The organism is Thalassospira indica (assembly GCF_003403095.1).
GTDB classification, from domain to species: Bacteria; Pseudomonadota; Alphaproteobacteria; order Rhodospirillales; family Thalassospiraceae; genus Thalassospira; species Thalassospira indica.
In genome coordinates this window covers 3,050,002-3,280,687 of the sequence record NZ_CP031555.1, presented here as the reverse complement: position 1 = coordinate 3,280,687, position 230,686 = coordinate 3,050,002, and the positions used below count along the sequence as shown (strand labels likewise).

Here is a 230,686-nt window from a genome sequence, read left to right as displayed (position 1 = left end):
TGCCAACCGCCGTGCCCGCATCGGCGAACAGGTCGGCCTTAAGGTCAATGACGGCTGGGTGTTTGACCGCATGTCGGGTGAGGCCGCCTGATGTCAGCCCGTATGCGTGTACTTTCCGGTCTTGGTGAAAAGGGACCGGCCTGTCTCAGACTGGAATTCTTTAACCGGCGCTGGCTGCTTGATTGCGGGGTTGGGCCGGAAAGTGATCAGGGATTTGATCCGGCGTGGCTTAATAAAGTTAACGCTGTTTTCATTACCCATGACCATATCGACCATATCGGGGCGGCGGGTGAAATCATTGAGGCCGGCTTGCCGATCTATTGCACCGAAGTGACCGCGCGCTCCCTGCCCAAGGGGGCCAATGTCGTTCCCTTGCCACCTTACGGCGAAATTCAGGTCGATGGTGTGACCGTCACCACCGGGCGCACTGGCCATTCCTTTGGTGGGGTGTGGCTGCATTTCGAACTGGGCGGCGGGGTGCTGTATTCCGGGGATTTTTGTCAGGAATCGGAGTATTTCCTTTATGATGCGCCGCCCGGTGCCGCAACCGTGTTGCTTGATGCATCTTACGGCATGGAACAGCTGACCCAGCAGGTCCGGATTGACAGCCTTTTGACCACCATGACGAAGCTGGATGGTCAAATCCTGTTTCCCGTGCCGCCCAGTGGCCGGGCCGCGGAAATGGCGCTTCTGTTTGAACGCCATGGTCTGACCGACTGGTCGATGGATGATCGCTGTTACGGGCAGGTCAAACAAGTACTTGATGCCGATGGATCGGATTACGTCGCAAGTGACGCGATCCGCCAGTTGCGCAGCCTCAAGGACAAGGCAAAGCATTTCAATCCGAATGCACGCTTGCTGCTATGTCATGCGCCATGCGCGACCTTTGGGAAGGCGCGCGAACTGATTGATCAATGGCGGGATGCTGGCCGCATGGGGGCAAGTGCGCATGTGATCTTTACCGGTTTCATGCCGATTGAGGCCCGCAAGATGGTCGAAAAGGGCCATGCCCATTTCAGGCGCTGGAATGTACACCCCTTGGCAAGCCACGTGATTGACCTTGCCAATCAGTGCCATGCCATGCAGGTCGTGCCATTATTCACCAGCCGGCCAGAGGATTTTGGGCTTGTCGACGGGTTTGACGGGCGGCTACAGCTTGCAGATCGGTTCTATTTGTAATGCATAATAAAGGTAATGCCCGGTCATGATCTATGCCGCTGAAAAGTTCGATTTTCCCAAACTGCCGTTTGTTTTCATCCGGCACGGGGAAACCGATGCCAACCGGGCGGGGATCATTGCCGGGTCAAACGAACCTCCGCTGAATGAAACCGGTCGCGCACAGGCGCTGGCGATTGCGCCCCTAATGGCGATGGCGAAATGGCGGGCGGTTTATGTCAGTCCGCAGGACCGGGCACGCACGACGGCCAATCTGGTGCTGCCGGGTTATGACGCCAGGGTGCTTGATGGCCTGCGGGAACGTCATTGGGGCGATCTGGAAGGCAGGCCGATCTCCGAACTTTGCCCGCGCTTTGACACCCCGCCCAATGGCGAGGGGTTTGATGCCATGTGTCAACGGGTGTCCTTTGCCATGCAACAGGCCCTGGCCGAGGTCAGTGATGACCTGACCGTGATCGTTGCCCATTCCGGGGTGGCGCGCTGCATTCTTTACATGACCGGGTTTGAGGCCGATGGCCCGCGCGTGCCCAACGCCACCCCGATCCTGTTCCGCCCGATGGAAATCGGCTGGGAGTATGAAAATTTGACCGAAAACCTGATCAAGGAGATTTCTGCGTGACTGAACCCAAAGCCCGTGATGCGCGTGATGCCGTCGTGTTCGATATGGATGGCACGCTGGCGCATTTTGATGCCGATGCTTTGGGGCATCTGGTTCATGGTGTGGAAAAACAGTGGGATGCGTTCTTTGACGCCATGGATCACGCCAAGCCGATTGAAAATATCGAGAAATTGCTGCGCATCCTGCATGCATCGGGCCATGCGATCCTGATCTGTTCGGGCCGTCCGGCGGGCTGGCAACACCGATCAGAATCCTGGCTGCGCGCCCATGACATCCCGTTTGATGGTATGTATCTGCGCCCCGAGGATGCCGATCATCGCAGTGATGAAGAGGTCAAGGAAGACCTGCTGGCCAAGATCATCGAGGATGGCTTCAACCCGTGGCTTGTCGTCGATGACCGCAGGCGGGTGGTCGATAAATGGCGCGATATGGGATTGACTTGCCTGCAATGTGCGCCGGGTGAATTCTAGGGCTGATTTTTAATCCTCATACAAATACAAACGCACAAAAAAGACCGGACATGATCCCTCATGCACCGGTCTTTTTATTCTTCACTTATTTTGAATAATCGACGCTATTATTCAAAAATTTTTATGTACTCTCCATACCCTTCGGCCTCAAGATCCTCTATCGGGATGAAGCGCAGCGACGCCGAATTGATGCAATAGCGCAACCCGCCGCGATCCTGCGGCCCATCGGGAAAGACGTGACCCAAATGGCTGTCGCCATGTTTGGATCGGACTTCAATCCGGCGCATGCCGTGCGTGTTGTCTTCCTTGGCAACGATATGTTCGGACTGAACGGGCTTCACAAAGCTAGGCCAGCCACAGCCGGAATCAAACTTGTCGCGCGAGGTAAAAAGCGGCTCGCCCGAGACGATATCGACATAAAGCCCGTCTTCCTTGTGATCCCAAAAATCATTGCGAAACGGCGGTTCGGTGCCGCTTTCCTGTGTCACGTAATACTGTTCAGGCGACAGGTCGCGGATGGCATCCGGGTCTTTGTGATATTTGCTCATATTTCGTCACTCAAGCCTTTCTGGTCTTCGGTCGGGCGATTTCCTGTTTGCAAAGATGGTTGGAATATCGCCGTTGTCCAGTGACTTCACACCGAAGTGACATCAAAGGCTGATCTGATTAGCCTTGGCACCAGGGCTGACGTTTGGTTTTGCCGTCATAGGGCCTCGCAAGCCCCTGATTGATCAATTCAAGGTCAAGCGGGCTGCCGTCAATGCGCACCGACGCCACCACACGCCCGCCATAGCGGCCCCATTCGGGTTCGCAGAATTGAACCGATTTTGCGGATTTCAGGCGTTGGCGGGCATAGTCGCGGGCCATTTGGGCGAGTTGCTTTTCGCTTTCGCATTTGCCGCGCATTTCCGGGGTGTCGACGCCGCGCACGCGTACCGACATATTGGCGATTTCTTCGGGCAGGCCGGGAATGGCGACATATATGGTATCGCCGTCATAGGCGTAATTGCCGCGATAATCGCGCAGCGGCCAGTCATAGCAAGCTGAAATGGCCGGAAGGCTGCCGGTCAGCAGAGTAACCGCGGCCGTGCAGGCGATGACGGCGCGTTTGGCAAAGCGGGATGTGGGTTGGTTTGGCATCATCTTGGGGCGTTTATCTTAGAGTTTGAGGCGGGCAAGGATCTGGGCGGCGCGCTGTTCGACCGGGCCTTTGCGAATTTCGACCAGTTCATAGCCGCATTCATGATAGGTCCGGCACAGCACGACATATGTTCTGACGGCCTCGGAGAAGCTTTGTGTCCGCGCCGCATCGGTTTTGTAGATTTCCGACCAGGGCGGCAGGACAAAGGCCACCCGGTGATAGCGGTAGGTCTTGATCGCGCGGATCAGATCCGGATTTTCCGGAAGGCCCGAAAGCCTTCGGTGGGCCAATGTATCGGGCAGGCCCCGGTCACAGAAAACCGTGTGGGGATGGGATTGAATGGCTTCCTGCCAGGTGCGGATGGAGCGTCTGAACATCAGACCGGCATAGGCATCATTATCATCCCAGGGCAGGGCGGTGCCGCCGCGCTCCATCTGGTCTTCGATGATGGCACGCGCCACCTCGGGACTTGTTTCAAAGCCCCGGTCATTCAGGTGATTGATCAATGTGGTTTTGCCCGTACCGGGACCGCCGGTCAGGACAACAAGGTTGGACGTTATCGGTGTTTGCATTCGTGTTCGTGTCTCCGCAAGCACGCCGTTCTGGTCGGGCTTTGCGGCAAGGGGATGGCAATATTGTTGTTGGTTTTGGGTAGTGGCGAGATCTGTATGATCTGCGTAAGACGCGCTTTTACCGGCTTGGCATGGCAAGTCAACGGCAAAGAAAATGCGTTGCTGGTCGCGGATCAGGGATTAGACGCAACCTTCGATCAAAGTGATGGCGTCGCTGCCGGCATGGATGGCGATGACGGTGCCGTATTCGTCAATCTCAAACCGGATGCCGTGCGTTTTGGCGTCATCCTGCCACCAGGTGACATAGCGCCCGTCCGGGCCAAGATATTCGTTTTCTTCCTCGATCAGGGTTTGACCGGCAAAGGCGGTATACACATCTTCCTTGGTCGACCCGATGGAAAGGCCATTGCGGGTGCGCACAAGGCTGGTGGCAACATCATGCTCGTCGCCATAAAGTGACACGCGGGCAAGTTTGCCATCAAGGACCATGTACCCCAGCCCGGACGGATCAAGATCGCGTTGCAGATAGGTGCAGCTTTCATCATCGCCGGCAATAAAGGTATCAAGGTTCGGGCCGATGACGTCGCGCAGTTCATCATCGCTCATGCCGATTTTGGCCGGGCCATAGCCCTGTTCAGACAGATTGGCAATGCCCGTGGCAATGGCATCGGTAATGACAAGGTCAATGATCGCCGTGCTGCCATCATGGCGGATTTTGCGTGGTGTGACGGTCTGGTGCAGATGGACTTGGGGCCAGCCATTGCCGGCAATCCAGTCATCGGGGAAAAGCAGGTTGCTTTGCGGTTGCAGGCACAGAAGGTCGGCCTTTTTCAAAACATCCTTGTGGCGCGCCTTAAGCACGAGCGGAATATCCATGCAGATGGTTTGCGGGATATCTTCCATCCAACTGACCGGGACGCCCGGACCATCGCAATTCTCGGGATCGGGGCGGAGTTCGCAATAGGACGGAACGATATTGTCCATGACAAAATCAAGTCGCATCGGACCTTTGCCCGCAGAAAACACAAGCGTTTCAAGTGCCTCTTCGTTCGGGTCCCGCCACTGAAAATGATTGATCGCCCATGCGGTGGTGGCACGCATATCCATGACCGCAAAGGCGGCCGGGCGGTCCATATCGGACATTTCCGCCGTGCTGTCATCGGTCGCGGCCGCGTGTGCACCCGTTGCGATCAGGGGCGAAACGGCGACGAGCAGGGCGCTGAGATATCGAAGGCTTGCGGGCATGTTTTACTCTCGGTCACAACATGTCTTGTTTTGTCTCAGAAGCTTACGCCAGTTTTGAGGCGCTTCACAGTGGAAACAATTGCATGACGATCAGCCTAGCCATGCGGTTTTTCGATGCGTGCAAGAATATGATCGGAAACCAGTTGTGCCGAGGGTGAAAGTCGATGACCACGCGCGGTGATCAGACTATAGGGTTTGATTTCAATCACGCCATCAAAGGGCAGTTCGGTAATCAGCCCGCCACTGGTCAGAAGGGTTGTGACTTCCTCGGCCATCGGGGCGATGGCATTGGTGTCCGAAAGGGTCGCCAGCGTCACCAGAAGGGACGCGGAATTCAAACTCGAATGCGGCAAGGGCAAATGACGTGAAATAAACACATCCTCGATCGTGCGACGCATCAGGTTGCCGGGGGGCGGCAAAATCCATTCGAACTGGGCAAGACGGGCGAGTGTGATCGGCTTGTTAATCTCAAGCAGCGGATGACCGGTCCGCACCATCAGGCGGATTTTCTCGCTTCGGATTTCGCGGATGTTAAACAGGCGGGGGTCCATATCCTCGGGCACGCGGCCAATGACAAAGTCATGATCACCGGCCAGCAAGTCCTTGATCAGCAAATGCGACGGTCCAACCCCGACATGGGCCTCAAGCAACGAGTTGACGGCCTGAACACTGCGGATGGCAGGCACGACCAGTTCAACCGCCGCCGCCGTCACAGCCCCGATGAAGACGGTGCCGCCACCATGTTTGATATCCTCGATCTCGCGTTCGGCCTCGCGGATTTCAATCAGCATGCTGCGCGCCCGCCTGGCAAGGGCGCGTCCGGCATTGGTCATCTCGATCCCGCGCGCACTTCGGACACATAAACGCGCCTCAAGGATGTTTTCCATCTCAGACAATAGTCTAGAGGCAGCCGGTTGGGATGTCTTGAGCATGTCAGCCGCCAGACTGATCTGACCGGTCTCTTCCATCGCGACAATCATGCGCAGGTGACTAAGCTTAAGCCCCCTCTGAAACAGGTTTCCAGAGCGGAAAAGCAGGGATTTCGCAGAACTGAGCGGGAGCAGATTGGATGTCTTGGCCATAATGGATTCCTCCGGTATGGCGTGATTTTAGTATATCAATTTTGATATGCAAGTTTCGAAAATGTTTATTTGATTGTTATGTAGGGCCTCTGAATAATGGCGCCGTGTCCTTTGGGAAAACAGGATGCAATATCAATTGAAAACAAAGACACGACGTATGCAGGTCACGAATGCCTGTGAAAGTCGGGCGTAAAGAATAATGGCATGTATGCCGTGTCTTTTAGGGAGGATAGCTATGAAACGTCTCGGTGCCGTAATGGCAGGGGTCGCCTTTGGCGCGGCCGCAATGATGAGCCCGATGATCTCCGGCGGTTACGCACATGCCGATGAAAAGGGCTATGTCGGTATCGCAATGCCGACCAAATCTTCGGCACGTTGGATTTCCGATGGTAATTCCATGGTCGAGCAGTTTGAAGCTGCCGGCTACAAAACCGATCTTCAGTATGCAGAAGACGATATCCCGAACCAGCTGTCCCAGATCGAAAACATGATCGTCAAGGGTGTGGATGTTCTTGTGATTGCCGCTATTGACGGCACCACGCTTTCGAACGCGCTGGAAAACGCAGCAGCAGCAGGCATCAAGGTCTTTGCCTATGACCGCCTGATCGTTGAAAGCCCGAATGTCGATTATTATTCCACGTTCGATAACTTCCAGGTCGGCGTCCAGCAGGCCACCTCGCTGGTTGATGGCCTGATTGAATCGGGTGAGCCGCCCTATAATGTTGAGCTGTTCGGCGGTTCGCCGGATGATAACAACGCATATTTCTTCTATAACGGTGCCATGTCGATCCTGCAGCCGCTGATTGACGAGGGAACCATCGTGATCAAATCCGGCCAGATGGGCATGGACACGGTCGGTACCCTGCGTTGGGATGGTGCGGTTGCACAGGCCCGTATGGATAACCTTCTTTCGGCACATTACACCGATGACGAAGTCGATGGTGTTCTGTCGCCGTATGACGGCCTGTCGATTGGTATCCTGTCCTCGCTTAAAGGCGTTGGTTACGGTTCCGGCGATATGAAAATGCCGATCGTGACCGGTCAGGATGCCGAACTGCCGTCGGTCAAGTCGATCCTGGCTGGTGAACAGTATTCCACCATCTTCAAGGATACCCGTGAACTTGCACGTGTAACCGTTTCGATGGTGGACAGTGTCCTTGCAGGCGAAAAGCCGACCATCAACGACACCAGCACTTACGACAACGGTGTGAAGGTTGTTCCTTCCTACCTGCTTGAGCCGATCATGGTTGATAAATCCAACTGGGAAGAAATCCTTATTGGTTCAGGCTATTACACCAAAGACGAAGTGCAATAAGCGCTTAGGCATTGAAGGTCCCGGCGTTTGCGCCGGGGCCGCTTTTCTTAAGGTTTCTAGGGCAGCTCGCCCGACTGGTTTCCAGGAAAACAAAGACCAAAGCAGACGAAGACGCCGTTGCAGTGTCAATGGCAGTGGGAGGACCGGATGGATACCATCCTGGAAATGAAGAACATCACCAAGACCTTTCCGGGTGTGAAGGCACTGGATGATGTCAGCCTCAAAGTTGAACGCGGGGAAATCCACGCGCTTTGTGGCGAAAACGGTGCAGGTAAATCTACCCTGATGAAGGTGCTGAGCGGTGTTTATCCGCACGGAACCTATGAAGGTGACATCCTTTATGATGGCGGGGTGCAGGAATTCAAGGATATCCGCGACAGTGAAGAACGCGGGATCATCATTATTCACCAGGAACTGGCACTTGTGCCGTTGCTGTCGATTGCCGAAAACATTTTTCTGGGCAACGAAATCAGCGAAAATGGCGTGATCAACTGGCCGGCGACCTTTGCGCGCACCGGTGAGTTGTTGTCAAAAGTCGGTTTGAAAGAAAACCCGGCGACGTTGGTCACCAATATCGGGGTTGGCAAACAGCAACTGGTTGAGATTGCCAAGGCGCTTTCGAAAAAAGTGAAGCTGCTGATCCTTGATGAGCCGACCGCAAGTCTTCAGGAAAATGACAGCCAAAAGCTGCTCGACCTGTTGCTGGAATTCAAGGCGCAGGGCATCACCTCGATCCTGATTTCGCACAAGCTCAATGAAATCAACCGGGTTGCAGACCGCATCACGGTTATCCGCGATGGCCAGGCGATCTCGACCCTTGATGCACGTGGCGGGAACATCACCGAAGACCATATCGTCAAGGACATGGTCGGGCGCGATATGGCGCACCGCTATCCGGATCGCACCCCCAATATCAGCAGCGAGAAACTGATGGAAGTCCGCAACTGGTCGGCAACCCATCCGCTGCATCCCGAACGCAAGGTCGTCGACAATGTCAGCATTGATGTTGCGGCCGGTGAAGTTGTGGGCATTGCGGGCCTGATGGGCGCCGGTCGGACCGAACTTGCCATGAGCATCTTTGGTCAGTCCTATGGCACCGATATTTCCGGTGAAGTCCTGATCAATGGCAAGCTGGTCGATGTATCGACCGTGGAAAAGGCGATTGCATCGGGACTGGCCTATGTCACCGAAGACCGCAAGGAAATGGGTCTGATCCTTGAAGAAAGCATCACGACCAACATTACACTGGCCAATTTGCCGGGTGTTTCGGAAAACGGTGTTCTCAATGATGGCGCGGAGCGATCCGTTGCCGAGGAATACCGGGAAAAAATCAACATTCGCACGCCCAATGTCGGACAGAAGGTGATGAACCTTTCGGGCGGTAACCAGCAGAAAGTCGTTTTGTCAAAATGGCTGTTTGCGGCACCCGAGGTGCTCATTCTTGATGAGCCGACGCGCGGCATCGATGTCGGGGCGAAATACGAGATTTATACGATTATCAACCAACTGGCAGCCGACGGTAAGGGGGTCATCATGATCTCGTCGGAAATGCCGGAGCTTCTGGGCATGTGCGATCGCATCTACGTCATGAACGAAGGTGAGATCAAAGGACAGCTTGCGGCGAAAGACGCAAGTCAGGAAGCAATCATGCGCATGATCCTGAAAGCGTGAGGAACAGACAATGACGGATACTGAAACCAAATCAATCGGCTACTATCTGCGCACCCACATTCGTGAATACGGCATGGTTGTTGCGCTGGTTGCCATTCTGGCCTTCTTCCAGGTTCTGACAGACGGCATCATGCTCAAGCCGGTCAACCTGACCAACTTGTTCCTGCAAAACAGCTATATCATCATCATGGCTGTTGGCATGTTGCTGGTGATTGTTGGCGGCAATATTGACCTTTCGGTCGGCTCTGTCGTTGGCTTCATCGGTGCGCTGGCGGCGGTGATGATCGTCAACTGGGATTTGCCAACCGTTCTGGTCGTCCCGGTCTGCCTGATTGCCGGGGCCATCATTGGTGCAGCCCAAGGCTATTGGGTGGCCTATTGGCGTATTCCATCCTTTATTGTGACGCTGGCGGGGATGCTGGTGTTCAAGGGCTTGACGCTAGCACTTCTGGGCGGTGCATCGGTTGGTCCGTTCCCGGACGTATTCCAGGGCATGTCGTCGGGCTTTATCCCCGACTTCTTTGGCGGTCTGATCGAAGGGCGCTTTAATGTGTTCTCGATGACGCTGGGCGTGGCCTTGGCCGCGATCCTGCCGATCATTGGTCTGCGTTCACGTGCCAAGCAGGCGAAGTTTGCCGCGGTCGAAGAACCGATGGCGGTGTTCGTCACCAAGCATGCGGTTGCGGGGATTGCGATCCTGTTTGTGACCTATCTGCTGTCGACCTATCGCGGATTGCCAAACATTCTGGTGATCATGGCGGTTCTGATTGCGATCTTTACCTTCATCACCAACAGCACCACTTTGGGCCGTCGTATCTATGCTCTTGGTGGCAATGAAAAGGCCGCCAAGCTTTCGGGCATCAACACCAAACGCCTGACCTTCTTTACCTTTGCCAATATGGGCATGTTGGCCGCCCTTGCCGGGCTGGTCTTTGCCGCACGTTTGAATACGGCAACCCCCAAGGCCGGTCTTGCGTTTGAGCTTGACGTGATTGCCGCTGTCTTTATTGGTGGCGCGTCGATGTCAGGCGGTGTTGGCAAGGTCATTGGTGCCGTCGTTGGCGCATTGATCATGGGTGTCATGAATAACGGGATGTCGATTATCGGTGTCGGTATTGACTGGCAGCAGGTGATCAAGGGCCTCGTGCTTTTGGCGGCTGTGATCTTCGACGTCTACAACAAAAACAAGGCGTAACAACACGATGGCGCGGAACGATACGCATCGGGGTCACACCAACCGGTTTCACCATAATAGGTTTATGGTGCCGGATGCTGATGCGTGTCGTTCAAAGTCCTGTGTGCGGCCATCCCAACTGCACACCACCGGATCCGTCACGATAATAAGTCAAAAAGGAAAACGGGCATGACGAAGTTCAAACCGGCACCCTGGCCGCGTACCCTCCGCTCGCAAGAGGGATGGTTTGGCGGAACCAGCAAGGACAATATCTATCACCGCAGCTGGATGAAGAACCAGGGCTTGCCATCGGATCTGTTTGACGGACGTCCGGTGATTGGCATTTGTAACACCTGGTCGGAACTGACCCCGTGTAATGCCCATCTGCGCGATTTGGCGGAACGCGTCAAACACGGCATCTACGAGGCCGGTGGTTTGCCGCTTGAGTTCCCGGTGTTTTCAACCGGTGAAAGCACGCTGCGCCCGACCGCAATGATGTTCCGTAATCTGGCCTCGATGGATGTCGAGGAAATGCTGCGCGGAACACCACTTGATGGCGTTGTCCTGATGGTGGGCTGCGATAAAACCACGCCCTCGCTTCTGATGGGGGCGGCCAGTGTTGATATCCCGGCAATCGTCGTTACCGGTGGTCCGATGCTTAATGGCAAATGGCGCGGTGAGGATATCGGATCGGGCACATCACTTTGGCAGCTTTCCGAGGACCGCAAGGCTGGCAAGATCAGCACCGAAGATTTCCTTGAGGCCGAAATTGCCATGTCGCGTTCGCCGGGCTCGTGCAACACCATGGGTACTGCATCCACCATGGCCAGCATGGCCGAGGCGCTTGGCATGGCGCTTTCGGGTAATGCGGCCATCCCGGCAGTGGACAGCCGCCGTCGCGTGATGGCGCACATTACCGGGCGTCGTATCGTGCAGATGGTCAAGGATGACCTTAAACCGTCTGACGTTCTGACCAAGGAAGCGTTCGAAAACGCCATTCGGGTCAACGGCGCAATTGGTGGTTCGACCAATGCGGTTATTCATCTGCTCGCCATTGCCGGACGTGTTGGCATTGATCTGTCGCTTGATGACTGGGATCGGTTGGGGCGTGATATTCCGACGATTGTGAACCTGCAGCCGTCTGGTGATTACCTGATGGAGGAATTCTTCTATTCCGGTGGTTTGCCTGTGGTGATCAAGGCATTGGCCGAGGCGGGCAAGCTTCATAACGATGCGCTCACCGTTTCGGGTGAAACCATGTGGGAACAGGTCAAGGATGTTCGTAACTGGAACGAAGATGTCATTCGCCCGTTCGAAAAGGCCCTGACCGCCAGTGGCGGTATCGCGGTTGTCAAAGGCAACCTGGCCCCGAATGGTGCGGTGCTTAAACCATCGGCTGCGACCCCGGAACTTTTGACCCATCGCGGGCGTGCCGTGGTGTTTGAAGACATCGATGATTACAAGGCCAAGATCTATGACGAGGACCTTGATATCGATGAAACCTGCATCATGGTTCTGAAAAACTGCGGTCCGAAAGGCTATCCGGGTATGGCCGAAGTCGGCAATATGGGCCTGCCGCCCAAGGTGCTGCGCAAGGGGATCACCGACATGGTGCGTATTTCAGATGCGCGCATGAGCGGCACGGCATACGGCACCGTCGTGCTGCATACCTCGCCCGAGGCCGCGGCAGGTGGCCCGTTGGCCGTCGTTAAGAATGGCGACATGATCGAACTTGATGTCCCCAACCGTCGCCTGCATCTCGATATCAGCGATGAAGAGCTGGCCCAGCGCCTGAAAGACTGGAAAAACAGCGTTCCGGTCCCGGAAAGTGGCTATGCCTCGCTGTATTACAAGTCGGTCATTGGTGCCGATCGCGGGGCCGACTTCGACTTCCTCGTTGGTCATCGCGGCAAGGCAATTCCGAAGGACAGTCATTGATTGATCCTGCGGGAGATTGATTTCCCAGATCACATGTCGCGGGGGGCGGCATGTGATCCACGCCAGACCGGCCAGCATTTATGTGCTGGCCGGTTTTGTTTTGTCAGGCGCGATCAGGAATACCGTTTATCGCCGATACAAGGTCGGCGTAGCCGGTCACAACCGCATCCGCGCCAAGGGATTTGGCGCGCGTATCATCGACTTCCATGGCAACCGCAATTGCATGGATGCTTGCGGCGCGGGCCGCACTTACATCATTGGCGTGATCGCCGACCATGATTGCGGTGTCAGTGTTTCGATCAAAACCAAGTTGTTCCAGCACAAATTCAAGAAAGCGACCATCGGGCTTTTTGACCTCAAAGCTGTCCCCGCCAGCGATGACGCTGAACAGATCCGCGACACCAAGCTTGGTCAGGATTGCCTTGCAGGGGGCTTCGGGTTTGTTTGATGCCAGTGCAATGGTCCAGCCTTCTGATTTCAGCTGGCGCAGAACAGTTTCGGCATTTTCAAACAGGCGGGTATAGGCATAGTCGGTTTCGACATAGCGCGCGTTAAAATCGATATTAAGCTCGTCCAGCATCGCATCCGTGGGCTCCGATCCGCGTGCGGCAAAGGCACGTTTGGTCAGCATCCATGTGCCATCGCCCAGCATCGCCTCGATGTCATGGCGGACCAGAGGTTCATGCCCATGGGCGGCCAGCAAATCATTCATCGCAAACAGGATGTCATCAACCCCGTCAATCAGGGTGCCATCAAGGTCGAACAGAATGAATTTGGCCATCAGGTGGGGCTCCTTGCGGTGGCTTGATTGTTGTTGGGGCGGGCTTGGCATCCTTTATAGGAACTTAACCGATATCGTGCCATTAACAATCGGTAACATCTGCTAACAGCCGGTAACAAAACGTGATTCTTTATGGGCTTTTGCTGCCTGAGAATATGTTCTAAGACTTGCTGCGAACGGGAATATTTGCATCACACTCATTGTGATGGTGCCTTTTAGGGGATGCTGCGGAACGGCGCAGCCAACAGGATTATAAATGTCGCTTGAACTAAGTGTTGTTGTTTTGGCCGCCGGGATGGGCACGCGCATGAAAAGTGCGATGCCCAAAGTCATGCACAAGGTTGCGGGCAAACCGATGGTGGGTCACGTGATTGGTACCGCCGCCCACCTGAAGGCTGCAACGACCATGGTCGTTGTTGGCCCGGATATGCCGGACCTGATCAAGGCCGTTGCCCCGCACCCGACGTTTGAGCAGACCGATCGTCTTGGCACTGCGCACGCCGTTCTTGCTGCCAAAGATGGCTTGAAGGGCCTAACGGGCAATGTTCTGGTGCTCTATGCCGACAGCCCGCTTTTCACCGCCGAAACACTGGCGCGCCTTGTTGCTGCGCGCGAGGAAAATGATCATGCGGTGGCGGTTCTGGGTTTCCGCCCGGAAGACCCCACCGGATATGGTCGCCTTGTGACGGATGCCATGACTGGTGCCCTGACCGCGATTGTCGAAGACAAGGAATGCGACGATGCGCAACGTCGGATCAATTTCTGCAATTCCGGTGTGATGTGTTTCCGGGCTGAGGACATGATCGCAACCCTTGAGGCGATTGATAACGCCAATGCCAAGGGTGAATATTACCTGACCGATGCGGTCGAAGTGGCGCAGAAAAATGGTCAGAGCTGCGTCGCAGTCGAAGTTGACGAGGCAGAAACGCTTGGTGTCAATTCCCGCACCCAGTTGGCCGTGGCCGAAGCCATCCTGCAAAATCGCCTGCGCGAAGCGGCGATGGCCGACGGCGCGACGCTGGTTGATCCGGGGTCTGTGTTTTTCAGTGCCGATACCAAGCTTGGCCGCGATGTCATTGTTGAGCCGAATGTTGTTTTCGGACCCGGCGTGACCGTTGGCGACAATGTCGTGATCAAGGCGTTCAGCCATCTTGAAAGTTGTGTGGTTGGTAATGGTGCCGATATTGGGCCTTATGCCCGCTTGCGGCCGGGGGCAGAAATCGGCGCCGGGGCGCGGGTTGGCAACTTTGTCGAAATCAAGAAGGCCGTGGTCGAAGACGGGGCCAAGGTCAATCACCTGAGCTATATCGGCGATGCCCGTGTCGGTGCCAAGGCCAATATCGGGGCCGGGACGATCACATGTAACTATGACGGCTTCCGCAAACAGCATACCGACATCGGGGCAGGGGCGTTTATTGGCTCCAACTCGTCGCTTGTCGCGCCTGTCGAGATTGGCGATGGCGCAATTGTTGGCGCGGGCAGCACGATCACCGGCAAGGTCGAAGCGGATGCATTGACCCTGACCCGGGCCGAGCGGATCGAAAAAAAGGGCTGGGCGGCCAAGTTTCGCGAAAAAATGCGCGAACTGACCGGCAAGAAATAGCCCAGAATAAAGATTTTGAGATTGCCACTCGCCATCCGGGTGGCCAGACGACACGCGATATAAAGCAGGAAGAAAACCAATATGTGCGGCATTATCGGGATTATCGGCAAAGACAGCGTCAGCGAACGTATTCTGGAAGGGCTCAAACGCCTTGAATATCGTGGCTATGACAGTGCCGGCATTGCAACGCTGGTCAATGGCGATATCGAACGCCGCCGCGCCGAAGGCAAGCTGATTAATCTGGCCAAGCGTCTGGATGAAAGCCCGCTTGCGGGCGACGTTGGCATTGGCCACACCCGCTGGGCGACCCATGGCGTGCCAACCGAAAACAACGCCCATCCGCATACCGACGGTAAGGTCGCCGTGGTGCATAACGGCATCATCGAAAACTTCCAGGAAATCAAGGCAGAGCTTTCTGCCAAGGGCCGTGTGTTTGCCACCGATACCGACACCGAAGTGGTCGTGCATCTGGTGTCTGACTTCCTTGATCAGGGCAAAAGTCCGCGTGACGCGGTTGCCGCCACCTTGCATCGCATCGAAGGCGCCTTTGCGCTGGTGATCATGATTGCCGGTCAGCATGACGTGATCTTTGGTGCGCGCCGTGGTACGCCGCTGGCCGTTGGTCTGGGCGAGGGCGAGATGTATCTCGGTTCCGATGCCATGGCGCTGTCGCACCTGACGAACAAGCTGATTTATCTGGAAGAAGGCGACTGGGTCGAAATGACCCGTGACAGCGTTCAGGTCCGCGATGAAAATGACGAGGATGTCACCCGCGAAACCAAGCTTTCGGCGGTTTCGGGTGCCATGATGGGCAAGGGCAACTACAATCACTTCATGCAGAAGGAAATCTTCGAACAGCCTGCGGTAATTGGCGATACCCTGCATGCCTTCATCAACCCGGCGACCCAGACCATCAAACTGCCGGACATGCCGTTTTCCTTTGCCGATGCAACGCGTTTGACGATTGTCGCCTGCGGCACGTCGTTCTATGCCGGTCTGGTCGCCAAGCACTGGATCGAACGCTATGCCGGTCTGGGTGTGGATGTCGACGTCGCATCCGAGTTCCGCTATCGCTGCCCGCCACTGCCGAAAGGCGGTGTTGCCCTGTTCATCTCGCAGTCGGGCGAGACGCTTGATACCCTGGCAGCCCTTCGGTATGCAAAGTCCAAGGGCCAGAAGATCGTATCGATCGTCAACGTACCCGAAAGCACGATTGCGCGCGAAAGTGACGTGGTACTTCTGACCTATGCCGGACCTGAAATCGGGGTGGCCTCGACCAAGGCCTTTACGACCCAGCTCACAGTTCTCGCCTGTCTTGCGGTGACCATCGGTCGTGAAAACGGAACTCTCGCCAAGGACGAAGAGGCTGCCATCGTCAGTGCGCTGACCGAAGTGCCGAAACATGCTGCCGAAATCCTGCATCATGACGAAGCACTTAAACAGCTTGCGCTTGAGGTCGCCGATGCGCGTGACGTGCTCTATCTCGGTCGTGGTCTTGGTTATCCGATTGCGATGGAAGGGGCGCTCAAGCTCAAGGAAATTTCCTATATCCACGCCGAAGGCTATGCAGCCGGTGAAATGAAGCACGGCCCGATTGCCCTGATTGATCAGTCGGTTCCGATCATCGTCATTGCCCCGTCTGATGAACTGTTTGAAAAAACCGCCTCAAACATGCAGGAAGCTGCCGCACGTGGGGGCCGGGTGATCTTTATTTCCGACGCGCCGGGCCTAGCCAAACTGGGCGATATGGCATCGGCCACGATCGAGCTTCCCAAGGTCGCCGACTTCGTCGCACCGATCCTCTACACCATCCCGGTACAGATGCTGGCCTATCACGTTGCGGTTCACAAAGGCACCGATGTTGATCAGCCACGCAACCTTGCGAAGTCAGTTACGGTCGAATAGTGCCGATCACCCTGTTCGCGGAAAGGTGAATTCGGGTTTGGGCGCGGTCAGGTTACCATGTCGCCGTTCGAGACTATAATTGCCCCATCGCATGATGAAGGCTGTTCATCAGATGGAAGGTTTTGCATGACCATACCGCGCTTTTTGTTTGCCGCACTTGCTGTTTCCTTGGGCGCCTTGTCGGGATGTGCCGGTTTGACGCCTGATACGGTTAACCTTGAGTCGATGTCGTGCGAAGATCGACTATCCTATGTCGATGCGGTGGTGAGCGATAACGCGGTACAAAGTGCGTCGGCATCCCCGGTTGTGGGGTATCCTTTCCTGCGGGCCAACCGAAATTCTGTCTTGATGGCGCGGCAGCTTGATGCGGATGGGGGTGGCAAAGTTGATCGCACTGATCAATGGGACGCGCTGATTCTGCAAATGCGTGGCCTTGACCGGGCGGCGCGGCAAAGTGAAATCGCCAATCTTCCGGCATCATCGGGCATTTCGTATGAGACGGTGGAAAACTGTGCCAACGCCATGGCTGAATCCCTGACACCCGATCAGTATCAGACACTTTTATCCGCTGTCTTCGTGCCCGATGATTACCTTGATTTTCAACGTATCGCGGGTCTTTATCCCTTAACCGCCTTTCCGGCCTATTTCGGCTATGAGGGTTGGAAGCAGGAGAATTTCGCAAGCTTTTCAGCCAGCGGTAATAACCTGATCCATTCTGGGGCATGGCGTGAATATACGGTGACGTCATCTGAGCCAGGCCGTTTCGATGTTGCGGATATTGACCAGGATGCCTTTGGTCAATGGCGGCCAAGCGAAGATGAACTTGAAAATCTGGCGCAGGCCTATGCCCCGGTATTTCGTGTGCGGGCGGGAAGTGACAGTGACAAGGTCGGGCGAGCAACCCTGCTGGCACGGGGGGCCCTGGCGACGATCGATACTGATAATCCGACGGTTTATTACCGGCTGAGCCACACCTATTTTGCCGGACGTTGGCGGCCACAAATCGTTTATGAAATCTGGTTCCCGGAACGCCCGGCCAGCAGCCCATTTGATATCCTGGCAGGGCATTTGGACGCGCTGATCTGGCGGGTAACACTGGATGACGATGGTTCGCCGTTGATTGCCGATACGATCCATGGCTGCGGCTGTTACCACATGTTTTTCCCAAGCAACGGTTTGCAGCGTATTAGCGCCCCAGAGGATCACGACATTCGCGAAACAGCGGAAATGCCCGCCGGTTACCTCGCGTCATCCATATTGAACGGCCCCGTGCTTTGGATTGACAAGACCAGCCATTATCTGCTGGACGTCACTGGTGCGGCGACGGGTCAATCGGATGCGGATATTGCCAGACAAACCGCAGTGCTGCGCCCCGCGCAGGAACTTGGCCACTTACTGCTGCTAAACGGGCAGGGGACTGCAGGTCTGTATAGTGAAGACGGATTTGTACCGGGTACGGAGCGGTTGGAACGCTTTATCCTGTGGCCGATGGGTGTGGATAAACCTGGTGCGATGCGCCAGTGGGGACACCACGCCACGGCATTTGTCGGAAGACGGCATTTTGACGAAGCCAAACTGATGGATCGCTATTTCATCAAACGCTGAGAGAAGCGGGCAACCTGCGTGCAATTTTGATTTGAAATCTTGGCCGGTTTTGGCAAGGGGGCTTCAGGAGAACGTCTTCTTTGCAATAAGTTAACCGAAGGTTCGACACTATCGTTTGCGCAATGTAATCTCGTAGTGACGACGTCGGTTCCAAGCCACAAATTTTCCATGAGAGCAAAATGAAAGTTATCGTGACGGGCGGTGCAGGTTTTATCGGGTCTGCTGTTTGTCGGCTGATGACCGGGTTGAAGGGCTATGAAGTCCTTAATATCGATAAACTGACCTATGCGGGTGACCTGCGGACGTTGGCGTCGATTTCTGCACGCGATAACTACCATTTTGCCCATCAGGATATCTGCAACCGGGACGCCATAGTTAAAATTTTTGATGACTTTCAGCCCGATGCGGTGATGCATCTGGCGGCGGAAAGTCATGTTGATCGTTCGATCGACGGACCGGCTGATTTTATTCAGACCAATGTGGTTGGTACGTTTAACTTGCTTGACGTTGCGCGTGCGTATTTCGATAAGCTGCCGGCGGATAAACGTTCACAATTTCGATTCCACCATATCTCGACGGATGAGGTTTATGGTTCGCTTGGCAGCGAAGGGCTGTTCACCGAAGAGACCGCGTATGCCCCGACCTCACCTTATTCTGCCAGCAAGGCGAGTTCGGATCATCTGGTGCAGGCTTGGCACCATACTTATGGATTGCCTATTGTCATCAGTAATTGTTCCAACAATTACGGTCCCTATCAGTTCCCGGAAAAACTCATTCCACTGATGGCGCTCAACCTGCTGCATGGCAAGAAGCTTCCTGTCTACGGCGAGGGTTTGAATACACGCGACTGGCTGCATGTTGAGGATCATGCAGAGGCACTGGTCAAGATCCTGACCGAGGGCCGCATTGGCGAGAAATACAATGTTGGCGGTTGTAACGAGCTGACCAACATCGACGTCGTCAAACGCATATTTGATACGGTGCAAGAGATCGTGCCCGACATCTCGTTCGAGAATTTTGATGAAGCGGTTACGTACGTTAAAGACCGCCCCGGCCACGATTGGCGCTATGCCATCGATCCAACCAAAATGCAGAATGAGTTGGGTTGGAAGCCGAAATACGATTTCGAAACCGGCCTTCGGCAAACCATTGAGTGGTATGTGAATAATCGCGAATGGTGGGAGCCGATTTTAAAAAGTAAATATGCAGGCGAACGTCTGGGAAGTGCCAAGGGGCAGGCCGATGCCTAAAATACTGGTGTTTGGCAAAAATGGTCAGCTTGCCAGGTGTCTGGCTGCTTCCGCGCATGAATTTCCCGACGCGCAACTGGTCTTTGTTGGTCGGGAAGAATGTGACCTTGAGGATGCTTCCCAAATCGAACCCGTTATCGACCGCTTGCAACCGGATATTGTTGTCAATGCAGCGGCATACACCGCCGTGGATTTGGCCGAGCAGCACGAAGACATCGCGTTCAAGGTTAACGGCGATGCAGTTCGCGCAATGGCAGAAGCCCTCGCCAAACGCGCCATCCCGCTGATCCATGTCTCGACGGATTATGTTTTCGACGGGAAGGGAACAAAGCCTTATCGCGAGGAAGATAAGGTCTCGCCCCTGGGTGTTTACGGTAACAGCAAGCTTGCGGGTGAGGTTGCTGTTCGCGAGGCGCATCAAAAGCACCTTATATTGAGGACATCCTGGGTCTACAGCCAGTTTGGCAAAAACTTCGTCAAAACGATGTTCAATCTCATGGCGCAAAGGGATGAGGTTCGAATTGTCGATGATCAGACCGGGTGTCCCACAAGCGCCCATGATTTGGCACATGCTATTTTGGAGCTTTGCGGTGCGGCGACCTCTGCCGAGTTTGATAAATTCGGCACCTATCACCTGACGTCAGATCAAGAAATGACGTGGTTTGAGTTTGGCAAGAGCATTCACAAGATCGCTTTGCAGGAATGGGGTGAGGATTGGAAAGGCAAAGACTGTGTGGTTTTGCCAATCAAGTCCTCGGAATTTCCAACTGCTGCAAAAAGGCCGGAATACTCTGTGCTGTCTTGCAGGCTTATCAATGATACGTTTGGTATCAAGTTGCCAAATGTTGAGGACAGCCTGACGGCTGTTATCAGAGGGCGTGGGAAGGAAAATGCGGATGCGTAAAGGGATCATACTGGCAGGCGGGACAGGATCACGGTTGCACCCTTCGACACTGGTTGTCTCCAAGCAGTTGCAGCCTGTCTATGACAAGCCGATGATCTATTATCCGCTGACTACGCTGATGCTGGCGGGTATCACAGACATCCTGATTATCAGCACGCCCCGCGATGTTCCGCTGTTCAAAGACCTGCTTGGTGATGGTTCGAAATGGGGCATCCGCCTTCAATATGCGGTTCAGCCTGAACCCCGCGGCCTTGCAGATGCGTTTATTGTTGGTGCGGATTTTGTCGGTAACGACCCGTGCTGTTTGATTTTGGGCGACAACATCTATTTTGGTCACAACCTGACCGAATTGTTGGGCAATGCAATGGCCCAATCCGATGGGGCAACGGTGTTTGCCTATTACGTTCAGGACCCTGAGCGGTATGGCGTGGTTGAGTTTGACCGCGATGGTGTGGCCCTGGATATTGAGGAAAAACCCGCCAATCCCAAATCGAACTTCGCCGTGACGGGGTTGTATTTTTACGATTCAGATGTCGTCGACATCGCCAAATCGATCAAACCGTCCAAACGTGGTGAGCTCGAAATTACCGACGTAAACAAGGCTTACCTTAAACGCGGCACACTGAAGGTCGAGAAGATGGGCAGGGGCTATGCCTGGCTCGATACCGGAACGCACGCGGCGATGCTTGATGCCGCCAATTTTGTCCGTACCGTCGAGAGCCGCCAAAGCCTCAAGATTGCCTGTCCCGAAGAAATCGCGCTGAGAAAGGGCATGATCTCGGTCGAGCAGTTTGAAAAGCTGATAAGCGAGTTTGGCGCAAGCTCTTACAAGGTATATCTCCAGACGGTTCTAAAAACCTACGATATCCTTTAAGTGGGACTAGAATACCGGGTTCTCGCGATAGCTTGCAAAACTTATGGCTTTCTCGTCTTTTGCCGACAGCGTGACCTGGCTTTTGCCAAACGGCCAGTCGATGCCAAGGTCCGGATCATTCCACATTATCGCGCGTTCGCTTTCCGGAGCATAAGGTGCTGATACCTTGTAGTTCACTTCCGTATCTGGCTCGAGCGTGACAAAGCCGTGGGCAAAACCGGCGGGAATGAATATCTGATTCCAGTCTTCTGCACTGATTTCAGTTGAAACCCATTTCCCGAACGTCTTTGACTTGGCGCGAATGTCGACTGCGACATCCAGAATGCGGCCTCTGATGACCCGAACCAGCTTGTCTTGGGCAAAGGGCGGACATTGAAAATGCAGTCCTCGCAGTACGCCGACATTGCTCGATAAAGAATGATTGTCCTGCACGAACTGCTGATCAATGCCAGCTTTGGCAAAGGCTTCCAGATTATAGGTCTCAGAGAAAAAACCCCGCTCGTCGCCAAATTTTTTTGGGAAGATCAACTTAACATCGGGAATTTCCAGCTCTTCAAATTGCATCCGTGCTGCCTTGTGCAGGGTAAATTAATTCGTCCAGACTATGGATAGCAGATGCTTGGCCTTCGTGCATATGCGCATTTTTATAAAATTCCGAGCGTTGCAATTGAATGGGTGGTCGGCTCTATCAAGGTTGTGGCGTCCGTCGTTACGTTTATTGATTCTGAGCCTTGCGAAATGGATCCGTTTGCGCGACGAGAGCAGAGAATTTTGGGTATACGGATTTAATGGTTGATGGGGCACCTTCACCCCATCAATCTGATACCACCCTCAGATGGTTGATAGATCGACTCCGTAGTTGAGTTCCTCTGCGAAGTCCGGCAGTCCGTAACCGATGGTTTTCTTGTAGAAAGGAGAGACCTTCGCAGTCGGTGCCTTCTTCTTGTGCTTCGTGGTGTAGAGCATTCGTGCCCGCATCACCTCGAAGGAGTAACCGCGCCCTTCACGGTTCTTGTCCTTGGCCAGTCGGTTGATGGACTCCGTGTAAGCGTTGGTGACGGGCATGTCCGTCTCGAAGTAGGTCATGGTCTCTTCGCGCCAGTTTCCCACTGCCCTGACCAGATCGCTCCAGACTTCCTTTTGGCCCTTCGGGATGGTGGCTATCCACTCGTCCAGGGCGGCTTCTGCCTGGAGCCGTGTGGTGGCGTCCCAGATGCCGTAGAAGCGCTCCTTGTGCTCGTAGGCGGCCAGCAGTTGCGGGAACGCGCCTGTCCAGGTCTCCATGATGAGGCGCTCCCGGTCTGAGACTTCGTGAGCGCGTTTCAGCAGGATTTTCCGGTCTCCCTTGAGAGTCCGGCTCTGGGACGGTTTCAGCTCCTTTCTGAGGCCCTTGCGCACTCTCTCTAGGGCATCGTTGGCCATGCGCACCACATGGAACTTATCGACCACGATACGGGCCTGGGGCAGCACAGCCTTGACCGCTGCCCGGTAGGGGTTCCACATGTCCATGCTGACGATCTCGACCTTCTGCCGGTCTTTCAGCTTCATCAGGTAGTTGGTCACCACGTCCTGGCGGCGGGTGGCCAGCAGGTCGAGCAGGGTTCGCTCCTCAATGTTGGTCAGAATGCAGCGGTAGCGCTTGTTCAGGTATAGCTCGTCAATGCCCAGGATGCGGGGCGTCTCGAAGCGGTGCCAGCGCCCCAGGAACTCGGCGCGGGCGTTGAAGATGTCGCGCACCGTCTTCTCGTCCAGGCCGGTCTGTGCCGCCACAAAGGTGTAGGGGTGGTTGAAGGATTCCTTCTCCACGTACTCATGCAGCCGCAGTGTCATACGGAATCCGTCCACCATCTCCGGTAGCTGGGGCCTGAATGTTGTCTTGCAGGCCCGGCAGGTGTATCGGCGGCGGACCACCCAGAGAGTGACCCGCTTGCCGTGGATGGGCAGATCACGATAGGGAACGTCACGCTTGCCGAACCGTACGAACTCACCCTGCACGCCGCATTCCTCGCAGGCGATGGGATCGGGCACGTCCACCTGGAAGTGCATTTCGTCGTCGGTTGATTTGCAGCCCAGTACTTGGTATTGCGGCAGGTGAAGGATGTTGTCGGGAAGTTCGGTCATGGTGTTGTATAGGCGTAGGTGTCAGTCAGATCCATCCGGCTCGGCATTGGTGTTTGCTTTTTTACCCAACAAGCTGCTGGAAACGAAAAGTAAGGCACCGAGGACAATTGCAATATCAGCCAGGTTGAAGGCCGGCCAATGCCAGTCTCGCCAATAGAAATCAAAGGAATCCACAACATAGCCGCGAAAGACCCGGTCAATCAGGTTGCCCATGGCGCCACCGAGGATAAGACTGTAAGCGATGGCTTCTCCTTTATGACGATTTTCAAGGATCAGCTTGATCAGAAAAATCGAGACCACTACCGCGATTCCGATAAAAAAGTAGCGCTGCCAGCCTCCACCATTCGCAAAAAGACTGAATGCGGCACCGGTGTTCCATAGGTGCACCCAGTTAAAGAACGGGGTCACCGAAACATACTCGCCATAGGCCATTGATTGCTGCACCAGCCACTTTACAGCCTGATCAGACGCTGCCAGCAGGCCCGATATGAACAATAGGGCATACGGCGAGAGCTTTTTGCCAATAATGAGCATTATTTAACCCTTCAACGCCAAAATGCGTCTGGCACCGTTAAGTACAATGCCCCCCGCGATGGTGCCGATAATCAGATCCGGATAATTGGAACCGGTCCACGCGACCAGGGCGCCGGCGGTGATGACCCCCAGGTTGATCACCACGTCGTTGGCCGAGAATATCCAGCTTGCCTTCATGTGCGCCCCGCCTTCCCGATGTTTGGATATGAGCAGCAGACAACTGGTATTGGCAATCAATGCGACGAATGCGATAGCCATCATCACCAGCGATTCAGGCTCACTACCGAATACAAAGCGTCTCACCACCTCTACGAGCACGCCCACAGCCAAGATCAGTTGCAGTACACCAGCAAGATGCGCGGCACGTACCTGCATTTTCACGCTATGTCCAACCGCATAAAGGGCAAGCCCGTACACCGCCGCATCGGCAAAATTGTCCAGGGATTCTCCAATCAGGCCGGTGGACTGGGCGATCAGACCGGCAGTCATTTCCACCACGAACAGAAGTGCATTGATGCCGAGCAACCAGCGCAGGGTCCCGGATTCTTGCTTAGCAGAAGCTGCCGAAAACTCGGCGGCCTTGATGGTCTCCGGATTTGCAGCGACGGTTTCCTGAAGCGAGGCGCCTAGCCCCAAGGTCTTCAGTTTCGAGGTGACGGGCTCGACCTCGCCGTCATGCACGACCTTCAGCCGGCGGTTCGACAAGTCGAAGGACAGCGCCCGAATCTCCTCAAAGCCGTTCAGGGCTAGGCGAATCATTCGTTCTTCTGATGGACAGTCCATCTTCGGCACGGCATAAACACTGACCCATCTCCCTGGCGCCTCGGAGGAGGCCTGTATATCGGTATCCGCTGCGGACGTTGCATCACCGCCACAGGCGCCACCACAGGATTTGCTCATGATACGACTCCACTTGAACAATGTTGTGGTACCATTTAAAACTATAAAGCTACTATAAGGTCAATAGAGTAAAGAATCCGTTGGGGAGGAGGCTGATGCGCATTGGTCAGTTGGCGCAGTTGGTAGGGGTCGAAACACAGACGATCCGCTTCTATGAACAGCAGGGCTTGTTGCCGCCGCCTGATCGGCAGGACAACGGTTACCGTGTCTATACCGAGAAGCATGGTGAGGGGCTGGCCTTCATCCGTCGCTGCAGAATCCTGGGCCTGTCACTGGCTGAGATTCACGAACTACAGAGCTATCAGGACGACCCTCATCAGCCTTGTACCGCCGTCAACGCCTTGCTCGATGATCACATCTCTCATGTGCGGTCGCAGATAACCGCTCTGCAAGCGCTTGAGAAACAACTCGTTTCACTGAGAGCGAGTTGCAACGATGACCGGGAAGTTGAGGCGTGTGGGGTTCTTGCTGGAATTAGCGAAGGAAACATGCACCAGCAGTAGGTGAAGCATCAACCAGATAATCCGATGAGATGCCGGTCTGTCTCACTCTCATGCAAAGGTAAGATCAACCATTTAATCCGCTTACCCAGAATTTTTTCATGAAGGGTTCGAATTCCGCACCGAGATAATGATAAAGCGGCAGGACCGAAATCGTCTCCTCGATTACCGGTGCTGGTGTGTCGGCCAGAATGCCCTGTGTCAGCATGTCGTCGATATTGCTATCTGCTGACAGAAAACGCGTGATGCGGCCTTCGGCATAGGCTTGGTGCTTTTCCGTATTAAACATCATCGGCTTGTGCGTGATGCCGGTTTTGGCCGTATCCGCATGGACGTACTTCTCCTGCCATATCACGCCCAGCGTAAAGGCAATTGGCGTTGATGGGGCTTGATCGTTCGGATTGCGCCAAAGCCGGTTTGCAATTTCGCGGAGAGCAACCGATGATCTTACAAACGCGCGGGAATAGTTCTTTTCGCCCGGGATTGCGCGGTATAACTCGCCATCCACGAGGCCTTGGTTGAAATGTAACAGCCCCCGACGCCCTGGCAGTTTGACGGCCTGAAGCGGGCAGCCGAGATCCGCATAGAGTTTCTGCAAGATCACAATCGACTTCTGCGACATCGGGTCATTTTCGACATAGGCGATCTTTTTCGGGCATTCGACATCAGCCTCATCGGCCCAAGACTCAGTGCTAATTGTTTGCGAAGAAAACAAACCGACAAGGGCAAATAACAGAAAAGCGGGTGCGATCAGCTCCTGCCGTTTGGCTGAAGGCCCGGACGTCGGGGGCGATGAATTTTTACTGCACGACATTTTTTGCAATCCGGGTGTTTGCGCGGTCATTGGATGTTATTTGCGTTCTTTGGCTGGAGCTTAGACGTGAAGTCCGCTTTTTCATAGGTGTTTGAACCATGCATCTTCGTCGCCTGAACCGAACCTGCCAAACAGCCCTTTGACAAAAGCAAGTGTGACAGCCCGATATATATTCTTCTGCGGCGTGGTGTCGGGGCTTGTTTCCGAGGCATGAAAATGTTTTGATCAGCCCGCTTTGAAACGGGGGCGGATTTTTGCTGCGCTCCGTACGCGGAAAACGCCAAAAATCGTGACATTTCTGCGTCTTTTTACATCTCCCTATTGACTTTGAACTGGTACTCCAATAAATGCTGTTAGCACTCGCCGGGGGTGAGTGCTAATACGGGCTCATCCCGGTTAGTCTTAGTTATTAACGAGCCTTAGCTTAAACACGGAGTTGTCTAAAATGAAGTTCCGTCCGCTGCATGATCGAGTACTGGTACGTCGTGTCGAATCCGACACCAAAACTGCCGGTGGCATCATTATTCCGGATACCGCCAAAGAAAAACCGCAGGAAGGCGAAGTCATCGCTGTTGGTTCTGGCGTTCGTAAAGAAGATGGCTCGGTCGTAGCCCTCGACGTCAAAGCAGGTGACAAAGTCCTGTTTGGCAAATGGTCGGGCACCGAAGTCAAGGTCGACGGCGAAGAGCTGTTGATCATGAAAGAATCCGACATCATGGGCATCATGGACTAATTCAGCCCGTTTGGGTGATTTATCCACGTTCATCCGTCTCATAGAGAGGAAAGAATATTATGGCTGCTAAAGAAGTAAAATTCTCCACTGACGCACGCGCCAAAATGCTGCGTGGTGTCGACATCCTGGCAGACGCTGTCAAGGTGACCCTCGGCCCGAAAGGTCGTAACGTTGTTATCGAAAAGTCCTTTGGCGCACCGCGCGTGACCAAGGACGGTGTTTCGGTCGCCAAAGAAATCGAACTGACCGACAAGTTCGAAAACATGGGCGCACAGATGGTTCGCGAAGTCGCTTCGAAAACCGCCGATCTGGCGGGTGACGGCACCACGACCGCAACCGTTCTGGCACAGGCCATTGTTCGTGAAGGCAACAAGTCTGTTGCTGCCGGCATGAACCCGATGGACCTGAAGCGCGGTATCGACCTTGCGACCACCAAAGTGATCGAATCCATCCAGAGCCGTGCACGTAAAGTTGCCGGTCGCGACGAGATCGCACAGGTTGGTAACATTTCGGCAAACGGTGACCGTGAAGTCGGCGACATGATCGCAGAAGCCATGGAAAAAGTTGGCAACGAAGGCGTTATCACCGTTGAGGAAGCCAAAGGCCTGCACACCGAACTCGACGTTGTCGAAGGCATGCAGTTCGACCGTGGTTACCTGTCTCCGTACTTCGTAACCAACCCGGAGAAAATGGTCGCAGAAATGGATGCTCCGTACATCCTGCTGTTCGACAAGAAAATCTCCTCGCTTCAGCCGATCCTTCCGCTGCTTGAGTCGGTCGTTCAGTCCGGCAAGCCGCTTCTGATCATTGCTGAAGACATCGAAGGCGAAGCACTGGCAACCCTGGTTGTCAACAAGCTGCGCGGTGGTCTGAAAATCGCTGCTGTTAAAGCACCGGGCTTCGGCGATCGTCGTAAAGCCATGCTCGAAGACATCGCCATCCTTACCGGTGGTCAGGTTGTTTCCGAAGATCTCGGCATCAAACTGGAAAGCGTTACGCTTGATATGCTCGGTACCGCGAAATCGGTTACTATCACCAAAGAAGAAACCACCATCATTGATGGTGCTGGTGAGAAAGCACAGATCGAAGCACGCGTTGGCCAGATCCGCGCCCAGATCGAAGAAACCACCTCTGACTACGATCGTGAAAAACTGCAGGAACGTCTTGCGAAACTCGCAGGCGGTGTTGCAGTGATCAAAATCGGTGGCGCTTCGGAAATCGAAGTGAAAGAACGCAAAGACCGCGTTGACGATGCCCTGCACGCAACCCGCGCTGCTGTTGAAGAAGGCATTGTTGCTGGTGGTGGTACGGCTCTGCTGTACTCCGTCAAGGCGCTCGAAGGCCTTGAAGGTGAAAACCACGACCAGACCATCGGTGTTGACATCGTTCGCCGTGCCCTGCAGGCACCGGTTCGCCAGATCGCACAGAACGCTGGCGTAGACGGCGCTGTTGTTGCTGGTAAACTGCTTGAGCAGGACGATGTAGAGTTCGGTTACGACGCTCAGAAGGGCGAATACACCAACCTCGTCAAAGCTGGCATCATCGACCCGGCCAAAGTTGTTCGTACTGCTCTGCAGGACGCAGCATCGGTCGCTGGTCTGCTGATCACCACCGAATGCATGATCGCCGAGAAAGCCGAAGACAAACCGGCTGGCGGTGCGCCTGACATGGGCGGCATGGGTGGTATGGGCGGCATGGGTGGTATGGGCTTCTAAGCCTTACCCAACCGACCTATCGCATAACGGAAGGGGCTCGCCACTGGCGGGCCCCTTTTCTTTGTCTAAGCGGCAATAAAAAAGAGCCCGCACACGGGCGGGCTCTTTGCTGAATTCAAAAGGTGTCAACCAAACAGCTTTTTAAGCGTCCGGGGCTGGCAGCGCAGATATTGTGGGGCGGCCTTGACCTCGGCCCCCAGCGTTGCGGCGGCATGCCACGGCCAGCGCGGGTCATACAGAATGCCGCGCGCAAGGGCGATGGCATCGGCCTGACCGGTAAAGGTGATGGCTTCTGCCTGTTCGGCCTCGGTGATCAGGCCGACCGCAATTGTGGTCATGCCGGTTTCGGCCTTGATGCGGGCGGCAAACGGCACCTGATAATTGGGGCCGAGCGGGATTTGCTGATCGATATGAAGGCCGCCCGATGAAACGTCGATAAAATCGCATCCACGGTCTTTGAGGATTTTGGCCAGCGCGACGCTTTGATCAATATCCCAGCCGCCTTCGACCCAGTCGGTTGCCGAAATACGGATGCCGAGCGGATAGTCCGTGCCAACGGCCTTGCGGATGGCGTCATAGATTTCGATCACGATGCGGGTGCGGTTTTCAAACGAGCCGCCATATTCATCATCGCGCTTGTTGGCATGCGGCGACAGGAATTGATGGAGCAAATAGCCATGCGCGCCATGAATTTCAATCGCGTCAAAGCCCAACCGGACCGAGCGTTCAGCAGCCTCCACAAAGGCCTGAATGACGTCTGCAATGCGTGATTTTGTCATTGCCTCGGGGATTGGATCGCCGTCACGGAACGGTACGGCAGAGGGGGCCGAAACCTGCCAGCCATTTTCATGGTCCGGGGAAAGGGCATGGCCACCAAGCCACGGTTTTTCACAGGATGCCTTGCGCCCGGCATGGGCCAGTTGGATGGCAATCGGCATGTCGGAATGGCTACGGACAGCCGCGAGTGTTTTCCCAAGTGCAGCCTCGGTTTCGTCATCCCACAGGCCGACATCGCCATAGGTAATGCGACCTTCGGGTTCGACGGCGGTGGCTTCGATAATCAGAAGGCCGGCACCTGATTGCGCCAGATTGCCCAGATGCATGTCATGCCAATGGGTGACCTTGCCGTTATCGGCGGAATATTGGCACATCGGTGCAATGATAATGCGGTTATCAAGGGATAGCGTACCCAGTGAAAGCGGGGTGAAAAGAGTGCTCATATGCGTTCCTTTAACTCGGACGGTGGCGCGCGTGCGCCAATCAATGGGATGAAGCTAATCCGGGGGCGGGGCGGGCGCCAGCGTCATGTTGAATTTTTCCAGGGAATGGAATGCCAGCAGGGAGTTTTCCAAGCAGGCGATCAGAAAAAATCAAAAATTCGCAAAAAAATGCATCGACCCACTTGCAGAAATTTTCACCCGATCTATCTCAAGATCGGAAAGGGGCATGGTGCCCCGATGCGCGTCAAGGTTGCAGCTTGGTCTGGACTGATGGCGCAAGAATACTCGTCTGTAATGGAGGGTACTACAATGACTGGTCTTCAGACTCTTAATGGATCCCGTCGTCCGTCTTCTGCACCGACTTACGGTGATCCTTTCACTCTTATTTCCCGTGACGTTGACCGCATGATCGGTTCGATCTTTGGTCACCGTGCTGCCCCGTCGGCACAGGTATCTTCCGAAGAAGGCGAGGCGACCCAGCCGTTGCTGAGCCCGCGGATCGACATCTATGACGGCGAAGATCATTTTGAACTTTCTGCCGAACTCCCGGGCGTTGAACAGGATGACGTCAATGTCGAAGTGCTTGACGGTGTTCTGACCATCACCGGCGAGAAGAAATTCAGCCGTGAAAGCAAGGATGGCGCCCATGTTGTCGAGCGCAGCTATGGCAGCTTCAAGCGGTCCTTCCGCCTGAATGATACCATTGATGCCGACAATATTACCGCATCCTTCAAGAACGGTGTTCTGTTGCTTACTCTTCCAAAGGTAGCAGAACAGAAGCCCGAACCGCGCAAGATTGCGGTGACCGGCTAAGGACTGTCTCTCCTCCCTGAGAAGCTTCCCCTGATAAGACTGACGGGCGGTTTAACCGCCCGTCTTTTTTTGTGTTCGCAGATTGGTGAAGCTTAGGTTGCTTAACGCCCGGCATAGCCGCTGCAATGATCAAGCGGCATGTCAAAGAGGCCTGTTTCATCAAAGCGGTCGAGTGCATCTGTCCACGGGGTCAGGTCGATATTCTGTGCCTTGAGCCAGTCGGGATTGTAATAGGTGTCGCAATAACGATCCCCACCGTCACACAGCAAGGTCACGACCGACCCGGTTTGGCCGGCCTTCTTCATTTCCGAGATCAGCGACAGGGTCGCGATCAGGTTGGTGCCCGTCGATCCGCCGCAGCGCCGACCAAGATGCTTTTTCAGGTAATAAAGGGCCGCAAAGCTTGCCGCATCGGGGATGCGATACATGCGATCGACCACGGTCGGGTTGAAGCTGGGTTCAACCCGCGGGCGACCGATGCCTTCGACGCGCGATCCCTTGCTGTTAGTGACAGAACAGTCGCCGGTTTCATACCCGTCATAGAAAACCGAGTTTTCCGGGTCGGCCACACAAAGCTCGCAACCCTGACCAAGGCTTCGGCCATAACGGATATAACGCCCGATGGTCGATGATGTGCCGCCCGTTCCCGCGCCAACAATGATCCAGCGTGGAATGGGGTGGGGTTCGCGTTTGAGCTGATCAAAGATGCTTTCGGCGATGTTGTTGTTGCCGCGCCAGTCGGTCGCGCGTTCGGCATAGGTGAATTGGTCCATGTAATGGCCACCCAGTTCGCGTGCCAGACGTTGCGATTCCTCATAAATCTGACCACTGTGATCGACCAGATGGCTTTCGCCGCCATAAAAGGCGATCTGATCGATTTTCTGCTGCGATGTGGATTTCGGCATCACCGCAATAAAGCGCAGGCCAAGAAGGCGGGCAAAATAGGCCTCTGATACGGCGGTGGAGCCACTTGATGCCTCGATGATCGGGGTGTCCTTGTTGATCCAGCCATTGCACAGACCATAGAGAAACAGCGACCGGGCCAGACGATGTTTGAGGCTGCCGGATGGATGGGTCGACTCATCCTTAAGGTAAAGCCCAATGTCACCAAGCTTTGGCAGATCAAGGCGGATCAGATGGGTATCGGCAGACCGGTTGAAATCGGCTTCAATCGTGCTGATGGCATCTGCCACCCATTGGCGGTCATAAGGCATGAAACATCCTGACGTCTGGTTGGATCACTTTTGGGCCAAGTTTGGCCCGGAATCGTCATCTGTTTAGGGCAATATAATACAAAAAACGACAGTAAAATTGTGCCGATACATTTTCGGAACTGATCAGCAATCGTCGATTTTATCAGATTGGGCTTGCTAACACTTTTTTCAAAGCTCACCTTTAAGATACAAGCTTCACGATTCTTTCGGTTTGACGGGATGGCGCGAAATCATGGCTGACGACGATAAGGACCCGTTTAGCGTACGTATGGGGGCCTCCGACATTGGGGCGGCCTATGATGTACCTGTGCGTGTGTCAACGGTGATTGGCAAAAGCCAGATCCAGGTCGCGCAATTGATGCGCCTGACCCGCGGTGCCGTGCTTGAGCTGGACCGCCGCGTGGGGGAGCCGGTTGATATTTACGTCAATAACCGCCTTGTTGCCCGCGGCGAACTGGTTGTCGTTGATGAAAATCTGGGTGTGACCATTACCGAGGTTGTCAAAAGCGGCATGGTCATCGAAACCCACCACTAATTGCGAACGCACTGCAATCAACGCATCCCACCGGCTCATGGCTGACGGTGGGATTTTTTTGTCCTCGGTGGAACTTGCAAGGTTTTCAGGCGCTTGTGGATAAAACCCCTTTGAAGACTCAAGTTCCGGTCCACTGTCTTTGATGACGGTTGGCGACCTCATTTAGCCGAGGGTTACCCCATGATTAATCTAGTGACATCAGGCCTTCTGGCTTTGATCGGTCTTGCACTTGCTGTTGGTGGTGTATGGCTGATTACAGTCGGCGGGAGCTTCTATTACGCGCTTGCCGGGTTGGCCTTCCTGTTTGCAAGTTATCTGGCCTTTTCACGCAAGCCTGTTCTGTTGCCGTTTTATGGCGCCTTTACACTCGCAAGTCTGGTCTGGGCTGTGTGGGAGGTCGGGTTTGACTGGTGGCAACTGGCACCGCGCGGCGGCCTGATCATTGTTGTCGGGCTTTGGCTGATGACGCCTGTTTTCCGCAAAACGCTGGTCCGGACGTCGCAGGATGAGGATGGTGCACGCGAGAATACGACACCGGCTCGGTCCTTTGTGCTTGAAGGCAGCGTCGTTATCGCCGTGATCGTTACGGTCTATTCGATGATGAACAATCCCAACGCAATTGAAGGCACCTTGCCAACCAGTACGGTTGTCGAAAACCCGCAATATGGGGGCTCCGTGCCGAATGGCGATTGGCATCATTATGGTCGAACGACCTATGGGCAGCGCTATTCACCGCTTGATCAGATCAATACCGATAATGTTGCATCGCTTGAACAGGCCTGGGTCTATCAGACCGGTGATCTGAAACGCGAAAGTGACGTGCCTGAAACCACTTATCAGGTCACACCGCTTAAGATCGGCGAGACGCTGTATCTTTGTACGCCACACAGCTGGGCGATTGCGATTGATGCCAAAACCGGACAGGAAAAGTGGAAATTTGATCCGGGCATTCCGCAAAATCCGGACCGTCAGCATCAGACATGCCGGGGTGTGACCTATTACAAGGACGCGGCCACCAACGAAACCGGCCCGTGCACCGAACGTGTGTTCCTGCCGACATCCGACGCACGCCTGATCGCCCTTGATGCGGCAACGGGTGAAGTTTGCCCGTCATTCGGGGACGAGGGCACGGTGCATTTGGAAGCCAACATGCCCTACAATCCGGCGGGCTATTATTATTCAACGTCGCCGCCGGTGGCCGCAGATGGCAAGATCATCATCGGCGGGGCGGTGAATGACAACTATTCCACCAAATCGCAGTCGGGCGTCATTCGCGCCTATGACATTAATACTGGCGAGCTGATCTGGAACTGGGATTCCGGTAATCCGGAACAAACTGAACCGATCCCCGATGATCAGACCTATACCGCCAACTCGCCCAACAGCTGGTCGGTTTCCAGTGCGGACGAGGCGCTTGGCATGATCTATGTGCCGTTGGGCAACAAGGTCCCTGATCAGTTGGGCATGAACCGCGATGAAAATGTGGAAACTTATTCCTCGTCGATCGTGGCACTCAGCCTTGAGACCGGGCAGGTCCAGTGGGTGCGTCAGACGGTGCATCATGACCTTTGGGATATGGATGTGCCGGCACAGCCAGCATTGTTTATATTACATTTAATATAGTTCGTTATTATTCAGATCTCTGATTTAAAAGAGTAAATACAAGTATATTATTATTTTTGTTCATACAAAAACTGTTCAGTCAAATTGTATAGGCGGTTAGAAGATAAATGCATCAACACTGACTCGATGAAAATAGATTGGCCAATTGATGATGATCGCATGTATGTAACCCTACAATGTAAATATACAGGATTGCATCTATCAGTGCGTAAACTCGAAATTATGGGTAAGCGGATTAAATGGTTGATCTTACCTTTGCATGAGAGTGAGACAGACCGGCATCTCATCGGATTATCTGGTTGATGCTTCACCTACTGCTGGTGCATGTTTCCTTCGCTAATTCCAGCAAGAACCCCACACGCCTCAACTTCCCGGTCATCGTTGCAACTCGCTCTCAGTGAAACGAGTTGTTTCTCAAGCGCTTGCAGAGCGGTTATCTGCGACCGCACATGAGAGATGTGATCATCGAGCAAGGCGTTGACGGCGGTACAAGGCTGATGAGGGTCGTCCTGATAGCTCTGTAGTTCGTGAATCTCAGCCAGTGACAGGCCCAGGATTCTGCAGCGACGGATGAAGGCCAGCCCCTCACCATGCTTCTCGGTATAGACACGGTAACCGTTGTCCTGCCGATCAGGCGGCGGCAACAAGCCCTGCTGTTCATAGAAGCGGATCGTCTGTGTTTCGACCCCTACCAACTGCGCCAACTGACCAATGCGCATCAGCCTCCTCCCCAACGGATTCTTTACTCTATTGACCTTATAGTAGCTTTATAGTTTTAAATGGTACCACAACATTGTTCAAGTGGAGTCGTATCATGAGCAAATCCTGTGGTGGCGCCTGTGGCGGTGATGCAACGTCCGCAGCGGATACCGATATACAGGCCTCCTCCGAGGCGCCAGGGAGATGGGTCAGTGTTTATGCCGTGCCGAAGATGGACTGTCCATCAGAAGAACGAATGATTCGCCTAGCCCTGAACGGCTTTGAGGAGATTCGGGCGCTGTCCTTCGACTTGTCGAACCGCCGGCTGAAGGTCGTGCATGACGGCGAGGTCGAGCCCGTCACCTCGAAACTGAAGACCTTGGGGCTAGGCGCCTCGCTTCAGGAAACCGTCGCTGCAAATCCGGAGACCATCAAGGCCGCCGAGTTTTCGGCAGCTTCTGCTAAGCAAGAATCCGGGACCCTGCGCTGGTTGCTCGGCATCAATGCACTTCTGTTCGTGGTGGAAATGACTGCCGGTCTGATCGCCCAGTCCACCGGCCTGATTGGAGAATCCCTGGACAATTTTGCCGATGCGGCGGTGTACGGGCTTGCCCTTTATGCGGTTGGACATAGCGTGAAAATGCAGGTACGTGCCGCGCATCTTGCTGGTGTACTGCAACTGATCTTGGCTGTGGGCGTGCTCGTAGAGGTGGTGAGACGCTTTGTATTCGGTAGTGAGCCTGAATCGCTGGTGATGATGGCTATCGCATTCGTCGCATTGATTGCCAATACCAGTTGTCTGCTGCTCATATCCAAACATCGGGAAGGCGGGGCGCACATGAAGGCAAGCTGGATATTCTCGGCCAACGACGTGGTGATCAACCTGGGGGTCATCACCGCCGGCGCCCTGGTCGCGTGGACCGGTTCCAATTATCCGGATCTGATTATCGGCACCATCGCGGGGGGCATTGTACTTAACGGTGCCAGACGCATTTTGGCGTTGAAGGGTTAAATAATGCTCATTATTGGCAAAAAGCTCTCGCCGTATGCCCTATTGTTCATATCGGGCCTGCTGGCAGCGTCTGATCAGGCTGTAAAGTGGCTGGTGCAGCAATCAATGGCCTATGGCGAGTATGTTTCGGTGACCCCGTTCTTTAACTGGGTGCACCTATGGAACACCGGTGCCGCATTCAGTCTTTTTGCGAATGGTGGAGGCTGGCAGCGCTACTTTTTTATCGGAATCGCGGTAGTGGTCTCGATTTTTCTGATCAAGCTGATCCTTGAAAATCGTCATAAAGGAGAAGCCATCGCTTACAGTCTTATCCTCGGTGGCGCCATGGGCAACCTGATTGACCGGGTCTTTCGCGGCTATGTTGTGGATTCCTTTGATTTCTATTGGCGAGACTGGCATTGGCCGGCCTTCAACCTGGCTGATATTGCAATTGTCCTCGGTGCCTTACTTTTCGTTTCCAGCAGCTTGTTGGGTAAAAAAGCAAACACCAATGCCGAGCCGGATGGATCTGACTGACACCTACGCCTATACAACACCATGACCGAACTTCCCGACAACATCCTTCACCTGCCGCAATACCAAGTACTGGGCTGCAAATCAACCGACGACGAAATGCACTTCCAGGTGGACGTGCCCGATCCCATCGCCTGCGAGGAATGCGGCGTGCAGGGTGAGTTCGTACGGTTCGGCAAGCGTGACGTTCCCTATCGTGATCTGCCCATCCACGGCAAGCGGGTCACTCTCTGGGTGGTCCGCCGCCGATACACCTGCCGGGCCTGCAAGACAACATTCAGGCCCCAGCTACCGGAGATGGTGGACGGATTCCGTATGACACTGCGGCTGCATGAGTACGTGGAGAAGGAATCCTTCAACCACCCCTACACCTTTGTGGCGGCACAGACCGGCCTGGACGAGAAGACGGTGCGCGACATCTTCAACGCCCGCGCCGAGTTCCTGGGGCGCTGGCACCGCTTCGAGACGCCCCGCATCCTGGGCATTGACGAGCTATACCTGAACAAGCGCTACCGCTGCATTCTGACCAACATTGAGGAGCGAACCCTGCTCGACCTGCTGGCCACCCGCCGCCAGGACGTGGTGACCAACTACCTGATGAAGCTGAAAGACCGGCAGAAGGTCGAGATCGTCAGCATGGACATGTGGAACCCCTACCGGGCAGCGGTCAAGGCTGTGCTGCCCCAGGCCCGTATCGTGGTCGATAAGTTCCATGTGGTGCGCATGGCCAACGATGCCCTAGAGAGAGTGCGCAAGGGCCTCAGAAAGGAGCTGAAACCGTCCCAGAGCCGGACTCTCAAGGGAGACCGGAAAATCCTGCTGAAACGCGCTCACGAAGTCTCAGACCGGGAGCGCCTCATCATGGAGACCTGGACAGGCGCGTTCCCGCAACTGCTGGCCGCCTACGAGCACAAGGAGCGCTTCTACGGCATCTGGGACGCCACCACACGGCTCCAGGCAGAAGCCGCCCTGGACGAGTGGATAGCCACCATCCCGAAGGGCCAAAAGGAAGTCTGGAGCGATCTGGTCAGGGCAGTGGGAAACTGGCGCGAAGAGACCATGACCTACTTCGAGACGGACATGCCCGTCACCAACGCTTACACGGAGTCCATCAACCGACTGGCCAAGGACAAGAACCGTGAAGGGCGCGGTTACTCCTTCGAGGTGATGCGGGCACGAATGCTCTACACCACGAAGCACAAGAAGAAGGCACCGACTGCGAAGGTCTCTCCTTTCTACAAGAAAACCATCGGTTACGGACTGCCGGACTTCGCAGAGGAACTCAACTACGGAGTCGATCTATCAACCATCTGAGGGTGGTATCAGATTGATGGGGTGAAGGTGCCCCATCAACCATTAAATCCGTATACCCGAAATTATCAAGGTGAAAATAGATTTCTGGCTACCAAGTGTAAAAAGCCGACAGATGAATTTTGGGAACGGATCAGAAGAGATTTAAAGTTCTGAGTGCTGGCTGGTATGTCATTTAAAATGGGCGAGGGGTGAACTGTCTTGTATTAAAGTCAGCCTTGTCTGGTTCACCCCTCGCCCAATCAGTCAATATTGGGATGCTAGTAACTTGCTCGACGTAACCTCAGTGCATTCGCAATGACTGATACCGAGGATAAGCTCATGGCTGCAGCTGCAAACATTGGTGAGATGAGAATGCCAAAGAACGGATAGAGCAGACCCGCAGCAACAGGCACACCGGCTGCGTTATAGACCATCGCAAAGAAGAGGTTTTGCCGGATATTGCGCATCGTTGCTTCCGAGAGTTCTCGGGCTCTAACAATCCCGCTCAAGTCACCTTTGACGAGGGTGAAACCAGCACTTTCAATTGCAACATCAGCGCCCGTACCCATCGCAATTCCGACGTCGGCCTGCGCAAGTGCGGGGGCATCGTTAACACCGTCACCCGCCATCGCGACTTGATGACCTTTATCTTTTAGCTCTTTGATTAAATTGGCCTTATCTTCCGGTGAGACATCGGCCCGGATATCGGTAATCGAGAGTTTACTGCCAACAGCTTTTGCTGTTCGTTGATTGTCGCCAGTAGCCATGACAATTTTGAAGCCCTGCTTTTTCAATGCGGCCAGGGCATCCGATGTTGTTTGCTTTATCGGATCGGCAACGGAAATGAGCCCAGCGATCTTTCCATCAATAACGACATGCATTACCGTCTCCCCCATATCTCGCCGATCATTTGCTATTTTATCAACAGCAGAATGATCGATATTGAGAGTCTGAAGGAGTTTGCTATTACCTAGGGCAACCGACTTGCCACCCACCTTTCCGGTGACGCCCTGACCGGTTACAGCTTCAAATTCCTCTGCCTTATCAAGGGACAATCCGCGCTCCTGAGCAGCACTGACAATGGCGTCAGCCAATGGATGTTCGGATCCCTTTTCCAGCGCCGCAGCGACAGAAAGAACTTCCTCCTCCTGAAAATCTGGTTGGGCGATTACACCTGCAAGTTTTGGTTTACCCTCTGTCAAAGTCCCGGTTTTATCGACAATGAGCACATCGATCTTCGCAAATCGCTCCAAGGCCTCTGCATTTTTAATGAGCACACCAATTTGTGCACCACGGCCGGTCGCTGTCATGATTGACATCGGCGTTGCCAAACCAAGGGCGCAGGGACACGCAATGATCAGAACAGCAACCGCTGCGACAAGCCCGTATGACAATGACGGATCGGGCCCCCAGATGGCCCAAGCGACGAAGGCGATCAAAGCAACCAGGATAACAGCAGGCACAAACTTGCCTGCAACCGTGTCTGCAACCTTTTGGATTGGCGCTTTGCTTCGCTGAGCATGGGAGACCATATCAACGATTTGGCTCAAGACAGTATCTTTGCCAACCCGTTTGGCCAGGATGATCAGGCTGCCATTTCCGTTGATTGTTGCTCCGGTGACATCGTCATCTGGATTTTTTTCAATTGGAACGGGTTCACCCGAAATCATGGATTCATCAACTGACGACCGTCCTTCAACGACAACGCCATCGACAGGTATCTTGTCGCCTGGGCGAACCCTCAAACGCATTCCGACGGTTACATCCTCAAGAGGAACTTCTCGTTCAGAACCATCATCTTCAATAATGCGGGCTGTTTTCGCAGCAAGACCCAATAACGCTTTGATTGCCGAGCCGGTTCGTTCCCGAGCCCCCAATTCCATTAGTTGGCCAAGAAGCACAAGGACAACGATGACAGCTGCAGCTTCGAAATACACACCGACATGTCCCTGTGCGTCTCTGAAGCCATCAGGAAAAATACCCGGAGAAATCACTGCGACGACGCTAAATATATAAGCTGCGCTAACGCCCATCCCGATCAAGGTGAACATGTTGAGAGAACGGTTCACCACAGAATGCCATCCACGAACCATGAATGGGAAGCCGGACCACAGGACAACAGGCGTTCCGAGAACCAACTCCACCCAAAGAGTAACGCGTTCTCCAATCATTTCCCGGATGAAACCCAAACCAACAAACGGCCCCATCGTTAGGACAATCAGCGGCACCGTAAGAGCTGCGCCTAACCAGAATCTCTTTTTGAAGTCTTGAATCTCGGGGTTTGGTTCCTCATTTTCTGTTGGTATATCCATCGGTTCCAGTGCCATTCCGCAGATCGGACAGGAACCAGGTTCGGATCGTATGATCTCCGGATGCATCGGGCAGGTGTAGCGGCGAGAAGCGGATGACGAAGCGCTGTTTGCAGCAGATGTCTCTTCCTTTGCGGATAATACGCTTTCAGGAGAGCTATCGAACTTGCTCTTACATTTCTGGGAACAGAAGTAATATGTCTCATCGCCGTACGGTGAGCGTGGTGTATCGGAATCCAGCGTGACCGACATGCTGCAAACAGGATCGGTTGCATGTTCTGCTTGATCCGACGTTCTGTGATTATGCTGGTGCTTTTTATGATGATGCTCAGACATGGTCTGCTTCCTGCTGTTATGCCTCAATGTCACTGCGGTTTATCAATGTCCTGAGTGATCGTGACTGTGCGCCTTGGCCGATTGGTTTATCCGGTTTGACAGGAACCAACGTTCAAAAATGAACACAGCAACAATCATCAAGGTTGCAATGAGAACAATGGATGGGTCGCTTTGCAATTTCATGCCGGCGAAAACGAGCAATACGATGATGTCAAAGACAATCGCTGTAATCATAACAAAGCCGCGTGCACCTATTTCCTGCCGTAGATACTTAAAACATCCCCAGTGGATGAGCACATCCATGACGAGATAGAAAAACACTCCAAGTGAAGCGATCCGGCTTAAATCAAAAAAGATTGTCAACAGCGCTGCCACGACAACCGTGTAAACAAGCGTGTGGTCTTTGATTGAACCGGACATTCCAAAATGACTGTGTGGGATCATCTCCATATCAGTCAGCATCGCGAGCATTCTTGAGACAGCAAACACGCTTGCAAGTAAACCGGAGGCCGTCGCAACGACTGCGAGCAGCACAGTCAGATAAAATCCGGTAGGGCCCAATGCAGGCGCTGCGGCTTCGGCAAGGGCATAGTCTTTGGCTTTTATCAGTTCATCCAAGCCAAGACTTGAGCCAACAGCGAGCGCCACGAGAATATATACGACAACGCAAATCAGGATTGAGAACGTGATCGCACGGCCAACATTCTTGTGAGGGTTCACGATTTCAGCGCCGCTATTCGTGATCGTAGTGAATCCTTTGAAGGCTAGAATTGAAAGAGCAATTGATGCTACAAAACCGGCTAGAGGAAAACTCGCGCCGTCAGTTGATGACGGCTCGAACGAATATCCACCAGCCCACAGAGCTGCAATTGCAAACAAAGCAATTCCACCGATCTTCAGTGTGGCCATGACCATTGAAAACACACCAACCGATTTGTTCCCAGCTCTGTTGACAGCGTATGCAAAAATGATCAGGCAGACACCCAAGACCGGTATAAGAACTTCAAGCTCTGTCAAGTCAAATGCGCGCAAGACATAGGTTCCGAATGTTCTTGCCACCAAACTCTCGTTGATAACCATCGAAAAGGCCATCAGTAATGCTGCGCCACCTGCTATGGCTCCTGACCCGTATGCTTTTTGAAGGATCATTCCGATCCCACCCGCGGACGGGAAAGCATTTGACATCTTTATATATGTATATGCGCTAAAAGCAGTGACAAGTGCGCCAAATAGGAACGACAACGGGAACCACTTTCCTGCAAGTTCGGCAATTTGTCCCGTTAAAGCAAAAATTCCTGCCCCGATCATAACACCGGTGCCCATGGATATCGCGCCAACGAGCGAGATACTGTTTTTCTTGTATTCTGATTGATGATCCATCCCTGCCTCACATTTGGTGTTTTTGGTACGCGATGCCGTTTGCTTCCTGTAGCTCACGTACGTAACGAATGATCCGTGATACCTGTTCCGAACTGACCTGAGGCTGGGCTGGCATATCGCCGAAGGGCCAGTGATGTTGTTTCGCCCCGTTTCCAACAGCAAGGTAGAATGCGCGGTCTGAATGATGACCCGGATTGTAGATCCGGTGTATCAGCGGCGGACCTTGTTCTGTGCCGCTTGCATTGCGTCCGTGGCAGACAACACAGTTCATATCGAAAAGCTGCTTTCCTACCATTGCTTCCTTGCTGAAACTGGGTAATGCAATCCCACTATCAGTCAGCTCAATATCTTTGATGTCATCTTTCCCGGGCAGAAACGAATTCAGGGTCATGGCGATGATCCCTACTGCGAAAAAACCGATGACCAGGTACTTTAACCAATTGATTTCTTTTTTCATTTCCTTCTGGCCTTTGTTTTATGCGTATACATCGAGTAGTCGAAGAAACGTCAGACAATGCGAACTAAGCAACCTTGGTCAGGTTGCTGCTGCCTATGATTTCGCTGAACTAGCCTTGCGATACATGAGTTTTTCGGGTGATTGCGCTGCCACCGACATAATTGTCTGGTGACGCTTCAAATGCTGAACGGCAGGTGTCTGAACAGAAGTAAAATACGTCGCCGCTATGAATGGTTGTTTTGGCGATGCGCGGGTCGACAGTTTTATGACAAACCGGGTCAACGGCGGAATGAGGGTGCTCCCATCGGATTGCCTCAGCATGACCGTCCGCTTGTTTCTTATTGTGGGTGTGCTTTTTGTGGCCAAACATGTGAGCACCGCAACCAAAGCGCATCATCAATATGATGAAGGCTCCCCAAAGCAACCAACTGAGAATATTTTCCATTTCTCTTTGCCATCCCATAAATACCTTTAAGTCCGACTGTTCTGAATGAAAACAGCATGGTGCCGAATACCGACGCGCAATCTTCACGCAAGCCATCGGCACGCGCAGAAACCAGAACAGTTATTCGCTATTTGTTTGGGAGGATCAGAATATGGGAGGTTGGAAAATCCATGACCGAGATACCGGTTGAAGGGACATTTCTTCTATCCCGTTCTGTACAGGAGAAAACTCGGAAATCGGTAGGATAATCTCGGTAAGGACCGCTGATGTGGAGTGACAAGAAACCTGAGGGCAGCACGAAGTCAGATCATGTTGGTGATCAATGTCGAAATCACTGATTTCTGCAGAATGCGCAGGAAAGGAGCCACTGGACGCGACTGCAATATGGGGAGCAAGCATTATAGCACTGATCCCGACAAGCAGGATCAGTACGGCGCGTATAAGTGCTTGCTGTGCATTCATTGATCAAATCCCCTCTGGGCAGAAGGTAACACATATGCCCCTGAATATCGAGTTACGTTGACCTACCTCAACTATGGGTAAGTCTTTTTTTACCCTGCTTCAGATAGAACCGTTACATCTGCAAACTGATTGTCCGTAATCTCGATTTCCTTGGAGATGTAAGGTTTGATTTCGGAGTATCTGACATGAGCATCGGCTTGCGCCTGATAGTAACGAAAGAGCTCTTTGAGCGGAGCGCCCATGTCTTTGTATGCAGTTAATACTGCGATTAGTGCTCCGAGCGTGAGGTCGCCCTTTATCACCAGATACCCCCCTATTGTGTAAAAGAAGAATGGCGTCATCTGAGATATAAAGTTGTTTAAAGACTTCATGGCGAACTTGTTTTTGTGGATAGAAAGACGAAGATCATGAAGTCGTTTGTATGACCCGTAAATATCCCGAGCACTTGGCTGGTGGTCGTTTGAGATATTCCCGATCTTCTCCCCGAGAACCCTGACTTCTTTCAGCCGCGTTCGAGACAAAGCATTAATTTTCTTTTGAAATCTGGGAATGACAAAAATCTGAAGCGGCAACAGTGCTGTTGCGGCGATGCCCAAGACCAAATCTTGCACGAGCATGAAAGCCAGAATAGTCAGGAACGTGCCACCTTGTAACAAAGGTAATACAATGGACTCCGATGCATACCCAGCTACGGGCTCTACCTCCTGAACAATAACCGGAATTAATTCCCCGCCTCTGGGGGACGGCTTTCGAAAGCTGAATTTTGAGATATCGAGCCGCAGGCGGCGTGACATGTGTTCTGCCAATGCACCGGATTGCAAATTGACCTGGTATTTCAATCCACCATGTAAGCCAATAGCCAAGAGGAACAGCATGCATAGTGCAAGCAACGTCTGCGTCTGTGACAGTTCTATACCCATATACATGATTGGGAAGTGTCCGGACTCTATGGCATTGTTGATGATTAGCTTCGGTAGTTCGAGACTCATGTAAAGTGCCGGTAGTGACGTTATTGCCAGCAGGCCCAGTTTTAGCTGTCGTTTCCATGATGCTCTGAATATGTACTGCAGGAGCGGTGTTCCGTTCTTTGAGAAGGACTTTTGAGCTTGCCACGCAAGAACAGATTTGCGGCGTTTTAAAAGCCTGTATCCCGTTGCACTGAGAATAATAATAAGTGCAACCGGAACCCCAAACACAACCAAATGGAAGACAAAATGAACCCACCAGTGTGCATCGCTTGATATGTAGTGCGTTAAACGGTGCCCCATATCGTGGACGATTTCCATCATCTGTGTCAGGTTCCTTCAAAAGGTTCGATAAAAACAGACAGGGAGGAAAATCCTCCCTGTCAGATGAAGCTTAGAAAAGAAGGCGGAGACCGGTCACGAGGTAAGTTGCTTCGTAATCCTCGCCGTCGTCTTTTGCAAAGTCTGCGGTTTTGCCAAGTTTGCGTTCATAGGCAACCCCAATGTACGGTGCAACGGCTCGGTCGATTAGATCATAGCTAAGCCGCAGTCCGATTTCTGCGCTTGAAAACCCGCGCCCGACCTCTATTTCGCGATCCTCAGAGAATGCTGCATTCAGCTCAAGCGAAGGTGTGAGGATTAAACGATTGGTCAACAAGCCTTCATACTCAACATCAAGCCGCGCACTGCCGTCTCCGGTCTCGCTGACAAACAGATCAGCGTCGACTTCAAACCATTGAGGAGCAAGCCCCATGATACCAACCGTTCCATACCAACGATCTGTTGTGCTTGGCGTATCCAGACGAATACCGGCCTTGGCATCAAAGAAGTCACTGATTGGTGTTTGCAGGACCAGCCTGTTCTCGAAGTTTTCGTAAAGGTCGTTTTTGAGATCACGCTCGCCTTCGCCTTGCCAGCGCAGCTTCAACTCATCGGTTCCGACAAATGCGTCACCATCCCAAACAAAGAGATTTTCGTCTTCATCACCTGATCGGTATTCAAACTGCTCCATTTGAATGCCATAGAAGATGTGATTGTCTGCTTTGGCAGTGAACGAGAAGGACAGGATCGTGGCAAGAACACCACCACCAATCGCGGCCAGTGTTAGGGTTTTCATTGTTATTGAACTCCATTCTCAAGTGCTGCGACGGCTGGACCGCCCTCAACAATCACTTTGCGGAACATTCCAGAAGCCATGTGATAGCTCAAATGACAATGGAACGCCCATTGCCCTGGTTCATCAACTTCGGTTTCCGAATAAACAGTCATGCCTGGATTGATATTGATGGTGTGCTTTACCGGATCCCATTTACCGTTACCGGTATCGAGGATTGACCACATCCCGTGCAAATGCATCGGGTGTGACATCATGGTCTCATTGACGAACTTGAACCGTACCCGTTCGCCATATTTCAAGCGGATAGGTTCTGCATCTTCGTATTTGACGCCATTGATCGACCAAGTATAGCGCTCCATGTTTCCCGTAAGACGCAGTTCAATTTCACGCGTTGCCGGCCGCTCCGGATACAAGGGCTTCTGTGCTTTCAAGTCGGCATAAGACAAGAACTTGCCGCCATTCGCTGCTTTTGGTGTCAAACCACTGCCAGCGGCATAGAAAGGATCATCTTTGGACATCGCCATCTGAGAGTGATCCATCCCGGCCATATTCGAATGGTCCATTCCAGCCATGCTGTTCTCGTTACCACTGCTCATTGAGGAATGGTCCATCCCGGGCATGTTCCCGTGATCCATCCCCATATCAGCCATTGTCAACAACGGAGCGTCCATGCGTCTGGCTGGCATTTCAGCTTTCAGCCCTTCTTGCGGCGACAGCGACCCGAATGCATAACCCGAGCGCCCCATCGATTCCGCCATGATTGCGTAAGGTTTATCTGCGGTCGGCTGAACAATCACATCGTAGGTTTCTGCAACCGAAATGCGGAATTCATCAACCTTGACCGGTTGAACGTTGTTGCCGTCGGCCTGCACAACAGTCATTTCAAGTCCCGGAATGCGGACGTCGAAGTAAGTCATGGCAGATGCATTGATGAAGCGCAGGCGCACACGTTCATTGGCCTTGAACAGGCCTGTCCAGTTCTGCTCTGGTGACTTTCCGTTGATCAGACCGACAAATCCGTGAACATCTTCGATGTCGGTCGGCATCATGCGCATGCTGCCCCAGTCACCACGTTCCGACAACGTCGCACCGAAGCCATTTTCAGAGACATCACTGATGAAATCGCCAAGGGTGCGTTGGTTGCGATTATAATAATCGGGCATCATTTTGAGGTTGCGCAAAATACGTGCGCCGGAATGCGGGTGCTTGTCTTTCAGGACAACCACATACTCCCGGTCGAACTTGAACGGTTCTCGCTTTTTGGGTTCGATAATGATCGAACCATACGCTCCGTCCGGCTCCTGAAAACCGGAATGGCTGTGGAACCAGTAGGTACCGCTTTGCGAGACTGGAATGCGATATGTGAATGTTTCACCAGGAGCAATTCCCGGAAAACTGATCTCAGGTACGCCATCCATCTGATAGGGGAGGATCAAACCATGCCAGTGAATGGACGTGCTTTCATCAAGATTATTAGTCACATTGATAACGGCCTCTTCACCTTCTCTCAGGCGCAAGGTCGGGCCGGGCGAAGATCCGTTATAGCCAATTGCTTTTGTTTTCATTTCCCCTGTGTCGATTGTTACGTAGTCGACTGACAGGTCATATGTTGCTGCGTTCGCTACTGATGACACAGCAATAACGCTTAGCGCACCGAGAAGGGCACTACCAAGAAACTTGTTCATTTTTTGATATCCTTTGAGCCGGGTGCGCCAGAGGGGATAGGTAGGGTTTCCCTCTGGCACAAGCCCCAAAAGCAGTGATTACTGCAGGCGTACTTTCCCAACCATGCCACTTTCATAATGGCCTGGCACGTTGCATGCGTACTCAAGTTCCGCATCTTTGGGGAAAGTCCAGATCACCTCTGCAGAATCACCCGGCTCCAAAAGCACACTATTCGGGTCGTTGTGCTTCATGGTTTTACCGTTCCCCATGTCCATTTCCATCATGTCCATGTTGATTTTGTCTACTTCAAGGGCTCCGTGTTCCATCATCATCATCATTTCTTCCTGATGATCTGCATGCATTGCTGTAGTTCCAATGTTGAATTCATGAACGAATTCACCCTTGTTTTCGATCAGAAAACGAACTGTTTCGCCACCTCGGACGATAATTTTCTCTTTGTCGTAAAAATTGTCTTCCATCGTGATTCTGATGGTGCGCCGCACATCAGATATCTCGCCTGGTGCCCCGATTTCCGATGCACCGTCATTATGACCGCCACTATGACCCGCACCCGCAAAGGCAGGTGACTGAAGACCGACAAGCGCGCCAAGAATAAAGGTTGAAACGCTAACGCGACGCATAAGGGAATTCTTGAAGTTGGGCATGTATATGCTCCTAATAGATATTCAGTAAGAAGGCCCTCGTCCCATGTTCAATCACGACAACAGTCTGCGCTGCTGTAATTCAGGCAAAACGCTGTTTCATTCGAGGAACAGTGATTGAACCAGGCAAAGGGATGTTCGGAAAATCTGAAATATCTCAGGAACGCGGAGGCTTGGCTCTAACGTCCAAACCTGCGGAAGTCAAAGTCAGGTCCTGATACCAGTATGTTACCGCAAGCACCGTTGGGCTGGAAGACAGAACACCTTCTACTTCTTTAACGAACGGGCCGCAAACCGCCATACCGCAAAGATCCGCATGCATGTCACGTCGATCATGTTGCGAGCTATCAGAAACATCGATCATGACGCCGTGATGATTGTCATGGCCATGTCCCGAACCTGCTTGCACACCCTCAACCCCCGACAGCAGAACTGTCATGGCTATCGCGATTGCAAGAAAGCAGGAAAGGATGCGCACGGAATGTTCCTTAGTGATGCATTGCAACATACGCAATATCGGGCTCCCCCGGTTTCGTCAAGTGGCAATATTGTGGCAAAGCCAGACCATTTCACGAATTTACATCTGCTGCTTGAGCCATCAATCTGGTTCGGGCTATTTGTCAATCAGGCAGACTGGGCAAAGGCATGAACTTGGGGAGGCGCCTCTCTGCTGATCTGCGGAAGTGATCTGTCGTAAGTGGGATGATTTATGGAAGATGGGAGACATGTGCATTAGGAGAGGCTTGGCGTAGACACCACGATTGATGTAAAAGGCTTGTTAAGAGTCTTCCTGTGTTGTGGAAGGCCCATTACGTATCAGAACCTTCTGCTTGTGTCATACGTACTGCCTGACGAATTCTTGAAGCCGTTTGTCGTTCCATCTCGCGCATTTGAAGCAGCATTGCTGCCATCAGGTCTCTCGCCGTCCCAGTTTCCTGTTTTAATTTGGCGATTTCCTGACGCAGACTCATGATCTCATTTTGTTTTGATGATTTTGCTGTTGCCTCAAATGATTTCAGTCGTTCGAGCACTTTGGGATATTTGTAAAGCGTTGTCCGGCTATGCCCCGCTTCGCGTGCTACCATGCTTTTGCTGATTCTGGGTGTATCACTGGTATTGGCTTTCTGAGCATGACGCGCGAGGAGCCGATCAATCGCCATCATGAATGCGGCTTCAACAGATGTGGTGGACATGGTTTCATTACCCGGGATTGCTGTTTTCTGCAGCTGCAGTTTCGGTGGTTTCAAGCTTGTTCAGCACCATAATGCATTGTTCGAGACGTTGTTTGCAGAGTTGTGCGAGAGCAAAGTCATCATTGGTCGTTGCCGTTTTCAGATCATCTTGCAATTTGACCCGGCGGTCTTTCCAGAAGGGCAAATGAGTTTCGTCAAGGACAAGGTTTTGACATTCCCAACACAAATCGGGGCGGGCGGCCGACCATAGCGGCGCACTGATCACCCATCGGGCTGAACAGCCAACCGTGCAATTTCCGGTTCCCTGTCGAAAGAGACAGGTGCCGAGGGATGTCTCTCCCCAGCGAATATCATGTGCCCGTATACCCGAGGTACGAACCAGTTCTTCAATATCGCGTCGGCGGTCATCTTCGGGACGGTTGTCCAGAGATCTTCCGAGTTGATTCGCAGTCTCTTTCAGTTTTCCACTGAGGGCCCCCGTGACGTTTTTTCTGCCGGCAATCATTTCGCCAATGAGAGAGACCGTTGACTGAACCGCAGCATCATCAAGGATCTGTTTCAGTTCTGGATCCGCATTTATATATCCCTGTTCGGTCATCGCCATACTGATGTGTTTGAAATGCTCCTGAAGCACCGGGAGCATGCGGCTGTCGCTTCGGATGACATATTGGGCGAAGGATTTGCGCCATTGATGAGAAGTAACAGTCCAATCCTTTACACCGCTTCTGACAAAGAACCTTCTCTGGCAGCGATTGACCCAACTTAAAGTATGGGCTTTCACATCTTTGGTCAGGCTTTTTGTTCGGCTAAAACCGACAATCAGTTCGTTGATGTTTCTTCGAGTGCGCCAGGGGGCGTACAACCTTTCGATGACAGATATTGCCTTGACCGGAACAGGAAGGTGATCACTCCCGACCGGGCGCAGTCCGGTGACCCAGGTGGCCGGGCGAGGCGTTTTCGTCGTCTTGTAGATATGACCGGAAAGATAAAATATCTCATGAAGACCGCTGGCCGACGGTTCAATTTTTATGCAATCGGGCAAGGCATTTTGTGCCAGTGGCGTATCAGAGGCTTGCAGTCCCAGCAATTCACTCACTCTGATACCCGACAATCCCTGGATGAGGATCAGGCACGCGTCAGTCAGAGAGTTCATGCGATCGCGTAAATGCTTCCTGTCTGGTGCATGTTTTTCGGCAACCTGCAGGTCTTTGGTGTCCGCGAAATGCCGAGCCTGTAAAATAATATCCTCTGCCGCGTCAAGCATGCACAAGGCGCTGGTCATTATGTGCAAAAATATGGGGTCGGGGACTGGCGGGACGTATCCCTGTTCCCTGCCTGCCAACTGTTTCGCGACCTCGAACGCTGTCATGCCATGCCAGGGGGCGCTGCCCGGTACAGGAATTCCCGCCTTTGCCAGAACAGGGGCCTGATATCCCAGAGAAACAGGCAATGCGAGATGTTCCATAAGATACACGGCGTTGAGATTGGCTTTATTCTGCTTGTCGATGAGCAGGTTGTCGAGATACTGGTCAAAAGCACAGGTATCAAGCGCGCCGAAATGAGCGTAGCCGGATTTGCCCATCCAGCGAGCAAGATAAAGAACCCGTCGGGAGAGTTTGCCCATTGAGCCCGGCTTGTATCTATGCCGCTGTCTTGGGTCGACAATCAGTGACCAGACCAGTCGACGATGTGCGTCGAGCAATATCGCCCATTTCGGGTCTACGAATTTACTGCCGTCCGGCATGATGAAATCCCAGCGTATGGTGCTGGCTGTAGCGTCGTGACCTGGCGTCAGATTGTCGAAGAACCATCTGTCATCATACCAGCGGGAATGGCGGTTGATCCTCGTTTCCCGCAGATCTTCCGCTGCCATGAGATGATATGCTGTAGCGGTTTGTATAGGGTTCATGTCATTCGATCAGAATGGCGTGGGTTCTTTGAATGTTTTTGGCCTCATGCCAAACACTCCTGGCCGGGAACTTGCTGAGCCAATTGTCCAGGCCCTTTTGTACCGTTGACCAATATAGCCAGCGACCTGGCGGTAAATCGTGACGTGCTTTCTCAATGGCATTGTGGAGATGAAGCAGTTGTGCCAAAGCGTGTGAATTGTCGGGGATCACGGCGGCGCGAGGACATAGCGGACACTCTCCCCAGGCGGTGCAGAGTTGTCCTGTGGACTGGGATGCGAGAGGAGAATCATAGGGGTCGGTGCATTCAAACCCCGGCGTTGCGGCGCGACCTGTATTGTTTGGAAGATTGATACGGTCATCGGACTTTCCAGATGTCCGGATATATCGTTCCCGTCGGTTCAAAAGATTGCCCAATGTTTCCCGTCTGCGGTGCCGGGCCGCTTCCGACACATAATGCGTTTCCGTTGTCTCTGTGTGCCAATGATTGAGAATTGCCTGTTGTGCCTTGATATCCCCGTTACTCAGTTGATTGACAATCTCCGAGATGGTGGGGCGAATGTTCGACAAGCTGAAATCAGGGAGTTGATTATCTTTTCTGAAAGCAGAAAGTGCGTTAGGGAAGGTGCAGGTTGCATTGAGATAATGATGAGCCCTTCCGTAATTTCTGCCCTGAAATATGAAGAGCATATCATGGTCGGGATCGTGCTCGGCATTTGGGAGGCGACGGGTCAGCTTTCCGACATTGTTGAAAATGGAAATCGGGCTATCAATCTCTGTGCTATCCTGAGGATAGGTTCGAACCTGATCGCCTCGCGCGCGTTTCTTCCCGCCGACCACCCGATATCTCGGCGCCAGTTCGGCACTTCCTTTAAGTAACGAGCTCTCCCGAAGGGCGGATTTTCGTAAAGCCAGTATGGTTTCCGGATTGAAGGCCGTCCTGATTGCCATCATCACGACAAACGGGACCAGAGAGCGCTTTGTTGCATACAGCCACGGAGCAATACCCTTGATCCCTCCGAAAAACTCGATTTGTCGTCGCCGGCCATCGCCGTCAGCAAAGAATTGTTTGCTGTTCGTCACATAGCCACCATAGCGGTCTTCAATGATTGCCAGCAATGTTTCAAGTCTATGCTCGGTGGGTGAAGCACCCGCCTGCAGGCGTTCTCTACCTGATTTAATAAAGTCGTTTCCTTCTTCCCATTTGCGCATCCATGTCTGCATTTCTTTGATGCAGGCGCGCTCAATCGTTACAAGATCGGTGATAGCCAAAATTGGTCGATGAGCAATTTGCTCGTTTATTCCAGGCCAGGGATTTGGCTGGATATAAGCATCCCCAGGGACTTCGCTTGTATATTGTGGATTTTGTTTAAGATAGTGCAATACAACACGGAGTGGGGAGATTAACCCGGCTTTCGTTTTGCTTGTAAGCTGTTGGGTGTCGAGCCAGAAAATGTACTCATTAAAAAGAGTTGTGGTCAGATCCGACAGTTTAAAATGTGCTTTTCCCTGTTCGCACATAAAAGCAAAGAAGCGATTGAGAGCTTGAACCTTGTTGACCTGGGTAGAGGGACCAAACTTGCGAATATGCGAGAAAATGGCCGTAGCAAACGGAACAGACAGATGTTCGGCTTTCAGCCAATCGTCGCTGACATTGATCTGGGCACTGCCGCGGTTGGATTTTGCGGTACGGGGACAGTTTAGCGTGAGTTGACACAGTTTTCCGTCAGGTGACAGCTTTTGGATAACCCCGTATTCTCTCTCTTCCTTTTCCGGACGGGCCAGGTTGTTCCTGTCGAAGGCAGGTGCCGCACCCGGGCGATACGTGAGAAAAGATCTGTCCATGCGCTTTCTAGCCATCGCGTAGGGCCTTGAGATACGTATTCAGGGTATCTGTCATGAGTGCTTCCCGAATTTGTACACTCCGCAAATATGTATTGATTGTTGTCGTTATGTGACTATGGCCAAGCAATGTTCGCAGGCTGAGCCAGGGTTCTGCTTTGCCCGCGCGAACCAGTTCAAAATACATGGTAACCGCAAAGGTATGACGGAGGTGATGAAAGCTGTGCAGGGCTTCAGGTCTGTCTAAGGGGCTGGTTGTGCCGTTTTTATGGGAAGGGCATACAAGACCGGCTTTCAGAACCGCGCGCTGAAAGTGGCGCCAGATGGAATGAGCTGTCATTGCTTCACCCGGATTTCTTTTGGCATGGGCGTGATTGACAAAAAGAGCCTCGACAGATGTTTTCGCGCGTCGAACCGCACGGGCCCGTTCTGTTTTTACGTAATGTCGCAGATCATCATGGATTATGCCCGGTACGACAACTGTGCGCGGCTTCAGGCCTTTGGTTTTATACAGAGGCAATGCGACGTTGCTGTAGCTACCATCTTTCTTGAGATTCTTGTATTGCGACAGAGTGAGGTTGGCGCATTCGTCAAGTCGCATTCCTGTGGCGACAGCAAGGCTGGCAATGAGCCGGTCTCTGCATGGACGACGATCAGCTTTGTCTCCGGGGATCGAACCAAGTTCGGCGAGCACTCGTTGAAGAGCTTCGGGAGAAAATGCCTCAGCCGTTTCACTGTTATAGGTTCTCGGAAGCAGTTTACTCGTTTTGACCGTATTGTCGCCGGATTGGACATGCGCCATCCGGGTAATTGCATAATTTCGGGGTTTGATACGTTCTTCGTAAAACTCTTTCGCATCAAGTTCAATCAAGCCTTGCCTGGTCGCCCATTCATAGAAGTCAACGATGGTGCCGAGCCTGCGGCGTACTGTTGCAACAGCATATCGTTTACCGGTTTTAGGTGATTTGCTGCATAAAAGCTTGTCGCGATATAGTTCGATGTCATCGAAACAAGCCGCGTCCCAATCCCTATGAATCAAGCCTAGATATGTGAACCACTCATACAGGTCATAGGTTAAAGCTGTTTGTGTGTTTCCTACCGAGGGAATTCTCGCGGACCGGACGCATTTGTCATGGAGATAGAATAAGACCGGCTCAACAATTCTGCATTCGTCATAGACAAGATAGTGGAAACCGGTAGGGAGACTGTGGCTCTTCACTTGATCCCACTCGGTATCGCGGATGATCGTTGCAGGTCGAACGACATCCGCTGCTTTGGCAACCGTGTAGTAGGGAACTGTCCGCATGCTTCCCTCATTCCAAATGTCGGGCACCGGGTTTTGTTTGTCATCTTGAGGCTGTGATATCAGACCTTACCTGCACCGCCAGCATGCTGGCGGTGCAGGTAAGGTCTGTAGGCACAGTGGCAGCTAAACAGTCATGTTAGCAAGGAAGTTTGTGTATGTGAACAATGTTAGTAATGTCATATAACGCTGCTTGATATCACCAATGCCGATGGGGAAACTGTTCCGGCGCTGGTCGGACCGACCAAACAGGGTGATATCTATGTTCTGGATCGCCGCACCGGTGAGCCGATCATTCCGGTGACCGAGGTGCCCGCACCCGGTGGTGCGATCCCCGAGGATCATACCGCCCCGACCCAACCGGTTTCAGACCTGACCTTCATGCCAGAGCCGCTGGCTGGCAAGGATATGTGGGGCATTACCCTGTTTGATCAGATGGCGTGCCGTATTGCGTTCCATCTGTTGAAATATGAAGGTCGCTATACGCCGCCGTCTCTGGAAGGGACGCTGGTTTATCCCGGCAACTTCGGGACGTTCAACTGGGGCAGTGTTGCGGTTGATCCGGAACGCCAGATCATGTTTGGCATGCCGACCTATCTTGCCTTTACCTCGCGTCTGATCCCGCGCGCCGAGGTGCCGCCGCGTGGCAGTGAAAAGGCCAGTGAAATGGGGATTAACCGGAACGAAGGTGCGCCTTATGCCGTTGAAATGGGACCGTTCCTGTCGCCGCTTGGCATTCCGTGTCAGGCCCCGCCATGGGGGTATGTTGCCGGTGCCGACCTGCGTACGGGCGAGATTGCCTATATGCATAAAAACGGTACGGTCGAAGACATGACCCCGTTGCCATTGCCATTCGAACTTGGTGTCCCGGGCATTGGTGGCCCGATCCTGACCAAGGGTGGCGTGGCGTTCCTTGGGGCGGCGGTCGATAACTATTTCCGCGCCTATGATGCCACGACCGGCGAGAAGATTTGGGAAGCACGTCTTCCGGCCGGTGGTCAATCAACGCCGATGACCTATGAAACCGATGACGGGACGCAATATGTGCTGATCGTCGCCGGCGGTCATGGATCGATTGGCACCAAGCCGGGCGATTATGTGATTGCCTATAAGCTTGCCGAGTAGGACCGGCCGAAACGGACCTTAAAGCGCACGGGCATCTGAAAGAAATCAGGTGCCCGTGTTGTATCTGGCGTTTGCGACCCTATCCCGTTGCATCAAGGGCAAGGCGTTTTTCAACCCGCTGAATTTCCTCGGGCCGGAGCCTTGGTTCCAGCGCGTCCAGTGCAGTCTTCGGGTTCAGTGGTTCTGCCTCGTTGGCCCCTTCGGGAAAGGTGATCGGGCCGCGTGCAGCACGCCTTAGCCAGTAATAGGCGTCGGCATAATTCTGTTTCACGCCCCATCCACGTTCAAGCAAGGCACCGAACATGAATTGTGCGGCGTGCATGTTTTCGTTTGCGGCAATTTCAAAGTAATGGGCGGCCTCGACAAAGTTCTGGCGAACCCCGCGGCCATGGAAATACTGCGCGCCGATCATATAGGCGGCATTGGCATTGTGCGGATCAATGCGCAGCGCACGCTTGAAGTATTTCGTGGCCTGAAAATGGTCGTAGGGCAGGCCAAATCCGTTGAAATGCATCAGGCCAAGATAATAGGTCGCCCCGCCGTGGTTGGTCTTTGCAGCCTTGCCAAACCACTCGGCCGCCATTTCGTATTCAGGCGCACCCAGATCACCGCGGAAATACAGCAGACCCAGCGCATATTGCGCATACGGGTCGTTTTCCTGTGCTGCCAGATGCCAGAAGGACTGCGCGCGCACGTAATCCCCAGCCTGATAGGCGTAGTAGCCTGTCTGGTATTCCTTGCTCATGCCTGCTGTATGGGCCGCTGTTGGCAACAGCAGGCAGGCCAGCACGGCAAGCGCGAATAAGGGGTGTCGGCCCGAAAGGCTGGCCGATGAGGGGCTGGTCACGTGTGGGAACCGTCAGGAGTTTGTTTTAAACAGGGGCACGACCTTGCGGGCGCGTTTTTCGATGGCTTCAAGCACATTGACGATTTCAGCGCTCTGTTTGATGCGCTCACCGCTATGCAGGGCAACATATTGTCCGGCATTTTTGTGCTCGTTACCGAGCTTGATGACCGTGAAAAGAGGGGTTTCGTGGGTTGAACGGAAAATCGAAAACATCGCCATCCCGTCCAGATGATCGATGGCATAATCCTTCCAGGCGCCGCTGGCAACCTGTCGGGAGTATGTGTTCATGAGTTTCATCAGTTCAGCCCGGTCAAAATGAACAAAGCTTTTGGCTTTGCGGTATTTGGCCAAATCGAACAATGTTCCCATGTGGTACTCCGGCAGCGTGTGTTCGGGGTTGTCCTTTGCCACAACGGGAAAATGACAGCCTGATGACACGGTAGCGCGGATTGACCGATGCCTCAAGTTTCAATGGATGAAAAACAGACCGGATTTTAGAGGCTGCGCGAACGGGTTGGCGGCCAATCAACGGTTTGCGATCCGGTGTTATAGGGATCTGGCGTGCGATAGCAACTGACCGCTGCAAGCGAGCGATAGCAATAAAGCGGCGGTTCAGGCACCGGTTCCTTTTTGCAATAGGACTTGCCGTCAATCTTGCGGATGGTTGAGCAATCCTGACCGGTCGATAGCGAAACCGCATGGTCAATCAGGGTTTTGTCGGAATTGATGATGCTGACCACGTCAAAGGCAATATACCATTCCCCGCCAGTGAACAGGCTGGTGCCGACAACATCGGACATCGTTGTTCCACAGCCCGATACAGTGGACCCCATCAAGGCTGCAAACAGCCCGGCAAGAATACGCTGTCGGATAAGGCGCCGTTTTGCGGGCTTGGTATGTGCAGTCTCGCGACGTTTCATTGTGGTCTCCGTCCGCTCACCGGGCAAATATGACCGATGACAAGTTCAAATCTGTTCCCTTGGCATTTACCAAAGCAAGCCCTGTGCCGAACTGTGTCTTTGCGCCCGATAAAACGACATGTGGCACTGATCGTGGGCGTTTTCAGCCCTGTGCATCACCGTCAAAAAGCATCCGGGTGCGGTGATGGTGGCGTTCAAACATTTCAAAGCCGTTTAAAACCGGCGATGTCGCGGGGAAAATGTGTGTCTGGCAGGCAATTCTTTCCCGTTGGGTTTGCTGTGCCCGAATTGGGCCACATGGCGCTGATATCAGCCATGAAACGGTTATTGCGATCCCGCTTAATCCGAGGGCGGGGCAAAATAATCGTAGGAATAACCGTAATGGTGTCGAGCAGACTTGACCCTGTACCCGCTGGCGCGTTAAATCCTTGCCAGAAATTTTTCAGATAAGCGGGCAGGTTGCCCGCTTTATTGTGACCGGATTGGAGCCGTTTTCGTGGTTGATATTTTCCAGGAAGTCGAAGAAGACCTTAAGCGTGAACGCAGCGAAGAGCTGTGGCGCAAATACGGGAAATACGTGATCGGCGTTGCAGCGGCCATCGTGCTGGGTGTTGCCGGTCGTGAAGGCTGGAAAACCTATGAAACCAGCACCAGCATCGAAAACGGTACCCGTCTTGCCAATGCCGTCGAACTGGCACAGGACAGCGCAACCGACGAAGACGCCGCATTGGCCGCCCTTGATGCGATCATCGCCGATGGCAATGCCGATTTTGTCGCGCTTGGTCATTTCCAGAAGGCCGCCGTTTACCTTCGCGCGGATGCGACGCCGTCAGCAATCAGCGAACTCGAAGCAATTGCCGGTAATTCCGACATTGATCAGGTTTATCGCGATCTTGCGGTTGTTCAGATCGCAATGAACAGCGCCAGTGCCGAAAACGCGCAGGACCTGATCGCGCGTCTTCAGCCGATCGCAGTGCCCGAGAATGCGTGGTACTACTCCGCACGTGAAATGATTGCACTTCTGCATATCGCGGGTGGTGAGGTCGAAGCCGCCAAACCGCTTCTGACCGAGATTGCTGATGATAACAGTGCGCCGGCCGGAATGCGCGCACGGGCAAGTGAAATTCTCAAGGCTGTTGGTGCCTGAGGTTCTTCGGGCATCAATGGATCGCAATCTGCGATCCATATGACGTGAGTTTTTTCAGGGGATACGGTTTTGACCACACGCGGTATTAAGTCACTTCTTTGCGTAATGGGCCTGACGGGCCTTTTGGCAGGGTGTTCAAGCTGGCTTGGCGAGGCAGAAGATCCGCCGCTTCCCGGCGAGCGTATTTCGGTCCTTGCCCTGCAAAGCACGGTTCAGCCCGACATTGAACTGACCGACCAGCGCGTGATTTTGCCTGAACCGGAACCCATGGTCGACTGGCCGCAAAATGGCGGCTATCCAAGCCACGCACTCCATCACGTTGCGCTTGATAACGATGTCCTCGAACAGGACTGGTCGATTGATATCGGCGAAGGGTCGATGGATGACAACCTTCTGCTTAATCAGGCGATTGTCGCGCGCGGTGTGATCTTTACCATCGATGCCAGCGCCGAAGTCCGTGCCTTTGCCGCATCTTCGGGCAAGCGGATCTGGTCGCTTGAACTCGCACCTGAGGACGAAGAAGACAGCACGCTTTTGGGCGGCGGTCTGGCCTATGAGGCCGGTGTCATTTATGCCACGACGGGCTTTGCCGAAATCATTGCCATTGATGCGCCAAGTGCCACGATCCTTTGGCGTCAACAGGTTACCGCACCTATGCGTTCTGCGCCGACTGTGCGCGGTGGTCGCGTCTTTGCCATTACCATCGATAACCAGACTGTTGCGTTGAATGCGCGCACCGGTGAAACGCTTTGGAACCATCGTGGTGCGTCCGAGGGCGCGTCCTTTATCGGTGGTGCCAGCCCGGCGGTGGATCAGGGTGTTGTCATTTCGGCCTATTCGACGGGCGAACTTTATGCCCTTCGCGTTGAAAACGGTCAGGTGATCTGGTCGGATGCGCTTGCCGCGGCCGGTCGTACCGATGCGGTGTCGGCGATTGCTGATATTCGCGGCCTGCCGGTGATTGATAATGACCTGGTGATTGCGACAAGCAACTCCGGTTTGACGACCGCGATTGACCTTCGCACCGGGGTTCGTGTCTGGGAACTTGAGGCCGGTGGCATCCAGTCACCATGGGTGGCCGGCGAATATGTATACCTGCTAACCAATACAAATGACTTGATTGCCTTGCGTCGACGCACCGGACAGGTTAAATGGGTGACCGTTCTGCCCCGTTTTACCGATCCCGAGGATCAGGAAGGCCCGATTGTCTGGACAGGGCCGGTACTGGCCGGTGACAGGTTGATCGTTGGTAACGAGCAGGGCGAAGTAATGACTGTTTCCCCTTATAGCGGTGACATTCTTGGTGAGGACGAAGTATCCGGGCCAATTACCCTGCCGCCATCTGTTGCCGGTGACAGCCTTTACTTCCTGACTGCGGATGCCGATCTAATCGCATATCGCTGATCAGGATACAGTTTTAGGCAAGGCGATTTGCCTTGCAGGATTTGCGATGCGCCGTGGGTCAATGTGCCCACGGCGCATAACGCCTTTTATTACGAGAGTCTGAAAATCAGATGTCGCTGAAAGTTGCCATTATCGGTCGCCCCAATGTCGGGAAGTCGACCCTGTTTAACCGTCTGGTCGGCAAAAAGCTGGCGCTTGTGGACGATCAGCCCGGTGTGACCCGTGACCGCCGTTATGGCAAGGCACGCCTTGGCGATATGTCTTTTGACATTATCGACACCGCCGGTCTGGAAGAAGCGTTTGATAATTCCGTCGAAGGCATGATGCGCCAGCAAAGTGAAAAGGCGTTTGAGGAATGCGATGTTGCGCTGTTCCTGATTGATGCCCGTGCCGGTCTGACGCCGCTTGATAACCATTTTGCCGATTGGCTGCGCAAACGCGAGAAGCCGGTCTATGTCATTGCCAACAAGCACGAAGGCCGTGATCAGGATCCGGGCCTTTATGAGGCCTATGGGCTTGGTCTTGGCGATGTCGCGCCGATCTCGGCCGAGCATGGCCTTGGGATCGAGTTGCTCTATGACATGCTTGAGCCGCACTGGAAAGAATGGAAAGACCGCGAACGGGTTGCCAGACAGCATGCGCGCGAAGCAGCACAGGAAGCGTTGAATGAGGCCCGTGCGGATAGCCTTGCAGATGAAGATTTCGACGATGAGGACGGTTTTGCCGATGACGAAGGTGAAGTCTTCCCGTCCTACGAGATCGAATTCAGCGAGGACGACGAAGACGAAGATGGCGAGCTGATTGTCGAAGGCGCACGTGACAATTCGAAAATCCAGTTGGCAATTGTTGGTCGTCCGAACGCCGGTAAATCAACCCTTCTGAACCAGCTTTTGGGCGAAGAGCGCGTCATGACCGGGCCGCAGGCCGGGCTCACCCGTGACTCGATCGCGGTCGACTGGTCCTATGAAGGCCGTCCGATCCGTCTGGTCGATACCGCCGGTATGCGCCGCAAGAAGAAGATCGATGACCGCGTTGAAAAGCTGTCGGTTGCCGATACGCTGCGCGTGATCCGCTATGCGCAGGTCGTGGTCCTGATGATTGATGCGACCAATACGCTTGATAAGCAGGACCTGACGATTGCGCGTATGGTGCTTGAAGAAGGCCGTGCGCTGATCATTGCGGTTAACAAGTGGGATGCGATCATCGACAAAAAGGGCGTCATGCAGGAACTGCGTGACAAGCTTGATACGTCCTTTGCCCAGGCCAAGGGTATTCCGGTTCTGACCTTCTCGGCCCTGACCGGGCGTGGCACGGATCGCCTGATGCCGACCGTTCTTGATATCCACGATATCTGGAGCCGTCGCATCCCGACCTCGCAGCTCAACCGCTGGCTTGAAGCAACCACCGAACGCCATTTGCCACCGGTCATTTCCGGGCGTCGTATTCGCCTGCGCTATATGACCCAGGCGAAATCGCGTCCGCCAAGCTTCTTTATCAACTGCTCCAAGGCGGCGGAACTGCCCGAAAGCTATACGCGCTATCTGATCAATGGCCTGCGCGAGGATTTCGACATGCCGGGCGTTCCGATCCGCATCTATTTGCGTAGCAGCGACAACCCCTTTGCCAACAAGAAAAAGAAACGCTAGTTTCGATTTGTAGCCAAACACAACGAAGCCGCCCGTCGGAAACGAGGGCGGCTTTTGTGTGTCTTGGGTGTTCCGGGCGCTTTAATCGATGGCAGTCGACGGACCGTTATCAATGATTTCCTTGATATGGTCGGGAAGGTCCTGTTCGGTGAAGCCTTCCTGAATTTCACGGCTTTGAACAAAGGCGAAAATATCGGCGATGTCCTGACCGGAAAAATCGATCTGATAGCCAAGATCGGCCTGCTGCAGGGCCAGCATCTGCGGCGCGCCGCGCCACATGCGGGCAAAGAATTCAAACGGCTCACGCGCGATATTCATGTTTGATGCATCAAGACTGGTCGCAGTGTTGCTACCGACATTGTTGACCGAATGACAGATGACGCAGCCACGTTCGGCAAACAGGGTTTTTCCCCGCTCTGCATCCATTTCGGCCTTTGCCGGGGCGCTCGGAAGGATAAGTATGCCAAGGATGGCGGCGGTGATCAGTGCGACGGCTTTGTTCTGTCGGAAGGTCTGTCGCATCTTGGTTCCCTCTGCGCTTGCAATCTCTTTATCGGCGTGTTGCGGGCATGGTAACGGTGCGGTGGGCAGTTTGGCAATCAATTGATTGCCAAGGCAAAACAGCAATATTTCGCCCGTCCTATTCCATGATGTCGAGTTCTTCGACAATTGCATCAAGCGTATCGGCACGCTGTTTGACCGACTCCGGGTTCTTTCCGGCATAGGCAATGCCCATCAGGCGCAGCATGGATAGCAGCGTCGCATGTGTTGGCAATAGTCCATAGCTTGCAACATGGCAGGGCAGGACCACGTCGGAAAAGCGCGCGGCCTGTTTTTCATAGCTGTGATCAGTCAGGGTGACGACGCGCATGCGCGATGTGCGGGCATAATTGATGATCGGGCGCATCACCTTGGGGCGGGTGTCGAGCGTGAGTAAAATCAGGACATCTCGCGGGCCAACCATGGCCAGATCGCTTGACCAGTCTTGGCCGACTCCCGAAATGTAATGAACGCCATGACGCAGGCGTGAAAACATCGCCCGACCGGTGCGTGCAACACCATCCTCGGCCCCGAAACCAAGAAACCAGACACTGGGTGCTGAAGCAACAATATCAATTGTTTCCATCAGTTTGTAGGAACTGAGTTCCTCGAAACTGCGCGTCAGGTTTTGAAGTTCCAGTTCCAGATGGTCGCCAATGGAACGGCCCAGTGAAACGGCCGTTTCTGAAACAATGGTCTGACGATACGGCTGTTTCTGGTTGCGTTCTTCACGGGCCTGCAGGCGAACTTCCTCAAAATCGGCATATCCAAGGGTACGAAAAAATCGTGCGGCCGTGGCCTTTGATACGCCGGATAGATTGGCGATCTCGGTTGCCGTATGAGTTTCGATAATATCCTGATTTTCAAGGATAGTTTTCGCAATTTTCTTTTCGCCGCTTGTCAGGCGGGCCTGTTTTTCCTGGATGCGTAAGATCAGTCGAGAGGCCATTTTCGACCCTTGTACCTAGAGGTGAGCCAAGAAACATCTTGACGAATGAAACAGGTGTTTCTTATTTTTGAAACAGTGAAACGCATAATTATGAAACGACGCAGGATTGCATCATGTCAACCTCCAAGGTGGTTCGCGAACGAATTTGGTCAAAGCTTCACGACGTGGCAAAGCCCGATACACGTTTCCATTTGAACTTTGCTGAAGTCATTCCTGACTTTGACGGCTCCGAACAGGCGGTCGACAAGATCGTTGAAACCGAAGCTTATCAGAAATCCGAGTTTGCCTTTATCACCCCGGATAACTGCCTTGCCGATCTTCGTCGTCGGATGATCGAGGATGGCAAAACGTTTGTCATGTCGACCTATGGCATCTATCGCGGTTTTTTGCTTCTTGAGCCTTCCATGGTTCCCGATGGGGCCGCGCTTTATGCATCCTGGCTGGATGGTATGGAGCATTTCGGCCGCCCGATCACCCTTGAAGAAATCGCCAAACGTGGTCGCTTTGACTACATGGTCACCGGTGCGTCGGCCGTGTCGATGAACGGGGTGCGGTTTGGCAAGGGACACGGGTTCTTTGACCTTGAATGGGGCATGTTCACCGATCTTGGTCTGGTCGATGAAACCACCCCGGTTGTGGCCGTTGTTCATGATGTTCAGGTGGTCGCAGAGATGCTTCAACCATCGGAAACCGACATCCTTGTGGATCAGATCATGACACCCACCCGCGTGCTTGATGTCGGGCGCCGGGCAAAACGTCCAAGTGGTGTGAAATGGCCGCTTCTGGACCCAAAACAAATCGAGGAAACGCCCCCGCTTCAAGAACTTCAACGTATTCAGGGGCTGGCATAAGCGCAAAAAATGCGCAGGCCGACCACCGAAATTCATCAGGGAGATTAAGCTATGGATATGAAACTGAGTCGTCGCCGTTTTCTTGGCGCAGCTGCCGCAGGCGCCGCCGCATCCGCCATGCCGTTCGGATCGTTCCGTGCAATGGCCGCATCGCCGTTTGCCATGCAGGCATCCTGGATCAATGACGCGGAATTCGCGGGTTATTTTCTGGGGCTCGACAAGGGCTATTACGCCGACGAAGGCCTTGATATGAGCTATGCGTCGGGGGGGCCGGATGTCATTCCCGAAAGCACAATCATCACCGGGCGTGCCGATTTGACCCTGACCACACCAGACACCACCATCAAGGCGATTTCAGAACAGGGCGCACCGTTCAAGATCATCGGCACCCAATATCAGAAAAACCCGATCGGCATCGTTTCATTGAAATCCAACCCGATCAACAAACCCGAAGATCTTGTCGGCAAGACTCTTGCCGTGCCGCCGGTCAATGTCATTTCGGTTGAAGCGATGCTGAAACTGAACGGTATCGACAAGGCCGATGTTAACATCGTTCCGTATGCATATGATCCGACCCCGCTGATCAAGGGTGAAATTGACGCCAGCCTTGATTTCACCACCAATGTTCCGTTCACAATTTCCCAGCAGGGGGCAGAGGCAACCTCGTTCCTGCTTTATGATTTCGGCTTTACCATCTTTAACGATACAGTTGTGGTGACCGAAGAAACGCTTAAAACCAAGCGCAAGGAACTGGTTGGCTGGTTGCGCGCATCGCGTCGCGGCTGGGAAGAAAACTTTGTTGATCCGACGGTCTGGCCGCCGAAATGGGCCGATAGCTGGTTCAAGGGAACGGGCCGGACCATCGAAAACGAAATCTACTTCAACAAGGCGCAGCAGCCGCTCGTTGAAAGCCCGAACGGCATCTTCTCAATGGCTGAAGATGACATCGAAGCCTGCCTGACTGCCCTTGGCCAAATTGGCATAAATGGCAGCCGCGACATGTTCGATACCACGCTGCTTGAGGAGATCTAGGATGCCCTCTGGGGGGATCACATTCCACGGTGTCTGCAAGACCTTCAGCGGGCGCGGAAAAACCATCGAGGCGCTCAGGGATATGTCCCTGAGTTGTCCTTCGGGGTCGTTTACCGCGATCATCGGCCCGTCAGGCTGTGGCAAGTCCACAGCCATGCGAATTGCGCTGGGTCTTGAAGATGCCGACAAGGGCGCGGTGCTGATCGAGGATCGCGAACCACAGGATGCGACGCGGGCCGGTCTGACCGGTGTTGCCTTTCAGGATGCGGCACTTCTGCCCTGGCGGTCTGTGCGCCAGAATGTCGAAGTGCCCTTGGAAGTCCTCAGAAAGAACATTCGGGACTTTGCCCCGGATGTTCAACATTTGATCGAACTGGTTGGCCTGAAAGGTTATGAAAATGCCCTGCCGGGCGAACTTTCCGGCGGAATGCGCCAGCGTGTGGCAATTGCCCGCGCGCTGGTGACCCGTCCGCGCGTGCTTTTTATGGATGAACCTTTTGGCGCACTCGATCAAATCTTGCGGCGTCAGATGAATCTTGAACTGCAACGCATCTGGCAGGAAAGTCAGGCCACGGCATTTCTCGTCACCCACGGCATTGACGAGGCCGTCTTCCTTGCGGACCGGATTGCAGTGATGTCGGCCAATCCGGGGCGTCTTTCGGTGGTGATTGATGTTCCGTTCGAACGCCCGCGCAAACCCGAGCTGTTTTCCGATCCTGCCTTCCATGCCCTGTGCGACAAGGTTGCCGAGGTACTTCATGGCGGGCAATAAACAATGGGCCGCTCCACTGCGCAATGTTGTCGCACTGCTTCTTGTCTGGGAAGTGGTCGGCAGACTTGACTTGATTGCCGATGGCGCATTGCCAGGCGTCAGCGAGATCCTGATCGGGCTTTGGAACGACCGATCCGACTATCCGCTCCATGTTTGGGAAACGCTCAAGGCATCCGGACTTGGGTTTGTGATCGGCAATCTGCTTGGTGTGGTGGCCGGTATTTTCTTTGTTTTGATCCCGGTGTCATTGCGCGTCTTTCGCGGCTTGAACATTGCGATCTTTGCCCTGCCGCCCATTGCCATTGCACCGATCCTGTCGCTGACGCTGTCGGGTTTGACCCCGCGGGTGGTTCTTGCCGCCCTTGGCTGTTACTTCGTGACCATGACGGCAACCGTGATTGGCCTTTCCCAGTCTGACAGCCGGGCGGCGGACCTGATCAGGGTTTATGGCGGCAGTAACTGGCTGATCATGCGCATGGTTCAGTTCAGAAGCGCCTTGCCATCCATCCTGTCGGGCTTGCGCGTTGCCGCACCCAATGCAGTTCTTGGTGCCATCCTTGCTGAATTTGGTGGTGGCGGTCGCTGGGGGCTTGGCGCGTATCTTCTGGGTTCGCTTGGTCGGGCCGAACCGGAACGTCTTTGGGGAATTGGTGTTGTCGCCACCCTGATTGCCGGTTTGGCCTATGGGGTGTTTGCGCTTATGTCGCATCGCTTCGTCGGTGCAAGCCGGGCGGTCACGATGAACATGTCGGTGCCTGAAAAGGCAGGGGATGAACAAAGCAGACCACTGTCATCAATTCTGGCCGGGGCGATGGCGGTGCTATTGCCGTTCCTGTTTTGGTGGGCATTTATCCGGCTTCTTGACGTGCCGGCAATGATTTCAAAAACCCCGATTGGCGTGGTGGAATATCTGTTCTTTTCACCTGCGGCGCAAAGCGCTCAGGAACGTTTGATTGCTGCCCTTTGGGAAACGCTTCCGATTACTGGTATCGGATTGTTGTGTGGTTTGACCTTTGCCTTTTTGCTGGCCATTTCATCACGGCTGTTTCCGGGATTCTTGCGTGCCTTTATGCCGGTCGCGCTGGTAACCCAGACCATGCCGTTGGTCGCGCTGACGCCCTTGCTGGTTTTGCTGTTGGGGCGGGGCACGTCACTGACACTTTGGGTGACGATATCTGTAACGTTTTTCCCGGCATTCGTGATTTTGGCGCAAGGGATATCGATGGTGCCGCGCGCGACCCGTGAACTGGCCATGGCATATGGGGCCTCTGCGGGGCAGGAATTGCGCATCATCACCATTCCGGCATCCATGCCATATTTGTTTGCGGCAACGCGCCTGACGGTGCCGCGCGCGCTTCTGGGGGTGATGATTGCCGAATGGCTTGCGACGGGTAAGGGGCTTGGCAATTTGTTGAACCAGTCGCGCGGTTATATGGATTACGGCATGATCTGGACCGTGGCGGCCCTGTCCGTCATTTTGGCTGTTGTGTTCTACCAACTGGTCGTTGTCGTTGAGCGCCGAGTCTTGCAGCGCATGGGCATGAGCACGGCGGAGTAGGGGCGCACGTAATCAAACGCAAAACAAAAGGCCTTGCGATACCAGCAAGGCCTTTTGCAATTTTGACTGTGATCCGCGCATCAAACTCAGGAAGCGTTGACCACTTCACCATGTTTGGTGCAGGTGGCTTCTGCCAGATCGACAAACACGTCGGTGATGCTTTCGGGGGTCGGAAGCGTTTCGGGATCTTCGCCCGGATAGGCTTCGGCGCGCATTTTGGTGCGGATGCGGCCCGGATTGATCAGGTTGACCTTGACCTTGGTTTCTTCGAGTTCCTGTGCATAGGACAGAACAAGGCTTTCAAGCGCTGCCTTGGTCGACGCATAAAGGCCCCAGAAGGCGCGACCTTTTGCCGATGCGTTCGAGGTCACGAAGATCGCCCGGCCCGCGTCTGAAAGCTGCAGGAGCTTGTCGGTGGTGCGGATCAGGTGGAAGTTTGCCGTGACGTTGGTGGCATAGGTGTTCTGGAACACCTGCGCATCAATATGGCCCACCGGGGCGATTTCGCCCAGAAGGCCTGCGTTACCAACCACAATATCCAGCTTGCCGAACCGCTCATAGATCGTCGGGCCAAGCATATCGATCTTGTCAAACATGGTCAGATCAAGCGGCAGCAGGGTGATCTTGCCACCGGCATCCGTGACGTCGTCGCTCAGTTCTTCGAGCGCACCGACATTTCGGCCAATCGCAATCACATGCGCGCCCTCGGCCGCAAAGCGCTTGGCAACAGCACATCCGATCCCGTGCGAAGCCCCGGTGATCAGGGCAACGCGACCTTCAAGACGTTTGGTGTCGGTCATGCAGACTGCCTTTCAACCAACTGGCTGAGCTTGCGGTCCTTGTTTTCGGCATTGTGATCGGTGAGCTTGATCGGGTAGTCGCCGGTGAAGCACGCATCACAGAAGGCCGGATTATCGTTGTCACGGCCTTCAAGACCGGTGGCACGATACAGGCCATCAATGGTGACGAAGGCCAGACTGTCGACACCGATGATCTTTGCCATGCTTTCGATGTCGTGATTGGCCGCCATCAGTTTGTCTTTGGACGGGGTATCAACGCCATAGAAGCACGGGTTCATGGTCGGCGGGCTTGTGATGCGCATATGGACTTCGGCTGCACCGGCCTGACGGACCAGATCAACAATCTTGGTCGAGGTCGTGCCACGCACGATCGAGTCATCAACCAGAATAACGCGCTTGCCCTTAAGCTTGCCCGGGTTGGCGTTATGTTTCAGCTTCACGCCAAGGTGGCGGATCTGATCGGTCGGCTCGATAAAGGTACGCCCGACATAGTGGTTGCGGATGATGCCCAGTTCGAACGGGATACCGCTTTCCTCGGCATAGCCAAGGGCGGACGGCACACCGGAATCCGGGATCGGCACGACAACGTCGGCATCAACAGCGGATTCACGGGCCAGTTCGCGACCGATATGCTTGCGCACGTCATAGACGCTTGTGCCTTCGACGATGCTGTCGGGGCGGGCGAAATAGACATGCTCGAAAATGCAGAAGCGCGATTTTTGCGGTTTGAACGGCTTGATCGAACGCAGGCCATCATCGGTGATTTCAACGATTTCACCCGGTTCGACGTCGCGGATGAATTCCGCGCCAACGATATCAAGGCCAACCGTTTCCGATGACAGGATATAGGCATCATTGAGCTTGCCCAGAACCAGCGGACGCACACCCAGCGGATCCCGCACACCGATCAGTTTCTTCTGGGTCATGACGACCAGGGAATAGGCACCTTCAACCTGACGGACCGCATCGATCAAGCGATCGACGATCTTTTCATACAGGCTGGTCGCGATCAGGTGAATGAAGGTCTCGGTATCCGAGGTCGACTGGAAGATCGAGCCGCGTTTGACAAGGCGTTCACGCACCGCAAGCGAGTTGGTCAGGTTGCCGTTATGGGCAATCGCCAGACCACCGAATTCAAAGTCGGCAAAAAGCGGCTGTACGTTGCGAAGGCCCTTGCCGCCCGCCGTCGAGTAGCGGACATGGCCGACCGCACGGTGGCCGGGCAGGCTTTTGATGACATCTTCGGAGCCGAAGATATCGCCAACCTGGCCGGATGCCCGGTGTGCCGGAAAATCTTCGCCGTCATAGGACACAATGCCTGCGGCTTCCTGTCCGCGATGTTGCAGCGCATGCAGGCCAAGGGCCGTTAATGCCGTCGCATCGGGGGAGCCAAAAACGCCAAAGACGCCACATTCTTCACGTAGCTTGTCGTCATCAAATGGATTGGTGGTCAGCATGAGTGGGTTCCGCTCTCTCGCCGGTGGCGCACGGAATTCGTTATTCTTACGAAACCCACACGCCTCACTCGTTAGTGGTCGCCTCAATCAGGCGATCCAAATCATCGCGCGAGGGCCTTGTATACCCGTTTAGGGGCGCGGGTCCAGTCCCTTTTGGTTCCGGACCAAGAAGTTGGCGATAGGTTTTTTCGTTCGCATCGGCCTCACGCTGAGCGCGCTCAAGCTCTTGCGCCGTGGTATCGAAAATTTCGTCAGGTGCCATGCGCATAATGAGGAAGGCACCTTCTTCCAGAACCGGGCGGGTGCGGGCATCACGGACCCAGTCGGGCTGCGAATCTGCTGGCAGCAACCAGGACAGCGCCAGGAAACCGATACAGACAATCAGGGCCCCGCGCAAAAGCCCGAATACAAAGCCAAGCGTGCTATCGAGGCTATCGAGGCCGGAATTCTGAACCGCCCGGCCAATGCGCCCGCTGATAAACGAGAAAATCAAAAACGAAATCAGAAACAGGCCAACCCCGGTTGCCAGATCGGCAATCAGTTCGGACGGGATCAAATCCCGCACATAGGGCCGCGCAACCGGATAGCCATAAAGGGCGACAAGCCCGGCACCGACCCAGCCCATCATCGACAGGGTTTCGTGGATAAAACCGCGGAAAAAGGCAAATATCCCCGATATCAGCAAAATGCCGACAACAATCAGATCAAACACATCACGTGCGCCAAGATCGGGAAGGGCGGAGAAATCCATTTATGTGTAAACCTTGTTCGTCAGTCCGGGTGGCGGGCGAGGTTGCGGTAAAGGCGCTTAATACATCCCTTCGCGCGGACGCACCTTGTCGCGGACATCGTCGCCGAAGAGGTTTACCAAATCCTGAAGATGGCCGATTTCGGTCTGATTGAGGCCCTTGATCGACATCTTCTTCTTGCCCTGGGTGCCATTCTTGGGCGTATAGGCATTGCCAAAGCCAAGTTTGGTGGCTTCTTTCAACCGCGATTCGAGTTGCCCGACCGGGCGAACTTCGCCCGAAAGACCGATTTCCCCGACAATCACCGTCTCGCCCGGAACCGGCGCATCGGCGACCGCTGAAATCAGTGCTGCCGCAACCGCCATGTCGGCCGCGGGTTCACCAACCCGCAAACCACCGGCGACGTTAAGGTAAACATCAAACTGGCTGAGCGGCAGGCCACAGCGGGCATCGAGCACCGCCAATATCATGTTCATGCGCGCAGAGTCCCAGCCAACGACCGCACGACGCGGGGTGGCAAGGGCCGATTGCGCCACAAGCGCCTGAATTTCAACCAGCATCGGGCGTGTGCCTTCAAGCCCGGCAAATACCGCGGTGCCACTGACCGGGGAATCACGATCTGCCAGAAACAGCGCGGAGGGGTTGGGGACTTCGACCAGACCCGCATCACCCATTTCAAACACACCGATTTCATCGGTCGCACCGAAACGGTTTTTGACTGCACGCAGGATGCGGAACTGATGACCGCGTTCGCCTTCGAAATACAGAACCGTATCGACCATATGTTCCAGCACACGCGGACCGGCAATCTGGCCTTCCTTGGTGACGTGACCGACAAGCAAGACGGCAAAGCCCTTACGCTTGGCAAGGCGGATGAGTTCCAGCGCGCAGGCGCGGACCTGTGACACCGTGCCCGGCGCACTATCAAGGGTGTCGGCATACATGGTCTGGATCGAGTCAATCACCACCACGTCATGGCTGCTGGCTTCAAGGGTGGTGATGATGTCGCGCAGGCTGGTCGCGGCGGCAAAGTCGACCTTCGATTTTTCAAGGCCAAGGCGGGCTGCGCGCATGCGCACCTGATCAACTGCTTCCTCGCCCGAGATATAGGCGCATTTATGTTTGGCGGCCATGGCCCCGACGGCCTGCAACAGAATGGTTGATTTACCAATCCCAGGATCGCCGCCGACCAGAAGGGCCGACCCCGGTACAAGCCCGCCTCCGCAGGCGCGATCGAGTTCGGTGATACCGCTTATGATGCGTTTGGGGCTAGCACTTTCGCCTTCAAGGGCGACGAATTCGATGGTCTTGCCCTTGGCGCCCCCGGCAATGCCGCCGGTGGCCTTGGGGCCGCTTTCAACACGTTCTTCCTCGATGCTGTTCCATTCGCCGCAGGCATCGCAACGCCCGGTCCATTTGCGGTACTCGGCACCACAGTTCTGGCAGATGAAACGGCTTTGGGTTTTGGCCACAGAATGCTCCGCAGATCAAAGAAGTGGTATCGGCGATTAGGCCGCGTTCAGAGATGCTTGAGATCAAGTTCAAGCGGGCCTTCGATATCACCGGCAACGAATTGTTGCAAATATGGGTTATCGGACGTGTCGATATCGGCAACCGGCCCATCCCAGATGATCTTGCCCTGATACAGCATGGCAACGCGGTCGGCGATCTTGCGTGCACTGGCCATATCATGGGTGATGGTCATCGCACTGGCACCAAGTTCGCGGGTGCATTTGACGATCAGATCATTGATGACATCGCCCATGATCGGATCAATGCCGGTGGTCGGTTCGTCAAAGAACAGGATTTCCGGCTCGGTCGCGATGGCGCGCGCGAGGCCAACACGTTTTTGCATGCCGCCTGAAAGCGATGCCGGGGACATGTTGGCGATATCAGCCGCCAGACCGACATCCTCAAGCCGGGCAATCGCAAGATCGCGGGCCTTGGCCGGTTTCATGCCCTGACCTTCGATCAGGCCAAAGGCAACATTTTCCCAAACGGTCAGTGAGTCAAAAAGGGCCGCCCCCTGAAACAGCATGCCGGTCTTTGCCAGCATGGCATCGCGTTCGGCCTGTGATGCGGTGGTCATTTCGACCCCGTCCACCTTGATCGAACCCTGATCCGGGGTAAGAAGGCCCAGAACGCATTTCAGCGTGACCGACTTGCCGGTGCCCGAGCCGCCAATGATGGCAACCGACTCACCCGGTGCGACATCAAGGTCAACACCCTGAAGCACCTTTTTCGGGCCAAAGCCCTTGTGAACGTTGCGAAGCGATATCTTGGCTGTGTTGCTCATGATCCTGTCAACCGGCCCTTATCGCGTGAAGAACAATTCGGTGACGATATAGTTCGAAATCAGGATCAGGATGGAACTTGAAACAACCGCATTGGTGGTTGCCTGACCAACGCCCTGCGCACCGCCCCGTGAATGATACCCGTGATAGCAACCCATCAATGTGATGATAAAGCCAAACACAGCCGCCTTCACAAGACCCGACACCACATCAAGCTGTTCAAGATACTGGAAGGTGTTGCGGATATAGGATCCGTCATTAAAGCCAAGCTTGTTCACGCCCACCAGATAGCCGCCCATCACCCCGATAATATCGCCGATCAGAACCAGAACGGGCAGAGTGATCAAACCGGCAATCACACGCGGCACAACCAGATATTTGAACGGATTGGTCGAAAGGGTCACCAGGGCGTCGATCTGTTCGGTCACACGCATGGTGCCAATTTCGGCGGCAATGGCGGCACCCACACGGCCCGCAACCATTAGGCCCGCCAGAACCGGGCCCAATTCGCGGGTCATGGAAATGACAACCACCGTCGCAACCGCACTTTCGGCTGAAAAGCGTGAAAACCCCGAATAGGATTGCAGGGCCAGAACCATCCCGGCAAACAGGGTGGTCATGGCGACAACCGGCAACGAGAAATAGCCGATTTCACGCATCTGTTTGAAAATCAGGCGGAAATAGATCGGCGGTGTGACCATGTGGCCGATGGTGCGACCCGCAAATACCGTGACGCGACCGACAAGGGCCAAAAAGGTCAGAAACATATGGCCAACCGGCGCAAAGATCGGCATCTGTACTTCGAAGTCCCCTGTTATCGACCTGCCGGAATTGTCTGGCTGGCTATTATGATTTAGCTCTCTGTATAAACCCGCCGGTAGCGATGTCCAAGAGAAGTTAGAATTTCATAACCGATTGTACCAGCAGCAGATGCAACGTCGTCAACCGTCATCTTGTCATCAAGAAGCGACACCATATCCCCGGCCTTAAGCGTTTTGCCCGGAAGGTCGGTGATATCAACCGTAATCGCATCCATCGAAACACGCCCGACATAGGGAACTTCGTGCCCCTTGATGATCAGCTTGCCGGAATTGGAAAGCGAACGCAGCCAGCCATCAGCATACCCGACTGCAAGGGTGGCGATTTTCGATTTGCGTTTTGCCTGCCAGGTGCCGCCATAACCAACTGTCTGAGGTTCATCGATTTCGCGGACCTGAAGGACTTTGACCTTAAGGTTCACGACAGAACGCATCGGGTTGGTGGTTTCCGGCGTCGGGTTTCCACCCCAAAGGGCGATGCCCGGACGGCAGAATTCAAGATGGTAGTCATCGTTGCGGAAAATCGCCGACGAGTTACAGAACCCGCGCGGGGCCGGCGGCAGGCGACGATACCATTTCATGAACAGGTCGTACTGTTCCTTGGTGACCGGGTTTCCTGCCTCATCAGCCGCAACCGGGTGGGTCATGTAACCGGCCTTTTCAAACCCGTAGAGCAGGGATGAATAGCGATCGACAAGGTTGCTGACATCAAGTGGCGTCAGGCCAAGGCGGCTCATACCGGTATCAAGATGGATAAAGGCCGGGGCCGGACGTTCGTATTCACGGCACAGGTTTGACCAACGTTCGATCTGCTCAAGATCATTCAGAACCGGGATGACGTCATTTTCAATGAAGAACGCCTCGTCACCGGGCAGAACACCGTTCAGAACCGCAATCCGCCCGCCGCCCCGCAGAAGCGGGAACAGTTCGGCTGCTTCGTTGGCATGTGCCACGAAGAACAGGCGGCAGCCCTGCTTTTTGAGGACCGGGACGATTGTCTGGGCGCCAAGACCATAGGCATTCGCCTTTACCACAGCCGCACAGGTGCGCCCGGTATAGCGTTTGGTCAGAGTTTTATAGTTGTCGGCAACTGCTTTCAGATTGATTTGCAGTTCCGCGCACTCGGCAGCACGGCCGACGGCGGGAAGAACGGTCATTCGTAATACCCCGTGGAATCCGTTGTTGGATGGGTGGATGCCCTATCCTCTATTCATATTCTTCTTCAGTGTGATCAAGATCACCAAACTTGGTGTAGTTCCCGTCAAAGAACAGGCGCACGTTGCCCACCGGGCCGTGACGCTGCTTGGCAACAATAACTTCGGCAGTGTTGTAAACGTGGTTCAGACGTTCCTGCCACTGCGAATAGCGTTCCCCGAATTTGTCGGTGGCTTCTTCCGGGCGCTGGGCCGGTTCGGCACGTTCGAGATAGTATTGTTCGCGATAAATGAACATCACGACGTCGGCGTCCTGCTCGATCGAGCCGGATTCACGAAGGTCGGAAAGCTGCGGGCGTTTGTCTTCGCGCTGTTCGACCGCGCGTGAAAGCTGCGACAGGGCCAGAACAGGAACTTCGAGTTCCTTGGCAATCGCCTTGAGCATACGGGTAATTTCCGAGACTTCCTGAACGCGGCCATCGCCACGGAAGTTGGTCGGTGGTGCCAGAAGCTGCAGGTAATCGACGACGATCATCGCGAGGCCGTGTTGGCGCTTAAGGCGGCGGCAACGTGTGCGAAGGGTTGATACCGGAAGGGCCGGCGTATCATCGATGTAAAGCGGAACGGTATTGAGTTCCTGGGTTGCCAGCAACAGACGTTCGAAATCCTGTTCGTTCAGATCACCACGGCGCATGTTATCGCCAGAAACCTCGGCGGCCTGCGACAAAAGGCGCCCGGCAAGCTGTTCGGCCGCCATCTCAAGCGAGAATACGGCAATCGCCCCGGTTCGGGTTTCATCGCGGGTGTCTTCGCCCGCAGCGCGGTTCTGATGCGATGCGATGGCGGCGTTAAACGCGATGTTCATCGCAAGGGCTGTTTTACCCATCGACGGACGACCGGCAAGGATCAGCAAGTCAGACGGGTGCAAACCACCCAGTTTGCGGTCGATATCGCGCAAGCCCGTGGTCACACCCACAACGCGCCCGGCGTTTTTATAGGCGTGATCAATATTTTCATAGGCCTTGGCAAGGGCAGGGCCAAAGGCGACAAAGCCCGATTCCGCGGAACCGGCTGTTGCCAGAGAAAACAGTTTCTGTTCGGCTCTTTCGATCTGGTTGGTGGCGTCGGTATCAAGTTCGTACTGATAGGCTTCGTTGACGACTTCCTCGCCAAGTTCGATCAGTTCGCGTCGCAGATACAGGTCATAGACCAGCTTGCCATAGTCGCTGGCATTGATCACCGAAACCAGGTTGTTTGACAGTTCGGCCAGATATTGCGCACCACCGATTTCTGCAAGATGTTCATCCTGCTTGAAGTAGGCTTTGAGCGTGACCGGGTTGGCCAGTTGGCCGCGTTCGATCAGCTTGCCGCAGGCTTCAAAGATGCGACCGTGACGCCCATCAGCGAAATGTTCCGGGCGCAGGATATCCGACACGCGCTCGTAGGCGGCGTTGTTATTAAGGATCGCGCCAAGAAGGGCAGCCTCCGCTTCAAAATTGTGCGGCGCCATGCGATCGAGCACCATTTCGGTGTCGGCGCCATGGTCCGGTTCAAGCGGGGCAAAAAGGGCATCTAAATTGGGATCTGTCATGGGCCGAAAAGGTAGCAGGCATCCGCAATACCGCAAAGAGCTAATCGGTATAACTCATAGCCGGTATTCCGCCAGCGCAGAGGTCGCAGATGCTGCAGGCTCCTGAAATGCTTTGAAAAAATCGACGGGCCTTGGCATTAGGGCAAAAGAAAACGGCACATCCCTTCGGATGTGCCGTTTTCAAATCGTTCGAAGAACCTGCGATTAAGCGTTGGTTTCTTCTTCGTCAGCTTCGATTGCTTCTGCAAGGTCAGCCGGAACTTCTTCTTCGAAGAGTTCTTCAGCGGCTTCGAGGGCTTCCTCTTCTTCCGCTTCCATTTCTTCGATGGTGCCAAGAACAGCAGCACCCTTACGGAGCTGTTCAGCGGCATCTTCTTCAGAACGTGCAACGTTGGCGGTTACCTCAATGATAACTTCCGGGTGCAGGTTGATACGGACCTGATGCAGACCAAGGGTCTTGATCGGCTGATCAAGAACGACCTGGGTACGGGCAACAGTGAAGCCTGCTTCGGTTACTGCGTTTGCGATATCGCGGGCAGTGACCGAACCATAAAGCTGGCCAACGTCGGATGCCTGACGAACGACGGTGACTGCGAGTTCACCCATCTTCTCGGAAACAGCTTCTGCTTCCTTACGGCGTTCCAGGTTGTCAGCTTCAAGCTGTGCTTTCTGTGCTTCGAACACAGAGATGTTTGCTTTGGTTGCACGAAGGGCCATGCCCTGCGGCAGCAAGCGGTTGCGGGCGTGGCCCGGCTTGACGGAGACTACGTCACCCATCTGACCGAGTTTTTCTACCCGCTGGAGCAGAATAACTTCCATCACCGATCCTCCTCATTGCTACGGGTCATCGGTTCTTTCCCCCGCAGCCTGATTAAATGCTCAACAATTCCAAGTCCGGTGATCGCGATAAACGACCAGGTGGACAGAACCGCGACGATGTAAAACACCGTCAGAATTACACGTTTTTGCGGCCATCGGGCTGCCTGCCCATGCACCAGCGCCAATCCCTGAAACAGGAACGGCACTGCCAGTACCACCGCGACGTTGCGCGCCACATAAGCCAGCGAACCATCGGCAAAGCCGACCGTAAACCCGGCCAGGGCAAACACAAACAGTGACCAGCCAGGCAAGGCAAAGGTTGCCATACTTGGTGTCGGACGCAGGTTTTTGCCTGCACGCACCAAAATTGCCTGTGCGATTGCGGCATTGGCGAACAGCATCAAAAGCCAGCTCACCGCTGCAATCGCCGGGAAGTAAGTCTGGAACATACCAATCAGACCCTGAACATCGGATGTCATAGGGACACCCATTTCCGAGTACATCTGGCTCAGGAACTTCGCGATGAAGTCCTGAATGTCCACACCTTCCGCCGTCAGTGTTCCGGTAACGAAGATCATTACCGTCGCGACCATGACGGCCATGGCACTTACGACAATTCCGGAAGGCAGAAAGGCAAGATTGCCATTTTGATCTTTCCGGACGACCAGCGCCATGCGGGTCAACAACATCGCCGGTCCGGCAAACACGACCATAAAGACCGTGAAAGGCAGTAATCCCCCCATAAGAATGAGGGCAATACATGCGGCAAATGCCGCAACCAGCAGGCGTTTGGGCCCTTGCCACAATCCCGTAAGGAAAAGCGGCAGATGCCCGAAGTATGAAAGCAAAAGAGCAAACGGATTTCCTGATAGAACCAGCAGGAACAGAACGGCACTGCCAAGTCCGGTCCCAATCGCTATGAGGGTGTCACGTTGCATCATTTACTCCCGGCCCGAGACCTCAAAAGGGTCTCTTGCCGACTGCCTCAGACCTGGTCTGCGTAGGGCAGCAGCGCCAGGAAGCGTGCACGCTTGATGGCTTTCGCCAGTTCGCGCTGCTTCTTGGCCGAAACCGCAGTAATACGGCTCGGAACGATTTTGCCGCGTTCGGAAACGAAACGCTGCAGCAGTTTGACATCTTTGTAGTCAATCTTCGGCGCATCATCACCCGAGAACGGGCAGGTTTTACGACGACGGAAAAACAGACGACGTCCAGCCATGATATTATCTCCTCGCTATCTGTTAGCCGTTCTGACGGGGACCGCCACGGCGATTACCGCCACGACCGCCGCGCTCGTCGCGGTTGCGCAGAATGGCAGACTGTTCTTCTTCGAACTCGTCAACCTTGACAGTCATCTGACGCAGAACGTCTTCGTTCAGGCGCATCTGACGCTCGTATTCCGCGATCGCGTCTTTGTCAGCTTCGATCTGGAAGAGAGTATAGTGGCCTTTGCGGTTCTTTTTGACACGGTATGCCAGGGAACGCAGACCCCAATATTCGGTTTTGGCGATTTTGCCGCCGAGACCTTCGATGGTCTGGGTCAGCTTTTCGTTCAGACTTTCGACCTGTGCGGTCGAGAAGTCCTGACGTGCGATAAACACGCTTTCGTATTTGCTCATAATACTCCTATTACTCCTTTTGGCTTATCTCTTCCTGCATGACCTCGTGCCATGCAGGCATAGCCGGACAATCCCGGCAAGGAGCCGTGAGACGGCGGAATATACACTTTTCGCCCATGAGTGCAACGCCAAATGCAGCTTTTTGCCGATTACGGGATAGCGCGATGACTTTGACAGTATCGGCAGAAACCTGCGTTTTTCTGACTTGGAACTGTCACGGTCTGAGCGTTGCGGTTTCGGGATAACCGACATGCACGCGATTGTGAAGGCGGCGTTTGTCCTTGTATCCAATGTATCTTCGGACTTAAGGCGATAGCAGGCCTTGGTTTTCCATGGGGCGTCGGCGGTGACGGTTGGGGATGTGTGGGGGATGCGTATTGTGCGCTGCGCAACAGCCAGTCCTTCGTAAATGACACAAAATATGCCATAAACGCGCAAATCGGGTGTCAAACCCGAAGTCACACTATTGTTATAGTGTGACCGCGACGTGCAGTTTTGGGAAATAAAAAATCAAACCAACCGCGCCCATCAGGTTTCAGTTCTTGACAGTGCGCTTGCGCACGCTATCAAGGGTGGCTCAATTTCAAGGGGCCGGTTTTCGGCACAGTCTTCGTAGAAGCGGACAAGGGTTTATTTAATATAATGACACGCGCACTCGTTTTCCCCGGACAGGGGTCGCAAGCGGTAGGTATGGGCAAGGAACTGGCAGACGCATTCCCGGTTGCCCGCGAAGTTTTCCAGGAAGTTGATGATGCGCTTTCACAAAAGCTTAGCGCGTTGATGTTCGAAGGTCCGGAAAACGAGCTGACCCTGACCGAAAATGCGCAGCCGGCTTTGATGGCGGTCAGCCTTGCGGTGACCCGTGTTCTGGAAAAAGAAGGCGGCTTTACCCTGACCGACAAGTGCGACCTTGTTGCCGGCCATTCCCTTGGCGAATATTCCGCCCTTGCAGCAGCAGGCACCTTTGCCATTTCCGATGCCGCGCGCCTTTTGAAAATCCGTGGTCAGGCGATGCAGGCCGCCGTTCCGGTCGGTGTTGGCGCGATGGCAGCCCTTCTAGGTCTTGATTATGTCGATGCGGTTGCGGTTGCCGAAGAAGCAGCACAGGGTGAAGTTTGCACCGCCGCCAATGACAATGCCAGCGGGCAGGTTGTTGTTTCCGGTCACAAGGCCGCTGTGGAACGCGCGATTGAGATCGCCAAGGAAAAGGGCGCAAAACGCGCTGTCTTGTTGCCGGTATCGGCACCGTTCCATTGTGCCCTGATGCAGCCGGCAGCCGATCGCATGGAAGAGGCGCTTGGCGCTGTGACCATGAACGCACCGGGCAAGCCGGTCGTTGCCAACGTGACCGCAGAAAAAACTGACGATCCGGAAACCATTCGTAAACTCCTTGTAGAGCAGGTTTGCGGCACCGTGCGCTGGCGTGAGTCGGTTCTTTATATGAAAGAGCAGGGCATCACTGATCTGGTAGAGATCGGCGCAGGCAAAGTTTTGACCGGCATGGTACGTCGTATTGACCGCGATCTGAGCGGTACGGCTGTGAATGGTCCGGCAGATATCGAAGCATTCCTCGGCGCTCTGTAAGAGTGTCCGGAACACGAACGAACCCAAAGGGAACGAAAATTTATGTTTGATCTTGCAGGGAAAACAGCACTCGTAACCGGTGCGACCGGCGGTATCGGTGGCGAAATCGCCAAGGTTCTGGCGGGCGCCGGTGCGAAGGTTGCTCTGTCGGGGACCCGTCAGGAACGCCTCGAAGCGATTGCTGCCGAAATCGGTGACAACGCGGTTGTTGTTCCGGCCAACCTTTCGGATAAAGAATCGGTCGATGGCCTGATCAAAAATGCCGAGGAAGCCCTTGGTGGTCAGCTTGATATTCTGGTCAACAATGCCGGTATTACCCGTGATCAGCTTGCCATGCGCCTTAAGGACGAAGACTGGCAGGCGGTTCTTGATGTGAACCTGACCTCTGCCTTCAAGCTTGCGCGCAATTCGTTGCGCGGCATGATGAAGCGCCGCCACGGCCGTATTATCAACATCACCTCGATCGTTGGTGTGACCGGTAACCCGGGCCAGACCAACTATGCCGCTGCCAAGGCCGGGATGATCGGTTGGTCAAAATCGCTGGCGCAAGAGGTTGCGGCGCGCGGAATTACGGTTAACTGTGTGGCACCGGGCTTTATTACCACGGCCATGACCGAAGAACTCGGAGATGCCCAGAAAGAAAAGCTTTTGGGCGGTATTCCGGCAGGTCGCATGGGCGACAGCAAAGAGATCGCAGCAGCGGTTCTGTATCTTGCAAGTGACGAAGCAGCTTATGTCACAGGACAGACCTTGCATGTGAATGGCGGAATGGCGATGATTTAACCCGTTGCGGGTTGCCTTCTTTTCTGTTTAAAAGAGGCCGCTATACCAAATATTGAAACTGGCGATTGTTCGTTGCCGGTTTCCGGTTCCCGGGAACTCCTTCAATAGGGGGACACAACGGGTACCACGTGTAAACTAACTGACAGAAAACCTATTGAAGGATTTGAGCTATGAGTGATGTCGCAGATCGCGTGAAGAAGATCGTTGTCGAGCACCTCGGTGTTGAAGAAGACAAGGTCACTGAAAACGCAAGCTTCATCGACGATCTGGGCGCAGACAGCCTGGACACCGTTGAGCTGGTTATGGCGTTTGAAGAAGAATTCGGTTGTGAAATTCCGGATGACGCGGCTGAAAAAATTCTGACCGTTAAAGACGCGATCGACTTCATCGAAAAGGCGGACAGCTAAGTTTGCTGTTAGACATGGGCGCCTAGAGGGCATCCTCAGGCGCCCTTTTCGTCTTTGCTGGATTCATAGAATAAAGGCGTAATGCGGGATGAGACGCGTAGTTGTTACCGGTATTGGTGCTGTTACTCCGCTTGCTAGCGGGGCACAGAATACTTGGCAGAAACTGCTGAACAGCCAATCCGGGATCAAAAGCATCGATACGTTTGACGTGTCGGATATCCCTGCCAAAATCGCAGGCCTCGTGCCGCGCGGTGAGGGTGACGGACTTTTCAACGCTGAAGATCATGTCTCGATCAAAGACATGAAGAAAATGGACGATTTCATCGTTTATGGGGTTGCTGCAGCTGATCAGGCGATTGCGGATTCTGGCTGGAAGCCGGAAACCGACGAAGATCAGGAAGCAACCGGCGTTTTGATCGGTTCTGGGATCGGTGGGTTGCCCAAGATTTCCGAGGCAACTGATCTGGTCAATAACGGCAAGACCCGTCGTGTCAGTCCGTTCTTCATTCCGTCTTGTCTGATTAACCTGGTTTCAGGTCAGGTTTCGATCAAACACGGTCTTAAAGGTCCGAACCATGCGGTGGTTACCGCCTGTTCGACCGGTGCACACGCCGTTGGCGACGCATCGCGCATGATTATGCTTGGCGATGCCGATGTCATGGTTGCCGGTGGTGCCGAAGCTGCTGTTTGCCGTCTTGGCATGGCGGGCTTTGCTGCTGCACGTGCGCTTTCGACCAGTTACAACGACACACCGACCGAAGCATCCCGTCCGTGGGATGAAGGCCGTGACGGTTTCGTCATGGGCGAAGGTGCAGGTTGTGTCGTTCTCGAAGAATACGAACACGCCAAGGCGCGTGGGGCGCGGATTTATGCCGAAGTTGCCGGTTACGGCATGTCGGGCGATGCTTATCACATCACCGCACCGGCCGAAGACGGCAATGGCGGCTTCCGTTCGATGCGCAATGCCATTCGCAATGCGGGTCTGAACCCGGAAGATGTTGATTACGTCAACGCGCATGGTACCTCGACTCCGCTGGGTGATGAAATCGAACTGGGTGCGGTCAAGCGCCTGTTCGGTGATCATGCCCAGAAAATGTCGATGTCGTCGACCAAATCGGCAACCGGTCACCTTCTGGGGGCTGCCGGTGCGATTGAAGCAGTGTTCTCGATCCTTGCGATCCACGAAGGCGTTGTTCCGCCGACGTTGAACCTGCGCAATCCTTCCGAGGCATGCAAAGGCATCGATCTGGTTCCTCTTGAAGCCAAACAGCGTAAAGTTAATGTCGCGCTGTCGAACTCGTTCGGCTTTGGCGGCACCAACGCATCGCTTGTTTTCAAGGCCGTTTAAACAGCAGAGCAACCCCCGGGAGCATTCCCTTGAAGCGTTTTCTGCTTTTTATTGGCTTTCTGATCATCACCGCTGCTCTCGCCACAGGTGGGGCGGCGGTGTATGTTTATGTGCAATACACATCGCCGAGCAATTTGGCGCAGGAACGCGACATCATCATTCCCCAGGGGACCGGTGTGCGCGGTATTGCCGAGATTTTCCAGCGTGAAAACATTATCACCGAACCGCTGATCTTCCTTGCCGGGGTTCGCGTCAGTCAGCTTGACCGGTCGCTGCGTGCGGGGGAATATCATTTCCCGGCCCGCGTCAGCCCGAAACAGGCTGCTGAAATTCTGGCCTTTGGGGATACGGTCAAACGTTTTGTCACCATCCCTGAAGGTCTTCGTTCGGGCGAAATCGTCGATCGGATCAATCTGGTTGACGGATTAACCGGCGAGATCGCCGATATTCCGGTCGACGGCACCTTGTTGCCAGAAACTTATCAGTTCTCGTTTGGCGATACGAAGCAAAGCATCATTGATCGCATGCGCGCGGCCCACGATGAAATGGTCAAACAGCTTTGGCCGGGGCGTCAGGAAGGATTGCCGTTCGACACCATTGAAGAGGCTGTCATTCTGGCCTCGATCGTTGAACGCGAAACCGGTGTTGCTGGCGAACGTGCAAGGGTTGCTGGCGTATTCATCAATCGCCTGCGACGCGATATGCGCCTGCAGTCTGATCCTACCGTTGCCTATGCTCTTAGTCCGGACAAGCGTCTTGAACGTCCTTTGACGCGCAAGGACTGGCGTTTTGAGAGCCCCTATAACACCTATGTTACCAGCGGCTTGCCGCCCGGGCCGATCACCAACCCAGGGCGCGATGCATTCTATGCCGTCCTGCATCCGGCTGCGACCGAAGATCTGTACTTCGTTGCAGACGGGACGGGTGGGCATGCCTTTGCCCGTACCCTTAATGAGCATAACCGCAACGTTGCCAAGTGGCGTCGCATCCGCGACGGGCAGTGATCACGCCAAAGAGTTCGAACCAAATGATAAAGGCGGCATCGGATTGATGCCGCCTTTTTTGCTTCCTAGTGTTCGCCGTGGCTATCGGGCGATGACGTTTTCTTCGGGATCCGGGATGCGGCAAGATCCATCAACCATTGCGGTGTCATCTTAAGCATTCCGATGATCAGGTTCATTTGCCACGGGAAGGCAATCATGCCCTTGTTGCGTTCAAGCCCGCGCACGATCTTCTTTGCGGCCTTGTCTGCCTGCATGAAGAAGAGCATCGGGAAATCATTGGAATCGGTGATGCGGCTTTTGACAAAGCCCGGGCAGATGACATTGACCTTTACGCCATCGGGCGCCAATGCACCACGCAATCCTTCGCCGTAAACCCGAACGGTGGCCTTGCTGGCGCAATAGGCCGGGGCAGAGGGCAAACCACGCCAGGATGCCTGGGATGCAACCAATGCGACCTGACCGCGTCTGCGCGCACGCATAACCGTGATCGCCGGATCAATCGTGTTCAGGACACCGGCAACGTTGGTTGCAAAGATATCGCGAACTTGTTCGGGGCTTTCGCCAAGGCCACCTGTACCGGCCGAAATGCCGGCATTGGCAATAACGAGGCTGAGCTGCGCAATTTCATCGCAATGGGTGACGTAGGCTTCCATGGTTTCGCGCGACGTCACATCGAGAACGTCGGCATAAACATTGGCCCCGGCGGCGCGACAATCATTTTCCACCAGTTGCAAGCGTGTTTGATTGCGACCGCTGATAAAAAGGGTCACGCCGGTGCGCGCGAAATGGCGGGCAAGGGCAGCGCCAATACCCGAACTGGCACCGGTGATCAGAATGGCATCGTACTGAAAGGACATTGTTGCTCGTACTGGGTTTTGAAATAAGGAAATTGATTTTTGCGGAACATGCTGCAGCAATAGGGCAGCATTATGAAATACGGCTTATGTTTACCATATTGTCGTTATCGCGTGATGATCGGTGTTCACCCTTGGCGGGACACGGGCCAATGGTTATAAACGCCCAAACACAAAAGCGAACTGGATGAAAAGATGACCGTTTCAAGCATGACCGGATTTGCGCGCGTTGATGGCGCGGCCGATGGTTTCGGCTGGACCTGGGAACTGCGCAGCGTCAATGGCAAGGGGCTTGATGTTCGTCTGCGCCTGAATGGCGGGTTTGAGCGTCTTGAAGCCAAGGTGCGCGATGCGGTTTCCAAGCGGTTCAAGCGCGGCAATATGGGCGTGACCCTGAATGTTACGCGTTCCGGCGATAGCAATGCTTATTCGGTGAACCGTGAACTGCTTTCCGAACTGGTCCAGATCGCCGAGGAGTTTGATAATACCAGCAGTCTGTCCGCAGGCACGATTGCAGATCTGATGAATGTGCGCGGTGTGCTTGAAGCCTATGAGCCACAGGAAGACGAAGCAACACGGGACGCCAATGATGCCGCCGTGCTGGCAAGCCTGAATGAAGCCATCGATCAGATGGCCGCCCACCGGGCAGAAGAGGGCGAAAAACTTGACGTGATGCTGCGCGGCCATGTCGATAACATCGAGGCAACTGTTACACGTGCTGAAAACTGCGAATCAGCGCGTGCCGACGCTATCAAGGATCGTCTGAAACGTCAGGTCGAAGAATTGATGGATGCGGGCAAGTTCGACCCCGAACGCCTGCATCAGGAAGCGGCGATTTTGGCAACCAAGGCCGACATCCGCGAGGAGATTGATCGTCTCAAAGCCCATATCAGCGCAGCACGCGATATGTTGACCAAGGGGGGCGCAATCGGGCGCAAGCTTGATTTCCTGTGCCAGGAGTTCAATCGCGAAGCCAATACCTTGTGCTCAAAGGCGAATGATATTGAACTGACCAATTGCGGTATGGAGCTTAAAGTGATCATTGATCAGCTCCGCGAGCAGGTTCAGAACGTCGAATAAGCGGCAGGGAAGGAAACATCATGATCGATCCGCATAACCGCCGTGGCGTGATGCTGGTGTTCTGTGCGCCGTCCGGTGCCGGGAAAACGACCATCACCCGTCAGTTGCTTGAAAACGATGACAAGATCTCTTTGTCGGTGTCTGCAACAACGCGTGCGGCCCGCCCCGGTGAAGAAGAAGGTACCCACTACTTTTTCAAATCGGTTGATGAATTCAAACATATGATTGCCGATGACGAACTGCTTGAATGGGCAGAAGTGTTTGGCAACTACTATGGCACGCCGATTGGACCGGTTGAAAAGGCACTGTCGGAAGGCCGCGATGTGTTGTTTGACATCGACTGGCAGGGTGCCCGCCAACTGCGCGACAAGGGCGGCGATGATGTCGTATCGGTCTTTATCCTGCCGCCGTCATCGGGTGAGTTGGAACGCCGCCTGCGTGATCGCGGCCAGGACGCCGATGACGTGATCATGAAACGAATGGCGAAGGCCGGTGCGGAAATCAGCCATTGGGAAGAATTTGACTATGTGCTGATCAATGATGATCTGGATCGCTGCATCGCTGACGTTCAACACATTATCGGTGCTGAACGGATCAAGCGCGAACGCCAGACAGGCTTGCCGGGCTTTGTCAAAAAGCTTCTGACAGACTGATACCAGATAGAAAAATGGCCGCTTTACGAAGCGGCCATTTCATCATGAACCTGTGTCAGGCGGACAAAATCCGCAACACTAAGCTCCTCGGCCCGGACGGTTTCTGTAATCCCGGCCTTTGCAAGCAATTCGCCCACATTGATGTTCAGGGTCTTAAGGCTTGCGCGCAGCATCTTGCGACGTTGACCAAACGCGGCCTGGGTAATTTTGGCAAGGCTATCAAGATTGATGTCTGTGCCGCGATCCGCCTTGGGGCGGAGTTGCACGACAGCAGAGGTCACCTTTGGCGGTGGGGTAAAAGCACTGCGGTGAACATCAAACAAGATATCGCAGTCACACAGGTACTGACACAGGACCGATAGACGCCCATAGGCCTTGCTCTTCGGACGCGCGACAACACGTTCGGCCACTTCCTTTTGAAACATCAAGGTCAGGCTGGCGAACTGATCAATCTGCATCAGCCAGCCCAGCAATAGTTGCGTGCCGACATTATAGGGCAGGTTGGCGACGATCTTGCGCGGGGCAGGGCCGAGTGTTGTGACATCGACGTCAAGCGCATCACCGTCAATGACGTGAAGCGCACCGGGATAATGATTGCTGATTTGCTCCAGAACCGGCTGACAACGGGGATCTCGCTCGATCACGGTCAGGTTCTTTGCACCATTAAACAGCAACGCACGCGTCAGGCCGCCGGGCCCCGGACCGATTTCAATCACGGTGGCATCATCAAGCGGTGCGGCCGCACGGGCAATGCGCCCGGTCAGGTTCAAATCAAACAGGAAGTTCTGGCCGAATTTCTTTTGCGCTGACAGGTCATGGGTCGCAATTACCTCCCGCAGCGGCGGAAGGCCATCATTGGCAAGCTTGCCAGTATTGTCGTTGTCTTCTGACACGTCGGTCAGGCTCCTGTCGCAAGGCGTTTTGTCGCCATTTCTGCTGCCATCTTCAGGGCTGCAATCAGGCTATCAGGGCGCGCGATGCCTTTGCCGGCAATATTAAGTGCTGTGCCATGATCGGGCGATGTTCTGATAAATGGCAACCCCAGCGTGACATTCACACCACCATGGAAATCAAGTGTCTTGACCGGTATCAGGGCCTGATCGTGATAGGGGCAGAGCGCCACATCGTAATTGGCCCGTGCCTCTTCATGGAACATGGTGTCGGCCGGAAGGGGACCGATAACATCCACACCTTCATCACGCAGTTGTTTGATAGCCGGGGCCATGATGGTTTTTTCTTCGGTACCCATCGTGCCATCTTCGCCCGCATGCGGGTTCAGCCCGGCAATGGCAAGGCGCGGCTTGGCGATCCCGAAGGCATTTTGCAGGGACTTATGCGTGATCCGGCAACGCTCGACAATCAGCTCAGTTTTCAGCTGTGTCGGGACATCCTTGAGCGGGATATGGATGGTTAGCGGCACCACGCGTAGTTTGCTGTTGGCCAGCATCATGACGGGTATTGTGCCCGGTCCTGCGAGCTCTGCCAGAAACTCCGTATGGCCGGGATGGCCGAAGCCCGCTTCATACAATGCGCTTTTCTGGATCGGGTTGGTGACGACGGCACTTGCTTTACCCGTGGTCGCCAGTTCGACGGCCTTTGTGATGCTCTCAATCACGACGCTGGCTGTTTTAGGCGATGCTACACCTGAAACGACTTCGGTTGCGCTATCTGTGATTTCCAGAACCGGCAGGGCATCCTTAAAAACGGACGTGGCTTCGTTGATTGTCTGGATCACGCGCACCGGAACATCAGTACCGCTTCGGGCGATTGCTTGAGTGATCATGCTGACAGGCGAGATCAGGCAAAATGGTGCAAGCTCATCCTGCGTACGACGCAGCCATGCCTTGATGGCAAGCTCGGGGCCAATGCCGCCGGGCTCGCCGATCGTCAATGCGATGGGGGCGCGTTCTGTCATCTTGCTATCGGGGTCCTGTCAGCCGGATCAGATCCGGATATCAATAAATGCCTGACGGCGCAGTTCACGAAGTTTGCGGCGTGCCAGAATATCAAGACGTTCCAACCGCAGACGGTTTTCAATGTCCTGACGGCTGGGCAGGTTGCTTTCTTCGGTGATGTTACAAATCATCACCATCAATGCACCGCCATCAACCTGAATAATGTTGGACGGTGTTCCTTCATCAAGATTGGTGACGGCTTGGCGGATCGGGCCAGAAAGTTCGCCGGGCGAAATGCCTTCCATCTTACCGCTCAGATCAGATCCAAGGTCGACAGCGACATTTGCCATCGCATCACAGCTATTTGCCGTTTCACGGGTGTTTTGCAGGACTGCGATTTTGGCGTCAATCTGGTCTTGGGGCATGTCACCGCTAATCGGGACAAACAGTTGATAAAGGTCCAGTCTGGTGTCGGTAACAGCATCGGTGTCACCAACGCGACGGTCCAGCAGTTTAACGATGTAATATCCGCGGACGGTCTGGACCGGCGCACTTACGTCACCGGGTTGCAGCTGGTTGACTGCCTGCTGCAAGTCAGCCGACATTTCACCGGCATACAGCCAACCAAGGTCGCCTCCATTGGCAGCACTCGCACTGGCTGAGAACTGTCGAGCCAGACCTGCGAAATCGGCACCCTTGTTCAGGGCATCGCGGATTTCTTGCGCGGTTTGGTAAACGCGCGTGCTGTCCTGAGGATTATCAACAGGCAGGAAAATTTCCTGAACCCGGTTGCGCGGCTTGTTCTGGTTGCTGATGATGCGCTCAAGCGTGTCGTCGATCTCGGCTTCGGAAATCTGAACTTCACCCCGCATGCTGCCAAGAACTTTTTGCCAGGCGACCTGCGGGCGGATCTGATTTTCAATCGTTCCGGATGCGATTTGCCGTTGCGACAGATACCTGTCGAGCATGCCGTCCGGAAGGCCGGCATTTTGCTCGATCATTGACTTGCCGCGCGCGATGTCTTCATCGGTGACTTCGATGCCACGACGCTCGGCTTCTTGGAGTTGCAGCTTTTCATTGACCAGTTGCTGCAAAATCTGCGGCGCCATCTCGTTGCTGCGCTGAGGTGTCATTTCGATGTTGGAGGACACGGCAACAAGTTTGATACGTTCAACCAGATCAATGACTGAAATCGGGTCATCATTGACCACCGCAGCAACGCCAACGGGCGACTGTGCACGAACTGGTGCGACCATCATCGATAGTGTGACAGCAATCATCACAGCGCAGATTTTTACGGAAGTCGAAATCGAAATATTGAAAATCATTTTTACTTACAATCCGGCTGCAGATGCAAACTCACCCAGGGTCTTGAAAACGAGACGGAAAAGGAATTCGTCAGATTCACCTAGATCCTGATCCCGATAGAATGTCCGTCGGACACGGCCATCGAAGATGAAGCACTCATCTTCATAAACGAAACCGATACCATATTCCAAGGGGTCGGTTTCATCGATGTCGTAGCGCCCATACGCTTGACCCGACCAGTACTGATTAAATTGACGTTGCGCGTGGAAGTAGATTTCCTCACGCTCATTGAATTCTTCGCTACCTGCTTCGTCTGTGAAGTGGAGATACGTTGCATTCAGGCGTAACGTATCGAGTGATCCGACAGTCGCAGTTACCTGATTTCGGCGAGCAGAAAAATCGTCTTTTGAAAGACGGTAGCGATATGTCAGATCAAGATATTGGTTCGGGGCAACAGTCACTCGGCCAACATAATCTGAAAGATGCTCATCTAGTCCAGAGCCTCGGGCAAAAGTATCATTTTCATTTGCGCGGTAGCTTTGGCCAAACATTGCGCTGGTATAGCCTCCTTGGGGACCGTAGATACCCCACTCAAGGCCATAACTTGCCCTGAAACCGTCTTCTGCGCGATCTAGGCCGCCAAACCTGTCATGCGAGAACAGGTTGATATCGTCCAGTTCAAACGACTGCGAGTCCTCATTCGGAATCTCATCAGGATTGCCCCCGTTCGGAGACCAAGCCGCCATGGCGATTGGAGTAATGACCTGTTGGTAGCTGCCTTGGCTGTTTACGAACGGCATTTGCCAATCAATCGCAGCCAATGGCAACAGGCGTCCCGTATATCCACTGTAGTTTTCTCTGTTAGTGCGAGATACGTCTGAGACGAGGTAGTTGTCACTTCGGACGGAGAGACTAAGTTTGGTAACATCACCCATTGTGCCCACGTGAGGGAGCTCCCAACCGGCTTTGGCAGACACACGATGCGAATTGGTACCCTCATCACGGGTCAAGGAGAGGCCATCCAAGTCCAAGGTTGTTATGCTACCGTATTTTGCTGGCGCGGATTGTCCGTGAAACTGCAGATGCGGCAAAACAATGGGGGTCGTGTCCCGGTCATCATCACTCTTTAAGCCTTGGAAGTAGTATGCATCAGCGCGCGTGTAGCTGGCGCCGCGAAACCCCTCGGTAAATAGGTTCGAGGTCAGGACAGAAGGTGAGCCAAAACCATATCGTGAGAGATATGTTTTTTCTGAGGCTTGTTCGGCGTCAAAGCCCCAACGCCACGTCGGATCAATGTCAAACCGTCCTTTGGCGTCAATATGGCCTTGCCAGTCATCCTCTGTGTCTCTGGTAATGCTGTTGACGACGTCGAATTCTCCACTGTCCAGACGCTGTCTGTACTCGGTTGCGAGGACAGGACCTTCATCGGTTGTGTAGGTTGGCGTGAAAGTCATGTCCTTGCTATTGTCGATCGACCAGTAATAGGGTTGGCTGAAGTAGCTTCCAACGTGGCTGGTGCTGCCGAATGATGGCGCAAGCAAGCCGGACTGCCGTTTCACGGTTGGGTCTGGGTGCTGAAAATATGGGGTGTAGAGAACAGGAATACCCGCGACTTCAAGACGAGCGTCTTCATATTCCACCGTTTTACTGTCTGAATCATGCAGCACGCGCGCCGCGCGAATGCGCCAAAGCGGTGTCGAACTGCTGCCATTGTCTTCACAGACTTTGCAGGGGGAATATACGGCTTTGGCAATCTCGGTAAAGTTCCCGCCGCTGCGACGGGCACCAGCGCCGGCAATCCGGGTGTTCTCATCCAACAGGACATAAATATCCTGAACGATTCCTTCCTTGAAATCGCCGCTCAGTTCGACGTAGCTGGCGAATGTGACTTCGCCGGTCGGTTCAGTGATACTGACATTTCCCGAAGCCGTGAGAACATCCTGTGATCGGTCATAGCTCACCGTATCAGCAAGCAATATACGTCCTTCTCGGGAAATTTCGACATTTCCACGCGCAGTAACGGTTTGCAGTTCCTGATTGTAATCGACCTCGTCGGCACTGAACAAAATGGCAGGTTCCGGCGGAGGAACTTCTGAGCCAGTTATTTGAGCCGTGGCTGAGTGCAAACTCGCAATACCGCCACCAACGAAGATCCCACAGCCCAGAATGGTGCTGGTCACAAGTCTTTTTATCATTCCCCCCGCCATGACCATCGGCTAGCCATCCTCAAGATGTAGCAATGTAGTAACCCCGAGCAACAAAGAAATTCCAGCTGGAGCCCACGCCGACAATATCGGTGGAATTCCGCCGGAAACGCCCAAAGCTGAAATCACGTCTGTGCAAAAATATAGAATGAAGCCAGATGCAACACCCCCACCGATAACAAGGGATGCGCGTCGACGTCGAGAAAATTTAAGGCAAAATGCAGCCGCAATCAAAACCATGGCGCATAAAAGTAAAGGTCTCGACAACAGGCTATGAAAATGGATGCGGTGACGAGTGGCATTAAAACCGGCACGTTCAAGCAGTGTGATGAACGGCTTCAGGTCCCAGAATGACATGGTCTCCGGGGACGCGAAGCTGTCTTGTATCTTCCGCGCCGTCAGATTGGTGGGCAGCATCGTTTCTTCTGCAAAGGTGCTGGCCTGTCCGGGGACGAAGGTCCATGAATCATAGAAACGCCAAGTTCCTGGTTCGAGGACTGCCCGACCGGCATCGATCCGCATCGTGAAATCATCCGCATCTTCAAAACGGAAGATTGTGACGTTTCGCAGATCGAGTTGGTCGCCCTGCTGGTTGCTGACCGATCGCGCAAAAATAACCGCCTGACCATCCTGCGTGCCTTGCCGCAACCATAGACCGCTTGATGACAGGTTCATGACGCTTGCATTGTTCTGCAAATAGCGTGCTTCAAGCGTCTCGTATTTCTGAAGCAGGATCGAGGACAACGGATTAAGTGCGCCTACCTGAAGGCTGCCAAGAACGATGGCGCATAAGATAGGTGGTAGCATGAATTGCCATGCAGAGACACCTGCCGCGCGCGTGACTACAAGCTCCTGATTTCCGGTCAGTTTCCAGAATGAAAACATCGACCCGAACAGAACGGCGAAAGGCAGGACTTTCTCAGTCATGAACGGAATGCGACTAGCGGCCATCTGCAAGACAATGCTCACCGTGGCGTCCGGTTTATTGCCTGCACGGCGAAGGAGCTCGATAGTGTCACCGATCAGGATCAGACCGATCAGGAGTGCAAGAATAGACAGGATCGAAATCAGGACATGCTTGCCAAAATACCATGTCAGAAGCGGGGAAATTCTCATGCTTCCGCCTCTTGATTTATTGCGCGCCTTGCCTTGATAACCGGACCACGGAATGTCCAGTAAAGCCCCAGGGCAATTGGTATCATTGCATTCATATACATCAATGGCACAAGCGACGGATTTTTGGCAGCAAGATTTTTCATCGCAATACCGGTTGCTTGAAAAACTACCATGACACCAATTGCAAGCAACAATCTGCCGGTCTGACCCCGTCTGGAGAAGCTGCTTGATACAAGGACAGCTAGTGCAATGCTGGCAAATGCGATGGCATTCAATGGCGAGATCAGGCGGTCATGCCCCTCTGCGCGAAAGGCATTAAGGTCTCTTTCTATTATGTCGGGGGGGACGGCAGTTAAGAGATTTTCAACGCTGCGTTCTCGCGCGTCTTGATAGCGAAGGCCCTCGTCTACAGCGCCTTGCGCAATATCAACCGCATAGCGATCGAAATAGAGGATCGACATGGTGCCGTCGTCGGCATTGACTTCCTGACGGTTGCCATCAAGCAGAACAATGCGTGGACCCTCGTCAGTCCTCAGCAAGGCGCCATGTTTGGCCATCATGGTCGTTTGGGCATCGGGATCACGTGCGTCATGCACCAGAATTCCCAGCAATTCGTTATCCCGGCCGACTTCGCGAACGTAAATGGTCAAGCCGTCAATGTCGGTGAAGCTGCCTTCCTGCAACAGGACCGATGAGAAATCATTGCGGATCGAGAACTGCAATTCCTTGAACTGTGTGTAGCTGTAGGGAAGGTAGAACAGTGTCAGGAAATAACAGACCGCGGTCGACAAAAGTGCGACAATCAGGGCTGGCTTGGCGAGTGCCCACTGGCTCAATCCCGCCGCGCGCATGATGATGAGTTCGCGGTCCTGGATCAGTTTGTTGTAGGTAAAGACAATAACGAAAAACAGTGCAATCGGAATAATGATCGTCAGAAAGCTGGGCAGCAACAGGGATGTCAGCTGCAAAAAGACCGAGATCGACAAGCCCCGATTCACAATCATTTCAACAAAGCGCAAGCTTTGCGACAGCCAGATCACACATAGAAGCCCCAGTGTGACAAAGACCATCATGATCAGCTGCTGTTTGAGCATATATCGGGTTAAGCGATTCATTGGGCGGATTATAGACAAGCAATCAAAAACCGAAACAGGAAATTGTCGTCAAACCCGTTCAAATCTTGCGGGAATTCCGAATATTGGTCGGTTGGTATCGTTAAGATCGGATGGGTTGAATAGGGGCGCCAAATAAGTCGCACCATCGTTTTACATTTGTGGCGATGGTGCGACGTCGTGATGATCAAAAAGCGCGGCAAAATTATGACTGCGGTTAAAGCAATTCCGTTTCCGTGCAATTCCTGATCTGTGTTGCCATGAAAGCGGCCTCTGGCAGGAGTTGAGTGAAAAAGAATATGCAGCTTTTCTTCTTAGCCTTGCGCAGGTCTGCTGGTGTTTCAGTGTTGCTCACTGCGCCAAGCGAGCGCAGCATCAGCCATCCGGAAATGCACAGGGCGGCCTGACGTAAATACGGTGTGGCAAGCACCTGTGCTATATCAGCATCCGCAGCACAGCGTTCCAACACGCAATCCGTTGAATTTTCGAGATCGACGATTGCGTGATCCAGTTCACGGCGTGCCTTGGCGAGGTCGCTTGTTTCATCGATATCTTTCAGGCCGTGGATCGTTTCCTTGATATCTGCAAGCATTGCTGTCAGTGCGGCCGCCTGATCCCTAAGCACTTTGCGTCCGATGAAATCAAGCGCCTGTATGCCGTTGGTGCCCTCATAGATCGGCGCAATGCGGGCGTCACGAAGATGCTGGGCGGCCCCGGTTTCCTCGATAAAGCCCATGCCGCCGTGGATCTGCACGCCAAGGGATGCATTGTCGACGCCAATATCCGTTGCCCAACCTTTGACCAGCGGAATCAAAAGGTCGGCACGCGCCTGTGCTGCCGCACGATCCTGGTTGTCAGGAAGGTGGTGAGCAAGATCAAGCTGGGCGGCGGCATAAAGCGAAAGTGCGCGCGTGGCATCGGTCGAAGACCTTATGCGCATCAACATGCGCTGCACATCACCGTGGATCGAGATCAGCGCCTCTTCGCCGGTTTTGGCATCTCGTCCCTGTTTGCGCGTGTTGGCATACTCAAGGGCCTGCTGATAGGCGCGTTCGGAAATGGCGACACCCTGTTGGCCAACGGCAAGCCTTGCGTTGTTCATCATGGTGAACATATAGGCCAGTCCCTTGCCTTCTTCGCCAACCAAAAAGCCGGTCGCACCGCCCTTGTCGCCAAACTGCAGAACCGCCGTCGGGCTGGCATGAATGCCAAGCTTGTGTTCAAGCGACACACAGGTGACGTCGTTGCGTGCGCCGATTTCACCACTGTCCGAGACCAGATATTTCGGAACGACAAACAGTGAAATGCCTTTGACACCGGGAGGGGCATCGGGCGTTCGGGCCAGAACGAGATGCACGATGTTCTCGGTCATCTCGTGATCGCCATAGGTAATGAAAATCTTTTGACCGGAAATTTTGTAGCTACCATCCTCTTGCAAAACGGCTGTACTGCGCACTTTCGAGAGGTCCGATCCGGCTTGTGGTTCGGTCAGGTTCATGGTGCCGGTCCATTCACCTGATATCATGCGCGAGAGGTAAAGTTCACGCTGTTGGACTGATCCATGGGCAATAAGGGCCTCAATCGCGCCGGATGTCAGCATCGGGCAAAGTGCAAAGGCCATATTGGCCGCCTGCCAGATTTCGGCAACAGCTGCGCCAAGCAAGATTGGCAAGCCCATGCCGCCTTCGCTTTCCGGGGCGGATATGCCTTGCCAGCCACCTTCACAGAATTGCGCATAGGCCTCGTTCCAGCCCGTTGGTGTGCGAACAGTACCGTCCTCAAGAAGTTTTGCGCCTTCCTGGTCGCCGACGCGATTGAGCGGGGCGAGCACGGAGGCTGCAAATTTCCCTGCTTCTTCAAGGATTGCGTCAACCAGATCCGCACTGGTTTCACCATAGGGCGGCAGGTTGGAAACCGTATCCAGCCCAATCACGTCATGGATCAGAAAACGGATATCTGAAATGGGGGGCGTAAAGTCGCTCATGAAAAAAGACGTCTCCCTGAAATGTGAGCCGCCCGCTCGGAACAGTCGGCCTTTTGCCAACCTTGTTTTATTGCCTCGTAGCATAACGACCCGATCCCGCAAGATCGAGTCTGATTCGTCTATTCGGGCGACAGGATGCATTCAACATTGGTTTAAGTCACGCTTTGTGGCTTTCACACTGGCGAAATGACAAAAGACTACCGATATGTTCCCAAGACCCGAGTTCGATACCTTAAACAGGTAAAAGTTGCGTGATCTGGCATCTATTATTTGCCAAGGGGTCGCCAATCGAAAAAAGGCAGGCTAGACTTGTCGTTGTTCAAGGCCACTTGATGTTCAATATGCATTTGGTCAAAAAAATCGAAGGACAGGAGCAAGCTGTTGCTGCGTAAAGGAATATTGCCAATTTTGTTTGCGGTGGTGATTTCGTTCGCCGGGACAAGACTGGTGGCCTGTGCCGGACCGGCATGGCCAAGCGATGAAGAACGCAGATTTCTGGACGCTTACCGCACCAGCGTGACCGCTGGCGCGAGCGAAGAACAGTTTGCCCATGCCGACAAGCTTTATGTCGAAGCACTTCAGGTCTTGTCGGAAACCTATGTCGAGCAAATTGATCGCGTGGCGTTTGTTGATAACAGCATTGCGATGTTGGGCGACCTTGAAACCGATGACACATCGCCGATCGGTGTGGTTGGTGCAGTGCTTGATGACAGTCTGCATGACCTTGATCCGCACAGCGCGTATATGACCGACGATATGTTCCGCCGCCTGCAGGAAAGTACAGAAGGCAGCTTTGCCGGTGTCGGGATCGTCATTGCCCTTGATGATGAAAAGCGCATCCGGATCGTCTCTCCGATTGATGATACACCGGCGGCACGCGCCGGTTTGCGACCGGATGACCGGATTACGCACATTGATGGCTACCAGATGGTCGGCGAACCGATTTCAGAGGCCGTGCGTCGGATGCGTGGCCGGGTCGGGGATCCGGTGACCCTGACCATCCAGCGTGTCGAAGACAGCTTTGATGTCACGGTGAAGCGGGCCCGGATTGAGGTGCCCTCGGTCACAGCAAGCATCATTGATCAGGATATCGGTTATATCCGGGTGTCGCGGTTTGACGCGACCACACTCGACCAAACGCAGGAATATTTGCAGGAACTTGAAGACCGCATTGCATCGCCGCGCGGCATTATTGTCGATTTGCGCCGTAATCCGGGTGGGCTTCTCGACAGTGCGGCAGATATCGCCGATCAGTTTCTGACAGAAGGTCTGATCGTTGCCACCGAAGGACGTGGGGAGCGCAAACTGAGGAGCTACGAAGCCGACCGGTCCGATTTCTTTGAGAAAGTACCTATGGCAATCCTGCTCGATCGTGGTTCGGCATCCGGTGCAGAGCTGATGGCAGCGGCCCTCCGTGAAAACGGCCGCGGCATCATCATCGGGGAGCGGTCCTTTGGCAAAGGGTCAATGCAGCGCATTATGCCGCTGACGTCCGGCGGTGGGCTTAAAATCACCACCGGTTACTACACCACACCTGAAAATCACATTGTACAGGGTCATGGTGTGATCCCGGATATCGAAATTACGCTGGCGGATGCAGAGGAATTCGAACGCGAGATTGATCTTGAGCACGCACTGCCGTCGCGCCGTCGCGATCCGCGTCAGTCATTGGCAACTCTTGAGGCCACCAGCTGCGAACAGGATATCGAGATCGAACGCCTCGGCAAATCGAGCCGCGAGAATCTAGAGGAAAATCTGGCAGAGGGCGAGGGTGAGAAACCGCTTCGCGATTCCGTTCTTGAATGTGCGGTGGGCTATTTCGATAAAGGCCCGCTGGCAAATTACCGTAATCAGATGGAGCCGCTGCTGCGCGCAGGTCTCTGATCGGTATCGCCTGATGTGACATCAAAAAAGCGCGACCTTAACGGGTCGCGCTTTTTGTTTTATCTGTCTGGTAATAGGGGGCGGCTTAACCGCGTGCCAGCAGATCAATCAGGCTTGAGGTGTCCCAACGGTTGCCGCCACGTTCCTGAACCTGGGCATAGAACTGGTCAACCAGGGCCGTAACCGGCAAACGGGCACCATTGCGTTTGGATTCTTCAAGGCAAATGCCCAAATCCTTGCGCATCCAGTCAACGGCAAAGCCGAAATCAAACTTGTTCTCGACCATGGTGCTGCCGCGGTTTTCCATCTGCCAACTTCCAGCCGCACCCTTGGAAATCACATCAAGGACCTTTTCCATATCAAGGCCGGCCTTGACACCGAAATTAACCCCTTCGGAAAGGCCCTGAACCAGACCGGCGATGCAGATCTGATTGACCATTTTGGTCAACTGGCCAGAACCGCTTTCACCCATCAGCTTGCACGATTTGGCAAAGGCATCAATGACCGGGGCGGCGCGATCAAACGCATCCTGATCACCGCCACACATGACGGTCAGAACGCCATTCTCGGCACCAGCCTGACCACCGGAAACCGGGGCATCGATGAAGGAAATTCCCATATCCTTGGCCGCAGCATAAAGTTCGCGCGCGACATCTGCCGATGCGGTGGTGTTGTCGATCAGGACAGATCCCTTGTCCATACCGGCGAACATGCCGCCGTCGCCCAGCATGACGCTGCGCAGATCGTCGTCATTGCCGACACAGGAAAAGACGAATTCCGCACCCTTTGCCGCCTCTGCCGGGGTGGGGGCGGACGATCCGCCAAACTCGGCCACCCATTTTTCTGCTTTGGCTGAAGTACGGTTGTAAACGGTAACGTCGTGACCTGCCTTTTGCAGGTGACCGGCCATCGGATATCCCATGACACCCAGACCGATGAATGCACATTTTGCCATTGTTTGCCTCCCGAAGGTTTATATGCATCCAGTAAAGGTTGCAGCGCGTGCAATGTCAATGAACGCAAATGTTACCGCGACAATGTTTTCACCATCCGGAAGACCAGAGATTGAGCGATTTCGTCAATCCTCATCAAGTTCCTCGGCTACGCTGTGAATGATCCGGCGGTCATATACAAGGATTTCCGGCCGTTTTCCGGGGTATTCAAATTGCGACAGATAGAACCGGATGGCGTTGATGCGCGCACGTTTCTTGTCATCCGACTTCACGATCACCCACGGGCTGTCGGTGGTGGAGGTATGGAAGAACATGTCGCGTTTGGCCTCGGTATAGGAATCCCAAAGGTTCTGGGAGGCCAGATCAACCGGGCTGAGTTTCCATTGTTTAAGTGGATCGCTTTGGCGCTGTTTAAAGCGTCGTGCCTGTTCTTTTTTGCTGACCGAGAAATAGAACTTGGTCATGTGGATGCCGGATCGGATCAGCATGCGTTCAAGTTCGGGGACGGATTGCAAAAACTCGCTGACGTCAAACATGCTGCAAAAGCCCATCACCCGTTCGACCATCGCACGGTTGTACCAGGACCGGTCAAACAGGGCGATCTCGCCGCCGCTGGGCAGATGTTCGATATAGCGTTGGAAATACCATTGCGTCAGTTCGCGGTCGTTGGGTTTGCCAAGGGCGACGATCCGGGCTCCACGCGGATTAAGGTGTTCGGTAAAACGTTTGATCGTGCCGCCCTTGCCAGCGGCATCGCGCCCTTCAAAGATGATCAGCGATTTGAGGTTTTCCGCCTTGATCCAGTTTTGCAGCTTCAAAAGCTCGATATGAAGCGGGGCAATCAGCTCCAGATATTGCTTGCCCTGCATCTTCTTTGCCCGTGCCTTGGGGTTAAGGTCGATATCGGGCGGAAGTTGATCATCTGGAATGTTGCGCAGGTTCTGGCTGGTTGGTTTGTTCGGGCCGGAAGGATGATCATCAATCCGGTCCATGGTCAGGTTTTCGGAGTCCAGCAAGAAATGGTCCTTTGCCTCAGTATCAAGTTTTGAAAGGGCATCTGTGCGGTTGGCCGCAGATCGGCTTTTACCCGTGCGCCGTGTTGCATCACCGAGCACGTCATTGCTGTCCTGCTTCGCTGTTTTCACGGTTTTCTTTGACGTTTTCTTTTCCGAGGTCATGCGCCCGATTCCGCCGGTTGTGGTCAGATGTAACCATAACTTTGCGGGATTATTGAAATCATCGCAATGCAATGGATCAAATTACGACCTGTTGCGCGCTGTATGAATGTGACGCACGAAAAAGCCCGGTCAATGTGAGGGCATTGACCGGGCCAAGGGTGGGTTGTGCGGTGGCACGAAGGGGGGATCTGTCTTGCGCTGTGTTCCTTGGGGGCGGGCGCTTCAGGACAGATCCCTTGCAGGGTTATCGCAGCGGGAAAGACTGCCGGTACTCTTCTTCAGCCTGGGCACGGGTGATCCCGATGTCGGCAAGCTGCTGATCTGACATTCTGAGCAACATCCGACGTTCTTCACGAACCGCAAGCAACCGTGCAAAGCGGTTTGAAAGATCATTGAGGCGGCTAACAAGGGTGGTGATGAACGTACGGATACTTGCTTTGGGCGGGCGCTCCACGGCAGACGGAGCAGGGCTAAGTGAATAAGCCATCATTCTCTCCATGAGTTAATATTGCTAATGCAATGTTTGCTGTTGAAACCATATTGCGTCTATATTTTAAGTGCGACAAACGAGTATTTCTGATCAAACGGATTAGGAATTCTAATTCATGATGTTGGAGTGATATCCATGCGGCTTCCGCCTTTGCAGTCCGTGCGCGCCTTTGATGCCGCTGCCCGCCATCTGAGCTTTACCAAGGCGGCCGAGGAGTTGTTTGTCACCCAGGGCGCCATCAGCCAGCAGGTCCGCCAACTTGAGGAATATCTTGGTTTCAAGCTGTTTCATCGGTTGCCGCGTCAGATCCATCTGACTGAAGAGGGCGCGCAACTGGCCCAGGCAACCACAGCAGGCTTTTCATGCATTGCGGAGGAGATCGAACGCCTGACGACGATTGAGGAAGCCGGTGTGGTAACGGTCAGTGTGTTGCAAAGTTTTGCTGTGAAATGGCTGGTGCCACGTCTCGGGCATTTCCGTGATGCGTATCCTGATATTGATGTCCGCATCCATGCCGATGACCGGCTTGTCAATTTACGGACCGAGGGCATTGATCTCGCCGTTCGGTTCGGCAGTGGCAATTATCCGGGGCTGGTGTGTGAAATGCTGATGCGAGACGAGTCTTTCCCGGTTTGCAGCCCGGCCTATCTTGCCGCCAATCCCGAACTGAAAGAACCGGCCGATGTCGCCGGGCACCAATTGCTTCATGATGCCACCACCTTTATGGATCACCCGCATGCGGCCGATTGGGAATTCTGGCTCAACGGTGTCGGTGCCGAAGGTGTTGATGTCAGTCGCGGTCTTCGATTTAACTCCGGTGATATGGTCATTTGATATGGTCATTCAGGCCGCCCTGATGGGGCAGGGGATTGCCATGGCGCGCACAAGTCTGGCCGCCCTTGATCTGGCGGCGGGAAATCTGGTGCGACCGTTTGCGCAAAGCGTTGCCTCAAGCGGGGCCTATTATCTGGTGTATCCGGAGGAGCACCTGAGACGGCCGCGCGTAAAGGCATTTGTCAGCTGGCTTAAAAATGAAGTGGCTGAGACCTTGCGCGAAATTGATTCCGATGAGGCGGACGCGCCAGTAGAGGACTAAGTTTAGATCAGACCAAGGTCACGTAATTCATCGGCCATGTCATTGGGCAGGGCGTCGGTTCCGCCGCCCTGTTTTTCATCCGGCGGGCATTTGTCGTCGGGGAAATAGCGCCATCCTTGAAACGCACGGTGCGGATAGGGACGGGTGGCGATCAATTCCTCGTCCAGAACGATGCGGCAATATTTCGTGCCTTCTTCATTGACGTATTCTTCAAGATCAATGACCTGCTGGCGGCAGCGCACCGCCCCCTTGATCACCCAGTAAATTGATCCGCCATCAAGAATCTCTGCCTTGCGTTTGGGTGTCATGCGTGTGGTGTGGAAAATGCGCTCGTGCATGGCCTGAAAATAGGTCTGCCATTCCTTCAGGCTTTCGGGGCTTTCTGTACCGACGCTCAGTTTGATGATGTTCAAAGGCATATCAGGAGGGTTTCTTGTGCGGTGGTGTTTAATAACTGATGAGGTAGAACCCGTACGCCTGGCGGTCAATAGTGGATTATTAAAACACAAAAATAAGTGTAATATATGATATTTCACAAAAAAACTTGACCAATAAGGGGTAATCAGCCAAATTCTGGTGCAGAAAAGGTCCGATACAGGACCAAACCCGAGAGATTTACAGGCTGAGAGAACCGAATGTCCCTGCAAGTTGTCACGGCAAACCGTCTGGAAGACGGGTTGGTGGTGTTCCTGACCAGCGATGGCAGCTGGAGCGAAAACATCAACGATGCCCGCATCGCTGACGGCAAAGAAGCCGCAGATGCGCTTTTGGCTGAAGCCAGTGCACCCGAACTCGATATCGTGATTGTCGGGCCGTATCTGATTGATGTCGAACAGCAGGGCGCGGATATCGTGCCGACAAAATACCGTGAAGTTCTGCGCACCAAAGGTCCAAGTGTCCGCGAAGACCTCGGCTATCAGGCGGTATAAGGAGAGCCCCATGTATCGTTATGACGATTTTGACCGCCAGCTTGTCCATGAACGGACTGAACAGTTCCGCGAACAGGTAAAACGCCGCCTTGCCGGTGACATTACCGAGGAACAGTTCCGTCCGCTGCGTCTGATGAACGGTGTGTATCTTCAGCTGCATGCCTATATGCTGCGCGTTGCCGTTCCGTACGGCACGCTGCGCGCTGATCAGCTGCGCCAGCTTGGCATGATTGCGCGGGTCTATGACAAGGGCTATGGCCATTTCACCACCCGCCAGAACATCCAGTATAACTGGCCGAAACTTGATGAAATTCCCGACGCGTTGCTGGACCTTGCCAAGGTCGAAATGCACGCCATCCAGACATCAGGCAACTGCATTCGTAACACCACGACTGACCAGTATGCCGGTGCCGCGGCCGATGAAATCGAAGATCCGCGCCCCTATTGCGAACTGATCCGTCAGTGGTCGACCTTCCATCCGGAATTCACTTATCTGCCGCGCAAGTTCAAGATCGCCGTGACCGGATCGCCAAATGACCGTGCCGCGGTCAAGGTTCATGATATCGGTCTTCGCATGCATCAGAACGATGCGGGTGAAACCGGCTTTGAAGTCATGGTTGGTGGTGGCCTTGGTCGTACGCCGTTTGTCGGCAAGACCATCCGCGAGTTTATCGGCAAGAACGATTTGTTCTCCTATCTCGAAGCCATCCTGCGCGTTTACAACCGCTTTGGCCGCCGTGATAACAAGTACAAGGCGCGTATCAAGATCCTCGTTCATGAAGAAGGCATTGATAATATCCGCGAGCTTGTCGAAGAGGAATGGGCTCAGATCAAGGACGGGTCGCTGCGCGTTGATGATGCGGAAATCGCTCATTACATCGAACAGTTCGCCCCTCCGGCATTTGAAGCCCTTTCTGACGACGATGCCGATTTCGAACGTCACAAGTCGGAAAACCGTCGTTTTGCCAACTGGGTGCGTTCGAACGTCATCGAACACAAACGGCCGGGCTATGCGATTGCCAACGTATCGCTGAAACCGATTGGCGGCATTCCGGGCGATGCAACCGATACCCAGATGGAACTGGTTGCCGATCTCTCGGAAAAATACAGCTTTGGTGATGTGCGTGTGACCCACGAACAGAACCTTGTTCTGCCGCATGTCAAAAAGGCCAACCTGTTCGCAGTTTGGAGCGAACTGGACAAGGCCGACCTTGGTACGGCCAACCTTGGCTATGTCACCGATATCATTTCCTGCCCGGGCCTTGATTATTGCGCCTTGGCAACCGCGCGTTCGATCCCGCTGTCACAGCGGATTTCTGAACGTTTCGGGGATCTCGATCGTCAGCATGACATCGGCGAACTCAAGATCAAGATTTCCGGCTGCATTAATGCCTGCGGGCATCACCATGTTGGTCATATCGGCATTCTTGGCCTCGATAAGCGCGGCAAGGAATTCTATCAGATCACCCTGGGTGGTGACGCCAGCCAGGATGCCTCGATCGGCAAGATCGCCGGTGCCGGTTTCTCCGAAGCCGAAGTGGTCGATGCGATCGAAAGCCTTGTGACCAAATATATTGATATCCGCGAAAGCGGTGAACGTTTCATCGACACCTACCGTCGTGTCGGCATGGATCCGTTCAAGGAGGTGCTTTATGGCGATCGTTAAGAATGACAGCGTGATCGAACAGGAATGGATCACGGTTGACGCCGAAGGCGACCTTCCGGCAAGCGACGAAAACCTGATCGTGCCGCTCGCCCGTTTCAAGGAAGAACGTGACAGCCTTCTGGGCCGCAATGGTGGTCTGGGTGTGCAGTTGAACCCGGGCGATGCGCCCGAAGATCTGGCAGATGATCTTGATCGTCTGTCGATCATCACGGTCAATTTCCCGGCCTACACCGATGGACGCGGATATTCCTATGGCCGGGTGTTGCGTGAACGCATGGGCTTCACCGGCGAGCTTCGCGCGGTTGGTGATGTCCTGCGTGACCAGATCCTTTATATGCACCGCTGTGGCTTTGACGCCTATGACCTTAAGGTTGAAGGCGAAGTCGCCCTGAACAAGGTGCGTGCGGCACTTAAGGAAATGTCGGTCTATTATCAGCCGACCGGTGATGGCCGCGTCACAGCACAATCTTTGCGCGAACGTCGTCGCGCCGCTTTGCAGTAACCGGCGAAAAGCATCCGGCCTTCGACCATTGTCGAATAAGTCTGAGCCATTTAATCAAGGGTCCCCGAACAGGGGGCCCTTTTTCTTTTTCCACATGGCTCAATACACTGGAAAACCTCTAAGAAGAGAGATTATATGATTGATTTCACGATAATCTTTCTCCAAATCAAACGTATATATAAGATTATTCTTAGGTTTTATGCTTATACGCAAGGTGTCCTCACAATGGATAGGCGGATATCACCTAATGCATAGTTACGTAATCACGCGTATATCACGTAATAATTGTAAAAATATAATATGATGAATGAGGTGACAGAGTAATTGGGAGAACCTCGTTTATGTCGGTGTTTAATCGTCTCAAAATTTCAACAAAAGTATATGGCGGCTTTGGCGTTGTACTGGTTTTGCTCGTACTTGCCTCTCTCTGGTCGGAGTTCTCGATCAGCAGTGTCGGGGATGACTTCGTGCGGTATCGCCATATCGCATTGCAGTCCAACCAAGCAGGCAGGGTGCAGGCCAACCTGCTTGAAGCACGCGTTTCGGTTAAACACTATCTGCTGACAGGGGACAGTGCCGCGGCAGACAATGTCGATGAGCGTCTGGCGACAGCAATAAAGTTGAATGACGAACTTGTTGCCCTGCTTGATGAACCGCAAATGATTAAAACGGCGCAATCTGCCGGGGCAAACCTGATCATCTATCGCGATACCTTCGACAAGGTTGCATCACTGCCCGTGGGGGATCCGGCGCGTGATCAACTGGTGGCCGAAACGCTCGATGAAGTTGGTCCGGTGGTTGCCGAAAACCTCGAAGACCTGAAACTGTCGGTCAAGGCGGAACAGGATCAAATCGGTCCGCGGGCGACCAAGGCGGCGTCACAGGCGGTGATCGTTACCGCCATTGTCGGCGGTGTCGCGGTGATCCTTGGTGGTTTTGCCGCATGGATCATCGGTACGGGTATTTCGCGTCCGATCCGTCAGATCACCGAGGTCATGAAGGAACTGGCCGGTGGCAACAAGCAGATTGATATTCCAGGCCAGGACCGCCGCGATGAAATCGGCGATATGTCCAAGGCGGTGCTGGTCTTCAAGGAAAACATGATCCGCGCCGATGAACTGGCCGGACAGGAAGCCGAAGCGGCAAAACGCCGGGAACAGCGCGCCCAGAAAATCAGCGAACTGACCACTGGCTTCGATCAGGAGATTTCCGTCGTTCTGAAAACCCTGGCCTCTGCCGCGACCGAGATGCAGTCAACCGCAACCGGCATGAGCAGCACGGCCGAGGAAACAAGTCGTCAGTCGGGCATCGTTGCGGCCGCCGCTGAACAGGCATCGACCAACGTCCAGACCGTTGCCAGTGCGACCGAACAACTCAGCGCCTCGATTGCTGAAATCACCCAGCAGGTCAGCCAGTCATCGACGGTTGCCAATCGCGCGGTCGAAGATGCCGAGAAAACCAACATCCAGATCCGTGGCCTTGCCGAGGCCGCGCAAAAGATCGGTGATGTGGTCGGTCTGATCAGCGACATTGCCGAACAAACCAACCTGCTGGCCCTGAATGCCACCATCGAGGCGGCGCGTGCGGGCGATGCCGGCAAGGGCTTTGCCGTTGTCGCAGCAGAGGTCAAAAACCTTGCGACCGCGACGTCACGCGCGACCGAGGACATCACCAACCAGATCACTGGTATTCAGAATGAAACCGATGGGGCGGTGACGGCGATTGGCTCGATTTCGTCCACTATTACCGAGATCAGCGAAATATCAGCTGCCATCGCAAGTGCCGTGGAAGAACAGGGTGCCGCCACCCTTGAAATCACCCGCAACGTTCAGGAAGCCTCCGTCGGTACGACCGAGGTAACATCGAACATCGTCAGTGTGAACGAGGCGGCCGGGTCCACCGGGGCAGCTGCCGAACAGGTGCTTAGTGCCGCGTCAGAATTGTCACGTGAATCTGAAAGTCTGCGCCGAAAGGTCGAAGCATTCCTGAGTGCGGTACGCGCGGCCTGATCCTATACATTCGAACATGGCAAATATGTTCTGACTGAGGGGCACTCGTTCGGGTGCCCCTTTTCTGTCTGCATGCTGACAGGAAACTTTAGAAAGTTATTATTTTAGAGTTACTTGAATTGCGCGTTCCGCGAAACTGAGCATCAGCGCAATATTAATCTTTTGTAATATGGATACGTATAGTTTTCGCCAAAAGGGTAGCGTCAGGTCGCAATATCCTGTATGCAATTAATAGCTGTTTATGTTGGTCTTTGAGACAACCTTTAAGGTTTTGGTTGGCTGTTCCTTGCGTGACGATAGCAGCCCGGAAGGGGATATCTGACCGACATCCATACTTTTCGATGTGTGCCATCTTTTGGGCAAAGAAGGTGGCTCTAATCACATACAGCCGTTCTCTTGATCAAGCGAGGTGGCCGGAACCATAGATGACTACTGTATCGGGACTTGCACATGCGGTTGACGGATGCGTGATTACGCGGGATTTCGCCCGCTATGACCGTGCCTATCACGACAAAGTACAAAGATATAACGATCATCTTGGTGCCATGGCGGGGATTCTGCGCCGGTTCAGCGAATATAGCCGCACCATGCTTGCGTCCCAGCAGCTCTATATCTATGCCAAGTGGCTTGCACGTTACACGGCCTATTGGCCGCGGCTCGATGATCTTGTAACGCGCCTTGAAAGCAGTTTTTCCGAGACTGATCAAAGTTACGTTGCGCGCCAATCATCGATCGATGGATCGTGGGGCTGGCAATATACCGAGTTTCATCACAAGTTTGATGCGACCATTGTGCGTCTGCATGAACTTGCAACGGAAAAACGCGCACCGCGCCATCCGCTTCATTTTCTGGAGCCGGTATCAACCATCCCGAAGATGCGCGCCTATCTCGAAGATCTTCTGGTGTCTGATATTGCTGCGACCGGGCGCAACAAGCGCGATGAACTGGGGTCGGTCCTGTGCTGTTTGGCGCAATTGTGCTTTAAGCCGCGCCTGCGCAATTTTGCCAGCGAACATGTGCGCGGGATCGCGCTTGATGATGCCTATATCAAGGCCTTTACCGATTTCCTTGACGACATTCAAAACCCGGAAACCGGTTACTGGGGACCATGGTATTCATCAGATGGTAAAACCCATCGCTATGACGATCTGAGTTTTACGTTCCACATTGTTTCCTATCGCAAAGGGGATGTTCACCATTGGCCAAGCCTGATCCGCACGACCCTTGAGCGGCGGGGTGAAGAATATCCGGTTGGCTGGCGGAGCCGCGGCAATTTCAACAACCACAACAATTATGATGTCGCGAAGATATTTCGTCATGGCTGGTCACATATGACATCAGCCCAGCGTGATTTCGCATCAAGGCAGCTTGACGAGATGTTGGACTGGTGTCTGATGCATTCGATGCGCAGGGATGGCAGTTTTGTCTTTGACGAACATTTCTACAATTCGCTTGAGTCTTGCCACTATTTCGGCGTTTCGTTCCTTGATGAGGTCGGGTATTTCAGGCCGCGCAAACGGTTCTGGACAGACCAGAAATTCCCCGAGGCCAGCCGTGTGCAGCATCATGTGATAGCCCGCTTGAATGAGTTCTGCCCGCAAAATCCAAGCGTCATCGCCGCGAAATGGAAGGCCGGAACGGATATGAACCTTGCGGCGAAACAACCGGTATCGGCGACAGAAACAGAACATCTTTCAAGGCGGCAGCGGCACAAGTTCCTTGTCAGTGCGGATACATCTGCAAGCTCTTTCAAAAACGATTGATGCCTCGCTTTTCCAACCGTGACGGATCAAACAGAAAATGGCGTTGCAGCAGCAGTATTTTATCGGTGGGTCGGTTCTGCGCCATATCCTCGGCATGGCTTCGACAAGCATGCTTGCACTTGTTGCGATGGTGGCTGTCGATGCGCTTGATCTGTTCTTCCTGAGCCTTCTGGGCGATGTCGATATTGTTGCCGCACTTGGCTTTGCCTGGCCCCTGATATTTTTCACGCTGGCGATATCGCTTGGGGTATCGACATCAATGACGGCATTGGTAGCACGGGCCGAAGGTCTAGGCGATCGTGACCGCGCGCGTGTGATGGCAACGCATATTCTGCTTTTCGGTGTCGGTCTTTCGGTTCTGATGACGGCGGTGATTTGGTGGGGCGCGCCAGGTATGCTTGGCTGGCTCGGCGCATCAGGCCGCGTTCATGCGCTTGGTACAAGTTATCTGCAGATCGTCATGCTGTGCCTGCCCATTCTGGTGCTGAGCATGGCATCCGGGGCGCTTTTAAGGGTGATCGGGGCCAAACATCGGTCGATGTGGGCCAAGATCGCAGGGGCGGTTACCAATGGCGTGCTTGATCCGATATTTATCTTTGGTTTTGGCTGGGGTGTGGAAGGCGCCGCCTGGGCCACCGTGATATCACGCGTCGTGATCATGGTGATTGCGTTTTATGGCGTGCGCAATGTGCATAACATGCTTGGCCGTTTTGATCGTGCTATATTCGCGCAAGATGTTCGCGAAATTGCCAGGGTCACCGTGCCGGTCGGTTTGGCCAAAAGCGGCCCGCCAATTGCCAGCGGTTTTATCATGGCATCAATGGCAAAGTTTGGGGCAGACGCCGTCGCGGCGATGGCGATCATCGAACGCATCGCGCCATTTGCCTTTGTCGGTTACATGGCATTGCCGCAGGCTATCGGGCCGATTTTTGGACAGAATTTTTCCGCCAAACGCACGGATCGGGTGCGCGCCATCTGGCATTCGGTCTGGGGGCTGATTGTTGTCTATGGTCTGGTGGTGTCAGCACTGTTGTTTGTTTTGTCTGATCAATTGGCTGAACTGTTTCGCACCACACCGGAAACGGCAAACCTTCTTGGCCTGTTTTGTACGGCGATTGCGCCGCTTTATATGTTCCTGGGCCTGCAGTTTTCGTCCCATACCTTCTTTAACGTCACCGGGCGGCCTAATCTTGCGATGTTTGCCGATCTTGCCAAGGAGTTTCTTGGCGTGATCCCGCTCGTCTGGTTGGGCAGCATCTATTTCGGGGCCGTCGGGGTTTTGTGGGGGCAGGTCGCAGGCATTGTATTGTTCGGTGCCTTGACCGGCATCGTCAGCTACAGGCTGGCGTGCCAAAAACCTCGGTTCGACCAATTGTTGCAATCGGGTCCACATAAGCCCGTGGTTGGCGGCGGGAACGCAGGGTGATTTGCGATCAGAAAGATCAGCTTTGTTTCTGATTGCGGGCATCAAGCGTCATCAAAAGGCACGGGCCCTTGGCGGTTTCATATTCCCGCCCGGCAACAAACCCGATGGCCTCATAGCACCGGATCGCACGTTCGTTTTCCGGATCGGGGTCGATCCCGATCATGGGCGCGCCACGTTCAAACAGCTGGCGTGTCAGCATCTTTAAGAACATCTGGCCATGTCCGCAGCCCATCATGTCGGGCACGCCAATAAAGGCGTCCAGACAGCGGGTATGTTCGGGCAGGGGATCAAAATGCGCCTGTGGCCATTGATGGGCGTCGTAATGCTGGACAAAGGCAAAGGGCCGATTGCGGTACGACACAATCAGGGTCGCCATTTCGGCCAGTTCGACATCTTCGGAAATCAGTTCCAGCTGTTCGGCCGGATCGCCCCACCAGCGGATGACTTCGGGCACATGCAGCCAGCGGCCAATCATCGGCAGATCATTTGGGGTGGCCCGTCTGAAGCTGTATTTTGACGGGCCCATCCATTAGTCCCCGGTCGTTGATCTTTTTGCTGCCAAGGCCAGATTGACCTTCGATGCACTTGATTTTGCTATCTGATCACAAATCCAGCTTCCTGTCTCGGCAAGCTTTTCAAGATCGATACCGGTTTTGATGCCAAGCCCGTTCAGCATATAGACAACATCCTCGGTCGCGACATTGCCACTGGCCCCCTTGGCATAGGGGCAGCCGCCAAGACCGGCGACGGAACTGTCAATTACGGCTACACCCATTTGCAGCACGGCAAGCAAATTCGCCAGTGCCTGACCATAAGTGTCATGGAAGTGTGCGGCGAGTTTTTCGGTCGGCACATGCCTGGTAACAGCGGTGATCATCGCCTGTGCCTTGGTCGGTGTTCCTGTGCCGATGGTGTCACCCAGACTGATTTCGTAACAGCCCATGTCATAAAGCGCCTTTGTGACCTCGGCCACCTTTTCAGGCGCAATGTCGCCTTCATACGGGCATCCCAGAACGCAGGAAACATATCCGCGCACTGCAAGGCCCGAGTTACGCGCCGCGTCGGCCACCGGGCGAAATCGATCAAGGCTTTCAGCAATCGAGCAATTGATGTTCTTTTGCGAGAAGCTTTCCGATGCCGCGCCAAATACCGCAACCTCGGTCGCACCCGCCGCAATCGCGGCCTCAAGGCCCTTCATGTTCGGGGCCAGCACCGGGTATGTCACACCGGGCTTACGGGTTATCTGGGCCATGACATCGGGCGCATCGGCCATTTGTGGCACCCATTTCGGGCTGACAAAGGCGGTGGCCTCAATCACCGATAATCCGGCATCATTCAGGCGATGGATCAGCTCGACCTTGGTTGCGGTCGGGACCATTGCCTTTTCGTTCTGAAGCCCGTCACGCGGACCGACTTCAACGATTTTGACGCGGCTTGGCAGATCGGAAATCAGGGCCATTATTCGGCCTCCTCGATCGCGATCAGTTCTGCGCCATCATCGACCTGATCCCCCACGTCAAAGAACACTTCCTTGATCGTGCCGGTGACGGGGGCGGAAATGGTGTGTTCCATTTTCATGGCTTCCATCACGACAAGCTTGTCACCCGCCGTGACCGATTGACCGGCCTCTGCCATGACGGCGATGATCTTGCCCGGCATCGGCGCGGTCAGGCCACCACCCGTGCCCTCGCTGCCACCGGCTGCGGCCAGCGGATCAAAGATGTCCAGACGGTCCGAACGCCCATCACGGAAAATCATCAGACGATTGCCGTCACGAAGCACCGACGCGCGTTTGCGGACGTTATTCAGGCGCGCAACGATGGCACCATTTTCATCATGCTCGGCACCGGCGATGATAGCGCTACCATCAGGCATATCGATGACATATCCCTGATCACGGTAATGCACCTTGACCAGCAAATCCGATCCGTCATGACGCAGGATCAGGTCATGGTGGTTATCGTCATTCAGCCGGAAACCAGCGGTGCTGTGCCAGGGCGAATAGGGATCGTTGCTTTGCGCTGCATAACGGGCGGCCTCGGCATCGCGGGTCAGCAGGATATCAAGGGCGGCGAATGCCAATGCCTCGTTATCGGGCGTGGTAGGGGCGGGGATCAGATCATCCTGATAGTTCGGGATGAAGCCGGTTTCGACTTCGCCCCGCTCAAAGGCCGGATGGCGGGCGATATTGCCAAGGAAGCCGGTATTGGTGGTCACCCCAACAATCTGCACATCATTTAATGCGGTCGCCATGCGACGCAGGGCCGATGTGCGGTCCACATCCCAGGTGATCAGTTTGGCGATCATCGGGTCATAATGGATGGAAACTTCGCCGCCCTCATAAACGCCGGTATCAACCCGCACATGATCGGTTTCGCGCGGCATGCGCATATGCACAAGCTTGCCGGTTGCGGGCAGGAAGTCATTCTGCGGGTCTTCGGCATAGATGCGGACTTCAAAGGCATGACCGTTGATCGAAAGGTCTTCCTGCGCCTTTGGCAGTTTCTCGCCATCTGCCACCCGCAATTGCCATTCCACAAGGTCTTCGCCGGTGATTTTTTCGGTCACCGGATGTTCGACCTGAAGGCGAGTATTCATTTCCATGAAATAGAACGCACCCGACGCATCCAGAAGGAATTCAACCGTGCCTGCCCCCTGATAGCCAATCGCCTTGGCGGCATCGACGGCGGCCTTGCCCATCTGAGCACGGAGGTCCTCGGTCATGCCTGGTGCCGGGGCCTCTTCAATCACCTTCTGGTGGCGGCGCTGCAAGGAGCAATCGCGTTCAAACAGGTAAACCGCGTTGCCGTGGCTGTCGGCAAATACCTGAATTTCAACGTGGCGCGGTTTGACGATCAGTTTTTCAATCAGGCAATGATCATCGCCAAAGCTGCTGGCGGCTTCGCGTTTGCAGCTGATCAGGGCGTCCTTGAAGTCGGATGCCTTTTCAACCGCACGCATGCCTTTGCCACCGCCTCCGGCGGATGCCTTGATCAATACCGGATAGCCGATCTTGTCGGCCTCAGCCGCCAGAAGGGCAGGGTCCTGATCCTCGCCGTGATAACCCGGCACCAGCGGCACACCGGCCTTGCCCATGATTTTCTTGGCTTCGGATTTCGATCCCATGGCACGGATGGCACTTGCCGGTGGTCCGACAAAGACACAGCCAGCCTTTTCCAGCGCATCGGCAAACCCGGCGTTTTCCGAAAGGAATCCATAGCCCGGATGAACCGCATCTGCACACGATTGCGCGATGACTTCAAGCAGGCGGTCGGTGCGCAGATAGCTGTCCTTGGGGGCGGGCGCGCCAATGTGATAGGCCTCGTCGGCGTGTTTGACATGCAGGGCATTGGCGTCGGCATCGGAATAAACGGCGACCGTGGCAATTCCCATGCGACGGGCGGTCTTGATCACGCGGCAGGCGATCTCACCGCGGTTGGCGATCAGAAGTTTGCGCGGCATGTTATTTCTTGCTCCAGTTCGCGGGACGTTTTTCCAGAAAGGCACCGACACCTTCGCGGCCCTCAGCACTTGAGCGTTGATCGGCAATGCGTTGGGCGGTGTCATCAATCACGGCATCTGAAATCGGCTTGTTGGCGACCGCGTAAATCAGGTTCTTGGCCGCATGCATTGCATCCGGACCGTTGGCCAGCAGAAGCTTCGCCATTTCCTGTCCACGGGCAGCCAGTTCATCTGTTGAGGTGATTTCATGCACCAGCCCGATCTGCTGGGCGGTTTGGGCGTCAAATCGCTCGGCGGTCAGGAAATAACGCCGCGCCTGATTGACCCCGATGGCCTCCACCACATAGGGTGAAATCACCGCCGGGATCAGGCCGAGCTTGACTTCCGACAGGCAGAAACTGGCACGATCAGACGCGATCACGATGTCACAACACGCAGCCAGACCAACCCCGCCGCCAAAGGCAGCCCCGTTGACCAGTGCAATGGTCGGTTTTGATGCAAAATTCAAAACCTTCATCAGTTTGGCGAGTGCACGGGAATCAGCAAGGTTTTCCGCATGGCTATAGCCCGCCATGCGCTTCATCCAGTTAAGATCCGCACCTGCCGAGAAGCTTTTGCCAGCCCCGGTCAGGATGATCACCCGGACCGCCGGATCGGAATCTATGGATTCGATCTTTGCGGTCAGATCGTTGATCAGGGCATCATCAAAGGCATTGTGAATTTCGGGCCGGTTCAAGGTGATGGTCGCAACACCATTGGCGGCGATTTCACACAGGGCGGCATCAGAAATGTTATCGGTGTTTACATTGCTCATGACGGCCTCACATTCTGAACACGCCAAACCGGGTTTCTTCGACCGGTTTGTTAAGTGCGGCAGACAGGCCAAGGCCAAGCACCATGCGGGTATCAGCCGGATCAATCACGCCATCATCCCAAAGGCGGGCGGACGCGTAGTAGGGGTGGCCTTGTTCCTCGTACTGATCGCGGATCGGGGCCTTGAATGCCTCCTGCTCGGCTTCCGGCCAGTTTTCGCCACGCTTTTCGGCAGCATCAGCGCGAATTTGCGTCAAAACGTTCGCTGCCTGTTCGCCGCCCATGACAGAAATGCGGGCATTCGGCCACATCCACAGGAAGCGCGGGCTGTATGCGCGACCACACATGCCATAGTTGCCTGCACCAAAGGACCCACCGATCAGAACGGTGAATTTCGGGACATTGGCGGTGGCAACTGCGGTGACAAGCTTCGCGCCATCCTTGGCAATGCCGCCGCTTTCATATTTGCGGCCAATCATGAAGCCGGTGATGTTTTGCAGGAACACCAGCGGAATGCCGCGTTGTGCACACAGTTCGATGAAATGCGCGCCCTTAAGCGCGCTTTCGGAAAACAGGATCCCGTTATTGGCAATGATGCCGACCGGATAGCCAAAGATGCGGGCAAAGCCGGTGACAAGGGTCGTGCCATACTGTGCCTTGAACTCATCAAAGTCGGAGCCATCAACGATGCGGGCGATGATTTCACGCACGTCATAGGGCTTTTTGGTGTCGGTTGGGACAACGCCGTAAATCTCGCGCGGGTCATAGGCCGGGGCGCGCGGTTCGGTCAGCGTCAGGCCGGGATTTTTCGTCCAGTTCAGGTTTTTGACCACATCACGCGCAATCGACAGCGCGTGGCTGTCATCCTGTGCGTAATGGTCGGTGACACCTGATGTTTTACAGTGAACATCAGCGCCACCCAAATCCTCGGCCGAGACAACTTCACCGGTTGCGGCCTTCACCAGCGGCGGACCACCGAGGAAGATCGTGCCCTGTTTGCGGACAATGATGCTTTCATCTGACATCGCCGGGACATAGGCGCCACCCGCCGTGCAGGACCCCATGACAACCGCGATCTGCGGGATGCCCTTGGATGACATGGTTGCCTGGTTAAAGAAGATGCGGCCGAAATGATCGCGGTCAGGGAAAACATCGTCCTGCCGGGGCAGGTTGGCCCCGCCACTATCGACCAGATAGATGCAGGGAAGGTTGTTTTCCAGTGCGATTTCCTGTGCGCGCAGGTGCTTTTTGACCGTCATCGGGTAATAAGAACCACCCTTGACCGTCGCATCATTGGCGACAATCACGCATTCCACACCTGATACCCGGCCAATACCGGTAATGATACCGGCCGCCGGAACGTCTTCATCGCCATACATGCCATGTGCGGCAAGCTGCGAGAGTTCCAGAAACGGGGAGCCGACATCAAGAAGCTGGCGAATACGTTCACGCGGCAGAAGTTTGCCCCGCCCGGTATGACGATCACGGGCGCGTTCACCGCCGCCCAGTTTGACCGCAGCGATTTGATCGCGCAAATCCGCAACCAGCTTTTCCATATGTTCGGCATTGTTGCGGAATTCTTCGGAACGGGCGTTCACCGCAGATTTCAGTACCGTCATCGTCCGTTTTCACCGTTTTTTTGTTATGGGCAAATCGGCCCGCGTGCAGGGTGTTTATGGCTGTTGTTATCGGTGAAGTTTACGTAAACGTCAATATTAAATCGGTATTTCAGTACCGAAATTAACTATATGCTATCAAATCACCCATAGCGTTTAGCGCATATGGGGTTGTTTGCAGACGACCAGTGGTCGCCATAAAATCTTGGCCGATCCTTATTTTGATCGATCTTGTCTTGGGAATGCGGGCGAAAAAATAATGTCATACCGGACTTTGGTCTGTTTGGTTTTTTGTTCATGTGCTGCTGTGGTTTTCGGACAAAGGCCAGCGCATGCGCAAGACACGCTTCAGGAAATTCATTGGCTTAAGGCCGATGTGCCACCGATTGGTATTGGCAGTGGGCCGTTGGCCGGCAAGGGGCTTCATGGCGGGATCCTTGACATATTGTTCGGTGCGTCGCTTGATCCCGACATGGTGAAGGGACATGCCAATATGGCGCGGTTGTTTGCCTTGATGAAAACGGGAAACTACTGCGTGCCGGGACTGATCCGGACCGCTGAGCGCGAAGAGCTTGTCTATTTTTCCAAGCATCCAAGTGCGGTGCTTGAAAGCAGTCACCTGGTGTATTCGCCAGATAACCGAAAGCTCCGTGAAGCGATTGATGACAAGGTCTCGCTGGCCCAGCTGCTTGACGCGGGCTTTGTCGTCGGAATCGGGGCAGGCATTTCGTATGGCGAAGAAACAGACAGGATCATTCAGCGCTATTCAAACTCAGACAGCGTCATTCGACATCCCACGCCCAATTTCCTGGCGCCGATGTTGTCGATGATTGAAATGAAACGTGTGGACTTTTCGCTGGCGCCACCCTGGGCGTTGACGTGGTTTCTGGTCAATCAGAAGAACGGTCTTGGTGGTGATAGCGCCCCGATGATCGTCACCCACCCATTCCGCGAAGCATCAGAAAAAATCAACTACCACGTGGTTTGCACCAAGAATGCTTGGGGCAAGAAAGCGGTTGCCATGATTGACGAAGTGCTTGCACGCGATGATATCCGCCAAGCTCTTGCACGCAATGCGCAAACCTGGTTGTCGGCCACGAAAGTGCAAGAAAAAGTCGTGAAGTAGAAAGGCTGATCTGCATCTTCCAGAAGAGCTTGTTCTGCATTCAACGGCGACGTTTGACGGTGCTACTGACCGGGGTTGTCTGTTGTGCTGCCAAGTGTAAGCTTGCGCAGTGAAATCCACTGGGCGAGTTGATCAATCCGGTCATTCCCGAAGAAAGGTTCGTCCTCGTAGAAGAAGAAGGGCGATCCAAATGCACCCATCTTGATCGCGTCCTCGGTGATGGCGCGGACATGGTCTTTCCATTTCTGGGATTCGACGGCGGCACGCATTTCGGACACATTGATGGAATGGCGGGTTGCGGCTGCAAAAACATTTTCCGGGTTGGACATATCAAGCCCGTCGGCAAAATAGCCGCGATAGATATCCTTGGCGAACTTGCGCGCCAGCATCGGAGATCGCGATTCCAGCCAGTAATAGGCCCGGGTCGGAACCAGTGCCGCGTAGGGGAAGTTATTGGGGATTTGGAACGGAATGTTTTGCAGGCGTGCGCACCGTTCCATGTCGTGACGGAAATACGGACCGCGGATCGGCTGATCCAGAAGCGGGCTTTGTCCCGTCTGTTTGAAGGCAGCGCCAATCATGAACGGGCGCCAGACGACCGTGACGCCATGGCGTTTTTCGAAGTCTTCCATCCGCTCGGCGGCAAGGTAGCCGTAAGGTGACGAGAAATCGAAGTAGAAGCTGACTTCAGACATGTTCCTGCACCCGTTTTCCGTTTTGTTTTAACCAACAACTTTTCCAGCAGATCTGATGTCTGCTTTTATGGATGCGATTTTGATCTATTAAGTTGTTGCGAATCAACAAAAAAAGAAAATCAGGGAATGACGATGCCGGGACGGACTTTTACTTCTTCCATCACGACATATGTATGAGTCTGACCGACACCCTGAACAGAAGACAGCCGTTCAAGGAACTCGCGATAGGCATACATGTCCTCGACGCGCAGTTTTGCAAGATAGTCAAAACCACCCGCAACCATGTGGCATTCTTCGATTTCAGGGAGCTTTTTGATCGCCGCGGCGAATACGTCAAAGACGTCAGGTGTGGTACGATCAAGAGTGATTTCAACGAAGACCACAAGTGACTGGTTAAGCTTGCGCGGATCCAACGTCGCCATATAGCCGGTGATAAAGCCGTTTTGCTCAAGGCGGCGCACGCGTTCCAGACAGGGTGTCGGGCTCAGATTGACCCGGCGTGATAGCTCCACATTGGACATGCGGCCATCGTTCTGAAGTTCGCGGAGGATCTGTTTGTCGATCTTGTCCAGGCTCTTGTGGTTCTTCTGCATTTTAAGTGTCCAGCCAGTATTTGTGACTATGCGAATGTAAAAATCGTGGATGATATATCGTATTTTAGCCAAAAATGGCAGCACATTTTTCGGATGAAATAATATTGTCTGTCGCCATAGAGGTGCAAAAGGCCCCGAAGCGCCTGAAATAATGTGCGTTCTTCGGGATCGGCAAAGTCCAACATCAGGGAGAGGCTTTTAAACATGTTCCGTACCGAACTGCCGCAACCGAATGAAATCCGCCAGACGATCCGTGACACTTATCGTGCCGATGAAGAGGCCGTTGTTGAACGCCTGATCGAAACAGCGCGCCTTTCCCCGGAACAGACCGCGCGCGTTCAGAACCGGGCCTATCAACTGGTTGCCCGCGTGCGCAGTGCCGACAACGGCAAAAGCGGCATTGATGCCTTGCTGCATGAATACGAGCTTTCGAGCAAGGAAGGTGTCATCCTGATGTGCCTGGCCGAGGCGTTGCTGCGTGTGCCCGATGCTGTGACTGCCGACAAGCTTATTCAGGACAAACTGTTTGATGCCGACTGGCAAAGCCACCTCGGCCATTCCGACAGTTTCTTTGTCAATGCATCGACCTGGGGGCTGATGCTGACCGGGCGGGTGATCAAGTTCGGCAAGGCGGAAAAGGCCGATCCCGGCCGCCTGATCAAACGCATGATCGGCCGTTCGGGGGAGCCGGTCATTCGCAAGGCATTCAATCACGCCATGCGGATCATGGGCCGCCAGTTCGTAATGGGCCGCACGATTGACGAGGCTGCCGAGCGCGCCAAGGCGAATGAAGAAAAAGGCTATCGCTATTCCTATGACATGCTGGGCGAAGCCGCCCGCACGATGAAGGATGCCGATCGCTATTATAAGGCATATGAAACCGCCATTCATGATATCGGACGCGTTGCCAATGGCCGTGGTCCGATTGACAGTCCGGGCATCTCGGTCAAGCTTTCGGCGATCCATCCGCGCTATGACTTTGCCAACTATGATCGCGTGATGAACGAGTTGAGCCCGCGGCTTAAGGAACTGGCACTTCTGGCAAAGAAATACGATATCGGCTTTACCGTCGATGCCGAGGAAGCCAACCGTCTCGACCTGTCGCTTGATGTCATCGGCACTGTCTTTGCCGATCCGGATCTTGATGGTTGGGAAGGCTATGGTTTGGCGGTTCAGGCCTATCAGAAACGTGCCTATCACGTTCTGGAATGGCTGGCCGATCTGTCGGCCAAGGTCGGGCGCAAGATGATGGTCCGCCTTGTAAAAGGTGCCTATTGGGATACCGAAGTCAAATTCAGTCAGGAAAACGGTTTTGATGGTTATCCGGTCTTTACCCGCAAGGCATCGACCGATGTGTCCTATCTGGCGTGTGCGAAATATATGCTGTCGCGTCGCGATGCATTCTATTGCCAGTTTGCCAGCCACAATGCCCACACCGTGGCATCGGTTCTGGAAATGGCCGGCAATGACCGCACCTTTGAATTCCAGCGTCTGCATGGCATGGGCGAAGCACTTTATGAGCAGATCGTCGACAAGAACGGCGAAAACGTTCCGTGCCGTGTCTATGCGCCGGTTGGCACCCATGAAGACCTTCTGGCCTATCTGGTGCGCCGTCTGTTGGAAAACGGTGCAAACACCAGCTTTGTGAACCGTATTCAGGATGAACAACTGCCGATCGAGGAAATGATCGCCGATCCGATCGAAAAGATGGCGGCCCTTCCGCGCAAAGGCCATCCGAAGATCCCGGCACCGATTGACCTTTATGGTGCAAGTCGCGTCAACTCGCGCGGGCTTGATCTGACAGATACGCAAAAGCTGTTGCCGCTCAGTGCCAAGCTTGCCGAGATCAAGAACAAGACCTGGAACGCCGCCCCGCTGATTGATGGCAAACTTGTTTCGGGCACCCCGATTGATGTCATCAACCCGGCCAAGTTTGACGAAAAGGTCGGTGACCTTGTTCAGGCGACCGAGGCCGATATTGACGCCGCCGTCGTGGCTGCCCTCAAGGGCTATGAGACCTGGAACAAAACACCGGCAAGTGAACGCGCGACGGCACTGCGTCGTCTGGGTGATCTGCTTGAAGAAAACATGGACGAGTTCATCGCGCTCTGTCAGCGCGAAGCCGGGAAGCTTTATTCCGATGGCGTTGCCGAGGTGCGTGAGGCCGTCGATTTCTGTCGTTATTATGCCAACCGGGCCGAGGAAACCTTCCGCGAAGGCAGCCCGCTTGAAGGCCGCGGCGTGATTGTTTGCATCAGCCCGTGGAACTTCCCGCTTGCGATCTTCCTCGGTCAGGTGACCGCGGCCCTTGCAGCAGGAAATGCTGTGATTGCCAAACCGGCAGAGCAGACTTCACTGATTGCAGCCCGTGCAGCAGAACTGATCCTTGAATCCGGCGTTCCGGGCTCGGCATTCCAACTGGTTCCGGGGCCGGGGCGTGTGATTGGTAATCAGCTGATCAATGATCCGCGCATTGCCGGTGTCGCCTTTACCGGGTCAACCGAAACCGCACAGGTGATCAACCAGGCGCTGGCAAAACGCCCGGGTGTTCCGTTGCCGCTGATTGCCGAGACCGGTGGTCAGAACGCGATGATTGTGGACTCGACCGCACTGCCCGAACAGGTCGTGCAGGACGCAATCATTTCCGGCTTCCAGTCAGCCGGTCAGCGTTGCTCAGCCCTGCGCGTGCTGTTTGTTCAGGAAGACATTGCCGACAAGCTGTGTGAAATGCTGGTCGGTGCGATGAAGGAACTGCGCGTTGGTGATCCGAAGTTCCTTGATATCGATGTCGGTCCGGTGATTGACGAAAAATCGCGCAAGGTGCTTGAAGCCCATGCAGAACGCATGAAAAAGGAAGCCAAGCTTCTGCATGCCTGTGACATGCTTCCGGAATGCGAAGGGGGTAACTTCTTTGCACCGCATTGCTTCGAAATCCCGTCGATCAATGTGCTTGAACGCGAAGTGTTCGGCCCGGTTGTGCATGTGGTGCGCTATAAGGCGCGCGATCTGCCCAAGATCCTTGATCAGATCAATGCGTCGGGCTATGGCCTGACCCTTGGTATCCATTCCCGTATCGATACCACCGTGCGCGAAATTTCCCAGAAACTGCGGGTTGGCAACTGCTATGTGAACCGTAACCAGATCGGTGCGGTGGTCGGTGTCCAGCCGTTCGGCGGGCAGGGTAAATCGGGGACCGGTCCAAAGGCCGGTGGTCCGCACTATGTCGAACGCTTTGCCAAGCCGATTGCGAAGGCAAATACCATTTCCAATGATGACGTGTCAGACGATCGTGCACCCATCATCGTCAAGGATGTCATTGCGACCAGCGAATATGCCGCGATGCTGTCAGCCCAGGAAGAATGGCAGGCAACCGATGGCAATGCGCGCGTGACCATCCTTGAAAAGCTGTCGGCCAAGATGGATGCATCGGGCAGTGATGCCCTGATGGCGGGGGCCGATCATGTGGCGAACTTTGCTGCCCTTTCGGAAAACGGCTTTGTCGCGCCGACCCGGATGCCCGGGCCGACCGGTGAAACCAACGACCTGTATTGTCAGGGCCGTGGTGTCTACCTGATCCAGGCGGACAAGGATGCGGAGCCAGCAAAAATCATCCGGCATCTCGGTGCCGCGCTTGCCGCGGGCAATGCGGTGATCCTTGCGGGTGATCAGAAATGGCTTGCCGATATTCCGACATTGGCACAGCAGGCAGGCCTTCCGGCCAAGCTGGTCAAGGCGGTTGGCACGAATACCGGTCTGGGTGCGATGTATGATGGTGATATCGCCGGGGTATCGTGCGTGGCATCGCTTGATCGCGTAACGTCGTTCAAGCAGCTTCTGGCCAAGCGCGATGGTGCGATCCTGTCGCTGATTTCCGATAGTGGCGCCGAGGATGACGGCGCACTGCCCGATGAGGCGTTCCTGCATCGCTTTGCCACTGAGAAGACGATCACGATCAACACCACGGCTGCGGGCGGCAACGCATCGCTGATGTCGATGGAAGAAGATTGATCTGCCAAATGGACCTATCAGATGGACCGGGACGAAATTCCCGGTCCATTTTTCTTTCTTTTATTCGTGATCTCTGATGTAGGATGTGCTCGCCTGAACGCAATCGGGCTTTTTTTCGTCAAAATTGGCTGCAATAGCTATTGGTCGGAACAGTAGACGTCCTGCGGCGTTTGAACTGACGCAAGAAGATTGACCCATGTCAGGCAGGCATGAACAAGGAGAACAGGAATGATCAAGGTAAACCGCGGCATCGGCCGTGTTCTGAAAACGGTATCGGTATGTGCGTTGCTGGCTGTGCCGCTGGCGGCCTGCGGACCGCTGCAAATGCCGTTGGAAGACCGCACCGGCAATGACCAGTGGCTTGATACCCAGATCAAATCCGGCATCCTTGGCGAGTTCTCAAAGGTGGATCACACCTATCTGATGGATGTGAATATCGACATCTGGGAACAGAATGTCATGGTCACCGGCATGGTGGACTCCAAGGGCAAGTATTATGACGTCGTGTCGCTGGTCAAACAGGATAACCGTATCAAAACGGTTTATGACCATCTGGTAATTGCCGATCAGGAAACCATTGATGCCTATCACCGGGCCGAAGATGAATACGGCAAGAACGCCGTTCCGACCGATTCGGCGACCCAGTCCGTGTCCGACGTTTGGATCGAAAGCCAGATCAAGGCATTGTTATTGGCCGAAAAAGGTGTGAGTTCCGTCAACTATCGTTGGCAGTCGGTGCAGAATGTCGTCTACATCATGGGCGAAGCACAAAGCGATGCAGAGCTTGAAAAGGTCCTGTCGATCGTGCGCCGGATCAAAGGTGTGACCAAGGTCGTTAGCCACATCGCAAAGGCCTGATCAATTTTATCGCCTTGTTATAAAACAGTTTTTCGAAAATTCCCCGCGGGCGTTCGGCCTTGCGGGGAATTTTTTTGTCCGGGTTTGTTGCAAAAGTGTTTGAAAACCATTCGCATTTATCTTAGAGGTGGCGATACGTAATTAATAACTGATTGCAATCGCACCATGTATGTCTGCATTTGTAATGCGCTCAAGGAAAAAGACGTCCGCCGTGCCGCCGAGCAGGGCGGGGCGACACGTCCGGCGGAAGTTTTCCGTTTCCATGGTTGCGCGCCGCAATGTGGCAAATGCGCCTGCCACATGCGCGCAGAACTGCTTCAGGCCAAGACCTGCGGCAATTGCGATTGCGATGATGCAGCGGCCGTGACGGCAAATATTGAACCGATTGCCGCCGAGTAAGCTACTTCAAGACATTCAGGAAAACGAAAAAGGCGAGGCCACTGGGGCCTCGCCTTTGTTGTTTGTGGCTGATGCTGCTTGATTAGCACGGTTACTTTTTCAGGCCAAAGCGTTCCTCGGCGAGGCGATCGGCGACAAAGCCGGTCGACAGGTTCTGTTGCTTGGCGCGTTCAAAAATCTCGCGCACGGTTTCGCCAATGCCTTGGATATGCATGTTGGTTTCGGCAACCGTTTTGCCTTCGCGGCAATAATAAACTTCGATAACACCGCCGGCATTGATCACGTAATCCGGGGCATACAAAATTCCGGCTTCGCGCAACATCTCGCCATGGCGATCATCTTCAAGCTGGTTATTGGCCGCACCCGCAATCACGCCAACCTTGAGTTCCTCGATAGTACGGTCATTGATCACCCCGCCAAGGGCACAAGGGGCAAGGATATCGGCATCAACCGACAGGATTTTATCAACCGGAACTGCGGTTGCGCCAAATTCCATGGCGGCGGCCTTCATGCTGGCGGCATTCAGGTCCGCAACAATCAGCTTGGCCCCGGCCGCATGCAGCATCCGGCACAAGTGATAGCCGACATGCCCCAGACCCTGCACCGCGACCCGCATGCCCGCAAGGTCGTCGCTGCCATGCTTGAAGCTCACTGCTTCCTTAAGCCCGATGAAAACGCCATAGGCGGTAAAGGGGGATGGATCACCGGTGCGTTCCGGGTCCTTGCCATCATTGATACCACCGACATGTTTGGTCTGGCTTGCGATATGTTCCATGTCTTCGGGGCTGGTGCCGACATCCTCGGCAACGATATAGCGCCCGCCAAGTTGCTCGACAGCGCGACCCATTGCGCGGAAGAATTCTGGCGTCTTCTGGCTTCGGGGATCACCGATGATGACTGACTTGCCGCCGCCAAGCGGAAGGTTGGCGAGGGCGGATTTGTAAGTCATGCCGCGCGACAGACGCAAAACATCATGAATGGCGTCCTGTTCGCTGGCATAGGGCCACATGCGACAGCCGCCAAGTGACGGGCCAAGGTTGGTATTGTGAACCGCGATGATTGTTTTCAGGCCGGTGGTTTTGTCACTGGCAAAGACGACCTGTTCGTGGTCATCAAAGGCGATATCGGAAAAGACGTTCATCCTCTTGCAGCCTCCTGGCAGCATCATTTTTCTGGTGCAGGCTGTTTCCTGCTTATCCCTTTATGTTTGATGCATTCGGCGTTGGATCAATTTCTAATTCCGCGAATGTGCAAAAAAGATCGTTTCGGTTGAGGGGCTGCTTTGGTGTGGAATTATGCGGAGTTTGCCAAAGCTGCATTGTAATTTTATTACGCGTGCTGTGCGCTGCAGCATCTTCGCTGTTTGAAGGCAGGCGGCATTTTCGATCCGACCGAGATTCTTTTGTGGTCGAAATTCGTCGGTTTCAGCCTGGCTTTTATGGTGCAGTGCACTTGCGGCGATTTGTCCTGAATCAGGGCATTCGTCATGCGCCTATGCCAAATTCGCACTTGAAACCGGAGCAATTAATCTGGAAGTATCAATTAACCGGATAATTTACGGCTCGTTAAGGTGCGAAACGTAGACTCACGGTTGGGTATCTTGTGATTGAGATTCCCGGTTCAGGACAGGTTGGCGTCTGGGCGGCGCCAGCGAACAAAATATAAGGAGAGCGGCGGATATGTCTGCATTCACAGGCCATCGCCAAACCGTATATGAAGTTGAACTGCACAATCAGGCTGTGCGCGAATGTGTCAAAGAGAACCGATCCCACGACCTCTTTGATGACCGCTGGGCTGATGTTCAAACTCATGAAGTTGCGGCCAGCGACGAAACCAAGGCCCTTGCCATGATCGAAAATAGCTATCCGTCAGAAGATGGTTTCGTTGTCGATCACGTCAAACGCCTAGGATAACAGTCACCAAACATATTCGAAAAAAAAGCGTGGTCAGCTTTGCTGCCACGCTTTTTTTCTGAGCTGAACCAGTACAACAAAGCAGGTTTCGTCGGGGAGTTTCGGCCTATGACCTCAGCTTGCCCAGCATTTCCCGCCCCTTGGCAACGGCAAATTTCTGTGCCTGCGAGAAGGTCGGGTTCGGTGGCATGATCAGGACGTCAGGGTCAACCGGGACCTGAATGACGGTTGGCTTCTTGCTTGCAAACGCTTGTGACAGCGCGCTTGAAAGTTCCTTGGTGTTTTCCGCACGCAGGCCAAGACAGCCACAGGCCTGGGCGATGGCCGCCATATCCGGGTTTTTAAAGGCGATTGCATGTTCAGGCAGGCCCTTGGCTTCTTGTTCCAGTGCGATGAAGCCAAGCTTGCTGTTGTCAAAAACAACCGCCGTGATCGGCAGACCGTATTCGGCAGCGGTCAAAAGTTCACCCATCAGCATGTTGAATGCGCCGTCACCCGCAATGGCGACGACCTGACGATCAGGATAGGCAAGCTGCGCACCATTGGCCCCGGAAAGGGCAAAGGCCATCGTGCCGAGCCCGGATGACAGGGTAAAACGCTGGTTACGTTTTACCCGCAAATGCCGCGCGGCCCAGGCTGTGGTCGTTCCGGTATCAACTAGGAAAATGGCGTCATCGGCGGTTTGGTCACCGATTGCCGACATGACGGTTGCGGGGTGAAGCGGGCTTTTGTCGGACTTCTCGATCTTTGACCAATCGTCTTGCTGATCCTTGACCTTATCGATCCAGTGTTTGCGCTGCGTTTCTGTGTCTTTGGGCGTGACGCGATCCAGAAGACCTTGCACCGATAGCTTGGCACTGCCGATCAACGGGGCATCAATATCAAGCCGTTTGCCGATCTGGCTGCGATTGCTATCGATCTGGATGGTTTTGGCATCTTTGGGGAAAAATTCCTGATAGGGGAAATCGGCGCCAATGATGCACAGCAAATCGCAATCTTCGACAGAGTCCTGACCCGGTTTGCCTCCCAGAAGGCCCAACCCACCAATGCAAATGGGATCGTCGTCATCAAGCCAGTCTTTGGCGCGCAGGGTTCTGACGATCGGTGCATCAATCCGGTGCGCCAGATCAAAGATCTCCTGGGCTGCCTCGGCACCACCGATACCAGCAAGAATGACGGGCTTCGATGCCTGATCAATCAGTTTGGCAGCGTGATCAAGGTTGTCGCTGGACGGCGAAACTTCACGGGTTGCCAGCAAGGTTGCAATATTGATCGGATCACCGGCGCAATCGGCACTGGCGATATTGTTCGGGATACAGACATGGGCGGGCGCACGATTTTCAATCGCGGCCTTGCAGGCTTCTTTGAGGATACGCGGGGCCTGTGCCGGATCCATGATCGTCTCGGAATAGACGGTCACGTCTTCGAACAGCTTTTTCAGGTCAACTTCCTGATGATACTCGGTGCCGATAAATTCCGAATCAACCTGGCCTGTGATGGCAAGAACCGGGGCATGGTCGTGACGGGCATCATAAAGGCCGTTCAGAAGATGGATGGCACCGCCACCCGCCGTGCCGACACAGCATGAAAGATTGCCAGTCAGTTTTGCCTGTGCGGATGCGGCAAATGCACCACCTTCTTCATGCCGGACAAGGACGAAATCAATTTCATCCTTGTTTTCAAGGGCAAATGTAATGTCATTGATGGCGTCACCTGGGATGCCAAATACATGTTTGACGCCAAGGTCACTCAGTAAATTGATTGCGATATCGGCAACTTTCATGGGGAAACTCCTTGGTTTCAGTCGTGAGAGAGCCGCAAACTACAATCGCATCAACGGCCGGGTTTGATTACGAAAGCCAGAATGCATTCATGGTTTCTGCTACGCGCTTGAACGACGCGAGATTGGCACCATCGCGATAATTGATGATTTTTCCGTCCGGACTGTTTTCGATGCAGTCCTTGTGAATTTTGGACATGATTTCACGAAGGCGTTTGTCGACGTTTTCCGTATCCCAACTCAGACGCTGCGCATTCTGGCTCTGTTCAAGGCCGCTTACGGCAACGCCGCCGGCATTGGATGCTTTGCCAGGGGCATGCGGGATATTGGCGTTGATGAATACTTCCTGTGCCTTTGCCGTCAGCGGCATGTTTGCGCCGTCACAGAGCATCATCACCTTGTTTTCAACAAGCTGCTTGGCGTCTTGTTCATCAAGCTCGTTCTGGGTCGCGCAGGGCAGGGCAATATCGCACTCAAGCCCCCAGGCGTTCTGGTCTTCAAGGAACTCGGAATTCTTGCCGCCGTCAAATTCTGACAGCGATTTGCGTTGGTTGTTTTTCCAGTCATCAACCTGATCAAGAAGGTCGTTTGTCAGGCCATCGGCAAAGTGCATGGTGCCGGAGCTGTCACTCAGACTTATGACCTTGGCTTCAAGTTCTATGGCTTTGCGCGCGGCGTGAAGCGCAACATTTCCTGCGCCACTGATCGCAATGCGTTTGTCTTTGATTTCCTTGTTTTCCTGATCAAGCATGTGACCAAGGAAATAGATGCAGCCATAGCCGGTTGCTTCTGTGCGCCCGGCACTGCCGCCAAAGTGGCATCCTTTACCGGTCAGCGCACCGGTCCACTTTTGCGTCAGCTTGATGTAGTGACCAAAAAGGATGCTGATTTCGCGTCTGCCAACGCCGATGTCCCCGGCAGGCACATCGGTATCTGGCCCGATATGCCGATATAGTTCCTGCATGAATGCCTGACAGAAACGGCCGATTTCCTGCGGCGATTTGTCCTTGGGCGAAAAGTCGGCACCACCTTTTGCCCCGCCCATCGGCAAGCCGGTCAGGCTGTTTTTCAGGGTTTGTTCAAACCCGAGAAACTTGAAGATACTGGTACTTACCGTCGGGGCAAACCGAAGGCCGCCCTTATAGGGGCCCATCGATTGATTGAACTGAATGCGCCAGCCGCGATTGACCTGTATCTGTTGGTCATCGTCTTCCCATGCCACGCGAAACTGCAGCACGCGATCCGGTTCCGTGCAGCGTTCAAGAACCGCATTTTTGCGCATCTCGGTTTGATCAAGATACCAACCGGCAATGGAGCCGACGACTTCCTCCACTGTCTGGTGAAATTCCGGCTCGTTCGGTGTCTTTTCCTCAAGCCGGCTCAGGCAGTCTTTTTGAAAATCAGATGCGCTTTGTGTCATTTAAATGCGGGCTTTTTTACTGTTTCTGCTGCTCTGGTTAACGTGCCAGAGGCGAAAAAGTGTCCGCATAATATTTTGTTTTGGTGGTTTTTAAGGTGCTATGGCGCGCTTGATCAGGGGTTCTGTTGAAGCGTTCGTTCAACAAAATCAAGGCGGTCCTGCCCCCAGAACATCTCGTTGCCGATGAAATAGGTCGGCACACCAAAGATGTTACGATCCCGCGCGGACAGGCAGTTCTCGTCATAGATTTTGGCGATCTCTGGCAGGTCGGCATGTTCGAGATATTCCGTCGAAAGGCCACTCGATATAAGGGCCTCGCGTACGGTCGCGGGCAGCGAAACATCACGTTCACGCAACCAGATATCCCCCATCAGGGTTTCAGTCAAAGTACTGACGTCCTTGCCATCGTCCTGAACGGCGATGATGGTGCGCGCGGCAAGTGTTTCATCGACCGGGAAATGGGTCGGATGCATATTGATCGGAAAGCCGAGATAATCCGACCAGCGTTTCAGTTCAACAAGTCGGTATTCTTGACGCGGTTTCGGGCGTTTTGCCAAGGGCACGCCGCCGCCATGTTCCCAGACATCGGCTGCCCGGCAGGGTTGATGGATAATTTCCACGCCATGTTTTTTGGCTATCTCGACAACGCGGCGAAACCCGAAAAAAGACCACGGTGATTGCACGAAGAAATAGTGGATGATGGGTTCGGACATATGGGCCTCCTGGCGCCGCGATGCAGATTATGTTTTTGAATTGCCGACATTCGACACCCACCACACTGCCCAAACAGGGGTGCTGCGTCAAATGTCCTTGGCGTAATCACGTACAGGTTCGGGTCATATGTTTGTGATGATGGAATGCGAAATGTCTGCGCGGCCTAGTAGTCAAGCCACCAGGAATATTCATCAATACCCGCCATCAGAACACCGTCAAAGCCGAGCTTCATGATGTTGCCAAGATAGCTGTTTTCGCTGCCAAAGATGATGCTTTGCCATTCGCGTGACCAATAATGCACGTGGTTTTCCTGTCCCCAACGTGCCATCAGGTTGCCTTCACTGATGAAATCGGGACTTCCGGCACGCCATCCGCTTTGCCAGTAATAACGATATGTCTCGGCCGTCGCGATATTGAGATACGAAATCAGGTTCCGTGGTGTTCCGGTCTTCTTGTAACGAAGCCGCTTCATATCATCATAGGTCAGCGGAATGGTCCCGCGATGGAACGGATCAATGATCAGCGTGTCATAGTTGGTTGCAACCAGCGCATCGACATAGGCGTCTTTGGTGCCATAGGGCGAACTATCAAGCACCAGGGCAAAGTTCTTTGCCTCGCGGATATTGTCGATCACATGCGGGTTTGCCCCGAAAGGTGTGCTTGGAACCTTTGCCAGGGATGAAAGCTGCATGCCCGGCGGTGGGGCCGCGTAATAAAGGGCATCCAGCCCCCGAAGCTGCGCGCGCGCCTTGTCCATGTCGGATCGATTTTCGGTGTAGTCGACCGCAAGATATTGCAGGCCTTCAAGTTTCAGCCGTTCCAGATAGCCCAGAATATATTTTGTCTCTTCGGCGTTGGTGGATTCGCCGTATTTCTCAAAGCCGTAAAACGGGGCTTCGACCAAAATACCGTCAAGGGCACGCAAGTAGTTTCTGGCCGGTTCCGCAACGCCACGAGTGGCAAACAGGGTTTTTTCAAGAAACTCGGTCAGTTCCAGGCCATTCATCGCAATAATCGAAAAATCACTGCGATAGCTTTTTGCCCAACGGCTGATCGCGATGACGTAATCGCGCATTTCCTCGACGAAGTCTTTTTCGGGCTTGCCGGTGTCGGTTAGTCCGGGGAGACCCTCGGTCAGGCTATTGGGGGCGGGGATAAAAGGTTCTAGTTGCTGTGCAATTGCGCCAAACGGTGTGGATGCCAATAATGCCCCGCCAAATCCCGCCGCGCCGGTGCCAAGGAAATGTCGGCGCGAGATGGATTTGGGCGCGGCATTTCCGCCAGACGCATTTTGCGCCGGTTGTCGGGTCCGCCCTGACGTGCTGTAAGGTTGCTTGGCCATGCCTTTATCCATCGCTGATGATATGGGCGATCTTATGATGCTGCCTTCATTGCGCCTTGCTGTGTGATCAACTCGGTCACCCGGTTGCCGATAGCAAGGGACGCAGTAAGACCCGGTGATTCAATACCATAGAGCATTACAAGACCATTAAGCCCGTACTGATTTTCATCAGCAATCATGAAGTCACGCGCCGCTTCGCCCGGGGCCTGAATTTTCGGGCGCACCCCGGCATAGCCGGTCTGAAGCGCACTTTCATCAAGATCGGGATAGTATTTGCGGATGGCTTCGGCAAAGGCCGCCCGGCGTTCTTCGGGGACGTCGTAGTTTGGTGCATCAACCCATGTCACGTCCGGGCCAAAGCGTGCCTGCCCCCCCATATCAAGGGTCAGGTGAATGCCAAGGCCTGCCTGTTCGGGGGCCGGATAGATAAGGGTGGAAAATGGTGCCTTGCCCGATAGCGTAAAATAACAGCCACGCGCATAATGCTGTGGCGGGACAGATGTCTTTGGCAGGCCGGTAAAGTTCCGCCCCAGTGTCTGGCTATGCAGGCCACCGGCAACGATTAGTTCCGCGCAGGTCAGGCTCATTTCTTCGCCGTCGGCATCGGTGGTGCTGATGGTATAAAGCCCGTTTTCGAAACTGACGGCCGTGACCTTTGTGTTGATCGCAAGTGTTGCGCCGTTGTTCTCCGCCTCACCCAGCAGGGTGACCATCAGCTGGTGGCTATCGACAATACCGGTGGACGGGCTTTCTAGGGCACCGACACAACGAAGGGCTGGTTCGCGTTCAAGGGCCTCTTCGCGGGACAGCCAGACAAGGTCGGTGACACCGTTTTCATATGCCTTGTCCTTGATCCCGGCCAGTGCGGCCATTTGGTCTTCGGCCGTGGCGACAATCAGTTTGCCGGTGCGTTTGTGTTCGATGCCGTTTTCTTCGCAATAACGATACAGCATCTCGCGCCCGGTGACGCAAAGCTCGGCCTTCAGGCTGCCTTTCGGGTAATAGATCCCGGCATGAATGACTTCGCTGTTGCGTGCGCTGGTTTCGGTGCCAATCGCATCATGCTGTTCAATGATCAGGACCTCACGGCCGGTTCGGGCAAGTGAACGGGCACAGGCCAGGCCGACAACGCCGGCCCCGATGACGATGGTTTGGATATCTGCAGTCATGATCACGTATATCTTGGTTAGGGTGGTGGGTTTAGTTTGCCTGGCGGAAATAGACAGCCTGTCCTTGGTTGTCCTTGCCATTACCGGTGACAACAGCCGGGGATTCGCTGGTGTAAATACCGCGCGCAAAGCTGCTGTCGTTACAATAGACATACCAGCTTCCGAACGGAAGCGTATCACTTTGATAGGCACCGCCTTCATGGCGCCAGATGCCCTCGCAATGACGTTGGTCATCATCAAGGATCATTGTGCCTTCGCCAGATGGCTGATCAAAGCGCAGCGTGCCGGTTCCGCGCACCGATTGCCAGTTGGTGATGATATCAATGCCATCAATCGGCGGCGGGGTGGTTTCGCCTTCTGGCTGCTGAAGCGGGGTGTCATCTGCTGGTGCGACAACAGTGGCGGCAATTGCCGAATTTTCCGCAAGCTCAATGTTCAATCGTCCAAAGAATCCGGCGGCGAATTCCTGGGCATCAATCATTGGCAGACCACTGAGCGGCGCACTGCTGCTACGTGTGGCCTGAACCTGTGTCGGGGTGCAGTAATAGCCCAGCAGGCGACTGCCTCGTTGGGCCGGTGTTTGCGGGTCCCATTGCCCGACAAAGGAAACGCATTGCGACCCGTTGCGGGTAAAGGGCGACAGGGCAATCGGGCCATATCGGGTTTCCTGCACGAAGCTTGCACCATTCAGGCTGGTGCGGCCGCGAAGCGCGTCAAACATATCAAGCAACTGCTCGGACGCCATGGCGGTGCTAAACCGAAAACCGGGCGCGGAGGTCGTATAGACGGTCTCAAGGTACAGATCGCTTGCAGCGGCAGGGGATTCGCTTACCGAACGCGGCGCATACCAGCGGCCGACAAAGACCGTACTGTTATCGCGATACTGACGCAGGAAGCTATTCTGACCCTCGATGTCTGAGGCAAAGACAACCGGGCTCTGGTCTTGCGGGATTTGTTCGAACCCGCCGGTTTGCTGTGCGACGGCCATCTGTGGTGTTGCCACCAGAAGGCTTGCAAACATGCTGCCGATCAAAGCCGCCCGATACCTCACATTGCGTCCTTTCTATATGTTTTCAGGCGCATTTTTGTATTGCGCTACCCTTATCTTTACCTTTGTGCATCTAGATTGGCTAGGGGGCAGTCAACCGATGCCTGTTAACGTGATCTCTTTTACCTTGATTTTTGGGTGCAAACGGGCTCATTGGGGAGGTTGGCCTTGGGGACAAAGTCAAAAAGCCTGAAGATACGGAGCATTTTATCATGACGGTGCAACAGACCGGCGCGAACGGGGACAGCGCGGGCCAGCAGACGGCAACGGACAAACAACCGCCGTCCAATCGCGCCCATGTAATCGTGATCGGCAATGAAAAGGGCGGGTCAGGCAAATCGACAACGGCGATGCATCTGATCGTTTCCCTGATGAAGATGGGGTTCAAGGTCGGATCGCTTGATATCGACGCCCGTCAGGGGACGCTGACACGCTATGTCGAAAACCGGAACGCCTTTAACGACCGCAAGGGCCTTAAGCTTCCGGTGCCCGATCATCGGCCGATTTATCGCAGCGAATTGCCTGACGCCAACCAAGCCAAGCTGGACGAGCGCGAACGCTTCACGACCGCACTTGGTGAAATGGTGATCGGATGCAATTTCATCGTCATGGATTGCCCGGGCAGTGACAATTATCTTTCGCGTTTGGCCCATGCCTGTGCCGATACGCTAATTACCCCGATCAATGACAGCTTTATCGACCTTGATATGCTGGCCCGGATTGATCCGGACAGCCTTGATATCAAGGGGCCCAGCATCTATGCCGAGATGGTCTGGGATGCGCGCAAACGTCGGGCGGCGATTGATGGCGGCACGATTGACTGGATCGTCATGCGTAACCGTCTTTCACACCTTGATGCGCGTAACAAACGAGACATTGCCGAAATCGTTGACAAGTTGGCAGATCGCATCCGTTTCCGTCAGGCGCCGGGCTTTGGCGAACGCGTGATTTACCGCGAACTTTTCCTCAAAGGTCTGACGTTGCTTGATCTGCGTGAAAAGGGTGTCGGTATCCCGATGAGCATGTCGCACATGGCCGCCCGTCAGGAAGTCAGATCGCTTCTGGAAGTGATCGGCTTCAAACCGGCCGACGGCGAGGAGTTGCCGATCTGACTGCATCCGGCCTATATCTTGTAGGATGACAAATTGTCCAACCGGAATATGAAGCAGGCAGGTCTCCTTGACGCGCAAAGACATCATTCCAGAGACATCCGACGCCAATGAAGTGGCAGACTTCCTGGGCAAGGCGCGGCAGATGGCGGTACACGCGCCATCATCCGGGCCGGCACAGGGGCGGTTGATTTTTGCCATGGATGCAACCGCCAGCCGCCAGCCAAGCTGGGACAGCGCGGCTGAAATTCAGGCGGAAATGTTCGAAGCGGTCGACGGTGTCGGCGCCCTTGATGTGCAGCTTGTGTTCTTTCGCGGGCTTTCGGAATGCAAATCAAGTGGCTGGTGCCGCAATGCCAAATCATTTCGCGACTATATCACCAAGGTCACCTGCCGTGCCGGGCATACACAGATCGAACGGGTTCTGGCCCATGTCGAACGTGAAGCAGGTGATAAAAAAATCGATGCCTTGATTTATGTCGGCGACTGTATCGAGGAAAATCCAGATCATCTGGCCCCGATTGCCGGGAAACTGGCGCTTAAGGGGGTAAAGGCATTCATGTTTCAGGAAGGCCATGACCGGGATGCGGCATTTGCCTTTGGCGAAATTGCGCGGATAACCGGCGGTGCCTTCATGCAGTTTGATGCCAGTGCAGCAGGCAAGCTCCGTGATTTGCTGGGCGCAGTGGCAAGCTATGCCGTGGGCGGGCAGTCCGGACTTTCGATCTATCAAAAGAAAACCGGGTCCGAGGAAGTACTCAGGCTTGGTCATCAATTGCGAAAGCCGCGTTGATGCAGTGGCTTTTGATCGGAATCGCAGCATTTATCGGGGTTGGCTTCTTCATTCGCTGGATGACAGAGGCCGAGCCCAAAGAAATCCGTAAAATTGTCTTATTTCTGATCATCTTGGTGTTGATCATGCTTGCGGGCTGGTTGTTGCTCACAGGCAAGATTGCCGCGATGGGCGCGGCTTTGGCCGCGACTGTGCCGTTTTTGTTTCGGATGATGAAGCTTGGATTCCTGTGGCCAATCTTTCGCAGGATCTTTGCAGCGTCCCGAAAACGCGCCCAGCCGGGAAGTTTTGGCAACCGCACATCCGGTGCGGGATCAAGTTCGGAAATTCGCACTGAATTTCTGCATATGGTGCTTGATCTTGAAACCGGGCAAATGCGCGGTGGTGTTGTCAGCGGTCCCTTTGCCGGGACCGATCTTGACAGCTTGGGACTTGACGACCTTCAGTCGCTTTATGTTGACTGTTGCAGTGCAACCGACCAAAGCCGGGCGGTTCTGGAATCCTATCTTGAACGCCGTCCCGATTGCGCGGGATGGCAAAGCTGGCGCCAGAAAGATCACGGCGAAGACGGAGCACAAAACGGAGGAAGCGACCGCAACCATAACGAGCAAGGCCAAGGTGGCAAAAGGAGTTCAAGTGCGTCAGGCATGACAGCGAAAGAGGCCCGAGAAATCCTGGGTGTGGCGGATAATGCCACCCGCGAGGAAATCAACCGGGCCTATAAAAAGCAGATCAAGGCGGTCCACCCGGATCATGGTGGATCGGACTATCTGGCCTCAAAGATCAATGCCGCGCGAAGCCTTTTGTTACGGCTATGTAAAGATTAGCGTCAATAATACGTGCGCTTGCTTGATCCGTGTTCTGGAATTGTGGCAGAAGCATATATGCGGGCAATTCCAATACGGACTGGCGTGCAGCGGTTGAAAAAGGAAAGTATTGAATGTCAAAAAGAATCAAGAAGGCAGTTTTTCCGGTCGCAGGCATGGGAACCCGTTTTTTGCCCGCCACCAAGGCAATGCCAAAAGAAATGCTGCCCGTCGTTGACAAGCCGCTTATTCAATACGCTGTCGAAGAAGCCATTGCGGCCGGTATCGAAGAATTCATTTTTGTGACCGGTCGCGGCAAAACTGCGATTGAGGACCATTTTGATCGCTCTGCCGAGCTGGAAGCGATCCTGACCGAGCGCGGCAAGGAAGAAGCATTGTCCAAAGCGCTTGAAATGATCCCGGAAAACGGTCGTGTGACCTATACCCGTCAGGGCAACCCGCTTGGCCTCGGGCACGCTGTTCTGTGCGCCAAGTCGCTGGTCGGTGACGAGCCGTTTGTCGTGTTGCTCGCAGATGACCTTATCCAGTCAAAAGTCCCCTGCATGAAGCAGATGGTCGACAGTTATGGCCGTACGGGCGGTAACATGGTTGCCGTCATGGATGTCCCGCGCGAGGAAGTTCACCGTTATGGTGTGCTGGAAATCGAAGGCACCAATGGCCGCCTTGTCAGTGCATGCGGCATGGTTGAAAAACCAAAACCCGAAGAAGCCCCGTCGACCTTGTCCGCCATCGGGCGTTACATCCTTGATCCCGGCATTTTCGAAGTGCTTGAAAACATCCCGCGCGGCGCTGGTAATGAAATCCAGCTGACCGATGCGCTGGCCGCAATGATTGGCAAGGTGCCGTTCTATGGCTATAATTTCGAAGGCCGTCGTTTTGATTGCGGCAACAAGATCGGCTTCCTGAAAGCCACCATGTCATTTGCCCTTGCCCGTGAAGATATGCGCGACGATGTCCGCAAGCTTATTCACGAATTCGCCGAAGGCGAAGCGGCTCAATAACCATTCATGTCAACAATGTCCGACCGGAATAGCGATGTGATCTGTTCCGGTCGGGATTTACTTACCAGGATAAAACCTCCATGCGCGTAGCTATGATCGGTACCGGATATGTTGGACTTGTCTCCGGTGCCTGCTTTTCCGAGTTCGGTACGGACGTTGTTTGTGTCGATAAGGATGTGGAAAAAATCGCCCGTCTCGAAGACGGTATCATGCCAATCTACGAGCCCGGTCTGGATGTTCTGGTCGAAAATAACGTCAAGGCAGGCCGCCTGACCTTTACCACCGACCTCAAGGAAGGGGTCAAGGATGCGGACGCTGTCTTTATTGCCGTGGGCACACCGACCCGTCGCGGCGATGGGCATGCTGACCTGAGTTACGTTTATGCCGCGGCCGAGGAAATCGCCGAAGCCATGGACGGCTTCACCGTCATCGTTACCAAATCGACGGTTCCGGTCGGAACCGGTCGTGAGGTCGAACGCATCATTCGTGAAAAGCGGCCGGATGCTGAATTTGCAGTGGTCTCCAACCCGGAATTCCTGCGCGAAGGATCGGCGATTGGCGATTTCATGCGCCCGGACCGCGTCGTCATCGGCACCAGTGACGAGCGCGCCCGCGAAGTGATGTCAGATCTGTATCGTCCGCTGTATCTGATCGAAACCCCGATTGTCTTCACCACCCGTGAAACGTCGGAAATGATCAAATATGCGGCCAACACCTTCCTTGCTGCCAAGATCACCTTCATCAATGAAATTGCCGATCTTTGTGAAAAGGTCGGTGCGGATGTCCATGATGTTGCGCGCGGCATCGGTCTTGATGGCCGTATTGGCAAGAAGTTCCTGCATCCCGGTCCGGGCTATGGCGGGTCCTGCTTCCCGAAAGATACCATCGCACTCGTGCGCACCGCACAGGAATATAACAGCCCGCTTCGCATCATCGAGACGGTTGTTGATGTCAACGCCAAGCGTAAAAAGGCGATGGCAGATCGCGTGATCGCGGCATGCGGTGGCTCTGTTGCGGGCAAGACCATCGGGATTCTTGGTCTGGCTTTCAAACCCAATACCGATGACATGCGCGATGCACCGAGCCTTGACATCGTTCCTGCCCTGATCGCGGCAGGGGCGAGTGTCAAGGCCTACGACCCCGAAGCCATGGAAGAAGCCAAGAAGCTTCTTGATGGCATTTCCTATTGCGACAACGCTTACGATACGGTCGAAGGCGCTGATGCAATGGTGGTTCTGACCGAGTGGAACGAATTCCGCGGTATGGACCTTGATCGCATCAAGGACGCGCTGAAACACCCGATCGTCGTTGATCTGCGTAACGTTTACGATCCGAACGAGATGGCTGAAAACGGTTTCAGCTATTCCTGTGTCGGTCGTGCATCTATCGGAGGCAAATCCTAATCATGACAAATTCCGCCGGACACAAGTTTGATAGCTCTGTTTTGCGCGAATATGACGTGCGTGGCGTTGTTGGCGAAACCCTGCATGCGGCAGACGCCAATGCGCTGGGGAAAGCCTTCGGCACCATGGTGCGCAGATCTGGCGGAAAGCGCGTCGCCCTGGGGCGTGATGGTCGTCTGAGTTCGCCGGAACTGGCTGCTGCATTGGCCGAAGGCATTCTGTCGACCGGTTGTGACGTGGTGCGCATTGGTCGCGGGCCGACCCCGATGCTGTATTTCACGGTTTATGATCAAAAAACCGATGCCGGCATCATGGTCACCGGTTCGCATAACCCGTCGAACTATAACGGCTTCAAGATGCTTAATGCTGGCAAGTCGGTATTTGGCGATGCCATTCAGCAACTGGGCAAAATTGCCGCCAGCGGTGATTTCGAAACCGGGCAAGGTACGGCAAGCGACATCGATATCGAGGATCGCTTTGTCGACCGCCTTGTCGCCGAGCTTGACTGCGATGTTCCCAATCCGATGACGATTGTCTGGGATTGCGGCAATGGTTCTGCCGGTGACGTGGTGCGCAAACTGACGGCCAAGCTGCCCGGTACGCATCATCTGTTGTTTGATGATATCGATGGTAATTTCCCCAACCATCATCCTGATCCGACGGTTGAGGCCAACCTTGTGGACCTCAAGGCGGCCGTTGCCAAGAACAACGCCGACTGGGGTGTTGCCTTTGACGGCGACGGAGACCGGATCGGAGTGATTGATGGCAAGGGCAATGTCCTTTGGGGCGATCAGCTGTTGCAGATCTATGCCGCAGACGTTCTGCAGCGTCAGCCAGGCGCTGCGATCATTGCCGATGTCAAGGCCAGCCAGACCCTGTTTGACGAGGTCAACCGGATTGGTGGCAAGGCCATCATGTGGAAGACGGGCCATTCCCTGATCAAAACCAAGATGATCGAGGAAAAGGCACCGATCGCCGGTGAAATGAGCGGCCATATCTTCTTTGCCGAACGTTATTACGGCTATGACGATGCGACCTATGCCGCCGTGCGCCTGTATCGCATTCTGGTTCAAAGTGGCAAAAGCCTTGCCGAATGGCGGGCCGCCATGCCGGTTGCGGTCAATACGCCGGAAACCCGTATCGACTGCCCGGATGATCGCAAGTTCGCGCTGATTGAAGAAGTCCGTGCCCGCCTGGCCGAAGCCGGCGCCGAGGTCAGCGGCATCGATGGCGTGCGTGTCAGCACCGATGATGGCTGGTGGTTGCTGCGTGCATCAAACACCCAGCCTGCCATCGTGGCCCGTTGTGAGGCCGCCGATGATGCCGGGCTGGAACGTTTGAAGGGACAGGTGACCGATCAGCTGGTCAAAAGCGGTCTGACTTCGGATGACTTCTTTGCACCGGGTGGCGGTCATTAATTAAGACGTTCAGCGAAGACAAAATGAAAAAGGCCCGTCAGAAAATCTGACGGGCCTTTTTGTATCTCTGTGCAATTTGGTTTTTAGCCAGCATCACCCGCATTGACCGGGATGCACGCAACATTTTCACGCTTGAGCGCGTCACAGGCAGCGCGTGCTTCGTTCTCGCCATCAAAGCCCAGGAGACGGGCGCGATAGACAACACCTGTGCCACTGGCTTGCTGTTCAACCGCAGCGCGGGTCAGGCGCAGAACATCCGGGGCGGTACGTGCCGCGGCAAGGACTGCTTCCTGTGCCCGGCGCTGATCGCTAAATGCGCCAACCTGAATGCCCCAGCCCGCACCGGTTTCCGGCTTCAGACGGGTGACAACGGTTTGGGTATCAATGCGGCCCGGCTGTTCTGCTTCGCGAAGCGTGCTGCGCTTGGCAATCAGCAACTGGGCATCCGCTGGCAGGATTTTGTCTTCCGGGCTGATGCGCGGACGCGGAACAACGATTTCACCGTCCTTGGTCAGCTTCATATAGGCTTGATCAAGAAGTTTCTTCATCTGGTCATCACGGGTTCGGGCGGTGCGCCCCCCAAACACAACGCCAATTAGGCGTTTACCATTGCGATTGACCGAGGCGACAAGGTTGAAGCCCGATGCGTTGATATAGCCGGTCTTGATCCCGTCGGTACCATAGTAGGACGCCAGAAGGTTGTTGTGGTTGCCATAGGTGCGGTTGCCAAAGCGGAACTTCTGGGTCGCGAAGTAATGATAGTAGCTGCCGTAATTCTTGCGCAGCGCCACAGCCAGTTTGATCATGTCGCGTGCGGTGGTCATCTGCCCGCGGTTGGGAAGGCCGGATGCATTACGGAAGGTGGTACGCGACATGCCAAGGCGGCGCGCCTCGGACGTCATCATCTGGGCAAACTTGATTTCGGTGCCACCAAGATGTTCAGCGACAACAACCGCAATGTCGTTCGCCGATTTGGTGACCAGCGCCAAAATGGCGTCCTTGACGGAAATGGTTTCGCCCGGCTGAAGGCCAAGTTTGGAAGGGGCCTGCCCCCAGGCGCGTTTGGAAACCTTCATCCGAGTCGAAAGCGATACCTTGCCATGTTCCAGCGCGTCAAAGACCATGTAAAGGGTCATGATCTTGGTCAGCGACGCCGGATAGACCTTGTGATCCGCCCGATATTCGTGAAGCGTTTCGCCAGTGTCGCCGTCAATAATCATCGCCGTGTAAGTCCGCGCCTGCGCAGCGGAGGGCGAGAGAACTGTGAATGAAATAGTCGCAACCAGACACAAAAGCACAGCAACAACGCCACGCATGCTCAGCGAGCGCGTCACGGACAGAGCTTTGGCCATTGCAGTTGGCCCGGAAAGGGTCATTAAACGCATTATATCGGGCTCGGCTTTGAGGTTTCCCCAAGAACTAAATAAGTTCACTGTCGCATCACAGCCTTAAACAAATGTTTAAGAGCATCGAATTTCGGTGGTCGTCATTCGGGCCTTGAGATGGCCATTTTTATTCGCGAGACTGTATTTTATATCTCCAGATTAGCAAAAAATCGAGGATCGAATGTCAGAAAAGACGGCTCCAGTTCACACCAATACGGGGACCCGCAGCGCCAGCTGGGCCAAAGCAGGTCTTGCCGCACTGGTGATTGCAGGCCTTGCCGGTTGTACCTTTACCCAAACCAGTGACGTCAGTAATCCGCTTGTCCGCAAGGCATCATGGTTTTCTTATCTTAATGCCGATGATCTTCGTCAGGCTTGTGCAGCAGGCGATGCAGAAGGACAAATTCGCATTATTTATAATGCAGAGTATTACAAGGAAGTCCGCGTCTTTGAATTAACGCCGTATCCCGGCTTTGAGGAATTCAATCTGACCACCCGCGTGTTCGGGCCGATACAGGTCAAGGAAATCAATGTTGAACTGAATACACCGCTTGGTGCCTTTGGGGGCGAAGAGGCCGTTGATCGCATTGACCGCGATTCTTATCTCGCCATCACCGATGCGCTGCAGGCCGAAGGTTTCGGAACGCAAAACCGTGATGGTCTGCGTCTGTATTCCGATGATTTTTATTGGGTCGCCATTGGGTGCTCGTCGGGTGGCATAACGTTGGGTACCTGGGCATCAGGTGTGGATGATTTGCGTGCCCTTAAGTTCCCGGAAGTTCTTGCAAACCTTTCTTCGGTTGAAAAAGATCTTCCTGAGCCGCCTGCCGCAGAAAACGCACGATCGCAATCGGCGGCACAAATGCATCATGTCCAGAACAGCGACTCCGGTGAGTTTTACAGAACCGTGCGCGGAAATATGCTTCGTTAGAGCTCCAATATATTGCAACCGGGCGATGGCGTGACGTGTTCATGTTATTGCCCGGTCTGCTAAATTTATTGCAACGCAGCAAAACTGTGGGCTAATGCCTTGATCAAGTTGCTGTTTTAAAAATTTCTTGGAATTCCGGTGTTTTCCGATGGAAGCGTGCCGGGAAATATGGCGTTTTTGTCACTAAACTGTACTTGACGCGACGGGGTAATTCCATCTAGGGTTATATTGCAATGCAACATTGATCCGGATAGATATTCCGGTGATCAGGAGGTTGAGGCAATGGCTGATGCCAAAAAGAAACTAGCCGGGAAAACTGCAACCAAGCAGGCTTCCGCGTCGTCATCCAAAACTATAGCAGCTTCAGTCCCGTCGGCAGCGCAGTCTGCGCCTGCCAAGCGCAAGGTAATGACATCTTCCGAGATAGAAGCCGCAGCTCAACAGCCGTCGGCGGAAGCGCAAAAGGCATCGCCTTCACCATCGCCCGATACGGCAAAGACGCCGAGTGACGGTGCGTCGACCAAAGCTGCAGGTCAGGCTGCCTCGTCTGCGACGGCTACGAAGGGTGATGCATCTGCTGCCAAAACGCCGGTCAAAGATACCGCGTCGACCAGTGCTTCCGGAAAAAATGCAGAGTCCCCGAAATCTGCCAAGGCTGAGACATCTTCGCCATCTGCGCCTGCATCAAAGCATGCTGAATCTGCCACGAAACCTTCCGTTGCGACTCCCGGGGCCGCGCGACCTGCGGGCGAGGTGACATCGCCAGCAAACAAGTCGACAGCGCCCAAATCCCCCACCAAAAGCGAAAAGGCCAATACTGTGAGCACGAAACCCAAAACTACGGCAACCAGCAAGTCTGCCGCTTCTGCTGCCCCGAAAAAGAAAACCGTGGCCAAGTCGGCGCCGAAAAAGGCTGCTGCTGCACCGGCAAGTACGGCATCGAAATCTGCGCCTGCGCCGAAGGCCGCGGCACCCGCGACGTCTGAGAAATCGGCTGCACCGGCAACCGTGGCGGCAGAGTCTGCTGTCTCCAAGCCTGCGGCAACACCGACCCCGACCCAAATGCCAAGCAAGTCGACTGCAACCGCAAAACCGGTTGAGGCGAAACCGAAGGCCGAACCAAAGCAGGGCGACGTTTTTGGCTTTGGTGCATTGTTCATCGACGGAACGGGGATGGAGCCCTATTTCGAACTTTGGAAGACTCCTGAGGTCGAAGCAATGGTCACTGCTGGCAATGAGGCGTTCGAAGAAAGTGTTTCTGCTGCCAATGAGGCATTTGGCAAGATCTTTGAAACCATGACCGGTCAGGCCGATGTTTTTTCCGGTGCCGGATCGCGGGTTGCTGCTCAGTATGAAGAGCTGCTTGATACCCAGAAGAAAAGCTTCGAGGAAGTTTGGCAGGCAACCATGGCGATGTTTGAAAAGACCGGTGGCATTGGCACCGAGCTTTCGAGCTGGATGCAAAAAGAATTTGAAGCATCGCAGGAAGATCTTGATGAGTTGACCAAGGTTGAAAGCCTTGCAGACCTTCAGGAGTTGCATTCACGCATCGTCAATCGCTGCTATGAAAGCAGTTTGGCCGAAGGTGAAAAGATGCAGGAACTGATGTTTTCGGCCTTTTCGGACGGCTTGAATGCGATCAGCAAGGCAACGAATGTTGCGCTGAAATGAGGCAATGGATGCATGTTGGATATCCCAGCACCTTCCAATCCCAAGCGGGTATGGCTTTTAGCTATGCCCGTTTTTTTATGTGTCTATTCGCGGCCCTGATAATTTTGGAGTGACAATAATCACGAAGTTTGTCGCCTGATCTTGCAGTGCGTTATTCGCAGCCTAAATGAATCGAAGATGGACAACGAACGAAACTCGGATGCACAATAAATTCCTAGTGAGAACCGCGTAGCGGACTTTGAAAGAGTTTGGCAATGACCTATCATGGAGATCATGCAGGAAATAAGGGTTCCGGTAAGTAGACGATGACTGAACAGGATAATGACGGCACTGATCTGCCGAACACGGGGATCGTAACAAAGACACGGCCCAAGACCAAAAAGCCGTCCATGTACAAGGTGCTGTTGCTGAATGACGACTATACTCCGATGGAGTTCGTCGTTCACGTACTGGAACGGTTTTTTGAAAAGGGACGTGAAGAAGCCACCGAGATCATGCTTCAGGTGCACCGCAAGGGTGTCGGAGTGTGCGGTGTATTCACCTACGAAATCGCAGAGACCAAAGTAAACCAGGTCATGGACCTGGCCCGCCAGAACCAGCATCCGCTGCAGTGTACCTTAGAGAAGGAGTGACATATGCTATCGCGCAATCTTGAGGAAAGCCTGCACCGTGCGCTCGCATATGCGTCGGAGCGCAGGCATGAATATGCCACTCTTGAACATCTTCTGTTATCGCTGACCGAAGATCAGGATGCGCTGGCAGTGCTGAAGGCCTGCCGGGTTGATATTGATCGGCTGCGCTCCGATCTGCTGGAGTTCGCCGATAGCGAACTTTCCGGCCTGATCAGTGCGCGTCTGGTAGATCCCAAACCGACCGCCGGTTTCCAGCGCGTGATCCAGCGCGCTGCGATCCACGTCCAGTCTTCTGGCCGCGAGGAAGTGACCGGCGCCAATGTGCTTGTTGCCCTGTTCTCTGAGCGGGAATCGCATGCGGTTTACTATCTGCAACTCCAGGATATGACGCGTCTTGACGCGGTAAACTACATTTCACACGGTATCGCCAAGGCAACCGAACTCAATGAGCGCCGCATCCCGCGCGGTGCCGATGAAGAGCCGGTTGCAGGCATGTCGCCAGAAAGCGATGAAAGCGGCCCGGCCGAGGGCGAGGCGCTTAAAGCCTATTGTGTGAACCTTAATGTCAAGGCGCAGAGCGGCAAGATCGATCCGCTGATCGGTCGCCAGAACGAGATTGACCGCACCATTCAGGTTCTGTGCCGTCGTACCAAGAACAACCCGCTTTATGTCGGTGATCCCGGCGTTGGTAAAACCGCCATTGCCGAAGGGCTGGCACGCCGTATCAATGATGGGGATGTGCCAGAGGTTCTCGAAAACGCGACGATCTTTGCCCTTGATATGGGCGCACTTCTGGCCGGTACGCGCTATCGCGGCGATTTCGAAGAACGCCTGAAGGCCGTGGTCAAGGAACTTGAAGAGTACGAAGGTGCTGTTCTGTTCATTGATGAAATTCACACCGTGATCGGTGCTGGTGCGACGTCGGGCGGAGCAATGGATGCCTCGAACCTTCTGAAGCCGGCACTGGCAAGCGGGTCACTGCGTTGCATCGGCTCAACCACCTACAAGGAATTCCGGGGTCACTTTGAAAAGGACCGCGCCCTTGTGCGTCGTTTCCAGAAAATCGATGTCGAGGAACCGTCAGAAGCCGATACTGTCAAGATCCTCAAGGGTCTCAAGCCCTATTACGAAGAGCACCATCAGGTCAAATACACCAACGAAGCCCTGCGTTCGGCGGTTGAGTTGGCATCGCGCTACATCAGTGACCGCAAGCGGCCCGATAGTGCAATTGACGTGATTGACGAGGTTGGCGCATCGCGCATGCTGGTCGCACCCAGCAAACGCAAGCGTACGGTGAGCAAGCGTGATGTCGAGGAAATCGTCGCCAAGATTGCCCGCATCCCACCAAAATCGGTTTCGACCGATGACCGCAAGGCGCTGGCAAATCTTGAGCGTGACCTGAAAACGGTTGTGTTTGGTCAGGACAAGGCGATCGAAGCAGTTGCCAGTGCGATCAAGTTGGCCCGTGCAGGTCTGCGTGAGCCGGAAAAACCGATTGGCAGTTATCTGTTCTCGGGCCCGACTGGCGTAGGTAAGACCGAGGTCACCAAGCAGTTGGCCACGGTCATGGGGATTGAATTCATCCGCTTTGACATGTCCGAGTATATGGAGCGCCACAGCGTATCACGCCTGATTGGTGCGCCTCCGGGCTATGTCGGGTTTGACCAGGGGGGCTTTTGACCGATGCCGTTGATCAGCATCCGCATGCGGTCGTGCTGCTTGACGAGATCGAAAAAGCCCATCCCGACCTGTTCAATATTCTTCTGCAGGTCATGGATCATGGCAAACTCACCGATAACAATGGCAAGACGGTCGATTTCCGTAATGTCGTTCTGGTCATGACGACCAATGCCGGTGCATCCGACATGGCGAAGCCGCCGATCGGCTTCAAGCGCGAGATGCGTGTTGGCGAAGACGAAGAGGCAATCAAGCGCACCTTCTCGCCGGAATTCCGTAACCGTCTGGATGCGGTTATTCCGTTCGCCAACCTGCAGCCGGAAGTCGTCAAGATGGTTGTCGACAAGTTCATCCTGCAGCTTGAAGCACAGCTGGCGGACCGCAATGTCTCGATCGAGCTGACCGAAGCAGCGCGGGCCTGGATGGCAGAGCGCGGCTACGATGCGGCCTTTGGGGCGCGTCCGTTGGGCCGTGTCATTCAGGAACACGTTAAAAAGCCGCTCGCCGAAGAGTTGCTGTTTGGCAAGCTTTCGAAGGGTGGGGCTGTGCTGGTCGATATCGAAGACGATGCTGTCACCTTCCGTTATCCGGAAGATGAGAATGGCGAGAAACAACAGAAAAAAGATCCGGAAATGGCCGGTTAAAATGGACCTTTTTCGGTTTTCAGGTTGTTGTTAATGATTGGCAGTATAGATTGGTGCCCGGGGATATCGTTCCCCGGGCATAATCATATAAAGAACGCCAGAATATCATGAGCCAAGCTGCACAACGAAAATTTCGGAACGAAGTCGAGGAGTTCCTATCCAGACTTGAGCTGCGTGCGCGAAAGTTGATCGCGCTGGCCAATACGCTTGAAAAGAACGCCGACAAGTCCGACGTCACCGGTTATCGACCGTTTCGTGAGGAAGTCGACAACTTCAAGGCGTTGTCTCTGGTGATTATGGAGCGGATGAACAAGCTCGAATCCCATCCTAAAAAAGAAGAACTGGAAAAACAGTTTCACAAGCTTCAGGTCGTTATGCTCAGGATTGTCATCAAGACGAGCCTGAAATTCTTCTTTGTCATGAGTGCAAAGGAAAACCTGCCGCTTGGTGCGCGCGAAATGTTCCAAAGTGAACTCAGGACCCTTTATGAGGCAGAGCGGATGATCTCCGATCCGCGCTATATCAGTCAGCTCGACGACTCTGCAAAGGACGACCTTGAGATCGCGAAATCCATTCTCGAGGAAATCATCGAGAAGGCGCCAGCGCTCCTGAACTTCAATAATCGGACGAAGAAAAAACGCGCTAAGTAGGTGTATAAGCTTACTGAAAATTATGCCGCTCTAATTCTCTCCGGTATATTTTTGCAAAATGCAAACTTATTAATTCGCATTTTGCAATCTTTGCATTTTGAAATGCAAAGATTATCAGGTAATGTATTTCAGTCATGTGGGATGGCGACCAGAATTTCCCGAAAAACCACGGTTTTTTGAGGGGGTTATAAAGTTGGCACGCATCCTGCTTATGACGGCATGGACAGTTGTTCTTTGCAGGGGCGCGTTTCGCGCCTGGAACAACGTAATCTTCTGCAGTTTGCTCGTGTCCCAACCAAACTCAGCGGCGGTTTTTACCGCCGCTTTTTTCTTGCCTGATTTCTGGCTTCCTCCCAACCGCCATGTCTGCCCGGTCGCATGTTGTTTCTATGCGCGCAATCCACATATAGAAAATGTGGAAGCTCCTCTCGTGCGGTTCCACATCGCTATAGATTCTAAAAAAGGTTGTATTTGTTTTTTGCCTTTTGTATAAGAATCTATACTAAAAGATAGTCTTGATCTGCCATTGGCATAGACTGGGGAGTAAGCGAATGAAATTCAAAAGTGGTGTGGCTTTGGCCGGTATGCTCGCAGCGACAGTTTTTGTTCTGCCACATGCTGCTTTTGCCAAGGCAGAGTTGCCAGGGGACCCCAATGCTCTGATTACGGATGAAGTGATCAGGGATATCCGGGAATGGTTGGCCAATCCGGTTGTTGAGTTGTCCATCAGTTCGCAGAACAGGCTGCGCAAGGACATGACACAGGAACAGATTGATGCGGCCGATCTGCAGTGGCGCGCCGAACGCGAAGCAGAAGATCAGCCTTTGGTTGCCGCAATTCTGACCAATCCGCTGTCGAGCTACCTCACACAAGTTCAGGCACGCTCCGGTGGTATGTTTGCCGAGATCTTTGTGATGGATGCCGTTGGCCTGAATGTCGGTCAAAGCTCCATCACGTCCGACTTCTGGCAGGGGGATGAAGCGAAGTTCCAGAATACCTATCCGAATGGTCCCGACGCTGTGTTTATCGACGAGGCCGAATATAACGAGGGTTCTGACGCCTGGCTTGCCCAGCTCAACATGACCATGAGCAACGCAGATCGTCAGCCGATCGGTGCCGTGACCGTTGAGGTCAATCTCAATGAACTCGCGCGTCGCCGCGGTCTGTAGGGAGAAATGTGATGAAATTCTTCAAGAACCTCTCTATCCCGGCAAAGCTGATGAGCTGCTTTGCTATTATGATTGCCGTAATCCTGATGGTTGCCGTTGCTGGCGTTTTTTCCACCATGCAAGTCAGCAACGCAAATGATCAACGTGATTACCTTTCTAAATTTGAACGTGACTACCGCGACCTTGACCGTGCCTATCTTGTTGCGCGTCAGGAACTTATCTACTTTCTAACCACCGGTGATCGTGCTGGTTTGTCGGGTTATGAAAACTCGCTTGAAGAAATCGACATTCGCACTGACGTCCTGAAGACCTATGCATCAATCAGTCCAGAAGTTGCTGCCCTGATCGAAGAGATGGACGGGGCGATTGACCGCTGGGAAGAAATCGCCGCGCAGCAGGCTGAGCTGATGCATCACTACCTGACGGTTAACCATGCCCGCGCGATTGAAGCGTCCGGCGAGCCGCGCGAACTTTCTGATCAGGTCACCATGATTGCGGGTGAACTTGCCAAAAACATCGATCAGATGATCCTTGATGTTGAGGCAGAGGTTGCCCAAGCGATGCAAATATTCCAGGTCACACTTGGTGTTGGTGTTGTTCTTCTGATTGTGATGGCGGTCTTGTTCGGTGGCACTCTGTCACGGATGATTGCGACGCCAATCCGTAAAATGACCGACGCGATGGGTAAACTGGCTGCGGGGAACCTTGATATCGAAACGCTTGATATGAAGCGTACCGATGAAGTAGGGGCCATGGCCAAGTCGCTTGAGGTCTTCCGGGAAAACGCACGTGAACGTGCCCGCATGGCCGAACAGGAGAAAGTCGAAGCCCAGCGTCAGATTGAACGCACCCAGCGCATGGGAACGCTTACCAAGGGCTTTGACGAAAAAATCCAGGATGTTCTGCATGCGGTGAATGCTGCCCTTAATGATGTCCGTTCGGCATCCGAGACGCTGACATCACACGCACAACGCGCCAACCAGGATGCGCAGGACGTGGCAGAACAGGCCCAGGAATCCTCGACTAATATCGAAACTGTTGCATCTGCAACGGCTCAATTGTCGGCCTCTATCTCCGAGATTTCCTCGCAGATTGCCCGCGTGACCGAAATCACGCAGGAAGCTGTCGGTCAGACGGAGCGCACCAACGAGCGTGTTGAAAAACTCAATGAAGCGGCACAAAGCGTTGGCGAGGTGGTCAACCTGATCAGTGACATCGCCGATCAGACCAACCTGTTGGCCTTGAACGCAACCATCGAGTCCGCACGTGCGGGCGAAGCCGGCAAAGGCTTTGCCGTGGTTGCCGGCGAGGTCAAAAACCTCGCGTCCCAGACGGTCAAGGCAACCGAGCAGATCACAGCCAAGATTGCCGAGATGCAAAGCGAAACCGGCGCTGCTGCCGAGGCTGTGCATGGCTTTGCCGACACCATCAACAAGATTGATGAACTGATGTCGGTTGTCGCCAGTGCGGTGGAAGAGCAGGGCGCTGCAACCGAGGAAATCTCGCGCAGTGTCGAAGGGGCTGCGAACGGTAACGTTGCCATCACCAATGCTGTCAAAAGCGTTGCCAGTGCGACCACCGAAAGTGGTGACCTTTCCAGTGGTCAGCTTGACAGTGTCGGGCGATTGGCGGCCGCCAATGACGAACTTCGCAGTCACGTTAACGGCTTCCTCAATGACGTCCGTACTGTCTGACGCCTAAGGCACATCAATCCAAAAGGCGCGGGAATTTCCCGCGTCTTTTGTGTTTTGGGCATTGGGGGCCGGGTTAAGACGCTGATGGTTCCTTGCGATAGGGGCTGTGTTCGGAAAGGATGTAATCACGGTCCTGACTGATGTGATTGCGTTCCTGGGTCAAGAATTGCGCGACCGCGCGTTTCAGTCCCGGATCAGCAATCAGATGGGCGGAATGGGTTATTACCGGTTCATAGCCGCGCTGGATTTTATGTTCGCCCTGTGCGCCCGCCTCGACGGTTTTAAGGCCATGCTCAATCGCGATATCAATCGCCTGATAGTAACAGGTTTCGAAATGCAGAAGCGGCGTACGGTCGATCGTACCCCAGTTGCGGCCATAAAGGGTTTCAGACCCGATCAAGTTAAGAGCACCAGCCACCATTTCGCCGTCATTGAACGCACAAACCAGCACCGTACGATCACGCATACGGTCATGCAGCAGATCAAAGAAGTCGCGCGTCAGATAGGCCTGTCCCCATTTGCGGTCAGATGTATCGCGATAGAAATTATAAAACCGGTCCCAATGGTCGGCTTTCAGATCATTCCCACGCAGTGCCTTGAAACTGTATCCGGCCTCCAGAACCTGCTTGCGTTCCTTGCGCAGGTTTTTGCGTTTGCGCGAATTCAGTGCGCCCAGAAAATCATCGAAACTCTGATAGTCGCGATTGCGCCAGTGATACTGCATGCCCGTGCGCGCGAGAAAACCTGCCTGTTCCATCAGTTGGCTTTCATCGCCACTGCAAAACGTGACATGCAGGGTCGCCATGCCAAGCTTTTCCGGCAGGATCGTCATGCCGCTGATTAAGGCGTTGCGCACGCTGTCAGGATCGGGATGATCCTTGGCGACAAGCAGCCTCGGGCCCGGCACCGGGGAAAATGGCACAGCCGACTGCAGTTTGGGGTAATACCGCCCACCGGCACGTTCATAGGCCTCTGCCCATGACCAGTCGAAAACATATTCGCCGTAAGAATGGCCTTTGACGTAAAGCGGCACGATGCCGATGACATCACCAGTCTCATCTTCTGCCACAAGGTGAAATGGTTGCCAGCCGGTTTCGGCGGTGGTTGATCCGCTGTCTTCCATTGCGGACAGGAAGGCAAAGCTGACAAACGGGTTGTCAAACCCGGCACACTTGTCCCACTGGGCCTGTCCGATTTGATGAATATCGGTGACGGTTTTGATTTCGACAGCCAAATCTGAATTCCTGCAGATGGTCCCCATGGCGCCCGGTTTAACTCCCGAGGCCTTATTTTTATACGCATTAGCCGGTATATGCGTTCAGAAGATAGGCGCAATGCGCATTTACGCAAGGGAAAGCCTTTGACGGAAGCGCATCTAAGTCCTATTTCATTGTGCCACAGGCCATTTGGAATTGGTCTGAAAACGGCTCGGGGATTTTCCCGTGTCGCCCTCGCGAAGAAAAGGATGGTGCGCCGTGAACAGCAAACTTTCGTTGGAGAAGGACAAGATCAAGGTTGTCCTGCTCGAAGGTATCCATGAAAACGCTGTAAAGATGTTCAAAGAGGCCGGCTACTCAAATGTCGACCATTACCCTGCTGCGCTCGACGCGGACGAATTGAAGTCCGTTGTCTCCGAAGCGCACTTTTTGGGCATTCGTTCCCGTACCAAGCTGACCGAAGACGTTATCGAAGCTGCGTCCAAGCTGACCTCGATCGGCTGTTTCTGCATCGGCACCAACCAGGTTGATCTGCAGGCCGCTGCGATGCGCGGTATCCCGGTGTTTAACGCACCGTATTCCAACACCCGTTCGGTTGCCGAACTGGTGCTGGGCCAGATCATCATGCTGCTGCGTGGTATTCCTAAACGTAACGCAGCCGCCCATGAAGGCGACTGGCTGAAAAATGCCCATGGCTCATACGAGGCACGTGGCAAGACGCTTGGTATCATTGGTTATGGCCATATCGGTTCGCAGCTTTCGGTGCTAGCGGAATCGCTTGGCATGAATGTCATTTATTTTGACGTCATCAATAAGCTTGCCATGGGCAATGCGAATTCCTGTTCGTCGATGGATGAACTGCTTGCCAGATCGGATGTGGTGTCGCTGCATGTTCCGGCCAACGAGCAGACCAAGAACATGATCACGGCGACTGAGCTCGCCAAGATGAAAAAGGGCGCACATCTGATCAATGCGGCACGTGGCAATGTCATCGTGATCGAAGATCTGGCCGCCGCCCTTGAAAGCGGCCATCTGGCAGGTGCGGCGATTGACGTGTTCCCGGTCGAACCGGTTGGCAAGGATGAAAAATTCGAAAGCCCGCTGCGTGGTATGGAAAACGTCATCCTGACCCCGCATATCGGTGGTTCGACCCAGGAAGCCCAGGAAAATATCGGGATCGAGGTTGCTGACAAGCTGATCACCTATTCCGATAACGGCTCGACCCTGGGGGCTGTGAACTTCCCGGAAGTATCGCTTCCGGTCAAGGACCGTACCCACACCCGCTTCATGCACATTCACCGCAACGTGCCGGGCGTGCTGCTTAAGATCAACGATGTGTTTGCCCGTCGCGGCATCAACATCAGCGGCCAGTATCTGCGCTCAGAAGGCGGTGTCGGCTATGTGGTGGTCGAGGTCGACGAGGAAATCAAACCGGGCGAGGGCGTTCGCAAGGAACTCTCGGCGATCGAAGGCACCCTTCGCGTCCGCTTCCTGTTCTGATCGGAACAGATTTTAGAGAACAAAAAGGGCGGGTGCCGATGGTTCCCGCCCTTTTTCTGTCTTGATGTCTGTGTTGCTTACAGCTTGCGATACATAACCAATGCATCAGTTTCGCCCAATGTCGGGTGCATGAAGGCACCGGGCAGGCGACCGACAATCTCAAATCCAAGCTTTGGCCAAAGATGTACCGCGGCGGCGTTACTGGCGATGACGAAATTGAACTGCATCGCGCGGTATCCAAGATCCTTGGCACGGACCAATGAATCTTCACACATGCGCCGCGCAATGCCCCGACCACTTGCCGCAGGGGATGTCATATAGCCGCAATTACAAACATGCGATCCGCCGCCGCCCTGATTTTGGCGGATGTAATAGGTGCCAACGATCTTGCCGTCTTCCTCGGCAACCAGTGTGACCTTGTCCTTTCCCATCCAATAGGAAATGACCTCATCGTCGCTTAGATTGCTATCAATGGCATAGGTATCCCCGGCCCGAAGGATGGGGGCGACAATATCAAGAATGGCGGGAACATCTTGTTCGGTTGCGGGGCGAATTTGCATGGGGTGCTCGTCTTGGCGTGAAGGTCAATCGGTTCGGCGGAACTCAGGACGGCGAGTGTGGCTTACTATCGCCGCCTGTCAGGGTTTCTTCAAGGATTTCGGGATCGACTTCAAACGGAAGGTTGGCGCGCCCCGTCAATGCCTTTGCCAGCTCGTTGCGATACCGTTCGCGCGGGATTTCCTCAACCCCGAACTGTTTGAGGTGGTCATTGACAAACTGCGTATCAAGCAGGCTGTAGCCCCCCTGACGCATCAGTGCGACCAGATGGACGAGGGCGACTTTTGACGCATTTGTCGCGCGTGAAAACATGCTTTCACCAAAGAACGCCTTGCCCAGACTAACGCCATACAAACCACCAACCAGCTCGCCATCTTTCCATGCCTCGATCGAATGCGCGCAGCCCATCTTGTGAAGCGCACAATATGCATCAAGAATGTTGCTGTTGATCCAGGTATCGTCGCGGGTATCGGTGGGCTCCGCACAGGCGCGGATGACATCAGGAAAGGCCCGGTCGACATGGATCTTGTACGTGCCCTTGCGCACAGCCTTGCGCAGGCTGCGCGGGACATGAAACCCGTCAAGCGGCAAGACGCCGCGCCACTCCGGATCAATCCAGTACAGGGTTGGATCGTCGTGGCTTTCGGCCATTGGAAACAGGCCGACGGAATAGGCGCGGATCAAAAGATCAGGTGTCAGCTGGTTTGACATGATCGCAGTGATAATTGCTTTGATCCTGTTTTTCTGGTGGTTGTTTACATATGAGTGACCCGGTCGCATGCGACAAGGTCGTTACTATTTCCAGTTTGAACCGGTCCCTTATAATAGGGAAGCGCGATTAAATTTTTGATTTAAATCTCAAACGAAAAACGGGAACCCGAAGGTTCCCGTTTGAAATCGTCTTAGGCGCTGATCACAACGTTTTATTCATGCCCATGAACTTTTCCAGCCAGTGGATGTCATAATCCCCTTTCTGGATGTCCGGGTTGGCAAGAAGTGTCTGATGCAGCGGAATGGTGGTTTTGATGCCACCAATCGCGTATTCCGCCAGCGCACGGCGCAGACGCATCATGCATTCTTCACGGTCGCGACCATGAACAATCAACTTTGCGATCATGCTGTCATAATAAGGCGGGATCGAATAACCGGTATAAATACCGCTATCGACACGAACGCCCAGTCCGCCAGGTGCATGATATTCCTTGATCTTGCCCGGTGACGGGACAAAGGTCTGCGGGTCTTCGGCGTTGATGCGGCATTCAATAGCGTGACCATGAATTTCAAGGTCTTCCTGCTTGAATGACAGCTCAAGACCAGCTGCAACGCGGATCTGTTCGCGCACAAGGTCAACACCGGAAATCATTTCGGTGACCGGGTGTTCCACCTGAAGGCGGGTGTTCATTTCGATGAAATAGAACTCGCCATTTTCATAGAGGAACTCGATGGTGCCGGCATTGCGATAGCCCATGCCGATCATGGCATTGGCAACCGTGGAACCGATCCGTTCGCGTTCTTCGGGCGTCAGGGTCGGAGAAGGGGCCTCTTCAAGCACCTTCTGGTGGCGGCGCTGCAAGGAGCAATCGCGTTCAAACAGGTGAACGGCGTTGCCGTGCGTATCCCCGATGACCTGCAATTCGATATGGCGCGGTTTGCCAAGGTACTTTTCCATGTAAACGGCGGCATTGCCAAAGTTCTGCAATGCTTCCTTACGGGTCATGGAAAATGCTTCGGCAAGGTCTTCTTCGCGCTCGACCACTTTCATGCCGCGACCGCCGCCGCCGCCTGATGCCTTGATCAGGACCGGGAAGCCGATCTCTTTGGCGCATTTGCGGGCTTCGTCAACGCTGGTGATTTCACCATCAGATCCCGGAACACACGGAATGCCAAGCTTTTCGGCCGTCTGTTTTGCCGTGATCTTGTCACCCATCATGCGGATATGTTCCGGCGTCGGGCCAATGAAGGCAAAGCCGTGCTCTTCGACCATGGAGGCGAAATCGGCGTTTTCCGACAGGAACCCATAGCCCGGATGGATGGCCTCAGCGCCGGTGATTTCAGCAGCCGAAAGAATGGCCGGAATATTCAGATAGCTGTCTTTGGATGCAGCCGGGCCGATGCAGACCGATTCGTCGGCCAGACGCACATGCATGGCGTCCGCATCAGCAGTGGAATGCACCGCGACAGTTTTGATGCCCATTTCGCGGCAGGCGCGCTGAATACGAAGCGCGATTTCGCCACGGTTGGCAATCAGGATTTTGTCGAACATGCGGTTGATACCCCGGCTTATTCAATAATGACTAGCGGCTCGTCATATTCGACCGGATGGCCGTCGGTCGCGATAATCTGGGTAATCTTGCCAGATTTTGGTGCGCGGATCGGGTTGAAGGTCTTCATCGCTTCGATCAGCATCAGGGTCTGGCCTTCGGCAATGCTTGCGCCGACCGAGATGAACGGAGCCGCACCCGGTTCCGGTGCAAAATAGACAACGCCGACCATCGGCGATTTAACCGCACCCGGATGGGAGGCGGCATCAGACGGCGCCGCAACAGCCGGCGCGGACGCAGCCGGAGCCACAGCCGGAGCAGCAGCAACCATGGTGCCCTGACGGGCGACGCGAATACGGTTGTCACCTGCGGCAACTTCAATTTCGGTCAGATTGGTGTCGTCCAGCAGCTCGGCGAGCTGGCGAATGGCGTCATTGTCGATGTTGAACTTGCTCATTTCGATATCTTTATGATGGTGTGTGGATCAATCCGCGCATGGCATCCAGGGCGTTCTTGGTGCTCCGGGAGCCAAAGCCGTAGATCATGCCGTTTGCAGCTTTCGAGACGTTTAAATCGTGTCTGAATGCATTCCGCTTTTGAATATTGGACAGATGAATCCCGAATTTCGCCATGAACAATGCGGCGAAAGCTTCAAGGATCGCAACCGATGTGTGCGTATATGCCTTAGCATTGCCAAGAATGCCAGAGTCTTCTTGTCGGTTTTGCTTAAAACCAGTCAACTCGTTCACTTCCATTCTTGCTTCGAAGCATCCATCGCGCATCAGTCCGCAGGGTGTCTCGACCGTTCAGGAATGCCCGAACCGCGAAGCAATCCGCTTCTGAATGCCCAACATTTGGAGTTGCGTTTATAACACGACCAAAGTCTGACGCAACTTTGCATTGGCCTTTGCAACGCGGCCTTGATGCTTCCGGGGTGTATGATTGGTCAGCAAGGCGAGCTTGCCGGGCCATCAACACCAAAAAGCCATGCAAGACGGCTTGCTTCGGGCGAGCGTGCTGCGCATACTGCGCGGCAATTGTGAATAATTTGATACCACATGGATGAAACGGAAAGATGCGTCTTACGATCAACGGTGAAGACCGCACCATCGAAAATGCTGGAAACGTTGCCGAACTTCTTGGCGAGCTTGGAATCGCCCAGACCAAGGTCGCGGTCGAACGCAATCTGGAAATCGTTCCCAAAACGGCCTACGGCGAAACTCGGCTGGCCGAGGGCGACAAACTTGAAATCGTGCATTTTATCGGCGGTGGGTCACATGAAGCAGGCCTTGCCGCAGCAGATGACGACGGGTTCGTTGTTGCAGGCAAGAAATTCTCGTCCCGTTTGCTGGTGGGGACCGGCAAATACAAGGATTTTGAGGAAACCAAAATCGCGATCGAGGCATCCGGTGCCGAAATCGTCACGGTTGCCGTGCGCCGCGTGAACCTGACCGACCCGAACCAGCCGATGCTGGTCGATTATGTCGATCCGAAAAAATATACCTATCTGCCCAATACGGCCGGCTGTTTTACCGCCGATGATGCTGTGCGCACCTTGCGTCTGGCACGCGAAGCAGGCAGCTGGAATCTGGTGAAACTCGAAGTGCTGGGCGATCAGGCCACACTGTATCCCAATATGCCCGAAACGCTTAAGGCGGCCGAAGCCCTGATCAAGGATGGCTTTGATGTCATGGTGTATTGCAGCGACGATCCGATTCAGGCCAAGATGCTTGAAGATATGGGCTGCTGCGCGATCATGCCGTTGGGATCTTTGATCGGTTCTGGCATGGGGATTTTGAACCCGGTCAATATCGCGCTGATCAAGGAAAACGCCAATGTGCCGGTTCTGGTTGATGCAGGCGTTGGCAGTGCATCCGATGCTGCCGTTGCCATGGAACTGGGCTGTGACGGTGTCTTGATGAATACCGCAATCGCCGGGGCAAAGGACCCGATCCGTATGGCGCGCGCCATGAAACATGCCATCATTGCCGGGCGTGAATCCTTCCTGGCGGGTCGCATGCCCAAAAAGAAATATGCCGATCCGTCCTCGCCACTGGCCGGGATTATCTAGGCGATATCCTTGCGATAAGCTGTAATGAGAAAGGCCGTTTCAGTATCGAAACGGCCTTTTGCTTTTCATTGAGAAGGCGAAACAACAAAACTGCACATGTTGGCGTTTGTGTTTGGTCAGATCGTTTTGATCAGGACGCGTCTTTCAGTCCGGCATCGACCAGCGCATTGACGCGGTCCATATCCGCACCCGAAACCATGGTGCCATTGATCAGGAAGGCCGGGGTGCCTGAAATACCAACGGCGTGCGCCATGCTCGAATACTGTGCCAGCATACCGGTGATTTCGGGCGCCTTCATGTCTTCAAGCATCTGTTCAACGTCGATACCAACACCCGCTGCCAATTCATTGATCCGTTCCTGATCAAGCAGGCCGCGGTTGGTCATGAAGGCTTCGTGCGCTTCCATGTATTTGCCCTGTTTGTCGGCGGCGAGTGCAGCACGAGCGGCAAGGGTGCTTTCCTCGCGCAGGATCGGGAACTCGACAAAGATCGTGCGAACCTTGCCATCACTGTTTTCTGCAATTTCCTTCACGCCGTCAAAGGCTCGCTTGCAATAACCGCAGTGGTAATCAAAAAACTCGATCACGGTTACTGGCGCATCAACCGGACCGACCGAGGGCACGGTACTGTCAGCAACCAGCGCATCCCATACAGGGGTAATAGCCTCTGCCTGTTGACGGGCCTGTGCGGCCGCTTGCCAGGATTGGACATTCTGGATCGCGCGCAAAAGAACATCCGGGTTATCAAGCAGGTATTGTTCAATAACGCCTTCGATTTCGGTTTTCTGTTCAGCGCTCAGGCTATCCTGCGCGAAGGCAGTTGGCGCGCCAAACAGCATGCCGATACCAAGTGCTGTGCCAGCAAGAAAGCGTTTTGCGATATGGGAGTTCATTGGACGTCCTTTTGTCTCTGGCCAGTGTGTAATGCTGTGGTCCTGACCCTGATGAAATGTGATGGTTTTTGATACGTGATCTCGTTGCTAACGTGAAAGTAAAATATGCGTTAGATGTATCACACTATTCTGTGCGGCGATGTAATCATCGCCCGAAACTATGCCAATCCAGACAAGGCGCACCTCGTCGGCCTCGGCATCCGGCCAATATCGACGATAAAGCGTCGCCAGATCGAAATATTCGCGGTGCCATTCACCGTACCGCACTTCATACTGGCCAACGGCGATACGGACTTCCTGATCCATGGTTGGTTTGCCGGAACCAAGGTCGCTTTCTGTCCAGCTTCCCTGTGCCTGCCGTCGGAAACCAAGTACCAGTTCAACATCGCCGACTTGGGCGGCTCTGTTGAATTGCCAATCAAAAGACAAAAAGGGCGAGGCCAGCACGATCACATTTGTCCGCCGACCGATTTCAAATGCCCCCATGCCGGGGCGCGCGGCAAGGGCGATGCGTCCGTCCTTGTCCTCCCAACCAAGCGGGGCCGGGTTCACGTCAGACTTTTGATTGACCTGCCAATAGCGCGGCGGGTTGGACAGTGAAAAGGGCGCATACAGAAGTTTCAGGTCACCACTGACATCCACACCAGCACCGGGCAGGCTGCAACTTGCCATGCCGAGTGACCCCAGCACGACCATTACAGACGCCAAAACCCTTCTGGATGTGAAGGCGCGCGGTGTCCGTGGCCTGGCACGCAGTGCAGTCGAAGACGTCAATTGGCGGCGTCCTTGCCCGGTACACCATCAGGATTGGTCGCCTGAAGAATGTCCTGCGCACGAACCCATGTGGCCGTGCCTTTTTCAAGTTTCCGGTCGGCTTGAACCGCATGATAGCTCGCCGCTTGCCGGTCACCGGTCAGAAGGCTGTACTCAGCCTGCGAAAGGGACGCTTCGCCTTCATTACCCAAACGGTTTTCAACAATCGCACGGAACCGCCATGCCGATGCATTGCCGCGTTCGCGCGACAGTACCCCGATCAGGTTTTCCTTGGCCGGGGCCAGATACGCCTCATCGCCGGTTTCGATCATCGCATGCGCCAGAAGAAGTCGGATCAGCGGCGCACCGTTTGAAAGTTCAGCCGACTTTTGCAGTGGTGGGATGGCATCGCGCGCACGCCCGAATTCCAGAAGAATCTGGCCTTTCAGTTCTTCGAAATAGGGATTGGACGGTTCCTCGGCGATCAGGCCTTCGATAATCTCAAGCGCGGGCTCAAGCTGTGAATCCCGGTAATAGGCGATCGAGCGGGCATAGCGTGCGGCGATGCTCGTATCGCTTTCGGGATAGGTGCGCATCGTATTTTGAATATGATTGGTAAAGGCAAACAGTTTGGCGCGCATGCGGGCATGGCGCTCATACAGATCCGGGCTGACCTTGGCATCCTTGAGCGACGAGTTGGATACATAGTTTTCAAGGAAATCGACACGTTCGACGGTAAGCGGGTGGCTGCGCAGATACGGGTCCTGGCTTGCGGTACTCAGCAATTCCTGACCTTCAAGGGTCTGCATGAATTCCAGCATCCCGCGCGAAGAAATGCCTGCCTCTGTTAAATACTTCACACCGGCCTGATCAGCACTGCTTTCCTGGGTCCGCGAATAGGCAAGGAAGTTACGGGTGGCCACGTTCTGACCGCCCAGAATGGCGGCAGTACCGACGTCGGAGCGCCCCGCAGCAACACCGGCGGCAACACCGGCAATTGTGGAAAGAATCGAGATTGCAGACGCATTGCGCAACTGGTCATGAACGCGTGAAAGATGCCCGCCCGATATGTGGCCAGTCTCGTGGGCAACAACGCCGATAACCTGTTCGGGAGTCTCTGCTTTTAACAACAGCCCAGTATTGATAAAAAGCTTTTGGCCCCCGGCAACAAATGCGTTCAAGCTGTTGTCGGAAACGATATAAATGGACACGCCATTCGGATCGAGGCCCGCTGCCCTGAAAATGGGCGTGGCATACATCCGAAGGGTTTCCTCGATCTCTGTGTCGCGGATAAAAGAACGACCCTGCGCGAAAACCGTGCTAGGCAGGGCAACAAGGAAAATGGCAGTGAGAGTAATAATGCGTCTGAGCAAAATGTGCGTTCCATATTTTCGTTCGACTGATGTCGGTTCCGTGCCGACGCGCAAGCCATCATGGCGGATCGCGGTCGCAATCGCAATGACTGCCGGTCTTGCCGCATGTAGTGCTAATGAAACAGAAAATCTTGGTCAAATAGGGGCAGTGTCCGGTTATTTCGGTGGTGTGGTCGCTGATGAGCCACGTGCCGTCCGGAATGCACGGGATGTTTTGTCGGCCGGTGGCACGGCTGCGGACGCTGCTGTGGCGCTTTACGCCACCATGACCGTGACCAAGCCATCTGTTGCCGGAATTGGCGGTGGCGGGGTTTGTGTTGTGCATGACCGCGCAACGAAAAAGGTTGAAGTCCTTGATTTCTGGCCACGTCCGGGCACACGTACCGGTTCCGATCAGACGCCAACTACCATCCCGACCGTTCCGCGCGGCCTTTATGCTTTGAGCGCACGTTATGGCCGTTTGCAGTGGGGTTCGCTGATCAGTGCGGCCGAACAATATGCCCGCCTTGGCGTGCCGGTATCGCGGTCACTGGTTAAGGATATCGAGGCAAACCGTGCCCGGATTGAAGCCAGCCCGGCATTGCGCGCCACCTTCATGCCAGATGGCAAGATGCTTGAAGTCGGCGACCGTATCCGTGCGGTCAATCTGGCGGCCCTTTTGACGTCACTGCGCGTCAAGGGACCGGGCGAGTTTTATAGCGGTGCGTTGGGGGCTGATATCGCCAACGCTGTCACTGCGGCGGGCGGGACACTTACCGCCGATGACATGCGTACCTATCGCCCGCAGTGGAAAACCGCGACCGAGGTCAAGGTTGGCAATGAAACACTTTATCTGGCCTATCCGCCGCGCTCTAATTCCGGCACTTCGGTGATTGCCGAGGGCGGCGAGCTTGCCGATATCCTCAACCGTTATCTGGCGGATATCGCATCGGGTTCTGAAGCCGCGCAGGCTGGCGCTGGCCGCAGTGGCTTTGTTGTTGTCGACCGTGCGGCCAATGCTGTGGCCTGTGTAACCACCATGAACAAGCCGTTTGGCGCTGGTCTTGGTGCGGATGCGTTTGGCCTTAATCTGGCTGCGGGGGATGCGAACATGATTTCAACCCCGTTGATGGGCCCGGCATTGATGGTGAACCCGTTTGTCTGGGAATACTATTACGGCATTGCCGGCACGGGCACGCCGGCCGGTGCGACCAAACAGATCGCCACCATGGCCGAAGACCTGATTGGTGCTGGTGCTGCATCGGGTATTTCGATGAATTCCGACGGGGCTTCTTCGGTCAATGTCATCAAGTGCCTTGAAGGTACGCCACCCCATCCGGAAAGCTGCCAGTTCCTTGCCGACCCGGCAGGCGGCGGCATGGCCGGAACCCGATAATCAAGAAACCAACCAACAGGGCAGGGCACATCCTGCCCTGTTGCTCTTAAACACATTTCAGGACCCCACAAATGGCATTGAAACAATCCCTTCGTGGTGCAATTTCGCCCTTTATCGTGATGGATGTGATGCGTGCAGCCAATGCGCGCGAAAAGGAAGGCAAGGCTGTCTTTCATCTTGAAGTCGGCCAACCCGGAACCCCGGCACCGCGCAAGGTGCGCGAAGCCGCTGCCAAGGCGCTCGAGTCCGATTTGATCGGCTATACCAACGCCATGGGTATTGATCCGCTGCGCGAAGCCATTGCCGGGCATTACAAAACCAAATTCGGTGTTTCGGTGGATCCGGCACGGGTTTGTGTCGCCAGTGGCTCTTCATCGATCTTTGTGCTGGCGTTTTTGGCGGCCTTTGATGCCGGTGATCGTGTTGCGATGGCGGCCCCCGGTTACCCTGCCTATCACAACATTCTAAGTGCGCTAGGTATTGATACGATCAACCTGCCAGCTGGACCGGAAACCCATTATCAGCCGACGGTTCAGATGCTGCGCGATCTGGATGAACCGGTTGATGGCCTGATCGTTGCCAGCCCGTCAAATCCGGCTGGCAGCATGATCGATGTTGAAACCTACCGGGAACTGGCAACTTATTGCCGCGAAAACGGCATTCGCCTGATCAGTGACGAGATCTATCAAGGCATTTCATTCGGCGATGTTGCCGAATGCACCGCGCTTGAATTCGGTGATGAGGCGATCATCATCAACAGTTTCTCGAAATACTTTTCCATGACCGGCTGGCGTCTGGGTTGGGCGATTGTGCCGCCCGACCTGATGCGCGCAGTCGAATGCCTGCAGCAAAACCTGTTCATCTCGGCACCGGCGTTGTCACAGTTGGCGGCGGTGGCGGCCTTTGAGTGCGAGGACGAGCTACAGGCCAATATCGCGGCCTATGCGCGTAACCGTGAAATCCTGCTGGATGGTCTGCCGAAGGCGGGCTTTACCAAGTTTGCCCCGGCCGATGGCGCGTTTTACCTCTATGCCGACGTGCGCGACCTGACCAATGATAGCGAAGCGTTCTGTAAACAGATGCTTGAAGAAACCGGCGTTGCAACGACACCGGGGACGGATTTCGACCGCATGCGCGGCAAGGGCTATGTCCGCTTCTCGTTCGCGCATAGCGAAGACACGATGATCGGTGCGGTCAAGGCGCTTCAGAACTGGAAACGCTGATCTTTCAATAGATCACCACGAAAAAAGGGCTGCCCGATGGGCAGCCCTTTTTGTTTGTTCAGATGCCCGATCTTAACGACCGAGGCTCCACCAGCCGCGTTTCTTCGGCTTCGGTTTTTCGTCTTTTGCCGGTGCAGGCGCCGGTTCAGCTTTCTCAGCCTTGGCAGGCTCAGCCGCTTTCGGTTCGGTCGGTTTTTCTACAGGCTTCTCGGCAGGTTTTTCTGCCGTTTTTTCGACCGGAGCTTCTGCCTTTGGCGTTTCTTTCTTCGGTGCCGGTGCGCTGACTTCTGCCGGGGCAGATGCCGGTGCGCTTGCGGCTTCCGATTTCGCTTCCGCCTGGGTTTCAGGCTTCGCTTCCGGGGCCGGGCCCGACTGGATCGGGATGTTTTTCACATCACCACGATCTTCATCACCGTCATTGCGATCAGAACGGCTGTTGCGATCACGACGGTTGCGGCGATTGTCATTGCGATCACGACGCGGACGGGCCGGGGCCGGGGCAGTGGTGCTGCGGGTACGACCGGCACGAACGCCTTCCTGATCAAAGCTGTCGGCATCCTGACCTTCGCTGTCGGCGTCGATCACGGTGTTTTCATCCGTGCCGTCCGGTGCTTCGTGATCACGATTGCGACGCGCAGCCGTCAGGGCCGGATCATCAGCCGGTGAACGGGTGCGGTTGCCATCAAAGTCCTGACGACGCGAACGACGGCGACCACCACGTTTGCCACGACGGCGGCGCTTGCGATTGCTTTCGTCATCATCGTCATCATTATTGTTGCCATCTGCATTATCAGATGCGCCATCGCTGTCGTCTGATGCTTCCTGCGGCTGATCATTGTTGCGATCATCGCGGTCATCATTGCGGCCACGGCGGCGACGACGGCGACGACGGCGCTTGCCGCCCTGATCGTCGTCTTCGTTGCGTTCGATTTCGTCGTCTTCTTCTTCGAGATCAACCGGGTTTTCAATCGCGGTCAGCGACACACTGTCGGTATTGAGAACCGCAGAAACCTCTTCGACCTCGTCACCTTTTTTCGCGCGTGTACGCTCGATACGGTGATCCGGTGAAATCAGGCTGTCATCGCCAAATATCATGACGCTGAAGCCATAACGGCTTTCGATCTCGCCAAGCGAGTCACGTTTGCGGTTGAGGATATAAAGCGCGACTTCACTGGCAACATGAACGGTCAGCGCGCCGGAACGGCGACGCATGCCTTCTTCCTCGATCACGCGCAGCAGGTGAAGGGCTGCACTTTCAATCGAACGGACAAGGCCGACACCACGGCAATGGGTGCAAACTTCAAATGCGCTTTCGACCAGCGACGGGCGCAGGCGCTGACGCGACATTTCAAGCAGGCCAAACGGGCTGATACGGCCGATCTGAAGACGCGCACGGTCGTTGCGCATCGCTTCTTTAAGCTTGCGCTCGACAGATGCCTGATTGCGGTGGTCTTCCATGTCGATAAAGTCGACAACGATCAGACCGGCAAGGTCACGCAGGCGCAGTTGGCGTGCGAGCTCTTCGGCCGCTTCAAGGTTGGTCTTGTAAGCGGTTTCTTCGATGTTGCGTTCACGGGTCGAACGGCCGGAGTTAACGTCAACCGCGACCAGTGCCTCGGTCGGGTTGATAACCAGATAACCACCGGATTTAAGCTGCACGACCGGGTTGAGCATCGCATCAAGCTGGCTTTCCACCTGGAAACGGTGGAACAGCGGCACGCCCTGATCCTTGTAGGGCTGCACACGCTTGGCATGCGACGGCATCAGCATCTTCATGAAGTCTTTGGCAACCCGGTAACCATCGTCACCTTCGACCAGAACTTCATCAACATCACGAGCATAAAGGTCACGGATGGAACGCTTGATAAGGTCGGCTTCCTCGTAAATCAGGCACGGGGCCTGGCTCTGAAGGGTGGTTTCGCGGATACGATCCCACAGGCGCATCAGATAATCGAAGTCGCGTTTGATTTCGGCTTTGGTCCGTTCTGAACCAGCGGTACGAACGATCACCGCCATGCCGTCCGGAATCTCAAGCTCGGCCAGAATGGATTTCAGGCGCTTGCGATCCTTGGCATTGGTGATCTTGCGCGAAATGCCGCCACCACGCGGGGTGTTTGGCATCAGAACGCAATAACGACCGGCCAGCGACAGGAAGGTCGAAAGAGCCGCACCCTTGTTGCCGCGTTCTTCCTTAACGACCTGAACTAGAATGATCTGGCGGCGTTTGATCACTTCCTGAATTTTGTAGCGTTTCTGAAGCTGACGGCTGTGTGACTCAACGAACTCGTCACCGTCGTCATCACCACCCATATCCTCAATGTCTTCTTCAACATCGGCGGTCGCGTCAAGCGCGGTTACTTCTTTGGCGTCGTCATCGACATCAACTTCAAGCTCGGCGATTTCCGCAGACATGGCGGCATTGCCACCAGTCGGGGTATCGTCACCGTCCGAGCCGTTGTTGTCGTTGCCGTCGGTGGATGCTTCTGCGTCGGTGCCAGATGCTTCGACATCATCGCTTTTCTTGCGACGATTGCGCGGGCGACGGCGACGCGGCTTGGCTTCTTCTTCCTCGCCAGAACCGGCATTGTCGGTTGCGGCATCTGACGGGGCAGCGGCATCTTCCGATGCGGCGGCGTCAGTGTTTTCTGCCTCAGGCGTGTCGGATGCTTCGTCCTTGCTCTGGGCGCGCGGTTTGCGGCGCGAACGGGAACGCGACGGTTTCTTGTCTTTTTTCGGGCTGTCTTCGGTATCGCCGATATTGTCTTCGACGATTTCGGCGTCCTTGACCTGTGTGTTGCTCTGCTGGGCAAGAGCTTCACGGTCGGCAACCGGAATTTGATAATAGTCGGAATGGATTTCGCTGAACGCAAGGAAACCATGACGGTTTCCGCCATAGTCAACAAAGGCCGCCTGAAGCGACGGTTCTACTCGCGTGACTTTCGCGAGATAGATATTACCCTTGATTTGCTTTTTTGTCGAAGTTTCGACGTCGTATTCTTCTAGGCGATTTCCGTGAATAACAACGACGCGGCTTTCTTCCGCGTGCGTTGCATCGATAAGCATACGTTTGACCATTCGGAACCTGTTCCTGGAGGCCCCGCCAGTTCAATGCTATGGGCGCAATTGCGCTGATATGCAAACAAACCGGCGTGTCCGGAGGCGCCAACCATAAAGGTCGCGATATGTCCTGTATGTATCTGGGTCATCGCGTGTCGGCTGCTCTTCCGGTTGGACCTGGTTTTGGTGTTGAAACAAAAAGAATTAGATTGCGTGTCTTCGAGCGCGCCAAGACAGCCTTTTTAAGGAGGGCTCTATCGGGAGCGGGAATTGCCGCGTCACCGAGACACCGACCGTAAGAACTGCACTCGTCGCGTCCTCAGCCTGGTGGCATTTTGGTTGCTTACCACAAAGCATAGGAATCTCGGGTGCAACATATCCCTTTTATGCGTATGCTACAAACAGTTTTGTTGCGTGATGTGACGACTTTCTGACAGTAACGTGTAAAAACACACAGAAATCCGCGCGATTTTCCTTTGGATGATTTGGTTCGAGCAAATATATGAAAACACACTGTTTTTACAGTTTTGTCCCAGGTCATGCCCATCGCGGAAAGTTGAAAGGTCTGTCATGCAAGTTCTGTTGTTGGTCAATTGCCCGTTAACCAACGCATTGCTATAAGCGCTTAACAGATGCTCTTGCAGGGTAACAGGCGCTGAAACGACAGATGTATTCACAGCACGCGACTTCATTTTCCACGCCTAAAAAAGCACCATCGCGATCGTTGCTGGTTAAAATTGCCAGAACGATGATGGTGGTGTTTGCGCTGTTGTGTGCATCCCAGATCATCGTATCAGGTGCGTCAGCCCAAACGGCCAAGGTGCTTGGTGCGCGGCTCGGGGTTTATCCCGACTACACGCGCTTTGTGATCGATCTCGATCAGGAAGTCGACTTTACCTATTTCCTGCTGCCCGATCCGTACCGCATCATCATTGATATGCCGGAAATTGACTGGAACGCCCCGCCGGGCAAGGTGACTTCGGGTGGTGGGCTTATTTCCGGTCTGCGGTATGGCCTGTTTAAACCGGGCACGTTCCGTGTGGTTCTTGACGTTGCCCAACCATCGTTGGTTTCAAAGATTTTCTCGTTACCGCCCGGTGGCGGGAAGCCCAATCGTCTGGTGGTTGATCTTAAACCGACACAGCGCGATGGGTTTCTGACCGCATCGCGCCAGAGCATGGAAGCCTATTCTGCTCGCAGTCGTAACGATACCAGTGCGACCGAACAAAGTGTCGATGTCGCGGTGCAATCGGGCCGCGGTGGCGAAGAAAAGCCACTGATCGCGATTGATGCCGGGCATGGCGGGGTGGACCCGGGCGCGATCGGGGTTGGCAATGTCTATGAAAAGGACCTGACCCTTGCCGCCGCACGCCAGTTGGCTGAAACCCTGACCGCATCGGGGCGCTATCGCGTTTTGTTGACGCGTGACAAGGATGTGTTCCTGAAACTGCGCCAACGTGTGGACATCGCACGCAAGGCCGGGGCTGATTTGTTCATATCCCTGCATGCAGATTCAATCGGTAATCCCAAGCATCGCGGGGCATCGGTCTATACCCTGTCTGAAAACGCATCGGACAAAGAGGCCGCGGCACTGGCATCCAAGGAAAACAAGGCCGACGTCATTGCCGGTATTGATCTTTCCGATGAAAACACGCTGGTGCAAAGCATTCTGATCGATCTTGCGCAACGCGAAACCATGAACCTGTCGGCGACCCTTGCGGCCAACATGGTCAGTCAGCTTGCCCAAAGCATCGAACTGCAACGTCGCACCCATCGCTTTGCCGGTTTTGCGGTTCTGAAGGCACCGGATATTCCTTCGGCCCTGTTTGAAATGGGATATCTCTCCAATGCGACCGACGCCAAGTTGTTGCAAAGCCCAGCTCATCGCAAAAAGATTGCCGATGCGGTCTTGCGGGCAATTGATATCTATTTCGAGAAACACAAATTCTAATACTCGGGCATGATGCCGATGATTTCGCTGGGGCCGAGACGGGTGGCGAAATTATTGGGTGCGTTGTTTGCGCGAACAAATGCTGTCTGGCGTGGCGGCTGTCACAACCTTGTCATTATTTTGCCGCTATAATGCGGATACATCCGTTTTTTCGGCACAGACAGGCGAAATGTCTGCCTGGACATTGCATTTCCGGTAAGAGTGCATGAATATGCGCCCCTACCGGATCAGGCCAACAAAATGAAAAAGACCTGCTTACATGCGAATTTTACTTAGTATTTTCGGTTTTCTGTTCTTGATGGCGGTTGCGGGCGGCGCCGGTATGCTGGCGATCTTCTGGCACTTTGGCCAAGGACTGCCCGATTACACCCAGCTTGAAAATTACGAGCCCGAGGTCATGACACGTGTTCATGCATCCGACGGCGCGTTGATTGCCGAATATGCGCGTGAAAAGCGTGTTTTTGTGCCGATTTCGGCCATCCCGCCCAAGGTGGTTGATGCCTTTGTCGCGGCCGAGGACAAAAACTTCTTCTCCCACCCGGGGATCGATTTTGCCTCTGTCTTGCGTGCTGCTGTGACCAACGTTGTCAATATGGGTACGGGCAAACGCCCGGTCGGTGCATCTACCATCACCCAGCAGGTCGCCAAGAACTTCCTTTTGACCAACGAAGTTTCCTATGAGCGCAAGATCAAGGAAGCCATTCTGTCCTTCCGGATCGAGCGCGCCTTTTCCAAGGAACACATCCTCGAACTTTATCTGAACGAGATTTACCTTGGCAGTGGCAGCTATGGCGTCGCCGCCGCAGCCTTGCGTTACTTCGACAAGTCTCTTGATGAACTTAATATCGAGGAAGCCGCCTATCTTGCTGCCCTGCCAAAGGCACCCTCGAACTATCACCCGGTCCGTAACCATGACGAAGCCAAGGCGCGTCGTAACTGGGTGATTGGCCGGATGCTGGAAGAAAATTACATCACCGAGGCCGAAGCACAGGCGGCATGGTCGGCTCCGCTTCAGGGCAAAAGCCGTGAATCGGTTGATACCTATCAGGCTGATTTCTTTGCCGAAGAAGTCCGTCGCCAGCTTGTCGATCGTTACGGCGAAGGCATGCTGTATGACGGTGGCCTTTCTGTGCGTTCGACCGTGGTTCCGCGTTTGCAGGATATCGCCGACAAGGCGCTGTTTGACGGTTTGGTCGAATATGACCGCCGCCATGGCTGGCGCGGTCCGATCACCAACATTGATCTGTCTGGCAACTGGCAGCAGGCCCTGCGCGAAGTTGAAACGCCCGCCGATATCCCGTGGGATCGTGCGGTTGTTCTTGATACCGATGCCAACGAGGCAAAACTGGGCCTGATGAATGGTGAGCAGGGCCGCATTCCGCTGCGCTTCCTGACATGGGCGCGCCCGTGGCAAAAGGGCCAGACATTGGGTGCGGTCGTTAACCGACCGTCAGATGTCCTCAAACCCGGCGATGTCATTTACGTCAAACATTTCGCCGAACTTGATGGCGAGACGCTTCCGCCCAATACCTATGGCCTGCGCCAGATCCCGAACGTCAACGGTGGTCTGGTGGCGATGGATCCGCATACCGGTCGCGTACTGGCGATGTCGGGCGGTTTTTCGCATGATCTGTCGAAATTCAACCGTGCGACACAGGCCCGCCGTCAGCCGGGTTCGGCCTTCAAGCCGTTTATTTATCTGGCGGCCCTGGACCAGGGCTTTACCCCGTCCACACTGGTGCTTGATGCGCCGTTTGTGATTGATCAGGGGCCGGGGCTTGGTAAATGGAAACCGGGCAACTATAGCGGCCAGTTCTATGGTCCTTCGACCATGCGCCTTGGTATCGAAAAATCGCGAAACCTGATGACGGTGCGTCTGGCCCAGACCATCGGCATGCCCACGGTTGTCGATTATGCCGAACGGTTTGGCATTGTTGATGAAATGCCAGATGTCCTGTCGATGTCGCTTGGCGCGGCTGAAACGACGGTGATGCGACTGACCGCGGCTTATGCCGAACTGGTCAATGGTGGCAAGAAAATCACCCCGACCCTGATCGACCGTATTCAGGATCGTCGCGGCAATGTGATTTATCGTCGTGACGAACGCGAGTGCACCCTGTGTCAGGATGTGGAATTCCGCAATCAGATGCCGCCTGATCTGCCTGATACCCGTGAACAACTGACCGATCCGGCCAGTGCGTTCCAGATGGTTCACATCATGGAAGGCGTTATTTCACGTGGTACTGGCCGGACAATCGCCGAACTTGGTTATCCGTTGGCTGGTAAAACCGGCACGACCAATGATTCACGTGATGCATGGTTTGTCGGCTTCTCGCCGGATTTGGCCGTTGGCGTTTATGTCGGCTTTGATGACAACCGATCCCTTGGCGACAAGGAGCAGGGCGCAAGTGCTGCTGCCCCGATCTGGAAGGAATTCATGCGCGGTGCGCTTGAAGGCACCAAAGCCATTCCGTTCCGTACACCGCCGGGCATTCGCATGGTGCGTGTTGAATCGCGTACCGGTCTTCCGGCTGGCCCGGGTGCTCAGGACGTGATCTGGGAGGCCTTCAAACCCGGCACCATCCCGGCATCAAATGACAATGTGATTGATGGTGGTTATAGCGGATCGGGCAATTCGGATAACAGCGCTGGCGCTGTGTCCGGGCCGGGTGGCATTTACTAGGCCGCGCGACAACGATGATATAGTGGCGAAATTCGCCGCTTAAATATCAACAAAGCCGGATGTGATCAGCATCCGGCTTTGTTCGTTCAGGGATGTGTTCATCTGAAAGAATTTGTTTTCAAATCAGGCCTTTCGCGATGTTGCGCTGTCATCAAACAATGACAAAACGATCAAACGGGTGACATCGCACTGTCATTTGATTTTGTCATTCTCCTCAAGGTGATTTTCATACCTTGAAGAGGGTTTCGTTATGTCGTTTCGACTTTCCCGCCGCAAATTTCTTGCCACCAGCGCAACAGCAGGTGCTGCATCCGCCATGGGTGGTTTCTTTATGCCATCTATTTCCCGTGCTGCTGATCGCCCGATGATTACCCATGGGGTGCAAAGTGGTGATGTGACCGCCAATACCGCCTGCATCTGGGGGCGTGCGGATCGTGCATCACGCATGATCACTGAAATCGCAACAACCGAAGGCTTCAAAAATTCGGTCCGCATCCCGCATGTCGATGTGCTGCCTGAACGTGATTTTGCCGGCAAGCTTGCACTGGCGGACCTGCCAGCCGGCCAGGATGTTTTTTACAAGATCCATTTTGAAAACCTTGATGACGCACGCGCATCGTCCGAGCCGATTATTGGCCATTTCCGCACTGCACCGGCGGCGAAACGCAATATTCGGTTTGGCTGGTCAGGCGACACGGCCGGGCAGGGCTGGGGCATTGATGAAGATCGTGGCGGGATGAAAACCTATGCCACCATTGCCAAACACAACCCGGATTTCTTCATCCATTCGGGTGATACCATCTATGCCGATGGTCCGTTTGCCGAAACCCAGAAAACCCCGGATGGACAGATTTGGAAAAACATCACCACCGAAGACACCGCAAAGGTTGCCGAAACCATTGACGAGTTTCGCGGCAACTACAAATACAACATGCTTGATCAGCATCTGCGCGAATTCAACCGCCTGATCCCGGTCTATTATCAATGGGATGACCACGAAGTTACCAATAACTGGTATCCGGGCGAGATGCTGCTTGGCGATGATCGATACACTGAAAAATCGGCATCCCTTCTGGCTGCGCGGGCAAACCGTGCATTCCGCGAAATGCTACCAGTGACCGAACACGCATCCGAACCGGGGCGGGTGTATCGCAAGGTGTCCTATGGCCCGTCCTTGGAAATCTTCTTCCTTGATATGCGGACCTATCGCGGCACCAACGATGCCAATAACAGTGCAACACCGACAGACAATACCGACTTCCTTGGTCGTGCACAGATGGAATGGCTCAAACGCGGTCTTTTGAATTCCAAGGCGACCTGGAAAGTCATCGCGGCTGACATGCCGATTGGCATGATTGTCTATGATGACTGGAAAAACAAAAGCACGTTTGAAAACCTTGCCAATGGCGATGGTGCGCCTGCCGGGCGTGAGTTTGAAATTGTTGAACTGCTGCGCTTTATCAAGAATGCCAAAATCAACAATACCGTCTGGCTGACGGCCGATGTGCATTACACCGCAGCCCACTACTATGACCCGAACAAGGCGCAGTTCCAGGACTTCGAACCGTTCTGGGAATTTGTATCCGGTCCGCTGCATGCCGGGACCTTTGGTCCCAGTGACATGGACAACACGTTCGGTCCGCAGGTGAAGTTCACCAAGTACCCAACCAAGGAGCAGGGCGTTAACTTGCCGCCATCTTATGGTTTGCAGTTCTTCGGTCTGGTCGATATCGATGCCGAAACCGAACAATTCCGCGTATCGCTTCGCGATGTTGCCGACGAGGAGCTTTATACCGTAACGCTTGATCCTGTTTTGGGCTGATCCCTTATCAGACCATCTGAGCTTTGTTGCGAAACCCGGCACAAATTCTGTGTCGGGTTTTTGCATGGTTGCAGGGGTTTCAAGCGGGACAAAAACTGTTATAAGCCACGCCGACATTGCGACATCTTTGATGTGGCAAAACAGATTTTCAGACGAATAACGGAGACATCAATGCGCGCCGAAGCACAGGCATTGGTCGATGAAATCAAGCAGTCGATGGCACTGCTGAGGAGGCATCTTTGACTGGGATAACGCTCTTAGACGCCTAGACGAACTGAACGCACTTGCCGAAGACCCGACCCTTTGGGACGATGCGGCAAACGCGCAAAAAGTCATGCGTGAACGTACCCAGCTTGATGACGCCATCAATGGTTATAAAAAGCTCGCCCAGGAGCTTGAAGACAGTGTTGGTCTGATCGAACTCGGCGAAGCCGAAGGCGACAACGAAACCGTCGAAGAGGCCGAAGAGGTTCTGCGCTCGATCCGCGACATCGCGGCGAAACGCGAACTTGAAAGCCTGCTTTCAGGCGAGGCCGATGGCAATGACGCCTATCTTGAAATTCACGCCGGCGCCGGCGGGACCGAGGCCCAGGATTGGGCGTCGATGCTGGCGCGCATGTATTATCGTTGGGCGGAGTCCAAGGGCTACAAGCTTGAGATGCTTGAAGAAAGTGATGGCGAGGAAGCCGGTATCAAATCGGTGACCTACAAAATCACGGGCCATAATGCCTATGGCTGGCTCAAGAACGAGGTGGGTGTGCATCGTCTGGTGCGTATTTCACCCTATGACAGCTCCGCTCGCCGCCATACCAGCTTCTCGTCGGTTTGGGTCTATCCGGTGATTGATGACGATATCGAAATTGAAATCCTTGATAAGGATCTTCGTGTCGATACCTATCGCGCATCGGGTGCCGGTGGTCAGCACGTTAACAGAACCGATTCTGCTGTGCGTATCACCCATATCCCGACCGGCATCGTCGCCCAGTGTCAGAACGACCGTTCGCAGCACAAAAACCGCGACACGGCGATGAAGATGCTCAAAGCCCGCCTGTATGAGGCGGAGCTGCAAAAGCGCGAAGCCGAGGCACAGGCTGTCGAAGACAGCAAAACCGATATCGGTTGGGGTCATCAGATCCGCTCTTACGTCCTGCAGCCTTATCAGATGATCAAGGACCTGCGCACGGGCACGGAAACATCTGATACCCAGGGCGTTCTGAACGGTGATCTTGATGCCTTCATGGCGGCTGCCCTTGCTGCCAAAGTCACCGGATCGGCCGGGGAAATCGAAGACATCGATTGATCGGCTGTCCTGGACCACCTGCATTTGAAAACACCCCGTCCGGATTTGGCGGGGTGTTTTTTGTTTTGTGATGGTCAAACCGGCAGAAAATCGCAAATCGAGCGCAAATATCCTATTTCTGTCACAGAATTGCCGGATAGCTCTGCAACAGTGTGGTCAAGCGCGATCTGTCGCATACAACAAAACACCCGGGTAATACGGGACACGGGCAGGTCGTGCGGAGCAAACATCCATACTCTCACGGGAAGATCCAAATGGCCCATCAGTCCCATGGTCCGGTCGCGGTCGGCGACCAGTTCAAACTCGCTACACCCAACGGTCCGATTTTCGAAGTCATCAAAATCCGCGAAATGGCCCCGGTTGATCATGCGCTGATCACCAAGGTACGGGATCAAAAATCCCCGACGCTGATTGCGATCACCACCTTGCTTGATCGTGATTTCTATATTCCGGTTCCGCCGGAAAGACGCCAGATGCCTGATAATGATGGCATATTGCGCGGTCTTTGATTGTAAAGCGTATCGATAGGCAGTTTAGCGCCTGTTGATATGAAAAACAGGTTGGCTTGGCGGCCCGGACGCGATGAAATGGCAACATTTAGAATCACCGCCATCCGGGACCGCCAACATGACCGATACCAACGCTGATCAGAATATCCTCGCCCGCCTGTTTTCCGTGCTGGAGGACGACATTCTGCCCAAAACCCGTGCCGGCGTATCGGGCGGCAACAAACTGTTTGGTGCGGCGATCCTGCGCAAGGATGACCTTTCGCTGGTCATTGCCGAAACCAACAATGAAACCGAAAATCCGCTGTGGCATGGCGAGGTCCATTGCCTGAAGCGGTTCTATGAAATCCCCGCAGATCAGCGCCCGGCAACATCGGAGCTGATTTTTCTTTCAACGCATGAGCCGTGCTCCATGTGCCTGTCGGCCATCACCTGGGCCGGGTTTGATAATTTCTATTATTTCTTCTCGTATGAAGATTCCCGTGATGCCTTTGCCATTCCCCATGATCTGAAAATCATGGAGGAGGTCTTCACCCTTGAGGACGGCGAATACAACAAATCCAATGCCTTCTGGGATAGCCATTCGATGATGGCCATGGTTGCGGAGCTGCCGGAAGATCAGAAGGCCGCCTATGTGACACGCGCCAAGGCAATTTCAGATGAATATGACCGGTTGTCGTCCCAATATCAGGACAGCAAATCTGATAACGACATCCCGCTGAACTAGGCCCGACGCAAAGCCCTAAACGCACAAAAAACGCGGCCCACCTTTAAGCGGGGCGCGTTTTAGTATTTTCGGGCAGTTTGATCAGGCGGCGCGAACCGTTGCGATGAAACTGTCGACTTCTTTGCCAAGGCGGGCGGCCGATTTTGAAAGCTCTTGCGCGCTGGCCAGGACCTGGGTCGCGGAATGGCTTCCTTCGTTTGCCGCCTTGGTGACATCGCCAATCGCATTGGTCACTTCCTGTGTGCCGTTGGCGGCCAGTGCGATGTTATGGCTAATCTCGTTCGTGGCGGCGTCCTGCTGTTCAACTGCTGCTGAAATCACCGTCGAGCTTTGCTTGTTGTTTTCAATGACATCGCTGATTTCATCAACCGCGGTGACCATTGTGTTGGTAATGCCCTGTACTTTTTCGATCTGGGCGGTGATGTTTTCGGTCGCACGCGCCGTCTGGTTGGCCAGATTTTTGACTTCCTGTGCGACAACGACAAACCCCTTGCCGGCATCCCCTGCGCGTGCTGCCTCAATGGTGGCGTTCAGGGCCAGAAGATTGGTTTGCTCGGCAATGTCCTGAATCAGTTCCACCACGCTGGAAATTTCGCGTACAGCACCCGCAAGCCCGTTTGCCGTTTCGCGGGTGGAGCTTGCCGTTTCTGTGGCCCGGGTGGTTATATTCGTTGCGTTCTGGACCTGCGCGCTGATTTCGCGAATGGATGCGGCCATCTCTTCGCAGGCAGATGCCACCGTTTCGACATTTGTACTGGCAAGGCCAGACGCATTTGACACAGACGTTGCCTGTGCATTGGTCTGTTCCATGATCGCGGTAAGGCCTTGGGCGGTTGCTTCCAGTTCGGTTGCCGCAGATGCCACAACTTTGACAATCGTGCCGACATTGTCCTGAAACGCATCGGCCAACTTGTTCATTTGTTCGCGCTTTTCTTTGGCGGCCTGCACCTTGGCTTGCTCTGCTTCGGCTTCAAGTTCCTTGGCGCGGATCATGTTCTTTTTAAAGACTTCCGTTGCCTTGGCGATATCGCCAATCTCGTCGGGACGATCGGTGCCAAAGACTTCGGTATCAAGTTTGCCATCGGCAAGGGTGCCAAGATTGCCGACAATTTTTTTGATCGGTTGGGTCACCGAACGGGCAAAGAGGATACTCGCCGCGATGCCAAGAACTGCCAAAAGGCCGACAATCACCGCCGCAATCATCAGGGCGCGATAAACAGGGGCAAATGCCTCGGCAGTGTCAATCTCGCCCAGAACAATCCAATCGACGCCATTAAACTGGATCGGCATATAGGCCGAAATGACCGGCACGCCGCGGTAATCAACAATTTCGTGAATGCCACTATTGCCCGCCAATGCATCGCGGGTTGCATCCTCGTTCACACGGGTTTTAAGGATCGTGCTTTCTTCGGAAAACCGGGAGTCACTCCGCATCAATCCGTCTTCACCCACGATATATGTTTCACCACTTTCGCCCATACCAACCGATGCATTCATGATGCTGTTGATGCGTGAAATCGGCATCTGGAAGGCAATCACACCAAGCAATTCCCCTGCTTCAGACCGGACTTGATGGGCGATGAAACTGGCCGGGGCATCAGCACTGGGTGCATAGGGGCTGAAATCGGTAAAGGCGATGTCCTTGGGGGAATTCAGCGCCAGTGTATCGCGAAATACCCGGCCCAGATCGGTCTCCGCCCATTCGCCTGTTTTGACGTTGGTGGCAAAGTCCGCCTCCTTGAAGACGGAATAGACAAGCTCCCCGTCGGCACGGATCAGGAAGATGTCGTAATAGCCTTTGAGTTCAAGAAACTCGCGGAAATGCGGGTGATAGGTCCGGTGGGCCTGGCTCCAGTCCGATCCATCCCCGGCATCGGTCAGCAGATGCTTTTCGCCAAGCGGGTGGCTGTTTTCGGTGATGTAAAGATTTTGCAGGGTGGCCATCGGGTTACCATCCAGCTGTTCCCAGCTTCGGGAAAAAGCGTTTAGTGCATCTCGGGTAAAGCCACTGTCTGCCTCGATGATCAGGTCTTCTTCAATCGATGTCAGGTAGGACTGGATCGACTCTTTGCGTGCATCCGTAAGCGCCAGAAGCTTGTTCTGCACCTCGGTTTTCTGGGTGACCCAAAGTTCAAAGGATAAAATTCCGCCAGCGCTCAGTGCCGTCAGCAGGATCAGGCCTGCAATGATCGTCGGTAGCTTCACCGAAATACGTTTCATGACATTTCCTCTCGCAGTGCCGTTGCCCTGTTCCAGAGTTCTGGTCGGCTTGCACCCGTGGTTTAAAAGCAACAAAATGTGCCGCGGGTTTCTTCATTCGCTTTTTTGACGACGCGAAAATATCCCCATTTGGGGACAATACTTGTTTGTTGAGTATTTAATCATTAAACGCAAAAGTTGAAGTGTGATTAATTGTATTCTCAAAAAGGTTTTAAACGTCTGAGTCCGAATCTGGCGAGTTTTATCGTGCAGTTCTGCTAAACTGCGCGGCATGGAACAGCTCAATAACGATATTTGCTATCAGGCACTCAAAACCCGGGACCGTCGGTTTGACGGGCGGTTTTATACCGCGGTTCGGACCACCGGGATTTTCTGTCGCCCGATTTGCCCGGCGGTCACGCCCAAGCGCGACAATGTGGAATTCTATCCCAGTGCCGAGGCCGCAATTGCCCATGGTTTTCGCCCATGCCTGCGCTGCCGCCCCGAAGCCGCGCCGGGCAGCCCGGCAAGTGCCGGTGTGCATGCCACGGTCGCCCGTGCGGTGCGCCTGATTGATCAGGGCGTGCTTGAAAATGGCTCGATCACCGATCTGGCCGACCGGCTTGGTGTCGGGGACCGGCATTTGCGGCGCATCTTCAAGGAACATACCGGTGTCACGCCGCAAGAACACGCCAAAGCACGCCGTCTGTTGCGGGCGCGGCAGTTGATTGTCGATAGCAACCTGACCATGACCGAAATCGCCGATATCGCCGGTTTTGGCAGTTTGCGGCGTTTCAACGATGCGATGAAACAGGCCTATGGGCAGGCACCGACGGCCTTTCGGCGCGGTGTCAAAACTCTGAGCCCGGAAAAGCCGGGGTCGGATGATCCGTTTGCTGCGCGCAATGATGATTTGATTTTACGTCTGCGTGCCCGCCAACCCTTTGATGCCGACTATCTTCTGGCCTTCTTCCGCGCACGTGCCATTCCGGGCTTGGAAACCGTCCGTGAACGCACCTATGCGCGCGGTTTCAAAATTGATGGCAAGCTCGGATTGATGATCTGTCATTTCAGCGCCGACCAAGCCGGCGTGGATGTCATCCTCCGTGGCCCGGCCCGCGAGGCGGTGCTTGAAATCGGCGCAAGGGTGCGCAGGCTTTTTGATCTTGATGCCGATGTGCCGTCCATCACCGCACAGTTTTCCGACGATGCCTTGCTGGCACCCTTGGTACAAAAACGCCCCGGCCTTCGCGTGCCCGGATGCTGGGAGCGGTTTGAACTGGCCCTTCGGGCTGTTTTGGGCCAACAGGTTTCGGTGGCGGCGGCACGTACCTTGGCCGGGCGGCTTGTGGCCCGGTTTGGCGATGCCTTGCCCGATGATCTGATTGCGGGGACGGGGATCACGCATGTTTTTCCGACACCGCAAAGTCTGATCGGACAGGAACTGATCCCGATTGGGCTGACCACGCGACGGGCGCAGACCCTTGCCGATGTGATTGATCTGTTTGCCAGATCAGATTGTGATCAGATGTCTGGTGAGGGGCTGATTGCTGCCATGACGGCGATCAAGGGCATTGGCCCTTGGACATTGAACTACTTTGGTCTGCGCGGGCTTGGTGACCCGGATGCTTTCCCGGCCGCTGATCTTGGCATCCTTAAGGCATCTGGCATGGGCGGCGGCCCGGACAAGGTGAAGGCACTGGAAAGCATTTCGGAAAACTGGCGGCCATGGCGGGCATATGCCGCGCAATATCTTTGGTCCGCATTGGAAGGAGAATGACGATGTCCACCCAAATCAATGTCGTGCGTTATGCCAGCCCGATCGGGAAACTCTCGCTCGCTTCAATTGACGGTAAGCTGGTGCATCTTGATTTCGAAGACAACGATGATCGCCTTAAAACCATTCAGACACGACGGTTCAAGAACCTTGAATGGAAAGAGGGCGGGGCAGCACCGGCCCCGATCACAGACTGGCTGGATGGCTATTTCGACGGATCCGTCGGCGTGCTGCCGATCAATGCGATCAACTTGGTCGGAACACCATTTCAGAAATCGGTTTGGGATGCCTTGGTCAATATCCCGAGTGGTCAAAGCGTTTCATACGCCGGGCTGGCTGATCAGCTTGGCAACCCAAGGGCGGTTCGGGCGGTGGCGCGGGCCAATGCGTCGAACCCGGTATCGATCATTGTGCCGTGTCATCGGGTGATCGGATCGAACGGCACATTAACCGGCTATGCCGGTGGGCTTGATCGCAAGAAATGGTTGCTCGATCACGAGGCCGCCATGCTGGCCAAGGTGGCCTGAACCCAAAAGAAAAGGCTGCCGGATGGCAGCCTTTTTGACTTTGGCGTGATGTCGCAGTCGATCAGATCGACATGACAATACGACCATCGATCTTGCCATCGCGCATACGATCAAAGATCGAGTTGATGTTTTCCATCGGCTCGGTCGTGAAGTGGGAATGCACCTTGCCGTCACCGGCAAAATCAAGCGCTTCCTGAAGATCGGCACGGGTGCCGACAATCGATCCACGGATGGTTTTGCGTGACAGGACGGTATCGAAAATATCAAGCTCGAACGTTCCCGGGGGCAGGCCACAAAGCGCCATGGTCCCGCCACGGCCCAGCATGCCTACACCCTGTTTGAAGGCCGCGCGCGACACGGCGGTGACAAGCACGCCATTGGCACCGCCCATCTGTTTTTGCACTTCGGAAACAACGTCGGTTTCGGCCGCGTTCAACGTCCAGTCCGCACCAAGATCTTTGGCGAGTTGCAGTTTCTCGTCGGCAATGTCAACAGCGATAACTTTCATGCCCATGGCCTTGGCGTATTGCACGGCCATATGACCCAGTCCGCCGACGCCGGAAATCACGACGGTTTCGCCCGGCTTGCATTCGGTTTCCTTAAGCCCCTTATAGACCGTGACACCAGCACAGAGCACCGGGGCTGCATTGCCAAATTCAAGCGGATCGGGCAGGTGGCCAACATAGTTCGGATCGGCCAGGACATATTCGGCAAAGCCGCCATTCACCGAATAGCCGGTATTAAGCTGCTCGCCACACAATGTTTCCCAGCCGGTAACGCAGTGATGGCAATGCCCGCAGGCTGAATGCAGCCACGGCACACCAACACGGTCGCCTTCCTTGACGGATGTCACGCCTTCGCCCACTTCGGCAACAATGCCGACACCCTCGTGGCCCGGAATAAAGGGCGGGTTCGGCTTGACCGGCCAGTCGCCTTCGGCCGCGTGAAGGTCGGTATGGCAGACTCCGGACGCTTCGATCTTGACCAGGATTTTCCCCGCCGTGACCTTGGGCACGGTGACTTCTTCAATCGACAGCGGCTTGCCAAACGCCCTTACGACGGCGGCTTTCATGGTGGAGGGCATGGTGACATCTCCTTGCTGATGATACGGAAAAGAACGTCTTTTCTTCAAATATCGCGAAGGGGAGTGTCGTTGATTTCAGTTTGCACCACCATGAGGTGTATCAATTTTTTGATGAATTCTTATCAGGCGGGCAATGGCCTTATTCGCCATCACCGTCAATGTCAGGCAATTCAAGGACATAGTCCTGATAATAGTCCGGCGGCATACCTGCTTCATAGCGCGCTTCGTCATTAAACGGCGGCTTGAGCGGCCCACGGAAATGCTTGCGCAGCATATCATGCCATGTGGTGTAATAGGGCAGGTCGCGCTGATCACAGACATATTCGTAATATTTCCGGCCCGCGGCGACATGGGCGATTTCATCATGGGCGATGATTTTAAGGATACGCGCACTTTCCGTATCACCATGCGCGAGAAGCCGTTCGATGGTCGGCGGGGTGGCATCAAGGCCACGCGCCTCAAACACCATCGGCACCACAGCCAGACGTGGCAGGATGTCATAGGCCGTATCCATCGATGTCTGCCAAAGCCCGTCATGGGCGGGCAAATCGCCATAGGCCGCGCCAAGTTCCCCAAGGCGCTTATTGATCATTTTGAAATGGCGGGCTTCGTCATCGGCGACCTGAACCCATGCATCGTGAAAATCGCGCGGCATGTCTGCCTCGGGAAAGCGCACACACAGATCCCATGCCAGGTCGATGGCGTTGAGTTCGATATGGGCCAGGGCATGCAAAAGCCCGATGCGGCCCTGAACGCTGCCTTTCTTGCGCTTGGGCATCTTGTTGGGGGGCAGCAATTCCGGCTTTGCCGGGCGACCAGGACGATCGGGCAGGTCGGTTGAACCCACTTCAGTGATCTCGCCATTGCGCCACATCGCCGCCATTTCGGCAGTGACATCGGCCTTTTCGGTGGCGTCTTCGGTCAGAAGGGCACGTTTGGCAGCATCAGCGAGGGTCAGTTTGGTCATGATCGTCCGAAGTATGGGATTAAGGTTCACGTGCGCTTTGTCTGCCACTTGCCGGCCATCGGGTCAATTGGCAAACAAAAAGGGCGGCCCGCCATCAAGGTTCGGACCGCCCTTTGAAATCGTTTGGCGCATGCGCAATCAGGTGATGTTGAAGCGCGCCAGTGCCTCTGCCAGATCCTCGCCAAAGGCATTGCCCTTGCGGATGATCGCGGTCCGGCACGGCAGATCCTGAAGCGACGGATGGTTCGGCGCATCCGAGGTCAGAACTGCGGTCGGAATGCCGCGCGTTTTCGGCATCGCCTGCAGGGCATTGGCCAGATCTACACCTGTCAGTTCATCAATGGTCTTGGCGACAATGATGAAATCCGGGCGGGTGCGTACGGCAAGTTCGATCGCCTCGAACGATGTCTGGGTGACCGAACTGCGATAACCACAAGCGGCCAGTTCGCGTTCCAGAATGGTTGCCAGGGAGCGTTGCGGAATGACCAGCAAGGCTTCGACATTGGCCTGTTTCAGCCAAGCCGGGTCAATATCAGGGGTCCGTTTGGACGGCAGTTCGCGCACGAATTCGGCGGTGTCGGTCCCGCCAGCCGTCATGTCACCATCAAGCAGGGACTGGATCTTGTCGACAAACGCCTGGATATCTTCAATCGCGCCTTCGTTCAGTTCCTTGCAGGTCGTGACGTAATCCGCAAGACGATGACTGGTCAGGTTGATCAGCGGCGCTGATACTGACTTGCCCTTGTATCGCAGATTGAATATTTCGCGCTGGATGGCGGTCAGATGGGCGGGATCTTTTTTGCCGCGTGCGTTTTGCAGATGAACGTCAATCGAATTGATGATGTCATGTGCTTCGTCGCGAAAATCCGCCAGCATTTGATCGTCGAGATCAACAACATTGTTATTCATTTGATTACCCGCTTTGCCGGCATGCCGGTGAGTTTTCATCGAACAGGTGAGAATTAGACCTCACCCATCACTCCCATATCCGAATTGTTAGCCCGACAAACAAGGGATGGCAACAAAATCAGCAAAACGCAATACGGCCAGCCGTCTGAAAGAAAACGATTTTACCGCCAAAAAATCAAAGGCCCGGCAAGTTTTCGCCGGGCCTTGATACGAGAAAAATCTGAATTCAAAGGGCTTTGACGGCCTCGAGAACCTCGGCAACGTGGCCCTTGACCTTTACCTTGCGCCAGGCATTGCGAATGACGCCGTTGCCATCAATGACAAAGGTCGACCGCTCGATGCCCATGAATTTTTTGCCATACATGCTTTTCTCTTTCCAGACACCGTAATCCTCGCACGTGGTGCCGTTCTCGTCGGATGCGAGAATGAAGTTCAGATCATGCTTGGCCTTGAATTCGTCGTGCCGGTCCGCACTGTCCTTGGAAATGCCGATGATCTGCGCATCGACAGCGCTGAAATCAGGTTCAGCATCGCGGAATTCGCAGGACTCGGTCGTGCAACCCGGCGTCATGTCCTTGGGATAGAAATAGATCACCACCGGTTTGCCTGCCAGATCCGACAGTTTCACGCTGCCATTGCCATCGGTTGGCAGTTCGAAATCCGGGGCCTTGTCACCAACATCAACTGTCATGGTCTATCCTTTTATCTTTTGGGACCGCATAGCGGCATGTTGCAACCGTGAAAATACAAAGCCTTATAAGGATGGCAAGGGGGCTTGGATCATTGCGGCGCATCTGTTGGCGCAATCTTTTCCGCGGGGGCTGCAACCACGCGATCATAGATCTCCTTGATGCGGGTTGCAGTCATTTCCATTTTGTCCTGAAGGCTTGCGAAATCATCACATTTTCCGGCATTTGCCAGCATTTTTTGCAAATCCTCGCTGGCTTTTTCAGGATCAAACGGGCCCTCGGTCGTCAGGCGCAACATCGCCTGCAAGGCCAGCCAGAATGATGCGGAATTGGCCAGAAACTCGGCCTCTTCGCCATCAAGGATCCCCACCGTCGCCAGATTTTTGAAAACCTCGCGGGTTGTCGGTGACAGGACCTCCGGGTGGTCGTGGGCGTGGCGCAGTTGCAGATATTGCGCAATGAATTCCAGATCGACCAACCCGCCACGGCGCATCTTGATTGCCCACGGGTGGTTGTCGCCTTTGCCAGCCTCCATCCGGTTGCGCATATCATAGACTTCGCTCACCAGTTTTTCCGGATCACGTTGTTTGCACAGCACGTCGTTGGTCGTGGCCAAGACCTTGTCACACAGTGCTTTGGGGCCATAAACCGCACGCAGGCGCGTCAGCGCCATGTGCTCCCACGTCCAGGCTTCGTTGTTCTGATAGGTTTCGAAACTTTTGAAATGCGTCGCAAGCGGCCCTTTGGATCCGCTGGGGCGCAGACGAAGGTCCGTTTCAAACAGAACCCCTTCGGCGGTCGGGGCCGACAGGGCGTTGATATAACGCTGGCTGAGCCGGATGAAATAGTGTCCGGGCGACAATGGTTTTTCGCCATCGGACTCTTCGGCATCTTCGGGCACCTCATAGATGAACACCATATCAAGGTCGGACCCGGGGGACAGTTCCTGCCCGCCATGCTTGCCCAGTGCAAACACCGCAAGCCCGCCATCGGCAAACGAGCCATGTTTGGCAGCAAAATCGTCGGCAATACGCGGGAAAAGTGCGCGAATGGCAACATCGGCAACATCGGCCAATGCACGGCCAGCTTCGTGCGGGGTGTGACGGTTCTGGATGGTTTGCACATCAATCTGGAACTTCTGGTCATTGGCCCAGCGCCGCGCGGCATCCAGCCAGTCTTCGACCATGTCTTCGCGCGACAGGCGGGTATCAAGTTCCGCCAGCATTGCATCCGCATCAGGCAGTTCTTCGTGGAAGCCCGACATCAATACGTAATCAAGCACCGCGGCATTACGCCCGATATATTTCGCCATGCGCGGCGCGGTGCCGGCAATCTGGGCGAGTAGTTCAAGCAATTGCGGGTGTGCGGTAAACAGCGAAAACAACTGCACACCGGCCGGCAGACCTTTGAGAAAGTCGTCGAAGGCACGAAATGCCATGTCCGGATTGGTTGTTTTACCAAGTGCTGCCAAAAGGGTCGGCATCAGTTCGGTCAGGATTTCACGCGCCCGGCGTGATCGGGTTGCCCGGTAACGACCATGATGCCAGCCCCGCACCGTGACCGAGACGTTTTCGGCATTCTCAAAGCCCATCTCGCGCAGATTGACCAGGGTTTCCGGATCGTCCTCGGTGCCCGTGAAGACAAGGTTGCCACTGGCACCGGCAAGGGTCGTGTCGTCTTCAAACAATTCGGCATAGTTGTTTTCAACATTGCGCAGATGCAGCAGCAAGTCCGCCTTGAAGGCATCAAGCGTTTCATAGCCAAGGAAGGTCGCCAGTGCCAATAATCCCTGATCGGTATCGGGCAGAGTTTGGGTTTGTTGATCATTGATCATTTGCAGGCGGTGTTCGACCGTGCGCAGAAAATCATAGGCGGCTAGCATTTCATCGCGGACTTGCTCAGATACCTGACCGAACTTGGTCAATGTGCGCAAGGTGTCGCAGGTCGCCTTGCCGCGCAGCGCAATCTCGCGTCCGCCCCAAATCAGTTGTTGGGTCTGGGCAAAAAATTCAATCTCGCGGATGCCGCCACGACCAAGTTTGATATTGTGACCGGGGATATTGATCTTGCTGCCGCCCTTGTGGGCGTTGATCTGGCGCTTGATCGAATGAATGTCCTGAATGGCAATGAAATCAAGATGCTTGCGCCAGACAAAGGGCCGCAGGATTTCAAGGAATTCATTGCCCGAAACGCGGTCGCCGCCGACAATGCGGGCCTTGATCATGGCCGCACGTTCCCAGTTCTGACCGACGGTTTCATAGTATGTTTCAGCCGCAATCATCGACAGGATCGGCGGGGTCGATGCCGGGTCCGGACGCAGGCGCAAATCAGTGCGGAAAACATATCCGTCGCCCGTGCGTTCTTCCATGATCCGGGTGATATCGCGCACCATCCGCACCAAATCCTGATGAATGCGATCGGGGTCGATATAGGTCACCACATCCTGATCATAGAGGAAGATCAGGTCGATATCCGATGAATAGTTCAGCTCCCCGGCGCCGAGTTTCCCCATCCCAATCGCAAAGATCCCGGATCCCTCAAGCGGATTTTCCGGGTTGGGCAGGTCATATTTACGAAGCCGCGCCATGGCGGACAGACAATGCGCCATGGTGAAATCAAGGGTGTATTCTGCCGTTTTACTGATTGCCGATGTGACCTGATCAAGTTTCCAGGCCTTGCAGATATCGGCAATCGCGATAACCAGTGCCGCTCGGCGTTTGGCGTGACGGACAGTCGCCATGGTGGTCGTCTGATCAAGGTCGCTTGCATTCGCACTGACTTTCACGGGCTCAAGCGCGTTGGCAAATGCCTGATCAAGGCCGCTGTCAAACACGTCACAGACCGTATCGGGATCGCGCAGGCACAGATTGGTTAGATAGGGGCTGTTACCAAAAAGCGCTTCAAGAACCGCACGTTTTTGGGGATTGGACGCAATCTCGCCAATTTTGTCTGACAGGCTTTCAAACGCTGGTCGACCCGCCAATGTGTTCCAGCGTTCTAGCGCATTGGTCACACGGTCGGCGTCAAAGGCTTTGGGCAGGTCCTGTGAAATCCAGGAAAGAGACACTTTTTGCGTTCCTTGTATTGCGAAATGGTCACAAACCGCGCTATGCAAAGGATTGAGCCTGATTGCATAATCTCTGCAAGGAGTAGGACGTCCTGATCAACAGGATGACTTATATGTTTCTAGCTTTTCTGTGATCGGACAAAAAGGGGTATAGATCAATAACTGTCTGGTATTTTAGGATCCAATGATCCATCGACAACCATGCCAGACAAGAGAAGTTATTGATATCGCTGCATATGACATCGGGAACACAAGGTAAAATGAGTGCGCCACGTTAAGACCTTTGCCGGATGGCTGGCGCTGACTTTATCAGCCATCGTCCTGTTTGTCGGCGTATTTGCAGCAGTCACGATCTGGCGGCTGTCTCAGGAACCTGTGTCCCTGCATCGTCTGACCCCGTATCTGGTTGATCATCTCAACAAATCGATGGGCAATAACCGTCTGGCAATCGGCGACGTCGTTTTGCGCTGGCGTGGCTGGGACGAAAAGTTCGATGTCGGTTTGCGTGACGTCAGCATTTTTGGCCCTGATGATCAGGAAATGCTTCACGTCCCCGAAGCCGATGTCGTGTTTTCCAGCAAGGCGCTGTTTGAAGGCGTGCTTGCCCTGCGCGAGCTTAATCTGATCGGCCCGCGCATTCGCCTTGAACGGCGGGCCGATGGCACGATTGATGTCGGCTATGTCGCCGAAGAAACCGCCGCAGATGTCACAAACCAGTCGGAAAATACGCGCAGCGATGACGGTGCGGCAACCGGGCAAAGTTATGACAAGGGGCGCGGGGCCTCGGTTACGATTGAGCTCCCCGATGCACCGGGCGTGAATGCCGATCAACTTGCGCCAGAACCTGAAAACACTGCGGATGAGACCGAAACTGTCGAACGTTCCGGCAATACGGTCCTGCAGGATGTGTTTGCCATTCTTTCGGGCGAACGCACAGATATCCCGGCGGCGGCCTATTTCGAAAGTTTCGGGGTGGTGAATGCCGATCTTGAAGTGCGCGATGACAAGATCGGCATTACCTGGGCGGCACCGCAGGCTGATATCCTGTTGTCACGCCGGGCCTTCGGGATCGGTGCGGAAGCCTCGATGCAGGTCAGTGCCGGGGATATATCGACCCAGGTGCGCGTCACCGGCGATTACAGTATCGAAACCGATCAGGTCGACCTTGAAGCTGAAATTGGCGAGGTGCAGCTTGCTGATCTTGTCAGCATCTCGGATCTGTTTGAACAATTGCGCGATGCCTATGTCCCGGTTTCCGGAAAGCTGCGCGCAAGCTTTGATGCGAATGGCGAATTGCTTTCGGCGGCCACGGACCTGTCAGTTGGCAGTGGGGTGATCACCTTCCCCGACGAAATACGGGCGACCTATCGGGTTTCGGACGGACAGATTGTCACAAGCTATGTGCTCGGTCGGTTCAGCATTGATGATGTTGTGCTGAATGTTGGTGATGCATCCGCCAAACTTCAGGGCGTCGTGCTTGACCCGTTCGGGCAGTGGCAGGTCAATCTTGATGCGTCCGCCAAGAACGTCGCAACCAACGATCTGGATCGTCTCTGGCCCGAAGGGGTCGGTGTGGATGCGCGGACCTGGGTTGTTACCAACCTGTCCGAGGGGATTGTTCATCAGGCAACCTTGCACACCGAACTGCGCCAGGACGATGCGGGCGAGTTCATTGTTGATGATCTTGGTGGTCAGATGACGATGTCGGGTGTGACCGTGCATTATCTTGGTGAAATGCCGGAAGTGCATAATTCTGCCGGGCGTGCCGAATTTGATGAAACCAGTTTCAGCATCTATGTGAATACCGGCGAGGCCGATGGCATTCAGGTAACCGATGCCAGCATCATTTTCACCAAACTTGATGAACCGACCCCCTATGCCGATATCGAAATCGTCGCACAGGGCAGTGCGCGCAAGGCACTTGAACTGATCGAGGCAAAACCGCTTGGCTTTGCCACGCGGCTTGGCATCAACCCGGCCCAGATCAGTGGCGAACAGGCAACCCGTGTGCGCCTGCATTTCCCGTTGCTTCGCGATGTGACGTTTGATGATGTTGATGTAGCAGCGGCTTCACGCATTGAAAAGGCCGGGATCGTTGGTGCGTTTCGCGGCATGGATGTCACCGCGGGCAGCTTTGAACTACAGGTCAACACCAAGGGGCTTGAACTTGGCGGCACGGCCACGATTGGCAACGGCAAGACCAACATCAACTGGGTCGAAACCTTTGCGCAAGAGGCTGAGGTCCGAAGCCGCTATAAACTATCGGGCGATCTTGACCTTGCCGTGTTGCCTGATATCGAACTTGATCCCGGCCCCTACCTGAAAGGGATGGCTAAGGGGGATCTTGATATCCGCGTCGGCTCGGATCAGGTCCGTTTGGTCGGTGATGTTGATTTGACCAATTCGGCGATTTCGGTTCCGCTTGAAAAAGTGGGATATCGCAAGGAGCCCGGTGCAAATGCTGCGGCGAAGTTTGATATTGCCGTGCGGTTTGATGGCGGCGGGGTACTTGACAGTTTCGCACTGAGCGCACCCGCCCTTGAGGTAACAGGCCGTGGCAACTGGCGCGGTGATAACGCCATGGCCGACAAATGGTTTGTCGAGCTGCAAGACACCCGTTTTCGCGAAAATATCGATCTTGCTGGCACCATTCGCATGGAAGAAGGCGACAGATTGCTGGTCGATCTGCGGGGTGCGCAATTCGATTTGCGTCCCTTCCTTGAAGATGACGCATCCGGTGAAATGCCCGCGGACGGCGAACCGGATGAACAGAGCTATCTTGTGACGCTTGAAGCTGGCGGTTTCCTGCTTAAGGGGGCTGAGCCATTGCTAAATGATGGCAAGATCACCTTGCGTCAGGAAACCGACAAGCGCGAACTGGAAATCTCGGCACGTCAATTGATCGCGACCCCTTGGATCGTCGGTGACGAACAAAGCAATGATGACGCAGGCAAAGCCGCGTCGGAAACGAATACCGGTGGCATTGGCGAACGTGCCGAACGGACCGGCGGCACCACCGAAGTGTTCCTGAATATCGAACAAATGGTGATGGCCAACGGCGAACTTCTGGCCGACCTGCGCGGATCGATCCATACGGTTGGGCAGGAATGGGACCGCCTTGTTCTGAACGGTGCATTCGGTGACCGTGCCAATGTGTTCGTGCAAGTCGCCCGCGAAGACTCCCGGACCCGCAAGGTCACAATGACCAGCGAGGATGCCGGGCGTTTCCTGCGTGCGGTCGATATGTATGAAAATCTTCTGGGCGGACGCCTGACGATTGAAGGCACTGTCGATGAACGCGATATCGCCCAACCGTTCACCGGTCAGGTCACGGTCAATGAATTCCGTGTGGTCAATGCGCCGATTGCGGCCCGCGTGCTCAGTGCGGCGTCGCTGACCGGGCTTGGCGATGTGTTGCAAGGCAATGGTATCGCCTTTAGCGAAATGAACGGCGACTTCACCTATGTGAATGATGTGCTGTCACTGTCAAAGGTGGCGGCAAACGGCGCAGCCGTCGGGGTCACCGCCAATGGGTCGATTGATTTGGCCAAATCTGAAATCCGACTGGCCGGATCAATTGTGCCGATTTACGCGCTGAATTCCGCACTGGGTGCCATTCCGATCCTGGGCGATATTCTGGTCGGCGAAGAGGGCGGTGGCATATTTGCCCCGACCTACACAGTGGAAGGCGATCTGAACGACCCCAGCATTACGGTCAATCCGCTATCGACCTTTGTGCCTGGCGTGTTCCGCAACCTGATCACCGGTGCCGAGCCGGGCTAAGTCGGCAACCAGTTACGAAAAAAGCCCCGAACGATCACTCGGCGGGGCTTTTTGATTTTATGCTTGGTCTTCTTTGATCAGACCGGCTTGATCAGGACGTGCCGTTTCTTGCCGGCAGATACCTTGATCACGCCATCTGCATTTACCGCATCGGCGGTGATATTGGCGTTTTCATCGCTGACCTTTTCGTCATTAATCTTGGCACCGCCGCCCTTGATCAGACGACGTGCGTCACCGCCCGATTTGGCAAGGTCAGCACGACGGAATAGATCAAAGGCCGGGATACCGGCATCAAGTTCGGCCTTGGCAATTTCCACAGTCGGGAGATCGTCTGCCAGAACACCTTCTTCAAAGGTCTTGCGCGCAGTTTCAGCCGCCGCAAGGGCTGCTTCTTCGCCGCGGCACAGTTTGACCGCCTCGAATGCCAGAACTTTCTTGGCTTCGTTGATCTGCGATCCTTCAAGCTTGGCGTATTCTTCGATCTGATCGAGCGACATCTCGGTGAACAGACGCATAAACTTGATCACGTCGGCATCTTCGGTGTTCCGCCAGAACTGGTAGTAGTCATAAGACGACAGACGTTCTTCATTCAGCCAAACTGCACCGGCCGCAGTCTTGCCCATCTTGGCACCCGATGCCGTGGTCATCAGCGGTGTGGTAAGGCCAAACAGCGATTTCTCATCAACGCGGCGACCAAGCTCAACACCATTGACGATGTTGCCCCACTGGTCCGATCCGCCCATCTGAAGCGTGCAGCCATAGTTGCGGTTCAGTTCGACAAAGTCGTAAGCCTGCAGGATCATGTAGTTGAATTCAAGGAAGCTCAGCGACTGTTCACGTTCCAGACGCAGCTTGACCGAGTCAAAGGCCAGCATCCGGTTGACCGAGAAGTGGCGACCGAAATCACGCAGGAATTCGATGTAGTTCAGCTTGTCCAGCCAGTCGGCATTGTTGACCATGACCGCATCAGTCGGGCCATCGCCAAACGTCAGGAACTGCTGAAACACCTTTTTGATGCCGGCCATGTTGGCTTCGATGATTTCATCGGTCAGAACCGGGCGCGCGTCATCGCGGCCGGTCGGGTCACCAACGCGGGTGGTGCCGCCGCCCATCAGGACGATCGGTTTGTGGCCGGTTTTCTGCAGCCAGCGCAACATCATGATCGACACAAGCGATCCGACATGCAGGCTGTCTGCGGTGCAATCATAACCCACATAGCACACCACCGTATTTTCCGATGCATAGGCATCAAGGCCTTCAAGATCAGTACATTGGTGGATGTAACCGCGGTCATTCATGACGCGGAGAAAATCAGACTTCAGTTCAGTCATGGTTTTTGCGCTATGTTGGTTGTGATAGAAAATTTGATCCGCCAATTGGTGCGGAGGCGATGATCTAGCACAGAAAACATCCGCTCGGCAACGCATCGGCGAACAGATCTGCCATACGGGTAACGAATTCGCGATAATTTCCTTTTAGGCTGCTCAAAACCAACAGCGATCGCGCACGGAGCACGACATGACACACGGCTGGATAACAGCAATCGGCATGATGAGTGGCACCTCTCTTGACGGGGTGGACGCAGCCCTGATTGAAACCGATGGCATCGAAGTACGCCGCACCGGGCAATCGGTTTTTGTGCCTTATGCGCCGGAGTTGCGCGAACGCATGCGGGCATGTTTCGGTAATCGCAGCGCGACCAATACTGAACATGTGGTTGCCGACGATCTGACACAGGTGCATGTTGATGCTGTTAATATGCTGATGGATAAATCCGCTATGTCGGCCGCCGATATTGGCGTGATTGGCTTCCATGGGCAGACCGTGTTTCATGAACCGGCATCGGGCCTGACGCGCCAGATCGGAACACCGCATATGCTGGCGGAAAAAACCGGTATCCCGGTGGTGGCCGATTTCAGATTGGCCGATGTCGCCGTTGGCGGGGAGGGGGCGCCACTGGCACCTGTCTATCACGCTGCCCTGATCAAAAGTGCTGGTGTTGAGTTGCCCGTGGCAGTTCTTAATATCGGCGGGGTTTCCAATGTTACATATATCGACGGCGACGATGCATTGCTGGCCTTTGATTGCGGGCCAGGCAATGCGCGGATTGATGACTGGATGTTGCGCCATACCGGCAATCCGGTTGATCTGAACGGCGCAACGGCGGCTTCGGGCACCGGTGACCCGATGGTCGAGGTCAAATTCCTTGAAGACCCATATTTTGACCGCATCCCGCCCAAATCACTGGACCGCGAAGATATGGCGGCCCGCATTGACGGGCTGGTGGTTGAGGCCAAGCTTAATGTGTCTGACGGGGCGGCAACGCTTGCCAATTGCACGGTGGCGGCCATCGTTGCCGGTGTAAACCATCTGCCGACTGCGCCCAAAGGCTGGTTTGTCTGCGGTGGCGGGCGTCATAACGATTATATCATGGAAACACTCGCAACCCGTCTTGGGGTGCCGGTGCAATCTGTTGACGTGCTTGATTGGGATGGTGATGCGGTGGAGGCCGAATGTTTTGGCTTCCTTGCTGTGCGCCATTTGCGCGACTTGCCGCTCAGCTTCCCGGGAACCACGGGCGTGCCAGAGCCCTGTTGTGGCGGCAAGCTGTATCCAACAAAAAAGGCCGCCTGATCAGGCGGCCCTTTACTTGTGTGTTCAGGCTGCTGGCGGTTTAAGCACCGCGCTTGTCCAGATAAGCAATCGAGTGCTTGATCACTTCGTCTTGCTGTTTGGCAAAATAGTGATCGGCACCGTCAATCGCGCACATATCAACTTCAATGCCTTTCTGGGCATTCAGCTTGTCGGCAAGCTTGTTGACCGAGGCGACCGGAATGTTGGTGTCCTGCGTGCCATGGATCAGGATGCCGGATGACGGGCAGGGGGCAAGGAAGGTGAAGTCTTGTTCACTTGCCGGGGCTGCGACCGAAATAAATCCGTCAATTTCCGGACGGCGCATCAAAAGCTGCATGCCGATCCACGAACCGAACGAATAACCGGCAACCCAGGTTGCGCGCGCATTGGCGTTATAGGTCTGCATCCAGTCAAGCGCGGATGCCGCGTCAGACAGTTCACCGATCCCCTGATCGAATACGCCTTGCGAGCGGCCGACACCACGGAAGTTGAACCGCATGACGGAATAGCCGCGATCCTTGAACATGTTGAACATGTTGAAGCACAACTTGTTATTCATTGTGCCACCCTGTTGCGGGTTCGGATGGAGGATAAGTGCGATGGGCGAATCGTCAGCGCCGTTATGGTGGTAGCGACCTTCAAGGCGACCTTCGGGGCCGTTAAAAATGACCTCAGGCATGGATCAGACTGCTCCTGTCCACGAATGGAAAGATGTGTGTAACAAAAATATCCGAGTGTTTTTGTAAGTTTTTTCGTGTTTGCGCATAAATTGCTTTGGGCAAATACTTGACCAAGTTACTCGGTTATCCTATATTCCGGCTAACCCGATGGTGCCTGTCGAACCCGACAATTGCTTATGTGCAAGGACGGGGCTGGGCGTGGCTGCCGGGAATCGAAGGTACTAATTACACAGTGGACCGCCCCATGTTCAAGCTAATTCGTCAGGAAATTGACGCGATGATCGCCCGTGACCCTGCGGCGCGATCCCGTTGGGAAGTCGTGATCAGCTATCCGGCGTTTCATGCGATCATGGGCTATCGCGGGACACATTGGCTGTGGCAGCGCGGTTTTCGCCTGACGGCACGCTTCCTGTCGCAGATTTTGCGCTGGTTGACCGGTATCGAAATTCACCCGGGTGCGACGATTGGCAAGCGCTTCTTTATTGACCATGGCATGGGTGTCGTGATCGGCGAAACCGCCGAGATTGGCGATGATGTCACACTGTATCAAGGCGTTACCCTTGGTGGGACATCGCCAAGTGTTAACAGCGACGGCCAGCGCGGCCTGAAACGTCACCCGACCCTTGAGGACGGCGTGATTGTCGGGTCCGGCGCCCAAATCCTTGGACCATTTACCGTGCGCAAGAATGCACGTGTTGGCGGCAACGCCGTGGTTCTGGGTGAAGTGCCCGAGGGTGCGACCGTGGTCGGTATCCCGGCCAAGATCGTCCGCCGCGAACAGGATGACCGGTTCTGTGCCTATGGTACGCCGCTTGGCGATCTGCCCGATCCGGTTGCCCGTGCGCTTGAAGAACTTGGCCGTGAGGTCGAAACGTTGCGCAACAAGGTGGTCGCCCTTGAGGGTGAAAAGGCTGCATCTGACGCCACACCGGAAAAGCCGCGTATCGTCGCATCATCGGAATAGAATACGCGCCACCGCGCAACATGAATGAAAAGCCCGCTCGGGGTTAACCCCAAAGCAAGGCAGGAGGACGCACCGTGAAGCTGAGTACCAAAGGCCGCTATGCCGTTATGGCGATGGTCGATCTCGCTGAAAGCAGCAAGGACCGACCGGTCGCGCTGGCAGATATTGCGGACCGCCAGGAAATTTCGCTTTCTTATCTTGAACAGCTGTTTGGCAAATTGCGCAAGGGCGGTCTGGTCCGTTCGGTGCGCGGCCCGGGTGGCGGATATTTGCTGGCACGCAATGCCACTGAAACCCGTGTTGCCGATGTCATTCTGGCGGTTGATGAACCAATCCGTGCAACCCGTTGCAAGTCCGGTTCGCCCAAAGGCTGCAAGACCAACAAGGGCCGTTGTCTGACCCACGAACTGTGGGAAGAACTCGGCAACCAGATTTATCTTTATCTGGCCTCTGTCAGTCTTGCCGATGTGGTGGATCGCAACGTGGCGGGGACGCTTCGGACGTTCCCGGGTAAAACGACCCAGATCGAAGAGCCGTCACAGGTTGCGGCACAGTAGTTGGTCCTCTATATCGAGGGCAGATGCGAATAAGGATGATTTTAAACTGATGACCGACCAGGTTTATCTCGACTACAACGCCAGCGCGCCGCTTTGCGAAGATGCAAAGCAGGCCATGATCGCTGCGATGGATGTTGCAGGTAATCCGTCTTCGGTTCATGCCAGTGGCCGTGCGGCCCGCAAGATCGTTGATCATGCCAGACGCACCATTGCCGATTTGCTGGGCGGTGATTCAGAACGGATCATCTTCACCAGCGGCGGCACCGAGGCCAACAATCTGGCGCTGAACGGGTTGGAAGATGTCACCGTATTTACCAGTGCGGTCGAACATCCTTCGGTCATCGAAGCAAGACCGGACGCCAAACGCATCCCGGTGGATGAAAATGGCGTGATTGACCTGAATGCCCTTGAAGCGATGCTCAAAGACGCATCGGACGCCGGACAAAAGGTTTTGGTTTCGGTCATGCTGGCCAATAACGAAACCGGCGTCATTCAGCCGGTTGCCAAGGTTGGTCTGCTGGCGCGTGAATATGGTGCCAAGGTCCATTGCGACGCTGTTCAGGCGCTGGGCCGGTTGCCGGTCGATATGGGGCGCTTGCTGGTCGATATGGTGTCGATCTCGGCCCACAAGATCGGCGGTCCAAAAGGAATTGGCGCGCTGGCGATTGCGCCGGGCGTGATGCTGGTCCCCCAGATCCGGGGTGGCGGGCAGGAAAAATACCGCCGTGGTGGCACGGAAAACGTTGTCGGGATTGCTGGCTTCGATGCCGCGGCCAAACGTGCCGAGGCCAACATGGCAAGGATGGCGGATATCGCGCAGATGCGTGATCGCCTGGAAACGGAATTGGCATCAGAGGCGCCAGAGCTTCTGATTGCCGCAAAGGGAACGGATCGACTGGTGAATACAAGTTGTCTGATCCTGCCTGGAATGCCCGGGGAAACCCAGGTCATGGCACTGGATCTGGCAGGTGTGGCCATCAGTTCGGGATCTGCCTGTTCATCAGGCAAGGTACGTGAAAGCCACGTACTTAAAGAGATGGGTGTTGACGAGCCAGGCTCGGCCATTCGGGTCAGTCTGGGGCTGGAAAGCACCGACGACGATATTGATACATTTGTCCGAGTTTGGAGCCGGATGAGGGGCAATGCAGCGCGCAAGAAAGCGCGTCACGCTGCCTGACAAGAGAGTGAGTGAGGAAGCCTTTAAAATGAACGAGCTTAAAGCAAAGCCGATCTATCTGGACTACCAGGCAACGACGCCCACCGACCCGCGGGTTGTTGAGGCAATGCTGCCATACTTCACCGAGAAATTCGGTAACCCGCATTCGCGCAACCACAGCTTTGGCTGGGAAGCAGAAGACGCGGTTGAAGTTGCACGTGGCCAGATTGCCAAGATCATTGGCGCATCGGCTAAGGAAATTATCTTTACCTCGGGTGCGACCGAATCAAACAACCTCGCACTCAAGGGCGTGATGAAGTTCTATGGCAAAAAGAAGCCGCACCTCATCACGGTCGTGACCGAGCATAAATGCGTGCTCGACAGTGCCCGCCACCTTGAGCAGGAAGGTTACAAAGTGACCTATCTTGGCGTTAAGGAAAACGGCCTGATCGACCTTGAAGAACTTAAAGCTGCCATCACCGACGAAACTGCACTTGTGTCCGTCATGGGTGTAAACAACGAAATCGGTGTTATTCAGCCGCTTAAGGAAATCGGTGAAATCTGCCGTGAACGCAAAGTCTTCTTCCATACCGACTGTGCGCAGGCGGTTGGCAAGATCGACCTTGATGTTGATGACATGAAAATCGACCTGATGTCGATTTCCGGTCACAAGATTTACGGCCCGAAAGGCATTGGTGCGCTTTATGTTCGCCGTCGCCCGCGTGTACGTGTCATTGCCCAGATCACCGGTGGTGGTCAGGAACGTGGCATGCGTTCGGGTACGCTGCCAACCCCGCTGATTGTGGGTCTTGGTAAGGCGTGTGACATTCTGTCCAACGAAATGGCAGAAGAAAACGCGCGCATCGAAAAGCTGCGTGACTACACCCTGCAGCGTTTCCGTGATCGTCTTGAAGACATCTATGTCAATGGTGACGAGCATGAGCGTGTCAGCGGTAACCTGAACATCTCGTTTGCCTATGTCGAAGGTGAAAGCCTTCTTATGGACATCAAGAACATCGCCGTATCGTCAGGCTCTGCCTGCACCTCGGCGTCGCTGGAACCGTCTTATGTTCTGCGTGCTCTTGGTGTTGATGAGGAATTGGCACATACGTCCCTTCGTATCGGCATTGGTCGCTACACCACCAAGGAAGAGCTCGACGAAGCCGTTGATGCCATCTGCACCGCAGTTGAGCGTCTGCGCGAAATGAGCCCGCTTTGGGAAATGGCGCAAGAAGGCATCGACATCAAGTCGATCGAGTGGGCTGAACACTAAGCACGGCCGAAAACAAACGTTTGACGTAATCAATCTCGTGAGAGAGACACAGGACTTTTAGGAGGATTCCTATCATGGCTTATAGTGAAAAGCTGATCGACCATTACGAAAACCCGCGCAACGTTGGTTCCATGGACAAAAATGAAACGTCTGTTGGTACCGGCCTTGTTGGTGCACCGGCCTGCGGCGACGTCATGAAGCTGCAGATCAAGGTGACCCCGGAAGGCATCATTGAAGATGCAAAGTTCAAGACCTTTGGGTGTGGTTCGGCGATTGCCTCAAGCTCGCTGATCACCGAATGGGTCAAGGGCAAGTCTCTTGATGAGGCCGGTTCGATTGCAAATTCCCAGATCGCGCAGGAACTGGCACTTCCGCCGGTGAAAATTCACTGCTCGATCCTGGCTGAAGATGCCATCAAAGCCGCCATCAGCGACTACAAAACCAAAAACGGCGCAGCGGACGTTGACGCTGCTGAATAAGCAGCGTCACGTTCCCATCGTTTTCGGAATATTGGGAGAATAAAATGGCTCTGCCGTCACCGATTTCTGTCACACCGGTTGCGCTTGATCACATCAAGGCGCTGCTTGATAGCCGTGGGAAACCTTCGCACGGTATCCGGCTTGGCGTGCGCAGCAAGGGGTGTTCGGGCCTGTCTTACACGCTTGAATATGCTGACGATGCCACTGGCTTCGAAGACGTGGTCGAGTTGGAAGACGGCGTGAAGCTCCTGATTGACCCGAAAGCCATCATGTTCGTGCTTGGTACAGAGATGGATTACGAGGTCAACAAGATGGAAGAAGGCTTTGTATTCCGCAATCCCAACGAAAAAGGTCGTTGTGGCTGCGGTGAATCCTTCCACGTCTGATCAGGCCGGGCTTTCCCTGCTTTCTGAATGGTTATGGCCCTGGCGATCTCGCCGGGGCCATCGCCTGAAAAGGGTGATCTGACCAAATTCCGGTCACTTTTTTTACACTGATTTGTTTTTTGTTTTTAATCCTCGGAAGTGCATCGCGTGAGCAATACGGAACATTCCGCACACAAAGCTTGCTGGTCGTGCAAAGGACCGGTTGAAGTCGGCGCACTGTTTTGTGACACCTGCAACGCCATTCAGCCCCCAGGCCAGTTGGATCATTTCACGCGCTTTGGTCTTAAGCGGTCTTTTGATCTCGATATTGACGAGATCGAGGCCACCTATCTGAAGCAGCAGCAAAAACTGCATCCTGATCGCTTTGCTGCGAAATCGGGCCGGGAACAGGCGTTCTCCTCGCAACAGGCTGCCAGTCTGAACGAAGCGTTCGAGACGCTGAAAAATCCTGTGGCCCGGGCCCATTACATGCTGCGTCTCGAAGGCATCGAGCCCGAAGGCGGCGAGGGCCATACCGTCAATGATCCGCAGCTTCTGATGGAAGCCATGGAAATGCGCGAGGCCCTTGATGATGCGGCAGATAAAATCACCATTGATGCGATGATCAAGGATACCCGAAAACAGGCCCGTGCCTGTGAAAAGGAACTGGGCACCGCCTTTGACAACAAATCCTATGACGCGGCCAAGAAACTGGCCACCCGTCTAAGGTATCTCGTGAAAATGACCGAGGAAGCGCGCGCGAAGAAATCGCGCCTTGCCGCTGCCTGATCATACAAAAAGACTGGACGTAAAGATGGCCCTGCTAAAAATCCACGAACCCGGCGAAACACCCCTCCCGCACGAGGAAGAACGTCAGATCGCTGTCGGGATCGACCTTGGCACCACCAACTCGGTGGTTGCGATTTCGAACTCGGAAAAGCCCGAAGTGCTCCGCGATAAATCCGGTGGCAATGCGATTGTCCCGTCTGTCGTCTATTACGGCGATGACACACCGGTGGTTGGCGAAGCCGCACGTGATCAGATCAATACCGATGCCAGCCGCGTGGTTTCATCGGTCAAACGTCTGATGGGCCGTGGTCTGGAAGACGTCAAATCGGTTGCCGGCACGCTGCCTTATCACGTCGAAGTGCCGGAAAAATCTGAAACCGAAAACGGCGAGCCGATGATGGTCCGCCTGAACGTTGGTAATCGTGTTCTGACCCCGGTTGAAGTATCGGCCGATATTCTGCGTGCCTTGCGCGCACGTGCGGAAGAAAGCCTTGATAAGCCGGTCGAAAAGGCCGTGATCACGGTGCCTGCCTATTTTGATGATGGTGCGCGCACCGCGACCAAGGATGCCGCCAAGCTGGCCGGGATCGAAGTCCTGCGTCTGGTCAATGAACCAACCGCAGCTGCCCTTGCCTATGGCCTCGATAACGGGGCAGAGGGGCTTTATGCCGTCTATGACCTTGGTGGCGGGACGTTTGATATCTCGCTGCTTAAAATGCAAAAGGGCGTCTTCCAGGTGAAGGCGACCGGTGGGGATGCCGCCCTTGGTGGCGATGATTTCGATCACGCCATTGCCGAACATCTTCTGGCCGCACGCAAGGATGGTGGTGCAACCGATGACCTTGATGCGTCGGACGCCAAACGCCTGTTGAAAACGGCCCGCACCGTCAAGGAAAGCCTGACCGATCAGGACAGCGTCGAAGTGACCGTTGCACTCAATGGCACGGAAACCAAACACACCGTAACGCGCGATCAGTTCGATGCGATGATCGCCAAACTGGTCGCGCGCACGGCCGCGATCACCGAACAGGTTCTTGATGACGCCGATGTCCTGCCCGAAGACGTCAAGGGTGTCGTTCTGGTCGGTGGCTCCACCCGTGTGCCCGCCGTGCGCAAGGCCGTGGCCGATCTGTTTGAACAGGAACCGCTGTCGGACATCGACCCGGACGAAGTCGTTGCCCTTGGTGCCGCCCTTCAGGCAGAGGCTTTGACAGGCGGCTCGGACAACCTTCTGCTTGATGTGACGCCGCTGTCGCTGGGCTTGGAAACCATGGGCGGGATTGTTGAAAAGGTCATTGACCGCAACACACCGATCCCGGTGTCCAAGGCACAGGAATTTACCACCTATCAGGATGGTCAGTCGGCCATGATGATCCATGTGGTGCAGGGCGAACGCGAAATGGTTGATCAGTGCCGCTCGCTCGCGCGCTTTGCCCTGACCGGTATTCCGTCAATGGCCGCAGGGGCTGCGCGCATTCGCGTTCAGTTCAATGTCGATGCCGATGGTCTTTTGACCGTCTCGGCGCGCGAAGAAACCACGGGTACTGAACAGGAAGTCGCGGTCAAGCCGACCTATGGCATCAATGAGTCTGACATGGCGACCATGCTGCGCGATAGCATGGTTCATGCCCGCGAAGACATGGAAATGCGTGTCCTGACCGAGGCACGCGTCGAAGCACGTCGCAACATCCTGGCGGTCAATGCCGCGATGGAGGCTGACCGTGCGCTTCTGACCAAGGAAGACGAGACCAACATCAAACAGGCCATTGCCAATCTTGAAACGGCCGCCGCAGGCGATAACCGCGATGCGATCAATGACGCCGCCGAGGCGCTTGAAAATGCATCCCGCCCGTTTGCCGAGGCCCGTATGGATAGCCGGATCCGCCAGGCACTTGCCGGGCAAAATGTCGATGAAGTTCACTAGGAAGTGAATTAATCGACACCGGTGGAATTGACAAACCGGCGAACTGCGGCGATTGTCCCCGACAACCGCCAAGGTCAGGCCGGATAAGCGACCCGTATCGCGGGGCGCATAAACAGAGATCGAACGAAAAGTATTACCGAGGAGAAAGGCACAAATGCCTAAGATCGTTTTTGTCGAGCCGGATGGCACCGAAAAGGAATTCGAAGTAGCCGACGGCCTGTCTGTTCTGGAAGCTGCCCACAAGAACGGCATTGACCTTGAAGGTGCTTGCGAAGGTTCGCTGGCATGTTCGACCTGCCACGTCATTCTTGAAGATGACTGGTTTGACAAGCTTGATGAACCGTCCGAAGACGAAGAAGACATGCTTGACCTTGCCTTTGGCCTGACCGAGACCTCGCGTCTTGGCTGCCAGATCATCATGAGCGACGAGCTCGACGGTCTGCGTGTCAAACTTCCGTCCGCGACCCGCAACATGATGGTCGACAAGTAAGTTTCACCTTCTGCTGACCGGGCGCATTGCCGCCCGGTGTCAAAGGAGACGGATATGCGTTGGACAGACATTCAGGACATCGCGATCGAGCTTGAAGAAGCCCATCCGGACAAGGACAACCTCAACCTTCGCTTTACCGACCTGCATAAATGGGTCACCGAGCTTGAAGGTTTTGAAGATGATCCTTCGAAGTCGAACGAGAAGATTCTCGAAGCCATCCAGATGGCCTGGATCGACGAGCGCGACGACTGATTTTGATGAGTGTGATGTGCGCCAACCGGCCTGCACCCTGATCACGAAATACCGGACCGGCCTGCAAAATGCGGGCTGGTCCGTTTTTGTTTGAGCAAACAGAAGAAAAAGGGAAAGCACCATCATGGGTCAACCCGCCACCTTCACCGACATCATCCCGGTCAACAGCCTGTTTGGTAAATTGCGTACCTGCGCGCCCGAATCCTGGCAACGCTATGTCTGTCATGACTTCGTCAAACAGCTTGGCAATGGCACCCTGCCAGAAGCCGCATTCAAGCATTACCTCATTCAGGATTACCTGTTCCTGATCCAGTTTTCGCGCGCCTATGCACTCGCGGTCTATAAGGCCGAAGACCTGCATGCCATGCGCGCATTTTCCGGTACCGTGCATGCCATCCTTGATATGGAAATGAGCCTGCATCTTGATTTCTGCAAAGGATGGGGCCTGTCCGAGGCCGATATCGTCGCCCATCCCGAGGCACGCGCCTGTGTCGCTTATACCCGTTATGTGCTTGATCGTGGCCATCAGGGCGATGTAGTGGACCTTCAGGTTGCCCTGATGCCCTGTATGGTGGGCTATGCCGAAATCGCAAACCGTTTGATGGCAAGTTCTGATACAAGGCTTGAAGGCAATCCATACCGGGCATGGATTGAAATGTACGCGTCCGAAGAATTCCAGGACGTGGCAAAGGCCGAGATCGAGTTGCTTGAACACACCGTGGCCACCCGTGGCGGTCATCGCCGCCTTGAAGGGCTGGTTGAAACCTTTACCATGGCAAGCCGCCTTGAAGCCGATTTCTGGCAGATGGGACTTGATCTGGCAAAATAGGCCAATATCGCCTATATAAGCTCGAAGAATGACGTGCGGGTGGCGGAAATGCCGCCCGTTGCCTTTTTGGATTAACTTCTTGTCGCTGCGGCCTTGACCCGCAGATGGGTGGGAAAAATGAACTCTCTTGGCTTTGATAAAGCCCCGGAAGATACCCGCGTGGTTGTCGCCATGTCGGGCGGGGTGGATAGCTCTGCCGTTGCAGCCCTTCTGAAATCAGAAGGCTATGACGTGGTGGGCATCACGCTTCAGCTTTATGATATGGGGGCCAATGCCCCGACCCGTGCGAAATCCTGTTGTGCCGGGCGCGATATTTATGATGCGCGCAAGGTGGCCGAGGATATCGACATTCCCTATTACGTGCTCGATTACGAATCACGCTTCCGCGAAGAAGTGATCGATGATTTTGCCGACAGCTATATGCGCGGCGAAACCCCGATCCCGTGCGTCAAATGCAATCAGACCGTCAAATTCCGCGATCTGCTTGAAACGTCTTATGACCTTGGGGCGGATTGCATGGCGACCGGCCATTATGTGCAGCGGAAACTGGGCGCCAATGGCCGGGCCGAACTGCACCGCGCAGCCGATCCAAACCGTGATCAAAGCTACTTCCTGTTCACCACCACCCAGGAACAGCTCGATTTCCTGCGCTTCCCGCTGGGCCATTTGACCAGCAAGGCAGAAACCCGCGCGCTTGCCGCCAAATACGGCCTTGAAGTCGCCGACAAGCCCGACAGTCAGGACATCTGCTTTGTCCCGGATGGCAAATATGCCCGTCTGGTCGAAAAACTCCGTCCCGAGGCCGGCGAACCGGGCGAGATCGTTGACCTTGATGGCAATGTACTCGGCGATCATCGCGGCCTGATCCATTACACGGTCGGCCAGCGCCGTGGGCTTAATATCGGGGGCACGGCAGAACCGCTATATGTCGTCAAACTCTCGCCCGAAAAGCGTCAGGTCATTGTTGGTCCGAAGGCGGCCCTTGCCAAGAAACTGGTCTATGTCCGCGAGCTGAACTGGCTTGATGGCGATCAAATCGATGAAAACGGGGTTGAGGTCGAAGTCAAATTGCGCTCGGCCATGCAGCCGACCACGGCAACCATCTTCCCCGAAGCCAGTGGCGAAGCCCGCATTGAACTGCACGATGCCCAGTTTGGCATCGCACCGGGGCAGGCGGGTGTATTCTATCAGGGCGAACGCGTCCTTGGTGGTGGCTGGATCACCCGCGAAGAGCTGATTGGCAACACGGCAAGCGCCGCCTGATCGGGATTGCCCGATGAACGAATAGGACGGGCGAGGGCACATGTTCCTCGCCCGCCAGTTTTACCAGAAGTTTTACTAAGATGTTTTTTGACAAAATCGTCAAAAAGGCGCTTGACGGGGACGGCTCCCTGACTTAAAAACCGCCTCGTTCCAAGCGCACCGGAACACCACAAAATTCCTTGTGGCCGAGTAGCTCAGCTGGTTAGAGCAGCGGAATCATAATCCGCGTGTCGGGGGTTCAAGTCCCTCCTCGGCTACCACAAAATTAAAAAACCGTTGTAAATCAATGATTTGCAGCGGTTTTTCATTTTAGGCCGCTACCAATACTCCTTTTTGCGTAATTTTTCATGTTGATAACACTGCTACAGCAGGTAAGCCGTAGCGGCACTATCTTTACATCTATTGTTCCTGCGCAGTTGCGAAAACAGTTGTAACCATTCGCTTCCCGTAGTTTTGTGCCGCTAGTGCGACAAAAAAATAAATAGCTAGATAGGTCGACGTTGTGAGGGCTTGCTCCTCGACCGTATCCAAAAAATACGCACCAACTGGGACGCTTAACACAAGAAAAATGAGATTTATTGCGGTCAGATCTCTGCAGAAAAGATAGTTCTTGTGGACGCTTTTGACTGATGGCGCATCTCGGACTGATGAGTAGATTCTATACCAAGTGGCGTTTTGATCTTTAGGTTCCACTGGAAACTCTCCCAGTCGAGCCTTCCAAGTTTTTTCTGAAATGCGAGCGTCGTTTTTTATATGCACGCTGAACGCTCGGCACCCGGGGAGGGGGTGCTTTATTCTCCAGAAAACGAAAATGCTTTTCACTTCGGCAGGAATAATGCCCGTTAAAATTGTCGCTGCGATTCCTGACAAAGCCGCAGTTGAAATCGAATGCTTGGAATGCAAGGTCGCGAGCAGGTCACCGGCCCAAATGGGATGAAAATTTGCCCAAGCCGCCATCGTTAGCACGTGTACAATTATCAGCGGCGCCAGAAGCAAGACGTTTTGCTGTTTCAGCGATATTGGCATGCCTAGTCTTCCATGTCGGTCGGGTATGGAACTTGTTCCAGTGCGCTCCATCCAGGTCGCTTAGGTGCATTACCTATCAAAGTTCGAAAACCGTATGAGCCATTCATTGAAATGAACCCCCTCTATGGTGAATAGCTCTGATGACAACATTTCGAGGGTGGTCTTTGTCTTCATCAGAGGCGGAAATCAACGCTGTAAACAGCCGAGGGCTCTCGTCTGGTTGATCGGACAGTTTTGGTCCAACCAATTCGTCGAACAGGTCGGAGTTGATATTCCGTCGTGATCCGTGATGAGGTATCTGAAACTTATCTAAACCCGGTAAAGGGACGCCTATTTCTTTAAGGAAATCAATGGAGTCTGATAATCCCTTCCTACCGGTGTCGGCTGTTAGCAGAACCTTCTTATCCAAAATGTTTGCATATTGCACGACGCTCATCTCGTTCTCAGTTGATGTGTCTTCCTCAGAGAACTTTTCGGCACCCCATCCTGCGGTAACGAATGCAATTATTGATTTAAGTACCTCTCCAAGTTCGTCGGCAACGGACTTGATCCCCTGCATAGACTCAGGGGTTCTCTTCGAATTCACAACGCAATCAATAAAGTGATCATAGGTTGGCGAAGTGACCGTAAAGCTACCAATCTGTGTGCCTTGAAAAGGCTCGGCAATTGGAATGTGTCTTTCTAATGCGATTTCTTCTAGTGCCGCAATATTTGGATACAATGATTTCAAGTGGTTAGTTAACCTTGCGACGTCATTCCGACTTTGAAAATGCTGAATTAGGTCTTGAGTATATTCCCACGGCCTCAGCATCCAAAGAGTACCGATTTCAAACGACTCTAGAATACTCCTTATTCCGCCAGCATGGTCGCCATCAGGATGAGAAACAACTACGTGATCAATTGTTGTTGGTCGACCATAATACTCCCGGATGTTTTCCACCATGCTCTTGCCGGTGTCTTGATAACCAGCATCTACAACATAGATCGTAGTTTGCTCACCAATGCACTCTCGCATGGATATTGCGTCACCACTCTTCTTTGAACCAATATGATGAAAATCGATTTCGCAAAAATCTGCCATCAAAGCACCCTGTAATTTACCTGAGCAATCTTAGGTTATGCTAAAGTTGCTGGATAAAACTCACAAGTTGAAAATTTGTATTGATGTACTGCCGTGTAAACAGTTCGGATAGACATAAGAAAAAGTAGGGTATTGGTAGCGGGGCTGGGTAGCGTTCAAGAAATAAATTCTCGTAAGTCATTGATTAACAAGAAATACATATGAGAATTCGTGGGAGACTGCCTCGTTGGTAGGGGTCCTCGGCTACCAATTAAATAAGCCCTGCACCTGACGGTGCAAGGCTTATTTCATTTGTATCCTTGGATTGGGCTAGCCCCCCAGAAAAGAACAAGGGTTCGCGAGAAAGCGAGGCACGCAGCTTTCGAGAGATATCGCACATCGTGCGATGGTCCGCCGGGCTTCGTCCCAGGATAAAAAGCAGCCCAAAGGCTGATTTTTACAATTCCCTCCTTGGTTATCAATTAATCAAGCCTGCAAAATCAGCTTTGCAAGCTTCAGCTTCCTACTCATCATGCGGCTAAAATGAACTGGGCCCAACTTTCATTTTCAATTTTAAGTGTTGTTAGGTTTATATGATTGATAAGGTTTTATTAGTGTTTCCTTGATGATGAATGGTGGCCTATGGAGTTTTATGAACTTGATAGCTTCATTGATTCAATGAAGAGAATTGAATTGTTTCTGTCGGAACTTGCGGCGCGTGAAGTTGAGTTGAAATATTCTAGTGCGCTTGGGATGCGTGGGTGGGAAAGATACGAAGATATTAAAAAAAAAATCTGGAAGAATTTGAGAATAAACTTTTTGCCGTAATTCGCTTGTCGAAGTTTATTGATCAGAGCATTCATGAGCGAATCAATTCTGTAGTGTCAGAAGGTGACATTTCTAGGGGTATAAGTAAAATCTCTGTTGGATTGCGTGTGATGGATATGAAGAACCAGCGTGATTTAGCATTTAGGAGATTTGCTTTCAGTTTTATTGATACTTTCATGGATACAATAAGGTATCTAATTCCTAATATTTTTTCGAGAAAAGGTGTGTTTATTTTTAACGAAGAAGACGTTTCTTTGTCTTCTTTGCTTGTTGGCATGCACAGATTGATTGCGGCTGTGAGTGATTTGGATGACTTGTATTCAAGAAAATACTTTGGTGGTAATGAATCTTTTAAACCACAAAATATAGATATTGAAAGTGTGCTGAAGAAAATTGATATGTCGATAATACTTGTTTCTGAAGATTATCGCATAAATCAAGATATTAGGGATAGGATTGTTAGTTATTTAGAGGCGACCAAAGTCGATTTATCTTCTGGCACTCCTTCATGGAAAAAGATAATCGGTGCTCTTGTTATCGTTTCAACAATTCTAAGTGGTTTTGCTGATGCCCCTGAGGCTTTGGATAACATTCAGAATGCAATTTCTGAGATTCTCGGAAAATCAATTAATGAACAAAGCCCGAATTTGATACCGAAACATAATCCAATCCCAAAGATTACAAAGACGTGAATTTCAAGAAAAGGGAGCAGTCCCCCTTTTGCCTCAACGGTTAAAGCGCCTTCCGCCCAGCCTCCTCAAGGAAGCTCGAAACCGCGCGCTTGCCGTATTTCGCTTCAATCAAATCAATCAGGTTCGCATCAAGGGTCAGGTTGATCCGGCGCTTTTTCCCCGGAATGGTCGCGGTAATGGCGACAATACCGACGGCACCGTCTTCAAGCTCGACAACCGGCGAGGGGGTCGGGATGTCTTCGCCATCGGCATGCATGCCTTCGATGTGGAAGTTAAGGGCCTCTGTGCCCAACTCCACCAATTCCGTCATTGTATCAGCAGCAGAGACGCAACCAGGGAAATCCGGAAAGGAAATCCCGAAGCCGCTATCATCGTCAGTGTGGACCAAACCCCAATAGGTCTGTTTCATTCTGTTGCAATCCTGTTTTCCTGTGTTCGTCAGGAATCGGAAAGCCATTTACAGCAGCTTTATACCCGATTGCCTTTCAATGCTTTTTACTGTGCCCTTTGGGATATCCCGCTTGGGGTGTGGCACTGTCACGCGCCCCGGTTTTGTCGGGTGCGTTAGCTGATGGTGACTGCCTTTCGTGCGAACGATTTCCCAGCCATCATCTTTCAGCCGTTTGAGTATTTCCCTGCTATCCATGGCCCCCTTTCGTTACTTATATGCGCATTATGCGTATTTGTCGTGGCGGTGTCAATTTATATGCGCATAATGCGCACTATGTGTGATTGTTTTATTACTTTGAACTCCATGAAACGAGCAACTTCATCGGTATGCAGCCTTCCCATCCTACCAGCGTATAGATATAATCAGAGCTACACTCTGTTTGGGAAGCCCACGCCTACCGATGCCTGACGCCGTTCATTTTTTTATTCCCCTATTCCTTGCCATCATTGCCGTTGTTGCGTGGGTCTATGCGGCCCGTTTGCGCAGGCGCGAACGGGCGCGCCAAGACCTTTCTGATGCCGTGATGGCGAAGATTTCCGACGGTATCGTGACGCTTGGCGCGGATGGTTCTGTGCAGCATCTTAACGCAGCCGCCACAGCAATGTTTGGCCGGACGGGGGAAGAGGTTTCAGGGCTTAATCTTGCCGACCTACTGCCGGGCTTTTCCATCAGCGGCGATGCAAAGCCAAAAATCGAATACCGAACCGACGCCGTTCGCGCGGGCGGTTCGACTTTTCCGGTTACGGTGACGCTATTGGCGCTGAGGGACGGACGCGAGACCGTGCTGATCGTGCGTGATCTTTCGCGTATCCGGCCGGGCGCCACCGAGGAAGAGCAACGCTTCAAGCAAAGCCAGTATTTTGCCCGCATCGGGACCTGGGACTGGCGCGTGGATACCGACGAACTTTATTGGTCAGACGCGATTTATGGTATGTTTGGCTATAAACCGGGCGAGGTGACGCCGACCTATTCCCTGTTTTGTGATGCGGTGCATGCCGACGACAAGGAGCGCGTGCGCGCAGGTGAAATCCGCTGCATTGAAACCGGCGAAAACCACGACGAGGAGTACCGCGTGGTTTGGCCGGATGGCACCATCCGCTGGCTGCGTGAAACGGGTAATGTCACCAAAAACAAGGCTGGCAAAACCATCAAAATGATGGGTGTCGTGCGCGACATTACCGAGGAACGCGCCGAAACCGATCAAATCCGTAACCTTGCTTTCCATGACCCACTGACCCGGTTGCCCAACCGGATCATCTTCGAGGACCGGCTGCGCAAGGCAATGGATCGCGCCAAGCGCAACAAAAAGCGGGTTGCGGTGGTGTTTATCGATCTGGATGGCTTCAAACCGATCAATGATAAACTCGGCCATGCTGCGGGTGACAGTATTCTGATCAATACCGGGCAGCGGTTGATCAATTCCGTTCGGGCGTCTGACTCTGTCGCCCGCATCGGGGGGGACGAGTTTACGGTTATTTTGGAGGACCTTGAAACCAATGCCGAGGTCCATGGTATTGCCGACAAGATCCTTGGTGCCATAGGCGCGCCGATGGAATTGGGGGAGGGCAGCTATCGCGTCGGCGCCAGCATTGGTATCGCGATTTATCCCGAACATGCCAGAACACTTGATACCCTGATCCATATTGCCGATCAGGCGATGTATGCCGCCAAGGCAGAGGGCACGAACCTTTATCGCATCGGTTGGGAGATGGCAGATTGAATACCGATAACATCGAAATACGCCCCGCCACCCGTGATGACCGGGATGCCTGGGAAGGTTTGTTTCGCGACTATATGGTGTTTTATGGCTGTGTGGATTCTGAATCCGCACTCGACACCACCTGGGGCTGGATCATTGATCCTGATGGCCCCATGGAATGCTTGTTGGCCGTCAAGGATGGGCAGGTTGTCGGCCTTGCGCAATACCGTGCAGTGCCCGAAACCCTGACCGGCAGCTGGTTCGGCCATCTCGACGACCTTTTCGTCGCCCCCGAGGCCCGCGGCGCGGGCGTGGCAAATAGCCTGATGACAAAGCTCGGCGAGGTCGCCCGTGATCGCGGCTGGTTCAAACTGACCTGGATCACCGCAGAAGACAACGCAACCGCCCGCAGGCTTTATGACCAGATCGCAAACGCCTCAGACTGGGTGGTTTATGAGCAGATGCTCGCGGATTGAGGGCTGAGTGGCTGCTATCCGCTCTTCCTTCGCACCAGTCGCCCATCAATCACCGCCAGTCCAGCACCAATCACGACCATTCCGATCATGTGCTGCCCCAAAAGCACTTCGCCCAGAAAGCCGACCCCCAGCAAAATCGCACTGACCGGGATTAGGAAGGTGACAAGCAGCAGGTTGCTTGCCCCGGCACGCTTGAGGATCGCGAAATAAAGGATATAGGCGAGTGCTGTGCTGAGCGTTGCAAAGCCGAGCACGGCAAGGATGGTGCTGGTGGTGGGAACCGGCAGGTGCCATGGCTGGTCAATCATGATTGACAGCGGCAGGAGCATGAGGCTCGACGCGCTGGTCATGCCGGCTGCGGTCAGGATCGGCGGGGTGGAGGCAAAACGTCTGCCAAACACCCCGGCACAGCCATAGCTGAACGCGGCAAGCAATACGGCACCCGGCGCAAGCAGGCCCAAGCTGTTGGCCGATGTCGGCAGGCCGAAAATCACAATGACGCCGCCAAACCCGATCAGCACACCGATCATTTTGCGCAAGGTGAGCTTCTCGCTGTCTGTCGCGATATGGGCAATCACTAGGGTGAAGAGCGGGGTGGTGGCATTCAGGATCGCGGCAAGGCTGCTGGTGATTTGTGTCTGGCTCCAGACAATCAGGCAAAAGGGTATCAGGTTGTTAAGCCCGCCCATCACGGCAACGCCCGCCCAGAATTTCGGATCACGCGGGATGGCAATATCGCGTAACAATACCACCCACCACAGAACCATGGTCGCAATCGAGACCCGGCAGAGCACAAGCGTCAGGGGCGGCAGATCGCCAAGCGCGATTTCGGTAAAGAAAAACGAGCCGCCCCACAGGATCGATAGTGAGATCAGCATCAACCAGCTGACGCGGTCCATTGGTTGGGTGGGCGGTTGCTTGGGCTGCAAGCCACCTGCGGTAGAGAGGTTTCTTTGGCCATCAATACCGCGATGTTTCGGGCGGGAAGACAGTTCCATATCAAGCGATATCAAACGTGTGGTGTTTTCATGGGGCAGCATCGCAGGCTCCGTCGATCTGTTGGTGACCAACGAAGATTAGGCGGATTGTTTTTTTGCTGCTCGCCAGTTTCGGACCTGAAGGTGGGATCAAAAAAAACGGGGCCCAAGCGGCCCCGTTTTAATCATCAGACAATCAGGTGTCCTATTCCGCCGCGAGGGTTTTATTCCTCATACCAATGAACTTTGGAAGCCGCGCAAAGATCGTGATGTTGCCCAGCAACACCATCGCAAGGCCGGTCGCGCCAATTGGCGTCCAGACATAGCCTTCAAGGAAGGTTGAGACCGTCAGGGCCACAACCGGGAACAGGACGGTGACATAGGCTGCGCGGCCCGCACCAACCCGGTTGACCAGTGCCAGATAGGCGATAAAGGCCACGACCGATCCCGGAATGGCAAGGTACAGCAATCCACCGATATAAAGCGGCTCTGTCGGCATCACCGGCGTCTGGCCGCGCAGCATGGCAAAGATGAACAGCAGGATGGTGCCATAGACCATGCCACGCGCAACCGCATCGCGGTTGGGGATGCCCATGCGGTTGAGCTTGACCGATACCATGTTGCCGCAGCTAAACACCGCTGTACCGCCAAGCGCGAACAGCATGCCAGTGATCGCATCGGCATTATGCGACAGGGCGTAGATCTGATTGGCAAACAAACAGACAATGCCAGCCAGTCCAAACGCCGCACCAATGACAAAGCGCAAACCGGGGCGGTTGCCATAAAAGGCCCAGTTGCCCAGCGCGTTGAAAATGGTCGAGGTGGTGAAGATGACGGCAACAATGCCACTGGCGATATAGCCGGTTGCCGAATACATCAGGATAAAGTTGATGCCAAAAAGCCCGCAGCCCAAAAGCACGATCCATGGATGGGCCTGCCAAGGCACCGGCCGCCATTTGCGGGTCAGCAACAGGAACCCGCACAGCACAGCTGCTGCCAGCGCAAAACGATAGAAGATCGAAATTTCAACCGGGATCGGTCCGATCTGAAGTTTGATTGCATACCAGGTAAATCCCCAGCAGGCGGTGACGATCACGAATAAAAGGGCAGTCATCATCGGGGCTTTCAAAACAGCACGTGCGCAAAGATTTGGTGGCGCGCGGGGACCAATCAGGGGCTTTGGGATATAATGGGGCACATCCGTGCCTGCCAATAGGCCACAACAAGCGCCATCTGGCTTTCACGTTCTTGCGGTGTTTTTCTGATTTTCAGGGAACGTTCGACGCATAAAAAGACGAAGGGCGGATACTGCACCGTATCCGCCCCTGTTTGATATTCTTGGTCAGGAAGACCGTGTCATGGCTGTTGATCGATTGGTCGCCTCGGGGATCAAGCCCTTTGGCGCAAACCGCATCACAATCAACAGGATCGCCCCCATCATCAGATACCGCATATAGGCCGCACCGGCGACCAGATGCTGGGCCAATGCTGAATCATCGCCAAGCGGGGCGGTGATCGTTGACATGAACCAGTTGCCAAACGGCTCTGCCTCGACCCACAGGAACCAGATGATGAACCCACCCAGGATCGAGCCCCAATTGTTGCCCGAGCCACCCAGGATCACCATCACCCAGATCAGGAAGGTATAGCGTAGCGGGATGTAACTGGTCGGTGTCAACTGACCGTCAAGTGTGGTCAGCATCGCACCGGCAATGCCGCACACCGCACAGCCCAGAACAAAGGTCTGCAAATGGCGGCGTTTGACATCCTTGCCCATTGCGGCCGCCGCATCGCGGTTGTCACGGATGGCGCGCATCATACGGCCCCATGGGGACTTCAGTGCACGTTCGGCAAACCACATGATGATCGCCAGCACGACGACAAACAGCACCGCATAGCACAGCTTGACGAACAGGCCGGCGGCATCGGAAACCTCGTTCGCGCCAAAGAAGTGCGCAAGATTGATGAACCATTCGCTTTCGATCAGGTCGACCTCATAGGGCACCGGGCGCGGAATGCCGGTGACGTTTTTAACGCCACGTGACAACCACTCTTCGTATTTGATGATCGCAATGATGATCTCGGAAATGCCAAGCGTTGCAATCGCCAGATAATCTGCCCGAAGGCCAAGCGCGATACGCCCGATCAGCCAGCCCGCACCAGCGGCCACCAGACCGGCAAGCGGCCATGCGACAAGCACGGGCAAACCCGCACCACCAAGATAACCGCTAAGTGCCGGATCGATACTTTCAATCGCATCGGTCGCCGGTCCAAAGAACACCCCGATCAGGAAATAGCCTACGAGCAAAAGAACAAGCGTGACCGGAAGCTTCAATGCCGGGTGCACAAAGCGGCGGGCGTAGATGACCGCAACGATGGTCGCAGCAAGGCTCAGCAAGGACAGGGCAATATCCCCACCGGCAGCGGCCCAAGCTTCGCCCACAGGCGGCATCGAGACCAGAACTGCGGTAAGGCCACCGAGGGCAGTAAAGCCCATGACACCGACATTGAACAGCCCGGCATAGCCCCACTGCATATTAACGCCAAGCGCCATTACGGCCGAGATCACACAAAGATTGAAGATGCCAAAGGCGACGTTCCAGCTTTGAAGAAAGCCGATCGCGATTAACACCAGGCACATCAGGCCATATAGGAGCGCAACTCTCTTCGTCATATTACTTTCCCACGAATAATACCGGTCGGACGGATCAGAAGAACCGCGACCAGAATGATGAAGGAGACCGCAAACTTGTAATCCGTCGACAGCAACTGCACTAGCCCATCCGGTGCCCAGTCAGCCGGGCCGAGATAGGCAAGGAACTTCTTGAACGCATAGGTTACCGTCACCTCGGAAAAGGCAACAATGAACGCGCCAAGGATCGCGCCAACCGGCTGTCCGATGCCGCCCAGAATGGTGGCAGCAAAGATCGGCAGCAAAATCTGCAAGAAGATGAACGGCTTATAGGTCTTATCAAGGCCATAAAGCGTACCGGCGATGGCGGCCAGTGCGGCGGCAATGACCCAGCAGATCATGACAACGCGTTCCGGGTTGATCCCCGAAAGCAGTGCCAGATCCTCATCATCGGAATAGGCGCGCATTGCCTTGCCCGAACGGGTTTTTTGCAAGAACCAGAACAGCCAGGCCACAACGACGGCCGTAACAACCACGGTGATCAACTGGCTTTGTTTGATCGCAATGCCTTCATCAACGCCAAGGGCCTTGCGGCTGTCAAATGCGCCGATGATAAAGCGCTGCCCATCGGCAAAGCTTTGATCAGCCGGGCCAATGACGATACGGATGATACCGGCAATCAGGAACATCACCCCGACCGAAACGATGGCAAACACAATCGGGTTGGAGCGTTGCTTGCGATAGAACCGGAAAACCATCCGATCCATCACAAGGGCCATGCTGATTGTCGCCAGAACACCAATTGGCAGGGCCAAAAGGGCGGTCGGGAACGGGGCGATAGAAACACCCATATTCTGCAGGAACCAGGTGACCAGGATCGTGATCATGGCCCCGAATGACATCAACTCGCCATGTGCGAAGTTGGCAAACCGCAGAATGCCGAAAATAAGTGTGACGCCAAGCGCCCCAAGGGCGAGCTGCGCACCATAGGCAGTCGCTGGAACGACCACAAAATTGGCAAACAGCGCAAGTGCGTTAAGGATTTCCATTCAATACCCCATTTATCCGCCCAGGAAGGACCGGCGGACTTCTTCGTTGGCGAGAAGGGCTTCGCCCGTATCGGTGAACCGGTTGCGTCCCTGTACCAGAACGAAACCGTGATCGGCGATCTCCAGGGCCTGACGGGCATTCTGTTCGACCATCAGGATGGCGACGCCGGTTTTGGCGACTTCCAGAATCTTGTCAAACAGTTCATCCATCACGATCGGCGAGACACCCGCCGTCGGTTCATCAAGCATCAGGAGTTTGGGCCGCGTCATCAGCGCCCTGCCAACGGCAACCTGCTGACGCTGACCACCGGAAAGCTCACCTGCGGGTTGGTTGCGTTTTTCGCCAAGAATTGGAAACAGATCGAAAATCTGTTGCTTGGTTTCCTCAATCCCGTCGTCTTTGCGGATGAAGGCCCCATATCGAGGTTTTCTTCCACCGTCATGGAAACGAAAACGTTGCGGTTCTGCGGAACAAAGCCCATGCCCTCTGGCACGCGTTCCTGCGGGGCAAGGTTGGTAATATCCTTGCCATCCAGAACGACCGACCCTTCACGCAGGTTCAGCATCCCGAACACCGCCTTCATGGCTGTTGATTTGCCCGCACCATTGGGGCCGACAACGACAGCAATCTCGCCTTTTTCGACGGTGATGGTGCAGTCATGCAGGATGTCACTGCCGCCATAGCCGCCGGTCATACCGGTTGCGCTCAGAAAACTCATGACGGTACCTTCCGTTCATGCTTGCGACCTGTGCCGAGATACGCCTCGATGACCTCCTCGTTATTCTTGACCTCTTCGATCGTCCCTTGCGTCAGGAGTTTGCCCTCCGCCATGACGATCACCGGGTCACACAGCCGCGCAATGAAGTCCATGTCATGCTCGATCAAACAAAATGTATAGCCGCGCTCTTCATTAAGGCGCTTGATCGAGGTCGCAATGGTATTGAGCAACGTACGGTTCACGCCCGCACCAACTTCGTCGAGGAAGACAATCTTCGGCTCGACCATCATGGTTCGACCCAGTTCAAGAAGCTTCTTCTGACCACCCGAAAGATTGCCGGCCAACTCATGCTTGATGTGGTCAATCTCAAGGAAATCAATAACTTCAAGCGCGCGCTCGTAGTTTTTGGCCTCGATCTCTTTGACGCGTGAATAGTTAAACCAGCTATGGCGCAGTTGTTCGCCCGGTTGTTCGCCGGGAACCACCATCAGATTATCCAGCACGCTCAGTGTCGAGAATTCGTGCGCAATCTGGAAGGTACGCAAAAGGCCTTTGTGGAAAAGTTCGTGCGGCTCAAGGTGGGTAACATCTTCATTATCAAGGAATATTTTCCCCGATGACGGCGGAAAAACGCCCGCGATAATATTGAAGAGTGTTGTTTTTCCCGCACCGTTCGGCCCGATCAGGCCGGTTATGGAGCCTTTTTCAATGGAGAGCGATACGCCATCGACCGCCTGAATGCCGCCAAAGTTCTTGGCGATGTTTTCAACCCGTATCATTGGGAGTTTTTGACCCCTGTCATTCTATCCGTCCCGGGTGTCTTCGCCGATTGGTATGATGAAGCCCGGTAATAGAGGAACTGCCAGAGACCGAAGTCCCTGACAGTTCCAGCGTCGTTGGTGATCAAAGGATGATCGGCTTAGTGGTACATCTCCGTTTCCCACTTGCCGCCCTTGATTTCCGTTTCACGGAAGCTACCAGCGGACTCGCCCGGCTCAATCAGTTCGAGCGCAGTACCACCGACATAGTCAATGTCACCACCATCAGCGAGAATCTGAAGCGCCTTGGCCAGTTCGCCCGGATAGATTTTCTCACCCGGTGCATTGGCGACTTTCAGAATGTGGTCTTTGTAGACCGCGCTGTCGGTCGAACCTGCGGACTGCATGGCAAGCAGCAGCAGGGCAGAAGAATCATAAGCTTCTGGAACATAGGGGTCATCGCCCTTGAAGCCCTTGCCTGATGCCAGGTCGGCCAGCATGCCTGCGCCCGGGCTATCGGTGCCCGGGTTGGTGCCGATCGAGCCGTCAAGCGCATCGCCGAAGTTATCGGTCAATGCTTCACCGACCATGCCGTCCGGCAGAACGAACTTTTCAAACGCACCGGTATCAAGCGATGCCTGAATGATGCCCTTGCCGCCCTGGTCAAGATAACCGGCAACGATCAGCACTTCACCACCTGCAGATGCCAGCGTACCGATTTCAGCAGAATAGTCGGCTTTGCCGTCTTCATGGGCTGCAACAGCGGTAATCTTGCCGCCTTTTGCTTCGTAGGCAGCCTGAATGGCGTCGGCAAGACCCTTGCCATAATCGTTGTTGGTATAAGTCAGTGCTGCCGACTTGATGCCGCGGCGATCAAGAACATCTGCGATGATCTGGCCCTGACGTGCATCCGACGGTGCAGTACGGAAGAAGTAACCGTCATCCTCGATTGACGACAGTGCCGGCGATGTTGCCGACGGCGAAATCATGACGATGCCGTTTGCGCGGACAACGTTATTAAGGATGGCCGTGGTCGCACCCGAACAGGTCGCACCGTTGATGCCGTGAACACCATCAGAGGTCACCAAACGGTTGGCGGCAGCCGTTGCCGCGGCAGCATCGATACAGGTGCTATCACCGCGTACCGACACAACCTCGCGCCCGCCCAGCAAAAGACCGCTGTCAGATACTTCCTTGATGGCCAGTTCACCGCCCATAGCCATCGGCTTGACGAGCGATTCCGTCGGGCCGGTGAAGCCTTGCAGCATGCCGATCTTTACCTGTTCCTGCGCAGCGGCACCGCCAATGATCGCCGTGGACAATGCAGCCGATAGGAGGAGGGTAGAGAGTTTTCCCATAGTGTAGCCTTCCCTGTTTTATTGGGCCTTTATATTCGTGGGGCAGTATACAGAAAACACAACGCGTTTCCAGTTTCTTAACTTTAAGTTACAAAATCGCTCTTGCATATGGGGCGGGTTGCGGCAGGTTTCGCGATCAAACGGACGGGCGCAGGTGTGGCTGAGTTCACACCTGTGATTGCGTGATGTCACGGTGAGCAATGGCCGCTGGATGTGGGGCACAGCAAGGGGCTTTGATGCCCGGGTGATCAGGCAAACACTCGCATGCCGCGTTCGGAAATCTTGCGGAACCCGGCAACGACATGTTCGGCCAATGCCTCCTCGACCGCGCCATGGCCATCGCGTTTGGCAAGGGTCATGCGGTATTCGCCGATTTCCGGCAGGCCGTGCGCCGGGCCAAGATGCACCAGATCGTCTGAAATCACACTGATCGGTAGCGGCGCAATCGCCAGATCGGCACGCACGGCGGCAATCTGTGCCTGGCAAAACTCGCTGGTATAGGCGATGCGGTAATTTACCCCGGCATCATCAAGCGCCTTCAATGCCATGGTCCGCCAGTAGCAACCCGGTTCGGCCATTGAAACGGGCAGGGGGCGCTTGTCAATCGCACTGCCATGGCGCGCACCCAGCCACACCAACGGTTCGGAATGGATCGGTGCTTGACGATCAAGCTCCGCATCAAAGCTGAAGACCGCGATATCGAGATCACCTTTGTCAATCTGTTGACGCAACGTCCGGGTCGGACCGAGATGGACGTCGATATCCACATGCGGATGGGTTTGTGCAAACCGTCTGAGGATTTCGGGAATGGCGACAATACCGGTGTCATTGGGCACACCCAGCCGCACGGTGCCGGAAAATTCAGGGGTATGGAAATGCGACATCGCCTCGTCATTGAGTTTCAGCAAACGTCGCGCATAGCCCAGCAAAACCTCGCCATCCTCGGTCATGGTGACCTTGCGGGTTTCGCGTTTAAACAATTCGCGTCCGACCATGGTTTCAAGTTTTTTGACCTGAAGGCTGATGGCAGAAGCGCTGCGATGAACCTTTTCAGCCGCACGTGAAAAGTTACCCGTTTCGCAGATCGCGACAAAGGTCCGTGCAAGGTCGAGATCAAGATTATGAATTGCATTGGTCGGGGAATTCATCGCCGGTCTCTTTCCTGTTGGCCGCAAAGCCGGGCGCTAGATATCTATGAGTTTTTCTAATGAATAAGATTAAATCTTCTCGTTTGATTAATTAATGAGGAATCCTCAATCTGAGATCAACATTGATTGGAGATGCTCATTATGAAAACGATGATGTCCTATTCCTATGACCCGATTTCCTGTGTGTCCGATGTATCCAAAGCCGCAGCAAAGCCGCTTGGTCTGTTCGGTCATCTGCGCGCTGCAATTGGTGCCTGGCGTGCAGAGCGCCAAGTCCGGAAGGCAGATGCAGCAGGTCTGACCATTGGTACGAAAGCCACGCGTAAATTGTCGGACCTGACAGCCGCTGAACTGTACGAGGCGCGGTTTGACCGAGGTGATCGATTTGCCCGGTCCAGTTTCACCCAGTCCAGTTTCACCCAATCCGGTTTGCTCAGGGCCGGTGATGTGTTGTCAGGGATGGTTCTGGCTTGGCCGAAACCATCCGACAAAAATCGCTGACAATATCGCCCGTTTCCTGATTTCCGGCCAACTGGATCGCCGGATGACCGCGCTTGCAGCCTTGTTCAAGCCGCTTGATCTTCCCTGCGGTAACACGTTGAAAAACCGGATCGTGAAATCGGCGATATTGGATTCCCTTGGGGGTGGTAGCGGTCATCCAACCGATGCGCAAAAACATCTTTATAGTGCCCGGGCCTTTGGCCGCAGCTCGGGCATTTCCGGTCGCCAGCGCTTTGACGTGTTGCTGTCTTTTCACATTCTTGCGCAAAACAGGGCTGCGTTGCATTTGCATTGCTTTGCAAATTCTGATCGCAATGCGATGATGTCATCTTAAGTTCAGGAACATTAAATGGCAGAGACCGCTTCAGCCTTTCAGCCCAACGGGCGTTATCAGAAGTTTGAAGTCTTCAATCAGTTGATTGGGGATGCAAACCTGTTACGCGCGGGCGACTTTGGCGAAAGCATTTCGGTTGCCCATTGGCGGCGCAATGCCGATGTTCTGACCCGGTATACCGATCCGGATCATCACACCATCAGCCTCTATGTGAATGGCGGGACAGGTATCCAGCGCAAGATCGGTGTTGACCCGATGAGTGGCGGGGGCCCCGGCCGGTGCTGTTTGATGCCAGCGTATCTGACCTCGGACTGGCTGGTTCATGGCGAGGTGGAGCTGTTTCACGTTTATATCCCGCATGCTTCCTGGGACCGTGCGGTGGTCGAGGCCTTTGATATTGAACCCAATGCCGTCGAAGTCCCTGAAAAGACATTCTTCCTTGATCCGCTGATTGAGCAGACCGTCCGGCAGGCGATGCTGCCGCTTGATTGGGATGTGCCGGCGGACCGGATGGCGATGTCGAATGCCGGGCAGCTTTTGATGGGCCATATGTTGCGCAGTTATTCGACGCGCCGGGATCTTGGTTTCAAGGTTCGGGGTGGGTTGTCACCTGCGATCAAGCGTCGGGTCTTTGATTTTGTCGATGCCAACCTTGATCAGCCGCTCACGATCGAGGAACTGGCCGAAGTTGCCGATTTGTCGGCCTACCACTTTGCCCGCATGTTTCGTAAAACCGTGGGCGAGGCACCGCACAAATTCGTTCTGCGCCGCCGGATCGAAACTGCGATGCATATGCTGCGTGTTGGCAGCGCCCCGGTTGCCGAAATTGCGCTTGCGACCGGTTTTTCCAGTCAGGCCCATCTAACCACCCGGTTTAGCCGTTTTACCGGCCTGACCCCTGCGAAATATCGCAGCATCTCCCGCTGACATCATTCCATTGAATTCTTTGGCGCCTGATCAAGTGAATTGATCGGGCTGCATCTTGTTGTTCCGCCCTTGGTTCGGGCGGCCAAAATGATGCCTGCTTGGCCTGTATTCGCCCCAATCTTGTTGCGTGATCTTGTTTTGACCCATGACAAGTTCCCGCAATGGATGGGTGACGAATTTGTTTAATCAATTGAAAATAAACGATTTTACAGGCTTGAGAATTTCGTTGACAAGATAGAGGCGAGATACCTAGAATTTCAAAGGAACTAAAATATCAATTTTGGCAAAAGCCAATCCATCGGGAGGACATCTCTAATGAAGCTCACTATGAAATCACTCGGAATGTGTGCGGTGCTTGCAAGTGCACTGGCCGCAACCATGCCGGCAAATGCGACGACGACCCTTCGGATCGGGACCGTTCTGGCCCCGAATGATCCGATGGGGCAGGGACTTGAAAAATTCAAAACGGACGTGGAAAAGGCCACCAATGGCGAAGTGGAGATCGAGGTCTTCCACAACTCGCAGCTTGGTGACACCACCGAAATGATCGATCAGGCGCGTGCAGGTGCTGCTGTCGGCACTGTGACCGATGTTGCGCGTTTGTCCAGCTTTGTGCCGTCGCTTGCGATCATGTCGGCACCTTTCCTGTTTGATACCTATGAACAGGCCGACAAATTTGCCCTTTCGGACGAATATATTTCCTGGGGCGAGGAACTGCGCGAAAAATCCGGCCTCGTGATGATTGCCTCGAACTGGTATCAGGGCGCGCGTCATGCCCTGACGCAAAAGCCGATTTCAAGCCCGGCTGATCTTTCGGGCGTGCGCATGCGGACCATCGGCGCACCGGTCTGGATTGAAACCATCCGCGCCATGGGTGCAGAACCGACCCCGATTGCATGGGGCGAAGTCTATAGCGCCCTTCAGCTTGGCACCATTGATGCCGCCGAAGCCCAGCCGACCGCGATCTGGAACGCCAAGCTTTATGAAGTCATCAAAAACGTCACCAAAACCGGCCATATCCAGCTTGTCACCGCCCTCGTTGTCGGTGCCGACGCCTGGGATGAAATTTCACCGGAAAACCAGAAAATCGTTCGCGATCTGGCGGTGGAAGATGGTCGTTATGCTTCTGGCCTGACGATTGAACTCGGTGAAAAGGCGCTTGAAGATGTCGCGGCAAGCGGCGTTACCGTCAGCGAAGTCGATCTTGCACCGTTCAAGGAAGCCGTGAAACCGGTTTACCAGATGCTTGATCTCGAAGCAGAAGCTGCTGTTGTTAACAAGGTTCTTGGCCGCTAAGCGCCACTTTCCTTGATCTTGCCTTGCGAAAGTGCGTTGCCTTATATCATGGGCAACGCACTTCAAACTTCACAATGGAAATTGAATTGATGCTCAAGCGGATTGAGTTTGCCTGTGGCGGCATGTTGCTTGTTGCCGTGGTCATTCTTGTGGCGGTGGCCTCTGTGGCGCGCGCCATGGGATCGCCGATCATCTGGTCAGTCGAGATGGCACAACTGATCTTTGCCTGGCTGTGTATGCTGGCTGCTGACATTGCCATGCAGGAAGACCGCCACTTCGGGCTTCAGATCCTGCGTGAAGTCCTGTCTGAACGGGCCAGCCATTGGGTGGAAATCATCAATATTCTGGTGATTATCGGATTTCTTGCGTTCCTTTTGAACTATGCGTGGATCAACATGATCTTGATGCATCCACGCCTTGTTGGGGCTGCGCAGATTAATGCTTCTTATATCCATGCTTCGATGGTTGTCGGTATTCTTCTGATGATCCGCACCATGGTTTCCCAACTTATTCGACGCATTCGCAGCAGGGGGATCAACTGATGCTGTTGTTGATTGCAGGTCTGTTTACAGTATTTCTTGTCTGCGGGATGCCAGTTGCCTTTGCGCTTGGCCTTGCCTCTATCCCGGTCTTTGTCATGACCGGCGCAATGCCGCCGACGGTTGTCATCCAGAAAATGGTCACAGCCACCCAAAGCTTCCCGCTTTTGGCGGTGCCGTTCTTTATTCTGGCCGGTAACTTGATGAATGTGACAGGCATTACCCATCGCCTTGTCAAATTTGCAAGTCTTCTGACCGGATGGATGGCCGGTGGTCTGGCGCAGGTTTCGATTGTGCTCAGCTTCATGATGGGCGGTATTTCGGGATCAGCTGTTGCCGATGCCTCGATGGAGGCACGCCTGCTGGGTCCCAGCATGATCAAAAAAGGTTATTCCAAGGCCAATACGGCTGCGGTTCTGGCCTTTGGCTCGATCATTACCGCAACCATTCCGCCCAGCATTGGTCTGATCCTGTTTGGCTTCGTCAATGAAGTATCCATCGGTCGGTTGTTCCTGGCCGGTGTTTTGCCAGGCATTTTCCTGACCATCGTTTTGATGATCACTTCCTGGTTTGTAGCCAAGAAAAACGGCTACACACCAGATCTTCCGGAATTGCCCAAGGCCAAGGACCTGACCGCAAGCTTCTTTGAAAGCATCTGGGCGTTGGCGTTTCCGGTCATTCTGATCGTTGGTTTCCGGTTCGGCATCTTTACCGCAACCGAGGCCGGGGCATTTTTGGTGTTCTATGCGCTGGGCGTGGGCTTGTTTGTCTATCGCGAACTTGATTTTGCCCGTCTGAAGGAAGCGATCTTTGGGTCAATCTCCGATCTGGGCATGGTGATGCTTTTGATCATTATGGCGGCTGTGCTTGGCTATGCCATGACGATTGAACGCGCACCGCAACAGATCACAGAATTTGTCACCACACTGACTGAAAACAAAACTGCGATTCTGATCCTTGTTGTAGGGGTTCTGGTGGTCAGTGGCATGTTCCTGGAAGGGGCGGCCAATATCCTTCTGGTCACACCGATCGTCATGCCGGTTCTGGTCAATGCCGGGTATGATCCGGTGCATATGGGCATTCTGATCGTGACCCTGATCAACTTTGGTGGTCTGACTCCGCCAGTCGGGGTGATCATGTTTACGGTCTGCGGCATTTTGGGTGTTAAGACTGGGGAATATACACGTGCCTCCATTCCGTTCTTTGTTGCCATGGCGCTGTTCTTCATTCTGCTGGCAGCAATACCTGCTTTGACATTGCTGTTGCCCAATACATTGATGTAATGACATTTGCAGACCAAAAGGGGCATGTGCGCAAATGCCAGGGAGACACAAGAAGATGAACACATCGACGGGGGGACTGATTTCGATGCATGACGGATCGGTGAAGACCAGCATGCATGTTCCGGCATCTGCGCTGGTGTATGAGGAAGTCCGTAACCAGATCGTGTCTTTGTCCCTGGTGCCGGAAACCACGCTTGTGCGGGCAGAACTGGCTGAAAGTTTCAATGTCAGCCAGTCACCCGTCCGCGAGGCCATCTTGCGTCTGGAACAGGATGGTCTGGTGGTGTCCTATCCGCAGTCGCGGACCGTGGTGACCAAGATCGATGTGGCCCGCATCCGCGAGGAACATTTCCTTCGGGTGGCCGCCGAATGTGAAGTGGTCCGGCAATTGGCAGAGGCCAAAGAATCCCCAGCCGTCGTCAAGGCCAAGGGCATTGTGAAAATGCAGGAAGCACTGGTTGGCGATATCGAACAGATCGACCTGTTCAAACAACTTGATGAAACCTTCCACGCGGCCCTTTTTAACGGGGTGAACCAGTCAAACCTGCATTTGCAGATCACCGCACGCAGCGGTCATCTGGCGCGTGTACGAACCCTTGATCTGCCACGTGCGGGCAAAATGGTCTCGGTGCTTGAAGGTCACAAGGCGATTATAGATGCCGTCCAGTCCGGTGATGGCGCATTGGCAAGCTTGGAAATGCGTAGACACCTTTCAGGCACCATGGAACGTCTGCCCCAGATCATCGAAGAAAACAAAACGCTGTTTTCCTGATCTTTGCCTGGCGATGGCGAATAGGGCCGTCCGGCAAGCAGGAACAAGATAAATCAAACGGCGCGCTGCATGATTGCTGCGCGCCGCTTGTGTTGTATCAGGCGCGTTTGGCCACGTCCCAGCTGCCGGTTTTCGCGGCTTCTTCGACGAAGTTGCGCAGGCTGTTGGGCTGACGGCCAAGAATTTCATATACATCGTTGGTCGGTTGGCTGTTGCGGCCATCAAGGACTTCGGAAAACAGATAACGGATCAGGCCACGGACTTCGTCGGGCATGCCGTCTGCTTCAAGTCCGGCATCCAATTCATCAACGGTGATGGCCACGAAATTGACCGTGTGGTTGGTTACACTGGAAATCATCTCAGTCACATCGGCAAACGTGACAGCACTCGGCCCGGAAAGCTCATAGGTCTTGCCGATATGGCCCTGATCAAGCAGGCAGGCAACCGCGCATTCGGCAATGTCATTGGCATCAACAAACGGTTCGGGCGTATCACCCGCGGGCAGGGCCAGGGTGCCTTGCTGGATATAGGACAGGAACAGGTCTTCGTTGAAATTCTGGAAAAACCAGTTGGCACGCAGCACCGTGGCATCCGCCCCGGAATGACGCAGGGCGTCTTCAGCGCGATGGGCGGCTTCTTCGCCGCGGCCAGATAGCATCACAATGCGTTTTGCACCATGCATCAGCGCGCGCTTGGCAAAGCTTGCGATGATGTCATCTGAGCCCGGAACAGCAAGATCGGGCTGGAACGTGACATAGACCGCATCGCGATCACGCAGGGCATCATCCCAGGTTGTCGGATCGGTCCAGTCAAAGGCGGGTGTCGTGCTGCGTGAAACAGCGCGCACATCATGACCAAGGGCAATGAGTTTTTCGGCAACGCGGCGGCCGGTTTTGGCCGTCGCGCCCAGAACAAGAAAGCGGGGATTGGTTGGCATCAAATTGGCTCCTGAATGGGTTTTCAAAATGTGAGGAATCCTCACATTTGCCAAATGTGATAAATCCTCATATTTTGATCGTCAAGAGCTTTGGCCCATCACAAGCCTGTGAAACCCGGACGGATGTGCCGGGGTATTTCGAGGATAAAGGATCTAACGCGTTGTCTGATAACGTGAAAAAAATGCGCCGTGCACCGACTCAAAAAAGAAGCCGCGAACGGGTCGACACCATCCTGAAAGTCGCCTGCGAGCTGATTTCAGCCCAGGGCAGTGATGCCATCAAGATGGGGGAGGTCGCGGAAAAGGCGGGGATTTCCATCGGATCGCTCTATCAGTATTTCCCCGATAAGGCGTCGATCATTCATGCGCTTGCCGATCGCTATAACGCCGAATCCCTGCATTGCATCGAAGAGGCACTGGCGGAAGTGAATTCGCCAGATGCCTTGCTCGCAGCCTTTGACCGGTTGATTGACACCTATTACGAACTGTTTCTGGCCGAACCGGTGATTTGCGATATCTGGACCGGAACGCAAGCCGACAAGACGCTGCGCGACATGGAAATGGAAGTGAGCCGGACAAATGCGGAGCAATTGGCCAAGGCGATCTTGCGGGTTCGTGGCAATGATGGTGATTTCAAAACAATTGCCGCACGGTGTTTGCTGATCATGTATTCCGGCGAAGCCACCATGCGCCTAGCGATCGCTGTCCCGCGCAGTGAGGGCCGCGAGATCGTGGCAAGCTACAAGCGGATGGTCGGTCGCGAATTGGCTGATATGGCCCGGGTTTAGGCCATTTGGGCGTGGTTAGCCTGCCTTGGCGGTAAAGGGGGTTGGGGCAGGGCGGCCAAGAAGGAAGCCCTGCACATAGTCAACATCGTGATCACGCAGGAAATCGAGTTCTTCCTGGCGTTCTATGCCTTCGGCGATCACTTCGATATCAAGCTGTTTGGCAAGCGCGATCAGCTTGCTGACAATTGCCTGTTTGAATTTGTCATGATCGACGTGATCGACCAGTTCGCGGTCGATCTTGATGATATCTGGGCGCAATTCCGGCAACATGTTCAGCGTCGAATAGCCGGATCCGACATCATCAAGCGCAACCCGGAAACCCGAATCACGATAGGACTGAAGAATGGCGCTCAGATGTGCCGTGCTGCGGACCTTTTCGGTTTCAATCACCTCGAACACAACACTGCTGCGATCAAGATTGCACTCCTCAACGACCTCGATGGTCGAGCGCAGGCAAGAATCCGGATCATAGATCGAGCTCGGCGTGAAGTTGATAAACAGGTTGCCTTTCACGCCAGCCTTGTGGGCATTGCGGACATTGGCTGCACGTGCCGCACGATCAAGCTGAAACAGCAGGGTTGCTGACTGGGCCGCATCAAAAAGCTGGCCCGGATTGATCACATCGCCGGTCGCGCTCTCGCCGCGGACAAGGCATTCGTGGGCATAGGGTTTACCAAGGTCATTGATGTCAAAAATCGGCTGGAATACCGAATTCAACCGGTTGTCACGCAACAAATCGCCCAGCCATTCTGCACCGATTGCCGCCCGGATCGCACCAAGGCTTGTAATCTGGGCGATGTCATCGATTTCGGGGTGCTGAACGCCTGGCATGATCAATGCTTTGGTGTCCGACAGTTCTTCGGGAAGGAGACTGCTTGATATGGCATCAATCAGCGCCCGCAGACCCGGACGGGTGTAGTGAATGGAAAGTGTTGCGACAGACGTTGTTTTTTCGACCTCTATGCCGATTGATTTCGCACCGGCCAGGATTTTGCCGGTGGTATGGGCAACTGGCGGCCAGAGAAAGAGTGTCCCGTTTGCAGGTGCGATTTCAGGAACCGCATCACATTTTTCACAATAGGTCACCTCAATCTCCCCGTCTGGTCCTTAGTAGCGCCGTTGGCTTTTCCTGATCGGCAATTCTTCTGATTAACATACTGTAACATATGGTGCGCAGTGACAATAAATCCTGCGTCAATCAATACATTCGTGCGGCACTTTATCCTGTACGGCGATGTTTGCGGCAGGCGATCAATCAAGACGCTGCGCGAAGGGATTTATCATTGCGAAAAGCGCTGATATTGTGTGCCCGTCATTCTGCGAGACCGAGGATCCGATGCAGTACAGCATGCGGCAATACCGCCCCGAAGCACAAAGCCACAGCCACGGCGATTTCCACCAGATCATCATCTCCGAGCTCGGCAAGCTTGAGATGGAGGTCGAAGGGCGCCGGGGGTGAGGTGTGTGGTCGCCAACTGGCCTTTGTCGAGGCGGGTAAAACCCATGCCTATCGCGCCGAGGGACTTAACCGGTTCCTTGTGCTTGATGTCGATGCCGATCTGGCCCATCGCACCGGTCTTGAGGCACTTTGGCATCGCCATGGCAGTGCTGCAACGTATCTTGAAGTGGGGTTGGGGCATCAGAGGGGGCTGGTCGCGCTGTTGCAGGCGATCGAACCACTACGCGATCACGAATCCCAAACTGATATGCTCGATTGTCTGAAGACGCTTTTACTGCGTAGTCGTCAGAGCCGTGGTGGGAATGCCTTTGGCATGGCGGCGCTGCCATCACGGCTCCTTCGTACCATGGCATGGGCGGAGGCCCGGTTGGGCGAAGACATCACGATTAGTGACATGGCGACCATTGCCGCCCAATCGGAGAGCAGCCTGTTTAGCGCCTTCCAGAGAAATATATCGGGACAAGCCCGATGCGCTGGTTGACCGAGCAACGCCTGCAAATGGCCATGGCGCTTTTGCGTGATCCTGAAATTCGCCTTTCGATGTCCGATCTGGCAAATGCGGTCGGGTTTGCCGATCAAAGCGCCTTTTCACGTGCTTTTTCCAGGCGGTTTGGCTGCGCGCCCAGATCGATCCGCCGCGATCCGACGGCCTTCTAGGGCCTATACTTCCCATCAAGTACTTGTGGCGAACTTCCGGAGTTTGGGCAAAGACCGGATCGTCAAACAGGCGCATCTTCCGGTTTGTAAAATCAGCAAACCGGGATGGGTGCGATGGATGAAAAACGCAAGGCAACGCTGATCGGTTCGGTTGCCGTAATTCTTTGGGCTCTGCTTGCCCTGTTCACGACCGAAGTGGCCGACATCCCGCCGTTTCAACTGGTCAGTTTGTGCTTTGGTATCGCCAGCATTTTCAGTGCGCTCTGGATCACGCTCCGCGGGGGTGATGTGGTTCGCGCCTTGCGTCAACCACTTGGTGCCTGGGCGCTTGGTGTGACTGGCCTGTTTGGCTATCACTTTTTCTATTTTGTCGCGCTGGCCAACGCGCCTGCGGTCGAAGCCAGCCTGATTGCCTATCTTTGGCCGCTGCTGATTGTCTTGTTTTCTGCACTTTTGCCGGGCGAACGCCTGAAATGGCAGCATATCGGGGGGGCAGTTCTGGGATTGTCCGGCGCCGTTCTTCTGGTGGGTAAGGGGCAAGCCCTGACCTTTGATCCGGCATTCGCGCTGGGATATGGGGCGGCAATTATCTGTTCATTGCTGTGGTCAGGCTATTCGGTCGTGAACCGGCGCTATCGCAATGTTCCGGTGGGGGCAGTCTGCGGGTTTTGCGCAGGTGCCGCCATTCTCGGCCTTGTTACGCATGGCATGATCGAAGACTGGGTAACGCCGGAGGCCAGACAGTGGCTGGCTATTCTGGGGCTCGGACTGGGCCCGGTCGGGGCCGCATTTTTCGTATGGGACCATGGCACCAAACACGGTGATATTCAGATCCTCGGTGTTCTGGCCTATGGCGCGCCGCTGCTCAGTACCTGCTTGTTGATTGCCTTTGGCAAGGCGATTGCAACGCCAGCCATTATCGTCGGCTGCATCTTGATCGTTGGCGGCGCCGTTCTGGCGTCGACAAATTTCAGTTCACGAAAACAACACCGAAATTCTGTTTCATGACGACAATTTCCGGGTGTGGCAGTTCAGTCACAATTACGTGAACGTCAGTCAGAAAGGTCCAAATTGTGCTTTGCAGTATTATTTAACTGACTTATAGTCGTTACGTACTTGGGGAGGGGGCGTAGAACAAAACATACGCATCCAAGGACAGATGAATGACGCAGTCACAAAAAGACATTGCGCTTGAAATGAAGCAAGCGATGTCTGCCGGGCAGTTTGACCGCGCAGCCGTGATTGGCGCGAAAATGCTGCGTTTTCATTCCAAAAGAACAGATATCCAGATCATGACTGCGGTAAGCGAGCTGCAGGGAGGTTCTGTTGAAAATGCAGTTAGAAGATTGAAAAATCTGTTCAATTCTCTTCCGTTGACGGACCGTTATTTCGCGCCGGTTGCACATAATTTTATGCAATATGCTTATCATTCAAATGACTTTTCTTCATTTGAATCAGCGATCAGGAAGCGGTTGCGTACTGCGACGCAAAAAGACCGGCTCCGCTATATGCTGGCTGACGTCATCTTTCAAAGACAGCTTAGTAAAAGCCCCGGATTGTGTTTTGCCCCTGCGCTGAGCGAAGCAATCGACGTTCTGAATGCGATTCCCGGCACAAGCCAGACATTCGATGAAGCCCAGATGCTGCTTGCGCGTATTTATCTGTATCAGGAAAAATACATACAGACATTTTCTGTTCTGGAAGGAATCGTCGCGCGCAAGCCTGATGGGCTCTCGATACGGATGTTGCTGGCCTCGTCCTATGCAATGGCGGGCGAAGTCGAACGCGCGGTTTCTGAAAGCCTTGAGATCATTCGCAGAAAGCCGTCAGCCAGCGCCCAGCCATACCTGATCATTTCCTTTATGCGTCCGCAATCCATGCCCGACAATGCTGCCGGTTTGCTGGACGCAATGCTTGATAAGCCCGATCTCGCAAAGATGGAGCACTACAAGGCCGCCTTTGCACGGGCAAAGATTGAGGAACTCAAGGGCAATATGAAAGTGGCCTTTGATTTCTATAAGTTGGGTCATCGGGCACACAGGACAGAACGGCCGTTTGATATGCCGCGCGAACTCAGGGAACTTGCGCGTTTGCGTGAAATGGTCCGTTCAGCCCCGGTTTTTGAAGATGTCAGTTCAGAGAGTGAAAATGGCCCGCGTCCGATCTTTATCCTCGGGATGCCGCGATCCGGAACAACCCTGACCGAGCGTATTCTCGGTGCCCATCCCGATGTGCATGCTGCTGGTGAAATCGGCGATTTTACCAAGGCGGTGATTGATGTCGTCGGACCTGACCAGACATCGGAACAATTGGCGCGCATCGATGCCAAGGCAGCGAAAAAAATTCGCCAACAGTATCTTGCCGCACTCAAGGCCTACGCGCCTGACAAACGGTTTGTCACCAACAAGACACCGGCCAATTTCCTGCGTGTTGAGATGATCCGGCGCGTTTTTCCCGATGCACCGATCATTCACACCCATCGTCATCCGCTTGCGACCTGTCTTTCGATTTATACAACGCCATTCTCGATGCCGATGCGCTATTCTGACGATCTTGCAGAATTTGCCGATTACTACCGTGGTTATGTCGATCTGATGAATACTTGCATGGAAGCAGATCAAAATGGCCAGATTTACGATCTTTCATATGAAGATCTGGTATCGGATGCGGAAGCTGTCGCGCAGGATTATCTCGCCCATTGCGGGTTGGACTGGCATCCCGCATGCCTTGAATTTTATAGGGCGGGAAAAGTTGCCGCAACGGCAAGCATGATCCAGGTTCGTCGCCCGATCAATCAGGACTCCGTTGAAAAATGGCAACGGTTTGAGCCGTTTATCGGGCCGTTGGCATCCTTGGGCGATGATCCGGAAATTCAGCAATGGAGTGCTGCGCGCAAATCATCGCGTCGTGCGGTTGCTGCGTGACCAAGCGGGTTGGTTTGGGGTAGAAGGTATCGTTTATGAGATGATGCCGACAAACCCGGAGCGCCGCGATGAACACGATCATTCCAAAGGCAGAACTGCACCTGCATCTTGAAGGGGCGATGACACCAACGCTTGTCCGCAGCTTTGCCAAGCGCAATGGTCTGACATTGCCTGATGATATCTATGATGCTCAGGATCGCTATATCTGGCGTGATTTTCCCGAGTTTCTCAATAGTTTTGACAAGGCGAGTGCCGCCATCCGCACCAAGCAGGATTATTCCGATCTGACCTGTTCGTATCTGGTCGAGCAGGCAAAGGTTGGCACGCTTTATGTCGAGATTTTCTGTTCGCCGACCCATGCGGCCAGTTGCGGATTGTCGTTTGACGCGCATCTTGAGGCAGTCGTTGATGGTATTGACCGTGCCGAAAAGGAAACCGGGATTATCGGCCGGATTATCATGACCTGTGTGCGCCACGTTGGGCCGGATGTAGCAGTCAAGGTCGCGCGTGAAACGGTTGATTGTCGCCACCCGTACATTGTCGGTTTTGGCATGGGCGGCAATGAAAGCATGTTCACACAGGA

The 230,686-nt window shown here is 54.3% G+C and carries 212 protein-coding genes, 1 tRNA gene and 1 pseudogene (2 of these 214 running past the window's edge); 109 read left to right on the top strand and 105 right to left on the bottom strand.

The window, feature by feature from the left end:
• The 4 genes in view from DY252_RS15470 to DY252_RS15455 are tightly spaced (at most 25 nt apart) and all read left to right on the top strand, a layout consistent with a single transcriptional unit that may run on beyond the window.
• A protein-coding gene (locus DY252_RS15470; protein ID WP_064790594.1) for an ABC transporter ATP-binding protein crosses the window boundary here: on the top strand, positions 1-91 show its 3' end. The gene continues 992 nt to the left of window position 1, outside the view; 91 of the gene's 1,083 nt are visible here — the last part of the coding sequence; its start codon lies beyond the left edge, outside the window; it ends in the stop codon at positions 89-91.
• Positions 91-1,179: an MBL fold metallo-hydrolase gene (locus tag DY252_RS15465; RefSeq protein ID WP_064790595.1), complete on the top strand. Its 1,089-nt coding sequence runs from the start codon at positions 91-93 to the stop codon at positions 1,177-1,179. Before DY252_RS15470 ends, DY252_RS15465 begins: the two co-directional genes overlap by 1 nt.
• 25 nt (positions 1,180-1,204) lie before the next feature.
• Positions 1,205-1,795 (top strand): histidine phosphatase family protein, encoded by a 591-nt coding sequence (locus tag DY252_RS15460; RefSeq protein ID WP_064790596.1) that lies wholly within the window; start codon positions 1,205-1,207, stop codon positions 1,793-1,795.
• A complete protein-coding gene (locus DY252_RS15455) occupies positions 1,792-2,265 on the top strand; it encodes a phosphatase domain-containing protein (protein WP_082923622.1) in 474 nt (157 codons plus the stop codon). The genes DY252_RS15460 and DY252_RS15455 overlap by 4 nt, the downstream gene beginning before the upstream one ends.
• Positions 2,266-2,372: 107 nt before the next feature.
• On the opposite strand, the gene msrB is transcribed toward DY252_RS15455, so the two are convergent.
• From msrB to DY252_RS15430, 5 genes are all read right to left on the bottom strand, one after another.
• Positions 2,373-2,813: a peptide-methionine (R)-S-oxide reductase MsrB gene (gene msrB, locus DY252_RS15450; RefSeq protein ID WP_064790597.1), complete on the bottom strand. Its 441-nt coding sequence runs from the start codon at positions 2,811-2,813 to the stop codon at positions 2,373-2,375.
• A gap of 118 nt (positions 2,814-2,931) precedes the next feature.
• Complete coding sequence (locus DY252_RS15445; protein ID WP_082923623.1) at positions 2,932-3,408, bottom strand: thermonuclease family protein; 477 nt, start codon at positions 3,406-3,408, stop codon at positions 2,932-2,934.
• 15 nt (positions 3,409-3,423) lie between these two features.
• Positions 3,424-3,978: an AAA family ATPase gene (locus tag DY252_RS15440; protein ID WP_064790598.1), complete on the bottom strand. Its 555-nt coding sequence runs from the start codon at positions 3,976-3,978 to the stop codon at positions 3,424-3,426.
• 180 nt (positions 3,979-4,158) lie between these two features.
• Complete coding sequence (locus tag DY252_RS15435; RefSeq protein WP_064790599.1) at positions 4,159-5,223, bottom strand: hypothetical protein; 1,065 nt, start codon at positions 5,221-5,223, stop codon at positions 4,159-4,161.
• A gap of 95 nt (positions 5,224-5,318) precedes the next feature.
• Complete coding sequence (locus DY252_RS15430) at positions 5,319-6,305, bottom strand: LysR family transcriptional regulator (protein WP_064790600.1); 987 nt, start codon at positions 6,303-6,305, stop codon at positions 5,319-5,321.
• Positions 6,306-6,540: 235 nt separating this feature from the next.
• On the opposite strand from DY252_RS15430, the gene chvE reads away from it, so the two are divergent.
• From chvE to araD, 4 genes are all read left to right on the top strand, one after another.
• Positions 6,541-7,620 carry a multiple monosaccharide ABC transporter substrate-binding protein gene (gene chvE, locus DY252_RS15425; RefSeq protein ID WP_064790601.1) on the top strand — a complete coding sequence of 360 codons (1,080 nt, stop codon included), beginning with the start codon at positions 6,541-6,543 and terminating at the stop codon, positions 7,618-7,620.
• Positions 7,621-7,767: 147 nt separating this feature from the next.
• Positions 7,768-9,291 carry a multiple monosaccharide ABC transporter ATP-binding protein gene (mmsA, locus tag DY252_RS15420; protein WP_064790602.1) on the top strand — a complete coding sequence of 508 codons (1,524 nt, stop codon included), beginning with the start codon at positions 7,768-7,770 and terminating at the stop codon, positions 9,289-9,291.
• Between the two features lie 10 nt (positions 9,292-9,301).
• Positions 9,302-10,486 (top strand): multiple monosaccharide ABC transporter permease, encoded by a 1,185-nt coding sequence (gene mmsB, locus DY252_RS15415; protein ID WP_064790603.1) that lies wholly within the window; start codon positions 9,302-9,304, stop codon positions 10,484-10,486.
• Positions 10,487-10,654: 168 nt separating this feature from the next.
• Positions 10,655-12,403, top strand: a complete 1,749-nt coding sequence (araD, locus tag DY252_RS15410) for an L-arabinonate dehydratase (RefSeq protein WP_064790604.1) — start codon at positions 10,655-10,657, stop codon at positions 12,401-12,403.
• A 103-nt stretch (positions 12,404-12,506) separates the two neighbouring features.
• Here the strand turns inward: araD and DY252_RS15405 are convergent, their stop codons facing one another.
• Positions 12,507-13,184, bottom strand: a complete 678-nt coding sequence (locus tag DY252_RS15405; protein WP_064790605.1) for an HAD family hydrolase — start codon at positions 13,182-13,184, stop codon at positions 12,507-12,509.
• A 256-nt stretch (positions 13,185-13,440) separates the two neighbouring features.
• Here DY252_RS15405 and glmU point away from each other — a divergent pair, with 256 nt between their 5' ends.
• From glmU to rfbA, 6 genes are all read left to right on the top strand, one after another.
• Entirely contained in the window at positions 13,441-14,787 is a 1,347-nt protein-coding gene (glmU, locus tag DY252_RS15400; RefSeq protein WP_064790606.1) for a bifunctional UDP-N-acetylglucosamine diphosphorylase/glucosamine-1-phosphate N-acetyltransferase GlmU, read from the top strand.
• An 81-nt stretch (positions 14,788-14,868) separates the two neighbouring features.
• Entirely contained in the window at positions 14,869-16,692 is a 1,824-nt protein-coding gene (gene glmS / locus DY252_RS15395) for a glutamine--fructose-6-phosphate transaminase (isomerizing) (RefSeq protein ID WP_064790607.1), read from the top strand.
• Positions 16,693-16,818: 126 nt separating this feature from the next.
• Positions 16,819-18,297: a hypothetical protein gene (locus DY252_RS15390; protein ID WP_064790608.1), complete on the top strand. Its 1,479-nt coding sequence runs from the start codon at positions 16,819-16,821 to the stop codon at positions 18,295-18,297.
• A gap of 179 nt (positions 18,298-18,476) precedes the next feature.
• Positions 18,477-19,547: a dTDP-glucose 4,6-dehydratase gene (gene rfbB / locus DY252_RS15385; protein WP_064790609.1), complete on the top strand. Its 1,071-nt coding sequence runs from the start codon at positions 18,477-18,479 to the stop codon at positions 19,545-19,547.
• Positions 19,540-20,451, top strand: coding sequence for a dTDP-4-dehydrorhamnose reductase (gene rfbD, locus DY252_RS15380; protein ID WP_064790610.1), 912 nt, complete (start codon positions 19,540-19,542; stop codon positions 20,449-20,451). The genes rfbB and rfbD overlap by 8 nt, the downstream gene beginning before the upstream one ends.
• Positions 20,444-21,325, top strand: a complete 882-nt coding sequence (gene rfbA / locus DY252_RS15375) for a glucose-1-phosphate thymidylyltransferase RfbA (protein WP_082923624.1) — start codon at positions 20,444-20,446, stop codon at positions 21,323-21,325. The genes rfbD and rfbA overlap by 8 nt, the downstream gene beginning before the upstream one ends.
• A 6-nt stretch (positions 21,326-21,331) precedes the next feature.
• Here rfbA and rfbC read toward each other — a convergent pair whose 3' ends face one another.
• The 4 genes from rfbC to DY252_RS15350 all read right to left on the bottom strand — a co-directional run bounded on the left by rfbC (position 21,332) and on the right by DY252_RS15350 (position 24,880).
• Positions 21,332-21,889 (bottom strand): dTDP-4-dehydrorhamnose 3,5-epimerase, encoded by a 558-nt coding sequence (rfbC, locus tag DY252_RS15370; protein WP_064790612.1) that lies wholly within the window; start codon positions 21,887-21,889, stop codon positions 21,332-21,334.
• Between the two features lie 267 nt (positions 21,890-22,156).
• On the bottom strand, positions 22,157-23,446 hold the full coding sequence (locus DY252_RS15360; protein WP_004574636.1) for an ISL3-like element ISPpu12 family transposase: 1,290 nt from the start codon (positions 23,444-23,446) through the stop codon (positions 22,157-22,159).
• A gap of 21 nt (positions 23,447-23,467) precedes the next feature.
• Complete coding sequence (lspA, locus tag DY252_RS15355; RefSeq protein ID WP_064790853.1) at positions 23,468-23,980, bottom strand: signal peptidase II; 513 nt, start codon at positions 23,978-23,980, stop codon at positions 23,468-23,470.
• A 3-nt stretch (positions 23,981-23,983) separates the two neighbouring features.
• On the bottom strand, positions 23,984-24,880 hold the full coding sequence (locus DY252_RS15350; protein WP_004574643.1) for a cation efflux transmembrane domain-containing protein: 897 nt from the start codon (positions 24,878-24,880) through the stop codon (positions 23,984-23,986).
• 95 nt (positions 24,881-24,975) lie between these two features.
• Here DY252_RS15350 and cadR (DY252_RS15345) point away from each other — a divergent pair, with 95 nt between their 5' ends.
• The gene (cadR, locus tag DY252_RS15345) at positions 24,976-25,383 is read left to right on the top strand and encodes a Cd(II)/Pb(II)-responsive transcriptional regulator (RefSeq protein ID WP_004364961.1); all 408 of its coding nucleotides are present in this window, start codon (positions 24,976-24,978) and stop codon (positions 25,381-25,383) included.
• Positions 25,384-25,447: 64 nt separating this feature from the next.
• On the opposite strand, the gene DY252_RS15340 is transcribed toward cadR (DY252_RS15345), so the two are convergent.
• A complete protein-coding gene (locus DY252_RS15340) occupies positions 25,448-26,194 on the bottom strand; it encodes a hypothetical protein (RefSeq protein ID WP_129542745.1) in 747 nt (248 codons plus the stop codon).
• A gap of 445 nt (positions 26,195-26,639) precedes the next feature.
• Between DY252_RS15340 and groES the strand changes: the two genes are divergently transcribed.
• Positions 26,640-26,927 carry a co-chaperone GroES gene (groES, locus tag DY252_RS15335; protein ID WP_008890518.1) on the top strand — a complete coding sequence of 96 codons (288 nt, stop codon included), beginning with the start codon at positions 26,640-26,642 and terminating at the stop codon, positions 26,925-26,927.
• A gap of 59 nt (positions 26,928-26,986) precedes the next feature.
• The gene (gene groL, locus DY252_RS15330) at positions 26,987-28,642 is read left to right on the top strand and encodes a chaperonin GroEL (protein ID WP_064790843.1); all 1,656 of its coding nucleotides are present in this window, start codon (positions 26,987-26,989) and stop codon (positions 28,640-28,642) included.
• Between the two features lie 125 nt (positions 28,643-28,767).
• On the opposite strand, the gene DY252_RS15325 is transcribed toward groL, so the two are convergent.
• Positions 28,768-29,862 carry an NADH:flavin oxidoreductase/NADH oxidase gene (locus DY252_RS15325; RefSeq protein WP_064790842.1) on the bottom strand — a complete coding sequence of 365 codons (1,095 nt, stop codon included), beginning with the start codon at positions 29,860-29,862 and terminating at the stop codon, positions 28,768-28,770.
• Positions 29,863-30,171: 309 nt separating this feature from the next.
• Between DY252_RS15325 and DY252_RS15320 the strand changes: the two genes are divergently transcribed.
• Positions 30,172-30,675, top strand: coding sequence for an Hsp20/alpha crystallin family protein (locus DY252_RS15320; RefSeq protein WP_064790846.1), 504 nt, complete (start codon positions 30,172-30,174; stop codon positions 30,673-30,675).
• A 101-nt stretch (positions 30,676-30,776) separates the two neighbouring features.
• On the opposite strand, the gene DY252_RS15315 is transcribed toward DY252_RS15320, so the two are convergent.
• On the bottom strand, positions 30,777-31,889 hold the full coding sequence (locus tag DY252_RS15315; protein WP_064790841.1) for a PLP-dependent cysteine synthase family protein: 1,113 nt from the start codon (positions 31,887-31,889) through the stop codon (positions 30,777-30,779).
• A 232-nt stretch (positions 31,890-32,121) separates the two neighbouring features.
• Between DY252_RS15315 and fliN the strand changes: the two genes are divergently transcribed.
• On the top strand, positions 32,122-32,424 hold the full coding sequence (gene fliN / locus DY252_RS15310) for a flagellar motor switch protein FliN (RefSeq protein ID WP_040823589.1): 303 nt from the start codon (positions 32,122-32,124) through the stop codon (positions 32,422-32,424).
• Positions 32,425-32,604: 180 nt separating this feature from the next.
• Positions 32,605-34,047 (top strand): PQQ-binding-like beta-propeller repeat protein, encoded by a 1,443-nt coding sequence (locus DY252_RS15305; RefSeq protein WP_231959840.1) that lies wholly within the window; start codon positions 32,605-32,607, stop codon positions 34,045-34,047.
• Positions 34,048-34,358: 311 nt separating this feature from the next.
• Here the strand turns inward: DY252_RS15305 and cadR (DY252_RS15300) are convergent, their stop codons facing one another.
• Entirely contained in the window at positions 34,359-34,766 is a 408-nt protein-coding gene (gene cadR, locus DY252_RS15300) for a Cd(II)/Pb(II)-responsive transcriptional regulator (RefSeq protein ID WP_004364961.1), read from the bottom strand.
• A gap of 95 nt (positions 34,767-34,861) precedes the next feature.
• Here cadR (DY252_RS15300) and DY252_RS15295 point away from each other — a divergent pair, with 95 nt between their 5' ends.
• The 3 genes from DY252_RS15295 to DY252_RS15285 are packed head-to-tail and all read left to right on the top strand — an operon-like array spanning position 34,862 to position 37,585.
• Entirely contained in the window at positions 34,862-35,758 is an 897-nt protein-coding gene (locus DY252_RS15295; RefSeq protein WP_004574643.1) for a cation efflux transmembrane domain-containing protein, read from the top strand.
• 3 nt (positions 35,759-35,761) lie between these two features.
• The gene (gene lspA / locus DY252_RS15290; RefSeq protein WP_064790853.1) at positions 35,762-36,274 is read left to right on the top strand and encodes a signal peptidase II; all 513 of its coding nucleotides are present in this window, start codon (positions 35,762-35,764) and stop codon (positions 36,272-36,274) included.
• A 21-nt stretch (positions 36,275-36,295) separates the two neighbouring features.
• Positions 36,296-37,585, top strand: coding sequence for an ISL3-like element ISPpu12 family transposase (locus tag DY252_RS15285; protein WP_004574636.1), 1,290 nt, complete (start codon positions 36,296-36,298; stop codon positions 37,583-37,585).
• Between the two features lie 257 nt (positions 37,586-37,842).
• Here the strand turns inward: DY252_RS15285 and DY252_RS15275 are convergent, their stop codons facing one another.
• The 13 genes from DY252_RS15275 to DY252_RS15215 form a co-directional block, all read right to left on the bottom strand.
• Positions 37,843-40,209, bottom strand: coding sequence for a heavy metal translocating P-type ATPase (locus DY252_RS15275; protein ID WP_082923550.1), 2,367 nt, complete (start codon positions 40,207-40,209; stop codon positions 37,843-37,845).
• Positions 40,210-40,251: 42 nt separating this feature from the next.
• Positions 40,252-41,589: an APC family permease gene (locus DY252_RS15270; protein WP_063093952.1), complete on the bottom strand. Its 1,338-nt coding sequence runs from the start codon at positions 41,587-41,589 to the stop codon at positions 40,252-40,254.
• A 7-nt stretch (positions 41,590-41,596) separates the two neighbouring features.
• Positions 41,597-42,046: a c-type cytochrome gene (locus DY252_RS15265; RefSeq protein WP_064789704.1), complete on the bottom strand. Its 450-nt coding sequence runs from the start codon at positions 42,044-42,046 to the stop codon at positions 41,597-41,599.
• 109 nt (positions 42,047-42,155) lie between these two features.
• Positions 42,156-42,491: a YHS domain-containing protein gene (locus DY252_RS15260; protein ID WP_064789705.1), complete on the bottom strand. Its 336-nt coding sequence runs from the start codon at positions 42,489-42,491 to the stop codon at positions 42,156-42,158.
• Positions 42,492-43,042: 551 nt separating this feature from the next.
• Positions 43,043-44,242, bottom strand: coding sequence for an ABC transporter ATP-binding protein (locus DY252_RS15255; protein WP_022733250.1), 1,200 nt, complete (start codon positions 44,240-44,242; stop codon positions 43,043-43,045).
• 70 nt (positions 44,243-44,312) lie between these two features.
• Complete coding sequence (locus DY252_RS15250) at positions 44,313-45,035, bottom strand: copper resistance protein B (protein WP_022733249.1); 723 nt, start codon at positions 45,033-45,035, stop codon at positions 44,313-44,315.
• Positions 45,036-45,037: 2 nt separating this feature from the next.
• Positions 45,038-46,720 carry a copper resistance system multicopper oxidase gene (locus DY252_RS15245; RefSeq protein ID WP_064789706.1) on the bottom strand — a complete coding sequence of 561 codons (1,683 nt, stop codon included), beginning with the start codon at positions 46,718-46,720 and terminating at the stop codon, positions 45,038-45,040.
• A gap of 78 nt (positions 46,721-46,798) precedes the next feature.
• Complete coding sequence (locus DY252_RS15240) at positions 46,799-47,365, bottom strand: cupredoxin domain-containing protein (protein WP_082923552.1); 567 nt, start codon at positions 47,363-47,365, stop codon at positions 46,799-46,801.
• A 154-nt stretch (positions 47,366-47,519) separates the two neighbouring features.
• Positions 47,520-47,840 carry a hypothetical protein gene (locus DY252_RS15235; protein ID WP_063093938.1) on the bottom strand — a complete coding sequence of 107 codons (321 nt, stop codon included), beginning with the start codon at positions 47,838-47,840 and terminating at the stop codon, positions 47,520-47,522.
• 331 nt (positions 47,841-48,171) lie between these two features.
• Entirely contained in the window at positions 48,172-48,555 is a 384-nt protein-coding gene (locus DY252_RS15230) for a hypothetical protein (RefSeq protein ID WP_064789708.1), read from the bottom strand.
• Between the two features lie 7 nt (positions 48,556-48,562).
• Positions 48,563-50,428, bottom strand: a complete 1,866-nt coding sequence (locus tag DY252_RS15225; RefSeq protein WP_129542744.1) for a hypothetical protein — start codon at positions 50,426-50,428, stop codon at positions 48,563-48,565.
• Positions 50,429-50,465: 37 nt separating this feature from the next.
• Positions 50,466-52,307, bottom strand: a complete 1,842-nt coding sequence (locus tag DY252_RS15220) for a phage integrase SAM-like domain-containing protein (protein WP_129542743.1) — start codon at positions 52,305-52,307, stop codon at positions 50,466-50,468.
• Between the two features lie 7 nt (positions 52,308-52,314).
• Positions 52,315-53,610 carry a tyrosine-type recombinase/integrase gene (locus tag DY252_RS15215; RefSeq protein WP_064789710.1) on the bottom strand — a complete coding sequence of 432 codons (1,296 nt, stop codon included), beginning with the start codon at positions 53,608-53,610 and terminating at the stop codon, positions 52,315-52,317.
• 180 nt (positions 53,611-53,790) lie between these two features.
• Between DY252_RS15215 and DY252_RS15210 the strand changes: the two genes are divergently transcribed.
• Positions 53,791-54,732 carry a PQQ-binding-like beta-propeller repeat protein gene (locus DY252_RS15210; RefSeq protein WP_484417978.1) on the top strand — a complete coding sequence of 314 codons (942 nt, stop codon included), beginning with the start codon at positions 53,791-53,793 and terminating at the stop codon, positions 54,730-54,732.
• A 79-nt stretch (positions 54,733-54,811) separates the two neighbouring features.
• On the opposite strand, the gene DY252_RS15205 is transcribed toward DY252_RS15210, so the two are convergent.
• The 3 genes from DY252_RS15205 to DY252_RS15195 form a co-directional block, all read right to left on the bottom strand.
• The gene (locus tag DY252_RS15205; protein ID WP_231959763.1) at positions 54,812-55,579 is read right to left on the bottom strand and encodes a tetratricopeptide repeat protein; all 768 of its coding nucleotides are present in this window, start codon (positions 55,577-55,579) and stop codon (positions 54,812-54,814) included.
• Between the two features lie 12 nt (positions 55,580-55,591).
• Positions 55,592-55,990 carry a DUF2794 domain-containing protein gene (locus tag DY252_RS15200; RefSeq protein ID WP_231959764.1) on the bottom strand — a complete coding sequence of 133 codons (399 nt, stop codon included), beginning with the start codon at positions 55,988-55,990 and terminating at the stop codon, positions 55,592-55,594.
• An 83-nt stretch (positions 55,991-56,073) separates the two neighbouring features.
• Positions 56,074-56,499, bottom strand: a complete 426-nt coding sequence (locus DY252_RS15195) for a hypothetical protein (RefSeq protein ID WP_008890527.1) — start codon at positions 56,497-56,499, stop codon at positions 56,074-56,076.
• Positions 56,500-56,995: 496 nt separating this feature from the next.
• Here DY252_RS15195 and DY252_RS15190 point away from each other — a divergent pair, with 496 nt between their 5' ends.
• The 3 genes from DY252_RS15190 to der all read left to right on the top strand — a co-directional run bounded on the left by DY252_RS15190 (position 56,996) and on the right by der (position 60,696).
• The gene (locus tag DY252_RS15190) at positions 56,996-57,646 is read left to right on the top strand and encodes a tetratricopeptide repeat protein (protein ID WP_064789712.1); all 651 of its coding nucleotides are present in this window, start codon (positions 56,996-56,998) and stop codon (positions 57,644-57,646) included.
• A gap of 69 nt (positions 57,647-57,715) precedes the next feature.
• On the top strand, positions 57,716-59,050 hold the full coding sequence (locus tag DY252_RS15185) for an outer membrane protein assembly factor BamB family protein (RefSeq protein WP_231959765.1): 1,335 nt from the start codon (positions 57,716-57,718) through the stop codon (positions 59,048-59,050).
• Between the two features lie 110 nt (positions 59,051-59,160).
• A complete protein-coding gene (der, locus tag DY252_RS15180) occupies positions 59,161-60,696 on the top strand; it encodes a ribosome biogenesis GTPase Der (protein WP_064789713.1) in 1,536 nt (511 codons plus the stop codon).
• An 81-nt stretch (positions 60,697-60,777) separates the two neighbouring features.
• Here the strand turns inward: der and DY252_RS15175 are convergent, their stop codons facing one another.
• Together DY252_RS15175 and DY252_RS15170 are read right to left on the bottom strand one after the other, a co-directional pair.
• Complete coding sequence (locus DY252_RS15175; RefSeq protein WP_231959766.1) at positions 60,778-61,218, bottom strand: c-type cytochrome; 441 nt, start codon at positions 61,216-61,218, stop codon at positions 60,778-60,780.
• Between the two features lie 118 nt (positions 61,219-61,336).
• On the bottom strand, positions 61,337-62,185 hold the full coding sequence (locus DY252_RS15170; RefSeq protein WP_062957495.1) for a MurR/RpiR family transcriptional regulator: 849 nt from the start codon (positions 62,183-62,185) through the stop codon (positions 61,337-61,339).
• A 113-nt stretch (positions 62,186-62,298) separates the two neighbouring features.
• On the opposite strand from DY252_RS15170, the gene DY252_RS15165 reads away from it, so the two are divergent.
• Genes DY252_RS15165 through DY252_RS15150 form a run of 4 tightly spaced genes read left to right on the top strand, consistent with a single transcriptional unit; the run spans position 62,299 to position 66,398 of the window.
• Positions 62,299-63,036: a 5-formyltetrahydrofolate cyclo-ligase gene (locus tag DY252_RS15165; RefSeq protein WP_064789714.1), complete on the top strand. Its 738-nt coding sequence runs from the start codon at positions 62,299-62,301 to the stop codon at positions 63,034-63,036.
• A gap of 51 nt (positions 63,037-63,087) precedes the next feature.
• On the top strand, positions 63,088-64,068 hold the full coding sequence (locus DY252_RS15160; protein WP_064789715.1) for an ABC transporter substrate-binding protein: 981 nt from the start codon (positions 63,088-63,090) through the stop codon (positions 64,066-64,068).
• A 1-nt stretch (position 64,069) separates the two neighbouring features.
• Positions 64,070-64,840 carry an ABC transporter ATP-binding protein gene (locus DY252_RS15155; protein WP_062957492.1) on the top strand — a complete coding sequence of 257 codons (771 nt, stop codon included), beginning with the start codon at positions 64,070-64,072 and terminating at the stop codon, positions 64,838-64,840.
• Entirely contained in the window at positions 64,827-66,398 is a 1,572-nt protein-coding gene (locus tag DY252_RS15150) for an ABC transporter permease (protein ID WP_064789716.1), read from the top strand. The genes DY252_RS15155 and DY252_RS15150 overlap by 14 nt, the downstream gene beginning before the upstream one ends.
• An 86-nt stretch (positions 66,399-66,484) precedes the next feature.
• Here the strand turns inward: DY252_RS15150 and DY252_RS15145 are convergent, their stop codons facing one another.
• The 12 genes from DY252_RS15145 to rpsF all read right to left on the bottom strand — a co-directional run bounded on the left by DY252_RS15145 (position 66,485) and on the right by rpsF (position 77,699).
• Positions 66,485-67,198 carry an SDR family NAD(P)-dependent oxidoreductase gene (locus tag DY252_RS15145; protein ID WP_064789717.1) on the bottom strand — a complete coding sequence of 238 codons (714 nt, stop codon included), beginning with the start codon at positions 67,196-67,198 and terminating at the stop codon, positions 66,485-66,487.
• On the bottom strand, positions 67,195-68,655 hold the full coding sequence (gene purF, locus DY252_RS15140; protein WP_063088372.1) for an amidophosphoribosyltransferase: 1,461 nt from the start codon (positions 68,653-68,655) through the stop codon (positions 67,195-67,197). Before purF ends, DY252_RS15145 begins: the two co-directional genes overlap by 4 nt.
• 64 nt (positions 68,656-68,719) lie before the next feature.
• On the bottom strand, positions 68,720-69,406 hold the full coding sequence (locus tag DY252_RS15135) for a CvpA family protein (protein WP_008890535.1): 687 nt from the start codon (positions 69,404-69,406) through the stop codon (positions 68,720-68,722).
• Between the two features lie 57 nt (positions 69,407-69,463).
• Entirely contained in the window at positions 69,464-70,876 is a 1,413-nt protein-coding gene (gene radA / locus DY252_RS15130; protein WP_063088371.1) for a DNA repair protein RadA, read from the bottom strand.
• 47 nt (positions 70,877-70,923) lie between these two features.
• Positions 70,924-71,700, bottom strand: coding sequence for an ABC transporter ATP-binding protein (locus tag DY252_RS15125; RefSeq protein WP_064789718.1), 777 nt, complete (start codon positions 71,698-71,700; stop codon positions 70,924-70,926).
• An 18-nt stretch (positions 71,701-71,718) separates the two neighbouring features.
• Positions 71,719-72,492, bottom strand: coding sequence for an MlaE family ABC transporter permease (locus tag DY252_RS15120; RefSeq protein WP_008890538.1), 774 nt, complete (start codon positions 72,490-72,492; stop codon positions 71,719-71,721).
• A gap of 59 nt (positions 72,493-72,551) precedes the next feature.
• Entirely contained in the window at positions 72,552-73,673 is a 1,122-nt protein-coding gene (alr, locus tag DY252_RS15115; RefSeq protein ID WP_064789719.1) for an alanine racemase, read from the bottom strand.
• 49 nt (positions 73,674-73,722) lie between these two features.
• Positions 73,723-75,261: a replicative DNA helicase gene (locus DY252_RS15110; RefSeq protein ID WP_008890540.1), complete on the bottom strand. Its 1,539-nt coding sequence runs from the start codon at positions 75,259-75,261 to the stop codon at positions 73,723-73,725.
• A gap of 204 nt (positions 75,262-75,465) precedes the next feature.
• On the bottom strand, positions 75,466-76,080 hold the full coding sequence (gene rplI / locus DY252_RS15105; protein ID WP_064789720.1) for a 50S ribosomal protein L9: 615 nt from the start codon (positions 76,078-76,080) through the stop codon (positions 75,466-75,468).
• Positions 76,080-77,021 carry a DUF2232 domain-containing protein gene (locus DY252_RS15100; protein ID WP_245960854.1) on the bottom strand — a complete coding sequence of 314 codons (942 nt, stop codon included), beginning with the start codon at positions 77,019-77,021 and terminating at the stop codon, positions 76,080-76,082. The genes rplI and DY252_RS15100 overlap by 1 nt, the downstream gene beginning before the upstream one ends.
• 44 nt (positions 77,022-77,065) lie before the next feature.
• Positions 77,066-77,299 (bottom strand): 30S ribosomal protein S18, encoded by a 234-nt coding sequence (rpsR, locus tag DY252_RS15095; protein ID WP_008890543.1) that lies wholly within the window; start codon positions 77,297-77,299, stop codon positions 77,066-77,068.
• A gap of 22 nt (positions 77,300-77,321) precedes the next feature.
• Positions 77,322-77,699, bottom strand: coding sequence for a 30S ribosomal protein S6 (gene rpsF, locus DY252_RS15090; protein WP_008890544.1), 378 nt, complete (start codon positions 77,697-77,699; stop codon positions 77,322-77,324).
• Positions 77,700-78,341: 642 nt separating this feature from the next.
• Here rpsF and fabD point away from each other — a divergent pair.
• From fabD to mltG, 5 genes are all read left to right on the top strand, one after another.
• Complete coding sequence (gene fabD / locus DY252_RS15085) at positions 78,342-79,283, top strand: ACP S-malonyltransferase (RefSeq protein WP_064789721.1); 942 nt, start codon at positions 78,342-78,344, stop codon at positions 79,281-79,283.
• A gap of 42 nt (positions 79,284-79,325) precedes the next feature.
• Positions 79,326-80,066: a 3-oxoacyl-[acyl-carrier-protein] reductase gene (gene fabG / locus DY252_RS15080; RefSeq protein ID WP_064789722.1), complete on the top strand. Its 741-nt coding sequence runs from the start codon at positions 79,326-79,328 to the stop codon at positions 80,064-80,066.
• Between the two features lie 170 nt (positions 80,067-80,236).
• Positions 80,237-80,473, top strand: a complete 237-nt coding sequence (locus DY252_RS15075) for an acyl carrier protein (RefSeq protein ID WP_008890547.1) — start codon at positions 80,237-80,239, stop codon at positions 80,471-80,473.
• An 88-nt stretch (positions 80,474-80,561) separates the two neighbouring features.
• Positions 80,562-81,821, top strand: coding sequence for a beta-ketoacyl-ACP synthase II (fabF, locus tag DY252_RS15070; protein WP_064789723.1), 1,260 nt, complete (start codon positions 80,562-80,564; stop codon positions 81,819-81,821).
• Positions 81,822-81,850: 29 nt separating this feature from the next.
• The gene (gene mltG, locus DY252_RS15065) at positions 81,851-82,825 is read left to right on the top strand and encodes an endolytic transglycosylase MltG (protein WP_064789724.1); all 975 of its coding nucleotides are present in this window, start codon (positions 81,851-81,853) and stop codon (positions 82,823-82,825) included.
• Positions 82,826-82,890: 65 nt separating this feature from the next.
• Here the strand turns inward: mltG and DY252_RS15060 are convergent, their stop codons facing one another.
• Entirely contained in the window at positions 82,891-83,682 is a 792-nt protein-coding gene (locus DY252_RS15060) for an SDR family NAD(P)-dependent oxidoreductase (RefSeq protein WP_064789725.1), read from the bottom strand.
• Between the two features lie 192 nt (positions 83,683-83,874).
• Between DY252_RS15060 and DY252_RS15055 the strand changes: the two genes are divergently transcribed.
• Positions 83,875-84,759 carry a YicC/YloC family endoribonuclease gene (locus tag DY252_RS15055; protein ID WP_064789726.1) on the top strand — a complete coding sequence of 295 codons (885 nt, stop codon included), beginning with the start codon at positions 83,875-83,877 and terminating at the stop codon, positions 84,757-84,759.
• A 20-nt stretch (positions 84,760-84,779) separates the two neighbouring features.
• Positions 84,780-85,412, top strand: coding sequence for a guanylate kinase (gene gmk / locus DY252_RS15050; RefSeq protein WP_063088361.1), 633 nt, complete (start codon positions 84,780-84,782; stop codon positions 85,410-85,412).
• Positions 85,413-85,435: 23 nt separating this feature from the next.
• Here the strand turns inward: gmk and rsmA are convergent, their stop codons facing one another.
• From rsmA to DY252_RS15015, 7 genes are all read right to left on the bottom strand, one after another.
• Positions 85,436-86,305, bottom strand: coding sequence for a 16S rRNA (adenine(1518)-N(6)/adenine(1519)-N(6))-dimethyltransferase RsmA (rsmA, locus tag DY252_RS15045; RefSeq protein WP_064789727.1), 870 nt, complete (start codon positions 86,303-86,305; stop codon positions 85,436-85,438).
• A gap of 5 nt (positions 86,306-86,310) precedes the next feature.
• The gene (pdxA, locus tag DY252_RS15040) at positions 86,311-87,327 is read right to left on the bottom strand and encodes a 4-hydroxythreonine-4-phosphate dehydrogenase PdxA (RefSeq protein WP_064789728.1); all 1,017 of its coding nucleotides are present in this window, start codon (positions 87,325-87,327) and stop codon (positions 86,311-86,313) included.
• Positions 87,328-87,354: 27 nt separating this feature from the next.
• Positions 87,355-88,635 (bottom strand): peptidylprolyl isomerase, encoded by a 1,281-nt coding sequence (locus tag DY252_RS15035; RefSeq protein ID WP_064789729.1) that lies wholly within the window; start codon positions 88,633-88,635, stop codon positions 87,355-87,357.
• Positions 88,636-88,641: 6 nt separating this feature from the next.
• Positions 88,642-90,795 carry an LPS-assembly protein LptD gene (locus tag DY252_RS15030; RefSeq protein WP_245960853.1) on the bottom strand — a complete coding sequence of 718 codons (2,154 nt, stop codon included), beginning with the start codon at positions 90,793-90,795 and terminating at the stop codon, positions 88,642-88,644.
• A 36-nt stretch (positions 90,796-90,831) separates the two neighbouring features.
• Complete coding sequence (lptG, locus tag DY252_RS15025) at positions 90,832-91,935, bottom strand: LPS export ABC transporter permease LptG (RefSeq protein WP_064789731.1); 1,104 nt, start codon at positions 91,933-91,935, stop codon at positions 90,832-90,834.
• Positions 91,932-93,050, bottom strand: coding sequence for an LPS export ABC transporter permease LptF (lptF, locus tag DY252_RS15020; protein WP_231959767.1), 1,119 nt, complete (start codon positions 93,048-93,050; stop codon positions 91,932-91,934). Before lptF ends, lptG begins: the two co-directional genes overlap by 4 nt.
• A 214-nt stretch (positions 93,051-93,264) precedes the next feature.
• Entirely contained in the window at positions 93,265-95,031 is a 1,767-nt protein-coding gene (locus DY252_RS15015; RefSeq protein WP_064789733.1) for an acyl-CoA dehydrogenase family protein, read from the bottom strand.
• A gap of 381 nt (positions 95,032-95,412) precedes the next feature.
• On the opposite strand from DY252_RS15015, the gene DY252_RS15010 reads away from it, so the two are divergent.
• On the top strand, positions 95,413-96,915 hold the full coding sequence (locus tag DY252_RS15010) for a S41 family peptidase (RefSeq protein WP_231959768.1): 1,503 nt from the start codon (positions 95,413-95,415) through the stop codon (positions 96,913-96,915).
• An 85-nt stretch (positions 96,916-97,000) separates the two neighbouring features.
• Here the strand turns inward: DY252_RS15010 and DY252_RS15005 are convergent, their stop codons facing one another.
• The 3 genes from DY252_RS15005 to DY252_RS14995 form a co-directional block, all read right to left on the bottom strand.
• The gene (locus DY252_RS15005; RefSeq protein WP_064789735.1) at positions 97,001-97,870 is read right to left on the bottom strand and encodes an NAD(P)-dependent oxidoreductase; all 870 of its coding nucleotides are present in this window, start codon (positions 97,868-97,870) and stop codon (positions 97,001-97,003) included.
• 123 nt (positions 97,871-97,993) lie between these two features.
• Positions 97,994-99,046: a polyphosphate kinase 2 gene (gene ppk2, locus DY252_RS15000; protein ID WP_064789736.1), complete on the bottom strand. Its 1,053-nt coding sequence runs from the start codon at positions 99,044-99,046 to the stop codon at positions 97,994-97,996.
• Between the two features lie 244 nt (positions 99,047-99,290).
• Positions 99,291-99,533, bottom strand: coding sequence for a DUF1127 domain-containing protein (locus DY252_RS14995; RefSeq protein WP_008890563.1), 243 nt, complete (start codon positions 99,531-99,533; stop codon positions 99,291-99,293).
• A gap of 138 nt (positions 99,534-99,671) precedes the next feature.
• On the opposite strand from DY252_RS14995, the gene DY252_RS14990 reads away from it, so the two are divergent.
• Positions 99,672-100,370 carry a LysR substrate-binding domain-containing protein gene (locus DY252_RS14990; protein WP_245960852.1) on the top strand — a complete coding sequence of 233 codons (699 nt, stop codon included), beginning with the start codon at positions 99,672-99,674 and terminating at the stop codon, positions 100,368-100,370.
• Positions 100,324-100,632 (top strand): LysR substrate-binding domain-containing protein, encoded by a 309-nt coding sequence (locus tag DY252_RS22545; RefSeq protein WP_245960851.1) that lies wholly within the window; start codon positions 100,324-100,326, stop codon positions 100,630-100,632. Before DY252_RS14990 ends, DY252_RS22545 begins: the two co-directional genes overlap by 47 nt.
• A gap of 2 nt (positions 100,633-100,634) precedes the next feature.
• Here the strand turns inward: DY252_RS22545 and DY252_RS14985 are convergent, their stop codons facing one another.
• Positions 100,635-101,051 carry a DUF1489 family protein gene (locus DY252_RS14985; RefSeq protein ID WP_064789737.1) on the bottom strand — a complete coding sequence of 139 codons (417 nt, stop codon included), beginning with the start codon at positions 101,049-101,051 and terminating at the stop codon, positions 100,635-100,637.
• A 216-nt stretch (positions 101,052-101,267) separates the two neighbouring features.
• Between DY252_RS14985 and DY252_RS14980 the strand changes: the two genes are divergently transcribed.
• The 6 genes from DY252_RS14980 (at position 101,268) to DY252_RS14955 (ending at position 108,927) form a co-directional block, all read left to right on the top strand.
• Complete coding sequence (locus tag DY252_RS14980) at positions 101,268-101,561, top strand: DUF2849 domain-containing protein (protein WP_008890566.1); 294 nt, start codon at positions 101,268-101,270, stop codon at positions 101,559-101,561.
• 10 nt (positions 101,562-101,571) lie between these two features.
• Complete coding sequence (locus DY252_RS14975) at positions 101,572-103,227, top strand: nitrite/sulfite reductase (protein ID WP_064789738.1); 1,656 nt, start codon at positions 101,572-101,574, stop codon at positions 103,225-103,227.
• Positions 103,214-103,729, top strand: a complete 516-nt coding sequence (locus tag DY252_RS14970; protein WP_008890568.1) for a DUF934 domain-containing protein — start codon at positions 103,214-103,216, stop codon at positions 103,727-103,729. Before DY252_RS14975 ends, DY252_RS14970 begins: the two co-directional genes overlap by 14 nt.
• A 341-nt stretch (positions 103,730-104,070) precedes the next feature.
• Complete coding sequence (locus DY252_RS14965) at positions 104,071-105,738, top strand: methyl-accepting chemotaxis protein (RefSeq protein ID WP_064789739.1); 1,668 nt, start codon at positions 104,071-104,073, stop codon at positions 105,736-105,738.
• Between the two features lie 425 nt (positions 105,739-106,163).
• Positions 106,164-107,501 (top strand): hypothetical protein, encoded by a 1,338-nt coding sequence (locus DY252_RS14960; protein WP_064789740.1) that lies wholly within the window; start codon positions 106,164-106,166, stop codon positions 107,499-107,501.
• 37 nt (positions 107,502-107,538) lie between these two features.
• Positions 107,539-108,927: an MATE family efflux transporter gene (locus DY252_RS14955; RefSeq protein WP_064789741.1), complete on the top strand. Its 1,389-nt coding sequence runs from the start codon at positions 107,539-107,541 to the stop codon at positions 108,925-108,927.
• Between the two features lie 16 nt (positions 108,928-108,943).
• Here DY252_RS14955 and DY252_RS14950 read toward each other — a convergent pair whose 3' ends face one another.
• From DY252_RS14950 to DY252_RS14930, 5 genes are read right to left on the bottom strand one after another with little or no spacing between them, the layout of a single operon-like run.
• Complete coding sequence (locus DY252_RS14950) at positions 108,944-109,453, bottom strand: GNAT family N-acetyltransferase (protein WP_064789742.1); 510 nt, start codon at positions 109,451-109,453, stop codon at positions 108,944-108,946.
• Between the two features lie 3 nt (positions 109,454-109,456).
• Positions 109,457-110,386, bottom strand: coding sequence for a hydroxymethylglutaryl-CoA lyase (locus DY252_RS14945; protein WP_064789743.1), 930 nt, complete (start codon positions 110,384-110,386; stop codon positions 109,457-109,459).
• Positions 110,386-112,389 carry an acetyl/propionyl/methylcrotonyl-CoA carboxylase subunit alpha gene (locus tag DY252_RS14940; protein WP_064789744.1) on the bottom strand — a complete coding sequence of 668 codons (2,004 nt, stop codon included), beginning with the start codon at positions 112,387-112,389 and terminating at the stop codon, positions 110,386-110,388. The genes DY252_RS14945 and DY252_RS14940 overlap by 1 nt, the downstream gene beginning before the upstream one ends.
• A 1-nt stretch (position 112,390) precedes the next feature.
• Positions 112,391-113,203, bottom strand: a complete 813-nt coding sequence (locus DY252_RS14935; RefSeq protein ID WP_064789745.1) for an enoyl-CoA hydratase/isomerase family protein — start codon at positions 113,201-113,203, stop codon at positions 112,391-112,393.
• A gap of 7 nt (positions 113,204-113,210) precedes the next feature.
• The gene (locus DY252_RS14930; protein ID WP_064789746.1) at positions 113,211-114,821 is read right to left on the bottom strand and encodes a carboxyl transferase domain-containing protein; all 1,611 of its coding nucleotides are present in this window, start codon (positions 114,819-114,821) and stop codon (positions 113,211-113,213) included.
• Between the two features lie 304 nt (positions 114,822-115,125).
• On the opposite strand from DY252_RS14930, the gene DY252_RS14925 reads away from it, so the two are divergent.
• Complete coding sequence (locus tag DY252_RS14925) at positions 115,126-115,944, top strand: hypothetical protein (RefSeq protein WP_064789747.1); 819 nt, start codon at positions 115,126-115,128, stop codon at positions 115,942-115,944.
• A 62-nt stretch (positions 115,945-116,006) separates the two neighbouring features.
• On the opposite strand, the gene DY252_RS14920 is transcribed toward DY252_RS14925, so the two are convergent.
• Positions 116,007-116,639 carry a 2-hydroxychromene-2-carboxylate isomerase gene (locus tag DY252_RS14920; protein ID WP_064789748.1) on the bottom strand — a complete coding sequence of 211 codons (633 nt, stop codon included), beginning with the start codon at positions 116,637-116,639 and terminating at the stop codon, positions 116,007-116,009.
• 119 nt (positions 116,640-116,758) lie between these two features.
• A complete protein-coding gene (locus DY252_RS14915) occupies positions 116,759-117,232 on the bottom strand; it encodes an Lrp/AsnC ligand binding domain-containing protein (RefSeq protein WP_008890579.1) in 474 nt (157 codons plus the stop codon).
• 204 nt (positions 117,233-117,436) lie between these two features.
• Here DY252_RS14915 and putA point away from each other — a divergent pair, with 204 nt between their 5' ends.
• From putA to DY252_RS14900, 3 genes are all read left to right on the top strand, one after another.
• Positions 117,437-121,240: a bifunctional proline dehydrogenase/L-glutamate gamma-semialdehyde dehydrogenase PutA gene (putA, locus tag DY252_RS14910; protein WP_064789749.1), complete on the top strand. Its 3,804-nt coding sequence runs from the start codon at positions 117,437-117,439 to the stop codon at positions 121,238-121,240.
• Positions 121,241-121,468: 228 nt separating this feature from the next.
• Positions 121,469-122,098, top strand: a complete 630-nt coding sequence (locus tag DY252_RS14905; protein WP_064789750.1) for a BON domain-containing protein — start codon at positions 121,469-121,471, stop codon at positions 122,096-122,098.
• 165 nt (positions 122,099-122,263) lie between these two features.
• Complete coding sequence (locus tag DY252_RS14900; RefSeq protein ID WP_063088336.1) at positions 122,264-122,497, top strand: (2Fe-2S)-binding protein; 234 nt, start codon at positions 122,264-122,266, stop codon at positions 122,495-122,497.
• 91 nt (positions 122,498-122,588) lie between these two features.
• Here DY252_RS14900 and DY252_RS14895 read toward each other — a convergent pair whose 3' ends face one another.
• The gene (locus DY252_RS14895) at positions 122,589-123,638 is read right to left on the bottom strand and encodes a Glu/Leu/Phe/Val dehydrogenase dimerization domain-containing protein (protein ID WP_064789751.1); all 1,050 of its coding nucleotides are present in this window, start codon (positions 123,636-123,638) and stop codon (positions 122,589-122,591) included.
• A gap of 538 nt (positions 123,639-124,176) precedes the next feature.
• Here DY252_RS14895 and DY252_RS14890 point away from each other — a divergent pair.
• Positions 124,177-124,410: a hypothetical protein gene (locus DY252_RS14890; RefSeq protein ID WP_008890584.1), complete on the top strand. Its 234-nt coding sequence runs from the start codon at positions 124,177-124,179 to the stop codon at positions 124,408-124,410.
• Between the two features lie 106 nt (positions 124,411-124,516).
• Here DY252_RS14890 and DY252_RS14885 read toward each other — a convergent pair whose 3' ends face one another.
• The 6 genes from DY252_RS14885 to DY252_RS14860 all read right to left on the bottom strand — a co-directional run bounded on the left by DY252_RS14885 (position 124,517) and on the right by DY252_RS14860 (position 131,856).
• Complete coding sequence (locus DY252_RS14885; protein WP_064789752.1) at positions 124,517-126,193, bottom strand: thiamine pyrophosphate-binding protein; 1,677 nt, start codon at positions 126,191-126,193, stop codon at positions 124,517-124,519.
• A 67-nt stretch (positions 126,194-126,260) separates the two neighbouring features.
• Complete coding sequence (gdhA, locus tag DY252_RS14880; RefSeq protein ID WP_064789753.1) at positions 126,261-127,610, bottom strand: NADP-specific glutamate dehydrogenase; 1,350 nt, start codon at positions 127,608-127,610, stop codon at positions 126,261-126,263.
• Between the two features lie 113 nt (positions 127,611-127,723).
• Positions 127,724-128,323, bottom strand: a complete 600-nt coding sequence (locus tag DY252_RS14875) for a 2-hydroxychromene-2-carboxylate isomerase (RefSeq protein ID WP_064789754.1) — start codon at positions 128,321-128,323, stop codon at positions 127,724-127,726.
• 164 nt (positions 128,324-128,487) lie between these two features.
• A complete protein-coding gene (locus tag DY252_RS14870) occupies positions 128,488-129,666 on the bottom strand; it encodes an endo alpha-1,4 polygalactosaminidase (RefSeq protein ID WP_064789835.1) in 1,179 nt (392 codons plus the stop codon).
• Positions 129,667-129,698: 32 nt separating this feature from the next.
• A complete protein-coding gene (locus tag DY252_RS14865; protein WP_064789836.1) occupies positions 129,699-130,835 on the bottom strand; it encodes an NAD(P)/FAD-dependent oxidoreductase in 1,137 nt (378 codons plus the stop codon).
• Positions 130,836-130,866: 31 nt separating this feature from the next.
• Positions 130,867-131,856, bottom strand: coding sequence for an MORN repeat-containing protein (locus tag DY252_RS14860; RefSeq protein WP_231959769.1), 990 nt, complete (start codon positions 131,854-131,856; stop codon positions 130,867-130,869).
• Positions 131,857-132,095: 239 nt separating this feature from the next.
• On the opposite strand from DY252_RS14860, the gene DY252_RS14855 reads away from it, so the two are divergent.
• The 6 genes from DY252_RS14855 (at position 132,096) to pgmG (ending at position 138,434) form a co-directional block, all read left to right on the top strand.
• Positions 132,096-132,995: a division plane positioning ATPase MipZ gene (locus DY252_RS14855; protein WP_008890591.1), complete on the top strand. Its 900-nt coding sequence runs from the start codon at positions 132,096-132,098 to the stop codon at positions 132,993-132,995.
• 67 nt (positions 132,996-133,062) lie between these two features.
• Entirely contained in the window at positions 133,063-133,785 is a 723-nt protein-coding gene (locus DY252_RS14850) for a hypothetical protein (protein ID WP_008890592.1), read from the top strand.
• Entirely contained in the window at positions 133,785-134,612 is an 828-nt protein-coding gene (locus tag DY252_RS14845) for a J domain-containing protein (protein ID WP_064789756.1), read from the top strand. The genes DY252_RS14850 and DY252_RS14845 overlap by 1 nt, the downstream gene beginning before the upstream one ends.
• Positions 134,613-134,725: 113 nt before the next feature.
• Positions 134,726-135,613, top strand: coding sequence for a UTP--glucose-1-phosphate uridylyltransferase GalU (gene galU, locus DY252_RS14840; protein WP_064789757.1), 888 nt, complete (start codon positions 134,726-134,728; stop codon positions 135,611-135,613).
• An 80-nt stretch (positions 135,614-135,693) separates the two neighbouring features.
• Positions 135,694-137,016: a UDP-glucose dehydrogenase family protein gene (locus tag DY252_RS14835; protein WP_063088325.1), complete on the top strand. Its 1,323-nt coding sequence runs from the start codon at positions 135,694-135,696 to the stop codon at positions 137,014-137,016.
• Positions 137,017-137,018: 2 nt separating this feature from the next.
• Positions 137,019-138,434 carry a phosphoglucomutase/phosphomannomutase PgmG gene (pgmG, locus tag DY252_RS14830; RefSeq protein WP_064789758.1) on the top strand — a complete coding sequence of 472 codons (1,416 nt, stop codon included), beginning with the start codon at positions 137,019-137,021 and terminating at the stop codon, positions 138,432-138,434.
• Positions 138,435-138,517: 83 nt separating this feature from the next.
• Here pgmG and DY252_RS14825 read toward each other — a convergent pair whose 3' ends face one another.
• The gene (locus DY252_RS14825; RefSeq protein WP_063088323.1) at positions 138,518-139,786 is read right to left on the bottom strand and encodes a D-alanyl-D-alanine carboxypeptidase; all 1,269 of its coding nucleotides are present in this window, start codon (positions 139,784-139,786) and stop codon (positions 138,518-138,520) included.
• Positions 139,787-140,000: 214 nt separating this feature from the next.
• On the opposite strand from DY252_RS14825, the gene DY252_RS14820 reads away from it, so the two are divergent.
• Positions 140,001-140,750 (top strand): hypothetical protein, encoded by a 750-nt coding sequence (locus DY252_RS14820; protein ID WP_064789759.1) that lies wholly within the window; start codon positions 140,001-140,003, stop codon positions 140,748-140,750.
• A gap of 533 nt (positions 140,751-141,283) precedes the next feature.
• On the opposite strand, the gene DY252_RS22185 is transcribed toward DY252_RS14820, so the two are convergent.
• Positions 141,284-141,457: a hypothetical protein gene (locus DY252_RS22185; RefSeq protein ID WP_165374913.1), complete on the bottom strand. Its 174-nt coding sequence runs from the start codon at positions 141,455-141,457 to the stop codon at positions 141,284-141,286.
• Positions 141,458-141,569: 112 nt separating this feature from the next.
• On the opposite strand from DY252_RS22185, the gene DY252_RS22180 reads away from it, so the two are divergent.
• The 6 genes and pseudogenes from DY252_RS22180 (at position 141,570) to DY252_RS14790 (ending at position 148,887) form a co-directional block, all read left to right on the top strand.
• The gene (locus DY252_RS22180) at positions 141,570-142,421 is read left to right on the top strand and encodes a phasin family protein (protein WP_165374912.1); all 852 of its coding nucleotides are present in this window, start codon (positions 141,570-141,572) and stop codon (positions 142,419-142,421) included.
• Positions 142,422-142,726: 305 nt separating this feature from the next.
• Complete coding sequence (clpS, locus tag DY252_RS14810) at positions 142,727-143,053, top strand: ATP-dependent Clp protease adapter ClpS (protein WP_008890601.1); 327 nt, start codon at positions 142,727-142,729, stop codon at positions 143,051-143,053.
• 3 nt (positions 143,054-143,056) lie between these two features.
• Positions 143,057-145,374, top strand: a pseudogene (clpA, locus tag DY252_RS14805) (ATP-dependent Clp protease ATP-binding subunit ClpA).
• A gap of 107 nt (positions 145,375-145,481) precedes the next feature.
• Positions 145,482-146,024, top strand: coding sequence for a hypothetical protein (locus DY252_RS14800; protein WP_064789762.1), 543 nt, complete (start codon positions 145,482-145,484; stop codon positions 146,022-146,024).
• Positions 146,025-146,575: 551 nt separating this feature from the next.
• A complete protein-coding gene (locus DY252_RS14795) occupies positions 146,576-147,193 on the top strand; it encodes a hypothetical protein (protein ID WP_064789763.1) in 618 nt (205 codons plus the stop codon).
• An 11-nt stretch (positions 147,194-147,204) separates the two neighbouring features.
• Positions 147,205-148,887 (top strand): methyl-accepting chemotaxis protein, encoded by a 1,683-nt coding sequence (locus DY252_RS14790; RefSeq protein WP_064789764.1) that lies wholly within the window; start codon positions 147,205-147,207, stop codon positions 148,885-148,887.
• 73 nt (positions 148,888-148,960) lie between these two features.
• Here DY252_RS14790 and DY252_RS14785 read toward each other — a convergent pair whose 3' ends face one another.
• Positions 148,961-150,121 carry a GNAT family N-acetyltransferase gene (locus DY252_RS14785; RefSeq protein ID WP_174713883.1) on the bottom strand — a complete coding sequence of 387 codons (1,161 nt, stop codon included), beginning with the start codon at positions 150,119-150,121 and terminating at the stop codon, positions 148,961-148,963.
• A gap of 241 nt (positions 150,122-150,362) precedes the next feature.
• On the opposite strand from DY252_RS14785, the gene serA reads away from it, so the two are divergent.
• Complete coding sequence (gene serA / locus DY252_RS14780) at positions 150,363-151,604, top strand: phosphoglycerate dehydrogenase (RefSeq protein ID WP_064789766.1); 1,242 nt, start codon at positions 150,363-150,365, stop codon at positions 151,602-151,604.
• A 77-nt stretch (positions 151,605-151,681) separates the two neighbouring features.
• On the opposite strand, the gene DY252_RS14775 is transcribed toward serA, so the two are convergent.
• The 5 genes from DY252_RS14775 to DY252_RS14755 form a co-directional block, all read right to left on the bottom strand.
• A complete protein-coding gene (locus tag DY252_RS14775; protein WP_064789767.1) occupies positions 151,682-152,164 on the bottom strand; it encodes a GNAT family N-acetyltransferase in 483 nt (160 codons plus the stop codon).
• Positions 152,165-152,207: 43 nt separating this feature from the next.
• Positions 152,208-152,873 carry a leucyl/phenylalanyl-tRNA--protein transferase gene (gene aat / locus DY252_RS14770; protein ID WP_064789837.1) on the bottom strand — a complete coding sequence of 222 codons (666 nt, stop codon included), beginning with the start codon at positions 152,871-152,873 and terminating at the stop codon, positions 152,208-152,210.
• 202 nt (positions 152,874-153,075) lie between these two features.
• Entirely contained in the window at positions 153,076-154,425 is a 1,350-nt protein-coding gene (gene accC / locus DY252_RS14765) for an acetyl-CoA carboxylase biotin carboxylase subunit (RefSeq protein WP_008890611.1), read from the bottom strand.
• Between the two features lie 17 nt (positions 154,426-154,442).
• On the bottom strand, positions 154,443-154,880 hold the full coding sequence (locus DY252_RS14760) for an acetyl-CoA carboxylase biotin carboxyl carrier protein (protein ID WP_064789768.1): 438 nt from the start codon (positions 154,878-154,880) through the stop codon (positions 154,443-154,445).
• A 10-nt stretch (positions 154,881-154,890) separates the two neighbouring features.
• Positions 154,891-155,178 carry a type II 3-dehydroquinate dehydratase gene (locus DY252_RS14755; RefSeq protein WP_064789769.1) on the bottom strand — a complete coding sequence of 96 codons (288 nt, stop codon included), beginning with the start codon at positions 155,176-155,178 and terminating at the stop codon, positions 154,891-154,893.
• A 320-nt stretch (positions 155,179-155,498) separates the two neighbouring features.
• Here DY252_RS14755 and thiS point away from each other — a divergent pair, with 320 nt between their 5' ends.
• Positions 155,499-156,494 carry a sulfur carrier protein ThiS gene (thiS, locus tag DY252_RS14750; protein ID WP_064789770.1) on the top strand — a complete coding sequence of 332 codons (996 nt, stop codon included), beginning with the start codon at positions 155,499-155,501 and terminating at the stop codon, positions 156,492-156,494.
• A gap of 130 nt (positions 156,495-156,624) precedes the next feature.
• Here thiS and DY252_RS14745 read toward each other — a convergent pair whose 3' ends face one another.
• From DY252_RS14745 to DY252_RS14735, 3 genes are all read right to left on the bottom strand, one after another.
• A complete protein-coding gene (locus DY252_RS14745; protein ID WP_064789771.1) occupies positions 156,625-157,386 on the bottom strand; it encodes a DsbA family protein in 762 nt (253 codons plus the stop codon).
• Between the two features lie 87 nt (positions 157,387-157,473).
• Positions 157,474-158,094, bottom strand: a complete 621-nt coding sequence (locus DY252_RS14740) for a hypothetical protein (RefSeq protein ID WP_231959770.1) — start codon at positions 158,092-158,094, stop codon at positions 157,474-157,476.
• 62 nt (positions 158,095-158,156) lie between these two features.
• Complete coding sequence (locus DY252_RS14735) at positions 158,157-159,512, bottom strand: M48 family metalloprotease (RefSeq protein ID WP_040823673.1); 1,356 nt, start codon at positions 159,510-159,512, stop codon at positions 158,157-158,159.
• Between DY252_RS14735 and DY252_RS14730 the strand changes: the two genes are divergently transcribed.
• On the top strand, positions 159,499-160,887 hold the full coding sequence (locus DY252_RS14730; RefSeq protein WP_064789773.1) for a gamma-glutamyltransferase: 1,389 nt from the start codon (positions 159,499-159,501) through the stop codon (positions 160,885-160,887). The genes DY252_RS14735 and DY252_RS14730 overlap by 14 nt on opposite strands.
• Positions 160,888-160,958: 71 nt before the next feature.
• Positions 160,959-162,110, top strand: coding sequence for a pyridoxal phosphate-dependent aminotransferase (locus tag DY252_RS14725; protein ID WP_064789774.1), 1,152 nt, complete (start codon positions 160,959-160,961; stop codon positions 162,108-162,110).
• Between the two features lie 72 nt (positions 162,111-162,182).
• On the opposite strand, the gene DY252_RS14720 is transcribed toward DY252_RS14725, so the two are convergent.
• Positions 162,183-165,185 (bottom strand): Rne/Rng family ribonuclease, encoded by a 3,003-nt coding sequence (locus tag DY252_RS14720; RefSeq protein WP_064789775.1) that lies wholly within the window; start codon positions 165,183-165,185, stop codon positions 162,183-162,185.
• 706 nt (positions 165,186-165,891) lie between these two features.
• Between DY252_RS14720 and DY252_RS14715 the strand changes: the two genes are divergently transcribed.
• The 6 genes from DY252_RS14715 to DY252_RS14690 all read left to right on the top strand — a co-directional run bounded on the left by DY252_RS14715 (position 165,892) and on the right by DY252_RS14690 (position 174,156).
• Complete coding sequence (locus DY252_RS14715; protein ID WP_231959771.1) at positions 165,892-167,118, top strand: N-acetylmuramoyl-L-alanine amidase; 1,227 nt, start codon at positions 165,892-165,894, stop codon at positions 167,116-167,118.
• 259 nt (positions 167,119-167,377) lie between these two features.
• Positions 167,378-169,801: a penicillin-binding protein 1A gene (locus DY252_RS14710; protein WP_064789776.1), complete on the top strand. Its 2,424-nt coding sequence runs from the start codon at positions 167,378-167,380 to the stop codon at positions 169,799-169,801.
• Between the two features lie 250 nt (positions 169,802-170,051).
• Positions 170,052-171,623, top strand: coding sequence for an alkaline phosphatase D family protein (locus DY252_RS14705; protein ID WP_064789777.1), 1,572 nt, complete (start codon positions 170,052-170,054; stop codon positions 171,621-171,623).
• Positions 171,624-171,794: 171 nt separating this feature from the next.
• Positions 171,795-172,923 (top strand): peptide chain release factor 2 gene (gene prfB / locus DY252_RS14700; protein WP_120226253.1). Its coding sequence is split into 2 segments (ribosomal slippage): positions 171,795-171,863 and positions 171,865-172,923, totalling 1,128 coding nucleotides; the frame shifts between segments, so codons are not numbered across the junction.
• Positions 172,924-173,177: 254 nt separating this feature from the next.
• Positions 173,178-173,432 carry a hypothetical protein gene (locus DY252_RS14695; RefSeq protein ID WP_008890625.1) on the top strand — a complete coding sequence of 85 codons (255 nt, stop codon included), beginning with the start codon at positions 173,178-173,180 and terminating at the stop codon, positions 173,430-173,432.
• A 118-nt stretch (positions 173,433-173,550) separates the two neighbouring features.
• On the top strand, positions 173,551-174,156 hold the full coding sequence (locus tag DY252_RS14690) for a nucleoside deaminase (protein ID WP_064789839.1): 606 nt from the start codon (positions 173,551-173,553) through the stop codon (positions 174,154-174,156).
• Positions 174,157-174,237: 81 nt separating this feature from the next.
• On the opposite strand, the gene DY252_RS14685 is transcribed toward DY252_RS14690, so the two are convergent.
• Positions 174,238-176,376 carry a methyl-accepting chemotaxis protein gene (locus DY252_RS14685; protein ID WP_064789778.1) on the bottom strand — a complete coding sequence of 713 codons (2,139 nt, stop codon included), beginning with the start codon at positions 176,374-176,376 and terminating at the stop codon, positions 174,238-174,240.
• Between the two features lie 271 nt (positions 176,377-176,647).
• Here DY252_RS14685 and DY252_RS14680 point away from each other — a divergent pair, with 271 nt between their 5' ends.
• Both DY252_RS14680 and DY252_RS14675 read left to right on the top strand, forming a co-directional pair.
• A complete protein-coding gene (locus tag DY252_RS14680) occupies positions 176,648-178,135 on the top strand; it encodes a DNA-3-methyladenine glycosylase 2 family protein (protein ID WP_064789779.1) in 1,488 nt (495 codons plus the stop codon).
• Between the two features lie 2 nt (positions 178,136-178,137).
• Complete coding sequence (locus tag DY252_RS14675; protein WP_231959772.1) at positions 178,138-178,659, top strand: methylated-DNA--[protein]-cysteine S-methyltransferase; 522 nt, start codon at positions 178,138-178,140, stop codon at positions 178,657-178,659.
• Between the two features lie 61 nt (positions 178,660-178,720).
• On the opposite strand, the gene adhP is transcribed toward DY252_RS14675, so the two are convergent.
• The 5 genes from adhP to DY252_RS14650 form a co-directional block, all read right to left on the bottom strand.
• Entirely contained in the window at positions 178,721-179,743 is a 1,023-nt protein-coding gene (adhP, locus tag DY252_RS14670; RefSeq protein WP_064789781.1) for an alcohol dehydrogenase AdhP, read from the bottom strand.
• A gap of 139 nt (positions 179,744-179,882) precedes the next feature.
• Positions 179,883-180,710 carry a ferritin-like domain-containing protein gene (locus DY252_RS14665; RefSeq protein WP_064789782.1) on the bottom strand — a complete coding sequence of 276 codons (828 nt, stop codon included), beginning with the start codon at positions 180,708-180,710 and terminating at the stop codon, positions 179,883-179,885.
• A gap of 138 nt (positions 180,711-180,848) precedes the next feature.
• On the bottom strand, positions 180,849-181,619 hold the full coding sequence (locus DY252_RS14660; RefSeq protein ID WP_008890637.1) for a response regulator: 771 nt from the start codon (positions 181,617-181,619) through the stop codon (positions 180,849-180,851).
• Positions 181,620-181,845: 226 nt separating this feature from the next.
• Complete coding sequence (bcp, locus tag DY252_RS14655) at positions 181,846-182,310, bottom strand: thioredoxin-dependent thiol peroxidase (RefSeq protein WP_064789783.1); 465 nt, start codon at positions 182,308-182,310, stop codon at positions 181,846-181,848.
• 89 nt (positions 182,311-182,399) lie between these two features.
• The gene (locus tag DY252_RS14650; RefSeq protein WP_064789784.1) at positions 182,400-185,375 is read right to left on the bottom strand and encodes a bifunctional [glutamine synthetase] adenylyltransferase/[glutamine synthetase]-adenylyl-L-tyrosine phosphorylase; all 2,976 of its coding nucleotides are present in this window, start codon (positions 185,373-185,375) and stop codon (positions 182,400-182,402) included.
• A gap of 264 nt (positions 185,376-185,639) precedes the next feature.
• Between DY252_RS14650 and DY252_RS14645 the strand changes: the two genes are divergently transcribed.
• Complete coding sequence (locus DY252_RS14645; protein ID WP_064789785.1) at positions 185,640-189,158, top strand: YhdP family protein; 3,519 nt, start codon at positions 185,640-185,642, stop codon at positions 189,156-189,158.
• A 77-nt stretch (positions 189,159-189,235) separates the two neighbouring features.
• Here DY252_RS14645 and tyrS read toward each other — a convergent pair whose 3' ends face one another.
• The gene (gene tyrS / locus DY252_RS14640) at positions 189,236-190,489 is read right to left on the bottom strand and encodes a tyrosine--tRNA ligase (protein ID WP_064789786.1); all 1,254 of its coding nucleotides are present in this window, start codon (positions 190,487-190,489) and stop codon (positions 189,236-189,238) included.
• A 187-nt stretch (positions 190,490-190,676) separates the two neighbouring features.
• Here tyrS and DY252_RS14635 point away from each other — a divergent pair, with 187 nt between their 5' ends.
• Complete coding sequence (locus tag DY252_RS14635) at positions 190,677-191,792, top strand: anhydro-N-acetylmuramic acid kinase (RefSeq protein ID WP_064789787.1); 1,116 nt, start codon at positions 190,677-190,679, stop codon at positions 191,790-191,792.
• A 40-nt stretch (positions 191,793-191,832) separates the two neighbouring features.
• On the opposite strand, the gene DY252_RS14630 is transcribed toward DY252_RS14635, so the two are convergent.
• Entirely contained in the window at positions 191,833-192,471 is a 639-nt protein-coding gene (locus tag DY252_RS14630) for an alpha/beta hydrolase (protein WP_064789788.1), read from the bottom strand.
• Between the two features lie 245 nt (positions 192,472-192,716).
• Here DY252_RS14630 and cysE point away from each other — a divergent pair, with 245 nt between their 5' ends.
• From cysE to DY252_RS14565, 13 genes are all read left to right on the top strand, one after another.
• The gene (gene cysE / locus DY252_RS14625; RefSeq protein WP_081579304.1) at positions 192,717-193,436 is read left to right on the top strand and encodes a serine O-acetyltransferase; all 720 of its coding nucleotides are present in this window, start codon (positions 192,717-192,719) and stop codon (positions 193,434-193,436) included.
• 74 nt (positions 193,437-193,510) lie between these two features.
• The gene (locus DY252_RS14620; RefSeq protein ID WP_008890645.1) at positions 193,511-193,993 is read left to right on the top strand and encodes an Rrf2 family transcriptional regulator; all 483 of its coding nucleotides are present in this window, start codon (positions 193,511-193,513) and stop codon (positions 193,991-193,993) included.
• A gap of 49 nt (positions 193,994-194,042) precedes the next feature.
• Positions 194,043-195,170 (top strand): cysteine desulfurase family protein, encoded by a 1,128-nt coding sequence (locus tag DY252_RS14615; protein WP_064789789.1) that lies wholly within the window; start codon positions 194,043-194,045, stop codon positions 195,168-195,170.
• Between the two features lie 28 nt (positions 195,171-195,198).
• The gene (locus DY252_RS14610) at positions 195,199-196,422 is read left to right on the top strand and encodes an IscS subfamily cysteine desulfurase (protein ID WP_064789790.1); all 1,224 of its coding nucleotides are present in this window, start codon (positions 195,199-195,201) and stop codon (positions 196,420-196,422) included.
• Positions 196,423-196,496: 74 nt separating this feature from the next.
• A complete protein-coding gene (gene iscU, locus DY252_RS14605; protein ID WP_064789791.1) occupies positions 196,497-196,901 on the top strand; it encodes a Fe-S cluster assembly scaffold IscU in 405 nt (134 codons plus the stop codon).
• A 44-nt stretch (positions 196,902-196,945) separates the two neighbouring features.
• A complete protein-coding gene (locus tag DY252_RS14600; protein WP_064789792.1) occupies positions 196,946-197,287 on the top strand; it encodes a HesB/IscA family protein in 342 nt (113 codons plus the stop codon).
• A 147-nt stretch (positions 197,288-197,434) separates the two neighbouring features.
• A complete protein-coding gene (gene hscB, locus DY252_RS14595) occupies positions 197,435-198,055 on the top strand; it encodes a Fe-S protein assembly co-chaperone HscB (protein ID WP_082923554.1) in 621 nt (206 codons plus the stop codon).
• A 25-nt stretch (positions 198,056-198,080) separates the two neighbouring features.
• Positions 198,081-199,979, top strand: coding sequence for a Fe-S protein assembly chaperone HscA (gene hscA, locus DY252_RS14590; RefSeq protein WP_064789793.1), 1,899 nt, complete (start codon positions 198,081-198,083; stop codon positions 199,977-199,979).
• Between the two features lie 154 nt (positions 199,980-200,133).
• Positions 200,134-200,469: a ferredoxin family 2Fe-2S iron-sulfur cluster binding protein gene (locus DY252_RS14585; protein ID WP_008890652.1), complete on the top strand. Its 336-nt coding sequence runs from the start codon at positions 200,134-200,136 to the stop codon at positions 200,467-200,469.
• Positions 200,470-200,523: 54 nt separating this feature from the next.
• Positions 200,524-200,721 (top strand): Fe-S cluster assembly protein IscX, encoded by a 198-nt coding sequence (gene iscX, locus DY252_RS14580; protein WP_008890653.1) that lies wholly within the window; start codon positions 200,524-200,526, stop codon positions 200,719-200,721.
• 124 nt (positions 200,722-200,845) lie between these two features.
• A complete protein-coding gene (tenA, locus tag DY252_RS14575; RefSeq protein WP_064789794.1) occupies positions 200,846-201,550 on the top strand; it encodes a thiaminase II in 705 nt (234 codons plus the stop codon).
• A 117-nt stretch (positions 201,551-201,667) separates the two neighbouring features.
• Complete coding sequence (gene mnmA, locus DY252_RS14570) at positions 201,668-202,813, top strand: tRNA 2-thiouridine(34) synthase MnmA (protein WP_064789795.1); 1,146 nt, start codon at positions 201,668-201,670, stop codon at positions 202,811-202,813.
• A gap of 183 nt (positions 202,814-202,996) precedes the next feature.
• Positions 202,997-203,073: transfer RNA gene (locus DY252_RS14565), tRNA-Met, on the top strand.
• A gap of 139 nt (positions 203,074-203,212) precedes the next feature.
• On the opposite strand, the gene DY252_RS14560 is transcribed toward DY252_RS14565, so the two are convergent.
• Positions 203,213-203,839, bottom strand: a complete 627-nt coding sequence (locus DY252_RS14560) for a hypothetical protein (RefSeq protein WP_064789796.1) — start codon at positions 203,837-203,839, stop codon at positions 203,213-203,215.
• A gap of 103 nt (positions 203,840-203,942) precedes the next feature.
• On the bottom strand, positions 203,943-204,920 hold the full coding sequence (locus DY252_RS14555; RefSeq protein WP_082923555.1) for an MBL fold metallo-hydrolase: 978 nt from the start codon (positions 204,918-204,920) through the stop codon (positions 203,943-203,945).
• Positions 204,921-205,837: 917 nt separating this feature from the next.
• On the opposite strand from DY252_RS14555, the gene DY252_RS14550 reads away from it, so the two are divergent.
• Complete coding sequence (locus tag DY252_RS14550) at positions 205,838-206,419, top strand: hypothetical protein (protein WP_129542742.1); 582 nt, start codon at positions 205,838-205,840, stop codon at positions 206,417-206,419.
• A gap of 40 nt (positions 206,420-206,459) precedes the next feature.
• Here DY252_RS14550 and DY252_RS14545 read toward each other — a convergent pair whose 3' ends face one another.
• Positions 206,460-206,828, bottom strand: a complete 369-nt coding sequence (locus DY252_RS14545) for a type II toxin-antitoxin system HicB family antitoxin (RefSeq protein ID WP_064789799.1) — start codon at positions 206,826-206,828, stop codon at positions 206,460-206,462.
• A 48-nt stretch (positions 206,829-206,876) separates the two neighbouring features.
• On the bottom strand, positions 206,877-207,065 hold the full coding sequence (locus tag DY252_RS14540; protein WP_082923557.1) for a type II toxin-antitoxin system HicA family toxin: 189 nt from the start codon (positions 207,063-207,065) through the stop codon (positions 206,877-206,879).
• A 205-nt stretch (positions 207,066-207,270) separates the two neighbouring features.
• On the opposite strand from DY252_RS14540, the gene DY252_RS14535 reads away from it, so the two are divergent.
• Together DY252_RS14535 and DY252_RS14530 are read left to right on the top strand one after the other, a co-directional pair.
• Complete coding sequence (locus DY252_RS14535; protein ID WP_064789800.1) at positions 207,271-208,590, top strand: diguanylate cyclase domain-containing protein; 1,320 nt, start codon at positions 207,271-207,273, stop codon at positions 208,588-208,590.
• On the top strand, positions 208,587-209,045 hold the full coding sequence (locus DY252_RS14530; protein ID WP_082923558.1) for a GNAT family N-acetyltransferase: 459 nt from the start codon (positions 208,587-208,589) through the stop codon (positions 209,043-209,045). The genes DY252_RS14535 and DY252_RS14530 overlap by 4 nt, the downstream gene beginning before the upstream one ends.
• 14 nt (positions 209,046-209,059) lie before the next feature.
• Here the strand turns inward: DY252_RS14530 and DY252_RS14525 are convergent, their stop codons facing one another.
• From DY252_RS14525 to DY252_RS14490, 9 genes are all read right to left on the bottom strand, one after another.
• A complete protein-coding gene (locus DY252_RS14525; RefSeq protein ID WP_174713882.1) occupies positions 209,060-210,085 on the bottom strand; it encodes a DMT family transporter in 1,026 nt (341 codons plus the stop codon).
• A gap of 142 nt (positions 210,086-210,227) precedes the next feature.
• Positions 210,228-211,139 carry a DMT family transporter gene (locus tag DY252_RS14520; RefSeq protein ID WP_231959773.1) on the bottom strand — a complete coding sequence of 304 codons (912 nt, stop codon included), beginning with the start codon at positions 211,137-211,139 and terminating at the stop codon, positions 210,228-210,230.
• 225 nt (positions 211,140-211,364) lie between these two features.
• Positions 211,365-212,696 carry a branched-chain amino acid ABC transporter permease gene (locus DY252_RS14515; RefSeq protein ID WP_064789801.1) on the bottom strand — a complete coding sequence of 444 codons (1,332 nt, stop codon included), beginning with the start codon at positions 212,694-212,696 and terminating at the stop codon, positions 211,365-211,367.
• Complete coding sequence (locus tag DY252_RS14510; RefSeq protein WP_064789802.1) at positions 212,693-213,703, bottom strand: branched-chain amino acid ABC transporter permease; 1,011 nt, start codon at positions 213,701-213,703, stop codon at positions 212,693-212,695. Before DY252_RS14510 ends, DY252_RS14515 begins: the two co-directional genes overlap by 4 nt.
• Positions 213,704-213,715: 12 nt before the next feature.
• Positions 213,716-214,054, bottom strand: coding sequence for an ATP-binding cassette domain-containing protein (locus tag DY252_RS22535; RefSeq protein ID WP_281269052.1), 339 nt, complete (start codon positions 214,052-214,054; stop codon positions 213,716-213,718).
• Positions 213,973-214,422: an ATP-binding cassette domain-containing protein gene (locus DY252_RS22530; RefSeq protein ID WP_245960849.1), complete on the bottom strand. Its 450-nt coding sequence runs from the start codon at positions 214,420-214,422 to the stop codon at positions 213,973-213,975. Before DY252_RS22530 ends, DY252_RS22535 begins: the two co-directional genes overlap by 82 nt.
• A complete protein-coding gene (locus tag DY252_RS14500) occupies positions 214,419-215,201 on the bottom strand; it encodes an ABC transporter ATP-binding protein (protein ID WP_064789804.1) in 783 nt (260 codons plus the stop codon). Before DY252_RS14500 ends, DY252_RS22530 begins: the two co-directional genes overlap by 4 nt.
• Before the next feature lie 140 nt (positions 215,202-215,341).
• On the bottom strand, positions 215,342-216,538 hold the full coding sequence (locus tag DY252_RS14495; protein ID WP_064789805.1) for an ABC transporter substrate-binding protein: 1,197 nt from the start codon (positions 216,536-216,538) through the stop codon (positions 215,342-215,344).
• 248 nt (positions 216,539-216,786) lie between these two features.
• Positions 216,787-217,686, bottom strand: a complete 900-nt coding sequence (locus DY252_RS14490) for a LysR substrate-binding domain-containing protein (protein ID WP_064789806.1) — start codon at positions 217,684-217,686, stop codon at positions 216,787-216,789.
• Positions 217,687-217,827: 141 nt separating this feature from the next.
• Here DY252_RS14490 and DY252_RS14485 point away from each other — a divergent pair, with 141 nt between their 5' ends.
• The 7 genes from DY252_RS14485 (at position 217,828) to DY252_RS14455 (ending at position 223,338) form a co-directional block, all read left to right on the top strand.
• Positions 217,828-218,187: a hypothetical protein gene (locus DY252_RS14485; protein WP_064789807.1), complete on the top strand. Its 360-nt coding sequence runs from the start codon at positions 217,828-217,830 to the stop codon at positions 218,185-218,187.
• Between the two features lie 43 nt (positions 218,188-218,230).
• Positions 218,231-218,521: a hypothetical protein gene (locus DY252_RS22365; protein WP_064789808.1), complete on the top strand. Its 291-nt coding sequence runs from the start codon at positions 218,231-218,233 to the stop codon at positions 218,519-218,521.
• A 15-nt stretch (positions 218,522-218,536) separates the two neighbouring features.
• Positions 218,537-219,448 (top strand): helix-turn-helix domain-containing protein, encoded by a 912-nt coding sequence (locus tag DY252_RS14475; RefSeq protein ID WP_082923559.1) that lies wholly within the window; start codon positions 218,537-218,539, stop codon positions 219,446-219,448.
• Between the two features lie 315 nt (positions 219,449-219,763).
• A complete protein-coding gene (locus tag DY252_RS14470; RefSeq protein WP_165374911.1) occupies positions 219,764-220,744 on the top strand; it encodes a C4-dicarboxylate TRAP transporter substrate-binding protein in 981 nt (326 codons plus the stop codon).
• Between the two features lie 89 nt (positions 220,745-220,833).
• Positions 220,834-221,286: a TRAP transporter small permease gene (locus DY252_RS14465; protein ID WP_231959774.1), complete on the top strand. Its 453-nt coding sequence runs from the start codon at positions 220,834-220,836 to the stop codon at positions 221,284-221,286.
• Entirely contained in the window at positions 221,286-222,566 is a 1,281-nt protein-coding gene (locus DY252_RS14460; protein ID WP_082923560.1) for a TRAP transporter large permease, read from the top strand. The genes DY252_RS14465 and DY252_RS14460 overlap by 1 nt, the downstream gene beginning before the upstream one ends.
• A gap of 55 nt (positions 222,567-222,621) precedes the next feature.
• Positions 222,622-223,338 (top strand): GntR family transcriptional regulator, encoded by a 717-nt coding sequence (locus DY252_RS14455; protein WP_082923561.1) that lies wholly within the window; start codon positions 222,622-222,624, stop codon positions 223,336-223,338.
• Positions 223,339-223,435: 97 nt separating this feature from the next.
• Here DY252_RS14455 and DY252_RS14450 read toward each other — a convergent pair whose 3' ends face one another.
• Positions 223,436-224,275, bottom strand: a complete 840-nt coding sequence (locus tag DY252_RS14450; protein WP_064789811.1) for an NmrA family NAD(P)-binding protein — start codon at positions 224,273-224,275, stop codon at positions 223,436-223,438.
• A gap of 161 nt (positions 224,276-224,436) precedes the next feature.
• Here DY252_RS14450 and DY252_RS14445 point away from each other — a divergent pair, with 161 nt between their 5' ends.
• Positions 224,437-225,063: a TetR/AcrR family transcriptional regulator gene (locus DY252_RS14445; RefSeq protein ID WP_129542741.1), complete on the top strand. Its 627-nt coding sequence runs from the start codon at positions 224,437-224,439 to the stop codon at positions 225,061-225,063.
• A 15-nt stretch (positions 225,064-225,078) separates the two neighbouring features.
• On the opposite strand, the gene DY252_RS14440 is transcribed toward DY252_RS14445, so the two are convergent.
• Positions 225,079-226,149: an EAL domain-containing protein gene (locus DY252_RS14440; protein ID WP_064789813.1), complete on the bottom strand. Its 1,071-nt coding sequence runs from the start codon at positions 226,147-226,149 to the stop codon at positions 225,079-225,081.
• Between the two features lie 250 nt (positions 226,150-226,399).
• Between DY252_RS14440 and DY252_RS22695 the strand changes: the two genes are divergently transcribed.
• From DY252_RS22695 to DY252_RS14420, 6 genes are all read left to right on the top strand, one after another.
• Positions 226,400-226,522 (top strand): cupin domain-containing protein, encoded by a 123-nt coding sequence (locus DY252_RS22695; RefSeq protein WP_269451531.1) that lies wholly within the window; start codon positions 226,400-226,402, stop codon positions 226,520-226,522.
• 1 nt (position 226,523) lies between these two features.
• Positions 226,524-227,003, top strand: coding sequence for a hypothetical protein (locus DY252_RS22525; protein ID WP_231959775.1), 480 nt, complete (start codon positions 226,524-226,526; stop codon positions 227,001-227,003).
• Positions 226,991-227,179 (top strand): helix-turn-helix domain-containing protein, encoded by a 189-nt coding sequence (locus DY252_RS22520; RefSeq protein ID WP_231959776.1) that lies wholly within the window; start codon positions 226,991-226,993, stop codon positions 227,177-227,179. Before DY252_RS22525 ends, DY252_RS22520 begins: the two co-directional genes overlap by 13 nt.
• Positions 227,180-227,293: 114 nt before the next feature.
• Positions 227,294-228,187, top strand: a complete 894-nt coding sequence (gene yddG / locus DY252_RS14430; protein ID WP_064789847.1) for an aromatic amino acid exporter YddG — start codon at positions 227,294-227,296, stop codon at positions 228,185-228,187.
• A gap of 155 nt (positions 228,188-228,342) precedes the next feature.
• Positions 228,343-230,103, top strand: coding sequence for a tetratricopeptide repeat-containing sulfotransferase family protein (locus DY252_RS14425; RefSeq protein ID WP_064789814.1), 1,761 nt, complete (start codon positions 228,343-228,345; stop codon positions 230,101-230,103).
• Positions 230,104-230,171: 68 nt separating this feature from the next.
• Positions 230,172-230,686: the 5' portion of an adenosine deaminase gene (locus tag DY252_RS14420; RefSeq protein WP_064789815.1), read on the top strand. It continues 460 nt past the right edge of the window; 515 of the gene's 975 nt are visible here — the first part of the coding sequence; the start codon lies at positions 230,172-230,174; the stop codon falls past the right edge of the window.

What these genes read in the sequence shown, in the direction of transcription:
- DY252_RS15250 (WP_022733249.1), bottom strand. Translation starts at nt 45,035, where the DNA reads ATGAAAACCCTAACACTGGCCGCGATTGGTGGTGGTGTTCTTGCCACG.
- DY252_RS14885 (WP_064789752.1), bottom strand. Translation starts at nt 126,193, where the DNA reads ATGAAAGTTGCCGATATCGCAATCAATTTACTGAGTGACCTTGGCGTC.
- putA (WP_064789749.1), top strand. Translation starts at nt 117,437, where the DNA reads ATGTTCCGTACCGAACTGCCGCAACCGAATGAAATCCGCCAGACGATC.
- DY252_RS14865 (WP_064789836.1), bottom strand. Translation starts at nt 130,835, where the DNA reads ATGACTGCAGATATCCAAACCATCGTCATCGGGGCCGGCGTTGTCGGC.
- DY252_RS14790 (WP_064789764.1), top strand. Translation starts at nt 147,205, where the DNA reads ATGAAATTCTTCAAGAACCTCTCTATCCCGGCAAAGCTGATGAGCTGC.
- DY252_RS14745 (WP_064789771.1), bottom strand. Translation starts at nt 157,386, where the DNA reads ATGAACTCCCATATCGCAAAACGCTTTCTTGCTGGCACAGCACTTGGT.
- ppk2 (WP_064789736.1), bottom strand. Translation starts at nt 99,046, where the DNA reads ATGACCTCGGAAAAGAAAACGTCAAAGAAAACCGTGAAAACAGCGAAG.
- der (WP_064789713.1), top strand. Translation starts at nt 59,161, where the DNA reads ATGTCGCTGAAAGTTGCCATTATCGGTCGCCCCAATGTCGGGAAGTCG.
- DY252_RS14470 (WP_165374911.1), top strand. Translation starts at nt 219,764, where the DNA reads ATGAAGCTCACTATGAAATCACTCGGAATGTGTGCGGTGCTTGCAAGT.
- DY252_RS15260 (WP_064789705.1), bottom strand. Translation starts at nt 42,491, where the DNA reads ATGGAAAATATTCTCAGTTGGTTGCTTTGGGGAGCCTTCATCATATTG.
- DY252_RS14690 (WP_064789839.1), top strand. Translation starts at nt 173,551, where the DNA reads ATGACCGATACCAACGCTGATCAGAATATCCTCGCCCGCCTGTTTTCC.
- DY252_RS14860 (WP_231959769.1), bottom strand. Translation starts at nt 131,856, where the DNA reads ATGTTTGCAAGCCTTCTGGTGGCAACACCACAGATGGCCGTCGCACAG.
- pgmG (WP_064789758.1), top strand. Translation starts at nt 137,019, where the DNA reads ATGACAAATTCCGCCGGACACAAGTTTGATAGCTCTGTTTTGCGCGAA.
- DY252_RS14980 (WP_008890566.1), top strand. Translation starts at nt 101,268, where the DNA reads ATGTCCCTGCAAGTTGTCACGGCAAACCGTCTGGAAGACGGGTTGGTG.
- DY252_RS22530 (WP_245960849.1), bottom strand. Translation starts at nt 214,422, where the DNA reads ATGAGTTTTCTGAGCGCAACCGGTATGACCGGCGGCTATGGCGGCAGT.
- DY252_RS14535 (WP_064789800.1), top strand. Translation starts at nt 207,271, where the DNA reads ATGCCTGACGCCGTTCATTTTTTTATTCCCCTATTCCTTGCCATCATT.
- DY252_RS14510 (WP_064789802.1), bottom strand. Translation starts at nt 213,703, where the DNA reads ATGGAAATCCTTAACGCACTTGCGCTGTTTGCCAATTTTGTGGTCGTT.
- DY252_RS14985 (WP_064789737.1), bottom strand. Translation starts at nt 101,051, where the DNA reads ATGCCTTTGAACATCATCAAACTGAGCGTCGGTACAGAAAGCCCCGAA.
- DY252_RS14500 (WP_064789804.1), bottom strand. Translation starts at nt 215,201, where the DNA reads ATGATACGGGTTGAAAACATCGCCAAGAACTTTGGCGGCATTCAGGCG.
- clpS (WP_008890601.1), top strand. Translation starts at nt 142,727, where the DNA reads ATGACTGAACAGGATAATGACGGCACTGATCTGCCGAACACGGGGATC.
- DY252_RS14455 (WP_082923561.1), top strand. Translation starts at nt 222,622, where the DNA reads ATGAACACATCGACGGGGGGACTGATTTCGATGCATGACGGATCGGTG.
- DY252_RS15285 (WP_004574636.1), top strand. Translation starts at nt 36,296, where the DNA reads ATGACCGAACTTCCCGACAACATCCTTCACCTGCCGCAATACCAAGTA.
- DY252_RS15165 (WP_064789714.1), top strand. Translation starts at nt 62,299, where the DNA reads ATGTCAACCTCCAAGGTGGTTCGCGAACGAATTTGGTCAAAGCTTCAC.
- lptF (WP_231959767.1), bottom strand. Translation starts at nt 93,050, where the DNA reads ATGAATCGCTTAACCCGATATATGCTCAAACAGCAGCTGATCATGATG.
- iscX (WP_008890653.1), top strand. Translation starts at nt 200,524, where the DNA reads ATGCGTTGGACAGACATTCAGGACATCGCGATCGAGCTTGAAGAAGCC.
- accC (WP_008890611.1), bottom strand. Translation starts at nt 154,425, where the DNA reads ATGTTCGACAAAATCCTGATTGCCAACCGTGGCGAAATCGCGCTTCGT.
- DY252_RS15150 (WP_064789716.1), top strand. Translation starts at nt 64,827, where the DNA reads ATGGCGGGCAATAAACAATGGGCCGCTCCACTGCGCAATGTTGTCGCA.
- DY252_RS15225 (WP_129542744.1), bottom strand. Translation starts at nt 50,428, where the DNA reads ATGGCAGCGGAAGATCTGCGGGAAACGAGGATCAACCGCCATTCCCGC.
- DY252_RS15320 (WP_064790846.1), top strand. Translation starts at nt 30,172, where the DNA reads ATGACTGGTCTTCAGACTCTTAATGGATCCCGTCGTCCGTCTTCTGCA.
- DY252_RS14730 (WP_064789773.1), top strand. Translation starts at nt 159,499, where the DNA reads ATGCGTCTGAGCAAAATGTGCGTTCCATATTTTCGTTCGACTGATGTC.
- DY252_RS14955 (WP_064789741.1), top strand. Translation starts at nt 107,539, where the DNA reads ATGGCGTTGCAGCAGCAGTATTTTATCGGTGGGTCGGTTCTGCGCCAT.
- DY252_RS14720 (WP_064789775.1), bottom strand. Translation starts at nt 165,185, where the DNA reads ATGGTCAAACGTATGCTTATCGATGCAACGCACGCGGAAGAAAGCCGC.
- DY252_RS15135 (WP_008890535.1), bottom strand. Translation starts at nt 69,406, where the DNA reads ATGGATTTCTCCGCCCTTCCCGATCTTGGCGCACGTGATGTGTTTGAT.
- DY252_RS14930 (WP_064789746.1), bottom strand. Translation starts at nt 114,821, where the DNA reads ATGACGGTACTGAAATCTGCGGTGAACGCCCGTTCCGAAGAATTCCGC.
- groES (WP_008890518.1), top strand. Translation starts at nt 26,640, where the DNA reads ATGAAGTTCCGTCCGCTGCATGATCGAGTACTGGTACGTCGTGTCGAA.
- DY252_RS14890 (WP_008890584.1), top strand. Translation starts at nt 124,177, where the DNA reads ATGTCTGCATTCACAGGCCATCGCCAAACCGTATATGAAGTTGAACTG.
- DY252_RS14825 (WP_063088323.1), bottom strand. Translation starts at nt 139,786, where the DNA reads ATGGCCAAAGCTCTGTCCGTGACGCGCTCGCTGAGCATGCGTGGCGTT.
- DY252_RS14555 (WP_082923555.1), bottom strand. Translation starts at nt 204,920, where the DNA reads ATGGCAGATTTTTGCGAAATCGATTTTCATCATATTGGTTCAAAGAAG.
- DY252_RS14525 (WP_174713882.1), bottom strand. Translation starts at nt 210,085, where the DNA reads ATGCTGCCCCATGAAAACACCACACGTTTGATATCGCTTGATATGGAA.
- thiS (WP_064789770.1), top strand. Translation starts at nt 155,499, where the DNA reads ATGCGTCTTACGATCAACGGTGAAGACCGCACCATCGAAAATGCTGGA.
- DY252_RS14460 (WP_082923560.1), top strand. Translation starts at nt 221,286, where the DNA reads ATGCTGTTGTTGATTGCAGGTCTGTTTACAGTATTTCTTGTCTGCGGG.
- rfbC (WP_064790612.1), bottom strand. Translation starts at nt 21,889, where the DNA reads ATGCAATTTGAAGAGCTGGAAATTCCCGATGTTAAGTTGATCTTCCCA.
- DY252_RS14630 (WP_064789788.1), bottom strand. Translation starts at nt 192,471, where the DNA reads ATGCCTGAGGTCATTTTTAACGGCCCCGAAGGTCGCCTTGAAGGTCGC.
- gmk (WP_063088361.1), top strand. Translation starts at nt 84,780, where the DNA reads ATGATCGATCCGCATAACCGCCGTGGCGTGATGCTGGTGTTCTGTGCG.
- fabF (WP_064789723.1), top strand. Translation starts at nt 80,562, where the DNA reads ATGAGACGCGTAGTTGTTACCGGTATTGGTGCTGTTACTCCGCTTGCT.
- DY252_RS14820 (WP_064789759.1), top strand. Translation starts at nt 140,001, where the DNA reads ATGTCAGAAAAGACGGCTCCAGTTCACACCAATACGGGGACCCGCAGC.
- DY252_RS15295 (WP_004574643.1), top strand. Translation starts at nt 34,862, where the DNA reads ATGAGCAAATCCTGTGGTGGCGCCTGTGGCGGTGATGCAACGTCCGCA.
- DY252_RS14545 (WP_064789799.1), bottom strand. Translation starts at nt 206,828, where the DNA reads ATGAAACAGACCTATTGGGGTTTGGTCCACACTGACGATGATAGCGGC.
- DY252_RS15465 (WP_064790595.1), top strand. Translation starts at nt 91, where the DNA reads ATGTCAGCCCGTATGCGTGTACTTTCCGGTCTTGGTGAAAAGGGACCG.
- DY252_RS14665 (WP_064789782.1), bottom strand. Translation starts at nt 180,710, where the DNA reads ATGACCAAACTGACCCTCGCTGATGCTGCCAAACGTGCCCTTCTGACC.
- araD (WP_064790604.1), top strand. Translation starts at nt 10,655, where the DNA reads ATGACGAAGTTCAAACCGGCACCCTGGCCGCGTACCCTCCGCTCGCAA.
- DY252_RS22365 (WP_064789808.1), top strand. Translation starts at nt 218,231, where the DNA reads ATGACCGCGCTTGCAGCCTTGTTCAAGCCGCTTGATCTTCCCTGCGGT.
- DY252_RS15390 (WP_064790608.1), top strand. Translation starts at nt 16,819, where the DNA reads ATGACCATACCGCGCTTTTTGTTTGCCGCACTTGCTGTTTCCTTGGGC.
- DY252_RS14975 (WP_064789738.1), top strand. Translation starts at nt 101,572, where the DNA reads ATGTATCGTTATGACGATTTTGACCGCCAGCTTGTCCATGAACGGACT.
- DY252_RS15035 (WP_064789729.1), bottom strand. Translation starts at nt 88,635, where the DNA reads ATGATTTTCAATATTTCGATTTCGACTTCCGTAAAAATCTGCGCTGTG.
- DY252_RS22545 (WP_245960851.1), top strand. Translation starts at nt 100,324, where the DNA reads ATGTCAGTCGCGGTCTTCGATTTAACTCCGGTGATATGGTCATTTGAT.
- DY252_RS15170 (WP_062957495.1), bottom strand. Translation starts at nt 62,185, where the DNA reads ATGGCCTCTCGACTGATCTTACGCATCCAGGAAAAACAGGCCCGCCTG.
- DY252_RS15155 (WP_062957492.1), top strand. Translation starts at nt 64,070, where the DNA reads ATGCCCTCTGGGGGGATCACATTCCACGGTGTCTGCAAGACCTTCAGC.
- DY252_RS14920 (WP_064789748.1), bottom strand. Translation starts at nt 116,639, where the DNA reads ATGTCTGAAGTCAGCTTCTACTTCGATTTCTCGTCACCTTACGGCTAC.
- DY252_RS14465 (WP_231959774.1), top strand. Translation starts at nt 220,834, where the DNA reads ATGCTCAAGCGGATTGAGTTTGCCTGTGGCGGCATGTTGCTTGTTGCC.
- DY252_RS15445 (WP_082923623.1), bottom strand. Translation starts at nt 3,408, where the DNA reads ATGATGCCAAACCAACCCACATCCCGCTTTGCCAAACGCGCCGTCATC.
- DY252_RS14855 (WP_008890591.1), top strand. Translation starts at nt 132,096, where the DNA reads ATGACGGTGCAACAGACCGGCGCGAACGGGGACAGCGCGGGCCAGCAG.
- DY252_RS14560 (WP_064789796.1), bottom strand. Translation starts at nt 203,839, where the DNA reads ATGCCAATATCGCTGAAACAGCAAAACGTCTTGCTTCTGGCGCCGCTG.
- DY252_RS15255 (WP_022733250.1), bottom strand. Translation starts at nt 44,242, where the DNA reads ATGATGGAAATCGTCCACGATATGGGGCACCGTTTAACGCACTACATA.
- DY252_RS14760 (WP_064789768.1), bottom strand. Translation starts at nt 154,880, where the DNA reads ATGAGCAAGTTCAACATCGACAATGACGCCATTCGCCAGCTCGCCGAG.
- DY252_RS15005 (WP_064789735.1), bottom strand. Translation starts at nt 97,870, where the DNA reads ATGGCAAAATGTGCATTCATCGGTCTGGGTGTCATGGGATATCCGATG.
- cysE (WP_081579304.1), top strand. Translation starts at nt 192,717, where the DNA reads ATGTTCAAGCTAATTCGTCAGGAAATTGACGCGATGATCGCCCGTGAC.
- DY252_RS14845 (WP_064789756.1), top strand. Translation starts at nt 133,785, where the DNA reads ATGCAGTGGCTTTTGATCGGAATCGCAGCATTTATCGGGGTTGGCTTC.
- DY252_RS15275 (WP_082923550.1), bottom strand. Translation starts at nt 40,209, where the DNA reads ATGTCTGAGCATCATCATAAAAAGCACCAGCATAATCACAGAACGTCG.
- DY252_RS15460 (WP_064790596.1), top strand. Translation starts at nt 1,205, where the DNA reads ATGATCTATGCCGCTGAAAAGTTCGATTTTCCCAAACTGCCGTTTGTT.
- rfbA (WP_082923624.1), top strand. Translation starts at nt 20,444, where the DNA reads ATGCGTAAAGGGATCATACTGGCAGGCGGGACAGGATCACGGTTGCAC.
- rfbB (WP_064790609.1), top strand. Translation starts at nt 18,477, where the DNA reads ATGAAAGTTATCGTGACGGGCGGTGCAGGTTTTATCGGGTCTGCTGTT.
- DY252_RS14895 (WP_064789751.1), bottom strand. Translation starts at nt 123,638, where the DNA reads ATGAACGTCTTTTCCGATATCGCCTTTGATGACCACGAACAGGTCGTC.
- mmsB (WP_064790603.1), top strand. Translation starts at nt 9,302, where the DNA reads ATGACGGATACTGAAACCAAATCAATCGGCTACTATCTGCGCACCCAC.
- rpsF (WP_008890544.1), bottom strand. Translation starts at nt 77,699, where the DNA reads ATGAGCAAATACGAAAGCGTGTTTATCGCACGTCAGGACTTCTCGACC.
- glmS (WP_064790607.1), top strand. Translation starts at nt 14,869, where the DNA reads ATGTGCGGCATTATCGGGATTATCGGCAAAGACAGCGTCAGCGAACGT.
- DY252_RS14685 (WP_064789778.1), bottom strand. Translation starts at nt 176,376, where the DNA reads ATGAAACGTATTTCGGTGAAGCTACCGACGATCATTGCAGGCCTGATC.
- DY252_RS14935 (WP_064789745.1), bottom strand. Translation starts at nt 113,203, where the DNA reads ATGAGCAATGTAAACACCGATAACATTTCTGATGCCGCCCTGTGTGAA.
- bcp (WP_064789783.1), bottom strand. Translation starts at nt 182,310, where the DNA reads ATGACAGTTGATGTTGGTGACAAGGCCCCGGATTTCGAACTGCCAACC.
- alr (WP_064789719.1), bottom strand. Translation starts at nt 73,673, where the DNA reads ATGACCGTTCTTCCCGCCGTCGGCCGTGCTGCCGAGTGCGCGGAACTG.
- DY252_RS14870 (WP_064789835.1), bottom strand. Translation starts at nt 129,666, where the DNA reads ATGGCCAAGCAACCTTACAGCACGTCAGGGCGGACCCGACAACCGGCG.
- DY252_RS14585 (WP_008890652.1), top strand. Translation starts at nt 200,134, where the DNA reads ATGCCTAAGATCGTTTTTGTCGAGCCGGATGGCACCGAAAAGGAATTC.
- DY252_RS15230 (WP_064789708.1), bottom strand. Translation starts at nt 48,555, where the DNA reads ATGTCCACCACATCTGTTGAAGCCGCATTCATGATGGCGATTGATCGG.
- DY252_RS15350 (WP_004574643.1), bottom strand. Translation starts at nt 24,880, where the DNA reads ATGAGCAAATCCTGTGGTGGCGCCTGTGGCGGTGATGCAACGTCCGCA.
- DY252_RS15430 (WP_064790600.1), bottom strand. Translation starts at nt 6,305, where the DNA reads ATGGCCAAGACATCCAATCTGCTCCCGCTCAGTTCTGCGAAATCCCTG.
- DY252_RS14965 (WP_064789739.1), top strand. Translation starts at nt 104,071, where the DNA reads ATGTCGGTGTTTAATCGTCTCAAAATTTCAACAAAAGTATATGGCGGC.
- lspA (WP_064790853.1), top strand. Translation starts at nt 35,762, where the DNA reads ATGCTCATTATTGGCAAAAAGCTCTCGCCGTATGCCCTATTGTTCATA.
- DY252_RS14990 (WP_245960852.1), top strand. Translation starts at nt 99,672, where the DNA reads ATGCGGCTTCCGCCTTTGCAGTCCGTGCGCGCCTTTGATGCCGCTGCC.
- DY252_RS15270 (WP_063093952.1), bottom strand. Translation starts at nt 41,589, where the DNA reads ATGGATCATCAATCAGAATACAAGAAAAACAGTATCTCGCTCGTTGGC.
- DY252_RS14615 (WP_064789789.1), top strand. Translation starts at nt 194,043, where the DNA reads ATGACCGACCAGGTTTATCTCGACTACAACGCCAGCGCGCCGCTTTGC.
- pdxA (WP_064789728.1), bottom strand. Translation starts at nt 87,327, where the DNA reads ATGACAGAACGCGCCCCCATCGCATTGACGATCGGCGAGCCCGGCGGC.
- fabG (WP_064789722.1), top strand. Translation starts at nt 79,326, where the DNA reads ATGTTTGATCTTGCAGGGAAAACAGCACTCGTAACCGGTGCGACCGGC.
- fliN (WP_040823589.1), top strand. Translation starts at nt 32,122, where the DNA reads ATGGCTGACGACGATAAGGACCCGTTTAGCGTACGTATGGGGGCCTCC.
- DY252_RS15100 (WP_245960854.1), bottom strand. Translation starts at nt 77,021, where the DNA reads ATGATGCAACGTGACACCCTCATAGCGATTGGGACCGGACTTGGCAGT.
- purF (WP_063088372.1), bottom strand. Translation starts at nt 68,655, where the DNA reads ATGCTGACCACCAATCCATTTGATGACGACAAGCTACGTGAAGAATGT.
- DY252_RS22520 (WP_231959776.1), top strand. Translation starts at nt 226,991, where the DNA reads ATGCGCTGGTTGACCGAGCAACGCCTGCAAATGGCCATGGCGCTTTTG.
- DY252_RS14635 (WP_064789787.1), top strand. Translation starts at nt 190,677, where the DNA reads ATGACACACGGCTGGATAACAGCAATCGGCATGATGAGTGGCACCTCT.
- DY252_RS15360 (WP_004574636.1), bottom strand. Translation starts at nt 23,446, where the DNA reads ATGACCGAACTTCCCGACAACATCCTTCACCTGCCGCAATACCAAGTA.
- DY252_RS15110 (WP_008890540.1), bottom strand. Translation starts at nt 75,261, where the DNA reads ATGACAGATCCCAATTTAGATGCCCTTTTTGCCCCGCTTGAACCGGAC.
- DY252_RS15075 (WP_008890547.1), top strand. Translation starts at nt 80,237, where the DNA reads ATGAGTGATGTCGCAGATCGCGTGAAGAAGATCGTTGTCGAGCACCTC.
- DY252_RS14970 (WP_008890568.1), top strand. Translation starts at nt 103,214, where the DNA reads ATGGCGATCGTTAAGAATGACAGCGTGATCGAACAGGAATGGATCACG.
- DY252_RS15015 (WP_064789733.1), bottom strand. Translation starts at nt 95,031, where the DNA reads ATGAGCGACTTTACGCCCCCCATTTCAGATATCCGTTTTCTGATCCAT.
- mnmA (WP_064789795.1), top strand. Translation starts at nt 201,668, where the DNA reads ATGAACTCTCTTGGCTTTGATAAAGCCCCGGAAGATACCCGCGTGGTT.
- DY252_RS15315 (WP_064790841.1), bottom strand. Translation starts at nt 31,889, where the DNA reads ATGCCTTATGACCGCCAATGGGTGGCAGATGCCATCAGCACGATTGAA.
- cadR (WP_004364961.1), bottom strand. Translation starts at nt 34,766, where the DNA reads ATGCGCATTGGTCAGTTGGCGCAGTTGGTAGGGGTCGAAACACAGACG.
- DY252_RS15120 (WP_008890538.1), bottom strand. Translation starts at nt 72,492, where the DNA reads ATGCCGATCTTTGCGCCGGTTGGCCATATGTTTCTGACCTTTTTGGCC.
- DY252_RS15145 (WP_064789717.1), bottom strand. Translation starts at nt 67,198, where the DNA reads ATGACCGACACCAAACGTCTTGAAGGTCGCGTTGCCCTGATCACCGGG.
- DY252_RS14875 (WP_064789754.1), bottom strand. Translation starts at nt 128,323, where the DNA reads ATGTCCGAACCCATCATCCACTATTTCTTCGTGCAATCACCGTGGTCT.
- groL (WP_064790843.1), top strand. Translation starts at nt 26,987, where the DNA reads ATGGCTGCTAAAGAAGTAAAATTCTCCACTGACGCACGCGCCAAAATG.
- adhP (WP_064789781.1), bottom strand. Translation starts at nt 179,743, where the DNA reads ATGCCCTCCACCATGAAAGCCGCCGTCGTAAGGGCGTTTGGCAAGCCG.
- DY252_RS15340 (WP_129542745.1), bottom strand. Translation starts at nt 26,194, where the DNA reads ATGTCGTGCAGTAAAAATTCATCGCCCCCGACGTCCGGGCCTTCAGCC.
- DY252_RS14755 (WP_064789769.1), bottom strand. Translation starts at nt 155,178, where the DNA reads ATGGAAGTGAACGAGTTGACTGGTTTTAAGCAAAACCGACAAGAAGAC.
- rplI (WP_064789720.1), bottom strand. Translation starts at nt 76,080, where the DNA reads ATGGAAGTTATTCTGCTCCAGCGGGTAGAAAAACTCGGTCAGATGGGT.
- fabD (WP_064789721.1), top strand. Translation starts at nt 78,342, where the DNA reads ATGACACGCGCACTCGTTTTCCCCGGACAGGGGTCGCAAGCGGTAGGT.
- mmsA (WP_064790602.1), top strand. Translation starts at nt 7,768, where the DNA reads ATGGATACCATCCTGGAAATGAAGAACATCACCAAGACCTTTCCGGGT.
- DY252_RS14515 (WP_064789801.1), bottom strand. Translation starts at nt 212,696, where the DNA reads ATGACGAAGAGAGTTGCGCTCCTATATGGCCTGATGTGCCTGGTGTTA.
- DY252_RS15325 (WP_064790842.1), bottom strand. Translation starts at nt 29,862, where the DNA reads ATGAGCACTCTTTTCACCCCGCTTTCACTGGGTACGCTATCCCTTGAT.
- DY252_RS14905 (WP_064789750.1), top strand. Translation starts at nt 121,469, where the DNA reads ATGATCAAGGTAAACCGCGGCATCGGCCGTGTTCTGAAAACGGTATCG.
- lspA (WP_064790853.1), bottom strand. Translation starts at nt 23,980, where the DNA reads ATGCTCATTATTGGCAAAAAGCTCTCGCCGTATGCCCTATTGTTCATA.
- DY252_RS14610 (WP_064789790.1), top strand. Translation starts at nt 195,199, where the DNA reads ATGAACGAGCTTAAAGCAAAGCCGATCTATCTGGACTACCAGGCAACG.
- DY252_RS14520 (WP_231959773.1), bottom strand. Translation starts at nt 211,139, where the DNA reads ATGATGACTGCCCTTTTATTCGTGATCGTCACCGCCTGCTGGGGATTT.
- DY252_RS14950 (WP_064789742.1), bottom strand. Translation starts at nt 109,453, where the DNA reads ATGGGCCCGTCAAAATACAGCTTCAGACGGGCCACCCCAAATGATCTG.
- DY252_RS15175 (WP_231959766.1), bottom strand. Translation starts at nt 61,218, where the DNA reads ATGCGACAGACCTTCCGACAGAACAAAGCCGTCGCACTGATCACCGCC.
- rpsR (WP_008890543.1), bottom strand. Translation starts at nt 77,299, where the DNA reads ATGGCTGGACGTCGTCTGTTTTTCCGTCGTCGTAAAACCTGCCCGTTC.
- DY252_RS15405 (WP_064790605.1), bottom strand. Translation starts at nt 13,184, where the DNA reads ATGGCCAAATTCATTCTGTTCGACCTTGATGGCACCCTGATTGACGGG.
- tenA (WP_064789794.1), top strand. Translation starts at nt 200,846, where the DNA reads ATGGGTCAACCCGCCACCTTCACCGACATCATCCCGGTCAACAGCCTG.
- galU (WP_064789757.1), top strand. Translation starts at nt 134,726, where the DNA reads ATGTCAAAAAGAATCAAGAAGGCAGTTTTTCCGGTCGCAGGCATGGGA.
- DY252_RS14495 (WP_064789805.1), bottom strand. Translation starts at nt 216,538, where the DNA reads ATGGGAAAACTCTCTACCCTCCTCCTATCGGCTGCATTGTCCACGGCG.
- DY252_RS15220 (WP_129542743.1), bottom strand. Translation starts at nt 52,307, where the DNA reads ATGGACAGATCTTTTCTCACGTATCGCCCGGGTGCGGCACCTGCCTTC.
- DY252_RS14660 (WP_008890637.1), bottom strand. Translation starts at nt 181,619, where the DNA reads ATGAATAACAATGTTGTTGATCTCGACGATCAAATGCTGGCGGATTTT.
- DY252_RS14680 (WP_064789779.1), top strand. Translation starts at nt 176,648, where the DNA reads ATGGAACAGCTCAATAACGATATTTGCTATCAGGCACTCAAAACCCGG.
- aat (WP_064789837.1), bottom strand. Translation starts at nt 152,873, where the DNA reads ATGTCAAACCAGCTGACACCTGATCTTTTGATCCGCGCCTATTCCGTC.
- gdhA (WP_064789753.1), bottom strand. Translation starts at nt 127,610, where the DNA reads ATGACACAAAGCGCATCTGATTTTCAAAAAGACTGCCTGAGCCGGCTT.
- DY252_RS15215 (WP_064789710.1), bottom strand. Translation starts at nt 53,610, where the DNA reads ATGCGGACAGTTCCCTACTACACGGTTGCCAAAGCAGCGGATGTCGTT.
- DY252_RS15160 (WP_064789715.1), top strand. Translation starts at nt 63,088, where the DNA reads ATGGATATGAAACTGAGTCGTCGCCGTTTTCTTGGCGCAGCTGCCGCA.
- DY252_RS22695 (WP_269451531.1), top strand. Translation starts at nt 226,400, where the DNA reads ATGCAGTACAGCATGCGGCAATACCGCCCCGAAGCACAAAGCCACAGC.
- DY252_RS15195 (WP_008890527.1), bottom strand. Translation starts at nt 56,499, where the DNA reads ATGAAACGTCGCGAGACTGCACATACCAAGCCCGCAAAACGGCGCCTT.
- DY252_RS14675 (WP_231959772.1), top strand. Translation starts at nt 178,138, where the DNA reads ATGTCCACCCAAATCAATGTCGTGCGTTATGCCAGCCCGATCGGGAAA.
- hscA (WP_064789793.1), top strand. Translation starts at nt 198,081, where the DNA reads ATGGCCCTGCTAAAAATCCACGAACCCGGCGAAACACCCCTCCCGCAC.
- DY252_RS14900 (WP_063088336.1), top strand. Translation starts at nt 122,264, where the DNA reads ATGTATGTCTGCATTTGTAATGCGCTCAAGGAAAAAGACGTCCGCCGT.
- DY252_RS14995 (WP_008890563.1), bottom strand. Translation starts at nt 99,533, where the DNA reads ATGGCTTATTCACTTAGCCCTGCTCCGTCTGCCGTGGAGCGCCCGCCC.
- DY252_RS15125 (WP_064789718.1), bottom strand. Translation starts at nt 71,700, where the DNA reads ATGAGCAACACAGCCAAGATATCGCTTCGCAACGTTCACAAGGGCTTT.
- msrB (WP_064790597.1), bottom strand. Translation starts at nt 2,813, where the DNA reads ATGAGCAAATATCACAAAGACCCGGATGCCATCCGCGACCTGTCGCCT.
- DY252_RS14600 (WP_064789792.1), top strand. Translation starts at nt 196,946, where the DNA reads ATGGCTCTGCCGTCACCGATTTCTGTCACACCGGTTGCGCTTGATCAC.
- DY252_RS14835 (WP_063088325.1), top strand. Translation starts at nt 135,694, where the DNA reads ATGCGCGTAGCTATGATCGGTACCGGATATGTTGGACTTGTCTCCGGT.
- yddG (WP_064789847.1), top strand. Translation starts at nt 227,294, where the DNA reads ATGGATGAAAAACGCAAGGCAACGCTGATCGGTTCGGTTGCCGTAATT.
- DY252_RS14695 (WP_008890625.1), top strand. Translation starts at nt 173,178, where the DNA reads ATGGCCCATCAGTCCCATGGTCCGGTCGCGGTCGGCGACCAGTTCAAA.
- DY252_RS14710 (WP_064789776.1), top strand. Translation starts at nt 167,378, where the DNA reads ATGCGAATTTTACTTAGTATTTTCGGTTTTCTGTTCTTGATGGCGGTT.
- DY252_RS15305 (WP_231959840.1), top strand. Translation starts at nt 32,605, where the DNA reads ATGATTAATCTAGTGACATCAGGCCTTCTGGCTTTGATCGGTCTTGCA.
- DY252_RS14960 (WP_064789740.1), top strand. Translation starts at nt 106,164, where the DNA reads ATGACTACTGTATCGGGACTTGCACATGCGGTTGACGGATGCGTGATT.
- DY252_RS14945 (WP_064789743.1), bottom strand. Translation starts at nt 110,386, where the DNA reads ATGGCCCTGATTTCCGATCTGCCAAGCCGCGTCAAAATCGTTGAAGTC.
- chvE (WP_064790601.1), top strand. Translation starts at nt 6,541, where the DNA reads ATGAAACGTCTCGGTGCCGTAATGGCAGGGGTCGCCTTTGGCGCGGCC.
- rfbD (WP_064790610.1), top strand. Translation starts at nt 19,540, where the DNA reads ATGCCTAAAATACTGGTGTTTGGCAAAAATGGTCAGCTTGCCAGGTGT.
- lptG (WP_064789731.1), bottom strand. Translation starts at nt 91,935, where the DNA reads ATGAGAATTTCCCCGCTTCTGACATGGTATTTTGGCAAGCATGTCCTG.
- DY252_RS14425 (WP_064789814.1), top strand. Translation starts at nt 228,343, where the DNA reads ATGACGCAGTCACAAAAAGACATTGCGCTTGAAATGAAGCAAGCGATG.
- DY252_RS14450 (WP_064789811.1), bottom strand. Translation starts at nt 224,275, where the DNA reads ATGCCAACCAATCCCCGCTTTCTTGTTCTGGGCGCGACGGCCAAAACC.
- DY252_RS14725 (WP_064789774.1), top strand. Translation starts at nt 160,959, where the DNA reads ATGGCATTGAAACAATCCCTTCGTGGTGCAATTTCGCCCTTTATCGTG.
- DY252_RS15240 (WP_082923552.1), bottom strand. Translation starts at nt 47,365, where the DNA reads ATGCCCAACTTCAAGAATTCCCTTATGCGTCGCGTTAGCGTTTCAACC.
- tyrS (WP_064789786.1), bottom strand. Translation starts at nt 190,489, where the DNA reads ATGACTGAACTGAAGTCTGATTTTCTCCGCGTCATGAATGACCGCGGT.
- DY252_RS14915 (WP_008890579.1), bottom strand. Translation starts at nt 117,232, where the DNA reads ATGCAGAAGAACCACAAGAGCCTGGACAAGATCGACAAACAGATCCTC.
- DY252_RS14490 (WP_064789806.1), bottom strand. Translation starts at nt 217,686, where the DNA reads ATGAATTCCCCGACCAATGCAATTCATAATCTTGATCTCGACCTTGCA.
- DY252_RS14550 (WP_129542742.1), top strand. Translation starts at nt 205,838, where the DNA reads ATGGATATGAAGAACCAGCGTGATTTAGCATTTAGGAGATTTGCTTTC.
- DY252_RS15265 (WP_064789704.1), bottom strand. Translation starts at nt 42,046, where the DNA reads ATGAAAAAAGAAATCAATTGGTTAAAGTACCTGGTCATCGGTTTTTTC.
- DY252_RS14940 (WP_064789744.1), bottom strand. Translation starts at nt 112,389, where the DNA reads ATGCCGCGCAAACTTCTGATCGCCAACCGCGGTGAGATCGCCTGCCGC.
- DY252_RS14800 (WP_064789762.1), top strand. Translation starts at nt 145,482, where the DNA reads ATGAGCCAAGCTGCACAACGAAAATTTCGGAACGAAGTCGAGGAGTTC.
- DY252_RS14775 (WP_064789767.1), bottom strand. Translation starts at nt 152,164, where the DNA reads ATGCAAATTCGCCCCGCAACCGAACAAGATGTTCCCGCCATTCTTGAT.
- DY252_RS15245 (WP_064789706.1), bottom strand. Translation starts at nt 46,720, where the DNA reads ATGAACAAGTTTCTTGGTAGTGCCCTTCTCGGTGCGCTAAGCGTTATT.
- DY252_RS14795 (WP_064789763.1), top strand. Translation starts at nt 146,576, where the DNA reads ATGAAATTCAAAAGTGGTGTGGCTTTGGCCGGTATGCTCGCAGCGACA.
- DY252_RS15435 (WP_064790599.1), bottom strand. Translation starts at nt 5,223, where the DNA reads ATGCCCGCAAGCCTTCGATATCTCAGCGCCCTGCTCGTCGCCGTTTCG.
- DY252_RS14485 (WP_064789807.1), top strand. Translation starts at nt 217,828, where the DNA reads ATGAAAACGATGATGTCCTATTCCTATGACCCGATTTCCTGTGTGTCC.
- DY252_RS14540 (WP_082923557.1), bottom strand. Translation starts at nt 207,065, where the DNA reads ATGGATAGCAGGGAAATACTCAAACGGCTGAAAGATGATGGCTGGGAA.
- DY252_RS14475 (WP_082923559.1), top strand. Translation starts at nt 218,537, where the DNA reads ATGGCAGAGACCGCTTCAGCCTTTCAGCCCAACGGGCGTTATCAGAAG.
- DY252_RS15440 (WP_064790598.1), bottom strand. Translation starts at nt 3,978, where the DNA reads ATGCAAACACCGATAACGTCCAACCTTGTTGTCCTGACCGGCGGTCCC.
- DY252_RS15060 (WP_064789725.1), bottom strand. Translation starts at nt 83,682, where the DNA reads ATGTCCTTTCAGTACGATGCCATTCTGATCACCGGTGCCAGTTCGGGT.
- glmU (WP_064790606.1), top strand. Translation starts at nt 13,441, where the DNA reads ATGTCGCTTGAACTAAGTGTTGTTGTTTTGGCCGCCGGGATGGGCACG.
- iscU (WP_064789791.1), top strand. Translation starts at nt 196,497, where the DNA reads ATGGCTTATAGTGAAAAGCTGATCGACCATTACGAAAACCCGCGCAAC.
- cadR (WP_004364961.1), top strand. Translation starts at nt 24,976, where the DNA reads ATGCGCATTGGTCAGTTGGCGCAGTTGGTAGGGGTCGAAACACAGACG.
- DY252_RS14705 (WP_064789777.1), top strand. Translation starts at nt 170,052, where the DNA reads ATGTCGTTTCGACTTTCCCGCCGCAAATTTCTTGCCACCAGCGCAACA.
- DY252_RS15055 (WP_064789726.1), top strand. Translation starts at nt 83,875, where the DNA reads ATGACCGTTTCAAGCATGACCGGATTTGCGCGCGTTGATGGCGCGGCC.